Annotated in this window: 183 protein-coding genes, 1 tRNA gene, 2 pseudogenes and 1 riboswitch (2 of these 187 running past the window's edge); of the genes and pseudogenes, 85 read left to right on the forward strand and 101 right to left on the reverse strand. The window is 69.4% G+C overall.

Annotation, left to right across the window (positions count from 1 at the left end; genetic code table 11):
• On the forward strand, positions 1-1,728 hold the 3' portion of the coding sequence (locus tag RHCRD62_RS08620) for a helix-turn-helix transcriptional regulator (protein ID WP_172671030.1). 732 nt of this gene lie to the left of the window's left edge; only the last 1,728 of its 2,460 coding nucleotides appear in the window; its start codon lies off the left edge, out of view; its stop codon occupies positions 1,726-1,728.
• On the opposite strand, the gene RHCRD62_RS26600 is transcribed toward RHCRD62_RS08620, so the two are convergent.
• The 3 genes from RHCRD62_RS26600 to RHCRD62_RS08635 all read right to left on the reverse strand — a co-directional run bounded on the left by RHCRD62_RS26600 (position 1,725) and on the right by RHCRD62_RS08635 (position 5,309).
• Positions 1,725-2,855, reverse strand: coding sequence for a BPL-N domain-containing protein (locus RHCRD62_RS26600; protein ID WP_301280718.1), 1,131 nt, complete (start codon positions 2,853-2,855; stop codon positions 1,725-1,727). The genes RHCRD62_RS08620 and RHCRD62_RS26600 overlap by 4 nt on opposite strands.
• Positions 2,856-2,927: 72 nt before the next feature.
• Positions 2,928-3,965 (reverse strand): nucleoside hydrolase, encoded by a 1,038-nt coding sequence (locus RHCRD62_RS08630; RefSeq protein ID WP_050064548.1) that lies wholly within the window; start codon positions 3,963-3,965, stop codon positions 2,928-2,930.
• A gap of 57 nt (positions 3,966-4,022) precedes the next feature.
• Positions 4,023-5,309 (reverse strand): CoA transferase, encoded by a 1,287-nt coding sequence (locus RHCRD62_RS08635; protein ID WP_050064549.1) that lies wholly within the window; start codon positions 5,307-5,309, stop codon positions 4,023-4,025.
• Positions 5,310-5,391: 82 nt separating this feature from the next.
• Between RHCRD62_RS08635 and RHCRD62_RS08640 the strand changes: the two genes are divergently transcribed.
• Complete coding sequence (locus tag RHCRD62_RS08640) at positions 5,392-6,093, forward strand: lysoplasmalogenase family protein (RefSeq protein WP_050064264.1); 702 nt, start codon at positions 5,392-5,394, stop codon at positions 6,091-6,093.
• Here the strand turns inward: RHCRD62_RS08640 and RHCRD62_RS08645 are convergent.
• The 4 genes from RHCRD62_RS08645 to RHCRD62_RS08660 all read right to left on the reverse strand — a co-directional run bounded on the left by RHCRD62_RS08645 (position 6,074) and on the right by RHCRD62_RS08660 (position 10,733).
• Positions 6,074-7,312, reverse strand: coding sequence for a saccharopine dehydrogenase family protein (locus RHCRD62_RS08645; RefSeq protein WP_050064265.1), 1,239 nt, complete (start codon positions 7,310-7,312; stop codon positions 6,074-6,076). The two genes, RHCRD62_RS08640 and RHCRD62_RS08645, sit on opposite strands and share 20 nt — an antisense overlap.
• Before the next feature lie 11 nt (positions 7,313-7,323).
• Complete coding sequence (locus RHCRD62_RS08650) at positions 7,324-8,844, reverse strand: glutamate-cysteine ligase family protein (protein WP_050064266.1); 1,521 nt, start codon at positions 8,842-8,844, stop codon at positions 7,324-7,326.
• Positions 8,845-8,975: 131 nt separating this feature from the next.
• Complete coding sequence (locus tag RHCRD62_RS08655) at positions 8,976-10,430, reverse strand: SDR family oxidoreductase (RefSeq protein ID WP_050064550.1); 1,455 nt, start codon at positions 10,428-10,430, stop codon at positions 8,976-8,978.
• Between the two features lie 217 nt (positions 10,431-10,647).
• Positions 10,648-10,733, reverse strand: a tRNA-Leu gene (locus tag RHCRD62_RS08660).
• Between the two features lie 215 nt (positions 10,734-10,948).
• On the opposite strand from RHCRD62_RS08660, the gene RHCRD62_RS08665 reads away from it, so the two are divergent.
• Together RHCRD62_RS08665 and RHCRD62_RS08670 are read left to right on the forward strand one after the other, a co-directional pair.
• Positions 10,949-12,277 carry a M20/M25/M40 family metallo-hydrolase gene (locus RHCRD62_RS08665; RefSeq protein WP_050064551.1) on the forward strand — a complete coding sequence of 443 codons (1,329 nt, stop codon included), beginning with the start codon at positions 10,949-10,951 and terminating at the stop codon, positions 12,275-12,277.
• A gap of 11 nt (positions 12,278-12,288) precedes the next feature.
• Positions 12,289-12,822: a YbhB/YbcL family Raf kinase inhibitor-like protein gene (locus RHCRD62_RS08670; RefSeq protein WP_050064267.1), complete on the forward strand. Its 534-nt coding sequence runs from the start codon at positions 12,289-12,291 to the stop codon at positions 12,820-12,822.
• Between the two features lie 76 nt (positions 12,823-12,898).
• Here RHCRD62_RS08670 and RHCRD62_RS08675 read toward each other — a convergent pair whose 3' ends face one another.
• On the reverse strand, positions 12,899-13,969 hold the full coding sequence (locus RHCRD62_RS08675) for a quinone-dependent dihydroorotate dehydrogenase (RefSeq protein WP_050064268.1): 1,071 nt from the start codon (positions 13,967-13,969) through the stop codon (positions 12,899-12,901).
• Positions 13,970-14,024: 55 nt separating this feature from the next.
• Positions 14,025-15,035, reverse strand: a complete 1,011-nt coding sequence (locus RHCRD62_RS08680) for a YncE family protein (RefSeq protein ID WP_050064269.1) — start codon at positions 15,033-15,035, stop codon at positions 14,025-14,027.
• Between the two features lie 172 nt (positions 15,036-15,207).
• Between RHCRD62_RS08680 and RHCRD62_RS08685 the strand changes: the two genes are divergently transcribed.
• Positions 15,208-15,897, forward strand: a complete 690-nt coding sequence (locus RHCRD62_RS08685) for a hypothetical protein (RefSeq protein ID WP_050064270.1) — start codon at positions 15,208-15,210, stop codon at positions 15,895-15,897.
• On the opposite strand, the gene RHCRD62_RS08690 is transcribed toward RHCRD62_RS08685, so the two are convergent.
• From RHCRD62_RS08690 to RHCRD62_RS08720, 7 genes are all read right to left on the reverse strand, one after another.
• Entirely contained in the window at positions 15,854-19,102 is a 3,249-nt protein-coding gene (locus RHCRD62_RS08690; RefSeq protein ID WP_050064271.1) for an ATP-binding protein, read from the reverse strand. The two genes, RHCRD62_RS08685 and RHCRD62_RS08690, sit on opposite strands and share 44 nt — an antisense overlap.
• 54 nt (positions 19,103-19,156) lie before the next feature.
• Positions 19,157-19,978, reverse strand: a complete 822-nt coding sequence (locus RHCRD62_RS08695; RefSeq protein ID WP_253277268.1) for a heme ABC transporter ATP-binding protein — start codon at positions 19,976-19,978, stop codon at positions 19,157-19,159.
• 23 nt (positions 19,979-20,001) lie between these two features.
• On the reverse strand, positions 20,002-21,015 hold the full coding sequence (locus tag RHCRD62_RS08700) for a FecCD family ABC transporter permease (RefSeq protein ID WP_157050871.1): 1,014 nt from the start codon (positions 21,013-21,015) through the stop codon (positions 20,002-20,004).
• Between the two features lie 59 nt (positions 21,016-21,074).
• On the reverse strand, positions 21,075-22,085 hold the full coding sequence (locus RHCRD62_RS08705; RefSeq protein WP_050064552.1) for a heme/hemin ABC transporter substrate-binding protein: 1,011 nt from the start codon (positions 22,083-22,085) through the stop codon (positions 21,075-21,077).
• 14 nt (positions 22,086-22,099) lie between these two features.
• The gene (locus tag RHCRD62_RS08710) at positions 22,100-22,777 is read right to left on the reverse strand and encodes a biliverdin-producing heme oxygenase (RefSeq protein WP_050064274.1); all 678 of its coding nucleotides are present in this window, start codon (positions 22,775-22,777) and stop codon (positions 22,100-22,102) included.
• A gap of 93 nt (positions 22,778-22,870) precedes the next feature.
• A complete protein-coding gene (locus RHCRD62_RS08715) occupies positions 22,871-23,296 on the reverse strand; it encodes a TIGR03668 family PPOX class F420-dependent oxidoreductase (protein WP_050064275.1) in 426 nt (141 codons plus the stop codon).
• Positions 23,297-23,306: 10 nt separating this feature from the next.
• On the reverse strand, positions 23,307-24,233 hold the full coding sequence (locus tag RHCRD62_RS08720; protein WP_050064276.1) for an aldo/keto reductase: 927 nt from the start codon (positions 24,231-24,233) through the stop codon (positions 23,307-23,309).
• A gap of 181 nt (positions 24,234-24,414) precedes the next feature.
• Here RHCRD62_RS08720 and RHCRD62_RS08725 point away from each other — a divergent pair, with 181 nt between their 5' ends.
• From RHCRD62_RS08725 to mshC, 5 genes are all read left to right on the forward strand, one after another.
• Positions 24,415-25,257: an undecaprenyl-diphosphate phosphatase gene (locus tag RHCRD62_RS08725; RefSeq protein ID WP_172671045.1), complete on the forward strand. Its 843-nt coding sequence runs from the start codon at positions 24,415-24,417 to the stop codon at positions 25,255-25,257.
• Between the two features lie 27 nt (positions 25,258-25,284).
• On the forward strand, positions 25,285-26,001 hold the full coding sequence (locus RHCRD62_RS08730) for a histidine phosphatase family protein (protein ID WP_050064278.1): 717 nt from the start codon (positions 25,285-25,287) through the stop codon (positions 25,999-26,001).
• Between the two features lie 40 nt (positions 26,002-26,041).
• Complete coding sequence (locus tag RHCRD62_RS08735) at positions 26,042-26,653, forward strand: DUF3090 domain-containing protein (protein WP_050064279.1); 612 nt, start codon at positions 26,042-26,044, stop codon at positions 26,651-26,653.
• A 4-nt stretch (positions 26,654-26,657) separates the two neighbouring features.
• Complete coding sequence (locus RHCRD62_RS08740; protein ID WP_084734180.1) at positions 26,658-27,491, forward strand: SCO1664 family protein; 834 nt, start codon at positions 26,658-26,660, stop codon at positions 27,489-27,491.
• A gap of 79 nt (positions 27,492-27,570) precedes the next feature.
• Positions 27,571-28,812, forward strand: coding sequence for a cysteine--1-D-myo-inosityl 2-amino-2-deoxy-alpha-D-glucopyranoside ligase (gene mshC / locus RHCRD62_RS08745; RefSeq protein ID WP_050064280.1), 1,242 nt, complete (start codon positions 27,571-27,573; stop codon positions 28,810-28,812).
• 49 nt (positions 28,813-28,861) lie between these two features.
• Here the strand turns inward: mshC and RHCRD62_RS08750 are convergent, their stop codons facing one another.
• The 13 genes from RHCRD62_RS08750 to RHCRD62_RS08810 all read right to left on the reverse strand — a co-directional run bounded on the left by RHCRD62_RS08750 (position 28,862) and on the right by RHCRD62_RS08810 (position 51,012).
• Positions 28,862-29,290: a hypothetical protein gene (locus tag RHCRD62_RS08750; RefSeq protein ID WP_050064281.1), complete on the reverse strand. Its 429-nt coding sequence runs from the start codon at positions 29,288-29,290 to the stop codon at positions 28,862-28,864.
• 112 nt (positions 29,291-29,402) lie between these two features.
• Positions 29,403-30,770 carry a flavin-containing monooxygenase gene (locus RHCRD62_RS08755; RefSeq protein WP_050064282.1) on the reverse strand — a complete coding sequence of 456 codons (1,368 nt, stop codon included), beginning with the start codon at positions 30,768-30,770 and terminating at the stop codon, positions 29,403-29,405.
• Positions 30,771-30,816: 46 nt separating this feature from the next.
• Positions 30,817-32,217: an FAD-binding oxidoreductase gene (locus RHCRD62_RS08760; RefSeq protein ID WP_050064283.1), complete on the reverse strand. Its 1,401-nt coding sequence runs from the start codon at positions 32,215-32,217 to the stop codon at positions 30,817-30,819.
• Between the two features lie 79 nt (positions 32,218-32,296).
• Positions 32,297-32,965, reverse strand: a complete 669-nt coding sequence (locus tag RHCRD62_RS08765; protein WP_050064284.1) for a type 1 glutamine amidotransferase domain-containing protein — start codon at positions 32,963-32,965, stop codon at positions 32,297-32,299.
• Positions 32,966-33,057: 92 nt separating this feature from the next.
• Complete coding sequence (locus tag RHCRD62_RS08770; RefSeq protein ID WP_050064285.1) at positions 33,058-35,979, reverse strand: ATP-binding protein; 2,922 nt, start codon at positions 35,977-35,979, stop codon at positions 33,058-33,060.
• 84 nt (positions 35,980-36,063) lie between these two features.
• Positions 36,064-40,218, reverse strand: coding sequence for a TIGR02680 family protein (locus tag RHCRD62_RS08775; protein WP_050064286.1), 4,155 nt, complete (start codon positions 40,216-40,218; stop codon positions 36,064-36,066).
• 13 nt (positions 40,219-40,231) lie between these two features.
• On the reverse strand, positions 40,232-41,602 hold the full coding sequence (locus tag RHCRD62_RS08780) for a TIGR02678 family protein (protein WP_050064287.1): 1,371 nt from the start codon (positions 41,600-41,602) through the stop codon (positions 40,232-40,234).
• Entirely contained in the window at positions 41,599-43,038 is a 1,440-nt protein-coding gene (locus RHCRD62_RS08785) for a TIGR02677 family protein (protein ID WP_050064554.1), read from the reverse strand. Before RHCRD62_RS08785 ends, RHCRD62_RS08780 begins: the two co-directional genes overlap by 4 nt.
• A 196-nt stretch (positions 43,039-43,234) precedes the next feature.
• On the reverse strand, positions 43,235-43,978 hold the full coding sequence (locus RHCRD62_RS08790; RefSeq protein ID WP_050064288.1) for an MspA family porin: 744 nt from the start codon (positions 43,976-43,978) through the stop codon (positions 43,235-43,237).
• Between the two features lie 141 nt (positions 43,979-44,119).
• Entirely contained in the window at positions 44,120-44,854 is a 735-nt protein-coding gene (narI, locus tag RHCRD62_RS08795; RefSeq protein ID WP_050064289.1) for a respiratory nitrate reductase subunit gamma, read from the reverse strand.
• The gene (gene narJ / locus RHCRD62_RS08800; protein ID WP_050064290.1) at positions 44,851-45,621 is read right to left on the reverse strand and encodes a nitrate reductase molybdenum cofactor assembly chaperone; all 771 of its coding nucleotides are present in this window, start codon (positions 45,619-45,621) and stop codon (positions 44,851-44,853) included. Before narJ ends, narI begins: the two co-directional genes overlap by 4 nt.
• The gene (gene narH, locus RHCRD62_RS08805) at positions 45,621-47,267 is read right to left on the reverse strand and encodes a nitrate reductase subunit beta (RefSeq protein ID WP_253277251.1); all 1,647 of its coding nucleotides are present in this window, start codon (positions 47,265-47,267) and stop codon (positions 45,621-45,623) included. The genes narJ and narH overlap by 1 nt, the downstream gene beginning before the upstream one ends.
• 1 nt (position 47,268) lies before the next feature.
• Positions 47,269-51,012: a nitrate reductase subunit alpha gene (locus RHCRD62_RS08810; RefSeq protein ID WP_050064291.1), complete on the reverse strand. Its 3,744-nt coding sequence runs from the start codon at positions 51,010-51,012 to the stop codon at positions 47,269-47,271.
• Between the two features lie 89 nt (positions 51,013-51,101).
• Between RHCRD62_RS08810 and RHCRD62_RS08815 the strand changes: the two genes are divergently transcribed.
• Positions 51,102-52,259, forward strand: coding sequence for an RNA-guided endonuclease InsQ/TnpB family protein (locus RHCRD62_RS08815; protein WP_050064556.1), 1,158 nt, complete (start codon positions 51,102-51,104; stop codon positions 52,257-52,259).
• Positions 52,260-52,343: 84 nt separating this feature from the next.
• Here the strand turns inward: RHCRD62_RS08815 and RHCRD62_RS08820 are convergent, their stop codons facing one another.
• Together RHCRD62_RS08820 and nirB are read right to left on the reverse strand one after the other, a co-directional pair.
• Positions 52,344-52,667 (reverse strand): Rieske (2Fe-2S) protein, encoded by a 324-nt coding sequence (locus tag RHCRD62_RS08820; protein WP_050064292.1) that lies wholly within the window; start codon positions 52,665-52,667, stop codon positions 52,344-52,346.
• Positions 52,664-55,162 (reverse strand): nitrite reductase large subunit NirB, encoded by a 2,499-nt coding sequence (nirB, locus tag RHCRD62_RS08825; protein ID WP_050064293.1) that lies wholly within the window; start codon positions 55,160-55,162, stop codon positions 52,664-52,666. Before nirB ends, RHCRD62_RS08820 begins: the two co-directional genes overlap by 4 nt.
• A gap of 171 nt (positions 55,163-55,333) precedes the next feature.
• On the opposite strand from nirB, the gene RHCRD62_RS08830 reads away from it, so the two are divergent.
• The 3 genes from RHCRD62_RS08830 (at position 55,334) to RHCRD62_RS08840 (ending at position 58,032) form a co-directional block, all read left to right on the forward strand.
• Positions 55,334-56,581 carry an MFS transporter gene (locus RHCRD62_RS08830; protein WP_050064294.1) on the forward strand — a complete coding sequence of 416 codons (1,248 nt, stop codon included), beginning with the start codon at positions 55,334-55,336 and terminating at the stop codon, positions 56,579-56,581.
• Between the two features lie 54 nt (positions 56,582-56,635).
• The gene (locus RHCRD62_RS08835) at positions 56,636-57,286 is read left to right on the forward strand and encodes an ArsR/SmtB family transcription factor (protein WP_050064295.1); all 651 of its coding nucleotides are present in this window, start codon (positions 56,636-56,638) and stop codon (positions 57,284-57,286) included.
• A gap of 125 nt (positions 57,287-57,411) precedes the next feature.
• Entirely contained in the window at positions 57,412-58,032 is a 621-nt protein-coding gene (locus RHCRD62_RS08840; protein WP_157050844.1) for a hypothetical protein, read from the forward strand.
• Here the strand turns inward: RHCRD62_RS08840 and RHCRD62_RS08845 are convergent.
• Positions 58,010-58,756: a hypothetical protein gene (locus RHCRD62_RS08845; protein ID WP_050064296.1), complete on the reverse strand. Its 747-nt coding sequence runs from the start codon at positions 58,754-58,756 to the stop codon at positions 58,010-58,012. The genes RHCRD62_RS08840 and RHCRD62_RS08845 overlap by 23 nt on opposite strands.
• A 155-nt stretch (positions 58,757-58,911) precedes the next feature.
• Here RHCRD62_RS08845 and RHCRD62_RS08850 point away from each other — a divergent pair, with 155 nt between their 5' ends.
• Positions 58,912-59,283 carry a hypothetical protein gene (locus RHCRD62_RS08850; protein WP_050064558.1) on the forward strand — a complete coding sequence of 124 codons (372 nt, stop codon included), beginning with the start codon at positions 58,912-58,914 and terminating at the stop codon, positions 59,281-59,283.
• Here the strand turns inward: RHCRD62_RS08850 and RHCRD62_RS08855 are convergent.
• Entirely contained in the window at positions 59,280-60,431 is a 1,152-nt protein-coding gene (locus RHCRD62_RS08855) for an MFS transporter (RefSeq protein WP_050064297.1), read from the reverse strand. The genes RHCRD62_RS08850 and RHCRD62_RS08855 overlap by 4 nt on opposite strands.
• Positions 60,432-60,436: 5 nt before the next feature.
• Positions 60,437-61,345, reverse strand: a complete 909-nt coding sequence (locus tag RHCRD62_RS08860) for a PAC2 family protein (RefSeq protein ID WP_050064298.1) — start codon at positions 61,343-61,345, stop codon at positions 60,437-60,439.
• A gap of 75 nt (positions 61,346-61,420) precedes the next feature.
• Here RHCRD62_RS08860 and metH point away from each other — a divergent pair, with 75 nt between their 5' ends.
• From metH to hisG, 6 genes are read left to right on the forward strand one after another with little or no spacing between them, the layout of a single operon-like run.
• A complete protein-coding gene (gene metH / locus RHCRD62_RS08865) occupies positions 61,421-64,990 on the forward strand; it encodes a methionine synthase (protein ID WP_050064299.1) in 3,570 nt (1,189 codons plus the stop codon).
• Positions 64,991-65,016: 26 nt separating this feature from the next.
• Positions 65,017-65,694: an HAD family hydrolase gene (locus RHCRD62_RS08870; protein WP_157050872.1), complete on the forward strand. Its 678-nt coding sequence runs from the start codon at positions 65,017-65,019 to the stop codon at positions 65,692-65,694.
• A complete protein-coding gene (locus RHCRD62_RS08875) occupies positions 65,694-66,542 on the forward strand; it encodes an oxygen-dependent tRNA uridine(34) hydroxylase TrhO (RefSeq protein ID WP_050064301.1) in 849 nt (282 codons plus the stop codon). The genes RHCRD62_RS08870 and RHCRD62_RS08875 overlap by 1 nt, the downstream gene beginning before the upstream one ends.
• A gap of 6 nt (positions 66,543-66,548) precedes the next feature.
• Positions 66,549-67,484 (forward strand): pseudouridine synthase, encoded by a 936-nt coding sequence (locus tag RHCRD62_RS08880; protein ID WP_050064302.1) that lies wholly within the window; start codon positions 66,549-66,551, stop codon positions 67,482-67,484.
• A gap of 28 nt (positions 67,485-67,512) precedes the next feature.
• The gene (locus RHCRD62_RS08885; protein ID WP_050064303.1) at positions 67,513-67,776 is read left to right on the forward strand and encodes a phosphoribosyl-ATP diphosphatase; all 264 of its coding nucleotides are present in this window, start codon (positions 67,513-67,515) and stop codon (positions 67,774-67,776) included.
• Positions 67,777-67,831: 55 nt separating this feature from the next.
• Positions 67,832-68,683: an ATP phosphoribosyltransferase gene (gene hisG / locus RHCRD62_RS08890; RefSeq protein WP_050064304.1), complete on the forward strand. Its 852-nt coding sequence runs from the start codon at positions 67,832-67,834 to the stop codon at positions 68,681-68,683.
• Positions 68,684-68,736: 53 nt separating this feature from the next.
• On the opposite strand, the gene RHCRD62_RS08895 is transcribed toward hisG, so the two are convergent.
• Positions 68,737-69,537 (reverse strand): thioesterase family protein, encoded by an 801-nt coding sequence (locus RHCRD62_RS08895; RefSeq protein ID WP_050064559.1) that lies wholly within the window; start codon positions 69,535-69,537, stop codon positions 68,737-68,739.
• Between the two features lie 7 nt (positions 69,538-69,544).
• The gene (locus RHCRD62_RS08900; protein WP_050064305.1) at positions 69,545-70,435 is read right to left on the reverse strand and encodes a RecB family exonuclease; all 891 of its coding nucleotides are present in this window, start codon (positions 70,433-70,435) and stop codon (positions 69,545-69,547) included.
• 84 nt (positions 70,436-70,519) lie between these two features.
• Between RHCRD62_RS08900 and RHCRD62_RS08905 the strand changes: the two genes are divergently transcribed.
• Positions 70,520-71,371, forward strand: coding sequence for a tRNA (adenine-N1)-methyltransferase (locus RHCRD62_RS08905; protein WP_050064560.1), 852 nt, complete (start codon positions 70,520-70,522; stop codon positions 71,369-71,371).
• Positions 71,372-71,537: 166 nt separating this feature from the next.
• Here the strand turns inward: RHCRD62_RS08905 and RHCRD62_RS08910 are convergent, their stop codons facing one another.
• Positions 71,538-72,044 carry a WKL family lipoprotein gene (locus RHCRD62_RS08910; protein ID WP_050064306.1) on the reverse strand — a complete coding sequence of 169 codons (507 nt, stop codon included), beginning with the start codon at positions 72,042-72,044 and terminating at the stop codon, positions 71,538-71,540.
• Positions 72,045-72,213: 169 nt separating this feature from the next.
• Between RHCRD62_RS08910 and arc the strand changes: the two genes are divergently transcribed.
• Positions 72,214-73,989 carry a proteasome ATPase gene (arc, locus tag RHCRD62_RS08915; RefSeq protein ID WP_050064307.1) on the forward strand — a complete coding sequence of 592 codons (1,776 nt, stop codon included), beginning with the start codon at positions 72,214-72,216 and terminating at the stop codon, positions 73,987-73,989.
• A 56-nt stretch (positions 73,990-74,045) separates the two neighbouring features.
• On the opposite strand, the gene RHCRD62_RS08920 is transcribed toward arc, so the two are convergent.
• On the reverse strand, positions 74,046-74,729 hold the full coding sequence (locus RHCRD62_RS08920) for a TetR/AcrR family transcriptional regulator (RefSeq protein WP_050064308.1): 684 nt from the start codon (positions 74,727-74,729) through the stop codon (positions 74,046-74,048).
• 58 nt (positions 74,730-74,787) lie between these two features.
• Here RHCRD62_RS08920 and RHCRD62_RS08925 point away from each other — a divergent pair, with 58 nt between their 5' ends.
• Positions 74,788-76,221, forward strand: coding sequence for a carotenoid oxygenase family protein (locus RHCRD62_RS08925; RefSeq protein WP_050064309.1), 1,434 nt, complete (start codon positions 74,788-74,790; stop codon positions 76,219-76,221).
• Between the two features lie 20 nt (positions 76,222-76,241).
• Here RHCRD62_RS08925 and RHCRD62_RS08930 read toward each other — a convergent pair whose 3' ends face one another.
• Entirely contained in the window at positions 76,242-76,775 is a 534-nt protein-coding gene (locus tag RHCRD62_RS08930; RefSeq protein WP_157050873.1) for an NUDIX hydrolase, read from the reverse strand.
• A gap of 44 nt (positions 76,776-76,819) precedes the next feature.
• Between RHCRD62_RS08930 and RHCRD62_RS08935 the strand changes: the two genes are divergently transcribed.
• The 5 genes from RHCRD62_RS08935 (at position 76,820) to prcA (ending at position 80,852) form a co-directional block, all read left to right on the forward strand.
• Positions 76,820-77,200 (forward strand): nitroreductase family deazaflavin-dependent oxidoreductase, encoded by a 381-nt coding sequence (locus RHCRD62_RS08935; RefSeq protein WP_050064311.1) that lies wholly within the window; start codon positions 76,820-76,822, stop codon positions 77,198-77,200.
• Between the two features lie 169 nt (positions 77,201-77,369).
• Positions 77,370-78,869, forward strand: coding sequence for a depupylase/deamidase Dop (dop, locus tag RHCRD62_RS08940; RefSeq protein WP_050064312.1), 1,500 nt, complete (start codon positions 77,370-77,372; stop codon positions 78,867-78,869).
• Positions 78,870-79,000: 131 nt separating this feature from the next.
• The gene (locus RHCRD62_RS08945; RefSeq protein WP_050064313.1) at positions 79,001-79,195 is read left to right on the forward strand and encodes a ubiquitin-like protein Pup; all 195 of its coding nucleotides are present in this window, start codon (positions 79,001-79,003) and stop codon (positions 79,193-79,195) included.
• A gap of 41 nt (positions 79,196-79,236) precedes the next feature.
• On the forward strand, positions 79,237-80,094 hold the full coding sequence (gene prcB, locus RHCRD62_RS08950; protein WP_050064561.1) for a proteasome subunit beta: 858 nt from the start codon (positions 79,237-79,239) through the stop codon (positions 80,092-80,094).
• Positions 80,091-80,852, forward strand: a complete 762-nt coding sequence (gene prcA / locus RHCRD62_RS08955; protein WP_050064314.1) for a proteasome subunit alpha — start codon at positions 80,091-80,093, stop codon at positions 80,850-80,852. Before prcB ends, prcA begins: the two co-directional genes overlap by 4 nt.
• A gap of 7 nt (positions 80,853-80,859) precedes the next feature.
• On the opposite strand, the gene RHCRD62_RS08960 is transcribed toward prcA, so the two are convergent.
• On the reverse strand, positions 80,860-82,278 hold the full coding sequence (locus RHCRD62_RS08960) for a bifunctional phosphatase PAP2/diacylglycerol kinase family protein (protein WP_050064315.1): 1,419 nt from the start codon (positions 82,276-82,278) through the stop codon (positions 80,860-80,862).
• A gap of 118 nt (positions 82,279-82,396) precedes the next feature.
• Between RHCRD62_RS08960 and pafA the strand changes: the two genes are divergently transcribed.
• From pafA to RHCRD62_RS08995, 7 genes are all read left to right on the forward strand, one after another.
• Positions 82,397-83,755, forward strand: a complete 1,359-nt coding sequence (gene pafA / locus RHCRD62_RS08965; protein WP_212744312.1) for a Pup--protein ligase — start codon at positions 82,397-82,399, stop codon at positions 83,753-83,755.
• 26 nt (positions 83,756-83,781) lie between these two features.
• On the forward strand, positions 83,782-84,768 hold the full coding sequence (locus RHCRD62_RS08970; RefSeq protein ID WP_050064317.1) for a helix-turn-helix transcriptional regulator: 987 nt from the start codon (positions 83,782-83,784) through the stop codon (positions 84,766-84,768).
• The gene (locus tag RHCRD62_RS08975; protein ID WP_050064318.1) at positions 84,765-85,733 is read left to right on the forward strand and encodes a helix-turn-helix transcriptional regulator; all 969 of its coding nucleotides are present in this window, start codon (positions 84,765-84,767) and stop codon (positions 85,731-85,733) included. The genes RHCRD62_RS08970 and RHCRD62_RS08975 overlap by 4 nt, the downstream gene beginning before the upstream one ends.
• 72 nt (positions 85,734-85,805) lie before the next feature.
• Complete coding sequence (gene tatA, locus RHCRD62_RS08980) at positions 85,806-86,057, forward strand: Sec-independent protein translocase subunit TatA (RefSeq protein WP_050064319.1); 252 nt, start codon at positions 85,806-85,808, stop codon at positions 86,055-86,057.
• Between the two features lie 71 nt (positions 86,058-86,128).
• Positions 86,129-87,076, forward strand: a complete 948-nt coding sequence (gene tatC, locus RHCRD62_RS08985) for a twin-arginine translocase subunit TatC (RefSeq protein WP_050064320.1) — start codon at positions 86,129-86,131, stop codon at positions 87,074-87,076.
• A gap of 65 nt (positions 87,077-87,141) precedes the next feature.
• Entirely contained in the window at positions 87,142-89,832 is a 2,691-nt protein-coding gene (locus RHCRD62_RS08990; RefSeq protein WP_050064321.1) for a DEAD/DEAH box helicase, read from the forward strand.
• Between the two features lie 139 nt (positions 89,833-89,971).
• Entirely contained in the window at positions 89,972-90,751 is a 780-nt protein-coding gene (locus tag RHCRD62_RS08995; protein WP_084734149.1) for a DUF4333 domain-containing protein, read from the forward strand.
• A gap of 3 nt (positions 90,752-90,754) precedes the next feature.
• Here the strand turns inward: RHCRD62_RS08995 and RHCRD62_RS09000 are convergent, their stop codons facing one another.
• A complete protein-coding gene (locus RHCRD62_RS09000) occupies positions 90,755-91,702 on the reverse strand; it encodes a 5'-3' exonuclease (RefSeq protein WP_050064563.1) in 948 nt (315 codons plus the stop codon).
• Between the two features lie 38 nt (positions 91,703-91,740).
• On the opposite strand from RHCRD62_RS09000, the gene RHCRD62_RS09005 reads away from it, so the two are divergent.
• On the forward strand, positions 91,741-92,883 hold the full coding sequence (locus RHCRD62_RS09005) for a M24 family metallopeptidase (RefSeq protein WP_050064322.1): 1,143 nt from the start codon (positions 91,741-91,743) through the stop codon (positions 92,881-92,883).
• A gap of 81 nt (positions 92,884-92,964) precedes the next feature.
• Entirely contained in the window at positions 92,965-93,921 is a 957-nt protein-coding gene (locus RHCRD62_RS09010) for a R2-like ligand-binding oxidase (protein WP_050064323.1), read from the forward strand.
• Positions 93,922-93,925: 4 nt separating this feature from the next.
• Here the strand turns inward: RHCRD62_RS09010 and RHCRD62_RS09015 are convergent, their stop codons facing one another.
• Positions 93,926-94,378 (reverse strand): hypothetical protein, encoded by a 453-nt coding sequence (locus RHCRD62_RS09015; RefSeq protein WP_050064324.1) that lies wholly within the window; start codon positions 94,376-94,378, stop codon positions 93,926-93,928.
• 85 nt (positions 94,379-94,463) lie between these two features.
• A complete protein-coding gene (locus RHCRD62_RS09020; protein WP_050064325.1) occupies positions 94,464-94,877 on the reverse strand; it encodes a pyridoxamine 5'-phosphate oxidase family protein in 414 nt (137 codons plus the stop codon).
• A 30-nt stretch (positions 94,878-94,907) separates the two neighbouring features.
• Here RHCRD62_RS09020 and RHCRD62_RS09025 point away from each other — a divergent pair, with 30 nt between their 5' ends.
• Genes RHCRD62_RS09025 through RHCRD62_RS09045 form a run of 5 tightly spaced genes read left to right on the forward strand, consistent with a single transcriptional unit; the run spans position 94,908 to position 98,609 of the window.
• Positions 94,908-95,645: a decaprenylphospho-beta-D-erythro-pentofuranosid-2-ulose 2-reductase gene (locus tag RHCRD62_RS09025; protein WP_050064326.1), complete on the forward strand. Its 738-nt coding sequence runs from the start codon at positions 94,908-94,910 to the stop codon at positions 95,643-95,645.
• Positions 95,646-95,668: 23 nt separating this feature from the next.
• Positions 95,669-96,880, forward strand: coding sequence for a bifunctional cobalt-precorrin-7 (C(5))-methyltransferase/cobalt-precorrin-6B (C(15))-methyltransferase (locus RHCRD62_RS09030; RefSeq protein WP_050064564.1), 1,212 nt, complete (start codon positions 95,669-95,671; stop codon positions 96,878-96,880).
• Positions 96,877-97,626: a precorrin-4 C(11)-methyltransferase gene (cobM, locus tag RHCRD62_RS09035; protein WP_050064327.1), complete on the forward strand. Its 750-nt coding sequence runs from the start codon at positions 96,877-96,879 to the stop codon at positions 97,624-97,626. The genes RHCRD62_RS09030 and cobM overlap by 4 nt, the downstream gene beginning before the upstream one ends.
• Complete coding sequence (locus RHCRD62_RS09040; RefSeq protein ID WP_050064328.1) at positions 97,626-98,360, forward strand: cobalt-precorrin-6A reductase; 735 nt, start codon at positions 97,626-97,628, stop codon at positions 98,358-98,360. Before cobM ends, RHCRD62_RS09040 begins: the two co-directional genes overlap by 1 nt.
• 36 nt (positions 98,361-98,396) lie before the next feature.
• Positions 98,397-98,609, forward strand: coding sequence for a DUF4287 domain-containing protein (locus RHCRD62_RS09045; RefSeq protein ID WP_050064565.1), 213 nt, complete (start codon positions 98,397-98,399; stop codon positions 98,607-98,609).
• Between the two features lie 13 nt (positions 98,610-98,622).
• Here RHCRD62_RS09045 and RHCRD62_RS09050 read toward each other — a convergent pair whose 3' ends face one another.
• Together RHCRD62_RS09050 and RHCRD62_RS09055 are read right to left on the reverse strand one after the other, a co-directional pair.
• Complete coding sequence (locus RHCRD62_RS09050; protein WP_050064566.1) at positions 98,623-99,876, reverse strand: RNA polymerase sigma factor; 1,254 nt, start codon at positions 99,874-99,876, stop codon at positions 98,623-98,625.
• Between the two features lie 58 nt (positions 99,877-99,934).
• Positions 99,935-100,291, reverse strand: coding sequence for a YciI family protein (locus tag RHCRD62_RS09055; RefSeq protein WP_050064329.1), 357 nt, complete (start codon positions 100,289-100,291; stop codon positions 99,935-99,937).
• Positions 100,292-100,498: 207 nt separating this feature from the next.
• Between RHCRD62_RS09055 and RHCRD62_RS25415 the strand changes: the two genes are divergently transcribed.
• A complete protein-coding gene (locus tag RHCRD62_RS25415; protein ID WP_084734150.1) occupies positions 100,499-100,798 on the forward strand; it encodes a hypothetical protein in 300 nt (99 codons plus the stop codon).
• A gap of 129 nt (positions 100,799-100,927) precedes the next feature.
• On the opposite strand, the gene RHCRD62_RS09065 is transcribed toward RHCRD62_RS25415, so the two are convergent.
• From RHCRD62_RS09065 to cobG, 4 genes are all read right to left on the reverse strand, one after another.
• Positions 100,928-101,587 (reverse strand): hypothetical protein, encoded by a 660-nt coding sequence (locus RHCRD62_RS09065; RefSeq protein ID WP_157050846.1) that lies wholly within the window; start codon positions 101,585-101,587, stop codon positions 100,928-100,930.
• 168 nt (positions 101,588-101,755) lie between these two features.
• Entirely contained in the window at positions 101,756-103,246 is a 1,491-nt protein-coding gene (gene cobJ / locus RHCRD62_RS09070) for a precorrin-3B C(17)-methyltransferase (protein WP_050064332.1), read from the reverse strand.
• Positions 103,243-103,869, reverse strand: a complete 627-nt coding sequence (locus RHCRD62_RS09075) for a precorrin-8X methylmutase (protein WP_050064333.1) — start codon at positions 103,867-103,869, stop codon at positions 103,243-103,245. The genes cobJ and RHCRD62_RS09075 overlap by 4 nt, the downstream gene beginning before the upstream one ends.
• Positions 103,870-103,887: 18 nt before the next feature.
• Entirely contained in the window at positions 103,888-105,042 is a 1,155-nt protein-coding gene (cobG, locus tag RHCRD62_RS09080) for a precorrin-3B synthase (RefSeq protein WP_050064334.1), read from the reverse strand.
• Between the two features lie 29 nt (positions 105,043-105,071).
• Positions 105,072-105,190, forward strand: a riboswitch (cobalamin riboswitch).
• A 34-nt stretch (positions 105,191-105,224) separates the two neighbouring features.
• Between cobG and cobN the strand changes: the two genes are divergently transcribed.
• On the forward strand, positions 105,225-108,869 hold the full coding sequence (gene cobN / locus RHCRD62_RS09085; protein ID WP_050064335.1) for a cobaltochelatase subunit CobN: 3,645 nt from the start codon (positions 105,225-105,227) through the stop codon (positions 108,867-108,869).
• A 66-nt stretch (positions 108,870-108,935) separates the two neighbouring features.
• On the opposite strand, the gene RHCRD62_RS09090 is transcribed toward cobN, so the two are convergent.
• Complete coding sequence (locus tag RHCRD62_RS09090; RefSeq protein WP_050064336.1) at positions 108,936-110,300, reverse strand: MFS transporter; 1,365 nt, start codon at positions 110,298-110,300, stop codon at positions 108,936-108,938.
• A 224-nt stretch (positions 110,301-110,524) separates the two neighbouring features.
• Here RHCRD62_RS09090 and RHCRD62_RS09095 point away from each other — a divergent pair, with 224 nt between their 5' ends.
• Positions 110,525-110,905 (forward strand): PPOX class F420-dependent oxidoreductase, encoded by a 381-nt coding sequence (locus RHCRD62_RS09095; RefSeq protein WP_050064337.1) that lies wholly within the window; start codon positions 110,525-110,527, stop codon positions 110,903-110,905.
• Positions 110,906-110,978: 73 nt separating this feature from the next.
• Here RHCRD62_RS09095 and RHCRD62_RS09100 read toward each other — a convergent pair whose 3' ends face one another.
• The 3 genes from RHCRD62_RS09100 to RHCRD62_RS09110 form a co-directional block, all read right to left on the reverse strand.
• The gene (locus RHCRD62_RS09100; RefSeq protein WP_157050847.1) at positions 110,979-111,806 is read right to left on the reverse strand and encodes a hypothetical protein; all 828 of its coding nucleotides are present in this window, start codon (positions 111,804-111,806) and stop codon (positions 110,979-110,981) included.
• A 189-nt stretch (positions 111,807-111,995) separates the two neighbouring features.
• Positions 111,996-112,376: an RNA-binding S4 domain-containing protein gene (locus RHCRD62_RS09105; protein WP_050064339.1), complete on the reverse strand. Its 381-nt coding sequence runs from the start codon at positions 112,374-112,376 to the stop codon at positions 111,996-111,998.
• A gap of 9 nt (positions 112,377-112,385) precedes the next feature.
• Positions 112,386-113,816 (reverse strand): lipase maturation factor family protein, encoded by a 1,431-nt coding sequence (locus RHCRD62_RS09110; RefSeq protein ID WP_050064340.1) that lies wholly within the window; start codon positions 113,814-113,816, stop codon positions 112,386-112,388.
• Between the two features lie 149 nt (positions 113,817-113,965).
• Here RHCRD62_RS09110 and RHCRD62_RS09115 point away from each other — a divergent pair, with 149 nt between their 5' ends.
• The 4 genes from RHCRD62_RS09115 (at position 113,966) to RHCRD62_RS09130 (ending at position 118,239) form a co-directional block, all read left to right on the forward strand.
• The gene (locus RHCRD62_RS09115) at positions 113,966-114,922 is read left to right on the forward strand and encodes a LysR family transcriptional regulator (protein ID WP_050064341.1); all 957 of its coding nucleotides are present in this window, start codon (positions 113,966-113,968) and stop codon (positions 114,920-114,922) included.
• 809 nt (positions 114,923-115,731) lie between these two features.
• Entirely contained in the window at positions 115,732-116,454 is a 723-nt protein-coding gene (locus RHCRD62_RS09120) for a hypothetical protein (RefSeq protein ID WP_050064342.1), read from the forward strand.
• A 110-nt stretch (positions 116,455-116,564) separates the two neighbouring features.
• Positions 116,565-117,473 carry an Ig-like domain-containing protein gene (locus RHCRD62_RS09125; RefSeq protein ID WP_084734152.1) on the forward strand — a complete coding sequence of 303 codons (909 nt, stop codon included), beginning with the start codon at positions 116,565-116,567 and terminating at the stop codon, positions 117,471-117,473.
• 166 nt (positions 117,474-117,639) lie between these two features.
• A complete protein-coding gene (locus RHCRD62_RS09130) occupies positions 117,640-118,239 on the forward strand; it encodes a hypothetical protein (RefSeq protein ID WP_050064344.1) in 600 nt (199 codons plus the stop codon).
• Positions 118,240-118,400: 161 nt separating this feature from the next.
• On the opposite strand, the gene RHCRD62_RS09135 is transcribed toward RHCRD62_RS09130, so the two are convergent.
• Together RHCRD62_RS09135 and RHCRD62_RS09140 are read right to left on the reverse strand one after the other, a co-directional pair.
• On the reverse strand, positions 118,401-119,252 hold the full coding sequence (locus RHCRD62_RS09135) for an alpha/beta fold hydrolase (RefSeq protein ID WP_050064345.1): 852 nt from the start codon (positions 119,250-119,252) through the stop codon (positions 118,401-118,403).
• An 80-nt stretch (positions 119,253-119,332) separates the two neighbouring features.
• Complete coding sequence (locus tag RHCRD62_RS09140) at positions 119,333-120,085, reverse strand: alpha/beta hydrolase family protein (protein WP_050064346.1); 753 nt, start codon at positions 120,083-120,085, stop codon at positions 119,333-119,335.
• Between the two features lie 105 nt (positions 120,086-120,190).
• Between RHCRD62_RS09140 and RHCRD62_RS26370 the strand changes: the two genes are divergently transcribed.
• Together RHCRD62_RS26370 and RHCRD62_RS26605 are read left to right on the forward strand one after the other, a co-directional pair.
• Entirely contained in the window at positions 120,191-120,661 is a 471-nt protein-coding gene (locus RHCRD62_RS26370; RefSeq protein WP_253277252.1) for a hypothetical protein, read from the forward strand.
• Positions 120,662-120,700: 39 nt separating this feature from the next.
• Complete coding sequence (locus RHCRD62_RS26605; protein WP_301280719.1) at positions 120,701-120,829, forward strand: hypothetical protein; 129 nt, start codon at positions 120,701-120,703, stop codon at positions 120,827-120,829.
• Between the two features lie 7 nt (positions 120,830-120,836).
• Here the strand turns inward: RHCRD62_RS26605 and RHCRD62_RS09150 are convergent, their stop codons facing one another.
• The 8 genes from RHCRD62_RS09150 to RHCRD62_RS09185 all read right to left on the reverse strand — a co-directional run bounded on the left by RHCRD62_RS09150 (position 120,837) and on the right by RHCRD62_RS09185 (position 128,600).
• Positions 120,837-121,226 (reverse strand): YchJ family protein, encoded by a 390-nt coding sequence (locus tag RHCRD62_RS09150; protein ID WP_050064347.1) that lies wholly within the window; start codon positions 121,224-121,226, stop codon positions 120,837-120,839.
• On the reverse strand, positions 121,223-122,605 hold the full coding sequence (locus RHCRD62_RS09155) for a metallopeptidase TldD-related protein (RefSeq protein ID WP_050064348.1): 1,383 nt from the start codon (positions 122,603-122,605) through the stop codon (positions 121,223-121,225). Before RHCRD62_RS09155 ends, RHCRD62_RS09150 begins: the two co-directional genes overlap by 4 nt.
• A 2-nt stretch (positions 122,606-122,607) precedes the next feature.
• Positions 122,608-124,116 carry a TldD/PmbA family protein gene (locus tag RHCRD62_RS09160; RefSeq protein WP_050064349.1) on the reverse strand — a complete coding sequence of 503 codons (1,509 nt, stop codon included), beginning with the start codon at positions 124,114-124,116 and terminating at the stop codon, positions 122,608-122,610.
• A 20-nt stretch (positions 124,117-124,136) separates the two neighbouring features.
• Positions 124,137-124,904 carry a TSUP family transporter gene (locus RHCRD62_RS09165; protein ID WP_050064350.1) on the reverse strand — a complete coding sequence of 256 codons (768 nt, stop codon included), beginning with the start codon at positions 124,902-124,904 and terminating at the stop codon, positions 124,137-124,139.
• Positions 124,905-124,962: 58 nt separating this feature from the next.
• Positions 124,963-126,294 (reverse strand): sensor histidine kinase, encoded by a 1,332-nt coding sequence (locus tag RHCRD62_RS09170; RefSeq protein WP_050064351.1) that lies wholly within the window; start codon positions 126,292-126,294, stop codon positions 124,963-124,965.
• Positions 126,291-126,986, reverse strand: coding sequence for a response regulator transcription factor (locus tag RHCRD62_RS09175; protein WP_084734153.1), 696 nt, complete (start codon positions 126,984-126,986; stop codon positions 126,291-126,293). The genes RHCRD62_RS09170 and RHCRD62_RS09175 overlap by 4 nt, the downstream gene beginning before the upstream one ends.
• 36 nt (positions 126,987-127,022) lie before the next feature.
• The gene (locus RHCRD62_RS25765; RefSeq protein WP_050064353.1) at positions 127,023-127,322 is read right to left on the reverse strand and encodes a hypothetical protein; all 300 of its coding nucleotides are present in this window, start codon (positions 127,320-127,322) and stop codon (positions 127,023-127,025) included.
• 138 nt (positions 127,323-127,460) lie between these two features.
• A complete protein-coding gene (locus RHCRD62_RS09185) occupies positions 127,461-128,600 on the reverse strand; it encodes a site-specific integrase (RefSeq protein ID WP_050064354.1) in 1,140 nt (379 codons plus the stop codon).
• Positions 128,601-129,021: 421 nt separating this feature from the next.
• Between RHCRD62_RS09185 and RHCRD62_RS09190 the strand changes: the two genes are divergently transcribed.
• The 7 genes from RHCRD62_RS09190 to RHCRD62_RS09220 all read left to right on the forward strand — a co-directional run bounded on the left by RHCRD62_RS09190 (position 129,022) and on the right by RHCRD62_RS09220 (position 136,678).
• A complete protein-coding gene (locus RHCRD62_RS09190; RefSeq protein ID WP_050064355.1) occupies positions 129,022-130,068 on the forward strand; it encodes a hypothetical protein in 1,047 nt (348 codons plus the stop codon).
• Between the two features lie 173 nt (positions 130,069-130,241).
• A complete protein-coding gene (msrA, locus tag RHCRD62_RS09195) occupies positions 130,242-130,751 on the forward strand; it encodes a peptide-methionine (S)-S-oxide reductase MsrA (RefSeq protein ID WP_050064356.1) in 510 nt (169 codons plus the stop codon).
• An 87-nt stretch (positions 130,752-130,838) separates the two neighbouring features.
• Positions 130,839-132,053, forward strand: coding sequence for a GNAT family N-acetyltransferase (locus tag RHCRD62_RS09200; protein WP_050064357.1), 1,215 nt, complete (start codon positions 130,839-130,841; stop codon positions 132,051-132,053).
• 65 nt (positions 132,054-132,118) lie between these two features.
• Entirely contained in the window at positions 132,119-132,694 is a 576-nt protein-coding gene (locus tag RHCRD62_RS09205; RefSeq protein ID WP_050064358.1) for an FxsA family protein, read from the forward strand.
• A gap of 6 nt (positions 132,695-132,700) precedes the next feature.
• Complete coding sequence (locus tag RHCRD62_RS09210) at positions 132,701-134,278, forward strand: amidohydrolase (protein WP_172671032.1); 1,578 nt, start codon at positions 132,701-132,703, stop codon at positions 134,276-134,278.
• Positions 134,268-135,905, forward strand: coding sequence for an apolipoprotein N-acyltransferase (gene lnt / locus RHCRD62_RS09215; RefSeq protein ID WP_050064360.1), 1,638 nt, complete (start codon positions 134,268-134,270; stop codon positions 135,903-135,905). The genes RHCRD62_RS09210 and lnt overlap by 11 nt, the downstream gene beginning before the upstream one ends.
• Positions 135,902-136,678: a polyprenol monophosphomannose synthase gene (locus tag RHCRD62_RS09220; protein WP_050064361.1), complete on the forward strand. Its 777-nt coding sequence runs from the start codon at positions 135,902-135,904 to the stop codon at positions 136,676-136,678. The genes lnt and RHCRD62_RS09220 overlap by 4 nt, the downstream gene beginning before the upstream one ends.
• Positions 136,679-136,765: 87 nt before the next feature.
• On the opposite strand, the gene RHCRD62_RS09225 is transcribed toward RHCRD62_RS09220, so the two are convergent.
• On the reverse strand, positions 136,766-137,104 hold the full coding sequence (locus RHCRD62_RS09225; protein ID WP_050064362.1) for an RNA polymerase-binding protein RbpA: 339 nt from the start codon (positions 137,102-137,104) through the stop codon (positions 136,766-136,768).
• Between the two features lie 162 nt (positions 137,105-137,266).
• On the opposite strand from RHCRD62_RS09225, the gene RHCRD62_RS09230 reads away from it, so the two are divergent.
• The 3 genes and pseudogenes from RHCRD62_RS09230 to RHCRD62_RS25420 all read left to right on the forward strand — a co-directional run bounded on the left by RHCRD62_RS09230 (position 137,267) and on the right by RHCRD62_RS25420 (position 165,141).
• Positions 137,267-137,599, forward strand: a complete 333-nt coding sequence (locus tag RHCRD62_RS09230) for a hypothetical protein (RefSeq protein WP_050064568.1) — start codon at positions 137,267-137,269, stop codon at positions 137,597-137,599.
• Between the two features lie 316 nt (positions 137,600-137,915).
• Positions 137,916-164,852 (forward strand): annotated as a pseudogene (locus RHCRD62_RS09235) (non-ribosomal peptide synthase/polyketide synthase); the annotation flags it as partial.
• Between the two features lie 115 nt (positions 164,853-164,967).
• A complete protein-coding gene (locus RHCRD62_RS25420; protein ID WP_084734155.1) occupies positions 164,968-165,141 on the forward strand; it encodes a CsbD family protein in 174 nt (57 codons plus the stop codon).
• 69 nt (positions 165,142-165,210) lie between these two features.
• On the opposite strand, the gene RHCRD62_RS09240 is transcribed toward RHCRD62_RS25420, so the two are convergent.
• On the reverse strand, positions 165,211-165,672 hold the full coding sequence (locus RHCRD62_RS09240; RefSeq protein WP_172671033.1) for an STAS domain-containing protein: 462 nt from the start codon (positions 165,670-165,672) through the stop codon (positions 165,211-165,213).
• 205 nt (positions 165,673-165,877) lie between these two features.
• Here RHCRD62_RS09240 and RHCRD62_RS09245 point away from each other — a divergent pair, with 205 nt between their 5' ends.
• On the forward strand, positions 165,878-166,327 hold the full coding sequence (locus RHCRD62_RS09245) for an STAS domain-containing protein (RefSeq protein WP_050064364.1): 450 nt from the start codon (positions 165,878-165,880) through the stop codon (positions 166,325-166,327).
• On the opposite strand, the gene RHCRD62_RS09250 is transcribed toward RHCRD62_RS09245, so the two are convergent.
• The 5 genes from RHCRD62_RS09250 to RHCRD62_RS09270 form a co-directional block, all read right to left on the reverse strand.
• Positions 166,297-167,283: a diiron oxygenase gene (locus RHCRD62_RS09250; protein ID WP_050064570.1), complete on the reverse strand. Its 987-nt coding sequence runs from the start codon at positions 167,281-167,283 to the stop codon at positions 166,297-166,299. The genes RHCRD62_RS09245 and RHCRD62_RS09250 overlap by 31 nt on opposite strands.
• A 14-nt stretch (positions 167,284-167,297) precedes the next feature.
• The gene (locus RHCRD62_RS09255; protein WP_050064365.1) at positions 167,298-168,158 is read right to left on the reverse strand and encodes a prephenate dehydrogenase dimerization domain-containing protein; all 861 of its coding nucleotides are present in this window, start codon (positions 168,156-168,158) and stop codon (positions 167,298-167,300) included.
• Positions 168,155-170,233: an aminodeoxychorismate synthase component I gene (gene pabB / locus RHCRD62_RS09260; protein WP_050064366.1), complete on the reverse strand. Its 2,079-nt coding sequence runs from the start codon at positions 170,231-170,233 to the stop codon at positions 168,155-168,157. Before pabB ends, RHCRD62_RS09255 begins: the two co-directional genes overlap by 4 nt.
• 5 nt (positions 170,234-170,238) lie before the next feature.
• Entirely contained in the window at positions 170,239-170,568 is a 330-nt protein-coding gene (locus tag RHCRD62_RS09265) for a chorismate mutase family protein (protein ID WP_050064367.1), read from the reverse strand.
• 200 nt (positions 170,569-170,768) lie between these two features.
• Positions 170,769-171,524: an MBL fold metallo-hydrolase gene (locus RHCRD62_RS09270; RefSeq protein ID WP_050064368.1), complete on the reverse strand. Its 756-nt coding sequence runs from the start codon at positions 171,522-171,524 to the stop codon at positions 170,769-170,771.
• Positions 171,525-171,599: 75 nt separating this feature from the next.
• Between RHCRD62_RS09270 and RHCRD62_RS09275 the strand changes: the two genes are divergently transcribed.
• Positions 171,600-173,606: a phage holin family protein gene (locus tag RHCRD62_RS09275; RefSeq protein WP_050064369.1), complete on the forward strand. Its 2,007-nt coding sequence runs from the start codon at positions 171,600-171,602 to the stop codon at positions 173,604-173,606.
• A gap of 39 nt (positions 173,607-173,645) precedes the next feature.
• Here the strand turns inward: RHCRD62_RS09275 and RHCRD62_RS09280 are convergent, their stop codons facing one another.
• Positions 173,646-173,846 (reverse strand): hypothetical protein, encoded by a 201-nt coding sequence (locus RHCRD62_RS09280; protein ID WP_050064370.1) that lies wholly within the window; start codon positions 173,844-173,846, stop codon positions 173,646-173,648.
• Positions 173,847-174,059: 213 nt separating this feature from the next.
• Between RHCRD62_RS09280 and RHCRD62_RS09285 the strand changes: the two genes are divergently transcribed.
• The 4 genes from RHCRD62_RS09285 to RHCRD62_RS09300 all read left to right on the forward strand — a co-directional run bounded on the left by RHCRD62_RS09285 (position 174,060) and on the right by RHCRD62_RS09300 (position 177,799).
• The gene (locus tag RHCRD62_RS09285) at positions 174,060-174,644 is read left to right on the forward strand and encodes a DinB family protein (protein ID WP_050064371.1); all 585 of its coding nucleotides are present in this window, start codon (positions 174,060-174,062) and stop codon (positions 174,642-174,644) included.
• An 81-nt stretch (positions 174,645-174,725) separates the two neighbouring features.
• Positions 174,726-175,967, forward strand: coding sequence for a hypothetical protein (locus RHCRD62_RS09290; RefSeq protein ID WP_050064372.1), 1,242 nt, complete (start codon positions 174,726-174,728; stop codon positions 175,965-175,967).
• Between the two features lie 36 nt (positions 175,968-176,003).
• Positions 176,004-176,999, forward strand: a complete 996-nt coding sequence (locus RHCRD62_RS09295; RefSeq protein WP_050064373.1) for an ATP-binding cassette domain-containing protein — start codon at positions 176,004-176,006, stop codon at positions 176,997-176,999.
• The gene (locus RHCRD62_RS09300; protein WP_050064374.1) at positions 176,996-177,799 is read left to right on the forward strand and encodes an ABC transporter permease; all 804 of its coding nucleotides are present in this window, start codon (positions 176,996-176,998) and stop codon (positions 177,797-177,799) included. Before RHCRD62_RS09295 ends, RHCRD62_RS09300 begins: the two co-directional genes overlap by 4 nt.
• A gap of 120 nt (positions 177,800-177,919) precedes the next feature.
• Here RHCRD62_RS09300 and RHCRD62_RS09305 read toward each other — a convergent pair whose 3' ends face one another.
• The 8 genes from RHCRD62_RS09305 to RHCRD62_RS09340 form a co-directional block, all read right to left on the reverse strand.
• Entirely contained in the window at positions 177,920-178,378 is a 459-nt protein-coding gene (locus RHCRD62_RS09305; protein ID WP_157050849.1) for a hypothetical protein, read from the reverse strand.
• 141 nt (positions 178,379-178,519) lie between these two features.
• A complete protein-coding gene (locus RHCRD62_RS09310; RefSeq protein WP_157050850.1) occupies positions 178,520-179,551 on the reverse strand; it encodes a hypothetical protein in 1,032 nt (343 codons plus the stop codon).
• A gap of 233 nt (positions 179,552-179,784) precedes the next feature.
• The gene (locus RHCRD62_RS09315; protein ID WP_050064377.1) at positions 179,785-180,528 is read right to left on the reverse strand and encodes an anti-sigma factor; all 744 of its coding nucleotides are present in this window, start codon (positions 180,526-180,528) and stop codon (positions 179,785-179,787) included.
• Entirely contained in the window at positions 180,525-181,094 is a 570-nt protein-coding gene (locus RHCRD62_RS09320) for a sigma-70 family RNA polymerase sigma factor (RefSeq protein WP_050064378.1), read from the reverse strand. Before RHCRD62_RS09320 ends, RHCRD62_RS09315 begins: the two co-directional genes overlap by 4 nt.
• Positions 181,095-181,183: 89 nt before the next feature.
• Entirely contained in the window at positions 181,184-181,978 is a 795-nt protein-coding gene (locus tag RHCRD62_RS09325) for a DUF1295 domain-containing protein (RefSeq protein ID WP_050064379.1), read from the reverse strand.
• The gene (locus RHCRD62_RS09330) at positions 181,975-183,243 is read right to left on the reverse strand and encodes a class I SAM-dependent methyltransferase (protein ID WP_050064380.1); all 1,269 of its coding nucleotides are present in this window, start codon (positions 183,241-183,243) and stop codon (positions 181,975-181,977) included. The genes RHCRD62_RS09325 and RHCRD62_RS09330 overlap by 4 nt, the downstream gene beginning before the upstream one ends.
• Complete coding sequence (locus RHCRD62_RS09335; protein ID WP_050064381.1) at positions 183,240-183,983, reverse strand: DUF1365 domain-containing protein; 744 nt, start codon at positions 183,981-183,983, stop codon at positions 183,240-183,242. Before RHCRD62_RS09335 ends, RHCRD62_RS09330 begins: the two co-directional genes overlap by 4 nt.
• A complete protein-coding gene (locus tag RHCRD62_RS09340; protein WP_050064571.1) occupies positions 183,980-185,278 on the reverse strand; it encodes an NAD(P)/FAD-dependent oxidoreductase in 1,299 nt (432 codons plus the stop codon). Before RHCRD62_RS09340 ends, RHCRD62_RS09335 begins: the two co-directional genes overlap by 4 nt.
• Before the next feature lie 152 nt (positions 185,279-185,430).
• On the opposite strand from RHCRD62_RS09340, the gene RHCRD62_RS09345 reads away from it, so the two are divergent.
• On the forward strand, positions 185,431-186,024 hold the full coding sequence (locus RHCRD62_RS09345) for a lipocalin family protein (protein ID WP_050064382.1): 594 nt from the start codon (positions 185,431-185,433) through the stop codon (positions 186,022-186,024).
• Positions 186,025-186,070: 46 nt separating this feature from the next.
• Here RHCRD62_RS09345 and RHCRD62_RS09350 read toward each other — a convergent pair whose 3' ends face one another.
• The 8 genes from RHCRD62_RS09350 to RHCRD62_RS09385 form a co-directional block, all read right to left on the reverse strand.
• Entirely contained in the window at positions 186,071-187,534 is a 1,464-nt protein-coding gene (locus tag RHCRD62_RS09350) for an SDR family oxidoreductase (protein WP_050064383.1), read from the reverse strand.
• On the reverse strand, positions 187,531-188,895 hold the full coding sequence (locus tag RHCRD62_RS09355; protein WP_050064384.1) for a TIGR01777 family oxidoreductase: 1,365 nt from the start codon (positions 188,893-188,895) through the stop codon (positions 187,531-187,533). The genes RHCRD62_RS09350 and RHCRD62_RS09355 overlap by 4 nt, the downstream gene beginning before the upstream one ends.
• Before the next feature lie 55 nt (positions 188,896-188,950).
• On the reverse strand, positions 188,951-190,618 hold the full coding sequence (locus RHCRD62_RS09360; protein ID WP_050064385.1) for an SLC13 family permease: 1,668 nt from the start codon (positions 190,616-190,618) through the stop codon (positions 188,951-188,953).
• A gap of 54 nt (positions 190,619-190,672) precedes the next feature.
• Complete coding sequence (locus tag RHCRD62_RS09365; protein ID WP_050064386.1) at positions 190,673-192,028, reverse strand: cryptochrome/photolyase family protein; 1,356 nt, start codon at positions 192,026-192,028, stop codon at positions 190,673-190,675.
• Positions 192,025-193,074: an iron-containing redox enzyme family protein gene (locus RHCRD62_RS09370; RefSeq protein WP_050064387.1), complete on the reverse strand. Its 1,050-nt coding sequence runs from the start codon at positions 193,072-193,074 to the stop codon at positions 192,025-192,027. Before RHCRD62_RS09370 ends, RHCRD62_RS09365 begins: the two co-directional genes overlap by 4 nt.
• A 34-nt stretch (positions 193,075-193,108) precedes the next feature.
• Positions 193,109-193,378, reverse strand: a complete 270-nt coding sequence (locus RHCRD62_RS09375; protein WP_050064572.1) for a DUF7218 family protein — start codon at positions 193,376-193,378, stop codon at positions 193,109-193,111.
• 78 nt (positions 193,379-193,456) lie between these two features.
• A complete protein-coding gene (locus RHCRD62_RS09380) occupies positions 193,457-195,571 on the reverse strand; it encodes a catalase (protein WP_050064388.1) in 2,115 nt (704 codons plus the stop codon).
• Positions 195,572-195,667: 96 nt separating this feature from the next.
• The gene (locus tag RHCRD62_RS09385) at positions 195,668-196,555 is read right to left on the reverse strand and encodes a non-homologous end joining protein Ku (RefSeq protein ID WP_050064389.1); all 888 of its coding nucleotides are present in this window, start codon (positions 196,553-196,555) and stop codon (positions 195,668-195,670) included.
• A gap of 203 nt (positions 196,556-196,758) precedes the next feature.
• Between RHCRD62_RS09385 and RHCRD62_RS09390 the strand changes: the two genes are divergently transcribed.
• The 5 genes from RHCRD62_RS09390 to RHCRD62_RS09410 all read left to right on the forward strand — a co-directional run bounded on the left by RHCRD62_RS09390 (position 196,759) and on the right by RHCRD62_RS09410 (position 200,804).
• Positions 196,759-196,992, forward strand: coding sequence for a hypothetical protein (locus RHCRD62_RS09390; RefSeq protein WP_157050851.1), 234 nt, complete (start codon positions 196,759-196,761; stop codon positions 196,990-196,992).
• Positions 196,993-197,113: 121 nt separating this feature from the next.
• The gene (locus RHCRD62_RS09395; protein ID WP_050064391.1) at positions 197,114-197,413 is read left to right on the forward strand and encodes a hypothetical protein; all 300 of its coding nucleotides are present in this window, start codon (positions 197,114-197,116) and stop codon (positions 197,411-197,413) included.
• Between the two features lie 43 nt (positions 197,414-197,456).
• Positions 197,457-197,903, forward strand: coding sequence for a helix-turn-helix transcriptional regulator (locus tag RHCRD62_RS09400; protein ID WP_216596620.1), 447 nt, complete (start codon positions 197,457-197,459; stop codon positions 197,901-197,903).
• Between the two features lie 10 nt (positions 197,904-197,913).
• A complete protein-coding gene (locus tag RHCRD62_RS09405; RefSeq protein ID WP_050064574.1) occupies positions 197,914-198,324 on the forward strand; it encodes a VOC family protein in 411 nt (136 codons plus the stop codon).
• An 89-nt stretch (positions 198,325-198,413) separates the two neighbouring features.
• Complete coding sequence (locus tag RHCRD62_RS09410) at positions 198,414-200,804, forward strand: ATP-binding cassette domain-containing protein (protein WP_050064392.1); 2,391 nt, start codon at positions 198,414-198,416, stop codon at positions 200,802-200,804.
• Here RHCRD62_RS09410 and RHCRD62_RS25425 read toward each other — a convergent pair.
• Together RHCRD62_RS25425 and RHCRD62_RS09415 are read right to left on the reverse strand one after the other, a co-directional pair.
• Positions 200,767-201,027: a CDGSH iron-sulfur domain-containing protein gene (locus RHCRD62_RS25425; protein ID WP_367379637.1), complete on the reverse strand. Its 261-nt coding sequence runs from the start codon at positions 201,025-201,027 to the stop codon at positions 200,767-200,769. The two genes, RHCRD62_RS09410 and RHCRD62_RS25425, sit on opposite strands and share 38 nt — an antisense overlap.
• Positions 201,011-201,700, reverse strand: coding sequence for a methyltransferase (locus tag RHCRD62_RS09415; protein ID WP_084734185.1), 690 nt, complete (start codon positions 201,698-201,700; stop codon positions 201,011-201,013). The genes RHCRD62_RS25425 and RHCRD62_RS09415 overlap by 17 nt, the downstream gene beginning before the upstream one ends.
• Before the next feature lie 118 nt (positions 201,701-201,818).
• Here RHCRD62_RS09415 and RHCRD62_RS09420 point away from each other — a divergent pair, with 118 nt between their 5' ends.
• Entirely contained in the window at positions 201,819-202,037 is a 219-nt protein-coding gene (locus RHCRD62_RS09420) for a DUF6480 family protein (RefSeq protein ID WP_050064393.1), read from the forward strand.
• A gap of 33 nt (positions 202,038-202,070) precedes the next feature.
• Here RHCRD62_RS09420 and RHCRD62_RS09425 read toward each other — a convergent pair whose 3' ends face one another.
• A complete protein-coding gene (locus tag RHCRD62_RS09425; protein ID WP_050064394.1) occupies positions 202,071-203,195 on the reverse strand; it encodes a carboxylate-amine ligase in 1,125 nt (374 codons plus the stop codon).
• A gap of 221 nt (positions 203,196-203,416) precedes the next feature.
• Between RHCRD62_RS09425 and RHCRD62_RS09430 the strand changes: the two genes are divergently transcribed.
• From RHCRD62_RS09430 to RHCRD62_RS09450, 5 genes are all read left to right on the forward strand, one after another.
• A complete protein-coding gene (locus RHCRD62_RS09430) occupies positions 203,417-204,100 on the forward strand; it encodes a PAS and ANTAR domain-containing protein (RefSeq protein WP_050064395.1) in 684 nt (227 codons plus the stop codon).
• 177 nt (positions 204,101-204,277) lie between these two features.
• Positions 204,278-204,691, forward strand: coding sequence for an ATP-binding protein (locus RHCRD62_RS09435; protein WP_050064396.1), 414 nt, complete (start codon positions 204,278-204,280; stop codon positions 204,689-204,691).
• On the forward strand, positions 204,691-205,461 hold the full coding sequence (locus RHCRD62_RS09440; RefSeq protein WP_050064397.1) for a SigB/SigF/SigG family RNA polymerase sigma factor: 771 nt from the start codon (positions 204,691-204,693) through the stop codon (positions 205,459-205,461). The genes RHCRD62_RS09435 and RHCRD62_RS09440 overlap by 1 nt, the downstream gene beginning before the upstream one ends.
• Positions 205,462-205,485: 24 nt before the next feature.
• Entirely contained in the window at positions 205,486-206,367 is an 882-nt protein-coding gene (locus RHCRD62_RS09445) for a universal stress protein (protein WP_050064398.1), read from the forward strand.
• 51 nt (positions 206,368-206,418) lie between these two features.
• Positions 206,419-207,072 (forward strand): PaaI family thioesterase, encoded by a 654-nt coding sequence (locus RHCRD62_RS09450; protein WP_050064399.1) that lies wholly within the window; start codon positions 206,419-206,421, stop codon positions 207,070-207,072.
• A gap of 1,351 nt (positions 207,073-208,423) precedes the next feature.
• Here RHCRD62_RS09450 and RHCRD62_RS25770 read toward each other — a convergent pair.
• Positions 208,424-209,029, reverse strand: a complete 606-nt coding sequence (locus tag RHCRD62_RS25770; RefSeq protein ID WP_157050852.1) for an Rv1733c family protein — start codon at positions 209,027-209,029, stop codon at positions 208,424-208,426.
• 379 nt (positions 209,030-209,408) lie between these two features.
• A complete protein-coding gene (locus RHCRD62_RS09455) occupies positions 209,409-210,293 on the reverse strand; it encodes a universal stress protein (RefSeq protein ID WP_050064400.1) in 885 nt (294 codons plus the stop codon).
• Positions 210,294-210,855: 562 nt separating this feature from the next.
• Between RHCRD62_RS09455 and RHCRD62_RS09465 the strand changes: the two are divergent.
• A pseudogene (locus tag RHCRD62_RS09465) lies at positions 210,856-211,452 on the forward strand (dienelactone hydrolase family protein); the annotation flags it as partial.
• Between the two features lie 226 nt (positions 211,453-211,678).
• On the opposite strand, the gene RHCRD62_RS09470 reads toward RHCRD62_RS09465, so the two are convergent.
• Positions 211,679-213,721, reverse strand: coding sequence for an erythromycin esterase family protein (locus tag RHCRD62_RS09470; RefSeq protein ID WP_050064403.1), 2,043 nt, complete (start codon positions 213,719-213,721; stop codon positions 211,679-211,681).
• 953 nt (positions 213,722-214,674) lie between these two features.
• Between RHCRD62_RS09470 and RHCRD62_RS09475 the strand changes: the two genes are divergently transcribed.
• Positions 214,675-215,862, forward strand: a complete 1,188-nt coding sequence (locus RHCRD62_RS09475; protein WP_253277253.1) for an Ig-like domain-containing protein — start codon at positions 214,675-214,677, stop codon at positions 215,860-215,862.
• 63 nt (positions 215,863-215,925) lie between these two features.
• Here the strand turns inward: RHCRD62_RS09475 and RHCRD62_RS09480 are convergent, their stop codons facing one another.
• Both RHCRD62_RS09480 and RHCRD62_RS09485 read right to left on the reverse strand, forming a co-directional pair.
• Complete coding sequence (locus RHCRD62_RS09480) at positions 215,926-217,080, reverse strand: serine hydrolase domain-containing protein (RefSeq protein WP_253277272.1); 1,155 nt, start codon at positions 217,078-217,080, stop codon at positions 215,926-215,928.
• A 62-nt stretch (positions 217,081-217,142) separates the two neighbouring features.
• Positions 217,143-218,549, reverse strand: a complete 1,407-nt coding sequence (locus RHCRD62_RS09485; RefSeq protein WP_050064406.1) for a WS/DGAT/MGAT family O-acyltransferase — start codon at positions 218,547-218,549, stop codon at positions 217,143-217,145.
• Between the two features lie 1,368 nt (positions 218,550-219,917).
• Here RHCRD62_RS09485 and RHCRD62_RS09490 point away from each other — a divergent pair.
• A complete protein-coding gene (locus tag RHCRD62_RS09490) occupies positions 219,918-220,907 on the forward strand; it encodes an Acg family FMN-binding oxidoreductase (protein ID WP_172671035.1) in 990 nt (329 codons plus the stop codon).
• Here the strand turns inward: RHCRD62_RS09490 and RHCRD62_RS09495 are convergent.
• The 6 genes from RHCRD62_RS09495 to acsA form a co-directional block, all read right to left on the reverse strand.
• Positions 220,882-223,197, reverse strand: coding sequence for a heavy metal translocating P-type ATPase (locus RHCRD62_RS09495; protein WP_050064576.1), 2,316 nt, complete (start codon positions 223,195-223,197; stop codon positions 220,882-220,884). The genes RHCRD62_RS09490 and RHCRD62_RS09495 overlap by 26 nt on opposite strands.
• A 64-nt stretch (positions 223,198-223,261) precedes the next feature.
• Entirely contained in the window at positions 223,262-223,510 is a 249-nt protein-coding gene (locus tag RHCRD62_RS09500; protein WP_050064408.1) for an acyl carrier protein, read from the reverse strand.
• 10 nt (positions 223,511-223,520) lie between these two features.
• Positions 223,521-224,687 (reverse strand): dihydrolipoamide acetyltransferase family protein, encoded by a 1,167-nt coding sequence (locus RHCRD62_RS09505; RefSeq protein WP_050064577.1) that lies wholly within the window; start codon positions 224,685-224,687, stop codon positions 223,521-223,523.
• A gap of 11 nt (positions 224,688-224,698) precedes the next feature.
• Positions 224,699-225,673, reverse strand: a complete 975-nt coding sequence (locus tag RHCRD62_RS09510; protein ID WP_050064409.1) for an alpha-ketoacid dehydrogenase subunit beta — start codon at positions 225,671-225,673, stop codon at positions 224,699-224,701.
• Positions 225,670-226,671, reverse strand: coding sequence for a pyruvate dehydrogenase (acetyl-transferring) E1 component subunit alpha (pdhA, locus tag RHCRD62_RS09515; RefSeq protein WP_050064410.1), 1,002 nt, complete (start codon positions 226,669-226,671; stop codon positions 225,670-225,672). The genes RHCRD62_RS09510 and pdhA overlap by 4 nt, the downstream gene beginning before the upstream one ends.
• On the reverse strand, positions 226,668-228,449 hold the full coding sequence (gene acsA / locus RHCRD62_RS09520; RefSeq protein WP_050064411.1) for an acetate--CoA ligase: 1,782 nt from the start codon (positions 228,447-228,449) through the stop codon (positions 226,668-226,670). The genes pdhA and acsA overlap by 4 nt, the downstream gene beginning before the upstream one ends.
• Positions 228,450-228,632: 183 nt before the next feature.
• On the opposite strand from acsA, the gene RHCRD62_RS09525 reads away from it, so the two are divergent.
• Positions 228,633-230,132, forward strand: a complete 1,500-nt coding sequence (locus tag RHCRD62_RS09525; RefSeq protein WP_050064412.1) for a bifunctional aminoglycoside phosphotransferase/ATP-binding protein — start codon at positions 228,633-228,635, stop codon at positions 230,130-230,132.
• Positions 230,129-230,686: the 5' portion of a 1-phosphofructokinase family hexose kinase gene (locus RHCRD62_RS09530; protein ID WP_050064413.1), read on the forward strand. Its footprint extends 387 nt past the window's final position; only the first 558 of its 945 coding nucleotides appear in the window; it begins with the start codon at positions 230,129-230,131; the stop codon falls past the right edge of the window. The genes RHCRD62_RS09525 and RHCRD62_RS09530 overlap by 4 nt, the downstream gene beginning before the upstream one ends.

Raw genomic sequence — 230,686 nt, forward strand, 5'->3', positions numbered from 1 at the left:
GACGACGCGGAGAAGGCGATCGCGGCGCTCGAATGCGCCGGGCTGCTGTACCGAATGCCGCCGTCACCCGAGCGGTACCACGTTTTTCCCGACGCGATTCGCAGATCGCTGCGCCGTGGAGCGATGCGTGAGGGAATGCAGCCGCCGCCCGAGGTGTCGGCCGCCCTCGCGCGGTGGTACGAGACGGTCGGCGATCCCGTCGAAGCGTTGCGTCACGCCACCGAGGGGCAGGACTGGGATCTGGTCGTGGAGGTGCTGGCGGCGCACTGGGTCGAGATCACCGCCACCAGATTCGGCGTGCTGTTCCGTGCACTCTGTGGTTTGCCCGAGCATGTACTCCGATCACGGCCCGCGATGCTGTATGCGCGTGAACTGGCGGTGCGGATCTCCTCCGACCTCCGTCCCCTGCCGCGATCACTGCCCGAGGTGATTTCGCCCGGCGCGGACATCGACGGGCAGGACTCGTTCGACGTCGCGCTCGCACCCGGCGTGCTTCGTTCGACACTGATGCGCTGGATCGGTGACTACGACGAGGCCGTTCGAAACCACGCCGAACTCGTCGACCTCGCAACCCGAATCGAATCCGAGGGCGCAGATCAGGGCGCGCGGCCCGACCTGGCTCCGGTGTGGACGCATCTCGGTTTGACCAGTGAGTACCGCGGCGACCACCAGAGGGCCGCGGATCTGTTCGAGCGCGCCGTGATCGGTTGTCCTCGTGGTCCGGGCGACTTCGCGGCGCGACAGGCTGCCGGGCAACTGGCCCTCCAGCAGGCGGTACTCGGTGAGGGTCGCCGCGCACAGCGCTGGATCGAACAGGAGTCCACCTTCGGCAGCGTCGCCGGATGGCTCGGGACCACGATCGAACTGCCTGCGATCACCGCACGGGTGATCGTCGCGCTCGACCGACTGGACGTCGCTGCCGCCGAACAGGTTCTGACGACGCTGCCGGAGTTGACCGGCAACATCGAGAACTGGGCGTTCGTGGTGTACGCGAGGGCCCAGTACGAGCTGATGCGCGGTCGACCCGAGGCAGGCCTCGACCGCGTACGACGGCATCGGGCGGAGTTCGGGAAGTGGCTCGGCCCAGCCGCATTCGCCCGCCCGCTGCTCGACGCGGCGGAGATGGACCTGAACACGGCGCTGGGCGCGGGCTCCGATGTGCTGGAACGGGCCGAACTCGTCAGCGGGCCGCTGCACCCGTTGGTCCGGTTGTCGACGGCTCGTGCGGCGTTGCTGACCGGGAACACCTCGACCGCAGCGAAACACGCAACCGAACTGACTCGCCGACGGGGGATCTACACGAGGGTGCGGCTCGAGGCGTTCCTGATCGAGTCGATGGTGTCGCTCCACGCGGGTGAACGAGACGCTGCCCGCGTCGCATGGAACCGTGCGGTGGCGCTGTCGGAGGACACCGGACTGGCGCGGCCGTTCACGACGGTGCCGGCCGAGATGCGCAGCACACTGTCCGAGTTCGGCACGCCACCTGTCGATTTCGGAGCGCAGGAATGGGCACCGTACCCACTGCCGGCGCCCGCAGTGCACCTCACCGATCGGGAGCTCGCGGTGCTGCACGGACTGAGTCGCGGCCACCCCGTCGTCGACATTGCGAAATCCCTGTTCGTCTCACCCAACACGATCAAAACGCAGCTCCGGGGCCTGTACCGCAAGCTGGGGGTCCACTCTCGGGGCGATGCGGTCCGCGAGGCGCGGCGGCGAGGGTTGGTCTAGGAGGCAGGCGCGGCTGCTCCGGCTCCCATGCGAATGACGAAGTGCCGCACGAACGGGACCTCGGCGACCAGGCCGAACGGCCACGGCAGCACCGGCGGCTCGGGTGCGGTTGCCGCAGGCGTGGCGGGAGCGTCCGGCGGTGCAGGAACGGCTGGTGCAGCCGGAACGGCCGGTGCAGCCGGAACGGCTGGAGGAGCAGGCGCGTTCGACTGCGCGATGGTCGGGGTCTGGATCGCGGCGCCCGGCACGGGCATCGCGGAGGCGGACGCGATCGCCGGTGGGAGTGGGAGCACGGGAAGCCCGGGGACGACGGGTGCCGGTGCCGGAACAGGGGACGCCGTCGGCGTCGGGACCCGCCCGGACGTGTTGCCCTGCACGGTCGTTTCGATCAGGTCGTACGCGAGGTGCGGGTTGACCGCACCGTCCGGTGACAGGCCATCGTCGACGAACCAGCTCCGGTCCGCCTCGATGTGGGGTCCGGTCACCCCGACTCGCCCCTTGCCGTGATCGACGGCGAGCGCGGCGATCTCGCCTCCCTCATAGGTGGCGAGGATCGTTGTGGAGTCGTCGGGCTCGATGTCGAACCCCGGCGGATCCTGGAAGTAGGTGGTGTACTCCTGGCCGCGCCACACCACCGTCGACCGAGCGGGATCCTCGTTCCACACCGTCGCGCCGCGCTTGGCGCTGTACTGGTAGGTGTCGCCCGGCAGCAGGTCGTAGCCCGGGGTCGCCCCTGCGAGGTAGCCGCCGACGCAGAAGCCCAAATAGTTTCCGCCGCCCGCGATCCAGTCCTCGAGCAGGTCGGCATACGGCCGCATCGCCTTCCACGCCGTGCTCAGGCTCGGTCCGCCCGGTTGCGCGAACACGGTGGCTCGCGCCAGGGTGGCCGCGGTGATCGGGGTGTCGTTCGGGCCGACGTACTCGACACGGAACTTCGACGGCGAGTTCCGGAGAACGGTGGCAACCGATTCGGCGGTACCGGGTACCGAAGCCGGACCGCGGTACACGAGCGCGAGTGGCTGCGCAGGCGCGGTCGGAACGGCGGCGTGCGCGGTCACCGCGGCCAGCGGGCCGAGCAGTGCGATCACGGCTGTCAGGACGATCAGAACCCGCCGGTGAGTGTGCACCGCACCTCGATTCGTTGCCGATTCACCACCGCCGCCACCATGCGACGATGCCCTGACAGTACAGCCGCGTGGTCAGCCCGGTGTGATGTGCCGCACCGCGGGTCCGATCCGCTCGACGAGGTGATCGAAGAATGCGTCGGGGTCTGCGGCGACGGCGATCTCGGCGTTCGGGTCGCGTCCCCACATCCCGTGCCAGTCCGCGACGGTGCATCCGCGGGTCAGGGTGCCGTCGAGTTCGACGTCGACGGTGGCCGGCCGGGTCCGAGCCCACGTCGGGTCCAGCGCCAGTGCCGCGGCGAACGGATCGTGCATGTGTGCGAGGAAGCCCTGACCGTGGTCGTCGTGGAAATGCAGGTAGAACCGGATCGCGTCGAACAGTGTGCGCAGCACTGGATTGCTCGTGCGTGACCGGGTTCCCGGTGGGTCCTGCGCGGTGATCAGCTCGGCGGGCTCGCTGCCCGCCGCGACGGCGAGCCTGCGCAGGTGCTCGGGACGCATCTCGATCGTCTCGGTGACGTCGAGCGGGCACACGAGGGGGCGGCGGTCGGCGGGTGCGTCGGAGAACGCGTCGAACACCGCCTTCGCGGCCTCCGGGTCGACGGAGATGTTCCATTCCGACTTCGGGGTGGTGTTCCCCGGATGGTTGAACGCGCCGCCCATGATCACCAGTCGCCGGAGCAGTCTCGGCAGTTCGGGCTCGATGCGCAGTGCGAGTGCGAGATTCGTCAGCGGTCCTGTGACCAGTCCGGTCACCTCACCGGGACGAGACCGGGCCTCGTCGACCCAGGCCTGGGCGGCGCTGCGCTCCGCGAGTGGACGTGACGACACCGGAAGGACGGCATGTCCGAGTCCTTGCGGGCCGTGCGTGTCCTCGGTGGTGCGAAGGTCGCCGACGAGGGGGACGGCCGAGCCGAGCGTGACCTCGATGTCGGGCCTCCCGCACAGGTCCAGCCATGCGAGGTTGTTCGCGGCGACTTGTGCGGTCGGGACGTTGCCGCCGGTACTCGCAACGGTGAGGATCTCGGCATCCGGACTCGCGACGAGGTACAGCAGCGCGAGTGCGTCGTCGATTCCGGTGTCGACGTCGACAATCAGCGGCGCGGTGGGCATGGCCGCCATTCTCCCAGACCGTGCGCCGGGCAGGCGGCGGCGCGGTACCGCACCCACTCAGACCCAGTGCGGCGCATCGGCGCCCCAGTCGTGCGCAGGGAACGGGTACTCGGAGTACCCCGGCAAGGCGGGCCGAGCCGTCGTGATCGCCCCGTGGGTGATGGCGGCCGACGGGCCGACGGCGAGGGGTTCGGCGGGTGAGGCGACGCGGCCCGGCAGATCGAGGAGCGTGCGTGCCGTCCGGGCCAGGGACGCAGACACATCGCGTCCCAGCCCGTCCGCGTCGCGGCGCGTGACGGCATCGACGATTCCTGCGGCAAGGAGGTATCCGCTCGCATGGTCGAGCACCTGCGCCGGAAGGACGCCCGGATGCTCGCCGCCCTCGACCAGGGCGATCCCCGACGCCGCCTGCACGATGCTGTCGAAGCCCCGGCGCGACGCCCACGGACCCCGGTCGCTCCACGCGCTGACCGATGCCCGCACGAGTCCCGGTGCGTCCCCGGTCAAGTGAAAGCGGTCGAGGCTTCCCGGCCGATAGCCGGTAACGAGCACGTCGGTCGTCGCGACGAGGCCGCGCATCGTGTCCAGATCGGCGGCGGTGGTCAGATCGAGCAGCGTCGATCGCTTGCCCTGACCGGTGTCGCGGTGCTGCCAGTCGATCTCGTGCAGGTGCGGTGGATCGACTCGGAGGACCTGCGCGCCGAGCAGTGCCAACGCGCGCGCGGCGACCGGACCGGCCAGCACCCGTGTCAGATCCAGCACCCGCAGCCCCGCGAGCGGGCGAACCGGATCCGCCACCGACAGGATCGCGCCCGAGTACGTGCCGGTCGCCGCCATCGCCACCAGCGGACCCGCGGACGCGGCGAGCGATTGCGGGTGCGCCGCCCACTCCTCCTCGGTCCGGACCCGAGTCGCCACCGCGTCGGCGTCCGCGCACCGGTTCTCGACGTCGCTCGCCGCCAGTTCCCCGATCCGGACCGACAGCATCCCGGGATCGGCGTCGGCCGGGAGATCCAACGCTGCGAGCAGTCTCGTGCGGTGGTGCGGATAGTTCGCGTGGGTGCGCACCCAGCCGTCCGCCGCCGCGAAGAACCCGGACATCGGCGCGAATCCCTGCACGGGCTCGCCACCGATCCGCATCAGCCGGTCCGCGGTGAAGGATGCTGCGATTCGCTCGGCATCGAGCACCCACGTGTGCGGGTCGCGTCCGCGTGAGACGAGCAACCGGTTCACGGCCGACGCGAGAGCGCCGACGGAACCCGCCGCCAACGCCGCCGCGGGCAGCCTCGCGGCCAGGAATCCCGACGGCACCGGGTACCGCACCGAGCCGGGGTCCGCGGACATTCCGCAGCCCCGCTCGTACTCGTCGTGCACCGCTTGCAGAGATGCCACGATCGAACGGTACCGCGCGGCATACGATCGGCCGATGATGCTCGACGTGCCGTCCCGCCGCGCCGCCACCGTTGTCGCGGTCGTGTTCGTTGCCGTTTCCGTGGTTCACCTCGTCGCGCAGCTCGTGGGCGCGGACGGGGTGGCGGACGTCAGCCAGTGGTTCCTGATGCCGCTGCTCGGCGCGACGCTCGTCGCGGTCACCACGTCACCCCGGTCGCGGCTGGTGCGGATCGCGCTGGTGGCGTTGGCGTTCTCGTGGCTCGGTGACACAGCACCCGACGCCTTCGACGGTGACGCCGCGTTCCTGGTGATGATCGGGTTCTTCCTGCTGGCGCAGCTGGCGTACATCGCCGCGTTCCTGCCGTATCGGCAGCGGTCTGCGCTGCGGCGTCCCGGCGTCGCCGGATACGGGCTGGCCGTTGCCCTCCTCGTGGCGGCCTGCGCGCCCGGCGCCGGGGCGCTGCTCGTCCCTGCGCTGGTCTACGGCCTGTGCCTCGGCGCGATGGCGGTGCTGTCCACCGGGCTCGGCGCTGTCGCCGGGGTCGGTGGGGCGCTGTTCCTGCTGTCCGACGCGATGATCGCGCTCGGCGCGTTCGCCGACTGGTTCACCCCGCCCGCCGAGGGCTTCTGGGTGATGCTCACCTACATCGCCGGACAGTCGCTGCTCGTGTACGGCGTCGCGGCAGCCGACCGGGCCGCCGCGACACCGCAGGCCGTCAGTTCCGTCGCACGCTGATCTCGAAGCCCGCCCCGCGGAGCCGGTCGACGAGAGCGTCGCCGATCGCCGACGCCGGGGTCAGCACACCCGCCGCATCGGGCAGCTTGTCCCGGTCGAGCGCCAGCGCCAGCGCCGACTCTCCGAGCATCACCGCCGTCGCCTTGTATCCCGGATCGCCCTGGGCGCGCATCCGCGAGGCGTAGCGGGCACCGGTGGTCGTGGTGGCGTAGACGTCGGTCGTGAAATGCCCCGTGTTGCGGGTCTTCTCGCTCGGACCTTCGCCCGGGTCGGGGAGGAGCCGGTCGAGCAGCTTCCTCGTGGGGCCGAACGCGAGGCCGGCGACCAACCCGCCGAGGCCTGCGGCGACACCGGCCGCCACGACGGGGGACAGCCACGACTGCCCGACACTCGTCACCTCCCGGTACCGAAAGGTGCGGCCGTACGCCCAGCCGCGCAGTGCGTTGCTGCGCCGGACCACACGCGTGTTCACCGACGCCATCGGGTGAGGTGCCGTCACGCCCTTCAGGTTCGGGGCGATGTCCGACCCCTTGACGAGGGCGCTGTCGGACTGGCGGCCGAGGTCCGGTTCCGCAGCGACGTCGGGGCTCAGCGAGTACGGCTGCAGCACCATCGACCGCGTCCGCTTGTCGGACTTCGCGGCATCGACGACGCCGCGCATCGAGTCGATGGTGCCGCCGCTGACGCCGCCGCGGAACGACGACAGGACCAGGGTGGTGTCGGCGAGCGTGCCCTCGCCGTCGGCCGCGACCTGCTCGTGCAGGACGTGGACACCGATGTCCGAGGGGACGGAGTCGAAACCGCAGGAGTGCACGATCCGGGCACCGCTCGCGGCGGCGACGTCGTGATAGCCGTCGATGGACGCGCGCGCGAACTGCACCTCGCCCGTCAGGTCCGTGTAGTCGGTACCCGCTTCCGCGCAGGCACGAACCAGATCGATCCCGTACCGGGCGTAGGGGCCGACGGTGGTCACCACGACGTGGGTGGCGTTCGCCAGAGCGGTGAGCGAGTCGGGATCGTCCGCGGAGGCGATCAGGATCGGCCATTCCGACGCGCCGGGCAGCGCCTCACGGATCCGTTCCAGCTTGTCGCGGGACCGGCCTGCCAGCCCGATACGGGTGCCGTCCGGTGCGTTGCGTGCGAGGTAGTCGGCGGTGAGGCGGCCGACGAAGCCGGTGGCGCCGTAGACGACGACGTCGAGGTCGCGGGTGCGTGTCATGGGCGGCAACGTTACTCGTTGGTCAGGTGGTGTCCAGGGCTGTCCCACGTGTGCACCGGGGCGTCCGAGTGCATCCGCTCGAGGTAGTCCGCGACCATGCCTGTTAGTGCGCGGTCCCGGTCCTCGCCCGCGGCCTCCCGCGCCGCGACGGCATCCCGCTGCCAGCGCGCGCCGTTGCGCCCGGTTCGGCAGCGGTCCTCGACGACCCCCAGATAGGTGTCGCGAACGCGCGGGTCGACACCGAGCGAGTCGAGGCCGGCATGCGCGAGGGGAAGCAGCGTGTGGAGCACCAGGTCCGATGGCGACGTCCATCCGCGATCCGGCCAGTACAGCCGCGCGCCGAAGCCATGCCGAGCGCCCTCCTGCAGATTCGCGGCCGCCGCCTCGAACGGCATCCGCGACCATGCCGGCCGCTCCGCCCGGGCGAGCGCCCGCACTGCCCCGTAGTAGAACGCCGCATCGGCGACAGTGTCGCGGACGGTCGGACCGGCGGGCAGGACCCGATTCTCGAGGCGGAGGTGGTGGTCGGTGTCGGTGGTGTCGTAGATCGGGCGGTTCCAGCGGTAGATGGTGCCGTTGTGCATCCGCAACTCGGCCAGTTCCGGGACTCCGCCTGCCGAGATCACGGCGTGAGGGTCCTCGTCGGTGCACTCCGGGAGCAGCGCAGGGAAGTACCGCGAGTTCTCCTCGAACAGGTCGAAGATCGACGAGATCCAGCGTTCCCCGAACCACACCCGAGGGCGCACCCCTTGATTGCGCAGTTCGAGGGGGCGGGTGTCCGTCGCCTGCTCGAACAGGGGGATACGCGTCTCGTGCCACAGCGCCCGCCCCGCGAAGAACGGCGAGTTGGCCGCCATCGCCACCTGTACGCCGGCCAACATCTGCGCGGAGTTCCAGTGCGCCGCGAACTCGCGGGGTGAGACCTGCAGGTGGAGCTGTGTGGACGTGCACGCGGCTTCGGCCAGGATCGTGTCGGTCACCACCGCGAGGCGTTCGCCGTCCGGCTGCTGCGCCAACGCGACACCGGCGATGTCGAGTTCGATGTCCTCGCCGCGGGCAGCGAAGATCTGCTGGTCGAGGGCGGTGTATCGGGGATCGGACGACATCCAGCGTTGCTGCAGGTGCTGCTTACGCAGGGTCGGGAGGATGCCGATCAGGGCCAGGCGCCCGCCCACCGCCTCGGCCCGGTCGTTCGCCTGGTTCAGCGTGGTGCGGAGCTCGCCCTCCAGGGTGGCGAGGTTGTCGCCGTCGAGCCTGCGGGGTGCGACGTTGACCTCGATGTTGAACTGGCCCAGTTCCGTCTGGTAGGCCGGGTCCGCGATGGCGTCGAGGACCGACGTGTTCACCATTGCCGGGTTGCATTCTCCGTCAACCAGATTGAGCTCGACCTCGAGGCCGACGGTCGGTTCGCCTCCCGCGTCCTCCTCGCCGGCCAGGAGGTCCGCGAGTGCGTCGAGGCAGGCGTGGACCTTCTCGCGGAACACCTGTCGGTCCTTGCGGGTGAACACCAGACTGGTGACCTCACGGCCCATGCGGACTCCCTCGATCGTTCGCGAACGCGTGCCAGGAGTATTGACCGGATCCTCGGGTTTCAACCGTATCGCAGGTAGGGGAGCTGCGGGGCGTCGCGGCCCCGCAGCTCACCGTGGCTCGGACGGGTGGCTCACCAGGCGGAGGGCACGAAGTCCTTGAGGAAGCAGCCGTACAGGTCCACGCCTGCCTCGCCCTGGACGATCGGGTCGTACACGCGGGCGGCGCCGTCGACGAGGTCGAGCGGGGCGTGGAAGCCCTCCTCCGCGAGGCGCAGCTTCGTGTAGTGGGGGCGCTCGTCGGTGATCCAGCCGGTGTCGACGGCGGTCATCAGGATGCCGTCCTGCTCGAGCATCTCGGAAGCGCTGGTCCGCGTGAGCATGTTCAGCGCGGCCTTCGCCATGTTGGTGTGCGGGTGGCCGGGCCCCTTGTACCTGCGGGAGAACTGGCCCTCCATCGCGGACACATTGACGACGTACTTGCGGCGCGCCGGCGACGCGGCCATCGCGGGACGCAGCCGGTCGACGAGAATGAACGGCGCGACCGAGTTGCACAGCTGCACCTCGAGCAATTCGATCGGATCGACCTCGCCGACGTTCTGCACCCAGCTGTTCGTGTGCGCGAGGTCGGGCACGAGACCGCCGGCGTCGATCGCGATGCCCTGCGAAATGCGTTCCGGGGTGGCCGATCCCGCGACCATCGCGAGTTCGCTGACCTGGTGGACGATCGACTGCGTCGCGGCGGGAAGCGAACTGGCGAGGGCGGCCGGATGCGCGTCGCTGGTCTTGCCGAACGTCACGACCTCGGGCAGCGCGCCCGCGGGCAGCGGACCCGACTCCGCCTCGGCGAGTGCGGAGTAGGCGCCCGGCGACCGACGCACGGTCTGGGCGGCGTTGTTGATGAGAATGTCGAGCGGCCCCTGCGCCGCAACGTCGTCGGCGAGCGCCACCACCTGAGCGGGGTCGCGCAGGTCGATGCCGACGACGCGGAGACGGTGGCTCCAGTCGGCGCTGTCCTCCATCGCCGTGAACCGGCGGATCGCGTCGTTGGGGAAGCGGGTCGTGATGGTGAGGTGGGCGCCGTCGCGCAGCAGGCGCAGCGCGATGTACATGCCGATCTTGGCCCGTCCGCCGGTCAGCAGTGCCCGCCGGCCGCTGAGGTCGGTGCTCGCGTCCCGCTTGGCGTGGCTGCGTGCCGCGCACTCGGGGCACAGCTGGTGGTAGAAGGCGTCGACGACCGTGTAGCGCTGCTTGCAGATGTAGCAGGGGCGGGGCCGGATCAGGGTGCCCGCGGAGTCGCCTGCCGTCGGGGAGGAGATGAGCACGCCCGCGGTCTCGTCATCGATGCGGTTCGGGGAGCCGGTCGCGGTGGCGGCCACGACGGCGCGGTCGGCGGCCGACTTCGCGTCGCGAGTCTCGATGCGCTTGCGGCGCTTGAGGCGCTTGAACATCTTGCCGCTCGCGCGCTGTAGCGCGACCGAGTCGGGATGTTCGGAGTCGAGTTCTCCGGCTGCGGCGAGGACCTTCAGACAGGTCTCCAGATCCTTGGGGTCGATTCTCTCCGTGTCGGTGGGATCGATACCTGTCATCGGTTGTGCCATCGGTGGGGTGCTCGGTTCCTGGATCTCGTGGGTGATTTCGGCCGCAGTTCAGCCGTCGACCGCGACGGGCGGCCGCGATCGATTCTACCGACACGCGCGGCCACCAGCAGATTCCCCTGGTCGCGCCGCGAATTCGCAAGGCGCACAACAGAAGAAGGCCCCGGACTCGCGTCCGGGGCCTTCTTCTGTCTGTCTCAACTCAGAGTGCGCGAGGGGGGACTTGAACCCCCACGTCCATTAGTAGGACACTAGCACCTCAAGCTAGCGCGTCTGCCATTCCGCCACTCGCGCTTGCACACTCTTTGTTCTGCTCGCTGCTCTTCGCTGCGTGCTGGGAAAGATTAACCCACCCCGACCCAAAGGCCAAAATCGCCTCGTTGTCGCAGGTCAGAGGGGGTGAATTCGCGTCGACTCGGCGCTGAGGGTGGTGTGACGGGTGGTAGGAAAGGGTGGTGCCGCACATCGAGAACGCAGAGAACCCCGAAAACGCCGTCCGGTCCGGAGAAATTCGCAGTCGAGCCGAAGCGGAGGTCGTCGACCTCGTCAGCGCGCTCATCCAGTTCGACACCTCCAACACCGGTGACCTCGCCACCACGAAGGGTGAGCGCGAGTGCGCGGAGTGGGTCGCGAGGAAGCTGGAGGAGGTCGGCTACGAGACGGAGTACGTCGAATCGGGTCAGCCCGGCCGCGGGAACGTCTTCGCGCGTTTGCGCGGCGCGGACCCGTCGCGCGGAGCCCTGCTGATCCACGGCCATCTCGATGTCGTGCCCGCCGAACCCGCCGACTGGAGCGTGCACCCCTTCTCGGGCGCCGTCGAGGACGGATACGTGTGGGGCCGCGGCGCGATCGACATGAAGGACATGGTCGGGATGACGCTCGCGCTGGCCCGACAGTTCAAGGCCGAGGGGACCGTCCCTCCGCGTGACCTGGTGTTCGCGTTTCTCGCCGACGAGGAGGCGGGAGGCACCTGGGGATCGCAGTGGCTGGTGAAGAATCGCCCCGACCTGTTCGAGGGGATCACGGAAGCGGTGGGGGAGGTCGGCGGGTTCTCGCTGACAGTCCCTCGGCCGGACGGCACCGACGCACGCCTCTACCTGGTTGAGACCGCCGAGAAGGGCCTCGGCTGGATGCGCCTGACGGCCCGGGCTCGCGCAGGTCACGGCTCGTTCCTGCACGAGGACAACGCTGTCACCATCCTGGCGGAGGCGGTGGCGCGGCTCGGGCGTCACACGTTCCCGCTGGTCGTCCCCGACTCGGTGGCCGAGTTCCTCGGTGCGGTGTCCGACGAGACCGGCCTCGACTACGACCCCAGCGCACCCGACATCGACACCACGCTGCAGAAGCTCGGCACGATTTCGCGGATCATCGGCGCGACACTGCGGGACACCGCGAACCCGACGATGCTCGATGCCGGCTACAAGGCCAATGTCATCCCGCAGACCGCGACTGCCGTTGTGGACTGCCGGGTGCTGCCCGGGCGGCAGGCCGAGTTCGAGAAGGAAGTCGACCGGTTGATCGGGCCGGACGTGACGCGGGAGTGGATCACCAAACTCGATTCGTACGAGACCACCTTCGACGGACACCTGGTCGACGCGATGAACGCCGCGATCCTCGCGCACGATCCCGACGGACGCACCGTGCCGTACATGCTCTCCGGCGGCACCGATGCAAAAGCGTTCGCCACGTTGGGGATTCGGTGCTTCGGTTTCGCGCCGCTGCAGCTTCCCGCGGACCTCGACTTCACGGCACTGTTCCACGGAGTCGACGAACGAGTCCCCGTGGACGCACTAGAGTTCGGCACGCGGGTGCTCGAGCACTTTCTGTTGAACAGCTGAGAGGACACTTCATGGTTCACGATCCCTACGCCGACCTGCCGGACCTGCCGACCTTCTCCCTGACGTCGGAGCAGATCTCCGAGGGGGACACGGTGCCCACCGAGCAGCTCAGTGGCATCTTCGGGGTGCCGGGCGGCCAGGACGTCTCGCCGCAGCTGTCCTGGTCCGGGTTCCCTCCGGAGACGAAGAGCTTCGCGGTCACCATGTTCGATCCGGACGCCCCGACGGTGTCGGGCTTCTGGCACTGGGCCGTCGCGAACATTCCGGCGTCGGTCACGTCACTGGAGGAGAACGCGGGCGACGAGGGCGGGGCAGCGCTGCCCGAGGGTGCGATCACCCTGCGCCACGACGGCGGCGGCCACCGCTTCCTGGGCGCGGCTCCGCCGAAGGGTCACGGCGACCACCGCTACATCTACGCCGTGCACGCCCTCGACGTGGAGACGATCGACGGCCTCACCGCCGACTCGACGCCGGCCTTCCTCGGCTTCAACCTGTTCGGGCACGCCATCGCCCGCGCACTGCTGACAGTCACCTTCGGTCACTGACCTCGCAGGGTGAGGGGAACCGGGCGCCGGGCGGCCCGGCAAGGGTTCCCCTCACCCCGAGGTGATCAGGGAGGTATCAGCGGCGGGTGCCTGCACCGACCGCGTCGGCAAGTGAGGCGTAGCCGCCCTCGCGGACCTTGCGGGCCAGCCCCTTGTGAATCCGCTTCATCCAGAACGGGCCACCGTAGATGAACCCGGTGTACGCCTGGATCAGGGATGCCCCCGCGAGGATGCGCTCCCACGCCTGGTCGACGGTCTCGATGCCGCCCGCCGACACGAGGACGATCCGGTCACCGACCCTGGCGTGCAGTCGGCGCAGCACCTCGAGCGAGCGCTCGGCGACGGGGGCGCCGGAGATGCCGCCCGCCCCCAGTGCCGCCACTTCATCCGCGGGGGTGTTCAGCCCGTCACGCGAGATGGTGGTGTTGGTGGCGACGATTCCGGCCAACCCCAGTTCGACGGCGAGGTCGGCGACCGCGTCGACGTCCTCGTCGGACAGGTCGGGGGCGATCTTCACAAGCACCGGCACGTCCACGCACTCGAGTACCGCCGCGAGGATCGGGCGCAGTGACTCGACGGCCTGCAGGTCGCGCAGACCGGGGGTGTTCGGGGAACTGACGTTGACGACGAGAAAGTCGGCGAGCGGGCCGAGTAGGCGGGCACTGGTCGCGTAGTCGTCCGCGGCGTCCTCCGCGGCCACGACCTTCGTCTTGCCGATGTTCGCGCCGATCGGCAGCGTCGTGATGCGCTTGCGCAACTCGTTCGCCGCCGGACCGGCGCCGTGGTTGTTGAAGCCCATCCGGTTGAGCAGGGCCCGGTCCGCGGGCAGCCGGAACAGGCGCGGCGCGGGATTGCCGGGCTGCGCCTGCGCGGTGACCGTCCCGACCTCGGCGTACCCGAATCCGAGAGCGCCCCACACGTTCACACCGGTGGCGTTCTTGTCGAAGCCGGCAGCGAGGCCGAGTGGTGCGGGGAAGTCGATGCCGAACGCCCGGGTCCGCAGAACCGGGTCGGGGACGGTGAGGATCCGCGACACCACGGTCCGCAGCGGTGCGAGGGTGGTGACGAGACGCATCGCGAAGAACGCGAGATGGTGCACGCGTTCCGGCGGCAGCAGGAACATCAGACGCAGCAGCAGCTTGTACACGTTGGTGTCTCCAGGGCTATGCAGATGGGGGCTGACGTGGATGGGGTCTGGTCGCTCAGTGTGCCGCGACGTCGATGCGCTGGACCCCGTCGCCGGTGCCCGACGCCACGAACACCGTGCCGGTCTCCGAGTCGACTGCGACCGAGTTGGGTTGGCGGACAGTGGGGTAGCGGTGCTTCTCGACGGGGCTGCCGGTCGAGAGGTCGAAGCCGATCACCTCGTTGGTGGCGGTCACGGTCACCCAGACCATGCCGGTGGTTGCATCGACCGCGAGCGCGTACGGCGAGTTCGGGACCGGGTACTTCTGATGCATCATCAGCGGATCGGCGGTGAAGGAGAGCAGTGCGCCGCCGTCGGTGTCGGCGACGAGGATGCGACCGAAGTTGTCGGTGATCAGGTTCGTCGCACCGGTGCCTGCACGCAACGCCATGCCGGGCCTCTCGCCCTCGAGGTTGATCTCGGTGACCGAGGTCTGCTGACGGTCGAGGGCGCTGACCTCCTCCCCGACGACGCCGAGCGCGTCGACGGAGACGAGTCCGTCGACGGTGTGCGCGACCGCGCCGGAGGCGTCGATCTCGAGGACGTCGCCGTCAGCGGTGCCGACGGCGATGCGGCCGTCACCGAGGAGCGCGGTCGACTGCACGTCCGCGTCTACGGGAATCGTCGTGGCGGTGCCGTCCGCGATGTTCACCGTCGCGACTCCCCGGCCGGCGGGGACCGCGAGGACGCCGTCGCGCGGTGCCGACAGCGACGCGGTTCCACCCGGCAACGCCACCTCACGCGGCGCCGCAGCGGGATCGGTTGCAGACACCGTCAGCAGGGTGCGGGCATCATCTGTGAGCATCGCCACGGTCCCCGTCGACGGGTCGAACGTCGCCGCCGCGATCCGCTGCACGAGCGGGGTCACCGTACCGGCGGGAGTGTTGGACTGGACGGGTGACTCGGCCGCGGTCGCCGCCTCGATCGTCTGGATCTTGTCCTCCCCACCATCGCTGGCACAGCCGCTGACCAGCAGCAACGCCGCTCCTGCGAGTACGGTCGCGGTGCGTGCGCTCGGGCCCGGCATGTACGTCTCCTCACGGTGGTGGATCTGTTCGCGGTCGATGGCGAACGAGAGTCGGCCTCCAGCATTCCCGATCGCCTCCCCGTTCCCCGAATCACCACCCCGTGATCGCCCTCGGACAGCCCCTCCGGCCGACGCCAAGTCGTCGCCAAGTGCGGGGGTTCAGCCTCGTGACATGACCATCACACCCGCACTCCTGTATCGGCTCAGCGCCTGGGCGATCATCGTCGCGTTCGTCCTCAACCTCACCGGAGGGCTCCTGCATCCCGTCGTCGACGGGAACTCCCACTCCGCCGACTCGCTCACCGCGTGGACCAGTCCGTGGGCACAGCTGATCCTGCTCGTCGGTACCGTCGTCCAACTCGTCGGGCTCCCCGGCGTCTACGCCTGGATCGCGCAGCGCGCCGGCTTCGCGGGGCTGATCGCGTTCGTGACGCTCTACGCGTCGCTGATGCTCACGGCGCTCAGTCACCTCACCGTCGAGGCCTTCGTCTCGTACGAGCTCGCATCGGATCCGGCGTTGGCGCACCTGCTGCCCGGAGACGGCTCGCTCTTCCCGTCCACGATCTTCGTGACGATCCAGACCGTCTTCGGGCTCGCGTACATGCTGAGCCTGATCGCCCTCGGCGTCGTGCTGATGCGTACCCGCGCGGTGCCGCGCTGGATCGGCGCGATCATGGCCATCGGCGGCGTGATCTGCGTCATTCCGTGGCCGGAGGCGCCCGGCGTCACCGGCCTGGTCATCGAACTGCCCCGTGGACTCGCATTCGCGGCGATCGGCGCCGCGATCCTGCGTGTGGGAGGCACGCGCGACCGGTCCACTACGCCCGAGGTCGGACTCGAAGCTCGTGCGCTGTCCGTGTGACGAGGTCCGAGGCGGCGGCCCGAAACCGGGCCGCCGCCTCGACGTCTCCGAGTGCAGCGGCGAGCGCACCGAGCGCGGCGTCGACCGGTCCGGCGTAGAACGATCCGGAGTCCAGGCCGGCGATCCGGCCACGGAACGGCAGCAGGGCGTCGTACAAGAGTCGCGCCGTGTCCAGTTCGCCCAGGCGTGCCGCGGCGTGCGCCTGGAACGTTGTCATCGCGAGCCAGTAGTAGTCGCGGCCGTACGGTGCGCTCGACGCCCACAGGATCCGTGCCCGGTCGGCGTCACCGGCGTCCAGGAGCGCGACGATCAGCGGGAACCGCACCGACTGCGGCCGCAGCGACTCGAGTTCCTCCAGTACCGGGACGAGCGGCGCGAGGTCGCCCGCCCGCACGGCGGCGCCGATCCACCCGATCAACCCGATCCACTGCGCCGACGCCACACCCTGCGCGGCCATCGCCGCGGACACGGCGTCGAACGCCGCGACGCCCTCCTCGACGCGGTCCGCCATCAGAAGCGCCATGGCATCGAACACGGACAGGACGCCGAGCATCTGACCCAACTGGTGCCCGGCAGCGTGCTTCATCGCCAGCCGGGCGTTCTCCTGGGCAGCGGGAAGGTCGGTCACCGCGGTGGCCGCGAGGAAGCGTTGGAAGTAGGCGAGGGAGGTGAAGCCCTCGTCGCCGGTCTCGTCGGCCGCGGCCAGCAGCGCCGCCGCGTTCGCGGTGCGTTCCGACACCAGATCCGGACCGAACGCGACGTATCCGAACGCGTTCAGCGCCCGCATGAGGACCCGAACGTCCCCGGATTCGGCCGCCGCGTCCCGCGCCGCGACCGCGGCCTCGAGGCAGCGCCGGTCGTCGTGGCCCTCCAGTTCGAACGTCAGCGTCGTCAACAGCAGTGCCCGGTCGCCCGCGGTCAGGTCGTCGCGACCGAGGCAGGCGTCGATCGCGTCGAGCATCTCGGTATCCGGTGCCGCGTCGACCTGGATCGTCCACACCACGGGCGCCGTCCACGACGTCACGGCACGCAGCAGGGCGTCCCGATCGCCGAGGTTCCGCGCGAGTTGGATCGCACGCCGCCGCAGTGCCCGCGCACCGACGACGTCACCGGTACGCGCCTGCACACCGACCCGCGCGGTCACGACGTCGGCCGTCACGCGCGGATCGGCGGCAGTCGCCATGGTGGACAGTGCCTCCGCGGACTCCCACAACGCCATCGCGTCACGGTGTGCGGCATTGGCTTCGGCGTCGCGGGCACCCGCCCGCACGAAGTCGAGCAGGTCGGCGGCACTGTCGGGGGTGGCCGCCGCAGCCGCATGGTGTGCCAGGACGGCGGTGTCGCCGGGCCTGCGGATCGCCAACTCGGACAGCGCCGACGCGTGCAGTCGTCTGCGTCTCATCGGTGACAGCTCGTCGTAGAGCGTGGCGCGGACGAGGTCGTGGCTGAACCGCACCCGGTCCGGGGTCGGTTCGGTGACGATGCCCGCGAGAAGGGCGGGTTCGAGAGCGTCCAGCAGGGTGTCGTCGTCGGTCTGCCCCAGTCCGGCGAGGGTTTCCAGATCCGATTCGCGTCCGAGCACCGACGCTCGTCGCAGCTCGAGGACGGTGCGCTCGGGGAGTCGGGAGATCCGTCGGCGCAGCACGTCCCGGACCCCGTCCGGGACGCGAGTCCGGAACGCGTCGACGCCTTCGGAGGCGAGGAGGCGGGTGTACTCGCGCAGGAACAGCGGATTGCCATCGGTTCGATCCAGCAGTTCCGACAGCAGAGCGTCGTCGAGGTCGGGGAGTCCGGCTTCACGGGCGATGGCGGCGGCGCCGTCACGTCCGAGGCCGTGCAGGGTCAGTCGGGTGCCGGGGACGGCTGCCGTTGCCGCCCACGTCGCCTCCAGATCCGAGCCGACCTCCGTGGGACGGAAGGTGCACAGCAGCACCGTGACGGATCGTGCTCCAGTGGTCGCGACGTGCCTCAGGACCTGCAGCGACGGCTCGTCGGCGCGGTGCACGTCGTCGAGGACGACGACCGTGCGGACCCCTGGCCGGGTGAGCAGGTCGGCGACCCGCTGCCCGATCCGGAAGGGTGAATCCGAAGCAGCGGTGTCGTCGCCGAGATCGCGCAGCGCCTCGATCCACGGCCATCCCGCGGGAGCGCCGTCGACCTCAGGGCAGTAGCCCCGCGCCACCTGCCAGCCCGCCGCAGCGGCCTCGTCGGTGAATATTCGGGCGAGGGTGCTCTTCCCCTCGCCGGCGTCGCCGCCCACCCACACCATCTGCAGACCCGACTCGGCGGCACGACGGGCGGCGGCCCGGACACCACCCAGGAGGTCGTCGATGCCGGTCGCGCGGGAGTCGTCCCACCGGAGATCCGGCGCCGGTCCCGGCGCACGGTCGTCCAGCGGGCTCGGCGTGAGAGCCGCGTCCTGGCGCAGGATGTCGCGTTCGAGTTCCTGCAGTTCGGCGGAGGGGTCGACGCCGAGCTCGTCACCGAGATAGTTCCGGGTCCGGCGCAGCACTTGCAGCGCGTCCGCCTGCCGTCCGGTCCGGTACAGCGCCAACGCGTGCAGTCGGACACCGCCCTCGCGACCGGGGTGCTCGGCCGTGTGCCTGCTGAGGGTATCGAGGACGAGGTCGGGCGTGCCGAGTTCGAGGTGGGCCTGGGCCAACGCCTCGAGCGCGGTGCAGCGCAGGTCTGCCAGTCGGGTGTTCTCCGCACGTGCCCACTGCGCGTCCACGAACTCGTGATAGGGCTCGCCGGTCGCGAGTGACAGTGCAGCGGAGAGGATTTCGGCGCGTTCGGTGGCGTCGACGCGACGCAGGCCGTCGGTGACCAGGTTCTCGAACTGCCAGACGTCCACCGACTCCGCCGGCAGATGGAGCGCGTAACCCGGTGCGGCGCTGACGATCACCGACGCGGGCGTTCGAGGTGCCCGTGTCGGTTCCAGGACCCGGCGCAGGTTCGACACGTGGACCTGGAGTGCGGCCAGCGCCTTCGGCGGCGGCTGGCCCGCCCACAGGTCGTCGATCAGCAGGTCCGTCGAGACCACCCGCCCCGCCGCGGCCGCGAGGCGCGCGACGACGGACCGGGCGCCGGGACCCCCGAGCGCAGCCGGGGCGCCCGCCACGGTCGCGGAGAGGGGGCCGTGCACCCGCAGGTGCACGGCGTTGAGCGGTGTCGGTGCCGCGGGCACCGCCTGCGTCTCGGTCATCGCAGCGGCAGCGTAACGCCGTGCCGGGCCGTTCGCTCGCTGTTCGGGTTCGCGTCAGCGCGGGTCGCGTCGGGGCAACACCAATTGGGCGCCGGTGCGCGGATGGTCGAGGACCTCGACGGGGTGGCCGTAGACCCGCCCGAGCAGCTCCTCTTCGAGCACCTCGCGAGGGGTTCCCAGCGCGGCGAGCCCGCCGTCCGCGAGCACGGCGACATGATTCGCGTAGGCGGCGGCCAATGCCAGATCGTGCAGGACCACCACGACCGCGGCGCCCTCCCGCGCGCGTTGCGCGGCCAGCCGCATCACCGCCTCCTGATGCCCGAGGTCGAGTGCCGCGGTCGGTTCGTCGAGCAGCAGGGTCGGGGTGCGCTGCGCCAGCACCCGGGCCAGCGCGACCCGCGCCTTCTCGCCGCCGGAGAGGGCCGCGAAGGGGCGCGCCGCGAACCGTTCGACGTCGCATTTCGCCATCGCCTCGGCGACCGCGTCGTCGTCCTCGTCCCGTAGCACGGTCCGAGCCCAGGGGGTGCGGCCCATCCGGACCACCTCGGATGCGGTGAACGAGAATCCGACGGTGTGCTGCTGGGGCAGCACGGCACGGAGCCGAGCCATGTCCGCACCGGTCCACTTGCCGAGCGGGCGGCCGGCGAGCTCGACGTGGCCTGCCGCGACGGCGGTGTCCCCGGACAGAGCTGCCAGCAGGGTGGACTTGCCTGCGCCGTTGGGGCCGACGAGGGCGAGGACCTCGCCGGCCCGGACGTCGAGGGACACCGAGTCGAGGACGCGCCGGGAGCCGCGGTCGACGGCGACGTCGACCGCTCGCATCGTGACGTCGCCGTCGCCGGGACGGGTGGGTACGGGAAGATCGCGTGCGAACATCTCGCGCAGCCGGGTCGACACGGTCATGCCCAGCCTCCCTGCTGCTTGCGCGTGCGGCGCAGCATCCAGAAGAAGAACGGCCCGCCGATCAGCGAGGTCAGCATGCCGAGCGGGAGGTCGGCGTTCGGCACCAGGGTGCGGGCGCCGAGGTCGGCGGCGAGCAGCACGATGGCACCGCACAGCACGCTGGCGGGGATCAGTATCCGATGTCCCGGTCCGACGATCATTCGCATCAGGTGCGGCACGACGAGCCCGACGAACAGGATGATGCCGGTGAACGCCACCGACGCCGACACGAGCAGCGCGACGATCAGGACCGCGATCTGCCGCAGTCGCTCGACGTTGACGCCGAGGTGCGCGGCGGCGGACTCGCCGAGGGCGAGCAGGTCGAGGCGGTGCGCGATCAGCATCGTGGCGGCGATGCCGACCACCGCCATCGGGGTGACGACGGCGACGGCCTGCCAGGTGGCGCCGTTGAGGCTGCCGAGCTGCCAGAAGACGATCTGATCGCGGGCGGCGGGATCGGCGACGAACGTGAAGAACGCGATCAGCCCACCCGCGAACGCGTTGATCGCGACGCCGGTGAGGACGAGGGTGACCACTTCGGTTCGGCCCTCGGATCGCGCCAACAGGTACACGAGGATCGTCGTCGCGAGTCCGGTCGCGAACGCGGCGGCGGCGACGGCAGTGCCCGCGACGAACGCGCCGCCGGTGAGGATCACCGCGCACGCGCCGACCGCCGCGCCCGCGGAGACCCCGATGACGCCGGGTTCGGCGAGCGGGTTGGCGAACACGCCCTGCAGCAGTGCACCCGCGCAGGCGAGGCCCGCGCCGACGACGATCGCGAGGATCACCCTGGGGAACCTCACCTCCCAGAGCGTGACTTCGCCGACGGGGTGCGCCGGCATCGGCCCGATGTCGAGACCGATGCGATGCGCGATCGATCCGAGTACCTCGGCGGGGGAGGTCGGCACCTGGCCGACACACGCCGAGACGAGTGCGAGGACGAGCAACCCGAGGGCGAGGGCGGTGAGCACGACGGCCGGACGCGGCCGCCGTGACTCGCCGCTCTCGACCGGGGCGGCGGCGCGGGTGGTCACTCGGCGCCGTAGAGGGCGACGGCGAGCGCCTGCAGCACCTCACCGGTCCGCGGGCCGAAGCTGAGCAGCACACCGTCCTGCATGTCGACGACGCGCTGATTCCGGCCGGCGGGGGTCTGGGCGATCCCGGGAATCTTCGCGAGACCGTCGAGGCCGCCGATGGAGTCGAGGCCCTTGGTCATCATGAGGAACGCATCGGGTGACGCCGCGATCATCGCCTCGCTCGTGATCGGAGTGAACTGCTGCGTCAGACCTGAGGCGGTGCCCGCATCGACGGCACCGAGCGCCTCGATCAGCGAGTCCGCACCCGAACCCGGTCCGGCCATCATCGTGATCGAGGTTCCCCGCATGTACAGGAAGGCGACCTTCGGTGGGGTCCCGCCCTGTGGGGCCATCGCGGTGGAGGCCTCGATCTCGTCGGTGGTGCGTGCGGCGAGCGCCTTGCCCTGCTCCGGGACGCCGAGCGCGGTGGCGACCGCCTCGATCTGGCCCGGCACTCCCTCGAGCGTCCGGGTCGGGTCGAAGAACACGACGGGGATGCCGGCCGACCGCAGCTGGTCCTGAACCGTGCGCGGGCCGATGCTCGTGTCGGTGAGGACCACCGTCGGATTGAGCGCGAGGATCGCCTCGGCCGACATCGAGTGCCCCGACGGGGTCACGTTCGTGACCCCGTCGACAGCCGGGAACGTCGCGGCACCGTCACGTCCGACCAGACGATCGCCGAGCCCGAGCGCGTACACCGTCTCGGTGAGCGTGCCGTACTGGTCGGCGGCGACGATGCGGCTGGTGTCGGTGACGGTGACCTGCGCGCCGTCGAAACCGGTGACCGTGACCGGCAGCGCCGGTGTCGGGTCGTCCGCGATCGGCGTCGGGTCGAGATTGTCCAGGGTGGCGGTGCTTCGGCCCGACTGGTCTGCCGACCCCGCGTCCTGGGAACTGCATCCCGCGGACACCACGGCGACCGCGAGAACGGCCACCGCGGCGCGGAACACCGTCCGGGTACGCATGGACATCGAACAGATCACTTGACCAGGTAGGTGTCGATGTCGGCTTCGAGGTCCGCGAACAGGTTGCTGTTGAGTTCGTAGGCGAGGTTGACCTCGTCGATCAGCCGCTGCTGCTCGTCGTCGGTGAGCGGTGCCGCGTCGAGCTTCGCGCGGTAGGCGTCCTTGTAGAGCTTGGGCTTCTCGATGGCGTCGAAGATGTAGAAGCGAAGTCCGTCGGTGTCGTAGCCGTAGGCGCGCTCGAGCATCCGGCGGATGATCTGGCCGCCCGACAGGTCGCCGAGGTAGCGGATGTAGTGGTGCGCGACGAAGCCGGCAGGCCAGTCGTACGCGACCTCGGTGAGGCGGTCGATGTACCGCTGCGTTCCGGGCGTCGCCGTCACCTGGTCTCGCCACTGCGCGCCGAGCAGGAACTCGAGGTCGGCTTCGAGAGCCTCGGTGCGGAGAAGTTCGTCACCGAGGAACGGTGCGACGAGGGGATTGTCGGCGTGGGTGCGGCCTGCCTCCTCGAGGGTCCGGTACACGAGGTAGGTCTGCGCGATCAGAGCCGCATGGGCGGCGGGGGACAGCTTGCCCGCCAGCAGTTCGCCGACGAACCGGGATTGCTCGGTGTTGCGGTGTGCGGCGTCGGTCTGCACCTTGATCCGCTCGGCGAAACCGGGTGTGGCCGCTGCCGCCGGGTCGAGCACTGTCATCGTTACCCCTGTCAGGAATGGTTTGTCGTTGGACACGGACCATGATGGAAACACGTTGTCGGTAACCGTGTCTCAAACAGGTTAGCCTGCCCTTCAGTGGTCGTGCGTGCGGGCGACCCACGTCACCCATTTCTCCGGCCGCACCACGATGACGGGGCCACCCGGCAGTACCGCCCTGTACTGCGAATACTTCCTCGTGAGCGCGCGAACGGCGGCGGCTCCGACCGCCGAGGTGGCGTCCACCACTTCCGCCGGACCGTCGACCCGGACCCACCACAGCCGGGTCCAGTCCTCGGCGTACTCGTCGACGAGGATGCTGGCCCGGCCGTGGGCGCGCACGTTGTCGAGTCGGCGCAGCCGTCGCGTCGACTTCGGTTTGTCGTCCACGGCGCTGACGATCAGGTCGCCGGACACCGCGAACACCACCGGCACCAGGTGCGGTAGTCCGTCCGCGGTCACCGTGCCCAGGGTCGCGACCCGCGCGGCCGCGAACCGTTCCCGCGCGACGTTCTCGTCCACACAGTCGAGGTTAGGCACTCACGTCGTCGAGCGCCGCCGCGATCGCGGCGGGAAGTTCGAGCTCCTCCGCCGCGAGCACGCCGGTCACCTGTGCGTAGTCACGGGCACCGACGATCGCGCTCGCGACGCCGGGCTGATCCCGAACCCAGGCCAGGGCCACTGCGAGCGGTGACGCGCCGAGACCGTCGGCGGCGGTGATGACGGCGTCCACCACCAGCCCCGCGTCGGCAGTCAGGTACTGCGACACCGACTCCGCCGTCGCGTCGGCAGCCCCGCGGGAATCCGCGGGAACGCCGCCCCTGTACTTGCCGGTCAGCACACCGCCGGCCAACGGCACCGCCGCGAACATGCCGATCGCATGGTGCTGCGCAGCGGGAATCAGTTCCTCCTCGACACCGCGCGCGAGGAGCGAGTACTCGGCCTGCGTCGCGGTCAGTGGTGCCGACCCCAGTGCCCGGGACGTCGCCGCCGTCGCCAACTGCCACCCGAGGTGCCCGCGGGCACCGACGTATCGCACCCGGCCCGACTCCACGGCATACGCGAGGGTCGCGGCGATCTCGTCGACGGGAGTCTGCGGATCCCATGTCGCGACCTGCCACAGGTCCAGGTGGTCGGTGCCGAGTTCGCGCAGGGTGTCGTCGAGTTGGGCGAGCAGCGCGCGCCGCGAGCAGTCCACCCCGCCCGGGTGGACGCCACCGCTGCTCGAGATCACCAGGTCGGCGCGGGGCACGACGTCGTCGAGCAGTTCCGCGAGAATCCGCTGCGCCGTACCGCCGCCGTAGAACGGCGACGAATCGACCAGTGTGCCACCGGCTTCCACGAACCCCAGCAGCTGTGCGGCCGCCTCGTCCCCGTCGGTGTCCCGGCCCCACGACAGGGTGCCGAGGCCGAGGCGGGACACTCGCAGTCCACTACGTCCGACCGTGCGCTGCTTCATAGTTCGATCACCACAATTGCGACAGGGTAGTGCGGGACGGCGATATGTGTGCTCCTGACTCGCCGGGTACGGTGCACTGCGTGATGCGTCACCCCGCCACGCTAGTGGCCACTGTCTCCGCCACGTCGATGGCCCACCTGCCGGCCCGCTGCTCGTCCGAGACCGAAAGGCGTACGCGGTGATCGGGGAGTCGATGACCTGGCTGCAGGCGATCGTCCTCGGCATCGTCCAGGGCCTGACCGAGTTCCTCCCGATCTCCTCGTCCGGGCATCTGCGGATCGTGTCGGAGTTGTTCTGGGAGACGGATGCCGGTGCGTCGTTCACGGCGGTGACACAGCTCGGCACCGAGGCTGCGGTCCTGGTGTACTTCGCCCGCGACATCTGGCGCATCGCGGTGGCCTGGTTCCGCGGACTGCTCGACCGGGATCGGCGTGACCACGACTACAAGATGGGCTGGTACGTCATCATCGGCACCATCCCCGTCGGTGTCCTCGGGTTCCTGTTCAAGGACCAGGTCCGCACCGCCGCGCGCAACCTGTGGCTGGTCGCTGCAATGCTCATCGTGTTCGCACTCGTCATCGCCGCTGCCGAGCACTTCGGTCGCAAGCAGCGACCCATCGAGGAGCTGACACTCAAGGACGGCATCCTGATGGGTTCGGCGCAGGCCCTCGCACTGATCCCCGGAGTGTCGCGTTCGGGAGGCACCATCAGCGCGGGCCTCTTTCTCGGACTCACTCGTGAGGCCGCGGCGCGCTATTCGTTCCTGCTCGCGATCCCTGCGGTCACCGCGGCCGGGTTGTTCTCGCTTCCCGACGCGTTCGCGCCCGCGGGTGAGGGACTCAACGCCAGCGGTGCGCAGTTGCTCGTCGCGACCGCGATCTCGTTCGTCATCGGCTACGTCACGATCGCCTGGCTGCTGCGGTTCGTCGTCAACCATTCGATGTACTGGTTCGTCGGCTACCGGATCATCCTCGGTGTCGTGCTGATGGTGCTTCTGGGGACCGGTGTCGTCGCTGCGACCTGACCGCCCCGTCGTGGCTAGGCTGGCCCCATGACGGTGATCCTGGTCCGGCACGGCCGCTCGACGGCCAATACGTCGGGCACGCTCGCGGGCCGCAGTGCCGGCATCGACCTGGACGATCTCGGACGTGAGCAGGCGGAGGGCCTCGTCGGCAGGCTCGCCGACCTCGACGTCGCGGCGATCGTTCGCTCGCCGCTGCTGCGGTGCGAACGGACGGTGGCGCCGCTCGCCGAGAAGTTCGGGCTGGTGCCGCTGGTCGACGACGCGCTGGTCGAGGTGGACTACGGGCAGTGGACGGGTCGTCCCATCAAGGACCTGCTGGGCGAACCGCTGTGGAAGGTCGTGCAGCAGCATCCGTCCGCCGCCGTGTTTCCGGAAGGGGAGGGCATCGCGCAGGTGCAGGCCCGTGCCGTCGCCGCGGTTCGTGCCCACGACGCGCGGCTCGCCGCCGAGCACGAACGAGACGTCCTGTGGATCGCGTGCAGCCACGGTGACGTCATCAAGTCGGTGCTCGCCGACGCGCTCGGATCACACCTGGACGCGTTCCAGCGGATCGTGGCCGAGCCGGCATCGGTGAGTGTCGTTCGCTACACCCCGACCCGCCCGTTCGTCCTGAAGATGAACGACACGGGTTCGGACCTGAGTGGGTTGCGCGGGCACGGCGGGAAGCCGGCGGGAGTCGCCGCATCCGAGGCCGTTCCCGGTGGCGAGGTCGGAACCGGGGGAAGGGCGGATAATGGGAGCTGACAGGACGGGAAACAGCGGTTCGATCAGGCGGAGGTGCTGAATGTCTCGGGCAATTCACGTGTTTCGCACCCCCGACCGCTTCGTTGCGGGCACCGTCGGCGAGCCCGGCGATCGCGCCTTCTACCTGCAGGCCGTCCATGCCACCAGGGTGGTGAGTGTGCTGCTGGAGAAGCAGCAGGTACAGGTGCTCGCCGACCGGGTGGGTCTTCTGCTCGACGAGGTGCACCGCCGCTTCGGCACCGAGGTTCCGCCGCACGAGGCGCAGCCGAGGGACATCAGTCCACTGGTGATGCCTATCGACGCGGAGTTTAGGGTCGGCACGATGGGGCTCGGCTGGGACTCCGACGCGGGCGCCGTCGTCGTCGAGTTGCTGGCGGTCTCGGAGTCCGAGGTCGACGAGTCGATGGTCCTCGACGACGTCGAGGACGGGCCCGACGCGGTCCGGGTGTTCCTCACCCCCGAACAGGCCAGGGAATTCGCCGCCAGATCCGAGAGGGTCGTGTCCGCGGGCCGGTCACCGTGCCCACTGTGCGGGGAGCCGCTCACCCCGGGCGGTCACATGTGTGTCCGGACCAACGGGTACCGGCGCGGGTCGACGTTCGCGAAACCGGTCGACGATCCCGGTGGCGATCCCGCCGACGACGAGAGCTGACCAGGTGACCTTCGCAGCATCCGAGCCGGGCGACCACGATCCCGTTCCCTCCGACGTCCTCGCGACGGGCGAACTGACCGTTCTCGGTCGCATCGTCTCGGCCAGCAACGCGACTCTGGTGTGTGAGGCGACGTTGGACGACGTCACCGTGCGATGCGTCTACAAGCCGATCCGCGGGGAACAGCCGCTGTGGGATTTCCCCGACGGCACCCTCGCGGGCCGCGAGGTTGCGTCGTACCTGGTGTCGGAGGCGTTGGGGTGGAGCGTGATTCCGCGGACGATCCTCCGCGACGGGCCGTACGGACCCGGAATGGTGCAGCGCTGGGTACCGACCCCCGAGTCGGTCGGTGACCGCGGCGAACGGCTCGACCTCGTCGACATCTGTCCGCCCGACCGTGTGCCCGACGGCTGGTTCCGCATCCTGCAGGCCTATGACGGGGAGGGGGAGGAGGTCACCCTGATCCACGCCGACGATCCCCGGCTGCAGCGCGTCGCCGTCCTCGACGTGCTCCTGAACAACGCGGACCGCAAGGGCGGGCACGCACTGGAGGGAACGGACGGGTCGGTGTACGGCGTCGACCACGGCATCTGCCTGCATGCGGAGAACAAGCTGCGGACCGTGCTGTGGGGGTGGGCGGGACAGCGCATCGGCGGTGACCTGCTCGTGGACATCGAGTCGTTCGAGGTGGCCCTGCGCGGCGACCTGGCGGACCGGCTCGCCGAGTACGTCACGTCGGGGGAGGTCGAAGCATTGCGAATGCGCACTCGAGACCTCCTGACGAACCCCGTGATGCCGCAGCCGACGACGAACCGCCCCATCCCCTGGCCCGCGTTCTGAGCGGCCGGTCGGGGCAGTCGGCGTCCTGACCCGATCCCGTCCATGCGGCCGTTTCACAGTCTCCGATAGGCTCGCCGTCATGCAGTCCTGGTCCGACATCGCCGTCCCGCCCGTACCCGGTCAGGGGCCGCCGTTGCGGTTGTTCGACACCGCGGATCGCCGCGTTCGGCCCGTCACACCCGGGCCGACGGCGACCATGTACGTGTGTGGGATCACGCCGTACGACGCGACGCATCTCGGTCATGCCGCGACGTACCTTGCGTTCGACCTCGTGAATCGGATCTGGCGCGACTCCGGGCACGACGTCCACTACGTCCAGAACGTCACCGACGTCGACGATCCGCTGTTCGAGCGGGCCGAACGCGACGGCGAGGACTGGGTTGTTCTCGGGATGCGGGAGACCGCGCTGTTCCGGGAGGACATGGAGGCGCTACGCGTCCTGCCGCCGCGCGACTACATCGGCGCAGTCGAATCGGTGAACGAGGTTGTCGAGATGGTCGGCAAGATGCTCGCCGCGGGCGCTGCGTACGTCGTCGACGACGCCGAGTACCCGGACGTCTACTTCCGGGTCGACGCGACCGAGCAGTTCGGATACGAGTCCGGTTACGACCGCGAGACGATGGAACGCCTGTTCGCGGAGCGTGGCGGCGACCCGGCCCGCCCCGGGAAGCAGGACCCGCTGGACGCGCTGGTGTGGCGCGCGAACCGGCCCGGCGAGCCGTCCTGGCCGTCACCGTTCGGACCGGGCAGGCCCGGCTGGCACGTCGAGTGCTCGGCGATCGCACTGAACCGCATCGGCTCCGGGTTCGACGTGCAGGGCGGCGGCAGCGATCTGATCTTCCCACACCACGAGTTCTCCGCCGCACATGCCGAATCCGTCGTCTGCGAGCGGCGTTTCGCACGTCACTACGTTCACACCGGCATGATCGGGCTGGACGGCGAGAAGATGTCGAAGAGCCGCGGCAACCTCGTCTTCGTGTCCAAGTTGCGCGGTGAGGGCGTCGATCCGATGGCGATCCGCCTCGGCCTCCTGTCCGGGCACTACCGCGTCGACCGGCCGTGGACGGACGAGGTGCTGGCAACTGCTCAGGAGCGGGTGGCGCTGTGGCGCCGCGCCGCCGCGCTGCCGACGGCGCAGGCCGTCGAGGACACCATCGCGCGCCTGCGTCAGCATCTGGCCGACGACCTGGACACCCCGAAGGCACTCGACGCACTCGACGGCTGGGCCCGCCGTGCCGTCGACCACGGAGGTCACGACGCCGCGGCGCCGGGACTGTTCTCCGACGCTGTCGACGCGCTGCTGGGTGTCTCCTTGCGCTGACACGGTCGGGCATTCTCGCCGCCACTCGCCGCCGTCGGAACCGGAGTCCTCAGTGTCCGTCGCGGTGCCTGGGAGTCTGACCACCGGCGTCCGGTACCTCCCGTGGGTGTGTGTCGTCCGCGCTTTTCGCGTTGTGGTCCGGATCGAGTGCGTCGGCGCGATTCCACTGTTCGTTGACCTCTGCGCGTGCGGTCGTAGCCTCGGCGCCTGCCGCGCCCGCTTCCTGCTGCAGGCGTTGCGCTTCCGCCCTCTTCGCGTCCGCCTCGGCGGCGGCGATACGGGCTTCGGCGGCGGACTCGTTCGCGAGTGCCTCCTGCCGACCCGCCTCGAACGACTTCTGTCTCGCGTCGGTACGAATCTCCTCGGCTTGCCTGCGGTGCTGGGTGGTCCGTCTGCGCATCAGAGCCAGCACAACCGCAGCCACGACCAGCACTGCGACGACCGCAATCACGATCCACACGACGGTATCGGTGTTCATCTCGACTCCTTGTCATGGGATCTGCGGCCCCCGACACGGTTCTGGGACCGCAGATCCCTGCCTTCGGAGTTCCCCCGGCAGGGTTGCGCGAAACCTCGCGAATGCGCCGGTGTTATCGCGCCCTTCGGCCGCCTCGCCTGCGTTCGCGTGCGAGGTCCCAGAGGTAGTGGTCGAAGTCGACCTCCATCGTGTGCCTCGGCGACGCGTAGAACCGGCGCTTGGTGCGTTCGTGGTCGGCGGTCATCTGCGACCGGATCTCGTCGGCACCCGGAGGGAGGTAGCGGCCGGTGAGGGTGTCGGCAATCCACGCGCTCTGCGCCTCGGCGAGCGGCATGACCGCGCCGAGCGGCTGGAGAAGGCCGACGAAGTAGAGGCCGGGCAGGTCCGGGTGCACCGCGCGCTTCCAGAGCGGAAGGTCGTTGTCGGGGGCGGCGACCAGATCGGGGTCGAGGAACGGGAACGTGACGTCGTAGCCGGTGGCCCACACGATCAGGTCTGCCTTTGAGCGGCTTCCGTCGGTGAAAACGACTGTGTCGTCGTCGAATCGGTCGATGCCCGGGCGCGGCGTGATCGCGCCCGCCTGCAGTCGTGCGCGGATCTGTTCGGACTGGACGGGATGTGCCTGACCGGGCCTGTGCGTCGGCCGCGGAAGTCCGTAGCGGGTGAGGTCTCCGGAGGAGAGGGCGGCGCTCCGCAGCCCGGCCGAGACCATCCACCCGGGCGCCCAGCCCGGCATCGAGAACCGGTCGGCCGCGCCTCCGTACAGGAACTTGCGTAGCACCCAGTGGCTGCGGCGCACCGACATCGTGGCGCTGCGTGCGACTTTCGATGCCTCGACGGCGATGTCGAGCCCGGAGTTCCCCATACCGACGACCACGACGTCGCGGCCTGCGAGTTGCTCGGCGTTGCGGTAGTCGTGGGCGTGGATCTGCTCACCGGCGAACGTGCCGGGGTAAGCGGGGTCGGGCCAGCGCGGATCCCAATGGTGCCCGTTCGCGACGATCACGGCGTCATAGGTGTGGGTGTGCTCACCGTCGGGTCCGGACGTGCGCACCGCCCACCTGCCGTCCTCGGTGCGGGCGACGTGCTCGACGGTGGTGCCGAACGTGATGGTGTGGCGGAACGCGAAATGATCGACGTACGCCTCGAAGTAGGCGCGGACCTGGTCGTGGCGAGCGTACGGCGGGTACTCGTCCGGCATCGGGAAGTCGGAGTACGCCATCCTCCCGCAGGAGGTGTTGATCTCCAGCGACTCGTAGCAGGCGGACTGCCCATTCGGGTTGTCGTAGACCCAGTTTCCGCCGATCACGCTGCCCTGTTCGAAGCAGTCGAACGGGATGCCGGCGAGGTACAGGGCCTTCGCCGCGGCGATACCGGACGACCCTGCCCCGATCACGCAGGTGCGGGGCAGGGTCGGATCCACCGGGACGGGGACGGTGACGGCAGGAGCCCGGTGGTCGGACTTCACGAGATACGACATGCCAGTCAGGATCGCACCCGACTCCGGCTCGGACGCCGGGTTCGCGCTACTCCGTTCGGGCGGGCTCGATGTTCTGGTTGATGTGGAACATGTTGTCGGGGTCGTAATCCCGCTTGACGCGGGCCAGGCGGTCGTAGTTGTCGCGGTAGGACGCCCGGACCCGGTCCTGCCCCTCGTCCATCAGGAAGTTCACGTAGGCGCCGCCCGCCGACGTCGGATGCAGGTCGGTCCAGTAGTTCTTCGACCACTCGGTGATGGCGCCCGCGTTCGCGGGGTCGGGATCGACACCGACGATGACGCCTGCCCAGCCGCCGTTCCGGTACGCGAACGCGGTGTCGTCCTCCCCGACACGGGAGGCGGCGCCGTCGATCGGGTACATGTGCATCGTGGAGTGCCCGGTCGGCAACTGCGCGCCGAACCGCTCGTGCACGGCGATCGCGTCGTCGGAGATCTCCTCGAAGAAGTCGGCACGCCAGTACCACTGCAGCCCGGCCGGATACAGCCCGTCGAACGCTTGCTGCAGCGCGGTGAACGGCAGGTCGTGGATGCCGACGAGCATCGGATCACCGAACGTCCGGATCGGGTCGAGAACCTCGTCGGCGCGATCGTGCGGGCCGGTGTAGCACCAGACGATGCCGCAGGCCTTGCGTCCCCACAACTCCTCCGGGAACGGCGGCGCGGGCGGGACGGTCAGCAGTCCGATCCAGCCGCTGAGCTCCTCGGGCAGAGCCGGTACCAGTTCGCGGTACCAGCGCATCACGGCGGCGGTGTCCGCGATGTCGTACAGCACCGGACCGCCCATGACGATGCCGTTCTCGCCGATGTCGTGGCAGCGGAACGTGAACGAGGTGACGACACCGAAGTTGCCACCGCCGCCGCGCAGCGCCCAGAACAGTTCGGGATGCCGGTCGGCGTCGGCGCGCACGAACGTGCCGTCGGCGAGGACGACGTCCGCGCCGAGGAGATTGTCGACCGTCAGGCCGAATCGCCGGGACAGGTAGCCGATACCGCCGCCGAGGGTCAGGCCGCCGACACCGGTGGACGCGAGGAACCCCGACGGGGTCGCCATCCCGAACGCCACGGTGGCGTGGTCGACGTCGCCCCACACGCAGCCGCCGTCGACGCGGACGGTGTGCTCTTCGGGGTCGACGGTGACGCTGCGCATCTCGGACAGGTCGGCGACGAGAGCGCCGTCCCAGACGCCGAGTCCCGCGGCGTTGTGGCCGCCGCCGCGGACGGCGAGTTCGACGCCGTTCTCGCGGGCGAAGTTGACGGCGGCGATGACGTCGGCGGCGTCACGGCAGTACGCGATGGCGGCCGGTCGGCGGTTGATCATCGCGTTGTACACGGCGCGGGACGTGTCGTAGTCGGGGTGGTCCGGGGTGACGACGTGGCCGCGCATCGCGGCCGCCAGGTCGGAGTAGTCCAGGGCATGTGTTGTGGTCATGGTTTCGACGCTAGGAGCGGGGCGTTCGGGAACCGTTCGCATGTGCGTTCGGTGTGCGTTCGCCCAGGTCGGAGTCGGGTCAGAGCCTGCTCAGGAGTTCGGCGGCCAGCGGCGCGGACGACGCCGGGTTCTGACCGGTGACGAGCGTCCGGTCCACCTCGATGTGCGGCATCCACGACTCGCCGACCTCCACCTGGATCCCGGCGTCGGTGAGGCGGTCCTGCAGCAGCCACTTCGCCTTGTCCGCGAGTCCGCCCGCGTGTTCCTCGGCGTTGGTGAACGCAGTGACGCGGTAACCGGCGAACGCGTTGGTGCCGTCGGGTGTCGTCGCGGCGAGAAGTGCCGCCGGTCCGTGGCACACGACGCCGACGGGTTTGCCGCTGCCGAGTGCCTCGGTCAGGATGCGGCCCGAATCGGAGTCGACGGCCAGGTCCTCCATCGGGCCGTGCCCTCCCGGTACGAACACCGCGTCGAAGTCGGCGAACCGCACGTCTGCGAGCGCAACGGGCGCGGCGAACTCGGGAGCCGAGGCCACGGCGTCCGCGAGGTCGGGGTCGGCGGCGAGGCTCGCCGGGTCAACCGGTGGTACCACACCTCCCGGAGTGGCCACGACGACCTCGTGGCCGGCAGCGGTGAACGCTCGGAGCGGAACGACCGCTTCCTCCGCCCAGAATCCGGTGGGGTGTTTCGTGCCGTCGGCGAGTGTCCACGCGTCGGCACCGGTCATCACGAACAGAATCTTCGCCATCGGTCGGCCTCTCGTCGTCATGTGACGGGTTCTCGTGACAGCTGCTGCGCGCACGATCGACGGTAGTCCGTTCCGCGGGGGCACGCCCGACGTCAGGAGAGGGCGTCGCGGCCGCGTTCGATCTGCGGCAACCACCAGCGGTCGGTGTGCGTGTGGGCGGCAGTGAGCGCAGCGTCGAGGATCGCCCGTGCGGTGGCGGTGCGTCCGGCGCGGGCATGGATGTCGGCGAGCAGGTACAGCCAGTACGGCATCCGGGCGAACGCGCCGGTGGCACGGAGTTTGTCGACGCCTTTCGTGGCGAGCTCGGCGTCGCAGCGGACCCACCCGTCCAGCACCATCCCCCACTCCCGGTAGTAGGCGAAACCGTACCGGTCGCAGAGTTCACCCAGATTGTCGACCGCGCCGCGCAGCGCGTCCGTGTCACCGAGTATCTGCTGCGTGATCGCCCCGTAGGCGAGGGCGACGGCCAGGGTGTACGGCTGATCGTCCGTCCGAGCCAGCGCCACGGCCGAGTCGGCGGCGATGCGGGCCTCGTCGAACCGGCCACACAACCACAGCGCATGTGCCGACCACGCCCGACCATGCACGTCGTACCGGGCGCCGACCCACAGGGTGCGGCCGCCGCCGGTGAGTGCGTCCGCTGCCTCGAAGTGCGTGAGCGCCTCCTCGGGCCGGGCGAGACTCACGGCGGACCCGCCGTAGGCGAAGTGGGCGGCGCCGAGCGAATCGGGGTCGCCGACACCGTCCGCGACCTCGAGTGCACGTGCCGCAACCCGTTCGGAATCGAGGTTGCGGCCCTGGACGAACCTCGACGACCACAGGCCGACGAGCCCGGCTGCCCACTGCTCTCGCTGCCCCAACCGCTCCGCGAGGTCGACGGCCCGCTCGAGTGTCGCCTGCAGGGCGGGCGAGGCGTAGCCCTGCGACGCCGTCAGTGGCGCGGCCGATGCCCGGAGGACGGCGAGTTCGCTTCGACGCGTGCCGATGCTGTCGGGCAGGGAACGCACCGCAGTGACTGCGGCCCGGTGAAGTCGCACGGCCTCGTCGTAACCGTAAGTTGCAGTGGCCAGTTCGGCGGCGCGGAGGTAGTGGGGGAGCGCGCGGTCGGGGCGTCCACCCCGGTCGTACTGGCGAGCGAGCTGAGCACTGTAGGGGTCGAGATCGTCGCCGTGCACCGACTCGAGGCCGTGCGCGAGCCGTCGATGCAGCAGCCACCGTTGCGGCGGGTCGATCCGCGCGTACGCGGCGTCGCGCAGCAGGTCGTGCGCGAAGTCGTAGCCGCGTCCGGTCTCCCGCAGGATGCGCTGCCGCCACAGGACGTCCACCGCGCGTACCGTCGCGACCGGGTCCAGGTCGCCGGCTTCCACCAGCAAATCGAGGCTGACATCCCGGCCCGCCGCCGCGACCAGGGCGACGATCGCAGCCGCGTCCGGTCCGAGCGTGGCGAGCCGTGCCCCCAGCAGATCCCGAAGGCGGTCGGCGCGCTGGTCGCCGCTTCCGGGAACGACGCCGGAGTGCAGCGCCGCAACGAGATGGAACGGGAATCCTCCCGTCCCGGCGAGCAGCAGAGCGTGTTCCGTCTCGGACAACGCTCGCCCTGCCAGGTCGTCGGCGAGCGCAGCTGCCGACGCAGCGTCCAGCGGGCCGAGAGGCACCGTGATGACCGGGATCGTCGAGGCCATTCGCCCGAGTAGTCGCGTCGATTCCGTGCCGTCGCTGCGCATCGTCGTAGCGACCAGGACGGGCGACCGTGGGAACGCGCCGAGCAGATGATGGAGCACGTCGAGGGTGTCTCCGTCACACCACTGCACGTCGTCGAGGACGAGCAGCGTCGGCGCGCCGGGAGCGAGAAGCGCCCGAGCCAGGCCCTCCACGAAGCGGGCCCGCCGCCACGCCCCGGCCGCGCCCTCCACATCGGGTTCCGTTCGGCCGGGCGACAGCAGCCGATCCACCGTTGCCCGCCACTCCGGCGCCAGTTGACGTGCTGCGTCGGCGAGGGCGGGATCGCGCAACCAGTCCGCGATGGGTGCGAGCGGCAGCCGCCCGGTTCCGGCGAGGCACCGAGCCCTCGTGACGATCGCCCCGCGACGCCGGACGCTCCGTCCGAACTCGGCGACCAGGCGCGTCTTCCCGACGCCGGCATCGCCCGACACGACGACGAGCTCGGCCCGACCGGTCATCGCGCGGCTCCACGCGTCGGATAGCGCGGTGATCGACCGCTCGCGCCCGACGAGAGGCGGCGCCGGAACCCGGGACTGCGTCTCGAGGCGCTGATCATCTGTGGCCGTGTCCCCGTCACGCAGGAGCTGTTCGAAGACGTCGCGGGTGACCTGGTCGGGTTCGACTCCGAGCTCGCGTTCGAGCACTGCGGCGCAGTGGTGGAAGGTACGCACGGCACCCGAGCGGTCACCGAGTTCGAATTGGAGTTCCATCAGCGTCCGGTATCCGGTTTCCTCCGATGGCCGCAACAGAATCCGACGCCGAATCACCTCGGCCGCGGCCGGGAGATCCCCTAGCCGCCTGCGCACGGCGGCAAGCCGGTCGCACAGGTCTACGCATCGCTGCTCCAGTTCCCCGCGCACGGCCGTGGCCCAGTCGTCGTCGCAGCCGGGCAGAAAGGCGCCGCGGTAGGCGTTCAGGGCCGACGTCGCGTGTGCCTCGAATACGGCGTCGTCGCCGGCGTCGAGAGCGTGCGTGCGTTCGGTGTCGAATACTCGTACGTCGACGGTGCACTCGCCGTCCCGCCAGCACAGATCCGCCGTGGTGACCACCAGATCCGGTGTGTCCGACACGGAGCGCCGAAGGCTGTGCAGTTCCCGACGCAGATTCGTCAGCGCCTGACCGTCCGGCGAATCCGGCCAGAACAGGGCGGCGAGCCGGGCCCGCGCCTGCGGTATCCCGGGATGAGTGACGAGGAACGCGAGCAGCGCCAGCGCACGGGGAGACAGGGAGACGGCGTCGCCGGTCTCCGAGTCGATGATCGCCTGCTCGCCCAGGAAGGTGACGTGCAGCATGCGGCCTCCTGGAAATTCAGGGTAGACCGCGCACCAGCGCGCGACAGCGCGTTGCACGGAGACGACACCCCGCGGCCGGCCGCATCACACCTCCGCGAACTCCAGCCCACCGGGCTCGAGGGTCTTACGGCGCCCGGGCGACCCGAGCGCCTTCGCGAGGTCGGACCCGTCGTGTTCCTGCATCAGCATGCCGCCGTCCCACACCATCAGCGTGGCGCTGACCGAATGCTCGGGCGTCGAATGCGACAGGTCGTAGTGCGCACAACCAGGGACGCCGCCGTACGTGACCCACAGGTCGTACCCGGTCATGAACAGGTCGAGGTCGAACTGCACGCTCATGCCGAGGAGTTCGCTTCGCCCGTTGTCGTCGACACCCGCGAACGCCTCGTCCAGGCCGAGCAGACGCGGCGCGTGCGGGTCGGCGGACGAGAGCATCACGTGCGCGGCCGCGAACAGCGGCAGGTGCAGCGACACCGACTGCTCGCCACCCGACAGTGCACCGTGCCGGGCAACCGTCAGCTTGTCCTCGCTGCCGTCGCCGCCGATCAGGGTGAAGGAGAACACCCGCCACCGCCGGTAGTCGAGCGCCTCCGTGAGGATCTCGGGGTACGCGCGTTCGGGATGTGCGGCGCGCAGTGTTCGGATCCGGGTCGCGAAATGTGCTCGGATCGTGGCCAGTTCGTCGGGGCCGAGCGCGGACGCGTCCCGGTCGAGCAGCTTCGACACCGCCCGCGACCCGTCGTCGAGGTTGTCGGCGAGCACCCAGTGCACGCCGATGGTGTTGCCCGACGACATGCGTCTGCCTCGCATCTCGGCAGCCATCTGGGTGATCAGGTCGCGGGCGTCGACGGTCCGCTCGTGAATCTGCTGCGCCAACCCGGTCAGCAGGGCGTCCTCGAGGATCCGCCGCTCCGAATCGGTGAGGAGCTGCTGCTGGTCGTCGCGGGCACGGCCGATCAATGCCGCGAAGTCGGCGATCGAGGACTGGCCCTGATCGTGCTGCACGGAGGCGGTGGTCACGCCGTCCGCCGCGTCCCAACGCAACCGGTAGTCCTGGCCCGCAGCGGCGAGCCGGGCGTCGAATTCCTGCAGCGCACTCGTCAGCGCGGAGCGTGTGGACTTGCCCGCCGCCTCCGACACCTTCACCGCGGTCGTGGCGGCGTCGATCGCCGCGTGCAGTGCGGCAACCTCGTCCGGCACCACCGGGGCGGGTTCGCCGGGTTCGTTCTCGATCCGGTACACGAGCTGTTCGGTCGTGAGCCAGGCGGCATCCGACGCCGGCCAGGTGTGGGCGTCGGTGACGCCGAGCAGGTCGAGGAGATCGCGCTGCGCATACGGCGCGAGACGGCCCGCATCGGAACGGGTCTCGGTGAGTGCGGCCCGCAGTGACTCGACCGCGGCGCCGTACGCACCCGCCGCCTTGCCGATCGCCTCGACCGCTCCGTCGCCTGCCTTGCGCGCTGCGCGCTGCTCGGTGGTGGCCGCGTCGATGCGGGCGCGGGCCCGGTCGATGTCGGCTTCGATGTCGTCGGCGCCGGCTCCGATCGCCTCCCGGAGGGTCGCGAGACGCTGGACTTGCTGCTCCAGGTTCTCCTGCGCCGCCGCGGACTCCTCCGCGAACTCCTCCGCGACGTCCCTCGCCTCCGCGTGGCGGTCGTCGGCCTCGCGGCTGCGTTCGATGTCCTTCTCGCGGTCGCGCCGGCATCGGACGACGTGATCGCCGCATGCCTCGAAGTGCCGGATCGCGGCGGACAGGGCGTCGATGCCGCGCACCGGATCGGCGATGCGATGCCGGACGGACGCCTCCCGCAGTGTGCGTTCCTGTGCGGATAGCTCGGCGATCGCCTGGTCCAGTTCACGCTGTGCGGTCGACGCCGCCTCGTCCCTGGTACGCAGGGCGCCCGCGGCTTCCGCGACCCCACGCAGGGCCGTGAGGACACCGGTAGGGCGGGGCAGGGACTTGCCCGCCGCGGTGAGCTCGACGAGCAGGTCGGCTGCGGCCGCCTGCTCTGCCCGAGCCGCCGCCCGTTCCGACTCGGCCACCTCGATCGCGGCATCGAGTTCGGCCAGACGCAGCTCGCGGCGACGCTGCCGGGCCGTCGCGCCGATGAACTCGGCGTCCGACTTGGTGTGGACGCCGACCTGGACGCCCTGGCGGAAGCGGCCGTCCATGCCGATGGCGATGGTCGCCGTCGTCGCGTCGTCTGCCAATGCGATGGACGCCAGCAGATCCGCGACACGGTTCTCCGATACGCCCGCATCCGGCTCCACAATCAGCACGTCGGCCAGGGTGCGTCCCCGCGGCCGCTCATCCGAGGGCAGCGCCATCAGGAACAACTCCGACTCGGCCTGGGGGACGTCGCCGTCCGGGATCCATGCATCGAGAAGGTTCGCCGCTTCCAGCGCCGCTTCGATGCGGGCTGCGGTTGCCGCGTCGACGTCGTCGGCGAACCGCACCAACCGCCACAGCGGCGCCCCGGCAAGACCAGACCGAGAACCCATGCGGGCGGGATGCGCGGGCGGTGCGTCGTCGTGTTCGGCCGCGACCCGCACCCGGTCCGCGGTGAACTCGGCTGCAGCGGCCGCAGACCGTTCGGCCGCGACCTCGGCGTCGCGACGTCGGCCGCGCAGCGTGTCCAGCGGTTCGGTGGTGTGGTCGGCGAGGATCTCCGGGAACCCGGGTGCGTCGTCGGTGCCGACGGTGGACACGGCGTCGTGCATCGCGACGAACATCGCGCTCGACACCCCGACCCGCGCGTACAGCGACGAGTGAGTCGACCACCACCGGCGGAGCGATCCCTGGCATTCGGTGCGGGCCAGCGCGGCGGCGGCCTGGGCCTCCTTCACCGCGGCGGCGGCTGTGTCCAGTTGCTCGCGTCCCCGGTCCGCGGCACGGTCGGCGCGAACGCGTTCGGCGGAGGCACGCTCGACCACGGTCAGCGCTTCCCGCACGGCGCGAACGTCGCCGGATCGCTCCTCGGCGTGCCCGCGGACCGCGGACGTGATCTGGTCGCCGCGAGCAGTGTCGGGCAGTGCCGCCCACGTGATGCCTGCGTCGCCCGCCGCCTCCTGCAGGTCGGCCTCGGCGCGGGCCAACGCCTCGGTGGCGCGCGTCACCCGTGCCAGCGACTGGGCGGCCTCCTCGGCGCGCTGGGCCAACGTCGCCTGTGCCTTCACCGACTTGTCCGCCTGCTGGTCGGTGGAGCGGCGCAGATCGGCCACGACGGCACCGAGGTCGTCGAGCTGCTGCTTGCCCTCGTAGGCGCTCGAACGCTGCAGGGTCTCGAGCTCGGCGCGGGCCAGGTCGAGTGCGCGTTCGGCGGCGGTCAGTCGTTCCTCCGCTGCCGCGCGTTCCTCCTGGCGGTTCGACTGAGCGGCAACGGCATCGGCGACGGCGGCGGTGGCGGCCTCGACGGACTCGAACCGCCGCGCCACCTGCTCGACGTCCGTCCGGGCCTGCTGCCGGAGGTATTTCGTGTAGACCGAGACGAAGTCCTGGGTGGCCTGGTCCGCGGTGGTCAGCCCCTCCAGCGCCCGACCGACCTCTTCCATGTCGCTGAACGAGCGCGCCGCTTCCAGCACCAGCTGGTCGTCGACGGGCCGCAGACCGTCGGTGAGTGCTTGCGACAGTCCCTTCGGGTCAAGGTTTTTCGCGAGCTGCGGTCGCCGCAGCGTCAGAATCAGTGTGATCAGCTGGTCGTAGCGCTGCGCACCGAGCCCGAACAGGCGGGCATCGATCGCGGCACGGTGATCGACCGGCCGGTCCGTGATGGCGTCGCCGCCGATCTGCTCGGCGAGTTGCTTCTTCGTCAACGGTTGGTCGCCCGCGCCGATCAGGGAGAAGTCGACCCCGACGCGGCCGTCCGCGACGAAGTGCCAGCGCGTCACCTTGTCGTTCTGCCGGCTCGCACGCATGCCGATCCCGACGGTCACTGCCTCCGGATCATCCGGGTTTCCGCGCGCGAACTCCATCCACACGTAGGAGTGGGCGCTCTCGTCGCCGCGGTAGAGCAGATTCGACTTCATCGTCCGCTCCTCACCGGCGAACGGATTCAGCCGGCGCGGCTCGATGCGTCCGTCGAGGACGAACGGGAACAGCACCTCGAGTGCCTTGGTCTTACCGGAGCCGTTGGGGCCACGCAGGACCAGGCGGCCGTCGGCGAAGGAGAACTCCTGGTCCCGGTAGTCCCACAGGTTGACGATCCCGGCGCGGGTCGGTCGAAAACGCGCACTTGCCATGCGAAGTCAGCCTCTATTCCTCAGGGTCCGACGAATCGGAGTTCACGAGCTCGGTCGACAGGTCCAGTTGGGGCTCTCGTTCGCGGACGGTGACGACGACACCGCGATAGCGCGCCAACGCCGGTAGCACCAGGACGCCGCCCTCGACCTTGCGGACGAGGCGTTGCGCGTCGAGCAGGTCGACCGAGCGCCTGCGCAGTCCAGCGGGATCCGCCTGCCACTGCGCGGCGAACGTGCGGCCGAACCGCAGTCCGAGCTCGGTGACGACAGCGTCGATCCAGCTGTCCTCGACGAGCGGATAGGTCGCCTGCGTCTCCTGCGGTGCGTCGACGCGTGCCTCGGGCCGGGACTCCGGGGAATCGTCCGCGAGTTCGAGCAGGAGGCCGGCCGCCGGGATCGCGCTGTCGAGCTGCGCGACCAGGTCGTCGGTTCTGTTGTTCGGCAGGGGGATTCGCATCGGGTCCGGAGCGTCGGGATCCTGGACGCGGTCCGCGATCTCCCCGGCAAGCAGCAGCGCGACCTGCGCGATCGTCCCGGTCGACGGGAAGCGGATGTCCGAGAGGCGGCCCGACTGGTCGATCAGCGCGATGCCCTCGGCGCGGCGCTCGACGACGAGGCCGGTGAGCATCGCCACGTCGGCGGCAGTCCGGGGCAACGCGAGCTGAAGCCGCTCGTCCTCGTCGAGGTCGTCCGCGTACACGACGGGATGCTGCACCAGCGCGCGCCGAACCCGGCGCGCGGTCTCCCGTGTGGTGGCGGTCTCGTCGACCACGGTGAGCAGTCCGCGTACCGACGTCAGGTGTTGCAGCGCCCGCGGTGGACGGAACAGGGCGATCACCACCGACCGGTCGATGTCGTAGAGCGCTTCGCCCGCATCGGGATTCGACGCCCAGCCGGTCGCGTCGCCGTCCGCGAGCCGGATGGCACCTCGGGCGGTGAGCCACCCGATCGCGTCGACGAGCGCGCTGCGGTCCGTGAACCGCTCGGTCGAGAGGTCGACCGTCGGGACCTGCGTGGCCTCCGCCGCGACGTGATCGGCCAACTCCGACAGGGTGATCTGGTTCCCGGCGCGACCGAGCGCGGCCAGTGCCAGCGCGAGGTACGCGTAGCGCCGCCGGTCGAAGGCGCGATCCCCGGACGTGGCCGGGGCTGTGGGATCGAGGCGGTCCGCGGCCGTGAACAGTCGGGCCGTCGTCTCCGTCACCTCCAGGCGGTACCCGAAGAGTTCGAGGAGGTCGTCCCGCAGTTCGGTCGTCCACCGGCGCAGCAGCGGCAGGGCCAGCGGATCCGGGTATGTCGTGGTCACCAGGTGGTTCGCCAGGATCACCCGTGCTGCCCGCTGATAGGACTCGAGCATCAGCGGTGAGATCTCGCGGGCCCTCACTGGACGCTCACCCGCAGCCGGTCCAGGTGCAGTCGGCCCCTGGCCGTCTCGACGGTTGTCGATTCCTCGTGCGGCGACAGGGTCAGGCGCACCCCGTTCTCGGAGCCCGTGCTGTCACGTACGACGCCACTGACCGGTACCCGTGCGGTCAACGCGGCGGTCAACAAGCCGAGCAGCACATCGGTCTCCTCCTCGCCGAGGACGCGGTCGTAGGCACCGCCCGCGGCCAGGGAGCGGGCCGCCTCCGCGCGCGCACGCTGCGCCGCGAGCTGCGCGTCCCGCAGCCGGCGGATGCTCGCCTCGTTGCGCTGCACGCGGCCCGGTGCCCCGGCCGCGGCGGGCTTACCCGTCTCGGCGAGGGTACGGGAGATCTCCACCGGCGGCGCGTCCCACCACGACCGCGAATCCGGGATGAGGTCGGCGTCCGGATGGACCGTCGACAGATGCCGCGGCCGACCCAGATCGAACACGGCCTGGAACAGTGCGTGAGCGGCATCCTCGGTGGGTGCGCCCGCGAACCAGCCGGCCAGGTGCCGCAGCTGACTCTCCCGGCTGACGCCGCCGCGTCGCGTCTCGGTGACACGGCGCAGCAGGGCCAGCACCGCCGAGATGGCGGCCATCGTGCCCTCCCGGAGCCGCTCCGACTCGCTCGGACCGTCGGAGGAGGCGACGAACCACTGGGTGAGCCCGGACCACCGCTGCGTCCAGTCGGCCTCCCGCTCCGTCACGGTCAGGAACAGGCGTTCGTCGGCAATCGCGGCCCGCCCGAGGAGGTCGCGCACGCCACTCTCTTCGACGTCGGAGATCGCCGACGCGAGCTTCGGCGCGTACCGCGCGAGGTCGGAGCTGAACTCCCGCATGTGGGTCAGCAGCGCGTCCTTGCGCACCAGGAACGCTTCCGGGGTGATCTCCGTGGTGCGGACGAGGTCACCGAGCGTGAGGTAGAACTGCGACGCCCGCGTCGCCATGTCGGACAGCGTGGAGTCGAGGCGGCGCAGCGTGCGATAGATCAGCTCGCCGTCGCCGCGGCGGTTCGCCTCCGCCAACTGCTGCAGATCCGACAGTAGATCGGGCAGGGCGAGACGGGAGAGGGCGGCCTCGTCGAGGCGAAGCGCGAGCACGTCCCGGACCGCGCGGAACGCCTGGTAACCCAGCCGGCTGAACTGGTAGACGAAGTGCCGGTTGCGGTACTCCGCCAGCGTCGCGGCTCGGGACCCGTCGTAGCTGCGTTCGAGTACGCCCCACTGATGGAGTTGGTCGAGAAGCGGAGTGATCTCCGCGGCCGTCATTGCCCGCGTCCCCATCCGGGTCAGCGTGTCGGCCACGTCACCGGCGTGCAACAGCACCACGTAGTTGGCCCTGGCATGGTCGAACGCACGCAGCACCGTCACATAGTCGGTGCGCTTGTCCGCCGTCGCGAACGCGAACATCCGCAGCCGGTCTGCTGTCACGAACGGGTCGTCGGTCTGATGGAGACCGCCTTCGCGCTCGTCGTTGGGTGCCGGGCCGGATTCACTCACCGTGACAGGGTAGGGGAGTCGGGACCCTGGACCCAGTTGACCGGGCCGTGACACACGTCGGGCGGGACCCGGTGCCGGATCCCGCCCGATGCGGGTGGTGAGGGAACTGCGATCAGATCGGGACCGGGGCCCCGTACGTCATCACGATGTCCCCGGACGCGAGTTCGACCTTCGCGTACGGGCGCAGGGTGACGGGACCGATGGCGCCCGACACGCTGCCGTGGACGTTGCCGATCCGAATCTTCGCGAAGGGACCGCCGAACTCCTTGTCCTCGATGACGGGGACATCGGTGATGCCGCCGGGCTCGAGGTCGAAGATCAGGTTCTGCTGCGGGATGATGTCACCCGCGAGCATCCCGCGATTCTCGAATCCGAGGATGAAGTCCGGATCGTCGCCGCCCGGCAGGAATCCGATGAGGTCGATGCCGTTCTTGCTCTCCAACTCGTACCCCAGGCCGGGTGTGTTGAGTTGGATGGTGGCGCCCGTCAGGGCGATGGGATAGCCCACCTGGTAGCCGAACGAGATCTTGCTGCCGGACATGGAATCGGCGCCGGGACCACTGATCCGTGCCTCTGCATAGCCGCTGTGGAAGAACTCACGGCTGAGCGGCGAACTGTCCAGCGGCGGGACCCCGACGATCGAGGTGTCGCCCTGGCTGATCTCGACGAGGTTGTCGGACCCGTCGGTAATGCTGCTGTAGTTGTTGACGACGGCACCGGCGGTGCCGGTTCCGAGTCCGACGACGAGGGCAGCGACACCGGCGACGGCCAGTGCCCGGGAGCGATGTCGGCCCGCACGCGGGCCCGACGCGGTGGTACTTCGACGAATCCGACGTTCCGAACGACTGACGTCCATGGACACCTCATCCGTTGGGTTGTCACCCGGATGCGGGCACGCACCCGGTCACCTCCGTGGGCAAATTTTCCCGAACCACCTCGAACGCTATCGGATGCCGTCAGCGACCGCGCTGTTTTCTACCCCGTAGACACGTCATGTTCACGCTCGCGTCCGGTTTGCCGTTTCCCAGGCGCGGTCGTACCGGTTTCCGCCCGGCCGCTTCACGTCCTTGCTGCGATAGACGACGTACGGCCTGCCGAGGTACCCGAGCGGGGCGCTGAACACGTGAACCAGGCGCGTGTACGGCCAGATCGCCAGCAGCGCGAGCACCGTGAGGCCGTGCAGCTGGAAGCTCAGCGGAACGCCCACCATCAGCTCCGGCTGCGGGCTCAGGGAGAACAGGCTGCGGAACCACGGCGAGACCGTCGAGCGGTAGTCGTAGTGACCGAGGATCACGTTCTCGCCGAGGGTGTTGAACATGCCGGTGGCGATCACCACGATGAACAGTCCGTACATGATCTTGTCGTTGACGGTGGTCACCTTGCGCACACTCACCACGGTGGTCCGGCGGTACACCAGGATCGCCAGTCCGGCCACGGTCGCGATGCCCGCCGGAACACCCATACCGACGGCAATGACGTGGTAGGCGCCCTCGGAGATGCCCAGCGCACTGGTCCAACTCGCCGGGATCAGCACGCCGCCGACGTGCCCGGCGAGAACCGCGAGGATCCCGAAGTGGAACAGCGGACTGCCCAGGCGCAGGAGCCGCGACTCGTACATCTGCGACGACCGCGTCGTCCAGCCGAACTGGTCCTTGCGGTACCGCCACACATGGCCGACGACGAACGAGGTCAGCGCGATGTACGGCAGTGTCAGCCAGAGCAGATTGCTCACCGGGTGGCTCCGATCTGGGCGGTACCGGCGACGCGGGAGGGGTCGCCGAGGCCGGGGTAGTCGTCGACGGCGGTGCCGTCTCCGTATGAACCGATGTGGGGGTGCAGCGCCGGATCGAGTGCGTAGGTGTCGAGGCCGACGGCGTCCTCGGGCGGACCCTCCGCAGCGAGCTTGACCACCTGCGCGCGATCGTCGGTGTCGAGTTCCGGCAGGGTCGAACAGACGGCGTCGATCACGCTCGCGTAGGCAGACCCGCTGTCGTGCAGTGACAGTCGGAGCACTTCGATCACGGCGCGGTGCGTGATCAGCAGGCGTCGTCCCCGGGTCGGGTCGGTGGTCGCCGCGAACTCCAGCACCACGGGCAGGAAGTCGGGGAGCTCGTGGTCGCCCAGCTCCAGGCCGGCGTTGCGGTACGCGGTCTTGAAGCGCAGCAACGCCATTCCGCGGTTCCTGGTGTCGCCGTACGCGTAGTACGACAGGTGCAGGCTCGACCGCCGTCGCAGGTCGAACGTCTCGACGTAGCGCGCGGCGAGTGCGATCGGATCCTGATCCCGCATGTGCTCGATACACGCGAGCAGGTTCGGGCCGGCCGGTTCCGGGATCGGTGCCGCAGCGGCGCGTAGATCGTCCAGCAGGTCGAGCGTGGACTGGTGCGGGTAGTCGAGGATCAGGGCCGCGACGCGCCACACCAGGCGCTGCTGGGTGTCCGTCAGTATCTCGGCCGCGGGCGCGGCGCGCTTGCTCCGGCGCAGGTTCAGCACACCCATCAGGACTCCTCCCGTGAGCCGGCCGGGACCAGCCCGTCGGTGCTGCGGCCGTCCCAGTTGAGGAGGTTGATCCGGCGTTCCTTGTTCTCCGGTGCCGCGCCGTTGGTGTCCTCCCCGACGAGGTGGAACTTGTCGGCCATCACCTCGAACGCCGTCATTCCCGCGCCGCCCGCGGTCGGCCCGCCCATGCCGGGTCCGCTGTCGTCCTCCAGGCTGCAGCCGGTGGCGAGCGCATCGAGGCGATGCGCGTCCGAGCTGGCGCCGGTGGGGATGACGTAGCGGTCCTCGTACTTCGCGAGGGCGAGCAGGCGGTACATCGCGGTCAGTTCGTCCGGTGTGAGGCGGACGGCGTCCGCCACCTCCGGCTTGATCGACTCACCGAGATTGACCTGACGCATGTGTGCGCGCATTGCCGCCAGACGTTGCAGTGACGCGCGGACCGGTCCGATCTCGCCCGCGGTGAACAACTCCGCGAGGTACTCGATCGGGATGCGCAGCGAGTCGATCGCACCGAACAGGTTGTCCGCGGACTCGCCGTCGTGACCGGTGTCGGACAGCGCCTCCACCATCGGCGACAGCGGCGGGATATACCAGACCATCGGCATCGTCCGGTACTCCGGATGCAGCGGCAACGCCACCTGGTAGTCGACGATCAGCTTGTACACGGGTGAGTTCTGTGCCGCCTCGATGAACTCCGAGGAGATGCCCGCCCGCTCGGCCTCCGCGACGACACGAGGATCGTGCGGGTTGAGGAACACACCCAGCTGCGACGGATACAGGTCCTTGTCGTCGGTGACCGACGCCGCGTCCAGCACCGCGTCGGCGTCGTAGAGCATCACACCGATGTAGCGGAGCCGACCGACGCACGTCTCCGAGCAGATCGTCGGGATGCCGACCTCGATCCGCGGGTAGCAGAACGTGCATTTCTCGGCCTTGCCGGTCTTGTGGTTGAAGTAGATCTTCTTGTACGGGCAGCCGGTGACGCACTGCCGCCAGCCGCGGCACTTGTCCTGGTCGACGAGCACGATGCCGTCCTCGGACCTCTTGTAGATCGCGCCCGACGGGCACGACGCCGCACACGCCGGATTGAGGCAGTGCTCGCAGATCCGCGGCAGGTAGAACATGAACGTCTGCTCGAACTCGAGCTTGACCTTGTCCGACACCTTCGCCAGCACGGGGTCCTTGCCGACCTGCTCCGGTCCCGACCCCAGGTCGTCGTCCCAGTTCGCACCCCACGTGACCTTGGTGTCCTCGCCCGTCAGTAGCGACTTCGGCCGCGCGACCGGGGTGGTGTCCATCGGCGCCGACGCGAGCAGGTTGTCGTAGTCGTACGTCCACGGCTCGTAGTAGTCGTTGATCGTGGGCAGGTCCGGGTTCGCGAAGATGTTCAGCAGCCGCTTCACACGCGAGCCGGACTTGAGGGTGAGCTTGCCGCGCTTGTTCAGCGTCCAACCGCCCTTCCACTTCTCCTGGTCCTGGTACTGCCGCGGATAGCCTTGTCCGGGACGGGTTTCCACGTTGTTGAACCACGCGTACTCGACGCCGCCACGGTTGGTCCACGCCTGCTTGCAGGTGACGCTGCACGTGTGGCAGCCGATGCACTTGTCCAGGTTCATGACCATGGCCATCTGTGCCATGACTCTCATGTCAGTACGTCACTTCCTGGTCGCGGCGACGAATCGTGGTGACCTCGTCGCGCTGGTTTCCGGTGGGGCCGTGGTAGTTCAGGGCGAAGGACTGCTGCGCGTAACCGCCGATCAGGTGCGACGGCTTGATCATCACGCGGGTCAGCGCGTTGTGGATGCCGCCGCGTTTGCCGGTGCGCTCGGTTCGCGGTACGTCCACCGCGCGGTCCTGGGCGTGGTACATGAACACCGTGCCCTCGGGCATCCGGTGGCTCACGATCGCGCGCGCCACGACGATGCCGTTGCGGTTCGTCGCCTCGATCCAGTCGTTGTCCGCGACACCGATCTTCACGGCGTCCACGTCGGACATCCAGATCGTCTGACCGCCGCGCGAGAGGGTCAGCATGTGCAGGTTGTCCTGGTACGCCGAGTGGATCGACCACTTGCTGTGCGGGGTCAGATAGCGGACCGTGACACTGCCGCCGACGCCGTTGCCGTGGGTCTCACCGACCGCGGGCTCCGCGAACAACGCCGTCATGTCGAGCGGTGGCCGGAATATCGGCAACTGTTCACCGAGTTCGGACATCCAGTCGTGGTCGAGGTAGAAGTGCTGGCGACCGGTCAGCGTGTGCCAGGGCTTGAGACGCTCGGTGTTGATGGTGAACGGCGAGTAGCGACGGCCACCGGTCTCGCTGCCCGACCACTCGGGCGAGGTGATGACGGGAACGGGCCGAGCCTGCGTGTCGGAGAACCGGATCCGGGTGCCCTCGTTCTCGGCGGCCAGGTCGACCAGCTGTGTTCCGGTGCGTTCCTGCAGGTGCTCGAATCCCTGCGTGGCCAGGCGGCCGTTCGTGGTGCCCGACAATGCGAGGATCGCCTCCGCGGCGTGCTTGTCCTTGGCCAGTGACGGGCGTCCCGCGGCGGGTCCGGTGGCCACGGCACCGTTGACGGAGCGCAGATAGCCGACTTCTTCGGTCGGAAACGTCGTGACGCCCTTCGTCGTCAGACCGAGCTCCTCCACGAGCGGGCCGAGTGCCCCCATCTTCTCGGCGATGGTCGTGTAGTCGCGTTCGACGACCACCAGCTTCGGCATCGTCTTGCCCGGGATCGGCTCGCACTCACCGCGTTTCCAGTCGAGGACCCTGCCGCCCGGCTGCGCGGTGGCATCGACGGTGTCGTGCAACAGCGGGACCGCGACGATGTCCTTGCGGGTGCCGAGGTGCTTCTCGGCGAGCCAACTGAAACCGCGGGCGATGCGGTGGAACGCGTCGAAGTCGGTCTTCGACTCCCACGGCGGGGAGATCGCGGGCGAGAACGCGTGCACGAACGGATGCATGTCCGTGCTCGACAGGTCGTGCTTCTCGTACCAGGTCGCCGCAGGCAGCACCACGTCCGAGAACAGGGTGGTACTGGTCATGCGGAAGTCCAGCGTGGTCAGCAGGTCCAACTTTCCTGCGGGTGCCTTGTCCCGCCAGATCAGTTCCTCCGGCCGGATCCCGGTCGAGTCCGACGCCCGCAGGTTCGATCCCGCCCCCAGCAGGTGCTCGAGGAAGTACTCGTTGCCCTTCGCCGACGAACCGAGCAGGTTCGACCGCCACACGATCAGGGTTCGGGGGAAGTTCTCCGGCGCGTCGGGGTCCTCGACCGCGAACTGCAGGTGGCCCGACTTCAGGCCGTCGACGACGTGGTCGGCCGGATTCTTCCCGAGTCGCTCCGCCTCGTCCGCGAGATCGAGTGGGTTGCGGTTGAACGTCGGGTAACTCGGCATCCACCCCAGCCGGGACGCGAGCGCGATGTTGTCTGCGGCGGTGCGTCCCGCGAACGCTCCGGACGCCAGCGGCGACGCCATCGCCTCCGAGGTGAACGGGTCGTACCGCCACTGGTCGGTCGCGAGGTACCAGAACACGGTGCCCTGCATCTGCCGGGCCGGCCTGGCCCAGTCGGAGCCGAACGCGAGGGTCGACCACCCCGTGACGGGCCGGCACTTCTCCTGCCCGACGTAGTGCGCCCAGCCGCCGCCGTTGACACCCTGGCAGCCGGTGAGCAGCGTCAACGTCAGGAACGACCGATAGATCTGGTCGGAGTGGAACCAGTGGTTGGTGCCCGCGCCCATCAGGATCATGGACCGGCCGCCGGAACGATCGGCATTGTCGGCGAACTCGCGCGCCACCCGCGCCGCGGAGGCGGCGGGGACACCCGTGATGCCCTCCTGCCACGCCGGGGTGTACGGCTCGTCGGCGTCGTCGTAGCCCGTCGGCCAGGTGCCGGGCAGTCCGTCTCGCACGACGCCGTACTGGGCGAGCATGAGGTCGAAGACCGTCGTGACGAGGCGTCCCGCAACGGTTCTCACGGGCACCCCACGATGCAGGACACCGGGCGTGGCGGTGTCGTAGCGGGGCAGGTCGACCACGACATGCAGCGGAGCGGAACTGGCGGCCTGCCGGTCCGTGACGGCGTCGACGTCCGCGCCGTGCAGGCTCAGGGCCGGTTCGACGCCCTCCAGGTCGAGATTCCACTTGCCCTTGCCGGACTCGGTGAAGCGGTCGCCGAGCGACCCGTTCGGGACGACCGGTTCGCCGGTCGCGGAGTCGAGCAGGACCGTCTTGTGAACGGCGCCCTCACCGGTGTCGCCGAGGTCGGCGGCCGTGAGGAACTTGCCCGGCAGGTACGTCGGGCCGTGGCCGTTGGTCGTCGCGTCGACAGGCCGCGGCTCGAGTGTCACCAGGTACGGCAGGTCGGTGAACTTCGAGACGTAGTCGACGAAACGCGGAACTTGCTTCTTCACGAAGAACTCGGTGAGGATCACGTGACCCATCGCCATGGCGAGCGCGCCGTCGGTGCCGGGGCGCGCGGGCAACCACTGGTCGGCGAACTTGGTGTTGTCCGCATAGTCGGGGGAGACCACGACGACCTTCTGGCCGCGGTAGCGGGCCTCGGTCATGTAGTGCGCGTCCGGGGTACGCGTCACCGGGACGTTGGAACCCCACATGATCAGGTAACCGGCGTCGAACCAGTCCGCGGACTCGGGGACGTCGGTCTGGTCGCCGAACACCTGCGGCGACGCCTCGGGCAGGTCGGCGTACCAGTCGTAGAACGAGAGCATCGCGCCGCCGATGAGCGAGATGAACCGGGCGCCGATCGCGTGGCTGACCATCGACATCGCCGGGATCGGCGAGAACCCGGCGACACGGTCCGGGCCGTACCGCTTGATGGTGTGCACGTGTGCGGCCGCGACGATCTCGGCGGCCTCCCACCACTCGGCGCGGACGAAGCCGCCCTTGCCGCGGGCCGCCTTGTACGTCTTCGACTTCTCCGGATCGTCGGCGATGTCCGCCCACGCGAGCACGGGATCCTTGAGCCGGGCCTTGGCCTCGCGGTACATCTCGAGCAGCACCCCGCGGACGTACGGGTAGCGCACCCGCGACGGCGAATACGTGTACCAGGAGAAGGAGGCGCCACGCGGGCAGCCACGCGGTTCGTACTCCGGCTTGTCCGGACCGATCGACGGGTAATCCGTCTGCTGCGCTTCCCAGGTGATCACGCCGTCCTTGACGTAGATCTTCCACGAGCACGAACCCGTGCAGTTCACCCCGTGGGTGGACCGCACGACCTTGTCGTACGACATCCGATCGCGGTAGAAGTCGTCGGACGTGCGGCCGCCGATCTGGTACAGGGTGCGCATGTCGGCGGACGGCTCGCCGCGCTGGAAGTGCTTGCCGAAGCGGAGCAGCGCGTCTGCGTCCAGCTTGCCGGTGGTCGGGGTCATCGGGTGTTTGGCGCGGATACTCCCTCGTTCGCGAGGGAGAGGAAGCGCCATCCTCCTGTCTGTCGGTGGTCTCGGTTACGTTGCCGTGCATGGGGGAAGATGTCGTTCGGTACACGTTCCGGTTGCGGCCCGGCGCGTGCGCGGAGCGGGCGTTGGTCGCGGAGTGGGATCGGTGCCGATTCCTGTGGAACGAGGCTGTCCACCAACAGAAGTCGGGCGCTCGGCCGACGTTCGGAAGCCTGTCTCGACTGTTGACCGACGCGCGATCGCGCAACACGTGGTTGCGGGAGGGTTCGCAGGTCGCGAAGCAACAAACCCTGCGGACATACGCTCAGTCGCTGGCGCAGTCGTTCACGGTGAAGGGCCAGGGCCGTCCGAAGTTCAAGGCCCGAAAGGCCACGTTGCCCACGCTGGAGTTCACGCGTCGTGGATTCCGGATCCACGACGGCCGGTTGGCGCTGCCCAAGGGGATCAGTATCCCGGTGGTGTGGTCGCGGGAGTTGCCGTCGGAGCCGTCGAGTGTCCGGGTCATCCGTGATTCGTTGGGGCATTGGTACGCCTCGTTCGTCGTCCGCCGTGAGGCGGTACCGGTTCCGGAGGCTGCGGGTGGGATCGGTGTCGACTGGGGTGTGACGACCACGGCCACCACCACCGACGCAGCCTTCGATATGCCGTATCTGGGGCACCGGAAGCGGTGTGCGGCGGAGTTGGCGAAGGCGCAGCGGACGATGGCGCGCCGCCACAGTGGCAAACAGAGTCCGCAGTCGAACGGGTACGAGCGTGCGAAGAGGCAGGCCGCGAGGTTGCAGAAGAAGGCGGCCCGTCAGACCGCACACGATTCGCCGGTGTGGGCGAAACGCGTCGTCGACAGTCACGAGTTGATCGCGGTGGAGGATTTCACGCCGAGATTCCTGGCAAAGTCGACGATGGCGCGTAAGGCCGCCGATGCTGCGATCGGCGGCGCGAAGCGGGAGCTTGTCGAGCGTGGTGTGCGGGCCGGCCGGAGGGTGGTGTTGGTGCGGCCCGCGTACACGAGCATGACGTGTTCGAGGTGTTTCGCGAGAGCCAAGCAGCGCCTCGGGCTCGGTGAACGAGTCTTCCGATGCTGGTCCTGTGGTCATACGGAGGGTCGGGATCGGAACGCTGCCGGGGTGGTCCTGGCTGTGGCAGAGCGCGGCCGCACACGTGTTGACGATGTCAGTCAATCTGTTCACCTCCCTCGAGGGGTTGGTCGGGTTGCGGTCTGAGCGTGGAATCTCCTGCCTTCGGGTAAGGGAAGCGTTAAGAATGCCTCTCGAAGACGTTGTGCGACAGAGTGAGTCGGGATTCGGTCAGAACTGGACGATCACCGTCCCGTCGCTGACGTGCGCCGGGTACACCCGCACCGCAGCGACCGTCTCGGTGGTGCACACGCCGGTGTCGAACCGGAACGCGTACTGGTGCAGTGGGCAGGTCACCACGGACCCGTCGATCTGACCGTCGGCGAGCGGACCCGCCTTGTGCGGGCACACCGCGTCCATCGCCCGGACAGTCCCGTCCGCGAGCAGGAACACAGCGATCTGGGTGCCGTCGATCACGTAGGTGCGGCCCTCACCGGGTGTCAGGTCGGAGACCGACCCCACCGTCACCTGACGGTGGTCCGTCGTCGCCGTCATCGGACCGGCACCTGGGGGAGGGGAAGCAGCGGCAGCGACGGCGCGAACTGCGCCGGTGACTTCGGCGCCGTGCGTTCCTTCCACGGGTCGCGGTAGCCGGCGACCGCGGTCGCCATCCGCTCGTCCAGTCCGGCCACGATGCCCTCCTCGTCTCGAACCAACAGCGCCTGCAACCGCTCCAGGCCGACCCTCGGCACCCAGTCGTAGGTGCGTTCGAGCCACTTCGCTTCTTCGCGGTAGTGCTGGATGAACCGTCCGGCCAGGTCGATCACCTCCTCACCCGACTCGACGGTGGCGAGCAGGTCGCCCTTCCGGATGTGCGCGCCGGCGGCGCCCCCGACGTAGATCTCCCAACGCCCGTCGCCGACCGCGACCACACCGAAGTCCTTGCACAGTGCCTCCGAACAGTTCCGGGGGCACCCCGCGACGGCGAGCTTGAGCTTCGCGGGGGTTTCGAGGCCCTGGAACCGCTCCTCGAGGGCGATGCCGAGGTTCGTGGAGTCACCGAGTCCGAAGCGGCAGAAGTCGCTTCCCACACACGTTTTCACCGTGCGCATGCTCTTGCCGTAGGCGTAGCCCGACGGCATGTCCAGGTCACCCCACATCTTCGGCAGGTCTTCCTTCTTGATGCCGAGCAGGTCGATGCGCTGCCCGCCGGTGACCTTCACGAGCGGGACCGCGTACTTGTCGGCGACATCGGCGATGCGGCGCAGCTGATCCGGTGTGGTGACGCCGCCCTTCATCTGCGGGACCACCGAGAACGTGCCGTCGCGCTGGATGTTCGCGTGGACGCGGTCGTTGATGAAGAGGGCTCCGCGCTCGTCGACCCAGTCCGGGCCCCACACGGTGCGCAGCAGCGAGGCCAGCGGCATCTTCGCGGGTGCCTGCTCGAGGCCGTCCGTGGCGAGCTCGGCGAACACCTGTGACACCGCCCGCAGATCGCGCTCCCGGATGGCGGCGACGAGCTCGGACTTCGTCATCGGGATGCACGGCACGTACCAGTCGGCCGCCGGATCCGCGGCCAACGAGCCGCCCGCGGCGTGGGCGACGATGTCGGTGACGAGTCCCTTGCAGGAGCCGCACCCCTTGCCTGCGCGGGTCTTCGCGCACACCTCCGTCAGCGTCGCGGCGCCGCCGTGCACGCACGCGACCAGGTCGCGCTTCGTGACGCCGTTGCAGTTGCAGACCTGCGTGTCGTCGGGCAGGTCCGCTACCGACGCGGTATCCGCGGCACCGGCCAGGTCGAACAGCAACGACATGCGGTCCTCGGGGAGTTCGACCTTGCCGTCGAACACCTGCGTCAGCAGGGATGCCTTGCCGATCTCGCCCATCAGCGTCGCACCGACCAGCTTGCCGTCCCGCACGACGATGTTCTTGTAGACCCCGGTTCGGGAATCGTAGAACTGGATGAACTCGTCGGTCTCCAATTCCGGGCTCTTGACGCCCATCGCCGCCACGTCGAGCCCCGCGACCTTGAGCTTCGTCGTCGACGACGAACCCTGGTACGCGGCAGCGGGATTCGATCCCGTCAGGTGCTCGGCGAGGACCACCGACTGCTCCCACACCGGCGCGACCAGCCCGTACAACTCGCCGCGGTGCTGGGCACATTCGCCGACCGCGTAGACCGAACCCTCGTCCTCGCACCGCATCTGGTCGTCGACGACGATGCCCCGCTCGACGACCAGGCCGCCCGCGCGCGCCAGTTCGGCGTTGGGGCGGATGCCCGCGGTGACGACGACCATGTCGGCGGGCAGGCTGCTGCCGTCGTTGAACGCGACACCGGTGACGTTCCCGCTGTCGTCGCGCAGCACCGCCGTGGTGCGCATCGCGGTGTGGACGCCGACCCCGAGCGCCTCGATCTTCGCGCGCAGCACCTGGCCGCCGCGCTCGTCGAGCTGCTGGTTCATCAGGTGTCCGGGGGAGTGCACGACGTTGACCGTCAGACCCTGCGTGCGGAGCCCGTACGCGGCCTCGAGGCCCAGCAGTCCGCCGCCGATCACGACCGCGGAGACGCCGTCCCGGGACTGCGCCATCTGCAGCATGCCGTTGGTGTCGGCGATGGTGCGGAAACCGAAGACGCCACGGCCGAGCCTGCCGTCCGCCTCGCGCAGGCCGTCCATGTTGGGGAAGAAGGTGTTCGAGCCGGTCGCGACGACGAGGACGTCGTAGTCGACGACCCGGTCGCTCTCGCAGGTGATGGTCTTCGCGAACCGGTCGAGGGTGACGGCGCGGTCGCCCGCGTAGAGCGTCACGCCGTTCTCGCGGTACCAGCTCATCGGGTTGAGGATGATGTCGTCGTCGTCCGCGGTCGCCTCACCGGACAGGACGTGGGAGAGCATGATGCGGTTGTAGTTGCCGTACGGCTCGTCGCCGATCATCGTGACGTCGAACATGTCCCGACCGCCGCGCGCGAGAATCTCTTCGACGGTGCGGGCGCCTGCCATGCCGTTGCCGACGACCAGCAGTCGCCTCTTCGCCTCACCTGTGCTCGCCATGCGTCGAGGGTGCGGGCATCGGGTGACGCAATCGCTGCCGGGACGTTACGCGGCAATCAGGAAGTGCTCACCGAGTCGCGGGTCCGGTTGTAAGGCTTTCCGTCGACTTCCGCTACTATTCCATGAAGTTATGGAATAGCGAGGCAGTCGGAGGGGACGGGGAGGTCGGCCATGGTCGCGAGCGGTGAATCAGAGGTCGGCACTCCCGTAATCGACGACACAGAACGCCGCCGGGTGCAGCGGCGCACGCTGACGGTCGTCGTCGCCAGCCAGATCCTCGGTGGCGCCGGCCTGGCGGCCGGGATCACGGTCGGAGCGCTCCTCGCCAAGGACATGCTCGGCACCGACGGACTCGCGGGCGTGCCGACGGCGCTGTTCACACTCGGGTCGGCACTGGCGGCGTTTCTCGTCGGCCGGATCACCGCGGGTCGCGGCAGGCGGACGGGCCTGGCCCTCGGATTCGGGGCGGGCGGTGTCGGCGCCATCGGTGTGGTCGTCGCGGCCGCAACAGACAGTGTGCCCCTGCTACTCGTGTCCCTGTTCGTCTACGGCGCAGGCACCGCGACGAATCTGCAGGCGCGGTATGCGGGAACGGATCTCGCGCCCGCCGCGGGGCGCGGGACGGCCGTCAGCGTCGCGATGGTGGCGACCACCCTCGGGGCGGTCGCGGGGCCGAACCTCGTCGAGCCGCTCGGAGAGTGGGCGGTCCAGCTCGGGTTGCCCGCGCTGTCGGGGCCGTTCCTGCTGGCCGCGGCGGCGTACCTCGCGGCGGGGACGGTCCTCTTCGCCCTGCTGCGGCCTGACCCGTACCTCCTTGCCCGACGCCTGGAGTCCGCCGAGTACACGGCCGTTGCGACGGACGCGGCGCCGCCGCCCGGTGTGGGTGCCTACGTCGGCGCCGCCGTCATGGTTCTGACCCAGATCGCCATGGTGGCGATCATGACGATGACCCCGGTCCACATGCGTGCGCACGGCCACGGGCTGGGGGAGATCGGGTTGGTGATCGGTGTCCACGTCGGCGCCATGTATCTGCCGTCCCTGGTGACCGGTGTCCTCGTCGACAAGGTCGGCCGGCTGCCGATGGCCGCCGCGGCGGGTGTCACTCTCCTGCTCGCCGGGGTCACCGCCGCGGTTGCCCCCGCAGATTCGCTCACCCTCCTGATCGTGGCACTCGCGTTGCTGGGGCTCGGCTGGAACTTCGGTCTGATCTCGGGAACTGCATTGGTCGTCGACGCCACGGTCCCGCTGAACCGGCCCCGGACGCAGGGCTCCATCGACGTCCTGATTGCCCTCGCCGGAGCGGGTGGCGGCGCGCTGTCCGGTGTCGTGATGTCGGCAACCGACTACGCGACCCTGGCTCTCGGCGGTGGTGTCCTGGCGCTACTGCTGGTGCCGGTCCTGTTCCGGGCTCGCCGCTGACGGGTAGCGCGGCCTCGATTCTCACGAGCTGATCGAACACGGGAGGTGGGTGGCATGTCGGGTACGCGAGCGGAGCTCTACGACCAGATCGCACGGGTCGGCAAGGCGGTCGGTCACGGTGGCAGGCTGCGCATCCTGGACGTGCTCGCGCAGAGCGAGCGCACGGTCGATGCCATCGCCACCGCGACCGAGATGAACGTGACGACTGCATCGGCGAACCTGCAGGCTCTCAAGGCGAGCGGCCTCGTCGTCGCTCGGCGGGACGGCACCCGCCAGATCTACAGCCTGGCGGGGCCGGACGTCGCGCGGTTGCTGGTCCTCGTCCAGGACGTCGCCCGGGCACATCTCGCCGAGGTCGCCGCGTCTGCCGCGGCGGTGCTGGGATCGCCAGACGACGCCATCACGCGCGAGGAGCTGATTCGGCGCCGCGATGCCGGCGAGATCACCCTCCTGGACGTGCGGCCCAGTGAGGAGTTCGCCGCGGGCCACATTCCGGGCTCGATCAACGTCCCGCTCGCCGATCTGGCACGTCGCCTCGGCGAACTGCCCGCCGGCCGTGATGTCGTCGCGTACTGCCGTGGTGCCTACTGCGTGATGGCACCCGATGCGGTCCGCATCGCCCGCGAGGCGGGGATGTGCATCACCCGCCTCGACGGCGGCATGCTCGAGTGGCGGCTGGCGGGGCTGCCCGTCGCGGGCTCGTAGCCTGCGCGGCATTCCGTGGGGAGGCCGTCGTGCTGCCCGCTCGTAACGGGCAGCACGAAAAAACCGACTTCCGGGTATGTCACCCTCGTATGCGTTCCGACAGTCCGGGCCGGTCGGCGGATCCGATGCCTGATGAGGTGAGGATCCCCACGCAGCGACTCCGGGGCGGTCTGCGGCCGGTGGTCCTCGGGGTGGCGGCACTTGTCGTCGCCGGATCCGCTGCCGTCACCATGCCGGGCACGGCGTGTGCCTGTTCGTGCGCGGTCTCCGCGACGCCGGAAGAGGCCGTCTCCGACGCGTCGGGGGTGTTCGTGGGGCGCGCCACCGACAAGGTCTCCACCGGCTTCACCGACATCTACGAGTTCGAGGTCTCGGAGGTGTTCAAGGGTGACGTCGGCGCAACGACGACGGTCGGCACCTTGGCCAACGGCAACGGCTGCGGAACCCGCTACGAAGTGGGGCAGGAGTACCTCCTGTTCGTCTCGAGGCCGTACGACGTCGATGCTGCATGGGAGGGCTACGTCTGCGGGCCGAGCGGTGGGGGAGATGTCGACGTCCGAGCGGTGACCGAGCAGGTGTACGGGCCTCCGCGGGAGCCGTCGGCGTCGGCGGCAGGCATCAGCGCATGGACGCGGTTGACTGCCGGACCGGGCGTGCCACTCGTCGTCGGTGGGGTGGTCGCGCTCCTCGCGGTCTGGTGGGGCGGTACCGCGATCCGGCGGTTCACCCGCGACGATCGCTCGTGACCACCGTGCGATGCTTCGTCGGGTCGAAGGTCTCGAACTCGGCGTTGCCGACGGCGAACAGGCCACGTTGGGGTAGCCAGAAGTCGCCGAGGCGATCCTGACGCGGCAGCGGGCCAGGGTCGCCCAGGTCGGAGCCGTGCAGGCGAGCACTGCTCGCGGTGACCGCCCACAGCCGTTGCGGTGCAAGTCCGAACCGCTGGCCGTTGGGGACCGAGCCGCACAGTCCGATACGGCCAGTGCGCATCAGCGGTCGTGCCGTGTGTTCCATCGCCTTGAGGAACGCCTGACTGCGCCACGCGGAGACGGGAAGTCGGCGCCCGATCGCCGACATCGTCGCCGTCGCGGGGGTCGACGCGAGTTCGAGTCGCCAGTCGAGGACATCGGGGATCGTGACCCTGAGTTCGTACGGCCCGACCCAGTCGAGGTCGATGTTCGCGTGAACGGTGTGGGTGGTGGGGGAGTCGGCGAAGTAGCGCGGACAGCTCTGCTCCGGCTCGTTGCCGGAGTAGAACGACCACGCACCGCCGGGGTCGCGATGCCACACGGTCCGATATCCCGGACCGATCGTGGTTGCGACGTAGTGACGGAGTGCGAGGTAGTGGCCGTTGCGGAAGGGCAAGCCCATCACGCCGTAGCCGACGAAGCGTTCGTCGGACCCGGGCCACGGCGCGGCGTCGCGAACGGTGGCGAGGGCGGCCTCTCGGGGAGTCTGGTGGCTGGTCATGACTGAAATCCTCGGCCGATCGCAGTCCAGGGGCATGGGGCATCTGCCCCAACTTCGTCGATCGACCGAGCGCCGCGGTCGTGATTCACGGCCAGGAGTCACAGATGCGTGCGATGCTGGATGTGTTCCGGGGTCGAGGTCACTGGGGAGGAAAAGTGCAGGCACGTCGCGCGGTAGCGGGGTTTGCGGCGACCGGACTTGTTCTCGCGGTCTTGGGGTGCAGCAGTGCCGGTGGCGCTGTCGCGGGGTCCGGCATCACCCCGGCCGCCGAGCGCTCACCCCTTCCCGTACGGGTGCTCGTACAACGACCCGGGCTGATCGACATGGACATCTCGGCTGTCGACGTGCCCGTGTGGCAGGGACCGGACCCATCCGAGTTTCTCGCTCCGAGCCCACCGTCGGGGGAAAGTGGTGTGATCACCGGCGACCGGGCCGGGGTCGTCCACCTCGCGTCACTCGACAATCCGAGAGCGCTCTGGAATGTGGGCGGCACCGTGCAGTGGCTGGTCGTCGAGGTTCCTGCTTAGGGTTCGGCCGCTGTCACTCGGGACGGGCGGGGCTTCGGCATGAGCAGCGGCGCCGCGACCGCGAGCATGGCGGTCGGTAGCACGAATGCCGCAACCGGATTGACGGAGTACAGCGGAGTCAGGGCGAGGGGCGCGAGCGCGGCACCCCCGAACCGCATCGCCTGCACCACCGACACCGCACCGCCGCGGTTGGCGCCCTCGGACCCGAGGATCGCGGAGTTGACGCCGACGAGCACGAACTGCCCCGCCACCCCGGACAGCGCCCACGTCACCGCGACCGCACCGACCGTCCCGAGTGCACCGGTCGCGGCGACGAGCACCGCGCCGCCGACCGCGCCCGTGATGACGGCGGCCCGCGCACCCCACCGGTCGATCGCGACCCCGACGGGGCGGGCGGCGAGGATCCCGGCGAGACCGAAACCGGTGAGCAGCAGTCCGCGGTGCGCCGAGTCGAGGCCGAGAGCATCCTCGGCGCGGAAGGCCACCAGGAAGCCGAGGCCGCCGAGCGCGCCCCACCCGAGCAGCGCCACGAGCCCGATCCGCAGGACCGAGGGGTCGAGGGCGTCCCGCAGTCGCGCGGGTGCGCCTGCCTGCGTGACCGCCGTCGTCCGGGGCAGCCCGACCGCGCCGAGGCACAGTGCCACCGCGGCGATCACCGCGAACGCGAGACGCCAGTTCACCTCCGCGGCGACGCCGCCGACGAGCGGCGCGCTGGTCTGCCCGGCGGCCTGCAGTGCACCGAACACGCCGAGCGCGCGCCCGAGCCGCGCCTTCGGGGTCACGGCGGCGAGCGCCGCCAGCAGCAGCGGCGTCGTGAACGCGTTCGCGCAGCCCTGCAGGACGCGGCTGACCTGGAACAGGGCGAACGTCGGCGCCAGCACGGACAGCGCCGCCGCGGCGGCATACACGCCGTAGGCGACGCGCACCGTCCGCAGGCCACCCCAGCGCGAACCGTATGTCCCCGACACCAGCATCAGCGCCGCGAACGGCAGCAGATACGCGGTGAGCGACGCCGCCGCCTGCTCAGGGCTCACCCCGAACGAGTCGCCGAGCTCCGGGAGCATCGACGAAACGACGCCACCGCCGAAGGGGCCGAGGAATCCACCCGCGTACAGCGCGCCGCGCTGGAACCGGTCACGCGTGGGCACAGGAACTACAGCCCGCCGAAGCTCCCCGGTCCGCGCCTGCGCAGGTACTTCTCGAACTCGGCGGCGATCGCGTCACCGTCGATCTTGGAGATCGCCTCGGAGATGTCGACCTCGGCGTCGCCGCGTTCCTCGAGCGTGCGCACGTACTCGGAGATCTCGTCGTCCTCCTCCGTCATCTCCGTGACGGACTCCTCCCAGTCCTCGGCCTGCGCCGGGAGCTCGCCGAGTGGCACCTCGACGTCGAGGACGTCCTCGACGCGGCGAAGCAGGGCGACTGTCGCCTTCGGATTCGGGGGCTGCGACACGTAGTGGGGGACGGCCGCCCAGAACGAGATCGCGGGCACGCCCGCCTTGACGCATTCGTCCTGCAGCACGCCGGTGATGCCGGTCGGGCCCTCGTATCGGGTCTGTTCGAGGTTGAACTTCTGGGCGGACTCGGCGCTGTACGCGGTTCCGGTGACCGGGACGGGCCGCGTGTGCGGGGTGTCGGCGAGCAGCGCACCCAGGATCACCACGGTGGTGACGCCCAGTTCCTCGATGATCTCGAGAAGGTCGTCGCAGAAGCTGCGCCAGCGCATGTTCGGTTCGATGCCGCGGAGCAGCAGCACGTCGCGGTCGCTGCCGGGCGGGGAGCACACCGAGATCCGGGTGGCGGGCCACTGGATCTCGCGGGTGACGCCGTCGACCTGCCGGACCTGCGGTCGGTTCACCTGGTAGTCGTAGTAGTCCTCGGAGTCCAGCTCCGCGAGTGGTCTGGCATCCCAGATCAGTTCGAGGTGTTCGACCGCGCCGCTGGCCGCGTCGCCGGCGTCGTTCCAGCCTTCGAACGCGGCCACGAGAATCGGGTCGCGGAGGACGAGATCGTCGTCGGTCGCGGCAGTGTCGAAGGCGTCGGTTCCTTCGGGACCGGGCACGCCGAATTGTTCGCTTGGACTCACCTGCCTAGCCTACGGCCAGGCGTGTCCGAGGCGCCCACTACTCTGGACGGCATGTCTGCCCCATTCCATTCCGCCCTGTTGGATGCGCTCTCGGAGCGCGTTGTCATCGGCGACGGTGCGATGGGAACGATGCTGCAGGCCGCGAATCTCACGCTCGACGACTTTCTCGGCCTCGAAGGTTGCAACGAAATCCTGAACGAGACGCGCCCCGACGTGCTGCGCGACATCCACGCCGCCTACTTCGAGGCCGGCGCCGACGCCGTCGAGACCAACACCTTCGGATGCAACCTTCCGAACCTCGCCGACTACGACATCTCCGACCGGATCCGTGACCTGTCCGAGCGTGGCACCCGCGTCGCGCGTGACATCGCCGACGAGATGGGGCCGGGCCGCGACGGCATGGCCCGTTTCGTGCTCGGATCGATGGGCCCGGGCACCAAGCTCCCGACACTCGGTCACGCGCCGTTCGGTGTCCTGCGCGACGCGTACACGGAGTCAGCGCTCGGCATGATCGACGGCGGCGCCGACGCGATCCTCGTCGAGACCTGTCAGGACCTGCTTCAGGTGAAGGCCGCGATCATCGGCAGCCAGAACGCCATGGACAAGGCCGGACGACGCATCCCGATCATCACGCACGTCACGGTCGAGACCACCGGAACGATGCTCCTCGGCAGCGAGATCGGTGCCGCGCTGACGGCACTCGAGCCGCTCGGCATCGACATGATCGGTCTCAACTGCGCCACCGGGCCGGACGAGATGAGCGAGCATCTGCGGCACCTGTCGAAGCACTCGCGGTTGCCGGTGTCGGTGATGCCGAATGCCGGTCTGCCGCAACTCGGCCCGAACGGCGCCGAGTACCCGCTGAGCGCGGACGAACTGGCCGCCGCACTGTCCGGTTTCGTCCGCGAGTTCGGACTCGGACTGGTCGGCGGCTGCTGCGGCACCACGCCGGAGCACATCCGCAAGGTCGCCGATGCGGTGCGCCTCGTCGAGAAGGCGAAGCGCGTTCCGCAGCCGGAGGACGGCACCTCGTCGCTGTACGCGCACGTGCCGTTCGATCAGGACGCGTCGATCCTGATGATCGGTGAGCGTACGAACTCCAACGGTTCCAAGGCATTCCGCGAGGCGATGCTCGCCGAGGACTACCAGAAGTGCATCGACATCGCGAAGGACCAGACCCGCGACGGCGCGCACATGCTCGACCTCAACGTCGACTACGTCGGCCGGGACGGCGCCGCGGACATGGCCGCGCTGGCGAGCCGGTTCGCGACGGCGTCGACGTTGCCGATCATGCTCGACTCCACCGAGCCCGAGGTTCTGCGTGCGGGGCTCGAGCACCTCGGTGGCCGGTGCGCGGTGAACTCCGTCAACTACGAGGACGGTGACGGCCCGACCTCCCGCTACCAGCGGATCATGCGGCTGGTCAAGGAGCACGGCGCGGCCGTCGTCGCACTGACCATCGACGAGGAGGGCCAGGCCCGCACAGCCGAGCACAAGGTCCGCATCGCCGAGCGGCTCATCGAGGACATCACCACGACGTGGGGCCTGCGGAAGTCCGACATCATCATCGACGCGCTGACCTTCCCGATCTCGACCGGTCAGGAGGAGGTGCGGCGCGACGGCATCGAGACCATCGAGGCGATCCGCGAACTCAAGCGCAGGCACCCCGAGGTGCATTTCACCCTGGGCATCTCGAACATCTCGTTCGGCCTCAACGCGGCCGCCCGTCAGGTGCTGAACTCGGTGTTCCTGCACGAGTGCACCGAGGCCGGCCTCGACACCGCGATCGTGCACGCGTCGAAGATCCTGCCGATGGCGCGGATCCCCGACGAGCAGCGGCAGACAGCGCTCGACCTGGTCTACGACCGCCGCGAGGGCGACTACGACCCGCTGCAGAAGCTGATGGAGCTGTTCGAAGGCGTCTCGGCGGCCTCGGCTCGCGCGTCGCGTGCCGAGGAGCTGGCGGCGCTGCCGCTGTTCGAGCGCCTCGAACGACGCATCGTCGACGGTGAACGCGACGGCCTCGGCGCCGATCTCGATGCCGCGATGCTGGAACGTCCGCCGCTGGAGATCATCAACGAGACCCTGCTGTCCGGCATGAAAACCGTCGGCGAACTGTTCGGGTCCGGGCAGATGCAGCTGCCGTTCGTGCTCCAGTCCGCCGAGGTGATGAAGGCCGCCGTCGCGTACCTCGAACCGCACATGGAAGCCACCGACGAGGCAGGGAAGGGTCGTATCGTCCTCGCCACCGTCAAGGGCGACGTCCACGACATCGGCAAGAACCTCGTCGACATCATCCTGTCGAACAACGGCTACGAGGTCGTCAACATCGGCATCAAGCAGCCGATCGCCACGATCCTCGACGTCGCGATGGACAAGCGCGCCGACGTCATCGGCATGTCGGGTCTGCTCGTGAAGTCGACCGTCGTGATGAAGGAGAACCTGGAGGAGCTCAACGCCAAGGGCGTTGCCGAGCAGTTCCCGGTGCTCCTCGGTGGTGCGGCGCTGACCCGGTCCTACGTCGAGAACGATCTCGCCGAGGTCTACGAGGGTGAGGTGTCGTACGCGCGTGACGCGTTCGAGGGCCTGCACCTGATGGACACCATCATGGCGACCAAGCGTGGCGAAGGGGCCGCGCCGGACAGCCCGGAGGCGTTGGCGGCCAAGGAGAAGGCAGCCGAGCGCAAGGCCAGGCACGAGCGTTCCAAGCGGATCGCCGAGAAGCGGAAGGCAGAGGCGGCGCCGGTCGAGGTTCCGGAGCGCTCCGACGTCGCCGTCGATCTCGACGTCCCTGCTCCGCCGTTCTGGGGCACCCGGATCGTCAAGGGCATCGCCCTCGCCGAGTACTCCGGCCTGCTCGACGAGCGGGCACTGTTCCTCGGCCAGTGGGGGCTGCGCGGTCAGCGGGCGGGTGACGGACCCACGTACGAGGAGCTGGTCGAGACGGAAGGGCGTCCGCGCCTGCGGTACTGGCTGGACCGACTGAGCACCGAGGGTGTGCTGCAGCACGCCGCCGTCGTGTACGGGTACTTCCCGGTCGTGTCCGAGGGCGACGACGTCGTGATCCTCGAGTCGCCCGAGCCCGACGCGGCCGAGCGGTTCCGGTTCACCTTCCCGCGTCAGGAGCGGGACCGCTTCCTGTGCATCGCCGACTTCGTGCGCTCACGCGACGACGCCCGCAGCCGCGGTCAGGTCGACGTCCTGCCGATGAACCTGGTGACGATGGGTCAACCCATCGCCGACTTCGCGAACGAACTGTTCGCCGCGAACTCGTACCGCGACTACCTCGAGGTGCACGGCATCGGTGTGCAGCTCACCGAAGCGCTCGCCGAGTACTGGCATCGCCGGGTTCGCGAGGAACTGGTGCTGCCCGGCGGCCACAACCTCGCGGAGCAGGACCCGGCGAATGTCGAGGACTTCTTCAAGCTCGAATACCGCGGTGCCCGTTACTCGTTCGGCTACGGCGCGTGCCCCGACCTCGAGGACCGGCGCAAGCTCGTCGCGATGCTCGAACCGGAACGCATCGGTGTCACGCTCTCGGAAGAGGTGCAGTTGCATCCCGAGCAGTCCACCGACGCATTCGTCCTGCACCACCCGGAAGCCAAGTACTTCAACGTCTGAGAATTGCAATGCCTGATCGCGACATCATGAACACGTCCGGGCTGCGTGCCGTCCTGTGGGACATGGACGGCACGCTGCTCGAGTCGGAAGAGCTCTGGGACATCGGGGTTCGGGAGCTTTCCGAGCATCTCGGGGGACCGATGACGGAGGAGACCCGAACGGCGACCATCGGTGCCTCTACACCGGGCGCTCTGGCGATCGTCTTCGACTCTCTCGGACTCGAACGCACGCCGGACGCACTCCTGCAGGCCCGGACGTGGCTGTACGCGCGGATGGCGGAGATGTTCGCGGACGGTCTTCCGTGGCGGCCGGGCGCGCGGGATGCGCTCGCGCTGGTGCGGTCGCTGGGGCTGCGGTCGGCGCTCGTGACCAACACCGAACGCGAACTCGGCGACGTCGCGCTCGACACCCTCGGCCGGGAACATTTCGACCTGTCGGTGTGCGGGGACGAGGTGCCCGCGGGCAAGCCGGATCCGGCACCGTACCTGCGGGCAGCCGAGCTGCTCGGGGTGGATCCGCGACACTGCCTCGCGGTGGAGGACTCGCCGACCGGTGCGGCGGCCGCCGAGGCAGCGGGTTGTCCGGTGCTGGTCGTGCCGTCCCTCATCGAGGTTCCAGCCGGTCCGCTCCGCACCTTCCGTGACACCCTGGTCGGCCTGTCCGCCGACGACCTGCATTCGCTGCACGCACTGGTGGCGGTCTAGTGGCGGTCCCGAAGATCGTCCTGTTCTATCGGTTCACCCCGCTCGCCGACCCCGAAGCCATCCGGCTGTGGCAGCACGCCCTCGCCTCGTCGAACGGGCTCACCGGCCGAATCCTGGTGTCGGAGCACGGGATCAACGCGACCGTCGGCGGGGACATCGCGGCCGTCAAGCGATACGTCCGCGGGACACGTGAGTACGCGCCGTTCAAGGATGCCGACATCAAGTGGTCCGACGGGCGCGGCGACGACTTCCCGCGGCTGTCTGTGAAGGTTCGGTCGGAGATCGTGACGTTCGGTGCGCCCGACGAGCTGCAGGTCGACGCCGACGGCGTCGTCGGTGGCGGCACGCACCTGTCGCCTCAGGAGGTACACGACCTCGTCGAGCAACGCGGCGACGACGTCGTCTTCTTCGACGGCCGCAACGCCTTCGAGGCCGAGATCGGACGGTTCCGCGGCGCCGTGGTTCCGGACGTCGCGACGACCCGCGACTTCGTCGCCGAACTCGACAGCGGCCGGTACGACCACCTCAAGTCGAAGCCCGTCGTCACCTACTGCACGGGCGGGGTACGGTGCGAGGTGCTGTCCGCGCTGATGCGGGCCCGCGGCTTCGACGAGGTCTACCAGATCGACGGCGGAATCGTCCGCTACGGCGAGACGTTCGGCGACCGCGGCCTGTGGGAAGGCTCGCTGTACGTCTTCGACGGACGGATGAACGTCGAGTTCTCGGACCGCGCCACGGTCATCGGTGTCTGCACCCTGTGCGGAACACCGACCTCCCGGTACCGCAACCACCCGGACGTCAACGGCCGGGAGCAGACCCTGGTCTGTGACACCTGTGTTCCGGACTGACGTGCGATGACCCGCCGGCGAGTGGCAACCCGGCCACCGCTGCCGCTGCGTGACGGCCTCGGTCCGGATCGGGTGCTGGTGCCTCCGGGGCACCCGCCGGGAACGGTTCGCGCTTTCCTCGTCGCCACCTGGCCCGACGACGACTGGGACGCACGCTTCGCTGCGCGCGAGGTCGTCGACCGGGACGGTTCGCACCTCGACCCCGCCCACCCGTGTCGTGCGGGTCTGGCGATCCACTTCTACCGCGACCCCGCCCCCGAGATTCCGGTCCCGTTCGACCTCGACATCCTCCACCACGCGGACGGACTGCTCGTCGTGGACAAACCACACTTCCTCGCGACGATCCCGCGCGGCAGGCACATCAGGGAGTCCGTGGTCGTCCGGTTGCGCCGCGCCCTCGACCTTCCCGACGCCGTGCCCGCGCACCGACTGGACCGGATGACGGCCGGTGTGCTCGTCTGCACGACCGACCCGGCGCTGCGCAGGCCGTACCAACAGCTGTTCGAGCAGCGCCAGGTCACCAAGGAGTACGAGGCGTTGGCCCCGAACCTGCGCGATGCCCCGTTCCCGCGGACCGTACGCAGTCGCATCGACAAGATCCACGGTGAGCCGACCGCTCGCGAGGTACCGGGGGAGCCGAACGCGCACACCGAGGTCGAGGTCGTCGAGGTGCTGGGCGACCATGCGCGCTACCGCCTGCTGCCGACGACAGGGCGGACCCACCAGTTGCGGCTGCACATGTGGTCCCTCGGTGCGCCGATCCTCGGCGACGACTTCTACCCGGTGTTGCGGAACCGGGCGCAGAGCGACTTCACGGACCCGCTGCGACTGCTCGCTCGCCGGGTGCGGTTCACGGACCCGATCAGCGGCGAGACTCGAGAGTTCACGAGCAGACGCACCCTGTCGACCGACTCGGGCGCCCCGGACTCGGTGGCGGAGTGAGCAGGGCGCTGTGAAACAATGGTCACCCGTGAAGACCTTCGATTCGCTGTTCGCCGAGCTGTCCGACCGCGCCGCCGCCCGCCCCGAGGGTTCCGGCACCGTGGCCGCACTGGACGCAGGCGTCCATGCCCAGGGCAAGAAGGTGATCGAGGAGGCCGGCGAGGTGTGGATCGCCGCCGAGTACCAGAGCGACGAGGAACTCTCCGAGGAGATTTCCCAGCTCCTGTACTGGGTGCAGGTCTTGATGATCGGTCGCGGACTCAAGCTCGAGGACGTCTACCGACATCTGTGAGTCGTCCGACTCCGACTCCCGTGTAGACCATCTCGCCTTCGAAGGAAGGACCACCATGCTGCGCGTTGCAGTTCCCAACAAGGGCTCCCTGTCCGAGTCCGCTGCCGAAATCCTGTCGGAGGCCGGCTACCGGCGCCGCACCGATTCCCGTGATCTCACCGTCCTCGATCCGTCGAACCAGGTGGAGTTCTTCTTCCTGCGACCCAAGGACATCGCGATCTACGTCGCGTCGGGTGAACTGGATCTCGGCATCACCGGGCGTGACCTCGCGCTCGACTCCGGTGCCCAGGTCGCCGAGCGGCTTTCCCTCGGCTTCGGACGGTCGAGCTTCCGGTACGCCGCACCGGCGGGCAGGACCTGGGCGCCCGAGGACCTCGGCGGGCTCCGGATCGCGACGTCCTACCCGAACCTGGTCCGCGCCGACCTCGCCCGCCGTGGCCTCGAAGCCACGGTCATCCGCCTCGACGGTGCCGTCGAGATCTCCATCCAGCTCGGCGTTGCCGACGCCATCGCGGACGTCGTCGGCTCCGGACGCACGCTCCGTCAGCACAACCTCGTCGCGTTCGGCGAGTCCCTGTGCGACTCCGAGGGCGTCCTGATCGAGCGAGAGGGCTCCGACCAGAATGACAAGGCCCGCAACCAGCTCATCGCCCGCGTTCAGGGCGTGGTTCGCGCCCAGCAGTACGTGATGCTCGACTACGACTGCCCGCGCGATCGGCTGCAGGAGGCGCTGCAGATCACTCCCGGACTCGAATCGCCTACCATCGCCCCGCTCGCGGACGACGCCTGGGTGGCGATCCGCTCGATGGTGCCGCGCAAGGTCAGCAACGACGTGATGGACGAGCTCGCCGAGATCGGCGCCAAGGCGATCCTCGCGACTGACATCCGCACCTGCCGGGCGTTCTGACCTCCGATCCACACACGAGTGGCCCCCACCGATCGGTGGGGGCCACTCGTGTGTCAGCGGGCGCGGACCTGCACCGTCTGCGTCACCCGCGCCACGGGGCCCGAGTCGTCGTGCAGGACACCGGAAGACATCGCCACACCGTCCGGGCCGTAAGACGTCTCCGCGGACACACCGACCCACGCGCCGTCCGGGACCCGGAAGATGTGCACCGTCACGTCGGTGTTGAGGAACGTCCACGACGCCGGGTCCAGTTTGGTCCCGACTCCGTTCGCGGTGTCCGCGATGAGGAACAGCCGGTCCAGCGGGTCGAGCGGTTCGCCCTCCACCAGTTCGGGATTCGGCTTTCCCCACGCGTGGGAGAGGCCCGGTGCGCCGATCGGGGTGAGCCAGCACCAGTCGACGGTGTCGATGAATCCGGAACGCCAGAAGCTGTCCTCGGGGAGGGGGAGTGCGCCGGATCGTGGCGGGATCGCGGCGTCGGCGGGGTTCGCGATCGAGGTGGTGTCAGCGGTTTCCATGCGCCAGCCGGACCCGCGCGCCACGACGCGCCACGACCCGTCCGGCGCCTGTGCCGACAGTTCGGCCACGACCAGTTCGATTCGGCGACCGGGCCGTTCGACCCAGGACCGAACCCGGATCTCGGTGAGGGGGATCGGGCCGAGGATCTCGATCACCACCCGGGTGACACGGGTGTCCGCACGATGCTCACAGCGGCGAACGGCCCGGGCGAGGAGCGCCGACGGCGGAGACCCGTGCTGCATGTCGGTCGACCAGGTGCTCACCGTGTGATCGGTCGGCTCGAACCTCTCCGTACCATCCGGAAGTGGCTCCAGTGGAACGAAATAGGCTGACATCGCCGCATCACTCACCGGCAGAATCCTCACTCTCCTGCCCGTCGTCGCCGGGCCACGGCCAGCCCGGATAGGGCGGCGGTGTGCCACCGAACTCGGGACACATCGCCTTATGATCGCAGAACCGGCACATCGGACCCGGACTAGGTTCGAACTCGCCCGTTCGGCCTGCCTCGAGGACCGCCTGCCACATCGCACTCAGGGTTCCGCCGAACCGGTGCAGTTCGTCGCGATCGGGTGCGTACGTGATGATTTCGCCATCGGACAGGTACATCAGCCGGAGCTGCGCGGGCACGACACCACGCGTGTGCAGCAGCATCAGCGCATAGAACTTCATCTGGAACAGCGCAGCCCGCTCGAATCCTTCGCGCGGCGCGCGACCGGTCTTGTAGTCGACAACGCGGATCTCACCAGTCGGTGCGACATCGATGCGGTCCACGAAACCCCGCAGCGGCACTCCGTCCGATAGCTCGGTCTCGACCCGGACCTCGCACGCCTCGGCGTCGAACGTTGTGGGGTCCTCGAGGAGGAAGTAGTCGGCGACGATGCGGCGAGCGGCGTCCAGGAACGCGTCACGGTCGGCGTCCGGCACGGCATCCGCGACGTCGGGTGTCTCCTCGATCAGCCGGATCCATGCGGGCTCGACCAGCGCTGTCGCGGTGGCCGGAACCCGCTCGGGTGCGGGCAGGCCGAAGAGGTCCTCGAGTGCCGCGTGGACGAGCGTCCCCCTGACCTGCGATGTCGTCTTGGCCTCGGGGAGACGGTCGACGGCGCGGAAGCGATACAGCAGCGGACACTGCCGGAAATCCGCCGCCCGCGACGGTGACAACGCCGGGCGCGACCTCGTCCGGGCCACGCCCTCGTCGGATTGGGCGGGGGGCGTCGTCGCGGGGCTGCTCACACCTGGCAGGCTATGCCGAGGGTCCGACACGCCGTCGGGACCGGCGCACCGGTCGCCGGGCACAACAACTACAGGAGTCACGAGATGTCAGCGTTGCACGGCCGCCCGACTGGACCGTTCCGGGTCGGCGATCGCGTCCAGCTCACCGACGCGAAGGCACGCAAGTACACCGTCGTGCTCGAAGAGGGGCGAGAGTTCCACACCCACCGCGGTGGCATCCTGCACGACGACCTCATCGGCACGCCCGAAGGCAGCGTCGTGACGTCGACGAACGGTACTCCGTACCTTGCCCTGCGCCCGCTCCTCGTCGACTACGTGCTGTCGATGCCGCGCGGCGCCCAGGTCATCTACCCGAAGGATGCGGCGCAGATCGTCCACGAGGGCGACGTCTTCCCTGGGGCCCGGGTGCTGGAGGCGGGGGCCGGATCGGGCGCGCTCACCTGCTCGCTGCTTCGCGCGGTCGGCCCCGAGGGCAAGGTCACCTCGTGGGAGGTGCGTGAAGACCACGCCGAACACGCGGTGCGGAACGTGGAGACGTTCTTCGGCGGACGCCCCGAGAACTGGGATCTGACCATCGGCGACCTCGCGGATTACGACGCCGACGTCCACGGCGAGGTCGATCGCGTCGTGCTCGACATGCTCGCGCCCTGGGACGTCCTGCCCGCGGTGTCGAAGGCGCTGGTCCCCGGCGGGGTGCTGATCGTCTACGTCGCGACGGTGACGCAGCTCTCCAAGGTCGTCGAGGCGATGCGCGAGCAGGAGTGCTGGACCGAACCGCGGTCCTGGGAGTCGATCGTCCGCGGCTGGCACGTCGTCGGGTTGGCGGTGCGCCCGGAGCACCGGATGCAGGGACACACCGCGTTCCTCGTCAGTGCCCGACGCCTGGCCGAGGGCACCGTGACACCCAAGCCGCAGCGCCGTCCCAGCAAGGGCTGAGACGGCGGCGCGGTGGGGACTGCCCGAGGCTTCGCCCGAGAGTGGGGACTGCCCGAGGCTTCGCCCGAGAGTGGGGACTGCCCGAGGCTTCGCCCGAGAGTGGGGACTGCCCGAGGCTTCGCCCGAGAGTGGGGACTGCCCGAGGCTTCGCCCGGGCGTTCGGGGTCTACTGCACGCAGGTCAGGCGACCCATGCCGAGGAGCGTGCAGACCGACTCCGTGGAGATCACCCAGGCGCCGTTCTCCTCCTCGAAGACGACCGTCGTCGGAGCGCCGCCGTGCGGCCCGGCGATGGTCGTCGACGTCTTCACCGTGTCCTCGTCGACCGGTGTGACCTCGGTGACCTGGGCCGTCAGCTGGTAGCCCTGCAGCACACCGTTGAACTGTTCGAGGACCGCGGCCTGCTTCTCGCCGTCGTCCACGAGTGCGACCTTCTCGGCGGCGGGTACGGCGGGATCGAAGAACGTCGTCAGTGTCGCGTTCAGGGTCTCGGCCGCGGGGGCGTTTGCTGCCAACGCGGCACCCGCTGCGGTCGTATCTGCGCTGGTGGTGGTCGCGGCAGCAGCAGTGGTCGTCGCGGTGGCCGTGTCGTCGGAGTCGTCCGAACTGCACCCGACGAGGCCGACGGCGAGGACGACGGCTCCGGCGGCGATGAGTGGCGTGCGAGTGATCACGGGGTGGGCCTTTCCTCGAAAACCGGCGTGGATGTAGGTGAGGCTAACATGGGAAGAAATCGGTCCGGCTTCCGAGAAAAGTCCTGCAGTATGCGATGTCTCAAGTGTCGCAACGCAGTTTCACCGGCTCGGCGGTAGCGTTGACGGAACGAACTGGGAGGAGTCGCACATGAGCGCAACAGAGAATCCGGACTCGGTGGCTGCCAGGGCTGAGCTCGACGCCCTCAAGCTCGAGGCCGCGGCCCTTCGCCGGCAACTTGCCCAGTCACCGGAACAGGTGCGTGAACTCGAATCGCGCGTGGACTCGTTGTCGATCCGCAACTCCAAGTTGATGGACACGCTCAAGGAAGCACGTCAGCAGCTCATCGCACTGCGCGAGGAGGTCGACCGCCTCGGCCAGCCCCCGAGCGGATACGGCGTCCTGGTGTGCGCTCACGCGGATCAGACGGTCGACGTGTTCACCTCCGGTCGCAAGATGAGGTTGACCTGCTCGCCGAACATCGACGCAGACGAGCTCAAGCCGGGCCAGACCGTCCGGCTGAACGAGGCCCTGACGGTGGTCGAAGCGGGATCGTTCGAGCGGATCGGTGAGATCTGCGCGCTGCGCGAAGTCCTCGACGACGGCGAGCGCGCCCTCGTCGTCGGGCACGCCGACGAGGAGCGCGTCGTGTGGCTCGCGCATCCGCTGGCGGTCGCCGCCTCGGACACCACGGTCCACGCTGAGGACGAGGACATCGACTCCCCGAACCGCAAGCTCCGCCCCGGCGACTCGCTGCTCGTCGACACCAAGGCGGGCTACGCCTTCGAGCGTATCCCCAAGGCCGAGGTCGAGGACCTGGTTCTCGAAGAGGTCCCCGATGTCGACTACGGCGACATCGGCGGTCTCGGCAGGCAGATCGAGCAGATCCGCGACGCCGTCGAACTGCCGTTCCTGCACAAGGACCTGTTCCACGAGTACGCGCTGCGTCCGCCGAAGGGTGTCCTGCTGTACGGCCCTCCGGGCTGCGGCAAGACGCTGATCGCCAAGGCCGTCGCCAACTCGCTCGCGAAGAAGATTGCGGAGGCCCGCGGTCAGGACGCGAAGGAGGCGAAGTCCTACTTCCTGAACATCAAGGGCCCCGAGCTGCTGAACAAGTTCGTCGGTGAGACGGAACGGCACATCCGGATGATCTTCCAGCGTGCGCGCGAGAAGGCGTCCGAGGGCACGCCCGTGATCGTGTTCTTCGACGAGATGGACTCGATCTTCCGGACCCGTGGATCCGGCGTCTCGTCCGACGTGGAGACGACGGTCGTGCCGCAGCTGCTCAGTGAGATCGACGGCGTCGAGGGGCTCGAGAACGTGATCGTCATCGGCGCCTCGAACCGTGAGGACATGATCGATCCCGCGATCCTTCGTCCGGGCCGGCTGGACGTGAAGATCAAGATCGAACGGCCGGACGCGGAATCCGCTCAGGACATCTTCTCGAAGTACCTGACGGAAACGCTCCCGGTGCACGCCGACGACCTCGCCGAGTTCAACAGCGATCGCGCCTTGTGTGTCAAGGCGATGATCGAACGCGTCGTGGATCGGATGTACGCCGAGAGCGACGAGAATCGCTTTCTCGAGGTCACGTACGCGAACGGAGACAAGGAGGTTCTGTACTTCAAGGACTTCAACTCCGGTGCGATGATCCAGAACATCGTGGACCGTGCCAAGAAGTACGCGATCAAGGCGGTCCTCGAGACCGGCGCACCGGGTCTCCGGGTTCAGCACCTGTTCGACTCGATCGTCGACGAGTTCTCCGAGAACGAGGACCTGCCCAACACCACGAATCCCGATGACTGGGCACGTATCTCGGGCAAGAAGGGTGAGCGGATCGTGTACATCCGCACGTTGGTCACCGGCAAGAACGCCAGCGCCAGCCGTGCGATCGACACCGAATCCAACACGGGCCAGTACCTGTAGTACGCGCAGATGACGGTGGGGTGCAGCGGGTTCGCTGCACCCCACCGTCATCTGCGTCAGGGCTCGGTCGTTGCCGTGCTGGCTCGGGTGAGGGCGGCGGCGGCCGATGCCCGATCCACGCCGTTGCCGACGGCGAGCGCAATGAGCAGCGAGTGCGCGACCGAGTCGTCGGCCGTGTCGAGGTGGCCGGCAATCCGGAGCATTGCGTTGCCGTGCAACGCACTCCACAGTTCGGCAGCGAGGGCGAGTCGCCGGCCGTCGGGCGCAGCAGGGGAGTCGGTGGAATCGGGGTCCGTGCGCGTCAACGCGCTCAGGAACAGAGTGAACGCAGCGCGTCCCTGTGCCGACGTCGTCGGTGATCCGGTGGCGACGACGTCGCTACGGCGTCCCGGACTCCAGTCGGCTGCCGAGTGCTGGAACATCATCGTGTAGAGCCGTGGGTGTCGGCGCGCGAAAGTCAGATAGGTGAGCGCGATCCCGAAGAGGTCGGACAGGGCGTCGCCCGTCCGCGGTGCGGCGGCCAACGTACGGCTCAGCATGCCGAAGCCGTGCTCGACAACGGCCCCCGCGACGCCGCCGATGCTGCCGAAGTGTGTGTAGACGGCCATCGTCGACGTCTGCGCCGCCGTCGCGAGCCTGCGAACGGTGAGTCCGGTCGGTCCCTCGTCCACGACGATCTCCAGCGCCGCCGCGAGTACGGCGTCCCGTGTGTTCGGCGTTACATCTGTCGGTTCGTCCATAACATTGATATTCTCCCACAATAACAATGTAATACCTGGTTCTGGAGGGGGATTCGACGTGGTGAGTTTCCTGACCGGACGTTTCGAGCCGGTGCGCCGCGAAGTGACGCAACTCGGCCTCGAGGTGCGCGGGACGATCCCCGACTGGCTCGACGGCCGCTATGTCCGGAACGGTCCCAACCCGGTCCGCGGGCTCCTGGCCGAGAACTACAACTGGTTCACGGGGGACGGGATGGTGCACGGCGTCCGACTGAGTGGCGGCGACGCCCTCTGGTACCGCAATCGCTGGGTGGACTCCGAGGTCACCTCACGTTCGCTGGGTCGGGGGCACCCGGACGAACGCCATCGGTCGCCGCTGCACGGACCGTCGGCCAACACGAACGTCATCGGCTTCGGCGGTCGGCTACTCGCGCTCGTCGAAGGCGGCGCGGCGTCTGCCGAACTGTCGCCGGAACTGGACACCGTCGATGTGTGTGACTTCGAGGGTGCGGTCCGCGGTGGGTACTCCGGGCACCCCCTGGTCGATCCGTGTACCGGCGAACTGCACGCGGTGGCGTACCACTTCGGCCGGGGAAGCGCCGTGCAGTACACGGTGATCGGACCCGACGGCCGGCTCCGGCGGAAGATGTCCGTCCCGGTCGGCGGGAGCCCGATGATGCACGCCTTCTCCCTGACGAAGGACTACGTCGTCCTCTACGACCTTCCCGTCACCTTCGATACCGATGCCGCGGTGATCGACCTACCGCGACCGCTGCGTCCGATCGCGCGTCTCGCGTTGGACGCGACGGTCGGCAGGGTCGCGATGCCGCGGACAATCCTGAACCGCATCCCTCCGGTCCCCGCCGGGCGGTTCCCCTACCGGTGGAACCCCGACCATCCCGCGCGAGTGGGACTGCTGCCGAGATCGGCCACGGACGCGTCCGCGATCACCTGGATCGAACTCGATCGCCCGTGTTACGTGTTCCATCCGATGAACGCACACAACGACGATCGGTCCGTCACCGTCGACCTCGTGGTGCACGAGCGGGTGTTCGACGAGGACCCATCCGGTCCGACGGAAGGCAAGCCGCGGCTCGAACGCTGGTGTGTGGACTTGCGTGCGCGGACTGTTCGCCGCACCAGGTTGTCGGACGAGCACCTCGAGTTTCCGCGTATGGACGACCGATTCGCCACCAGCGCGAGTGGTCAGGGTTGGGCCGTAGGGGGGAGCGACGACGTTCTGGGGGAGCACAAGCTGGTGCGCACGGCGGGCGCGGACGGAGTCGTGGTCGAGAGAGACTTCGGAACTGCCTCTTCTGTGGGGGAATTCACCTTCGCGCCGTCGTCGGCGACCGCGCCCGAGGGGGACGGGGTGGTCCTCGGATTCGTCACGGACCTGGCAGCGAGCTCGACGGATCTGCGCATCCTGGACGCCCAGACGCTCGAGGACGTGGCCGCGGTCCGGCTTCCGCAGCGGGTGCCTGCAGGCTTTCACGGCAACTGGATCGACTGAAGCGCGTACGCCGTCTCGTTTCACAGGACGGTGTCTGCGAGCAGAGCTCGGGTGTCTGGCACGAACTGCCACGACGGATCTGCCAGATGGTCGCGCAGTTCCTCGACTGTCCACCACCACCCGGCGACGACTTCGCCCGGCTGGTGGACGATCGGGCCGTCCCAGCGGCCCTCGAAGGCGAACAGGTGACAGCGAAGTGGGGTTCCGTTCCACTCGCCGTCCCAGGGCACGTACGCCAGTGGCTCGAGTGCGACATCGAAGACACCCAGTTCCTCGCCGAGTTCGCGAGCTGCGGTCACTTCGGGGGTTTCGCCGGGATCGACGACACCACCCGCGAGGCAGTCGTGCATTCCCGCGAACACCGCTTTCCCCGGATCGCGGCGATGCACGTAGATTCGGTCGCCGTCGATGGACCGGAGAAGTACGCCTGCGCTGGCATGCCACAGGCCCTCTGCGTACACGCGTGAGCGTGGCGCCGTCCCGGTGATGCGCCCGTCGGCGTCGTACACAGTGACGATCTCGTCGCCCCGGTCAGGTGGCGGACTGCCGGGCATTTCAACCATCGGTCCATCCTGGCACGCAGCGTTAGGCTCGAACCGTGCCCCTTCCTCGTCGGCTCGCAAGGTTCAACCGGGTGGTGACGAATCGCGTTGCGCTGTTCGTTCACGGATGGCTTCCCGGCTGCGCGATCGTCCTGCACCGGGGCCGCCGCAGTGGACGGCTGTACCGCACTCCCGTCAACATCTTCCGACACGGTGACGGCTACCGAATCGCCCTGACCTACGGGCAGGGGAGCGATTGGGTGCGCAACGTCGAGGCCGCCGGCTTCGTGGATGTGGTGACGCGAGGGCGGCTGCGGACGCTGGTGAATCCGGCTGTGGGGGAGGACGAGAACTCGAAGTGGGCGTCACCCCCAGTCCGTTTCGTGTTGAAGAGCATCGGGGCACCGGCCTACCTGGACCTGGAAACCCAGCGGTGACCTGCTGTTTTGTCGCCCTGCAATAATGTCATAACGCAACTTATCGGCAATAAGGGGCGAAGCAGCACAGCAGGTTCGCCAAACGACCCCGCCCTGACGGGCGGGGTCGGCCTGGCCCTCCACCTGCTGATACGCGTGCAAGTGGCAGCGAGGTTCTAGGCTCGACGCCATGCAGCGCATCATCGGTATCGAGGTCGAGTACGGGATTTCGTCCCCGTCGGAACCGACGGCGAACCCCATCCTGACCTCCACACAGGCGGTGCTGGCCTATGCCGCCGCCGCGGGCGTCCCCAGAGCCAAGCGGACGCGATGGGACTACGAGGTCGAGTCGCCCCTGCGGGACGCCCGGGGATTCGACCTCGGCAGGTTCAACGGTCCGGCCCCGGTGATCGACGCCGACGAGGTCGGCGCCGCGAACATGATCCTCACCAACGGGGCCCGGCTGTACGTCGATCACGCCCACCCGGAGTACTCCGCGCCCGAGGTGACGGACCCTCTCGATGCCGTGATCTGGGACAAGGCGGGGGAGCGCGTGATGGAAGCCGCCGCCCGGCATGCGTCCAGCGTCCCCGGTGCGCCGCGCCTGCAGCTGTACAAGAACAACGTCGACGGCAAGGGTGCTTCCTATGGCACCCACGAGAACTACCTGTGCTCTCGGGACACTCCCTTCACCGCGATCATCGCCGGCTTGACGCCGTTCTTCGCGTCCCGCCAGGTGATCTGCGGTTCCGGTCGCGTCGGCATCGGTCAGTCCGGTGACGAACCCGGCTTCCAGTTGTCGCAGCGAGCCGACTACATCGAGGTGGAGGTCGGCCTCGAAACGACACTCAAGCGCGGCATCATCAACACGCGGGACGAGCCGCACGCCGATGCCGAGAAGTACCGCCGGCTGCACGTCATCATCGGCGATGCGAATCTCGCGGAGTGGTCGACATACCTGAAGGTCGGGACGACGGCACTGGTGCTCGACCTGATCGAGGCCGGCGTCGACCTGACCGATCTGCAGTTGGCGAGGCCAGTCACGGCCGTCCATCAGATCAGCCACGATCCCACGCTGCGCCAGACAGTCGCGCTCGCCGACGGCCGGGAGATGACCGGTCTTGCGCTGCAACGGATCTACCACGAGCGCGCCGCCCGATTCGTCGAGCGCGAGGGATCGGACGACGTGCGTGCCGCCGACGTCCTCTCGAAGTGGGCGCTGGTGCTCGACCTGCTCGAACGTGATCCGCTCGAGTGCGCGCACCTGCTGGACTGGCCGGCGAAGCTTCGGATTCTCGAAGGGTTCCGGAAGCGCGAGGGACTGGCCTGGTCGGCTCCCAAGCTGCACCTGCTGGACCTGCAGTACTCGGATGTCCGCCTCGACAAGGGGCTGTACAACCGACTTGTCGCCCGTGGCTCGATCGAGCGCCTCGTCACCGAGCAGCAGGTGCTGGAAGCGATCCACAACCCGCCTACCGACACCAGGGCGTACTTCCGTGGCGAGTGCCTGCGACGGTTCGGCGCCGATATCGCGGCGGCGAGCTGGGACTCGGTGATCTTCGACCTGGGACGGGATTCGCTGGTCCGGATTCCGACGCTCGAGCCGTTGCGCGGGAGCAAGGCCCACGTGGGTGCGCTCCTCGATTCGGCAGAGTCGGCGGCAGACCTGGTCGACCAGTTGACCACCTGATTCGACGACGTGAAGCGATCGCCTGCGACACGAACGGGAAACCGCCGGGTGTCGCTGCCGATCGGTAGTGTGAAGGTCCGAGCACGCGCGCTGTGCAGCGGTGCAACGAGATGACGAGGAGGTCGGCGGCTATGGCTCAGGAGCAGACGACACGCAGTGGCGGTGGCGACGACGACGATGCCGTCCCCGGCGACGGTGGCGCGGGTCAGGAGCGTCGCGAGAAGCTCGCGGAAGAGACGGACGACCTTCTCGACGAGATCGACGACGTGCTCGAGGAGAACGCTGAGGACTTCGTGCGCGCGTACGTGCAAAAGGGCGGCCAGTGACGGCCGATTTCCCGGCGGCGCGTTCGGTGGTGGGGGGCGGGATGCTGCGTTTCGATTCTCGGATGGGTTTCGATTCCCAGCTTTCCTCGTTCGCCGAGCATCTGCGTCTGCATGCGCCGGAACTGTTGCCGGAGAACCGATTCGACCTCGGAACTTCCGCAGAGAGGGGTGAGCCGATGACCGCTCGCTCGGATGTCGCCCCGCATGGCACCACGATCGTTGCCCTGACGTTCGCCGGAGGAGTCGTCCTCGCGGGTGATCGCCGGGCGACGATGGGCAACCTCATCGCCAGCCGAGATGTCGAGAAGGTGTACGTCACCGACGACTACTCGGCGGCCGGTATCGCGGGCACCGCAGGTGTTGCCATCGAATTGGTTCGGCTGTTCGCAGTCGAACTCGAGCACTACGAGAAGATCGAGGGCGTCCCGCTCACCTTCGACGGCAAGGCCAATCGCCTTTCGTCGATGGTGCGGGGCAATCTCGGTGCTGCGATGCAGGGTCTGGCGGTGGTGCCGTTGCTCGTCGGTTACGACCTCGACGCCTCCGACACTGCGCGTGCAGGCCGGATCGTCTCGTACGACGTGGTCGGTGGTCGCTACGAGGAACGGGCCGGCTACCACGCAGTGGGATCGGGTTCGCTCTTCGCGAAGTCGTCGCTGAAGAAGATCTTCGACCCGGCCGCGGACGAGTCCGGCGCGCTGCGGGCGGCAATCGAGGCGCTGTACGACGCCGCGGACGACGACTCCGCGACCGGTGGCCCGGATCTGACCCGTGGGATCTACCCGACCGCGGTCGTGATCACCGACGCGGGCGCCGCTGTCGTCGACGCTTCGCGTCTCGCCGAAATCGCGCGGGCCGTGATCGCCGATCGCACCAAGGAAGCAGGTGACACGCCGTGACGATGCCGTACTACGCCTCCGCCGAGCAGATCATGCGGGATCGCTCGGAGCTGGCGCGCAAGGGCATTGCGCGCGGACGGAGCGTCATCGTGCTCACCTACGCCGACGGTGTGCTGTTCGTCGCGGAGAATCCGTCGTCGTCACTGCACAAGGTGAGCGAACTCTACGACCGTCTCGGTTTCGCGGCGGTCGGCAAGTACAACGAGTTCGAGAACCTCAGGCGTGCAGGCATCATGCACGCGGACATGCGGGGCTACTCCTACGACCGACGCGACGTCACGGGCCGTTCCCTCGCGAACGCCTACGCGCAGACGCTCGGCACGATCTTCACCGAGCAGCCGAAGCCGTACGAGGTGGAACTGTGTGTTGCCGAGGTCGGGCGCTCGGACCAGCCTCATCACGCGCAGCTGTACCGGATCACCTACGACGGGTCCATCGTTGACGAGCAGCAGTTCGTCGTGATGGGCGGCGCGACCGAGCCCATCGCAACGGCACTGCGTACGTCGTACGAACCGGGACTCTCGCTGGATGCGGCGGTCGCGGTTGCGGTGAACGCGTTGCAGGACGGCACCGCGACCGGTGGCAACGGTGAGCTGGAGCGCCGGGTGCTCGGCGTCGGGAGCCTCGAGGTCGCGGTGCTCGACCAGTCTCGACCGCGGCGGGCGTTCCGCCGTGTCACGGGCGCGGCTCTCGAAGCGCTGCTCCCCGGTGCCGCCGCCGCGCCGGAGCAACCGGGGGATTCCGCGACGGCGGAGTGAGCGCCGCTCACACCTGGCGGTAGAGCACCACCTTTCGCGGTTCACTGCGGAACTCGAACTGGCGGCCGTCGGCGATCACTTCGCCGTCGGTCGCCAGTGCGACGTTCGGGCCGTCGATTCTCACGGACACTGTGGGGACGCGCCGCTGAACGTAGGTACGCGACGTTCCGAGGGTTCCCGTCAGCGCGGCTCCGACGAGCCGGAGCCGGGACCAGCGGTGATCGGCGAGCAGGTAGCGGACGTCGAGAATGCCGCGGTGGATCTCGGGCCGCGACATCGGCACCTGGTCCGCGGGCGAGTACCGGCCGTTCCCCACGAACAGCATCCACACCGAGTGCGGACGTCCGTCGATGTCGGCGGCGAGCGGTTCCGCCGATGCCAGGACCCGCACCATGGCGAGCGCCGCCGCCGGCCACTTGCCGATGCGTGGTTCCCACTTCTCGCGGAGCCGAACCACGTCCGGATAACCACCCAGGCTCGCGGTGTTGACGAACGTCAACGCGGTCTCGCCGTCGACCTGTACCGCGCCGACATCGACGAGCTCGGCCTGCCCGTCGGCGAGCGCCTGCGCGGTCGACTGGACGTCGCCTGCCCCCGCGTCGCGGGCGAAGTGGTTGAGGGTGCCACCGGGAAACACGGCGAGCGGGAGGTCGTGTCTGATGGCGGCATCGGCAACGGTCGCGACGGTTCCGTCACCGCCGCACACGCCGAGCGCCTTCGGTGAGTACTCCGACACGACTTCGTCGATCTGCTCGGTGAAGTCGCGATCGGCATCGAATTCGACGATCCGTGCTCGCGGCAGGTGCTTCGCGACGTCGGCCCTGATGTCGCCGTCGTCGCTGCCGGAGCCCGGGTTGGCGAACACGGCCATGCCCTCGCCGTCGGGTAGCGCCTGGGACGGATGGTCGGGCCCGAGCGTCGCGGGTTCCTCGGTGCGGACTGCCCACCATCGGCGGGTGGCGAGGGCGATCGCGGCACCGACTCCCGCCCCGACCAGGACGTCGGAGGGCCAGTGCACGCCGGTGTGCACCCGTGAGTAGCCGACTGCCGCCGCGACGGGTGCGATCGCCAGTCCTGCCGCCGGGTACTCGATCGCGACAGCGGTAGCGAAGGCCGCGGCGGATGCGGAGTGTCCGGAGGGGAAGGACGATGAGCGGGGCGCAGGCAGGCCCCTGCGGTGCGCGAACTCGAGAGTGCCCGCGGGAGGTCGGCGCCGCGGGAACAGGGGCTTGAGGACGGCGTTGGACAGCGCGCTGGCCCCTGCCACTGCGAACAGCCCGCGGACGGCCGCGCGGCGGGCTCGCCCACCGACGAGCGCCATGCCGGCGGCAGTACCCATCCACAGCACGCTGTGGTTCGCCGCCCCGCTCAGCAGTCGGAGGCCGCCGTCGAGCGGTGACGGCGGCAGATCGGTGCTCAGGCGCATTACCTTCAGGTCGGTATTCGCCGCGAAACGTCTCACTTCGGCCACGTTCCCACAGTAGGCGGCGCTGCCGGGTACGCGAACCAGGTGACTGAGGCGTTCCGCGCTGTACTGTCGAAGTGTGGAGCGACGAATCATGGGAATTGAGACCGAGTTCGGTGTCACCTGCACCTTCCACGGTCACCGGAGACTGAGCCCGGACGAGGTTGCGCGGTACCTGTTCCGGCGTGTCGTGTCGTGGGGACGAAGCTCCAACGTGTTCCTGAGGAACGGTGCACGCCTGTATCTGGACGTCGGATCCCATCCGGAGTACGCGACGGCGGAGTGCGACGGACTCGTGCAGCTCGTGACGCACGACCGCGCCGGTGAGCGCGTCCTCGAGGATCTTCTCGTCGACGCGGAGCAGCGGCTCGCCGAAGAGGGCATCGGCGGCGACATCTACCTTTTCAAGAACAACACCGATTCGGCGGGCAACTCGTACGGCTGCCATGAGAACTTCCTCGTGGTTCGTGCAGGTGAGTTCTCCCGCATCTCGGACGTGTTGTTGCCTTTCCTAGTGACGCGTCAGCTGATCTGCGGAGCGGGCAAGGTGCTACAGACCCCGAAGTCCGCGACGTTCTGCCTGTCCCAGCGCGCCGAGCACATCTGGGAGGGCGTGTCGTCCGCGACGACTCGTTCCCGGCCGATCATCAACACTCGCGACGAACCGCATGCGGATGCGGAGAAGTACCGCCGGCTGCACGTCATCGTCGGTGACTCCAACATGTCCGAGACCACCACGATGCTCAAGGTCGGGACGGCGTCGCTGGTGCTGGAGATGATCGAGGCGGGCGTCTCGTTCCGGGACTTCGCCCTGGACAATCCGATTCGCGCGATCCGCGAGGTCAGCCACGACCTGACCGGACGTCGGCCGGTTCGCCTCGCAGGCGGGCGGCAGGCCAGTGCGCTCGACATCCAGCGCGAGTACCACGCGCGGGCCGTCGAGCACCTGCACAATCGTGAGCCCGATCCGCAGGTGGCCGCGGTGGTGGAACTGTGGGGCCGCGTGCTCGACGCCGTGGAGTCGCAGGACTTCGCGAAGGTCGACACCGAGGTCGACTGGGTGATCAAGCGCAAGTTGTTCCAGCGGTACCAGGACAAGCACAACCTGGAGCTGGCGGACCCGAAGATCGCGCAACTCGATCTGGCGTACCACGACATCAAGCGCGGGCGCGGGGTGTTCGATCTGCTGCAGCGCAAGGGACTCGCGAAGCGGGTCACCGAAGACGAGCAGATCGACGCCGCGGTGAACGTGCCGCCGCAGACGACGCGGGCGAAGCTGCGCGGCGACTTCATCGCGGCGGCCCAGGACGCCGGGCGCGACTTCACCGTCGACTGGGTGCACCTCAAGCTCAACGATCAGGCCCAGCGAACGGTGCTGTGCAAGGACCCGTTCCGGTCGGTCGACGAACGAGTGGAGAGGCTCATCGCGTCGATGTGAGGGGCGTGCCGTTAGGCTGCTGATCCGTGGCGACCAGCAAAGTCGAACGGTTGATGAATCTTGTCATCTGCCTGCTCGCGACCCGGCAATTCGTGACTGCGGACAAGATCCGCGAGAGTGTCGCGGGGTACCAGGACTCGGCAAGTTCCGAGGCGTTCAGTCGGATGTTCGAGCGGGACAAGAGTGAACTGCGCGACCTCGGGGTTCCGCTCGAGACGGGGCCCGCTGCAGGTTTCACCTCCGCCGAGGGGTACCGGATCAATCTGGAGGCGTACGCGCTCCCGGAGATCGATCTGACGAGCGAGGAGTCCGCCGCGGTGGCGATTGCGCTGCGGCTGCTGGAATCGCCGGAGATGACGTCGGCGGCGCAGGGAGCGGTACTCAAGCTCAGGGCCGCGGGTGTCGTCGTCGACCAGGAGTCGGCGTCCGCACTCGTCACCGCGTTGCCTGCCAGGAGCCGGGGGTCCGAACCCGCACTCGACAGCGTGTTGTCGGCGATCGAGGCCGGGCGTGCCATCCGGTTCGAGCATCGACCTGCGCCCAACGCGCCGTTCGCTACCCGCACCGTCGAACCGTGGGGTGTGGTCACTCACGACGGCCGGTGGTACGTGGTCGGGCACGATGTCGATCGCGGCGCGCCGCGCACGTTCCGGCTGTCTCGGATCGCGGAGCCGGTGGTCGCGGTCGGTCCCGCCGGAGTGGTGCACAAGCCGGCCGGGACGGATCTGCGCGACATCGTCGGGCGGGCGGTTGGGACAGCCGGTGTGTCGGGGACGGCGACGGTGTGGGTTCGGGACGGGCGCGCGCAGGGTGTGCGGCGCCTCGGCAAGCCGGTGCGGTCGGCGACGATCGGCGGCGAAGGGGGAGTGGTGTTCGAGGTACCGGTTCGGTCGAGGGATTGGCTGGCTCGGCTCATCGCGGGATACGGAGCCGATGCGGTGGTGATCGAGCCCGCTGCACTTCGGGACGACGTCATCGCGCGCCTGACCGTCGCCGCGGGAGAGACCCGATGAGCCAGCGGTTGTCCCTGCGTCTCACGCGGTTGCTGAACATGGTGCCGTACTTCGTTGCGAACCCGGGGATCACGAAGAGCGAGGCCGCGGCCGAGCTCGGCGTCACCGTCGCGCAGTTGACGACCGACCTCGAACAGCTCTGGGTGTGCGGGCTCCCGGGTTACGGGCCCGGCGACCTCATCGACCTGTCCTTCGAAGAAGAGACCATCGAGGTCACCTTCTCCGCGGGCATCGACCGTCCGCTGCGGCTGACGTCGACGGAGGCGACGGCGCTGCTTGTGGCATTGCGTGCCCTCGGCGAGCTGCCGGGGACGGCGGACCCGACGTCGGTGCAGGGCGCGATCGCGAAGATCGAGTCGGCCGCCGGTGTCGCGGCAGGCGGGGTGGTGACGCGTTCCGCTGTCGAGTCGGACCCGGAGAACCCGGTCGTCGCGACGGTGCGTGCGGCGGTCCGGCACGGGCGGGCGCTGGACATCACCTATTTCTCGGCATCCCGGGACGCGGTGACGCGTCGCGTCGTCGATCCGATCCGGGTGGTGCTGGTCGACAACCACAGCTACCTGCAGGCGTGGTGCAGGCAGGCCGACGGCGTCCGACTGTTCCGGTACGACCGGATCGACGAGGCCACCGAGCTGGACGAGGCTGCCAGCGTCCCCGCATCCGCCTACGACGATTCGTCGTCTCTCGACCTGTTCCAGGACGACGACACGCTCCCGCAGGCGCGGTTGCTGATCGCTCCCGACCACGCCTGGGTGCTCGATTACTACCCGATGACGGACCTCGTCGTGCGGGACGACGGCAGTGTCGAGGCATCGATGAGGTTCGCTTCCCCCTCCTGGATGGCCCGTCTCATGGCAGGATTCGGCGCGGGAATCCGAGTCCTCGGCCCGCCTGAATTGTCCGAGTCGGTACGTGTGCGAGCCCGTGCGGCACTTGCGGCGTACCAGCAGGCGATCGAGGGTTGATTCACAGCATTCCCCAGCGCCGCTCCTGACTGGGTCCGGTAGCATCGAGACAACCGATTTCTGGAGGTAAAAATGGGTGCCATGAGCTGGCAGCATTGGCTGATCGTGGCCGTCGTCGTCATCGTTCTCTTCGGCTCGAAGAAGCTGCCCGACGCCGCCCGCGGACTGGGCCGTTCGCTGCGGATCTTCAAGAGCGAAGTCAAGGAGATGCAGAACGACGGAACGCCCGCGCCGGAGCAGGCCCCCGCCGCGCAGCTTCCCGCAACCCCGCAGGTGCAGCAGCCGGCGGTCACCGAGACCGTCACCGAGACCAAGGCCTCGTAACCAGACCCACCGGGTGGTCGGGGGCGCGCGGCGCCCCCGACCACGGCTGAGCAGAACCAGGGCCCGAATCAGTGCGAATCCCCTTCGACCCGCGGCGCAGCAGGCGCCGGGTCAACCCCGACGGCACGATGTCGTTGATCGACCACCTGTACGAGTTGCGTACACGGTTGCTGTGGTCACTTCTTGCGATCGCGGTGACCACTGCCTTCGGGTTCTTCTGGTACTCGCACCAACTCTTCGGCATCGAGAGCCTGGGCGACATCCTCCGCGGGCCGTACTGTTCGCTACCGCCGGAGTCACGGGCCGAGCTGACCTCCGACGGTGCGTGCCGGCTTCTCGCGACCGGGCCGTTCGAACAGTTCATGCTCCGGTTCAAGGTCGCGTTCACCGCGGGCGTCGTGATGGCCTGCCCGATCTGGCTGTACCACATCTGGGCGTTCATCACCCCGGGCCTGCACAGCAAGGAACGGCGATACGCGATCGGGTTCGTCACCTCGGCGGCCACCCTCTTCGTTGCAGGCGCGCTCCTCGCCTACCTGGTGGTGTCGAAGGCACTGCACTTCCTGCTCACGATCGGTGGCGACGTACAGGTCACGGCCCTGAGTGGTAATGAGTACTTCAGCTTCCTGATCAACCTCCTGATCATCTTCGGCGTCAGCTTCGAGATCCCGTTGCTGATCGTCGCGCTCAACTTCGTCGGTGTGCTCAGCTACGAGAAGCTCAAGGCATGGCGCCGCGGACTGATCATGGCGCTGTTCGTCTTCGCGGCGGTGTTCACGCCCGGTCAGGATCCGTTCTCGATGCTCGCGCTGGCCGTGGCACTGACCGTCCTGCTGGAGGTCGCGATCCAGGTGGCCCGACTCAACGACAGGCGCAAGGCACGCAAGGACGCGGCGGCGGAATGGGCCGAGCTCGACGACGACGAGGCATCGCCGCTCGACACCTCGGTGTCCCCGGTGGGCGCCACGTCGGACATCGGATCCCCGACCCGCGTCAACGACTACTCGGACACCCTGTAGCAGTCCGCGGCGCACCCGGCGCGGGCCTGTCGGCCGCGGTGCGTCCCGATCGATAGCCTGACGGGGTGGAACTCGACCTCTTCACCGCGCAGTTGAGCTTTCCCCTGGACGGGTTCCAGGTGGAGGCGTGCCGAGCACTCGAATCCGGGCACGGCGTCCTGGTGTGCGCTCCGACCGGTGCGGGCAAGACGGTGATCGGCGAGTTCGCCGTTCACCTCGCGCTCGTGTCCGGCCGCAAGTGCTTCTACACGACGCCGATCAAGGCGCTCAGCAACCAGAAGTACGCGGATCTCGTCGAGAGGTACGGCAAGAACTCCGTCGGCCTGCTCACCGGTGACGTCAGCATCAACTCCGACGCGCCGGTCGTGGTGATGACCACCGAGGTGCTCCGCAACATGCTCTACGCGAATTCGCCGACCCTGCGCGGACTCTCGCATGTCGTCATGGACGAGGTGCACTACCTCGCGGACCGGTTCCGCGGCGCGGTGTGGGAAGAGGTGATCCTGCACCTGCCGGACGATGTTCGGCTGGTGAGCCTGTCGGCGACGGTGAGCAACGCGGAGGAGTTCGGGGCCTGGATGGAGACCGTCCGCGGCGACACCGAGATCGTCGTCGACGAGGTACGGCCCATTCCGCTGTGGCAGCACATGATGGTGGGCCGTCGGCTCTTCGACCTGTTCGACACGACCGCGCAGGACGCGGATCCGGAGGCTCGGCTGGTCATCGACCGGGACCTGGTTCGGTATCTCAAGCAGCGGCTGGCACTCGACCGGCACGAGTCGTGGCAGCCCCGCGGACGGGGTCGCGGATCGGCGCCGAGCTCCGGTAGCCGACCCTTGCCGCGGCCCGAGGTGATCGCCCGGCTCGACGACGAGGGACTGCTGCCCGCGATCACGTTCATCTTCAGTCGCGCGGGATGCGATGCCGCGGTCGCCCAGTGTCTGCGGTCGAAGCTGCGCCTGACGACCGAGGAGCAGGCCGGCGAGATCGCCGCGATCATCGACAAGCACACCGGCGCGCTCCCGAAGCACGACCTGTCGGTGCTCGGGTACTGGGAGTGGAGGGAAGGCCTCGAACGGGGCATCGCGGGGCACCACGCGGGGATGCTGCCCGCGTTCCGGCACACCGTCGAGGAACTGTTCGTCAAGGGTCTGGTCCGCGCGGTGTTCGCGACGGAAACCCTCGCACTCGGCATCAACATGCCCGCCCGGACCGTTGTCCTCGAGCGACTCGTGAAGTTCAACGGCGAAACGCACGCGGAGTTGACTCCGGGTGAGTACACGCAGCTCACCGGGCGGGCCGGCCGCCGCGGTATCGATGTCGAGGGGCACGCCGTCGTCCTGTGGCAGCCCGGCGTCGAGGCCACGGAGGTGGCCGGCCTCGCGTCGACTCGCACGTTCCCGCTACGCAGCTCGTTCCGACCGTCGTACAACATGTCGATCAATCTGATCGACCGGATGGGCGCCTCCGATGCGCGCGCGCTGCTGGAGCGGTCGTTCGCGCAGTTCCAGGCGGACCGGTCCGTGGTCGGGATGGTCCGTTCGATCGAGAAGGACGAGAAGGCACTCGCCGAACTGCGGGAACAGCTCGGCGGCGCCGATAGCGAGTTCTTCGAGTACGCGCAGTTGCGTGAGCGGGTACGGAATCGGGAGCGGCAACTCGAACGTCAGGGGCGGACCGACCGGCGAGGCGAGGCGGTCGAGGCGTTGACGGCTCTCCGTCGCGGCGACGTCATCGGGATCCCGACGGGTCGCCGTACCGGACTCGCCGTCGTCCTCGAACCGGACCACGACAGAATTGATCCGCGTCCGCTGGTGTTGACCGAGGACAAGTGGGCGGGACGCATCTCCGCAGCCGACTTCCCGACGCCCGCAAAGGCGTTGGGCACCATGCGGTTGCCTCGCCACGTGCAGCACCGCACCGCCCGCACCCGACGCGATCTCGCGTCGGCTCTGCGCAGCACGGGAATCGTTGCGCCGACCCGGTACTCGAAACGCAAGTCCCCAGCCGCGAGCGACCGGGAGTTGGCAACGTTGCGGCGGGCACTGCGGGATCATCCCGGTCACACGGCACCGGATCGGGAGCGCCTGAGCCGAATCGGCGAGCGCTACAACCGACTTGCCCGTGAGATCGACAGCAAGCGGCAGAAGGTCGCGGCGACGACGAACTCGCTGGCCCGGACGTTCGATCGAATCCTGCGACTGCTCGCCGAGCGCGGCTACACCGACGCCGACGGCGGCGTCACCGAGAACGGTCACCGCCTCATGCGGCTGTACTCGGAGAGCGATCTGCTGGTGGCGGAATGCCTGCGACACGGAACGTGGAAGGGGCTGGCTCCTGCAGAGCTCGCCGGGGTCGTGTCGGCGTTGGTGTTCGAGTCCAGGCAGGACGCGGCGACAGCGGATCGGGGTCCGACGGCGCCTCTTCAACGAGCACTCGGGGAGACGGTGCGACTGTGGTCGGCACTGCGCACCGACGAGGTCGGGCACAAGCTGCCGCTGACGAGGGAGCCCGACTTCGGCTTCGTCACGGCGATACACATGTGGGCGCGCGGTGAACCCCTCGTGGACACCCTTCTCGCCGCGGGGGATCGCGGCCAGGCGCTGTCGGCGGGCGATTTCGTGCGGTGGTGCAGGCAGGTGATCGACCTGCTGGACCAGGTTCACCAGACCGCGCCGGATCCGGAGGTGCGGTCGGCGGCGGCGAAGGCGGTTGGTGCGATCCGCCGCGGGGTCGTGGCCGTGGACGCAGCCTGAATCGCAGTGGCTGTCGGTCGGCGGCGCCCGAACGGCGAAGATGTGGTTGTATTCCGAATTGTTCTGCCGCGATCCCAGGGGGGCGGCGTGACGGGTGACGTACGCGTGAGCGGCGGGAAGCGGGAAGTGGAGGCAGGACATGAGTGACGACACGACGGGTCCGGAGGGCGCGGGAAACCCGGAGGCGAATCCCTCGGCGCAGCACCCTCAGCAGCAGGCGTGGGGTCTGCAGGCCTGGACCGATCAGCCGGGGCAGCCCCAGCAGTACGGGGCTCCGCAGCAGTACGGTGCCCCGCAGTACGGTCAGTATCCGCAGGCTCCTCAGCAGGGCCAGTACCCGGCGCCGGGCCAGTATCCGCAGGCACCGCAGTACCAGGGCTACCCGCAGGAGCAGCCTCAGCAGCAACCCGCATACGGTCAGCAGCCGCCTGCCTATGGGCAGCAGTATCCCGCGTACGGTCAGCAGTTCCCTGGCCAGCCGCAACCGGGTCAGCAGCAGCCTCAACCCGGACAGCCTCAACCGGGTCCGTTCCCGCAGGCATTCGGGCAGTACCCGAACGGTGCATACCCGAATCAGTTCCCGGCGGCCGCTCCGAAGTCGAAGACTCCGCTGTGGATCGGGCTCGGTGCGGCAGCGGCCCTCGTGGTTGTGGTCGTGGTGCTGGTGCTCGCCGTCAGCGGGGTGTTCTCCGGAAGCAAGACGCTCGACAGCGACGCCGCGGAACAGGGCGTGACGGACGTCCTGACGGGGTACCAGTTCACCGGCATCGAGGACGTCGACTGCCCGTCGGGTCAGAAGGTTGTCGAAGGTGCGAGTTTCACCTGCTCACTGACGGTGGAGGGCACTCCGCAGGAGGTCAAGGTGACCTTCACCGACGACGAGGGAACCTACGAGGTGAGTCGACCGACCTCCAAGTGACGCCTACCGCGCCGCTGCCATCGCCGCGGTGAGTCGACCGAGCGAGGTTCCGATGTTCAGGTCGTCGGCGAGTGCGGCCAGGCGATCCTGGTCGTGAGGTGTCGCGGGAAGGCCGTCGGGTCCGGAGAGCTCGACCGGGGCGTCGACGGCCACCCGCACCACGGGGAGCGCGGCGTCGAGGTAGTCGGCGGATGCGGCGAGTTTCGCGCGAACACCCTTGGCCAGACCCGATTCCGGGTCGTCGACGGCGGCGCGGAGTGCGTCCACCGACCCGTACTGCAGAAGCAGTGTCGACGCGGTCTTCTCTCCGACGCCCTTGACGCCCGGTAGGCCGTCCGACGGGTCACCGCGCAGCAGGGCGAGTTCGGCGTATCCGGGTCCCGGGCGATCGGCGGGGACACCGTACTTCTCGGCGACCTCGACCGGTCCGAACAGTTCGGCCTTGGACAGTCCACGTCCGACGTAGAGCACCCGGACCGGCACGGGTTCGTCGGCGACGACCTGCAGCAGGTCGCGGTCGCCGCTGACGACGACGACGGTGTCGTCGCGTTCGTGGGCGGCGAGGGTGCCGAGGACGTCGTCGGCCTCGAATCCGACTGCCCCGGCCGTGGCTATGCCCGCCGCGGCGAGCACGTCCATGATCATGTCGACCTGCGGGGTGAGGGTGTCGGGGACCTCCTCGACGTCCGGTCCCGCGGCGAACTCCTCGGCGACGCGGTGCGCCTTGTAGGACGGCACGAGGTCGACCCGGAACTGGGGGCGCCAGTCCAGATCGAGGCACACGACGAGCCTGCCGGGCTGGTGGCGGGTGATCAGTGACGCGACCATGTCGGTGAATCCGCGGACGGCGTTGACAGGTCGGCCGTCCTTCGCCGTGAAGGATTCGGGGAGTGCGTAATACGCGCGGAACCACAGGCTCGCGCCGTCGAGGAGCAGGAGGGGTCCGGTCATGCCGCCCATCCTGCCAAAGACCACTAGCCTTGACTGTCATGAGTGCACAGAGCGCGTCCCCCGCACGCTTCCCGACTGCCGTCTATGCCGACCGCCTGCGCCGCGCCGCGGAGCTGACGGCCGCGTCCGGGCTGGACGCGCTGCTCATCACTCCGGGCCCGGACCTGAAGTACCTGGTGGGGTCGGGCGCTGAGTCGTTCGAGCGGCTGACCTGTCTGGTGATTCCGGCGGACGGATCGTCGCCCGCGGTGGTCGTTCCGACGCTCGAGCTCGCCGGTCTCGGAGAGTCGGCGGTCGCGGATCTGGGATTGCCGGTTCACGACTGGGTGGACGGGGTCGATCCGTACGGTGTGGTCGGGTCGCTCCTGCCGAGGCCAGGGCGCACGGCGGTCGCGGAGGCGATGCCCGCGCTGCACGTGATCCCGTTGACGACGGCGCTGGGTGCGCCGCCCGTCCTCGCAACAGGGGTGTTGCGGGAACTCCGCATGGTGAAGGACGACGCGGAGATCGACGCGCTGCGGCGCGCGGGGGCGGCGATCGACCGGGTGCACGCGCGGATGGCGGAGTGGCTGCGCGCCGGGCGGACCGAGGCGCAGGTCGCCGACGACATCGCGGCGGCGATCGTGGAGGAGGGCCACACGGGTGCCGAGTTCGTGATCGTCGGGTCGGGCCCGCACGGAGCAGACCCGCACCACGAGGTGTCGGATCGGGTCATCGAGGCCGGTGACGTGGTGGTGATCGACATCGGCGGTCCCGTTGCGCCGGGATACAACTCGGACAGCACCCGGACGTACAGCATCGGCGAGCCGTCGGCGGAGGTCGCGGCGAAGGTCGCGATCCTCGAACGCGCGCAGCAGGCCGCGGTGGACGCGGTGCGGCCGGGCGTGACGGCGGAATCGGTGGACGTGGCGGCGCGCAGCGTCCTCGCCGCCGAGGGGTTGGCCGAGGTGTTCGTGCATCGCACGGGTCACGGGATCGGCCTGTCGGTGCACGAGGAGCCGTACATCGTGGCGGGCAACCGCATCGAACTCGCGGAGGGGATGGCGTTCAGCATCGAGCCGGGCATCTACTTCCGTGGGGTCTGGGGTGCCCGGATCGAGGACATCGTGGTGGTGACCGCTGACGGCTGCGAGGCGATGAACCTTCGTCCGCACGGGTTGACGGTGTTGCCTGCGAATTGAGGGTCGCGGATACGCGGTGACGGCCGCGACGGGGCATAGGGTGTGAGGTGGACCACACCCATACCCGTGAGGACGTGCCCCATGACCACGACATCACCGCACCGCGAGGGATTCGGATCGATCCGGTCCGGCGGACTGAACTGGGATTCGTTTCCGCTGCGCCTGTTCGTCAAGGGCAACGCGCACTTCTGGGACCCGATGTCGGTGGACTTCGGAAAGGACGCCGAGGACTGGGCGGGGCTGACGAGCGAGCAGCAGCGCAGCGCCACCTACCTGTGCACCCAGTTCATCGCAGGTGAGGAGGCCGTCACCGAGGACATCCAGCCGTTCATGCGGGCGATGTCCTCGGAGGGCCGGCTCGGTGACGAGATGTACCTGACGCAGTTCTGCTTCGAAGAGGCGAAGCACACGCAGATCTTCCGGCTGTGGATGGACGCGGTGGGGTTGACCGGCGACCTGCACCCGTACGTTGCCGAGAATCCCTACTACCGGCAGCTGTTCTACGAGGAACTGCCCGGTTCGCTGCGCATCCTGGAGACGGATCCGAGCCCGGCGAACCAGGTGCGGGCGTCGGTCACCTACAACCACGTCATCGAGGGCAGCCTCGCTCTGACCGGGTACTACGCCTGGCAGAAGGTGTGTACGGAATGGAACATCCTGCCCGGCATGCAGGAGTTGATCCGGCTGATCGGCAACGACGAACGTCGCCACATGGCGTGGGGAACCTTCACCTGCCGCAGACACGTCGCCGCCGACGACCGGAACTGGGAGGTCGTGCAGCAGCGGATGACGGAACTCATGCCATTGGCTCTCGGCATGATCAACTGGGTCAACGAGCAGTTCGAGGTACAGCCGTTCGGCCTGGACAACGACGAGTTCGTCGCGTACGCCGCCGACCGGGCGCAACGTCGGCTCGGCGCGATCGAGTCCGCACGCGGTCGCCCGGTCGAGGAGATCGATCTCGACTACAGCCCCGAGGTTCTCGAGGACCGCTTCGGGCAGGAGGATGCCGCGGCGTTCGCGGACGCCCGGAAGTGACGCGTCAGGCGATGAAGTTGCCGAATGTCGGGTTCGACTGGCACAGCGGCATGCTGCCGAGGTTGATCGATCCGAACACCGTGGCCATGACGTTGCCGCGTCCGGTGTACACCGTCTTCGAGTAGTAGGGGTAGGCGCCTTCGAGGTTCGCGATCCCGTTCTGCCCGGTGTCGAAGTTGATCCACGCGACGGTGACCTGGCCTGCCGCCGGAATGGGCGGTGCGGCGGGGAACGTCTGGAAGCGGATCTCGCCTGGGTTGATGCCCGGTTCGGGCCCGGACTGTCCGGTGGCTCCTGTCAGCGACATCAGGCTGCCCTGGTTGGGGCAACCGATGGTCAGGGCGGGCGGTCCGAACGGGTGGGGTGGAAGGGCGTTCGCGGGAGCCGCGGCGAGCAGGCCCGCCACGGTCGCTCCGGCCAGGATGAAAGCTCGTGTCGCCGTGCGTCGAATGCTCATTGCTCGTCCTCGGGTCGAGATCCCGCAATCTGCGCAACTGATCCGTTCAACACTATGCCCGCAGCGGTGCCGGAGTCGAGGGCCGTCAGCGGCCCAGCAGTCCCGCCACGCCCAGGACCCGACCGACGCTGATCTCGATGACCACCCGGGTCGGGTTCTCCCGCGGCTGCCGGTAGCGGCCGGCGTACCGGGTGACCGCCTCTGCGACGTCGCCGGGATCGGAACTGACCCGCGCCTTCCCCTCCAGCGTCAACCACCGCGGGCCGTCCACCTGCGTCACGGCGGCGTACCCGCCGCGTTCCGCGTTGAGGGCCTTCTGGGATCCGCCGTTGGTGATGACGCGGACCAACGACCGTTCGGGATCCCAGGTGAACCCGACCGCGACAACATGGGGTGTGCCGTCGCGCCGGAGCGTCGTCAGCGATGCGAGGTGTCGGTCGGTGAGGAAGTCCTGTGCGTCGGGAGTCAGATCCGTCGGGTCGGTGGGGGTGCGAGCCATGCGCTGAGGCTAGTCGCGCACACTGGAGGGATGGGTATGGGATCGGTGGTTGTCCTCGGTGGGCGCAGCGAGATAGGTCTCGAGGTCGCGACGCGGCTCGCGTCGGGTCGGCCGGTGGTCCTGGCCGCGCGGCGCAGCGATCAGCTCACCGACGAGCGCGCCGCCGTGGAAGCGGCGGGCGCGACCGCGGTGCACACCGTCGAATTCGACGCGGACCGCCTCGACGACCACTCCCGTGCGCTGTCGGAGATCGCGGAGCTCGGCCCGATTGACACGGTGGTCCTGGCGTTCGGTGTTCTCGGCGATCAGGCTCGCGCCGAAACCGACGCGCAGCACGCTGTGGCCGTCGTGCACACCGACTTCGTCGCGCAGGTGTCGGTGCTGACGCATCTCGCCCAGTTGCTGCGGGCACAGGGTTCGGGCCGGATCGTGGTGTTCTCGTCCGTTGCCGGTGCCCGGGTTCGCCGCGCCAACTACGTGTACGGCTCGGCGAAGGCCGGCCTGGACGGGTTCGCCAGCGGGCTTTCCGACGCGCTGCACGGAAGCGGGGTGTCGCTGTTGCTGGTGCGTCCCGGGTTCGTGATCGGCCGGATGACGGAAGGGATGAGTCCGGCGCCGATGTCGAGGACGGCCGGTCAGGTCGCGGACGCCGTCGCGGCGGCGCTCGGCAAGGGACGGACTCGGGTGTGGGTGCCGGGTCTCCTGCGGCCCGCGATCGTCGTGATGCGAGTGCTGCCGCAGGCGATCTGGCGCCGGATGCCACGGTGATGGGACATCACAACACTGCGCTGATGGGGCACCCGGTCACCGTCGTCGGTATCGGTGCCGACGGGTGGGACGGGTTGTCACGGTCCGCGTGCCGCGCCCTCGAGGACGCCGAGGTGCTGTTCGGCTCGGCCCGTCAGCTCGACCTCGTTCCCGGTGACACCGAGCGGGTGCCGTGGCCGTCGCCGCTGGTGCCCGCGCTGCCCGGCCTGTTCGAGCGGTACGACGGCCGGCGGATCGGTGTGCTCGCCAGCGGGGATCCGATGTTCCACGGCATCGGAGTGACCCTGGTGAACCTGCTCGGCGCCGACCGGGTGCGGGTCATCGCGCATCCGTCGTCGGTGTCGTTGGCGTGCGCGCGACTGGGATGGGCGCTGCACGAGGCGCCCGTGGTCTCGCTGGTGACGGCCCCGGTAGCCGTCCTGCTGCCGCACCTCGCGGACGGCCGCCGACTGCTCGTCCTCGCCCGCGATCAGCACACTCCCATCGCCGTCGTGGAACTGTTGCGTGACAACGGTTTCCGCGACACCGAGATCACTCTCCTCGAGCAGCTCGGCGGCCCGCTCGAAACGGTCGTGTCCGGGACCGCCGACACCTGGACCCGCGCCCCGGGGGACCCGCTGAACGTCCTCGCCCTCGACTGCCGCCGCGACGCGGGTTCCGTCCGCCGCACCCGCACCCCCGGACTGCCCGACGACTCGTTCGAGTCGGACGGTCAGCTGACCAAGCAGGAGGTGCGGGCGTTGACCGTCGCCGCGCTCGCTCCCGAACCCGGTGAGCTGCTGTGGGACGTCGGAGGCGGCTCGGGCAGCATCGCCATCGAGTGGATGCGCACCGACCCGACCTGCCGGGCCATCGGGTTCGAGCGCGACGAGATGCGGCGATCGCGGATCACCGCCAACGCGTCCCGGCTCGGGGTTCCGGGGCTCGACGTGCGCGGCGCCGCACCCGACGCTCTCGCAGACGCGCCGACGCCGGACGCGATCTTCCTCGGCGGCGGCGTCACCGCGCCCGGCGTGTTCGATTCCTGCTGGGACGCACTGCCGGTCGGCGGACGGATGGTCGTCAACGCGGTCACCGCCGAGTCCGAGGCGCTGCTGCTCCGCTGGCACGCCGCGCACGGCGGCGCGTTGCGCAAGTTCCAGATCTACCGGGGTTCCGCGCTCGGCGGGTTCACCGCCTGGCGGCCCCAGCTGCCGGTCGCCCAGTGGGTCGTGACGAAGGAGAACATGCAGTGACGGTGCGATTCATCGGTGCCGGACCGGGCGCCGCAGACCTGATCACGCTGCGCGGCGCGCGGATCATCGGGGAGAGCCCGGTGTGCCTGTACGCGGGGAGCCTGGTGCCGACCGAACTGCTCGAGATGTGCCCCGACGGGGCGGAGGTCGTCGACACCGCCCGTCTGAGCCTCGACGAGATCACCGACCGTCTCGTCGCCGCGCACCGCGCCGGAAAGGACGTGGCGCGTCTGCACTCCGGCGACCCGTCGATCTACAGCGCGGTCGCCGAACAGGTGCGCAGGCTCGAGGCGGCGGACGTCGACTACGAGATCGTGCCGGGGGTGCCCGCGTTCGCGGCGGCGGCCGCGACGCTGGGCCGGGAGCTGACGGTGCCGGGGGTCGCGCAGTCGATCGTCCTGACCCGCGTGTCGACGCTGTCGACGGCGATGCCCGACGGCGAGGACATCGCGACGTTCGGCGCGAGTGGGGCGACGCTGGTGATCCACCTCGCCGCGCACCGCATCGATCAGGTCGTGGACGAGCTGCGCGGCCCGTACGGCGGCGATTGCCCGGTCGCGGTGGTCGCGTTCGCCAGCCGTCCCGACGAGATCGTGCTGCGTGGGACCGTGGATTCGATTGCGGCACAGGTCCACGACGCCGGCGTCACGAAGACCGCGGTCATCGTGGTCGGTCGGGTGCTCGGTGCGGCCGGCTTCCCGGACAGCTACCTGTACTCGGCCACCCGCAGTCGCGTCACCCACTGATGCGGCGGGTCCTGATTCTCGGCGGCACGTCCGAGGGTCGCGCGCTGGCCGCCGCTCTGGCAGAGGAGCCGGACGTCGCGGTGGTGTCGTCGCTGGCCGGCCGGGTGCGCAACCCCCGGCTCCCGGTCGGCGAGGTGCGCGTCGGCGGTTTCGGCGGTGTCGACGGGCTGGCGGACTGGTTGCGTGACAACGACATCGATGCCGTGGTCGACGCGACGCACCCGTTCGCGTCGCGGATCACCGGGAACGCCGACGCTGCTTCGCGCCGTGTCGACGTCCCGCTGCTGGTGCTACGTCGCCCCGAATGGGTGGCGGGACCGGGGGACCGGTGGACGACGGTCGCGTCGCTCCAGGACGCCGCGGCTGTCCTGCCCGCGGACGCGCGGGTGCTGCTGACCATCGGCAGGCAGGGCGTCGACGCCTTCGTCGACTCGCCGGGCTGGTTCCTGATCCGGGCGATCGATCCGCCGACCGTTGCGGTACCACCGCACGGTGAGGTACTACTCGCCCGCGGACCGTTCGCCGTCGACGACGAAGTAGCGCTGATGCGGGAGAACCGCATCGACGTCGTCGTGACCAAGAACAGTGGGGGAGCGCTGACGTCGGCGAAGCTCGACGCGGCCCGACGACTCGGCCTACCGGTGGTGATGGTGGCCCGCACCGCGATTCCCGAGGGCGCGGCATCGACCGCGGACGTCGACGAGGCGACCGACTGGGCAGCCGGCCGCGCCTGAGAGCCCGTGTCGGAGGTCGCCGCTAGCCTCGGCGTCATGACAGAACCGGTGAAGGGCCCCGCGTCGTATTTCCCGTCGATCGAGAAGAAGTACGGCAAACCGATCAGCGAATGGCAGGCGCTGATCCGTGCGTCCGATCTGACCAAGCACATGGAGTTGGTCGCCTGGCTCAAGTCTGAGCACGGGCTCGGTCACGGGCACGCGAATGCGCTTGTCGCGCACACGTTGCAGGAGGACGCGGCGGGCTGAACCAGCCCGAGCGTCACGACGGGTTCGCGGCGGCGGCGCGGCGCAAGAGCAGGTCGCGTTCCCGCGCGTTCTGCGTCAGCTCCGCGGCGCGGGTGAACTCGGCGCGGGCGTCGTCGTGGCGACCGAGCTCGACGAGAAGGTCGCCGCGCACGCTGGGCAACAGGTGATAGTGGCGCAGCGCGGGGTCGTCGGCGAGCGCGTCGACGATGACCAACGCGGCCTCCGGGCCGTCGGATCTCGCCACCGCGACCGCTCGGTTCAGCGCGACGACGGGGGACGGTGTCAGCACGTACAGCCGCGCGTACAGGGCCGCGATCGCGGACCAGTCGGTGTCCTCGTAGTCGGTGGCGCGGGCATGGCAGGCGGCGATCGCCGCCTGGAGGCAGTAGGGGCCCGCCCAGCCCGGTCCGCGGCGCCGCCCGACGCCCCCGGCCGTGTCGAGGGACTCCATTCCGAGGCGGATCAGCAGCCGGTTCCAGCGGGAACGGTCCTGGTCCGCGAGCAGCACCGCCGCGCCGTCGGGGTCGGTGCGGGTGGACATGCGGGACGCCTGCAGGCTCAGCAGCGACAACAGTCCGTGCACCTCGGGCTCGTCCGGCATCAACGCCGCCAGCACTCGCGCGAGCCGCAGCGCGTCCTCGCAGAGCGCGGGCCGCAGCAGGTCGTCGCCTGCGGTCGCCGAGTAGCCCTCGTTGAACACCAGATAGACGACCTCGAGGACCGACGCCAGCCGGGCGGCGCGTGCGGCACCCACCGGTACCTCGAACGGCACCTGCGCCGCGGCGAGGGTCTTCTTGGCACGCACGATGCGCTGCGCCACGGTGGACTGCGACGCGAGGACCGCCCGGGCGATCTCGTCGGTGGTGAGACCGCCGAGCAGGCGCAGCGTCAACGCGATCCGGGCCTGCGTGGACAGGACGGGATGGCAGGCCACGAAGATCAGCCGCAGCAGGTCGTCGTCGATGTCGTCGGGGTCCGGTGTCGGCGGTGCCACGTCGTCGAGTCCGTGACCCACCTCGGCGAGCTTGCGCTGGTAGTTCTGCTCGCGCCGCACCACGTCGACGGCGCGGCGGCGGGCGATGGTGATCAGCCAGGCGTCGGGGTTGTCCGGGATGCCGGTGACCGGCCACTGCTCGAGTGCCGAGACGAGGGCGTCCTGCGCGATCTCCTCCGCGAGCCCGACGTCGCGGACAATGCGGGCCGCGGCCGCGACGACCCGAGGTGACGAGATTCGGAAGACCGTCTCGATCGTGTCGTCCACCGGCAGCGCCCCCACGACTTCCGATGACAGCAAAGTCGTGGGGGCGCAGTCAAGAGCGGTGATGTCAGCCCTCCGCGATCTCACGCACTTCGAGGGTGACGGTCCAGTAGTCCTCGTGGACCTGCAGGAACCGGCGCGACCATTCCAACGCTTCGGCCTTGTCCCGGCACTGCATGATCGCGTAGCCGCCGACGACCTCCTTGCTTTCGGTGAACGGCCCGTCGGTGTAGCTGAGTTCGCCGCCCGACCAGGTGATGCGGGTGCCCTCCGAGCTCGGCGTCAGGCCCTGGGTCTCGAGCATGACACCGGCCTTGGTGACCTCCTCGATGAGGGCGCCCATGCGTTCCATCAGTTCGGGGCTCGGCCCGTCGGCTGGGGCGGTGCGCTCGTCGACCTTGATGAGGGACAGGTAGCGGGGCATGACGACTCCTCGGGTTCGGGTTCTGCGGACGGGGTCTTTCCCCGTGCTACCTGTGAGTCGAACGGGACCCACGCGGAATCGACACGGCCGCGAGGAAATCTTCGAGAGCATGCCCCGCCGCCGTGGTGCGTCGCCGGTTGTGGGGTCTCGTGTGGGCGCCTACCGTCGAGATCGAACGGCCTGACCCCGAAACGGGAGGAGTGCCCCGTGACCACCCCCGAGCATCATCCGCACACCGACCACGAGCACGTGCACGGACCGGGCTGCGGCCACGTGTCGGTGCCGCACGGCGACCACGTCGACTATGCCCACGACGGCCACCTCCACCGCGTGCACGGCGACCACGTCGACGAGTGCGAGTCGTCCGAACACATCGTGCACGACACCCACGAGCACCACCACGGCGACGGCTGCGGGCATGTCGCGGTTCCGCACGGCGACCACGTCGACTACGTGCATGACGGGCATCGGCACGCCGAGCACGGCGACCACTACGACGAGCACTGACGCGGAGCGTCACGATCGGCACCCGCGGGGTACGTCACGATCGGCACCCGCGCGAGGTGCCGGGCTGCGGATCAGCCCGAGTGGCGTGGTTCGCAACACCACTCGGGCGTGAATGAGCGCTCCGTGTGATCAGTTCGATGCCGCCCCCAGGCTGCCGAATCCGAGGCCGGGTTCGATGTCGGAGCTGCCGGCGGGACTGGGAATCGTCAGATTCGGACTGAATGTCCCCCGGGCCAGCCACTCCTTCGTCTCGGAGATGCCCGTGGCCGCGAAGGTGACACCGATGTCGCCGGAGTTTCTCCGCAAGACGTTGTAGTCGACATCCAGGCGAATCCACCCGCGCCGGTTCCCCAGATCCGGGAAGGACCATCCTTCGTCGGGAGCGGTGAAGGTGACGGCACCACGGAGGGTGTCGACCGTGCCCGTGAGCTCGACGGACGGTCCGTTGCCGGAGTCGATCGCCTGTTCGAAGCGCAGTTCGGCCTTCTTGAAGACGAGGCCCTGGGGTGCATAGTGGGTGATCTTGGTCAGTGCCCGCTCCGGATCGCCGTTGACGGAGAAGTAGGTCGTGATCCTGGTGGGCGCGCCCAGCTTGTCGATGGTTCCGTTCCACTCCTGACGGACGTCGATGTTTTCGACGGTGTCGACGGCGGAGAACCCGTCGGAGGCGCACTCGAGCCCCGAGTCTGCCGCAGTGCATGCACTTGCGGTCCCGGCGCCGACCGTTGCACCGCCGATCACCGTCGCGGCCGCAAGCAGCACCGCACCCATCCCATTCCGAACCGACATGTCTGATCTCCTCCCCATTTGGAAGCGGGTGCGACGAAGGATGTCGCACCCGCACGAACCAGCCAAGGGTAGGGCACAAAACAGACTCTCGGGTATGGAATTCGTGATTCATTTTCTGCAGGTCACAGCGTTACACGCTACGATCCGACTCCGCAGGCCGGCCTGCGGTCAGCCCGGATAGCGCCTCGGGGTGAACACCTTCCGCTCGCCGCCGGACTCCACGACGGTGGTCTGTGACGATCCGACGATGAGCAGGGTCCGCATGTCGACCTCGGACGGCTCGAGCTCGCCGAGCGGAACGATCCGGACGCTCTCCTCCGGTCCGGCGACGTCGCGGCCGACGATCACCGGGGTCTCGGGGGAGCGGTGCTCGAGCAGCAGGTCCTTCATCGCACCGACCTGCCACGTGCGTGACTTCGACGCCGGGTTGTAGACGGCGATCGCCATGTCGGCGGCCGCGACCGCGGAGATGCGGCGCGCGACGACGTCCCACGGCTTGAGCCGGTCGGACAGCGAGATCATCGCGTAGTCGTGCCCCAGTGGTGCGCCGACCCGGCTGGCGACGGCGTGCGCGGCGGTCATGCCGGGCAGCACCCGCACCGGCACGTCACGCCACTGCTCGTCGGCGGCCATCTCGATCACCGCCGCCGCCATCGCGAACACGCCGGGATCACCGGAGGAGACCACCGCGACGCGGGCGCCGCGTTTGGCGAGGTCCAATGCCATTGCGGCACGCTCGGATTCGACCTTGTTGTCGCTGGCGTGCACGTTCTGGCCGGGGCGCACCGGCACCCGGTCGACGTAGGTGGTGTAGCCGACGATGTCGGTGGCGCGCGCCAACTCGTCCCGCACCTCCGGTGTCGTCCACGCATCGTCGCCCGGGCCCAGTCCGACGACGGTGACACAGCCGTCCTCGGCGGCCTGCGTCGCGGCCGGGTTGTTGGACGGGCTCGGCACGATCGCGATCGAGAAGTACGGGACCTGCGACTCGTCGACGTCCGCGGCGCGCAGCACCCGCTGCCGGTCGCTGCTGGCACGTTCGACGTAGGACGCCTCGGCGAGCCGCCCCGAGTCCTCGAGGGCCTTGCGCACGGCCGGGAAGGTGCGGCCGAGCTTGAGGATCGCGGCGGAGTCCGTCGCGCGCAGTCGCCGCGTCAGCTCCTCGGCGGGCAGGGTGCCCGGGAGGATCGTGAGGACCTCGTCGCGTTCGACGAGGGGTACACCGAGCGCGGCGGATGCGGCACTGATCGAGGTGACCCCGGGGATGACCTCGGCGTCGAATCGGTCGCACAGCCGTTTGTGCATGTGCATGTAGGAGCTGTAGAACAGCGGGTCGCCCGCGGCGAGCAGGGCGACGGTGCGACCGGCGGCGAGGTGCGCGGCGAGGGTTTCGGATGCCTCCGCGTAGAAGTCGTCGATGGCGCCCTGGTAACCGCCGGGATGGTCCACCGTCTCGGTGGTGACCGGGTAGACGAGGTGTTCCTCGATCTGGCCGTCGCGCATGTAGGGCGCGGCGACGGCGCGGGAGATGCTGCGTCCGTGCCGGGCGCTGTGGAACGCGACGACGTCGGCGTCACCGATGATCCGGGCCGCCTTGACGGTGACCAGTTCGGGGTCGCCGGGGCCGAGACCGATTCCCCAGAGTTTCCCGGCCATCATTCGACCTCCGTCGCGATCGCGTTGAGGGCTGCGGCCGTGATCGCGCTGCCCCCGCGCCGTCCCCGCACCACGATGTGGTCGATGGCGCCGGCGCGGACGATGAGGTCCTCCTTGGATTCGGCGGCACCGATGAACCCGACCGGGCACCCGATGATCGCCGCAGGCTTCGGAGCGCCCTGGTCGATCATGTCCAGCAGGTGGAACAGCGCGGTCGGGGCGTTGCCGATCGCGACGACCGCACCCTCGAGCTTCGGACCCCACAGTTCCAGTGCGGCGGCCGACCGGGTGTTACCGAGACGTTCGGCGATCACCGGTACCCGCGGGTCGCCGAGCATACACACCACATCGTTGTTGGCGGGCAGTCGCTTTCGCGTCACACCCGAGGCGACCATCGTCGCGTCGCAGAAGATCGGCGCTCCGCTGCGCAGCGCACCTCGGGCGGCCGAGACCACTCCCGGCGTGAACGCGACGTCGGACGTGAGGTCGACCTGGCCGCATGCGTGAATCATCCGCACGACCACCTGCGCGACGTCCGCGGGGAACCGAGACAGGTCCGATTCGGCGCGGATCGTGGCGAAGGACTGGCGGTAGATCTCTGCGCCGTCGCGGATGTAGTCGGTCATGGCGCACACGATATTGGGTCAGCGTGCGGGCGGGTCCACCCGGTAGCCGTCGTCAGTGGCGACGACGTCCGTGACGGCGCCGCGCGGTCGTCCGCAGCGGCGTTCGCATCCGGCCCAGTGCTGGCGCCCCTCCGCGGGCAGCGTTTCGGTCTCGACGGCGCGCACCGCGTCGGCTCGCACGTCGGTGAGGGACTTCGCGCATCCGGGTTGGCCGGCGCAGGCGCTGACCTGCAGCCACGGTGAGTCCGCATCGAAGATCAGTCCCATCGGCGCCAGCACCCGCACGACCTGTTCGGCCATGTCCTCGGTCAGGTCGTGCAGTAGCACCGAGCGCCACGGCGTCACCGTGATCGGGCGGTCGACGGCGACGAGGAAGTCGGCGAGCCGAGCAGGGAGCACCCCGAACCGCAGTCCCGCAGCCAGCGTGACGCCGCCGTCCGGTTGGTCGATCCAGCCGATCGGTCCCGTCGTCGCGGGCGCGGCCAGCTCGATCACCTCGGCTGTCGCGGACAGCCCGAGACGCTGCACCACCGCGGCGGGACCGTCCTCGATCTCGTGGAGACGCCACCGCGAACCGCGGATCTCGCGCAGCACCCGCGCCGCGCCCAGGAGCGCCGTGACACCGTCGTCGGGGCGCAGGCGGACACCGTGGTCGGCGCCCGCGAGGACCAGCGCGATCTCGGTCGGCGTCACCGCGTGCAGTCCGATGTCACCGCGCAGCGCGGTGACATCGCCGCGGCCGTCGTCGAGGGTGAACAGGACCCGTCCCGGCAGATCCGCGAGGTCGGGGTCGGCGCACAGTCCGGCGTCGACGTCGGCGACCCAGCCGCGGACGTCGACGAACCCGCCGACCCGACCCGACAGGGGCGTGGCGAGGATGTTGCGGACCCGCTCGTGCGTCGCGGACGGCAGCAGCCGGACCGCCGCGAGGCGGGCGGCGAACGCCGCCGGGTCCGTCACCGCGCGGAGTTGGACGTTGCCGCGCGACGTCAGTTCGATCTCACCGCCCGCCAGGTCGCGGGACGCGTCGGCCAACGCCTGTAACTGTGCCGGGCTGATCGCGCCGCCGGGCAGCCTGGCACGGGACAACGCGCCGTCGGCGGCCTGGTGCACTTGCAGTGCACCGGGGCACGCGTCGGGGCGGGAACGGTCGGGGGAGGTGAGCTCGGACATCGCCTCCAGGGTACGGCGGGCCCACCGGTAGCATCACCAACCATTGCGGCAGCTCGAGAGGAAGCCGGTGTGATTCCGGTGCGGTCGCGCCACTGTGACCCGGGATTGTCACCGGGAAGCCAGACCCTCCGAGGCTGCCGTCCCGACCAAGTGGGGCGCGAAACCCCGAGGAGGCCCGTCACGTGATCCTGCTGCTGTCGACGTCCGACACCGATCTGCTCAGTGCCCGCGCCAGCGGCGCCGACTACCGCTGGGCGAACCCGTCGAGGCTCCTCGTCGACGACCTGCCCGGCCTCCTCGATGGAGCGGATCTGGTCGTGGTCCGCATCCTCGGCGGCAGGCGGGCGTGGGAGGACGGGCTGGACGTCGTCCTCGCGGCGGGCACACCGACGGTGGTCCTCGGCGGCGAGCTCGCGCCGGACGCCGACCTCATGGAGCTGTCCACGGTGCCCGGCAACGTCGCGGCGCAGGCGCACACCTACCTCGCCGAGGGCGGCGCCGCGAACCTGGCGCAGCTGCACGGCTTCCTCTCGGACACCGTCCTTCTCACCGGCGTCGGCTTCGAGGCGCCCGTGCACACCCCCACCTGGGGTTACCTCGACGACACCCGCTGGTTCCGTGATGTCACATCGGTTCACTCGGCGACCCCCGATGTGACATCAGGGAACCCCACAGTGGCGGTGCTGTACTACCGGGCGCAGCACCTGGCGGGGAACACCACGTACGTCGAGGCGCTGTGCCGGGCGATCGCGGACCGCGGCGCGCGGCCGCTGCCGATCTTCTGCGCGTCGCTGCGGACTCCCGAACCGGAGCTGCTCGACGTGCTCGGCACCGTCGACGCGATGGTGGTGACGGTCCTCGCCGCGGGTGGCACGAAACCGGCGGGCGCCTCGGCCGGGGAGGACGACGAGTCGTGGGACGTCACCGCGCTCGCTGCGCTCGACGTGCCGATCCTGCAGGGCCTCTGCCTGACGAGCAGTCGTGAGTCCTGGGAGGCGAACGACGACGGGCTGACGCCGCTGGACGTGGCGACGCAGGTCGCGGTGCCGGAGTTCGACGGACGCATCATCACGGTCCCGTTCTCGTTCAAGGAAGTCGACGCCGACGGCCTCACCACGTACGTCCCCGACGCCGAGCGGGCGGCGCGCGTCGCGGGCATCGCGGTGCGGCACGCGCGGTTGCGGCACGTCGCCAACTCGGACAAGCGGATCGCGCTGATGATGTCGGCGTATCCGACGAAGCACGCGCGGATCGGCAACGCGGTCGGCCTCGACACCCCGGCCAGCGCGATCGCACTTCTGTCGGCGATGCGCGACGCCGGATACGACCTCGGTCCCCGGGACGGGGAGGACGCGCTGCCCGGCCTCGCGGACGGCGACGGCGACGCCCTGATCCACGCCCTGATCGCGGCGGGAGGGCAGGACCCGGACTGGCTGACGGCGGAACAGTTGGAGGGCAACCCGATTCGCATCTCCGCCGCCCGCTACCACGAGTGGTTCGCGACGTTGCCCGCCGACTTCCGGGACGCCGTCGAGGAGCACTGGGGGGCTGCGCCCGGCGAACTGTACGTCGACCGCAGCGTCGACCCGGCGGGGGAGGTCGTCATCGCGGCCCTGCGGGTCGGCAACGTGGTGCTGATGGTGCAGCCGCCCCGCGGATTCGGCGAGAACCCGGTCGCGATCTACCACGATCCGGACCTGCCGCCGAGCCACCACTACCTGGCCGCGTACCGCTGGATCTCGGCGGCGGCGGACGCCGGGGGATTCGGTGCCGATGCGATCGTGCACCTCGGCAAGCACGGCAACCTGGAGTGGCTGCCCGGTAAGACGCTCGGCATGTCGGCGTCGTGCGGCACCGATGCCGCGCTCGGCGAGCTGCCGCTGATCTACCCGTTCCTGGTCAACGACCCCGGGGAGGGGACGCAGGCGAAGCGCCGCGCCCACGCGACCCTCGTCGACCATCTGATCCCGCCGATGGCGCGCGCCGAGTCGTACGGCGACATCTCCCGGCTCGAGCAGTTGCTCGACGAGCACTCGAACATCTCCGCGCTCGACCCGGCGAAGCTGCCTGCGATCCGGCAGCAGATCTGGACGTTGATGCGGGCCGCGAAGATGGACCACGACCTCGGGCTGGCGGAACGGCCCGAGGAGGACGTCTTCGACGACATGCTGCTGCACGTCGACGGCTGGCTGTGTGAAATCAAGGACGTACAGATCCGCGACGGCCTGCACGTGCTCGGGCAGGCGCCGGACGGTGACGCCGAGGTCGAACTCGTGCTGGCGGTGCTCCGGGCGAAGCAGATGTGGGGCGGTGAACGCACCGTCCCCGGGCTGCGGGAAGCGTTGGGCCTGAGCGAGAGCGGCGACGAGGCCCGGGGCCGCGTCGACGAGATCGAGCAGACCGCGCACGGCCTGGTCGCCGCGTTGCAGAAGGCCGACTGGGACCGCGCCGCCGCTCGCGAGATCGGCGCCGCGCACGGCGACCAGGTCGTCGCGGTGCTCGAGTTCGCCGCCACCGAGGTCGTCCCGCGACTGCGCGGCACGTCCCGCGAGATCGATCAGGTGCTGCGCGCACTCGACGGCCGGTTCATCGAGGCGGGACCGAGCGGGTCGCCGCTGCGCGGCCTGGTCAACGTGTTGCCGACCGGGCGGAACTTCTACTCGGTCGACCCGAAAGCGGTGCCGTCGCGGCTCGCGTGGGAGACGGGTCAGGCGATGGCGGAGTCGCTGCTCGCCCGCTACCTCTCCGACCACGGCACCTACCCGACGTCGGTCGGTCTGTCCGTGTGGGGGACGTCGGCGATGCGCACGTCCGGCGACGACATCGCGGAAGTGTTTGCGCTGCTCGGTGTCCGGCCGGTGTGGGACGAGGCGTCGCGCCGCGTCACCACACTGGAGGTCGTCGACCTCGAGGAGTTGGGCCGTCCCCGCATCGACGTGACGGTCCGCATCTCCGGGTTCTTCCGGGACGCGTTCCCGCACGTCCTCGCCCTGCTCGACGACGCGGTGCGGATGGTCGCAGGCCTCGACGAGCCGGCCGAACGGAACTTCGTCCGCGCGCACGCGCAGGCGGACCTCGCGGAGCACGGCGACGAGCGCCGCGCCACCACCCGCATCTTCGGCTCGAAGCCGGGCACGTACGGAGCGGGCCTGCTGCAGCTGATCGACTCGAAGTCGTGGCGCGGCGACGCCGATCTCGCGCAGGTGTACACGACGTGGGGCGGCTACGCCTACGGCCGCGGCCTCGACGGCGCGCCCGCCGCGGACGACATGCGGACCGCGTACAAGCGAATCGCGGTGGCCGCCAAGAACACCGACACCCGCGAGCACGACATCGCGGACTCCGATGACTACTTCCAGTACCACGGCGGCATGGTGGCAACGGTGCGCGCGCTGACCGGCAAGGACCCCGAGGCGTACATCGGCGACAGCACCCGCCCGGACGCGGTGCGCACCCGCACCCTGTCCGAGGAGACCGCGCGGGTGTTCCGGGCCCGGGTGGTGAACCCGCGGTGGCTCGAGGCGATGCGCCGCCACGGCTACAAGGGTGCGTTCGAGATGGCCGCGACCGTCGACTACCTGTTCGGGTACGACGCCACCACGAATGTCGTCGCGGACTGGATGTACGAGAAGCTCGCCGAGACGTACGTCCTCGACGAGCAGAACCGGGCGTTCATGGAGAAGTCGAATCCGTGGGCACTGCACGGCATCGCGGAGCGGTTGCTCGAAGCCGTGGAGCGGGACATGTGGGAGGAGCCGACGCAGGAGATCCTGGACGGGCTCCGGAAGGTGTACCTCGAGACGGAGGGCGACCTCGAGGACCGCTAGGGTAGGTCTCCGAACCCAGACCACGGCGATGGGGCCGAACCGGATTCCGGTTCGGCCCCATCCTGTTCAGGCCGCGTTCGCCTTTCCCCGGCGGATCAGCAGGGTGAAGCCGATCGCCGCGAGCGATGCCACGCTCAGCATCACGACGATCGCGGTCAGTCCGCTCGTCGTGTTGGCGCCGCTCGACAGTGCGGTGCTCGCGAGGATCATCGTTGCGATGGAGACACCGATGCCACTGCCTCCGGTACGGATGACGGCGTTGGTGCCTGCGGCCTCGCTGGTGGAATGCTCGGGTACGGCCTCGACGAGCAGGTTCGGCAGGGCGGTGTAGGCGAACGCCGTCGCCACCGACACGGTGATGACCATGATCATCATGCCGATGACGGAGTCGTGGAACACGAACAGCATCGCGTTGCCGATCAGGAACAACGTGCTGCCGATGAGCATCGAGGTGCGGGCACCGACCGCCGCGGCGATCCGCCCACTGAGCGGAGTGCACACGAACCCGAACATCGATCCGGCGAAGGAGAGCCAGCCGGCGTTGGTCGGGGTCAGGCCGAGACCGAACGGCGCGGTGGTCGGGGACTGCAGGACAATCGGGATGATCATCGTCGTCACACCGATGGGGCCGATCGAGATCGCGAACGTCGCGAGCATCGTCAGCGCGAACTTGCGGTTCGAGAACTGCCGGATGTTGACGATCGGCGAGGTCGTCCGCAGCTCCCAGAACACCCACAGCACCAGCGCGACGACGCCGCCGAGCACCAGGCCGAGGGTGGCGGGGTTCGTCCAGCCCCAGGCGGTGGACTTGTTCACGCCGAGAAGAACAGCGGCGATGGCAGGCACGAACGCGACCGCGCCGACGTAGTCCACGGTCTCCTTCGTACCGGTCGGCCGCCGCCAGGGCAGCACGAACACCACGAGGGCGATGGCGCCGATCGCGTACACCGCCGCGACGAGAAAGATCATGTGCCAGCTGGCGTGGTCCAGCAGGACGCCGGCGACCAGCAGCGAGGCCGATCCGGCGGCCACCGCGGACCCTGAGATGATCGCCACCGCCACCGGGACCCGGGATGCGGGTAGGTGCTCGCGGGCCAGTCCGATGCACAGCGGGAGGATCGCACCGGCGACACCCTGGATGGCGCGCCCGGCGATGATCCAGCCGATACTGTCGCCGACCGCGCTCACGATCGACCCGACGGCGGCCGCGCACAGCAGCACGATCAGCACACGTTCGCGGCCGTACATGTCGCCGAGCCGCCCACACACCGCCGCCGACGCGGCAGCCACCAGCAGGAACGCGGTCACGGCCCAGCCGACGGTCGCGGCGTCACTGTGGAACTCCGCAATGAACGTCGGAATGGCGGCGTACACCATCGACGTCTCGAATGCGCTGATGACCTCCACCGCCACGAGGACCGCAATGATCACCCAGGCGGAGCGCTGCCGGTCGTACCAACCGCTGCGGCGACCTCCTGCGGGAATCTCATCGACTCGAATCTGGTCTGTTGTTGTCACTGGACACCCGTCTGCCGTCAACCGGAATTCCGGCAAGCCGAAACCTCATTGCTTGCACGACGGTCAAGGTAGGGTTTTACGGAATGTCACACGGGTTGCTTCCCGGTGACCGAGACCACAGCCCCTAGGCTGCTGTCATGGGTGCCTCATTCGGCGATGTCGCCGCAGCGAAATACGTTCTGCTCACCACGTTCCGCAAGGACGGGACGCCGGTGTCGACCCCCCTGTGGGCCGCCCTCGACGGCGACCGGTTGCTGATGTGGACGGTGACCGACTCGTGGAAGGTCAAGCGGATCCGGCGGAATCCGCGGGTGACGGTCGCGGCATGCGACGTTCGCGGCAACCCGAAGGGCCCCGCGGTCGAGGCGACCGCGGAGATCCTCGACGTCGCGGGCACGGACCTCGCTCGCGACGCGATCGCCAAACGCTACGGACTTCTCGGGTGGATCATCATGAAGGGGAGCCTGCTGCGGCGGGGCCGGTCCGGCACGATCGGCCTGGCGGTGACCGCCCAGTAGCAGACCGCATGGCCCGAGCGGAGTTCCGGATCGAACCGGATATCCGCCCGGGCCACGCGACTCGGTTCGGAGGTCAGGACTGGCTGCTGCCGAACATGTCGGAGCTGCCGGCGCTACCGGAGCCGGAGCTCCCGGCGCTGCCGGAATCGGAACTACCGGCGCTACCGGAGCCGGAACTGCCGGCGTCGCCGGGGTCCGAGCTGCCGCTGACCACGCTGTTGGAATCGAAGTACACCGTGAGCTTCGCGCGATAGCTCGGCGCGGACAAGCTGAAGGTGCCGCCCGCCGGAACGAGGGACGAGCCGCCGCCGCCACCACCTGTTCCGCCGCCACCGCCGTACAGTCCGCCGCCGCCACCGCCGCCGATCCCACCGCTGCCACCGGAACCCAGCGTGCCTGCGGTGCCGCCGACACCTGCGGCTCCGCCCGCATTGATCGTGCCTGCCTGGCCGCCGGCAGGAGCGGACACACCGGCGTCACCGCCGGGACCCAGTCCGGAACCACCGCCGCCACCAGCGACGATCAGCCGGCCGGCGAGCGCGGCAACACCATCGTCGAGGGAGACGGTGCTCAGCGAGGAGTAGCCGCCACCGCGGTTCGTGCCTGCACCGCCACCACTTCCGATCACGACGTATACCTTCGAGCCGGGCGTGACCGCGACGTCTCCCTCGACCAGGGCGCCTCGACCTCCCTGAGGGCCGGCGCCACTGCCGCCCTCGGCGACGACGTGCATCGTGGTGACATCCAGTGGAACGTCGAGGAAGAACTCCACGATCCCGGCCGAACTGTCGTATGTGCAGAACGCCTTGCCGTTCGCTGTCCCACACCCGGTTGACGCGTTCGGCTGTGCCGATACGCCGCCGGCGCCGAGCAGCGCCGCGGAGGCGGTTGCAACAGTCATCACAGCGACCGTTCGCGCCGCGCTGCGTCCTCGCCTCAGTCCTCGTCGACTGCCGACCAGACCGATCATCAACCACACCTCGCTCATCACGTCCATGCCGGAGCGAATGCCACCGGCGGCGGGAAGCATGACATGGACGCCAGTCCAGATGGAGCGAATTGGGGAGGATGATATCCCTAGTTCGGATAGCTAGTCTTCGTTGAATCCACGCAGCCGATTCAGCTCGCGCCGTTCACGTTTCGTCGGTCGACCCGTCCCGCGGTCCCGCTGCGGCACCGCCAGCAACACCTCACGAGCGGGCGGAGGGGGTGACTTGTCGATCAGACACAGGGCGGCCTCCGCGGCGCCGACCCGCTTGCGGATCAGCCGGGCGACCACGACGATCCGCTCCCGGCCGCCCACCCGCATCCGGATCTCGTCGTCGACCCGGACCAGCTGTGCCGGCTTGGCGGACACCCCGTTGACGCGAACATGGCCCGACCGGCAGGCGGCGGCCGCGGCGGATCGGGTCTTGAACAGGCGCACCGACCAGACCCAACTGTCGAGGCGCACACCCGAGGATTCCGACACGATCTCAGGCTACCGGCGCCCGAACCGGGCCCGGTTCACCGGATGCATGCACACACTGATCGGCTCCCGATCCCACCATCGGCCGGTCTCGCGGCGAGTGCGTCGGTCCGTGAACCGGTACTCGTACAGCTGTGCTCGTATCCACAGCGGCGGGGTGTCGGGGAACGGATTGTGGCGCAGCAGTTTCAGAGTGTCCCGGTCGTTCTCGAGGAGCCTGCGGACGAGGCCGCCGAACCAGCGGTCGCCGTAGCCGGGGGAGATCGCCGCGAACCACATCAGCCAGTCCAGCCGCAGGTGATAGGGCGCGAACTGACGCGGCCGCCGCGACGGATCGCCGGGTTTGCCGCGGAACTCGTACTCCCGCCACTCGGTGTGGGGCCCCGGTGCGTCGTCGTCGGTGCCCTCGACGACGATCTCGGTGCGGACCCGGGTCACGGTGCCGAACGCGCCGTACGTGTTGACGAGGTGCCAATGGTTGAACGAGGCGTTCATCAACTGGTGGTGGCCAGCCATGTTCCGCACAGGCCAGTAGCTCAGCACGACGACGCCCACGGTCACCGCCAGCGTCGCGGCCGTGAACCACAATGGCGCAGAGGACGGTTCCGGAACATCGACCGGGACGATCCGACCCAGCATCGAGTCGGGAAGCACCGAGCAGGCGAGCACGATCGCGAGCCAGTTCAGCCACGAGAAGTTGCCGCTGGCCACCAGCCACAGTTGCGTCACGATCATTGCGGCGGCAACCCACCCCGCGACCGGCTGCGGCGCGAACAGCAGGAACGGCAGCACCAGCTGCGTCACGTGATTGCCCGCTGCCTCGACACGGTGCAGCGGCCGCGGCAGGTGGTGGAAGTACCAGCTCAGCGGTCCCGGCATCGGCTGTGTCTCGTGGTGGTAGTACAGGCAGGTCAGGCGACGCCAGCACGGATCGCCGCGGATCTTGATCAACCCCGCCCCGAACTCGAGCCGGAACAGCAGCCACCGCAGGAGCAGCATCACCGTCACCGGCGCCGCGGTCTCGGTGTTGCCGACGAAGATCGCCAGGAACCCGGCTTCGAGAAGCAGGGACTCCCACCCGAATCCGTACCAGAGTTGCCCGACGTTCACGATCGACAGGTACGCCGCCCACAGCAGCAGCCACACCAGCATGCAGACCGGCAGCGGAAGCCGCGCCGTCACTCCGGCGACGGTCACCGCAGCCAGCGCGGCACCCGACCAGGCGACGGCGGCGTAGAACCGGTCCGAATAGTGCCAGTGGAAGATGCTCGGCGACCTCCCGAACGTCGACGTCGCCAGGAAGTCCGGGATCGGGAGCATCCCCGAAGCACCCAGCAACGCCCGGAACTGACGCGCCGCCGCGACGAACGCCACGAGATAGAGGGCCGCGAGCCCCTCCGTGAAGAGCCACCGGCCGAGAGAGCCAACGCCGAACCAGTCCATCGACACACACCCACCGAATCGGACGCTACTCCGTCGGCGACATCACGTCCGCGTGCAGTTCGACCGGTCACAGGTCGGTTGGAAAAGCGCTGATACCAATGGCCCCGCGGATCCAGCCTCTGGGCCTACGGTCGACCTACACTCGCGCCATGGAGATCCACACGCGGCAGCTCCGCTACTTCGTCGCCGTGGCGGAGGAGCTGAGTTTCACCCGCGCCGCGCAACGGCTGCACATCGCCCAGCAGGCGCTCAGCGCACAGATCAAGCAGTTGGAGCAGTCCCTCGGCGTAGTCCTGCTCACCCGCACCACCCGTAGCGTCACCCTCACCGCCGCCGGCGCCGCGTTCTTCGAGGACGCGGCCGCGACCCTCGCAGCCATGGATGCCGCGGCCGAGCGAGCCCGCTCGATGCAGCGCAGCGAGAACGAACTACTGGTGCTCGGCTTCACCGAGGGCGCCGCACTGATCCTGACCGAGCCGATCATGTCGGCCTTCCGCGACCGCCACCCGGGGGTCACGATCGAGATGCGCCAGTCCAACTACGACACTCCGTCGGCGGGGCTCGACGACCGGTCGGTGGACGTGGCCTTCGTGCGGCGCCCACTCACCACCGACGGCATCGAGTTCGAGGCCCTGTTCCGCGAGCCGCGCGTGGCGATGATGCGGGCCGATCACCGCCTTGCCACTCGCTCCGCTGTCACCGCGGCCGACCTGATCGACGAGCCGATTTTCGGCGCCGCGACCACCGATGTGACATGGAACGCGTACTGGGAGCTCGACGACCATCGCGGAGGCAGACCCGGACGGGTGGTCTCCCGCTCCACCTCACTACTCGAGGAGTTCCAGAAGGTCGCGGCCGGAGTGGGCATCGCCGTCACGGTGGCGTGCGCGCGCTGGGTCCCCTACCCGGGGGTGACGCTGATCCCGATCGCCGACGACGAGCCGTCCGAGGTCGCGGTGGCTTGGGCGAGCGACAGTGACTCGGCGCTGGTTCGCTCCTTCGTCGACGCCGCCATCCGCGTGCGCGACGGGCGCCCGGACCTGGTCAAGCGACTGGAGGAACCGGACCTCACCGAACGAACGATGCCCACCCTGGTCCCGTACTGACAACGAAACCTTGTCAATCCATCCGGAAATCGGTGTTTCTCTTCCCTGTCTGTCCGGCCCTAGAGTTTCTCTCGTCGGCTCGTCCGGATGGGCGAACGACACCGACGACGGCGCCGGTCCCACTCGACCGACGCCTGGCGACCGCGCGCTCCTACCGCGGCACCGACCAGGTGAGGGGAAGCTGAATTACCACACGATGAATCTGCGACCCCGATATTGGCCAACAAGAAGTTCTGTCAACGGCTGCGCAATCAGCGGTACCCAACATTCTGCCACATCGAGGAAATGCCGGGTCCGACCATTCCGAACCGAGCGCGAACCGAAAAGGCCGTGGCCCATCCGCAATTATCCCGGCGCGATGAGAACCCGCCGCTGCCGGACGCCGTGACACTCCCTGATCGAACCGACCCATCCTCTACTGCAATCCTGGACCGTCTCGCAGCCTGCGACAATCACGCCCAACTGCCGAGACGGCAATTTCACACGTTCCACACCCCGCCGGTGCCCCGGTGTGAACCCGGGTCTCCGTCGATTTCCCGTGCCCAATAGACCGGGATTCCGGGATTAAATGTTGATGAATTGTCAACAAATTCAGCCATTGCAGTACGCGACGCCACGACGAGCTTCTCGCGTGAGAGCGATCTGCTATTCGAATCCGGGGAATGATGCCATTTTTGTGTGATAGGAATTAGCCCGCTGGAACACGTCATGCAGTCCCTCAGCTGACGTCCCGGCGCCGGCGCTCTTCCCCTGGCGCGCCGGAGCCGGTCACAGCCTCGGCCCACACAGAAGAGAAGTAGGTAAAACCAATGCAGCGGACTTCCGCTCGCCGCCTCGCCGCCATCGCGGCGGCGACCACACTGCCGGCCGCGCTCCTCGGGGTCGGGATCGGCACCGGTGCCGGCGTCGCCAACGCCGCCGGCACCTGCAACCAGTCCAGCCACACCACCAAGAACGACGCCAGCACGGTGTGGGTGACCCACACCTACGACAAGAGTGTCACCGTCACGGAGGCCGCCGCAGGCACCAACGTGACCTACAGGATCGAGGTCGGGACCACGGGTATCGGGAACCCGTACGTCAACACCATCCGCGACTATGCACCAGCCGGCTTCGGCAAGCCGGTCTCGGCGAAGGTCACCTCCTACCACTTCATCCAGGGCCAGGTGACCGAGGACGTCTCCCCGGTACCGACCGACGACGGCGGTTGGCGAGTCAGCAGCACGGGCTGGTTCGTCAACTCGGGCAACTCCGTGACCGCCGAGTTCACCTACAAGATCCCGAACGGGGCCGCGACCGGCGCGCAGATCACCAGCGGCGGCATCGACGTCAGTGGCACCGTCGGTGTCGGGATCCGGCGGGAGAACCTCAACGCCTGTTTCACCGTCCGCGAGAAGAACGCGGGCGAGGGCGTCACCGGCAGCATGGACGGCGCCGGACTGGGCTCCAACGAGGGCCAGCTCAGCTCCACCGGCTCGGTCAGCGACATTCTGGGCGACACCATCACCCGAGTCATCCAGAACGGCAGCTAGACCCGACCGGCTCCGGTGCTTCGCCCGCGCGGCGCCGGAGCAACCACCCCCGCGACCGGACGGCGTCGGCGCCGGTGCGGTCGCATCCTCACCACCGAAAGGGAACATCGATGGCAACTCGAGCAATCATGCGCGGCGCGGCCGCGGGCGCGGCGACCACCTTCGCGCTCGGCGCGCTGGCCTTCCTCGGCGCAGGCACCGCTGCTGCCGCCCCGGGATCGATCGTCTGGGACGACGGCAGCTCCCACTTCACCCGCACCATCAGCAACACCACCCCCGACGCGGGCGAAACCATCACCGTCACCACGAAGTTCGAACGGACCAGCTGGGTGGACGAGTACATCTACAACGTCAAGGATCGGCACCCGTCCTGCCTGACTTACGTTCCCGGCTCGGCGAAGATGATCGGCGAGAACGAGTACCCGGTCCTCGACCCCGAGGTCAATGTCGACGAGGGCAACGGCTCCGGCTACGTCCGCGCGTCCTGGGGCATCACCGACTGGGTCGTCCAGAACCGCCCCGGCTTCCACCGGTCTCCCACCTTCAGCGTCCGCTACAAGGTCGGAAGCGACTGCGTCCGCGGCACCGCACTGACGACCGGCATGGACTACGGCGGATCCCTCGGTAGCGGCAACTACGGCACCAAGGGCCCCTCGGTCACGGTCGGCGCCAACACGGTGTCGACCACCACCGTCACCCCGGTCGCCGGCGCCACCGTCGGCAAGGCCACCACCCTGACCGCGAAGGTGAACCCGGCAGGAGCCGGTGGCACCGTCAAATTCAAGGACGGCGACTCGACCATCGGCACCGCCCCGGTCGGCGCCGACGGCACCGCCACCCTCCAGTGGACCCCCGCCACCGCCGGTGAGCGCACCGTCACCGCCGACTACTCCGGTGTCGGCACCGTCAGCGCCTCCTCCGGCTACGCCACCGTCACCGTCGCGCCCGGCAGCGGGGACGGCACCGGCGGTACCGGCAGCCTCGACTCCCTTCTGGGCGGCTTCGGCTCCAGTAAGTAGCAGCAAGGCGCGGACTCGTTCGGCGGCCTTTCCGGTCGCGGTACGGGTCCACGGCGCCGCATCCGCGGCACTCGCCCCGGGCTCCGGCGCTGCCCCTCGCGCCGGAGCCCGGACTCTCACCGCCTGCGGCGACGCTCATGGCCGCACTCACCACAAGGAAAACACCATGGCCCCTCGATCCACCCGGCGCGGCGCCGCCGTCGGCACGGCGACCACCGTCGCGCTCGGAGTGCTGTCCCTCCTCGGCGCCGGCACGGCCGGTGCCGCGCCCGCGAAGGTCACCTGGGACGACTACTACTCCCACTTCACCCGCACCGTCAGCAACTCCACCCCCAACGCGGGCGAGATCATCACGGTCACCACGAAGTTCGAGCGCACCAACTCGACCGAGGAACACCTCTACAACATCAAGGACCTGCACCCGTCCTGCCTGACCTACGTTCCCGGCTCCGCCAGGATGAACGACACCCCCCTCGACCCGGAGGTCACCTCCGGCTACGTCGGCGTCGACTTCCCTCCCAACACCTGGATCGTCAAGAACCAGCCCGCCTCGGCTCCCGTCTTCAGCGTCGCCTACAAGGTCGGCGCCGACTGCTCTCGCGGCAACAACCTGACCACCGGTATGAGGTACAACGGCTCGCTCGGCTCCGGCGACTACAGCACCAAGGGCCCCTCGGTCTCCATCAGCTATCTCAACCCCGGAGGTGGCGACGGCTCGAGCGGCAGCGTCGGATCCCTGCTCGGCGGCTTCGGTTCCAGCCAGTGAGGTAGCAACCGTCGCGGGTCTGTTCCCGGCCGCGCCGGTCGGGAACAGACCCGTCCCACCCACCGTGCTGCCCGCCGCCGCGGTCCAGGTGAAAAGCGTTCCGCAACAAGATCGATCCCGCATCCGGTGATCGTTCGGGTCGCCTGCGTGACGACGTCGGCTCAGCGGAGCAGGAACTCGACGGTGACCCGCTCGAATGCCTCCTTGGCTTCGATCATCACCCAGTGCCCGCAGTTCGGGAAGATGTGCAACTCGGCGTTCGGAATCAGGCGCATCGGGATCATCGGCATGTCCGGCGGACACTGGCGATCGTCGCGGCCCCACGTCAACAGGGTGGGGCACTGCACGCTGCCCATCATCGACCAGTAGGGCGGTAGGCCGGAACTGGCCATCGCCTGCTGCTGCGCCTCGAAAGCCCTGGAGCCGTACATCGCCGCCAGTGTCCGGTGCGACGCCGGATCGTTGGCGGTCTCCCACCGTTCCTCGATGCGTTCGTCGGTGACCACGGACCGGTCGTAGACCATGCACTCGAGCCAGCGGACCAGCTTCTCGCGGCTCGGTCCGTCCGCGAAGTCCTGCAGCAGCCGGGTGCCCTCGCTCGGGTTCTGGCTGAAGATGTTCGGCCCGACCCCACCGATGGTGACGAGCTTGCTCACTCGCTCGGGGTGCTTCATGGCCACGTTGACGCCGACGACCCCGCCCATCGAATTGCCGATCATCGCGGCCGAGCCGATGCCGAGGGCGTCCATGAATCGGATCACCGACGACCCCGCGGTCAGCACGGGATGCCCGTCGACCGGATCGCTCACACCGAACCCCGGGAATTCGAGAACGTAGCAGTGGAAGTGCTCGGCGAACACCTCCAGGTTTCCCCGGTAGTTCCGCCACCCGCTCACCCCGATTCCCGAGCCGTGCAGCAGCAGCAACGGCGGACCCTCACCCGCCTCGTGATAGCGCAGTACCCCCTTGTCGGTGACGATTTCCCGCTTGGTCCCCTCGTAGGTCACGTCCATCCCGCCACACTAGAACACGTTCCAGTCGGCGCGGCGAGGATCGGCGTCCGGCACGGCGCCGGACGCCGATCCTCGTCAGGTCAGTTCGCGGCCCGGCGGCCGAGGTGGTGGGCGAAGAACTGCGCCGATCCGTCGCGCTCGCACTCGGGCACCTGGTCGTACCTGCCCGAATGGGCATGCAACGTCTTGTCCGTCGAGGCGAAGGCGTCGAACAACGCGACACCGGAGGTGCGATCGAATTGCTCGTCGTCCCATGGAATCCGGTACTGGACCGGGACGGTGACCTTCCGCGCGGCCTCGATCAATGCGTCGTCGACGAAGACCCAACCGAAGCTCACGGCGGCGATCCGAGGTTCGACCGCCGCCAGCGTCATCCCCGTCACGACACCCAGTGACACGCCGCCGTAGCCGACCGGCGCGTCGGCACCGATCTCGGGCAGCGCCAGGAGTGCGTCCAGAGTCGCCCGCCACTCCGGTACGGCCCGCTCCGCCACCGCCACGTTGTAGTCGACGACGACGGGAGCGATCGGCTCGCCCGCCGCCCGGGCCCGGTGGATCGCGTCGATCCACCGCTGGTCCTCGGCGTTTCGCGGTCTGCCACCGTGACCGGGCGCATCGACGGCGGCAACGGTGAATCCGTGTTCGGTCACGCTGTGGAGTGCGCTGGCGACGAGACCCGGCGCCTTCTTGTGCATGCCACCGGAGTGCCCCAGGAGCAGCAGGGGAGCGCCGGCCGAACCGGATTCCGGCGACCAGAGAACACCCGGGACGTCGCCGCGGGTGAATGTGCGCTCGATGACACCGTTCGACGATGTCTCAGAAGTGAAGTGCATGGTGTTGCCTTTCGGGATTGCCGAGTTTCGGGCGCTCCCGGCACCACCTACATCGGTTGCCGATCCGTGAACACGAGTGAGAGCACCCACCTGGTTACTGCGTACATGGGTCTCACCTCCTCGCGCGATGTCACGGTCACGCGCACGCTATCAACGCGTGGTGACGCCGGTCCATCGAATTTCTCTCCGCGCCACGACGACACCGACGCCGTAGGGTCGACACATGATCGCGGTCGCGCGTCGTCGACGTCCCAGCCACCGCCGCCGCGGTTCGTCCACGAGGCGCTGATCGACCCGGACCGCGATCCGTCGCGCCCGTGGCTGCACCTGCTGGCGAACCAACAGCGGCCGATCGTCCTCGAATTCGAGGCCCCACATCTGGTGGTGTGGAGTTCCCTGTGGCCGTGGCGTCCGGACGCGCAGATCCGATTCGACCTGACCGGTGTCGGGGGAACCACCCTCGAATGGACGCTCTACGTCGACGAACCGGCACCCGATAGGGAGACCATCGTCCGCATGCGCAAGCGGATCAACAGGTTGATCAATGCGAACCTGCGCTTCACGTTCGGGCAGTGACGCGGGGCAGGCAACAGCGTGGATCAGACAAAAGGGGTGATGAACGACGTGGACGCCGAGAACCAGCTGCGAGACACACTCCGCGCGATTCCCGTTCTGACGGGTGTCGCGCCGGAGTTCGACCACACGGACGTACCGGACGACCCACGTGCCGTGCTGCGGCCGTGACGGCTCGTCAGCCGAGCGCGTCGACGTACAGCCAGCGCCCATGCTCGCGTACGAACCGGCTGTGCTCGTGCAGTGAGTCGCGGTCTCGGCCGTACCGGTAGTGGGCGACGAACTCGACGGTGCCCGCGGACTCGAGGAGGCTGCCGCCGGACCGCGACAGGATGTCGAGTCGCATCCACCGCTGGTCGGGGTCGAGGTCCAGGGTCTTCGGGCGGGTGCTCGGATGCCAGGTGCGCAGCAGGTAGTCGGCGTCGCCGACCGCGAACGCCGCATACCGCGACCGCATCAGTGCTTCCGCGGTCGGGGCCTCGGCTGCACCAGAATGGAAGCGGCCGCAGCAGTGGCCGTAGGTTTCGCCGGACAGGCACGGACACCGCACGTCCTCGGGAGCGGTCATTGCGCCGCGCTCACCGACGACATGTGGAAGTCCGGGATCCGCAGCGGCGGCATCGCTGTACGCGTGAACCAGTCCTTCCACTCCCGCGGCAACGTCGGCTCGGTGGCGCCCGCCTCGGTGACCCGGCGCAGCAGGTCCAGCGGTGACTCGTTGAAGCGGAAGTTGTTGACGGCGGCGGTGACCCGGCCGTCCTCGACGAGGTACACGCCGTCGCGGGTCAGGCCCGTCAGCAGCAGCGTCGCCGGATCGACCTCGCGGATGTACCAGAGGGTCGTCAACAGGAGTCCGCGTTCGGTGCGCGCGACCATCTCGTCGAGGCTGGTGTCGCCACCCCCGGTGAGCAGCAGGTTCTCGCCGGGAACCGCGACGGGGACGTCGAATTCGCGTGCCGCGTGCCGCGGGTAGGCGAGCGCGTTGATCGTGCCGTCGCGGATCCAGTCGACCCGATCGGCGGCGAGGCCGTTGTCGAAGACCGACAGCGACTCGCTCGACGCGGCGGTCGCCACGAACGGCGCGTACTCGAGGCCGGGGGAACGCGGATCGGAGAACAGGGTCAGCGGCAGGTCGGTGAGCCTCTCGCCGACGCGGGTGCCCCCGGCACGCGACAGGGCGGTGTGCCCTTCTTGCGCGCCGCGACCCTCCATCGTCCACATCAGGTAGATCATCAGGTCGGCGACCGCGGACGGTGGCAACAGCGTCTCGTAGCGTCCGGCGGGCAGCGCGACGGTGCGGCTCGCCCAGTCGAGGCGGGTACTCAACTGGGACAGCAGGTTCGGGACGTCGATGTCGGCGAAGTCGAGGGTGCCCGCACCGACCCAGGCGCTCGCGTCGCCGCGCTTGCCGTTGATCTCCACCGAGCCGGTCGGCTGAGTGAACCGGCGCCGCAGACCCGTGGTCGTGCCGAGCCAGGTGCTGTGCATCTGGTGGTGCGCGAACCCGTACAGCCGGTCGGTGCCGGCGAATCCGTCGGCCAACCCGCCGGTGATGCCGCCGAACACCTCGACGCCGGTCTCGGCGGGCCCGTCGGACCAGCCGGCGTCCGGGCCCGAGCCGGGTTCGATCAGCGGCATCGCGTCGTCGGCGGGCCGGGCGGTGCGGGCGGCGTCCTCGGCGGCGCGCACGACACCGGCGATCGCATCGGGGTCGACACTCGACGACGTCACCGACCCGACCCGGGCCTGGTCGCCGTCGCGGACGACCGCGACCACCGTCCAGCTGCGGGAGCGCGAATCCCCGTTCGTCGTCATCGAATTGCCCGCCCACCGCAGCGATGTCTCCGCTGCATCGGTGACGATGACCATCGCCTCGTCGACCGTCACCAGCGCCAACGCCTGTTCGACGACGTCCTGTGCGGAGATCGCCGCGGAGCCCCCGCTCATCGTCACTGTCCCCCCTCGTTTCGGGTGTTGAGAACATTGACGCCCCGGAACAGCGCCGACGGGCAGCCGTGGCTGACCGCGGCGACCTGACCGGGTTGCGCCTTCCCGCAGTTGAACGCGCCGCCGAGCCGCCACGTCGACGGGCCGCCGACCGCCTCCATCGACCCCCAGAAGTCGGTGGTCGTCGCCTGGTAGGCGACGTCGCGGACCTGGCCGTCGAGCTTGCCGTCGCGAATCCGGTAGAACCGCTGCCCGGTGAACTGGAAGTTGTAGCGCTGCATGTCGATCGACCAGCTCTTGTCACCGACGACGTAGATGCCGTCCTCGACCCGCGCGATCAGCTCCGCTGTGCTCGTGTCCCGGTCGGGGTCGGGTTGCAGGGACACGTTCGCCATGCGCTGGATCGGGACGTGATGCGGGGAGTCCGCGTAGGAGCAGCCGTTGGAGCGGTCCAGTCCGAGCCTGGGCGCGAACACCCGATCCAGCTGGTAGCCGACGAGGACACCGTCACGAACCAGGTCCCAGCGCTGCCCGGACACGCCGTCGTCGTCGAACCCGACGCTCGCCAGGCCGTGCACCTCGGTGCGGTCGGCGGTGACGTGCATGATCGGGGTCCCGTACTGCAGGGTGCCGAGCTGGTCGGGGGTCGCGAACGAGGTTCCCGCATAGGCGGCCTCGTAGCCGATCGCGCGGTCGTACTCGGTGGCGTGGCCGATGGATTCGTGGATCGTGAGCCACAGGTTCGTCGGATCGATCACCAGGTCGGTCGGGCCGGCGACCACGGACGGCGCCTTCGCCTTCTCGGCCAGCCACTCGGGAATGCGTGCCAGTTCGGCGTCCCAGTCGTCACCGCTCAGGTACTCCCAACCGCGACCAGCCGGCGGGACCAGTGTCCGCATCGTCTCGAAGCTGCCCGCGGCGGCGTCGACGGCGGTGGCCTCCAGTTCGGGGTGCAGTCGCACCCGCTGCTGCGTGATCCGCGACCCGGCGAGGTCGGCGTAGAACGTCTGCTCCTTGACCTGCAGCACGCTCGCGGTGACGTGATCGACGCCGTCCGCGGCGGACAGTCGGCCCGAGTACTCGGCGAGCAGCCCCACCTTGTCGGCCGTCGGGACGGTGAACGGGTCCACCTCGTACGCCGACACCCACACCGCGTCCTTGTGAACGGGTTCGGCGGCGAGCTCGACCGGGTCCCGGTTCAGTGAGCGCAGGGCGCGTGCGACCTCCACCGCCCGGGCCGCGGTCCGCGCCGCGGACTCCGCGGTCAGCTCGGCGTGCGACGCGAAACCCCAGGTGCCGTCCACGATCACGCGGACCGCCAACCCCAGCTCGTCGCCGTCGACGACCGACTGGACCTTGCCGTCCCGCAACCGGATCGACTGGGTGCGCAGCCGGTGCACCCGCAGGTCCGCATGGCTCGCGCCCGCGGCACGGGCGGCGGACAGCGCCGCGTCGGCGAGCTGCCTCAGGGGCAGTGCCAGGAAGTCCGGATCGACGTCGTGTGTTCCCACCCGGTCAACCTAACGAACTCTCATCCGAACTGCTGCCAGCCCAGTCGGATCACCATCACCACGACCACGACGAGCAGCACGATCCGGATGAACCCGGCCCCTTTCGCGAGCGCCATCCTGGCCCCGACGACCGAACCGACGACGTTGCACACGGCCATCGCCAGCCCCAGTGACCACCACACGTTTCCGGTGGCCGCGAAGAACACCAGCGCGCCGACGTTGGAGCCGAGGTTGATCACCTTCGCCATCGCGGCGCTGCGGACGAACTCGGTGCCCAGCATCACCGCGAACGTGATGATGAGGAAGGTGCCGGTGCCGGGGCCGAAGAGACCGTCGTAGAAGCCGAGTGCACCGCCCGCGACGAGGACGGTGGTGACCACCTTCAGCCGCGACGGCCGGTGGGTGGCGAGCGTCGTGCCGATGGTGGGCCGCATCGTCACGAACACGGCGACCGCGATCAGCAGCACCATGATGATCGGGATGAACAGGTCCTTGTCGATCAACGACACCACGGCCGCACCCGCCGCCGAGCACACCGCGGCGAGGACCGCCGCGGGAACCATCAGCCGCCATTCGAGGCGCACCTTGCGGGAGAACGTCACGACCGCGGCCGCGGTGCCGTTGACGGCCGTCAACTTGTTGGTGGCCAACGCTTCCTGCGGCGTCATCTGCGGCATCGTCAGCAGGATCACGGGGAGCAGGATCAATCCGCCGCCGCCGACGACGGCGTCCACCCAACCCGCCGCGAGCGCGGCGGTCATCAGGACACCCCAGTCGGCCCAACTCATCGGCCAACCCAATCACAGACCGGTGGTGGCGCCGCGACGGACGCGCTCGGTCGAGCCGTCAGGACGGAGCCCGGGGCAGCCTCAGCACCAGCCGAACACCACCGAGCGGACTGTCCTCGAACCAGGCGACGCCCCCGTGCAGCTGAGCCTGCTGACGGATCAACGCCAACCCCAGGCCCGATCCGCCCGGCGCGGCGACGGCGCCGCGACGGAATCGTTCGAACAGCACCTCACGCTCACCCGCCGGCACCCCCGTGCCGTCGTCGGTCACCGCGACGTACACCGCGTCGCGACCGTCCCGGGCACCGATCTCGACCACGTGCGCCCCGCCGTGCCGGACCGCGTTCGTCACGGCGTTGTCGACCGCCAGCCGCAGCCCGGCGGGTAGGCCGACCACCGTCAGCGTCGGCGGAACGTCCAGGCGGATGTCGACCCCGGGGTGGGTTCGGGTCGCGTCCTGCGCGGCTCGGTCCAACAACTCGGCCAGATCGACCGGCACGAAGTCGGCGTCCGACGTCAGGTCCCCGGCCGCGAGCCGTTCCAGCGCGCCGAGGGTGGCCTCGGCCCGCCGCTGCGTGCGCAACGTGTCGGCCAGGACCTCCCGGCGCGTGGACTCGGGCAGGTCCATCGTCGCCGCGACCTCGAGGTTGGTGCGCATGGCGGTCATCGGGGTCCGCAACTCGTGGGCGGAGGCGGCCGCGAAGTCCCGGGCCGTCTCCAGCGCCGACCTCGTGCGGGCGCGCTCGTCGGCGTTGGCCTCGAGCAGCTGCCGGAGCGCTCCGGCCAACTCCTCGGCCTCCCGCGCTCCCGACCCCTGCGGCGGCGGAGCCCCCGGATCGACGCCGAGCCGGCGGGTCTGTTCCGCGAGCCTGCGCAGCGGCGCGATCGCGACCCCCGCGAACAGCCACCCCAGCGCGGCCGCCACGAGGATCGCCCCGAGACCGATGACCACCGTCCATCGGTGCAGCCCGGTGATCGTCGAGCGGGCCGGGGCGGTCGGCGCGCCGACCGACAGCGTCGCGCCGAGCGCGTTGATCACCTCGACCGTCCGCACCCGATAGTGCGTCCCGTCCACCGTCGCGTCACTCCAGCCCTCCGGCGACTGCGGCAGTGTCGCGGCGGTCGTCGACACCACCAGTCCGCCCGCGCGGAGGGTGCCCGCGTAGTCAGGTGGCAGTGGCAGCGGTCCCTGCAGGACCCGCAGGCTGGTCAGGTTCGCCGCCGTCACCTGGGTGACCGAATCGAGTTTGGCGTCGAGCTGCGCGGTGACCTGGCGTTCGATGCCGATCCAGGCGACTCCACCGAGCACCAGCACGACCAGTGCGGTCCCGAGCGCCGCCGCTGCGGTCACCCGTAGGCGCAGCGATACCGGTCCCCGGTGCGCGGTCATCGGTCTCGAAGGACGAACCCGACCCCGCGCACGGTGTGCAGTACCCGGGGCGCGCCGCCGGACTCCAGTTTGCGCCGCAGGTAGCTGACGAAGACGTCCACGACGTTCGTCTCGGTTTCGAAGTCGTATCCCCAGACCTTCTCGAGCAGGGTCTCGCGGCCGAGCACGACCCCACGGTTCTCGGCCAACACCGCGAGCAGGTCGAACTCCCGCTTGGTCAGATGCACCGCCGTGCCGTCGACGTCGACGCGGCGGCCGAGCAGGTCGACGACGACCGGTCCGACGTTCACCGTCCCACCGGCGTGTCCGCCGACCGGATCCGGCCGACGCCGCAGGAGAGCGCGAATCCGCGCGACCAGTTCACTGAACTCGTACGGCTTCACCATGTAGTCGTCCGCGCCTGCCTCGAGGCCCGCGATCCGGTCGTCGACCGCGCTTCGTGCGCTGAGCACACACACCGGGACGTCGTTGTTCGTCGCCCGTAACGCGGTGACCACACCCACCCCGTCGAGCACGGGCAGATTGAGGTCGAGCACGATCAGGTCCGGGTCGTGCTCGGCGACGGCACGCAGCGCAGCGGCCCCGTCCGCTGCGGTGAAGGCCGCGAACTGCGAGAGTTCCAGGCCACGCTGCAGCGCCATCAGGACGTCCGCGTCGTCCTCGACGATCAGCACCTTGTGGACAGCAACCACCCCCTCATCTTGCAGGGCCGCGCCGCTACCCGCCGGTTATGCGGCCTCGGCCGCCGGCGGCGGGTTCAGCAGGGACTCCACCGCGTCCGCCCACTCCCGGAAGCCGTCCGTCCACACCTGCGCCGGCTCGGTGGCGAACACGAGGACGTCGATCGCGTCGTCGGGCGTCGCACCCGGCAGCACGGACGCCATCCATCCGCGACCGGGCTCGGTGACGAGCACCTCGCGACAGTTCCGCCCGTCCGCGACGATCGCGGCCAGCCCGCGGCTGCGAAGTTCGGCGGTCGTCGCGGTGATGCAGCGCCGCTCCCGGCTCGCCTTCCGAATGCTCGACATGACGCCTCCCGGTCTCTCGAAACACCGCGCTCTCCAGGGAGATTCGCTTCCCGAAAAGCCTGTGTGACCAGGCTAGGGATGGAAGGTGGGGGTTCTATTGGGGGCGAGTGAGAACTCTGTGAGAGTCGGCGCGGCGCATCAGAGCCCAAGGGCGGTGACCGCGTTGCCGTGCAGTCCCGCGTGTTGCCGGGAGTACAGCGCGATCATCCGCTGATCGGTGTGCCCGCTCTGCGTCATGATCTGCTCCGCGCTCGCGGCGTTACGGACCGCCTGGGTGACGAACCCGGCGCGCAGACTGTGCCCGCCGAGCATCGCCACGAACTCGTCCGCGTACCCGGCCTGGCGGGCGCGGCGCTGGACCATCGATGCAATCGCCTGCCCCGACAGCGCCGCCTCGCCCAGGCTGCCGGTGCGGTGCACGCTGCGGAACAGGGGTCGCGGCGCACCGACGGTGGTCGCGGTCAGTCCGCGGCAGCGGTGCTCGGTGTGAGGGTCGTCCTCGTCGAGCAGTGCGGCGACCGCCTGGCGTCCGCCCGCGTCCCACGCGTCGACGACCTCCCGCCACCTGCGGTACGCGCACACCGGGCAGGTCACCGGCGACGACCCGTAGGGGAGAGTGACGGTGCGGCCGGCGGCGGCCTGGTCGGTCTTCGAGCGCCGGATCGTCACGTACAGGCCGTCGGCGCGGTGCGGCCGGACGTCGGAGACGAGCAGCCCGGACAGTTCGGAGCGGCGCATCGCGCCGGTCAGCCCCGTCAACAGCAGGGCGGAGTCGCGACGCTCCGCGGCCCGCTCCGGCCAGCGGTCCGCGCCGGCCCGCATCGTCTCGACGATGATGCGGACGTCGTCGGTGAGCAGCGGTTCGCGCCGCGCGGGCGGGGTCGTGCGGGTGCGGGCGATGCCGCGCAGGATCTCCCGGACCGCGGACGCCTGGCCGGGTTTCGGATGCCCGGCGAGGGAGTGGATCGTGTTGATCGACGCCACCCACCGCGTCATCGTCGACGGCGCGTACGCGGGCCTGCCGTCGGGCCGCACCTCGGCCGACTTCTCCGTCAGGAACCAGCCGACGAGTTCCGGTGTCGCGGGGAGCGGCGGCTCACCGACCCGGTCGCACCAGCGTCCGAAGATCGTCCAGTCACTGATCTGCGCGGCCCGGGTGTTCTCGGAGACCGCCGCCCGCCGCAGTCGGTGCATCGCGTCGGCGACGTCGTCGGGGATCACGGTCACCCGTTCCGGCAGTGGACCCGACCGGATCGCCGGCTCGCTCGACTCGCTCATCGCACCCCACTTCGCTGCGCCGCCCAGGCGCCCCCTGGACGATACGGGCGAGCGCCGACAGCGGCCGCGGATCTGCAGGTCAGAGCGGTGTGGCGGCATTCCTTTCCGTCCTTTTCACGGATCCGGCTGCGTCGAACACCTGCCGGGCGTGGGTGAGTTCGGACAGGCGCAGTCGGGTCGGAGGGGACGGGCCGTCGCGGCGGGCGCCGCCGGGGAATGCGCTTCGTCGTTGCCGACCCCTCACGAGCGAGCACAGTTTTTCGGTCCACCCCGGGCGGCCTCCGCCCGGCGATCGTCGCCCTCGTTTCGACCGAATCGAATCCCCCTCGCCTAACTCGCCATAAGTGGGAATTATGACGATCAAGATCGACCATTTCATTACGTTGTGAGTAACGTTTCACACGTTGTAATGTAATGAATCGTGCAGCAGGAGCCGGAGAACGAGGGACCGAAGCCGGGACGCCCCCGCAAGTACGCCAGCGACGCCGACCGCGTCCGCGCCTTCCGTGCGCGGCAGAAGCAGCGGGAACGCGACGGCGACATCGCGACGGTCGAGACCGCGACGCCGACCGAGGCGGTCGGCGTCCTCGAGAAGACGCTGACCGACCTGCGCACCCTGAGCGCAGGCACGCTCGAGCAGTTCACCGTCGTCGCCCGGCAGATCACCGCCGCAGTCGACCGCCTCGCCGACCCCGAGGTCGTCGACGCCGCCCTCCACCGCGCCAACGTCGAACTCGCGCAGACCAAGGCCGCCCACGCCACCGAACTCGCCGATCTGCGCGCGAAACTCGACATCGCGGTCGACGACCGCGCGAACGCCGACGCGGCCGTCGTCGCGGTCGACGCGGAATACGCCGCCGCCGCCGAGGCGCACGACGCCGAGATCGAGACACTCACGACGGCCCACGAGGCGCGCCTGCAGGAACTCGCGGACGAGAAGGCCTCCGCGCTGGCGGACCGCGACGCGGCGCTCGCCGCCGCGGATGAGCGAGCCGACCTGCTGCGCGACCAGCTACGCGAGAGTCAGCAACACCTGGCGGCCGCCGAGCGTCGCGCCGACGCCGCCGAACAAACGGCAGCGACCGAGAAGCAGCGCGTCACCGAGTCGTCGGAGGCCGCGGCGCGGCATCTCGCGCAGGTCAGCGCCGTGTTCGAGCAGCGCATCGACGATCTGCGGACGGCGGCAGACACTGCCGCCGGCGCCGCGACGGCCACGGTCACACGTCTCGAGGGCGCCGTCGACCAGGAACGCGCCGCCGCCGCCGCGGCGAACCAGAGGATCGACGCCCTCCGAGACGAGTTGGAGCGCTGTCGCATCGAGGCCGGGCAGGCGGGAGCAGCGGAAGCCGCACAGCGGGAGCAGGTGGCCGCCCTCAGGGAGGAGATCGCGCAACTGCGAGCGGAGAGAACGGCGCCGGCACCACCGGCCGAGAACGAGGGGCGGCGCGAGAAGCAGGGACCGGGGTGACCGACGGCGCCCACCGCGCGGCGGATGTCGGCTGCCATGCCTTACACATGTGCCCTGCCTCGAGGTCGAGATGTGTCCGTTGCGGGATGCGAGGATCGAACGCATCACGGGAATTTCTCGTCGACCCGCCGCGCTGTGCGGTGATACCGGTGACACTTCATGGAGGAGGACGAATGGCCGACACGCGCACGGCGATCCTGGCGGGCGGATGTTTCTGGGGCATGGAGGACCTGATTCGCAGGCAGCCCGGCGTCCTGTCGACCCGAGTCGGCTACACCGGGGGAAGCAACGACAACCCCACGTACCGCAACCATCCCGGGCACGCCGAGGCCGTGGAGATCGTCTACGACCCCGAGCGCACCGACTATCGGGCGCTGCTGGAGTTCTTCTTCCAGATCCACGACCCGTCCACCGAGAACCGTCAGGGCAACGACGTCGGAACCTCGTACCGGTCGGCGATCTACTACCTCGACGACGAGCAGAAGCGGGTCGCCCAGGCCACCATCGCCGACGTCGACGATTCGCGGCTGTGGCCAGGCAAGGTCGTTACCGAAGTGACGCCCGCGAGCACCTTCTGGGAAGCGGAACCGGAGCACCAGGACTACCTGGTGCGTTACCCGGACGGCTACACCTGCCACTTCCCCCGCCCGGGCTGGAAGCTGCCGAACTCCAACGGCGCATAGCACCACACGGGTGAGGGGAACCCTCACCCGGTCCGACCCGGCGAGGGTCCTCAGGTGGGGGCACGACAAGAGAAGGGGCCAGCGACGATGAACGCCGCACCCGACGTCCGGATCCTGCGCGGCGAGGCGGAGTTGTTGCGCGCCAACGACATCTTCCGGACCGCGATGGTGGGGCTGCCGCATCTCGGGGACCTCGCGGCGGGGGAGATAGCGGACCTTCTCGAGCCGGGCCGCACGCTCGGCGCGTTCGTGGACGGGGTCATGGTCGGCACCGCGGACAGCACCGGCGGGGAGCTGACGCTGCCCGGCGGTGCCCGCGTCCCGCACGCCGCCGTCACCCACATCGGTGTGCTTCCCACCCACACCCGGCGCGGGGTGCTGCGGGCGCTGGTCACCTCACAGCTCCGCACCGCACGGGACAACGGCGACGTGGCCGCGACGCTGCGCGCCTCCGAGGCCACCATCTACGAACGCTTCGGATACGGCGTCGCGGGCAGTTCCGCGACGTGGGAACTGGTGACGCGGCGCGCTCGGCTGCGGACCACGTCCGATCGCCCGGTCCGGTTCGTCGACGCCGACCCCGCCGTGTGCGAACGGATCTACACGTCGACGCGCAGCGACCGTCCCGGCACCATCGACCGGGCGCCGCAGTGGTGGGCGTTCGGACGTCGCCGTGACGCCCGGTCCACCGCACACCCCGGCTACCTCGCGGTGTGCGGGGCTCCGGGCGCCGAAACGGGGTACGTGAGGTACCGGCCCGCCACCCCCGAGCGCTGGTTCTCCGCCGACCAGAGGACCGTGATCGTCGAGGACCTCGTCGCCGCCGACGCCGACACCACGACCGCGCTGCTGCAGTTCCTGCTCACCCTCGACCTCGTGGACCGGCTCGTGTTCACCGCACTTCCCGTCGACACCGCGCTGCCGTGGCTGCTCACCGACCATCGTGCCGCCCGGATGGTGTCGGCGAGCGACGAGACGTGGCTGCGGGTGCTCGACGTGCCGCGCGCCCTCGCGGCCCGCGAATACCGCGGCACCGGATCGGTGACGATCGAGGTCGAGGACGCGGTGATCCCCGAGAACAGCGGCCGCTACCTGATCTCCGGCGGCGAAGCGACCGCAGCGCACGACACCCCGCAGATCACGCTCGACGCGTCCGCACTCGCATCGGTCCTGCTCGGCGGGGTGCGCTGGCATCAGCTCGCCGACAGCGGCCGTGTGCGCGTGCTCGACACCGCCGCCCTGGATGCGGCCGAGGACCTGTTCTGGTGGCCGCGGGCGGCGTTCGCGGGCTTCACCTTCTGACGGGTCGGGAGAAAATCGGGCATCCCGGTCGTTGACAGGGGAGAGCACCGATCGAAAGGACCCACATGATCCCCGCACTGTTCGTGCTGTACCTCGTGGTGGAGGTCGCGACGGTGGTGTGGCTCGGCAGCACCATCGGCGTCGGCTGGACCATCCTGCTGTTCCTGGCGACTTGGGCGATCGGCTTGTGGCTGGTGCGGTCGCAGTTCCGCAAGGTGCTGACGCAGTTCCGGGACGCCGGCCAGAACGCGGCCTCCGTCGGAGGCGCCGTCGCCGACGGCGCCCTGGTCGCGGGCGGCACTGTCCTGCTGATCGTTCCGGGCCTGGTCACCAGCGTCCTCGGTCTGCTGATGCTGGCGCCGCCGACCCGACGGGTCCTACGCCCCCTCGCAGTGCTGCTCGGCGGACGCCGCCTCGCCGTCGTCACCGCGTCCGGCACCGCCGGTGCGGGCGTCTACGCCCGCACCCGCCGCACGACGGTGGTCGACGGTGTCGTGGTCGAGGACACCGTCGTCGACACCGGCACCGACACGTTCGGTTCGCAGTCGACGCACCTCGTCGACCCCTTCGCGATCGAGGGTGAGATCGTCGCCCCCGACCATCCCGGTGCGCAGCACCCGGACCGCGGGCAGGCACACTGAATCCCTGTGAGTACCCAACTGTTGGTCGGCGGCAGGATCTACAGCCCGGCGGCACCGGACGCGACATCGATGGCGATCACGGACGGCACCGTCGTCTGGGTCGGTGAGGACCGGCCCGGTCGCGCACTGCATCCCGACGCGGAGGTCATCGACCTCGACGGCGCGTTCGTCGGACCCGGCTTTGTCGACACCCACGTCCACACCACCGCGGTCGGGCTCACCCTGACCGGCCTCGACGTCGCGGGCGCCCGTTCCCTCCGTGAGTGCCTCGATCTGGTGCGCGCCTATGCCGCCACCCACGACGACGCGGTCGTGTGGGGTCAGGGCTGGGACGAGACGGGCTGGCCCGACGCGGACCGCGGACCGACCACCGCCGAACTCGACGAGGCGGCTCCCGGCCGCGCGGTGTACCTGGCCCGGATCGACGCCCACTCCGCGGCCTGCTCGACGCCGCTGCGTGCGGCGGCCGCCGTCCCGGGTGACGAGCCCGTCACCGCGGGCGACCATCACCGGATCCGCGCCGTCGCCCGCGAACTGCTGACCGCGGAGCAGCGGGCCCGGGCCCGCGCCGCCGCACTCGACCGCGCCGCCGCACTCGGCATCGTCGCGGTCCACGAATGCTCCGGCCCGGACATCGCGGGCCGCACCGACCTCGCCGAACTGCTCGCCACCGACCACGGCGTGCAGGTCCGCGCCTTCTGGGGTGAGGCCGTCACCGACGCCGACGAGGCCACCGCCCTCCTCGCCGCCACCGGCGCCCACGCCCTCGGCGGCGACCTGTTCGTCGACGGCGCGATCGGCTCCCGCACCGCATGGCTGTCGCAGCCGTACGCCGACCGCCCGCACACCGGCACCAGCTACCTCGACGTCGACGCCGTCGCCGCACATCTGCGGGCCTGCACCATCGCAGGCATCCAGGCCGGCTTCCACGTCATCGGTGACGCCGCCGTCGCCGCCGCGGTCGCCGGATTCGAGCGGGTCGTCACCGAACTCGGTGGTCCCGCGGTCGCGTCGTGCGGGCACCGCCTCGAACACGTCGAGATGATCGACGCCGCGCAGTCCGCGAAGCTCGCCGCGTGGGGGGTCGTCGCCAGCGTGCAACCCGGGTTCGACGCCCTGTGGGGCGGCGCCGACGGCATGTACGCCCGCGCGCTCGGCGCCGACCGGGCGTTGGCGATGAACCCGTTCTCCGAGATGGCCTCGGCCGGGGTGTCCCTCGCGATCGGCTCAGACGCGCCGGTCACGCCGCTGAACCCGTGGGATTCGCTGCGCGCGGCCGTCCACCACCGCACCGACGGCAGCGGCATCTCGCCGCGCGCCGCCTATGCGGCCGCCACCCGCGGCGCGTGGCGCGCCGGCGGGGTCCGCGACGGGCTGGCCGGCACCCTCGTCCCCGGCGCGCCCGCGTCGTACGCGGTGTGGGAGGCCGGTGACCTGGTCGTCACCGCCGCGAAGGACACGGTGCAGCGGTGGTCCACCGACCCGCGGTCGCGGGTGCCCGCGATGCCGCGTCTCGACGACGACACACCGAACCCCGTGTGCCTGCGCACGGTGCACCGCGGCGTCACCATCCATGAGCGCTGACCACGCTGGTCGCGCCCGGCGGGCGGTGCCGGTCCTGCGGAACTCCCTGCTCGCGGTCGCGTCCGGGGTGCTGTTGTTCGCGAGTTTCCCGCCGCGACCGCTGTGGTTCCTCGCGCCCGTGGGGATCGCGCTGCTGGTCCTGGTGCTCACCGACCGCGGACGCGGCACGCGTCGCCTCCGCGCCGGTTTCGGGTACGGCTACCTGGCGGGACTCGGGTTCCTGCTGCCCCTGCTGCCGTGGGTCGGTGAATACGTCGGCCCGGTCCCGTGGCTCGCGCTCTCCGGGGTCGAGGCACTGTTCGTCGGCCTGTTCGGACTCGCGGCGGTCGCGGTGGCCCGGCTTCCCCTCGCGCCGCTGTGGATCGCCTGCGTGTGGTCCCTGACGGAATGGCTGCGCTCGATCGTCCCGTTCGGCGGATTCCCGTGGGGCAGGCTCGCTTTCGGTCAGAGCGAAGGGCCACTCCTGCCGCTCGCGAGCATCGGCGGCGCCCCCCTCGTCAGCTTCGCCGTCGCGCTGACGGGCACCGGCCTCGCCGCCCTCGTCGCGGTGGCGGTCAGTGCGCCCCGGAAGCCGCGGCGGTGGATCGCGCCCGCGGCGACGGCCGCGGTGATGCCGATCGTCGCCGTCGCACTCGCCCCCACCATCCCCGGCATGGACTCCGCCGAATCCGGCTCGATCACCGTCGCCGCCATCCAGGGCGGCGTCCCGCGACTCGGCCTCGACTTCAACGCGCAGCGGCGCGCCGTCCTCGACAACCACGTCCGGCAGACCCTCGAGCTCGCCACCGACGTCGACGCGGGCATCACCCCGCAACCCGACCTCGTGATCTGGCCCGAGAACGCGTCCGACATCGACCCGTTCCGCAACGCCGACGCCGCCGCGTCGATCACCGCCGCCGCCCGCGCCGTCGACGCCCCGATCCTCGTCGGAACGGTCCTCGTGCGGAAGGACGGCACCACCACCAACACCGTCGTCGTCTGGGACCCCGGCAGCGGTCCCGGCGAGGAACACGACAAGAAGATCATCCAGCCGTTCGGCGAGTACCTGCCGTACCGCGAGTTCTTCCGCCACTTCTCCGAGTACGCCGACCGCGCCGGGAACTTCACCCCCGGCGACGGCGACGGCGTCGTGCACGCGGCCGGGATACCCGTCGGCGTCGCCACCTGCTACGAGGTCGCGTTCGACCGCGCCCTCACCGACGCGGTCCGCGCTGGCGCGCAGCTGATCGCGGTGCCGACCAACAACGCCACGTTCGGCGACACCGAGATGACGTATCAGCAGCTCGCGATGTCCCGGTTGCGGGCCGTCGAGCACGGCCGCGCCGTCGTGGTTTCCGCCACATCCGGTGTCAGCGCGATCGTCGCACCTGACGGAACTGTGACGGATTCGTCGGCACTTTTCGAGCCCACGACACTGGTGTCGCAGGTTCCGCTTCGATCCTCCACTACGCTGGCTACTCGGCTCGGTTCGATTCCGGAGTTCGCTCTGGCCGCCGCAGCCACCCTGGCCCTGATCGCCGCAGTACTGCGCACCGCAGGACGGCGACGCCGGCCGGCCGCACCCTCAACTGACGGTGCGGATGTTCACGGAAAGGACCAGCCTCGGCTGGGGGAGAGGATCGAATGAGCGCGGGTAAGCCGACCGGGGACAAGCCGAGCTCGAGCACGTTGGTGATCATTCCGACGTACAACGAGAGCGAGAACATCGCACTGATCATCGGCCGCCTGCACGCGGCCGTGCCCGGTGCCCATGTTCTCGTCGCCGACGACGGCAGCCCCGACGGCACCGGCGACATCGCCGACAAGCTCGCCGCCGACGACACCGACGGACGCATCCACGTGATGCACCGCACCGAGAAGAACGGCCTCGGCGCCGCGTACATCGCCGGATTCCAGTGGGCGCTGCAGCGTGACTACCAGGTCGTCGTCGAAATGGACGCCGACGGCAGCCACGCACCCGAGCAGCTGCACCGCCTCCTCGACAAGATCGACGAGGGCGCCGACGTCGTCGCCGGATCCCGCTACGTGCCCGGCGGCAGCGTCGTGAACTGGCCGCGGCGCCGCGAGATCCTCTCCCGTGGCGGCAACATCTACTCCCAGCTCGCGCTCGGCGTGAAGATCAAGGACATCACCGGCGGGTACCGCGCCTACCGGCGCGTCGTCCTCGAGACCCTCGACCTCGGGGCCATCGAATCCGCCGGCTACTGCTTCCAGATCGACATGGGCTGGCGCGCGCTGCAGGCCGGCTTCACCATGGTCGAGGTGCCGATCACGTTCACCGAACGCGAATTCGGCGAGTCGAAGATGTCCGGCAACATCATCACCGAGGCCTTCACCAAGGTCCTCGGGTGGGGCATGGCCAATCGCTGGCGCAAGGTGAAGGCCCTCGTCGGGAAGTGACGACACGAGAAAGCCCCGGAGGATCTCCTCCGGGGCTTCTTCGTATGTATCGGGCTACGCTCCGCGTCGCCGACCCAATGGCGCTGGTTACGCTCCGCGTCGCTTGGTCTTGAGCAGGTCCAGGCGCTCCTTCAGCAGCTCCTCGAGCTCTTCGACGGAGCGTCGTTCGAGCAGCATGTCCCAGTGCGTGCGGGGCGGCTTGACCTTCTTGACCTCGGGTGCCGCGCCCTCGAGGAGGGTGCCCTCGAGTCCGTTCTTGCACAGCCAGGTACCGGGGATCTCGGCCTCGTCAGCGAACGGGACGTCGAATTCCTCGCCGTTGTCGCAGCGGTAGCGGGCGATCCTCCGGGGCGCGAGGTCGTGGTCACGGTCCGTTTCGTAGCTCACCGCTCCGAGGCGGCTCCCTCGAAGTACGCGATCTGCCATGGTGGTGGTGTCCTCTCCTCAGCCGTTCTCACTGATCTCAACGTCACGGATCTGCGGATCGTTCCCGCACGCAGCGCAAAGTCACATGGATTCTACCGGGTGCGCCGATGCGGCCCCGGACCCGTCGGTCGACGGGCCGGTCGCCCACGTATCGTGGGTTCGGTGACCGGCCCGACGCGCAGACAGCAATCGTGCGTGTGGTGTGGCCGGGAGGTTGCAGACGCCGGGGTGGGTCGGCGCAGGCGCTACTGCAAGCAGTCGTGCCGTCAGCGGGCGTACGAGCAGCGGTCGGCGGTCAAGGGGACGACGATCGCGGCGGACTCGACGATTCTCACGGCGGCGGAGGCCGAGGCGGCGATGGACCGCATGTTCGAGGTCCGCTGCGCCGCGGAGGACGTCGCCACCGCGGCCGGTGAGGGCGCGGACCCGGCGGAGCTCGCGGAACTGTGCGCCACTCTGGTCCGGTTGGCGCGGGACGCCGAACGTCTGCGCTGACGGAGCGAATCGCCCGCATCCATCGGGTGGGCGCCCCGGAACACGGGTAACACCGGGCCGTCGGGTCTCGACAAAGGCACAGACGCACAAAACGCCGAGCGGTACGCAACCCTGGCTACTAGTCTGGGAACACAGCCCACGACACGCCGCGATCGAACCGCAACCATCCCTTTGCGTGAGGATTACGATGAAGGATTCCTCCTCTCCAGATCCCAACCGGGACGCATCGTCGACACGGGATCCGCAGCGAGGCCGGCCAGACCCGACAGCGAGCAACAACGACACCGAACCCCGGTCCGCGCACCCGGATTCCGGGTCGTTTCCGTTGTCCGCGGTCCAGCGGACGATGTGGTTCTCGCAGCAGCTCAATCCGACGGTGCCGACGTTCATCGCGCAGTACGTTGAACTGCACGGCGACATCGACCTTCCGCTGCTGCGGGAGTCCGCGCTCGCGGCGGCACACGAGTTCCAGTCGCCTTTCCTGACTTTGGTCGAGATCGACGGTGAGCCGCGTCAGATCGTCGACCCCTCGATCGACTCGAGCATCGGCTTCTTCGACTTCCGCGGCGAACGCGACCCGATGGCGGCCGCGCACGCCTGGATCGACACCGACTACGTGACACCGATCCGGATCACCCGCGACCGCTTGGTGGAGATGACGATCCTCCAGGTCGGCGACCGAGACTACCTGTGGTACACCCGAATTCACCATGTCGCGCTCGACGGGTACAGCGGCATGACGATGGTGAACCGGATCGCTGCCCTGTACACGGCCGCGGCGAAGGGCGTTGAGCCGGAACCGAGTCGGGCGCTGGATCTTCGGCGGCTCTACGACCTGGACGTCGCGTACCGCGAATCGAGCAGGTTCGCCTCGGATCGGGAATACTGGGCCGAACACATTCGCGGCATCGAGTCCGGATCGACCCTCGCCGAAGGCGAGGGTCCCGTCTCTGCCCGCAGCAGGCTCGAGAGCGCAGTCCTCTCGCAGCCGACCCTGGACCGTCTCGGTGCCACCGACGACCTGTTCGGCGGCACGCCTGCGGCGGTGCTGATCGCCGCGTTCGCGTGCTATCTCGCTCGCATGACCGGTCGGCGCGACGTCCTGGTCAACCTGCCCGTCTCGGCGCGTACCACCGCGCCCCTGCAGCGGTCCGGCGGCATGCTCGTCAACGTCGCGCCCCTGCACATCGAGGTCGACGCCGACGACACCGTGAGGTCGCTGGTGCAGCGGGTGCAACTGGAACTGATGGGTGCGCTGCGGCATCAACGGTGCAGCATCGAGGACATTCGGCGCGACGCCGGACTGACGGGCGCGCGGCAGGGCCTGACCGGACCGATGGTCAACGTGATGCTGTTCCGGCAGGAGATCACGTTGGGGTCCGTCGTCGGCGAGTACCACATCGTCACGTCGGGACCCGTCCAGGACCTGCTGGTCAACATCTACCAAAGTGGCTCTCCGGCAAAGACACTCGTCGACTTCCGGGGTAACCCGAACCGGTACGGGGCGGACGACCTGCGCGAGCACCACCGCCGGTGCGTCGCCCTGGTCGAGGAGTTCGTCGCCGCCGCACCGGACGCCCGCGTCGACTCCGTCCATCCCGAGTCCGCGGCCATCGGCGACGATCGGCTGCGCACCGCCGCCGACGTCGACTACTGGCGCACGGAGCTGGCGGGGCTGCCCGTGGCACCCACCCTGCCCGGAGCCAGGCCCGACCAGCGGCAACCCGGCTACACCACAACGGAATTCGTCCTCGGTCCGGGTGTCGCGGACGGGTTGCGGGCGCTGGCCACCCGGATCGGTGTCGAAACGGCGACGGTGCTGCACACCGCGCTCGCCGTCCTCGTCGGCAGGCTCACCGGAGCCGACGACTTCGCCACCGCCACCGATGTCGCCCCGCCCTCCTACAGTGCCGACAAGCCACCCGACGGTCCGACCGCTTCTGGACCGGATCCGATGCGGAGGGGTACCGCACCGGATCCGCTGCCCATCCGCTCCCGGCTCGATCCCGCCACCTCCTTCTCCGAGCAGGTCCGCCGCACCGCCGACAGCGTGCGCCGCGCCGCCGAGCACGCCGCGACCCCCCGCTCGCGCCTCGCCGAGACGCTCGACCTGCCCGATGTTCCGCTCGCCGTCACGGCCCCGGACGTCGATCCCCGCCGCGCCGACCTGGTGCTCCAGTACCGGCCCGGCCCCGTTCCGGCCCTCGTCGCACACGAGGCCAACGACGTGTTCGCACCGGAAGCCGTCGCCACCGTCGTCGCCCGCCTCGAACGCATCCTCGCCGCGGTGTCCGCGGACCCCGACCTGGCCACCGGTGACATCCCGGTGCTCTCCGCCGCGGAGGCGGACGCGCTGGGCCCGGTGTGGGGTCCGCCGCCCACCGACCCGCGGACGTTGGCGCAGCTCATGTCGGACGCGGTCGAGGCCGGACCGGACCGGACCGCCGTCGTCGACGGAGCCCGCTCCCTCACCTACCGGGAACTCGCCGACCGCTCCGCCGCACTGGCCGCGGTCCTCGCCGGTCGCGGCGCGGGACCCGGTTCGGTGGTGGCGCTCTCGATCGCAAGATCCATCGAATCGGTGACCGCGTGGTGGGCGGTCGTGCGGTGCGGTGCCGCCTTCGTGCCGGTCGATCCGAACTATCCGGCGGACCGCATCGAGCACATGCTCGCCGATTCCGGCGCCGCCCTCGGCCTGACCGTCCGCGCACACCGCGACCAGCTGCCCGACCTGGTCGAATGGTTCGACGTCGACGAGGCCGATCTCATGGCACCCCCCGCGGCGGAGTTGCCGCAGGCGGGTGTCGACGACGCCGCCTACCTGATCTACACCTCCGGGTCCACGGGTCTGCCGAAGGGCGTCGTCGTCTCGCACCGCGGGTTGGCGAACCTGATGGAGGAGGCTCGGCAGCGGTTCGCGGTGACCTCGGACAGTCGGACGCTGCACTTCTCGTCGCCGAGTTTCGACGCGTCGATCCTCGAACTGCTGCTGGCGGTCGGGTCGGGCGCGACGATGGTCGTCGCGCCGCCGACGGTGTACGGCGGCGAGGAACTCAAGGAGGTGCTGCGGACCGTCACGCACGGGTTCGTCACGCCCGCAGCGTTGGCGTCCGTCGACCCGACCGGCCTGGACGATCTGCGGTGCGTGATCACGGGCGGCGACGTGTGCCCACCGGAGTTGGTCCGGCAGTGGACCACCGACGAGCGGCGCCTGTACAACGCGTACGGCCCGACCGAGGCTACCGTCGTCGCGGCCATCAGCTCACCGTTGACGCCGGACCGGCCGGTGACGATCGGCAAACCGTCGCGGGGCAGCGGGTCGCTCGTCCTCGACGACCGGCTCCATCCCGTCCCGGTGGGGGTGGTGGGGGAGCTGTACGTCACGGGTCCGAGTGTGGCCCGCGGGTACCGGAATCGTCCGGGGACGACGGCGGAACGGTTCGTGGCGGACCCGTTCACCGGGGGTCGGATGTACCGGACCGGGGACCTCGTGCGCTGGAACGGCCAGGGGGAGCTGGAGTACCTGGGGCGCAGCGACTTCCAGATCAAGATCCGCGGCTTCCGGGTGGAACTGGGCGAGATCGACTCGGTGCTCCGCACCGATCCCGCGGTCGCGTTCGCCGCCACCGCGGGACACATGCGGCAGTCGGGCGACCTGGCGCTCGTCGGGTACGTGCTGCCCGCCGAGGGGGCCGTGGTCGACGAGGCCGCGCTGCTGGCCCACGCGGCCGCGTCGCTGCCTGCGCACATGGTGCCCGCGACGGTCGTCGTCCTCGACACCCTGCCGCTGACCCCGGCGGGAAAGCTCGATCGGCGGGCGTTGCCGCAGCCGCGGTTCGACACCACCGCGACCGCCTACCGCGAGCCGGGCACCGACACCGAGCGCCGCATCGCGGAGGTCTTCGCCGATGTTCTCGGCGCCGCCCGCGTCGGTCTCGACGACAGCTTCTTCGACCTCGGCGGCGACTCCCTGATCGCGACCCGGGTCATCGCCCGGATCAACGCCGCGCTGGGTACCGCGCTCGGGGTCCTCGACCTGTTCGAGGCGCCGACGGTGGCGACCCTCGCGGCACGCGCCGACGTCGCGGACACCGCGGGGGTGCGGCCGGCGCTGGAGCCGCGACTGCACGACACCCCGGTCCCGGTGTCGCTGGCGCAGCAACGGATGTGGGTGGTCAACCAACTCGACACCACCTCCGCGGTGTACAACATCCCGATCGCGGTGCGGCTCACCGGCGAACTGGACGTGACGGCGTTGACCGCCGCGCTCGGCGACGTCGTCGACCGCCACCAGACGCTGCGCACCGTCTTCCCGAACACCCCGACCGGGCCCGTCCAGCAGGTGCGGTCCGCGACGGAGGCCACACCCGATCTGACGCCCGTCGACGTGCCCGTCGACCGACTGCGCCCCCGGGTGCGGGACCTGGCGACGACGGGGTTCGACGTCACCACGAGCACGGCGCTGCGCGCAACGCTGCTGCGGATCGCGCCCACCACCCATGTGCTGGTCCTCGTCGTCCACCACATCGCGGCCGACGGGCTGTCGATGGGACCGCTGGCGCGGGACGTGCTGACCGCCTATGCGGCGCGGATCGAGGGCCGGGCACCGACGTGGACGCCCCTGCCGGTGCAGTACGCCGACTACGCGTTGTGGCAGCGGGACCTGCTCGGGTCGGCGGACGACCCGGACAGCCTGCTGGCGCGGCAGCTGCGATTCTGGACCGGGGCGCTCGCAGGCGCCCCCGAGGTGCTGTCGCTGCCCATCGACCGGCCGCGTCCGGCGCGGGCGTCGATGCGGGGCGGAACGGTCGACGTCTCACTCGACGCGGACCTGCACGCCCGGCTCCTCGCCCTCGCGCACGACCGCGGCACCAGCCTGTTCATGGTGTTGCACGCGGCGTTGGCTGTGCTGCTGGCCCGCTCGAGCGGCGAGTCCGACATCTCCATCGGGTCGCCGGTGTCGGGGCGCGGCGAGGCGGGGCTCGACGACCTCGTCGGCATGTTCGTCGGCACCCTCGTGCTGCGCGCGCAGGTCGACCCGGCGGAACCGTTCACCGCGCTGTTGGACCGGGTCCGCGCCGACGACCTCGCCGCCCTCGGTCGCACGGACCTGCCGTTCGAGGTGCTCGTCGACGCGATGAACCCGGCCCGCACGACGGCGCACTCGCCGCTGTTCCAGGTGATGCTCGTACTGCAGGCCGCCGTGGACGCACACCTGGAGCTGCCGGGTGTCACAGCGGACGTGGAGGACGTCGACACGGGCACCGCGAAGTTCGACCTGCAGGTGATCGCCACCGAGCACACCACCGCGGACGGTGCTCCGGGGCCGCTGGACACCCAGTTCGCGTATGCGAAGGACCTGTTCGAGCACACGACGATGTCGGCGATGGCGGACCGCTTCGTCCGGGTCCTCGAAGCGGTGACCGCGGCCCCGGATGCCGTGGTCGGCGACCTGCCGGTCGTCGGCGCGGACGAGCACCGCCGCGTCGTGCAGGACTGGAACGACACCTCGGTCCCCGTCGCGCCGGACACGCTGCCCGCCCTGCTGCGGGCACAACGCGGCCGCACCCCGGACGGCGTCGCCCTGGTCTTCGGCGACCGCAGCTGGACCTACGCCGAGTTCGGTGCGCGGGTCGACGATCTCGCGCGGGTCCTCGTCGCACGCGGCGTCGGGCCCGGTGCGCGGGTCGCGGTGGCATTGCGCCGGTCCGACGACCTCCTCGTCGCGATCCACGCGGTGGTCGCCGCCGGCGCGGCATACGTGCCACTCGACCCGGACCACCCGCAGGCGCGGACCCGGTACGTCCTCGACAGCGCGGGCCCCGCCGTCGTCCTGACCACCACGACGTTGGTCGACCGGTTGCCCGAGGATGCGCCGCTGCTGCTGCTCGACGACCTCGATCCGGAGGCCGAGCGGGCCGCCCACCTGCCGGACCCGCACCCGGATTCGGCGGCGTACGTGCTGTACACGTCCGGGTCGACGGGCCGACCGAAGGGGGTGGAGGTCACCCACCGCGCGATCGTGAACCGGCTGCAGTGGATGCAGGACACGTACCCGCTCGACACCTCCGACGCGGTACTGCAGAAGACACCGGTGACCTTCGACGTGTCGGTGTGGGAGTTGTTCTGGCCCCTGATGACCGGAGCACGGCTCGTCGTCGCGGCCCCCGACGGCCACCGCGACCCCGACTACCTGTCCCGGATCATCGCCGCCGAACACATCACGACGATGCACTTCGTGCCGTCGATGCTCGCGACGTTCCTGTCCGCGGCGCGGCCCGAGGAGTGCGCCGGCCTGCTGCGCGTGTTCTGCAGCGGTGAGGCCCTGCCACCGGCGACCGCCGAGACGTTCCGCCGGTTCTGCGGCGCCGCGCTGCACAATCTGTACGGGCCGACGGAGGCCGCGGTCGACGTCACCGCCTGGGAGATCTCCGCCGCCGACACGGGCATCGTGCCGATCGGCTCGCCGGTGTGGAACACCCGGCTCTACGTCCTCGACTCCCGGCTGCACCCGGTCCCGGTCGGGGTGCGCGGCGAGCTGTACCTCGCGGGCGTCCAGATCGCCCGCGGCTACGTCGGGCGTCCCGACCTGACCGCGGACCGGTTCGTCGCCGACCCGTTCGCCCCCGACCCCGGCGCACGCATGTACCGCACCGGCGACGTGGTGCGGTGGCTCGAACGCCCGAGCCGCGCACCCGGCCGGCCGAGCGCCGGCGTCCTGGAATACCTGGGGCGCAGCGACTTCCAGGTCAAGCTGCGGGGCCAGCGCATCGAACTCGGCGAGGTCGAGGCCGCCCTCCTCCGCGCCGACGGGGTCGCGCAGTCCGTCGTCGTGGTGCACCGCGACGACATCACCGGCGAATCGCTCATCGGCTACGTGGTCGCCGAACCGGGCCACGACGTCGACCCGGCCGCGGTCCGGACCGCGGCGGCGACGGAACTGGCCGCGTACATGGTGCCCGCGCAGGTGTTCGTCCTCGACGAGTTCCCCCTCGGGTCGACGGGAAAGCTGGACCGGCGGGCGTTGCCGGAACCGGAGTTCGTGGTGTCGTCGGCGGAGTTCGTCGCGCCCCGCAACCCCGTCGAGGAAATCCTCTGCGCGATCGTCGCCGACCTGGTGGCGGCGCCGCGGGTCGGGGTGCACGACAACTTCTTCGACCTGGGCGGCAACTCGCTGATCGCCGCCCGTCTGGTGGCCCGCGCGAACTCGGCACTGGGCAGCAGGATCGGCGTCCGCGAGGTGTTCGACGCGCCGACCGTCGCAACGCTGGCCCTGCGGGTCGAATCGGCGACAGCGGCCGCCACCGACCGGCCGCCGCTCACTCCGGAACCACGACCGACCCCGGTCCCCGTCGCGCTCGCCCAGCAACGCATGTGGTTCGTCAACCAGTTCGACACCACCTCACCGGCGTACAACATCGTCATGCCGATCCGGCTGGACGGCGACCTCGACACCCCCGCGCTGCAGGCCGCTGTCGGCGACGTCCTGGACCGGCACGAGGCGCTGCGGACCCGTTTCCCACTGGTCGGCGGCGCACCGACGCAGGAGGTCGTCGCGACCGCCGACGTCGCCCTCGACCTGACAGCGGTGTCGGTGCCCGAATCCGACCTGCCGCAGCGGATCACCGCGCTGGCGTCGGAGGGCTTCGACGTCACCGCGGCGCCCCCGCTGCGCGCCGCCCTGCTGCGGACCGCGCCGCAGGCGCACGTGCTGGTGATCGTCCTGCACCACATCTGCGCGGACGGCTTCTCGATGGCGCCGCTGGCGCGGGACGTGATGACCGCGTACGGCGCCCGCACCGCCGGGCTGGTGCCGCAGTGGACGCCGTTGCCGGTGCAGTACGCGGACTTCGCGCTGTGGCAGCAACGGGTCCTCGGCGTCGCGGACGACCCGGACAGCCTGATGGCCCGGCAACTCGACTACTGGACCACCACCCTGGCGGACCTGCCGGATCTGCTGCCGCTGCCCACCGATCGGCCCCGGCCCGCGACGCAGTCGCTGCGCGGGGCGGTGGCGCCGTTCACCATCGATGCCGAACTGCACCGGCGGCTGATCGCGACGGCCCGCGAACGCGGCACGACGGTGTTCATGGCGATGCACGCGGCGCTCGCGATCCTGCTGGCCCGCTCGTCGGGCACCACCGACATCGCGGTCGGCACCCCGATCGCCGGGCGCGGGGAACCCGAACTCGACGACATGGTCGGCATGTTCGTGGGAACCCTGGTGCTGCGCACCGACGTGCGGCCCGACCTGTCGTTCGTCGACCTGCTGTCGGAGGTCCGGGAAAGCGACCTGCAGGCCTTCCATCAGTCCGACCTGCCGTTCGAGCGGCTGGTGGAGGTGATGGCGCCGGAACGCAGCACCGCGCACGCACCGCTGTTCCAGGTGATGTTCGAGTTCCGCAACACCGAACGCGCCCGGCTGGAGTTGCCGGGTCTAACGGTGTCGGCGGTCGACCTCGAGGTGTCCATCGCGAACTACGACCTGCAGCTCACCTGCACCGAACAGTTCGATCCCGACGGCACCCCCGCCGGAATCGAGGCCGGATTCACCTACGCCACCGACCTTTTCGACGCCTCCACCGTCGACGAGTTGTCGCGGCGGCTGCGGCGGATCCTGGCGTCGGTGACCGCGACACCCGACGCCCCGGTCGGGGACGTCACCGTCCTGGACGCCGGCACCGCGGCGACACTGGCCCCGGTACGCGGACCCGAACCCGCGCCCCCGCGCACCCTGCCCGACCTGCTGGCCGCGGCCGTCGCCGAGAACCCCGACGGCACCGCCCTCGTCGACGGCGCCGACGGCACCACCATCGGATACCGGGAACTCGACGCCGCGTCGAACCGGCTGGCGCGCCGCCTGATCGGGCTCGGCGCGGGCCCGGACACCGTCGTCGCGGTCGCGTTGCCGCGATCCCCGCGGTCCGTGGTCGCCGTGTGGGCGGTCGCGAAGACCGGCGCCGCGTTCGTGCCGGTGGACCCGAACTATCCCGCCGACCGCATCCTGCACATGCTCGAGGACTCCGGCGCGGCCCTCGCCGTCACCCTCGACGAGCAACGCGGCATCGTCCCGGACGGGGTCGTCGCGGTCACCCTCGACGACGACGCGTCCACCGACGCAGGCGACGGGCCGATCGGCGACGCGGATCGCACCTCCGCGCTCCGGATCGATCATCCCGCCTACCTCATCTACACGTCCGGCTCGACCGGTGTGCCGAAGGGCGTCATCGTCACCCACCGCGGGTTGGCGAGCTTCGCCGCCGACGAACGCCGCCGGTACGAGGTCACCGCCGACTCGCGGACCCTGCACTTCTCGTCGCCGAGCTTCGACGCGTCGATCCTCGAACTGCTCCTCGCCATCGGCGCGGGCGCAACGATGGTGGTCGCGCCGCCGGACGTGATCGGCGGCGGCGAACTCACCGACCTGCTCCGCCGGGAACGGGTCACGCACGCCTTCATCACCCCCGCCGCCCTCGGTTCCGTCGACGCCGACGCGGTACCGGACCTGCGGCGCGTCGCCACCGGCGGCGACAGCTGCCCGCCGGAACTGGTGCGCCAGTGGGCCACCGGAGACCGATCGATGTTCAACGCGTACGGCCCGACGGAGGCGACCGTCGTCGCCACCGTCACCGGACCGATGGACCCCGACCGGTCCGTCACCATCGGCCGGCCGCCGACCGGCGGCGCGGTCGTCGTCCTCGACGACCGGCTCCATCCCGTCCCGGTGGGGGTGGTGGGGGAGCTGTACGTCACGGGTCCGAGTGTGGCCCGCGGGTACCGGAATCGTCCGGGGACGACGGCGGAACGGTTCGTGGCGGACCCGTTCACCGGGGGTCGGATGTACCGGACCGGGGACCTCGTGCGCTGGAACGGTAGGACGAGCGGAGCGACGGGGGGTGTCACGGCTGGGGACCTGGAGTACCTGGGGCGCAGCGACTTCCAGGTGAAGATCCGCGGCTTCCGCATCGAACTCGGCGAGGTCGAGTCGGCGCTGACCCGCCACGAGTCCGTGGCCCGAGCCGTCGTCGTCGCCCACCCCGACACCGCCGGGCGACCGCGTCTGGTCGGGTACGTGGTGCCCGCGGTGAACCACGTGGACATCGACGACCTGCTCGCGTTCACCGCGACCCAACTCGCCCCGTACATGGTGCCCGCCGCCCTCGTCGTCCTCGACGACCTGCCGCTGACCCCGGTCGGCAAACTGGACCGGCGGGCCCTGCCCGAACCGGACTTCACCGCCCGCACGGCCGCGCGCCGCGCCGCGAACGGCACCGTCGAAACCGCCCTCGTCGCCCTGTACGGCGAGGTACTCGGCCTGAACGAGACCGACTTCGGTGTCGACGACTCGTTCTTCGCGCTCGGCGGCGACAGCATCATGTCCATCCAGCTGGTGGCCCGCGCCAAGGACGCCGGGGTGCAGTTGACCCCGCGTCAGGTGTTCGAACACAAGACGGTCGCCGCGCTCGCCGCCGTCGCCGAAACCGGCGACGCACGCGTGCCCGCGCTGGAGGAACTGCCCGGCGGCGGTGTCGGCGACATGCCGCCCACCCCGATCGTCCGGTGGCTGATCGAACGCAGCGGACACCCCGACGGGGCGCGCGACGGAGTCGACCGGTTCGGCCGGATGTCGCAGCCGACGATGCTGCGCGCCCCCCACGATCTCACCGCCCTCGAGCCGCTCGTCGCGACGGTGCAGGCCGTGATCGACCGCCACGACATGCTGCGGGCGCGACTGCGGATCGACGACCCCGCGACGGGACCGGTGATGGAGGCGCGGCCCGTCGGCGCCGTCGACGCCGCCTCGTGCGTGCGCCGGGTCACGGTCCGGTCGGCGCCCGGAACCCCGGAGTACGCGTCGACGGCACTCGCCGTCCTCGACGCCGCCCAGGACCGCCTCGATCCGGTGAACGGCGTGATGGTGCAGGTCGTCTGGCTCGATTCGGCGGCGGGCGAGGACCGGCTGATGGTCGTGGTCCACCACCTCGTCGTCGACGGCGTCTCGTGGCGGGTGCTCGTCCCGGACCTGGCGATCGCGTGGTCGCAGGTGACGGCGGGCCGGGAGCCGGCACTGGCGCCGGTCGGCACGTCGATGCGGCGGTGGGCGCACGCACTCGTCGACGTCGCGGGCTCGCGACGCGACGAACTGGACCTCTGGCGGGCCGTGCACACCGGTCCAGACCCCGTGATCGGGTCGCGGCCCCTCGACCCCGCCGTCGACGTCGAGTCCACCGCCGAACGGATCACGGTCGAGGTACCCACCGACGTCAGCGACGCCGTCCTGACCGCGGTCCCCGAGCTGTACCACGGCAGCGTCGCCGACGGCCTGCTCGCCGCGCTGGCGTTGGCCCTGACCCGCTGGCGTCACGACCGCGGACAGGACGTCTCCGGCGGCACCCTGCTCGGACTCGAAGGTCACGGCCGCGAAGAGCAGGTCGTGGCCACCCATGCCCGAGGCTCCGCCCGAGAAGGCCGCGCCGACCTGTCCCGCACCGTCGGCTGGTTCACCTCACTGCACCCGCTGCGGCTGCACCTGCCCGGCGTCGACCTGGACGACGCGTTCGCGGGCGGACGGTCGGCGGGCACGGCGATCAAGTCCGTCAAGGAACAGTTGCTCGCGATCCCCGACAGCGGCGTCGGCTACGGCCTGCTGCGGTACCTGGACCCGGATGCGGGTCCCGAGCTGGCCGCCCACCCCGCACCGCAGGTCTCGTTCAACTACCTGGGCCGGTTCGCGACCGACCTGACTGCGGGCGGAGCCGACGCCGCATGGACCCCGGCCGGGGACGTCGACATGCAGCGCGTCCAGGACCGGGACATGCCGCTGGCGTCCGTCCTCGACGTCAACGCCGTCACCACGATGCAGGGCGATCGGCCGGTGCTCCGCGCGACGTGGGCGTACCCGACCGGTGTGCTGACCGGCGCCGAGGTCGCCGAGATCGCCGGCCTGTGGACCTCCGCGCTGACGGCGCTCGCGCGGCACGTGACCGGCCCGGACGCCGGTGGCCTGACCCCGTCCGACGTCGACCTCGTCGACCTGGACCAGCCGGCGATCGACCGCATCGAGGCCCGGCATCCGGGTTTGCAGGAGATCTGGTCGCTCTCACCGCTGCAGTCGGGTCTGCTGTACCACGCGGAGGCCGCCGGATCGGGTGCGGCGCCGGGTGGGCGGGCCGTCGACTCCTACACCGTGCAGTTGACGTTGGTGGTGCGCGGCGCGGATCCGCGGCGGGTACAGCGCGCCGGTCAGGCGCTGCTGGACCGGCACCCCAACCTGCGGGCGGCGTTCGTGCCCGACGACGACGGCCGACCGGTACAGATCGTGCACCGCAGCGTCGAACTGCCCTGGGCCGAGGTCGATCTCGGTGACCTGGCGGACGCCGACCGGGACGCCGCACTCGAACGGCTGATGACCGAGGACCGGGCCCGCGGATTCGACATGGCGACCGCGCCGCTGCTGCGGATCACGATGATCCGCACCGGAGACGACACGCACCACATCGTCCTCACCAACCACCACATCCTCCTCGACGGCTGGTCGATGCCGCTGGTGCTGCGGGACCTGCTGACCCTGTACGCGACCGACGGCGACCCGGCCGCGCTGCCGCGGGTCCATCCCTACCGCGACTACCTGCACTGGCTCGCGGGCCGCGACACCGCGGACTCGCTGACCGCGTGGCGCGACGCCCTCGCCGGGGCCACCGACCCGACCCTGCTCGATCACGGCGGGGCGGCAGGCGAGGCGTCCCGGCAGGTGCGCGTCGACCTCGACGCCGACGTGGCCGCAGGCCTGCGGTCCCTGGCCCGCGATCGCGGCATCACCCTGTCCACGATGGTTCGCCTCGCCTGGGGAATCGTGCTGGGGGAGTTGACCGGACGCGACGACGTCGTCTTCGGTGGCACCGTCGCCGGCAGGCCCCCGCAGATCCCGGGCATCGAGGCGATGGTCGGCCTGTTCATCAACACGCTGCCCGTACGCGTCACGCTCGCTCCGCACGAGACGCTGATCGAGGCCGGCGCCCGGTTGCAGTCCGAGCAGGCCACCCTCCTCGACCACCACCACGTCGGGCTGTCCGACATCGTCGGCGCGGTCGGGCCCGGCGCCGTGTTCGACACCCTCACCGTGTTCGAGTCGTACCCGATCGACCGGGACGCACTGACCGCCGACACCGACATCGCAGGCATGCGGGTGATCGACGTCCACGACACCGCCGACGCCGCGCACTACCCGCTGGCGTTGATCGCGTCCGACGACGAGCACCTGACCCTCGACCTCGAGTACTTCCCGGAGGTGTTCGACCATGCCCTCGTCGAGCGGCTCGGCGGGCAGCTCGCGCAGTTGCTGGGCACCCTCGTCGACGACCCGGATGTGCCGTTGCCGCGACTGCTGCTGCTCGACGAGCGTGAACGCGACCTGCTCGCACCCGCGCAGGGCCCCGCCGCCGACCGACGCCGGACACTGCCGCAGATCCTCACCGACACCGCGTCCGCCCACCCCGACGCGGTCGCGTTGCGGTACCGACCCGACGCGGACGGGCCGTACCACTCGATCTCCTACCGGGACCTCGACGAGACGTCGAACCGGTTGGCGCGGGTGATGATCGCGCGCGGCGCAGGCCCCGGCACGACCGTCGCACTCGCCCTGGCCCGGTCCGCCGACTCGGTGACCGCGATGTGGGCGGTCGCCAAGACCGGTGCCGCGTTCGTGCCCGTCGACCCCACCTATCCGCCGGACCGCATCGCGCACATGCTGACCGATTCCGGGTCCGTGCACGGCATCACCCTCAGCGACACCGAAAGCCGGCTGCCGGGAGAGGTGATCTGGCTGCGCCTCGACGGGCCGGACGCCGCCGACATGCTGGCGTCGGTGTCCGCGGACCCCGTGACGGACACGGACCGGCGCGCCCAGCTGCACCGGGACGACGCCGCCTACGTCGTCTACACGTCCGGATCCACCGGCACCCCCAAGGGAGTCGTCGTCACCCACCGCGGCCTCGACGTCTTCAACCACGAACTGCGACGGCGGCTGGGCGCCGACCACCGCAGCCGCACCCTGCACTTCGCGTCCCCGAGTTTCGACGGCGCCGTCCTCGACTACCTGCTGGCGTTCGGTGCGGGCGCGACGATGGTCATCGCACCGCCCGACGTGTACGGCGGCAGCGACCTCGCCGACCTGATCGCCACCGAACACGTCACCCACTCGTTCGTCACCACCGCCGGACTCGAAACCGTCGACCCGGACGGACTGGACGAGTTCGCCTCCGTGCTCGTCGGTGGTGAGGCCTGCCCACCCGAACTCGTCACCCGATGGACGGCCGACCACCCGGATCGCCGGTTCTTCAACGGGTACGGCCCCACCGAAGCGACGATCATGGCCGACATCAGTGCCCCCCTGCGCGCCGGGGACCCGGTCGGGATCGGTGGTCCGGTGCTCGGGGCGACGCAGGTGGTGCTCGGGTCGCGGCTGCAACCCGTGCCCGCGGGGGTGCCGGGTGAGCTGTACCTGTGCGGGCCCGGCCTGGCCCGCGGCTACCACGGCAGGCCAGGGTTCACCGCGGGCCGGTTCGTCGCCAACCCGTTCGCGCCGGGCGAGCGGATGTACCGCACCGGCGACCTCGTGCGCTGGCGCCTCGACGACACCGACACCCCGACGCTCGACTACCTCGGCCGCAGCGACTTCCAGGTCAAGATCCGCGGGTTCCGCATCGAACTCGGCGAGATCGACTCCGCGGTCGCCGCGCACCCCGACGTCACGTTCGCGGTCACGGTCGCCCACAAGATCGGCGACGACACCCACCTGGCCTCCTACGTCACCACGGGAGGGGGCGGCAGTGCGGACGGCTCGGACCACCCGCGCCCGACGGCAACCGCGATCCGCGCCTTCGTCCGCGACCGGCTGCCCGCACACATGGTCCCGGAGTCGGTGACGTTCCTCGACGAGATCCCGCTGACCCCGGTCGGCAAACTCGACCGACGTGCACTTCCGGAACCGAATTTCGCGGCAGCGCAGTATGTGCCGCCGTCCACTCCGCTGGAGCAGACGGTCGCGGACGTGTTCGCGGACGTTCTCGGCGTCGACCGGGTCGGCGCGGACGACGACTTCTTCGACCTCGGCGGCAACTCGCTGATCGCGACCCGCGTCGCCGCGCGGCTGACCGCGACCCTCGACGCACCGATCGGGGTGCGGACCCTCTTCGACGCGCGGACCGTCCGTGCCGTCGCCGACGCGCTGAGCACCGATGTCGCGGCCGGGAGCGGAGGCGGCGGGGCCCGCCCAGCGTTGACCGCGGGCCCCCGGCCGGAGCACCTGCCGCTCTCACCGGCGCAGCAGCGGATGTGGTTCCTCAACCAGTTCGACACCACCTCACCGGCCTACAACATTCCGCTCGCCGTCCGGCTGACCGGCGACCTCGACGTCGCGACGCTCGCCGCGGCGCTGCGGGACGTACAGGGCAGGCACGAGTCGCTGCGCACCAGGTACCCGCTCGGCGCGGACGGCGAACCGGAACAGGTGATCCTCGCCGCCACCCCGGACGACGGGACCGCGGCGGACCTCGACGTGCGGACCGTCACCGAAGCGGACCTGCCCGCGCGCCTCGCCGAGTTCGTCGGCGCCGGATTCGACGTCACCGCCGAGGTCCCGGTCCGGGTGGCCGTGTTCGTGACCGGACCCCGCGACGCCGTCCTCGCGATCGTCGTGCACCACATCTGCGCGGACGGATACTCGATGGCGCCGCTGGCCCGGGACGTGATGGTCGCCTACCAGGCCCGCGTCGCCGGTCACCCCGCCGCGGCCGCCCGCGACCCGCTGGCCGTGCAGTTCGCGGACTTCGCGCTGTGGCAACGGGATCTGCTCGGCGACCCGGACGATCCGACATCCCGGCACGCCGCCGAACTGGCGTTCTGGACCCGCGAACTCGCGGACCTGCCCGAGGTGCTGGAGTTGCCGACCGACCGGCCTCGCCCGACGCAGCGGAACATGATAGGTGCCCGGGTGCCGGTGCACGTCGGCGCGGACACGCACCGGGCGCTCGCGGACCTGTCCCGCAGTCGCGGCGCGACGATGTTCATGACGATGCACGCGGCGGTGGCGCTGCTGCTGTCGAACCTCACCGGCAGCGACGACCTGGCGATCGGCACTCCCGTCGCCGGTCGCGGCGCCGCCGCACTCGACGACATGGTCGGCATGTTCGTCGGCACCCTGGTGCTGCGCAGCCCCGTCCCGCGGGCGCGGTCGTTCCGGGATCTGATCGGGGACATGCGATCCCGCGACGTCGCGGCGTTCGAGAACACCGACCTGCCGTTCGAGGTCCTCGTCGATGCGCTCGCCCCGGACCGCTCCACCAGCCACACGCCGCTGTTCCAGGTGCTGATCGAGTTCCAGAACAACGAGCTGCCGACGCTGACGCTGCCCGGTCTGACCGTCACCGCGATCGAACCCGACCTGCCGGTCGCGAAGTTCGACCTGCAGTTCACCCTCGCGGAGACGTTCACCGACGACGGGGTTCCCGACGGGATCACCGGGACGCTGACGTACGCGACGGACGTCTTCGACGAGGCAACCGCGGTGGCGATCACCGACCGCTTCGGGCGACTCCTCATGCACGTCGATGCGGATCCGGACCGGCCGGTCGGCGACCTCGAACTGTGCACGGCCGCCGAGCTCGAGGCGATGACCGGGGACTGGAACCTGCCGGGCCGCCGGGCCCCGGACGTCACGCTCGCCGACGCGTTCGCGGACGCGGTACGCCGCCGCCCCGACGCCGCCGCCGTCACCGCCGGGGACCTCACCCTCACCTACGCCGACCTCGCGTCCCGGGTGCACCGTCTCGCGCGGGTCCTGATCGACGCGGGCGCCGCACCGGAAACCCTCGTCGCGGTGGCACTGCCCCGCGGCATCGACCTCGTCGTCGCGCTGCTCGCGGTGATCGAATCGGGCGCCGGATACCTGCCCCTGGACGTCGGGCATCCGGCGGAGCGGCACGCGTTCACCCTCGCCGACGCCGCACCTGTGTGCACCGTGACCACCCTCGCCGAGGCCGAGCGGTTGCCCGCCGGCGACGTGCCGACCCTCGCGGTCGACGATCCCGCCGTCGCGGCGGCGCTGCGCGGCGCCTCCGATCGGCCGGTGACGGACCGTGACCGCCGCGCGCCCCTCACTCCGGAGTCGGTGGCGTACGTCATCTACACGTCCGGCTCCACCGGACGCCCCAAGGGTGTCCTCGTGCCGCATCGCAACGTGCTCACCCTGTTCGAGAACACCCGCGACACCTTCGGGTTCGACGAGACCGACGTGTGGACGATGTTCCACTCGGCGGCATTCGACTTCTCCGTCTGGGAACTGTGGGGTCCGCTGCTGCACGGCGGCCGGCTCGTGGTCGTCGACCACGACACCTCCCGTTCGCCGGAGGCGTTCCTGGATCTGCTCGAACGCGAGCACGTCACCGTCCTCAACCAGACCCCGACCGCGTTCTACCAGCTCGCCGAGGCCGAACGCGCCTCCGCGGGACAGCTCCTCACCTCGCTTCGGTACGTGGTCTTCGGCGGCGAGGCACTGGACTTCGCGCAGCTGCGTCGCTGGTATGCGCGGCGCGGCGGGGCGAGCGCAGCGACGGGTGCGAGCGCAGAGGCGGGGTACTTCACCGGCGCAAGCGTATCGACGGGGAGTTTCACGGCCGTGTTGCCGGAACTGGTGAACATGTACGGCATCACCGAGACGACGGTGCACGTGACCCGACTGCCACTCACCCCGGACCTCGCGGCCACGTCGTCGGCGAGCGTCGTCGGCCGCGCGGTGCCAGGCCTGCGGGTCAGCGTCCTCGACAAGCGGCTGCGACCCGTACCGCCCGGTGTCGTCGGGGAGATGTACGTCTCCGGCGACCAGGTCACCCGCGGCTACCTCGGCCGCCCCGACCTGACCTCGGCCCGGTTCGTCGCCGACCCGTCCGGGCGTCCGGGGCAGCGGATGTACCGGACCGGCGACCTCGCCCGCTGGAATCGGGGCGGGCGCCTCGAATACCTCGGCCGCAGCGACCTGCAGGTCAAGATCCGCGGTTTCCGCATCGAACTCGGCGAGATCGAATCCGCCGCACTACGTTTCCCTGGAGTCGCAGCGGCGGTTGCCGTCGCCCACGACGACGGCGCGGGCCGCGTCCGGCTGGTCGAGTACGTGGTGCCCGAGCCGGGCGCGGTCATCGACCGGAGCCGGTTGCGGGAGTTCCTCGCCGCGGAGCTCGCCGCGCACATGGTGCCCGCTGCGCTCGTCGAACTCGCGGCACTGCCGCGGACCGTCAACGGGAAACTGGACCGGAAGGCGTTGCCGGAACCGGACTTCGGGGAGCGCGCGGGCACGGGCCGCGACCCCGCCACCGCCGCCGAAGCCACCCTCACCGGACTGTTCGCGGAGGTCCTCGGCCTGCACCGCGTCGGAGTGGACGACTCCTTCTTCGCGCTCGGCGGCGACAGCATCATGTCCATCCAGTTGGTGGCCCGCGCGAAGGACGCCGGACTGCACCTGACGCCGAGGCAGGTGTTCGAGCACAAGACGGTCTCCGCGCTCGCCGCCGTCGCCGAATCCGGCGACGCGGCCGCACCGGCACTGGAGGAACTGCCCGGTGGGGGTGTCGGGGAGTTCCCCGCCACCCCGATCGTGCGCTGGCTCCTCGACCGCGCCGACAGCGCAGGCACGGGCGACATCGGCCGATACACACAGACCGCGTTGCTGACGCTGCCGGACACCGACAGCGACCGCCTCGCCCGCGCGCTCGGCGCGGTCGTCGACCGGCACGACATGCTCCGTGCCCGCCTCGACCGCGCCACCCGGACGGTCACCGTCGCCGCACCGGGCACCGTGGACGTGGCGTCGCTGCTGACCCGGGTGCCCGTCGACACCGTCACCGGCGCCGCGTTCGAGCGGATCGCCGACTCCGCACTCGACGACGCCGCAGTCCGCCTCGACCCCGAAGCGGGGGTACTCCTGCAGGCCGTCCACTTCGAGCCGCCGGCCGGTCCCGGACGGCTGCTGCTCGTCCTGCACCATCTCGCCGTCGACGGAGTGTCCTGGCGCATCCTGGTGCCCGACCTCGCGGTCGCGTGGGCGCGGCTCGCCGGGGGAGGGACCGTCGACCTGCCTCCGGTGGGCACGTCGATGCGGCGGTGGGCGCACGCGCTCGCCGACACCGACCGCGCCGCCGAAACCGACTACTGGCGAGGTGTCCTGGCCGGACCGGATCCGCTGCTCGGCGCCCGGGCCCTCGACCCATCCCGGGACGTGGCCGGGACCCTCGACCGGATCCGCGTCGACGTCCCGCCCGATGTCACCGAGGCCCTGCTCACCGCCGTCCCCGAGGCCTTCCACGGCGGCGTCGGCGACGGCCTGCTCACCGCGCTCGCGATGGCACTGACGCGGTGGCGCGCCGACCGCGGGCAGTCCCACAGCGACGCGCTGGTCACCCTCGAGGGGCACGGCCGCGAAACGGCCGTCACGGACACGGCCGGAAGGGGAGGCACCGACCTGTCCCGGACCGTCGGCTGGTTCACCTCGATGCATCCGGTCCGGCTCGACCTCACCGGCATCGATGTCGACGACGCCTTCGACGCCGGGCCGGCCGCGGGCGACGCGCTCAAGGCCGTCAAGGAACAGGTGCTCGCCGCACCCGACCACGGCATCGGGTTCGGGTTGCTGCGGTACCCGGTGACGGGCGACTCGCCACTGGTGGGCACCCGGACACCACAGGTCAGCTTCAACTACCTCGGTCGGCTCGCCGGCGGCACCGACCCCGACGCGGCGTGGATGCCGGTCGCCGACGTCACCCTCGACGACGCACCGCCGCCGCAGCTGCCCGTCACCGCGGTCCTCGACGTCAACGCCGTCACCCTCGGCGGCCCCGACGGTCCGCGCCTGCGCGCCACCTGGGACTTCCCGACGGGGGTGCTGTCCGCGGAGGAGGTCACCCTGCTGGCGGAGCTGTGGGTCGAGGCGCTGGGCGCCGTCGCCCGCCACGCCACCGATCCCGCGTCCGGCGGGCTCACCCCGTCCGACCTCGACCTGGTGAACCTCGACCAGGCCGCCATCGACGACCTCGAACGGCGCTACCCGACGCTCACGGACGTGTGGTCGCTCGGCCCGCTGCAGGCGGGGCTGCTGTTCCAGTCGCGGCTGACCGAGCACACCACCGACCCGTACGTCGTGCAGCTGACCCTCGACCTGCGCGGCACCGTCGACGCCGACCGGATGCGCCGCGCCGGGCAGGCGCTGCTGGACCGGCACCCGAACCTGCGGGCCGCGTTCGTCGTCGACGACGCGGGCCGCGCCGCGCAGGTGGTGCCCGCGCACGCCGTCCTGCCGTGGACGGTGACCGACCTGACCGGCGACCCGAACACCGCGCAGGACCGGTTCACCGCGCTGCTCGACGCCGACCGCACCGCCGGCTTCGACATGGCGGCACCGCCGCTACTGCGGCTGCACCTGGTGACGGCGGCGCCGGGGGAGTACCGGCTCGTGCTGACGAACCATCACATCCTGCTCGACGGCTGGTCGACACCGCTGATCCTGCGGGACCTGCTCACCCTGTACGCGACCGACGGCGACCCGGCCGCGCTGCCGCACGTGCGGCCGTACCGCGACTACCTGAGGTGGCTCGCCGGACACGACCCGGAGGCCTCGACCGGGGTGTGGCGGGACCTGTTCGCCGACGTCGGCGAACCGACCCTGCTCGCGCCGACCGCCCCCGGCGACCCGACCCCGGCCGGATCCCACGAGTACGCGACGACGCTGCCCGCCGACGCAGCCGACCGGGTGCGTGCGCTCGCCCGCGCCCACGGCGTGACCGTGAACACCGTCGTCCAGGCGGCCTGGGGGTTCGTGCTGGGTGCGCTCACCGGGCGAAGCGACGTCGTCTTCGGCGCCACCGTCTCGGGGCGGCCACCGCAGATCCCCGGCATCGAGTCGATGGTCGGGCTGTTCATCACCACGATCCCCGTCCGCGTGACCCTCGACCCCGCCGAGACCCTCGCCGGCCTCCTCGAACGGGTGCAGTCCGAGCAGGCGGCCCTGCTCGACCACCACCTGCTCGGCCTGCCCGGCATCCAACAGGCCGCCGGGCCCGGCGCCGTGTTCGACACCCTGACGGTCTTCGAGTCCTATCCCGTCGACCGGGCCGGCCTGACCGCGGAGACGGACATCGCCGGGATGCGTGTCGCCGACGTCCACGGCCGCGACTCCGCCCACTACCCCCTCGCGCTCGTCGTCTCCGACACCGGGGACCTCAACCTCAAGTTCGAGTACTCCGAGGTGTTCGGACGCGGCGAGGTCGCCGGCATCGCGGACCGGGTGCGGAGGATGCTGCTGCGCTTCGCCGACGCCCCCGACACCCGCATCGCGCAGGCACACGCCCTCGACGCCGCCGAAGCCGTCGACCTGCTTCCCGTCGCCGGCCCGGCCGGGCGGTCGATCCGGACGTTGCCGCAGATCCTCGCCGACGGCGCCGCCCTCGACCCGGACGCGGTCGCGGTGACCTCCGCCGGCCACGACGTCACGTACCGCGACCTCGACGAGCGGTCCAACCGGCTCGCGCGGGTCCTGATCGGCCTCGGCGCCCGCCCGGAATCGTTCGTCGCGGTCGGTGTCGCCCGCTCCGTGGAGTCGGTCCTGTGCATGTGGGCGGTCGCGAAGACCGGGGCCGCCTTCGTCCCCGTCGACCCGACGTATCCGGCCGACCGCATCACCCACATGCTCACCGACTCCGGCGCCACCGTCGGCCTCGCCCTGTCCGGCCACCGCGGCGCCCTGCCCGATTCGGTGCCGTGGCTCCACGTCGACGACCCCGAGTTCGCGGCCCGGTGCGCACGCGAGTCCGCGGCCCCGATCACCGACGCCGACCGGGCCGCCCCGATCGCCCTCACCAACGCCGCGTACCTGGTGTACACGTCGGGGTCGACGGGAACCCCGAAGGGTGTCGTCGTCACCCACACCGGCCTCGACAACTTCGCCCGCGACCAGCTCGACCGGTTCCACGCCGACCCCGGATCCCGGACCCTGCACTTCTCCACCCCCAGCTTCGACGGATCCGTCTTCGAGTACCTGCAGGCGTTCGGTGCGGGCGCGACGATGGTGATCGCCCCGACCAGCGTGTACGGCGGCACCGAACTCGCGCAGCTCATCAAGTCCGAACGCGTCACCCACGCGTTCGTCACCACCGCCGCCCTCGCGACCGTCGACCCCGCGGGCCTCGACGAGTTCACCGACGTCGTCTTCGGTGGGGAGGCGTGCCCACCCGACCTCGTGACGCGGTGGGCCGCGGCCGATCCGACCGCCCCCGGCGCCCGCCGCCTGCACAACGCGTACGGGCCGACGGAGACGACGGTGATGTCGAACATCAGCGCACCGATGTCCCCGGACCGCCCCATCACCCTCGGCGGTCCCGTCCGCGGCGTCCAGGAACTCGTCCTCGGCGACCACCTGCAACCGGTACCCGTCGGTGCGCCCGGCGAGCTGTACATCTGCGGTGTCGGCCTGGCCCGCGGCTACCACGCCCGGCCCGGGTTCACCGCGAGCCGATTCGTCGCCCACCCGTACGCGCCGGGGGAGCGGATGTACCGCACCGGCGACCTGGTCCGCTGGACCCGCAGCGACGACGGGTACACCCTCGAATACCTGGGCCGCACCGACTTCCAGGTCAAGATCCGCGGGTTCCGCATCGAACTCGGCGAGATCGACACCGCCCTGATGGCGCAGCCGGGCGTCGGGTTCGCCGTCACCCTCGCCGTCCCCGGACCGTCCGGGGACACCGCCATCGCCGCGTACGTCCTGCCCGCCACCGGTCACCGCATCGACCCCGCCGACCTCACCGCCGGCCTGTCCCGGCACCTGCCGGGTCACATGGTGCCCGCCGCGATCACCGTCCTCGACGAGATTCCCCTGACGCCCGTCGGCAAACTGGACCGCCGGGCCCTGCCCGCACCCCTGTTCGACCTCGCCGGAGCCGACTACACGGCGCCGTCGACCCCCCGCGAACGGGCCGTCGCCGAGGTGTTCGCGGAGGTCCTCGGACGCGACCGGGTCGGCATCGACGACGACTTCTTCGACATCGGCGGCAACTCGCTCGTCGCGACCCGCGTCACCGCACGCCTCGGCGCCGTTCTCGGCGTCACCGTCGGTGTCCGCGCCCTGTTCGAGGCACCGACGGTGCGCGCCCTCGCCCGCGCCCTCGACGACGCCGACCACGTCACCGCCGACGGCTCCGCGCCGCGGCCCGCGCTCGTCGCGGGCCCGCGACCCGACCACATCCCGATCTCGCTGGCGCAGCAGCGGATGTGGTTCCTCAACCAGTTCGACACCACGTCCCCGGCCTACAACATCCCGCTCGCCGTGCGGCTCACCGGCGACCTCGACGTCCCCGCGCTGCGGGCCGCCGTCACCGACGTCGTGGACCGGCACGAATCGCTGCGGACACTGTTCCCCGTCGTCGACGGGGCCCCGACGCAGCGGATCGTCGACACCGCCGACGCGCTCACCGAGTTCGTCGAGGACACCGTGGCCGCCGAGGACGTGACGGATCGCATCGCGGCGTTCGCCGCCACCGGATTCGACGTCAGCGTTGCCGTCCCCGTCCGCGCCGCCCTGTACACCCTCACCGGCACCGGACACACCGACGCCGAGCACGTCCTGGTGGTGGTCGTGCACCACATCAGCGCCGACGGCTTCTCCCTCGCCACCCTGGCCCGCGACGTGATGACCGCCTACCTCGCCCGCACCGACCGCTCCGCGGGGGCGGGTGCGGCACCGCAGTGGGAGCCGCTGCCCGCGCAGTACGCCGACTACACCCTGTGGCAGCACCGCGTCCTCGGCTCCGACGCCGACGAGCACTCCCTGATCAGCAGGCAGTGGCGGTACTGGCGGGACGCCCTCGCCGGCCTGCCCGACGTACTGACCCTGCCCACCGACCGGCCGCGTCCGCTGCAGCAGACGATGCGCGGGGACCGCGTCGAATTCGCCGTGCCCGCCGACGTGCACCGCGCCGTCGCCGACCTGGCCCACTCCACCGGCTCGACGGTGTTCATGGCCGTCCACGCCGCATACGCGCTGATGCTCGCCCGGATCGCCGACACCGACGACGTCGCCGTCGGCACCCCCATCGCCGGACGTGGCGATCCGGCACTCGACGAGATGATCGGCATGTTCGTCGGCACCCTGGTGCTGCGTACCCGCATCGACCCCGGGGTCGCGTTCACCGACCTGCTCGGCGAGGTCCGCGACCACGACCTCGACGCGTTCGCGCACGCCGACCTGCCGTTCGAACTGCTCGTCGAGAAGCTGAACCCGCCGCGCTCGACGGCGTACTCGCCGCTGTTCCAGGTGTCCCTCGAGTTCCAGAACACGCAGACCCCGCACCTCGAACTGCCCGGCCTGACCGCGTCCGCCGTCGACATCTCCACTCGCGTGGCGAAGGAGGATCTCGAACTGATCCTCGCGGAACGGTTCGACGACGACGGCGCCCCCGCCGGGATGACCGCCGCGTTCGACTACGCCACCGACCTGTTCGACCCCGGCACCGTCCGCGATCTCGCCGACCGGTTCGTGCGGATCCTGCGGGCCGTCACCGCCGACCCGGCGTGCCCCGTCGGGGACATCGGAATCCTCGGGCCCGTCGAACTCGCCGAGTACGCACCCGCCCAGGGCCCCACCGCCCGGACCCCGCGGGTGTGGCCGGACCTGCTCGCCGCCGCCGCGGCGGTCCAGCCCGACGCCGTCGCCGTCACCTTCGAGGACACCGTCGTCACCTACCGCGACCTCGACGCCCGGTCGACGCGGCTGGCCCGTGCCCTCGCCGCCCGCGGCGTCGGCCCGGAGACGTTCGTCGCGCTCGGCCTGACCCGGTCCGTGGAGGAGGTCGTCTCGATCTGGGCGGTCGCCAAGGCCGGTGCCGCCTTTGTGCCCGTCGACCCGACGTATCCGAGCGAACGCATCGACTACATGCTGAGGGACTCCGCGGCCGTCATCGGTCTGACCGTCGCCGCGCACCGCGACCTGCTGCCCGACACCGTGCCGTGGCTCGAGTTCGACGACGCCCTCGCCGCCGAACTACGGTCGTACCCGGACGAACCCGTCACCGACGCCGACCGGACGCTGCCGCTGCACCTCGCGCACCCCGCGTACCTGATCTACACGTCCGGATCGACCGGTCTGCCGAAGGGCGTCATCATCACGCACCGGGGCATCGCGAACCTCACCGCCGAGGAACACGACCGGTTCACCGTGACACCACGGTCGCGGGTCTCGCACCTGGCGTCCCCGAGCTTCGACGCGTCCGTGTTCGAGCTGATGATGGCCTTCAGTGCGGGCGCGCGGGTGGTGATCGTGCCCCCGACGATCTTCGGCGGCACCGAACTCGCCGACCTGCTGCGCCGCGAACACGTCACCCACGCCTTCATCACCCCGACCGCGCTGTCGTCGATGGACGACGACGGACTCGGCGAACTCGAGGTCCTCGCCGTCGCCGGTGAGGCCTGCCCGCCGGAGCTCGTCGCGAAGTGGGCACGGAACAGGAGGATGTTCAACGGTTACGGACCCACCGAGACCACCATCCAGGCCAGCGTCAGCGACCCGATGAGCGCCGGGGAGACAGTCGACATCGGCCGCCCGGCAATCGGTTTCGAAGAGATGATCCTCGACACCCGACTGCATCCGGTCCCGGTCGGCGTGCCCGGCGAACTGTACGTCTCCGGACCCGGCCTGGCCCGCGGCTACCACCACCGGCCCGGGCTGACCGCGGGACGTTTCGTCGCGAACCCGTTCGGGGCGCCCGGAGCCACGATGTACCGGACGGGCGACGTGGTGCGCTGGCGGGTCCCGGCGGGCGGCCGGCCCCGCGTGGAGTACCTGGGGCGCAGCGACTTCCAGGTGAAGGTCCGCGGGTTCCGCATCGAACTCGGGGAGATCGACGCCGTCCTCGCCGGACACCCCGCCCTCGGGTTCGCCGCCACCATCGGCTACACCGCACCCGCGGGCGGGACGCTGCTCGCGGCCTATGTCGTCGGGGCGCCGGGGATGCGCCCCGACCCGGGGGAGATCCGCGCCTACGCCGCCGCCCGGCTGCCCGCGCACATGGTGCCCGCCGCTGTCACCGTCCTCGACCATGTCCCGATGACGCCGGTCGGCAAACTCGACCGCCGGGCCCTGCCCGCACCCGAGTTCGGTTCCCGCGCAGACCTGTACGAGGCGCCGAGCACCCCGACGGAACGGTCCGTCGTCGCCGTGTTCGAGCAGATCCTCGGCGTCGACCGGGTCGGAGTCGCCGACAGCTTCTTCGACCTCGGCGGCAACTCCATCGTCGCGACCCGACTGGTCACGGAGATCGCATCCCGGCTCGGCCGACGACTGCCGCTGCAGGCGGTGTTCCTCGACCCCACCCCGCGCGGGATGGCACGTGCCCTCGACGAACCGGACGCGGGCGCCGACGGGGAGACGGGCGGCACCGCCACCGTCGACCAGGCACTCAGTGTGCTGATCCCGCTGCGCACCCAGGGCGCCAAGGCACCCCTGTTCTGTGTGCATCCCGGCATCGGACTGTCCTGGGGCTACGCCGGTCTGGTGCGGTACCTGTCGAGCGATCGCCCCGCCTACGGCCTGCAGCTGCCCGTCATCAGCGGTGGACCGAGCTTCACCTCCGTCGCCGACCTCGCCCACCGGTACGTGCAGGAGATCGTCGCGGTCCGGCCGCACGGGCCGTACCACCTGCTGGGCTGGTCCCTCGGCGGTGTCATCGCGCACGCCATCGCCGTCGAACTCCGTTCCCGTGGCGAGGTCGTCGAAACCCTCGCTGTGATGGACAGTTACGTCGGGATCGACGAGGACACCCCGGACAGCCTCACCGTCGGGGAACTGCTGCACGGTCTCGGTCTCGATCTGCCCGACACCGGCGACCACGACCTCACCTACGAGACCGCGGCCGAGCTCCTCGACCGGTCGTTCGGGCAGGAGACCGGGCTGACGGCGGCGCACCTGCAACGCATCAACGCGGGGTTCACCGACTCCGCCCGGATCATGCGCAGTTTCACCCCCGACCTCTTCGACGGGGACCTGCTGTTCTTCCGCGCGCAGCGCTCCGACACCGACCGCTCGCCGCAGGAGTGGCGCGGCGCCGTCACCGGCGGCATCCGCGAGATCGCCGTCGACTGTGAGCACAACCAGATGATCGAACCGGACGTCCTCGCCGTCGTCGGACCGGTCCTCGACCGGTACCTCATCGCGCACTGACGGAGACACCAGCCGCCGAACCCGAGTGAACACCCGCTGCGTTCTCACGGACCCGTGTTTCGCGGTGCCGCGGCGCGGGAACCCCCCGACTGCACCGCACACAGAGGAGGCTCACATGAGTGCGATCGACAAGGCCAAGAACAAGGCCGAAGAACTGGCAGGCAAGACCAAGAAGAAGGTCGGAGAGGCCACCGGCAACGACAAGACCGAGGCCGAAGGCCGCCGGGACGAGGCGAAGGGAAACATCAAGCAGGCGGGCGAGAAGGTCAAGGACGCCTTCAAGGATTGAGCTTTCCACGACGGGAGGGTGGCCGGCGACGATGCGCCGCCGGCCACCTCACCCACGACCGTCGAGCGGTCACACAGCGACGACGGTCGCGCGCCTTCCCACCCCGCAGATCGCGAGGTGGCGCCGCGTCTGACGCCCGCAGAGCACCACCAACCGTCCACCCCGGGCGGTGAGGACGGCCGCGGCCGCGTCGATCACCGACATCGCGGTACAGCCCACGAACGGCACGTCCCGCAGGTCCAGCACCGCCGTATGTCGATGGATCAACCCGTCACCCAGCCGGGCACGCAACGCGGGCGCGGACACCGCGTCGAGGTCGCCGGCCACGTGCACGACGATGTAGCCCTCCTCGGGTTCGCCGACCTCGATGGTCGGCGTCCCATTCCCGCTGCCGACCGCCGTGAACACTTCTCGCGTGAACACTGCTGTCGTCGATTCGGCTGCCGCGAACTGGGCATCCTCCACGGACAGGGTGAAAAGCCTGGGCGCGGCAGTGGGGCAGGCGCCGCTCACACCGGGTATTCGATTCATGGCACGCTCCGTCGTCCAATCGCGGAACCGTGGGATCGACGCGTGCATTGGTCGAGCGCCACGGACCTGGGGGTCGCCTCGGCTGTGCTCTCAACCACTCCCCAGCCTAGACCCGATCCGGCTCGGTGGCGTCGACCGCCACGTTTTCGACCGCGACCCAGGGGGTATGTCCGCGGGGTAGACGCAAGTTCATCGGGAGGCTCACGTGCGGATTCACAGTCACTGCCTGGACCGTCCCCTGGTCGAGTCCGCCCGTGGGCACCTGCCCCGGCGCGGACCCACGGTCCTGGCCGTCACCGGCGACATCGACCGGCTCGACGCCGCTGACTTCGCCACCGACCTCTCCCTGGCGGTCGCCGACGCCGTGCGCACCCTCGTGGTCGACCTCACCCGCATCGGATCGGTCGAATCAGCTGCGGGGCAGGTACTCGTGGACGCGCTCCTCGACGCGCAGGGCCGCGCTGACTGTGGCGGGGTGGCGCTGCTGCTGGTGCCCGACGAGGCAACGTGGCGGCACGCCATGAACCTTCCCGGGGGCCCGACGACCCATTTCCGCTGTTACGCCACCGTGCGCGACGCCGTCGAGGCCCGCGCCGCGGAACTGTCCGCGCACGCCGACCTCGACTACGGCGTCGGGCGTCGTCCTGGCGACTGAGTGCCCACCCCGCCGGATCCGGGGTGCTCGAACCGGTCGAGGAGCCGGTCGACCGCACTGCAGTTCTCGACGAGCCGTCGCCGCTCGGGATCGTCGGCGACCTCCCGCAGCATCTCGTCGGCGCCGGGGACCGCCTCGGCGTGCAGGATCGCCCGCCACACCCGAAAATCCGTCGCGGTGAACGCGTCGACGCCGGCCCGCAGCTCCGCAGCGAGGGTGCGTCTGTCCCGTTCGTCGAGTGCGTCGTGGACGAGGGTCACCATCTCGACCGCAACCGACGCGTGCGCGGTCTCGTCACGGCGGTGCAGCGCCACCGTCGCCTGGTGCACCGGCTGGATGGAGCGGTCGTCGGCGATGAGGGCGAGGTAGTCACCAATCGACGTCTCCGCCACCGTCGCCCGGGCCAGCGTCGCCAGTGCCGCCTCCCGGGGCGAGGCGGCGCGCGCCACCGCGGCACGGTATGCCCGCACCGTCCCCGATTCCGGGAGCGCCGCATCCGGCAACGCCCAGCCGCGGGCGCGGCGCGTGAGCGCGGACCCGTTCAGGTGCATCAGCGTGTGGTACTCCTCGTCGACCATCGCCTGCACGACGGCGGCGCGGGCCGCGTCGGAGAAGCCGGTGCCGAACGCGTCCCGGAACAGCAACCCGAACGCGGGCGTGACGAGGTCCTGTTCCATGTCGACGACGTTCTTGTTGTAGGCGATCCACCCCCACGCCCCGAGCCGGGCCCGGGCGTCGTCGTCGAGGTTCTCGTACACCGGGTGACCCGCGAACGGCAGCAACGCATCCGGGTAGTCGGTGCGGCCGGGGTCGTACAGGTCGTCCATCGTGGGCACGTCGAGGTCCGGTTCGGTGCGGCGCACGGTGGCCCGGCGCGGCCAACTGCGGACCAGGCCGCGGATCACCGCCGACTCCACCGCGTTGTCGGCGTCGTACCCGGGCAGCCGGCCCGTCACCGCACCGTGCTCACTCATCGCACCGTGTCCTCGAACAGCCGGGCGCACAGCGCCGCGTAGTCGTCGGCGCGGTCACCGAGCGGGACCCGGGCGCGGGCGAGCAGGGCGGCGAAGTCGTCGATGTCGCCGACCGCGGCGTCCGACACCCGGGACACGGCCCGCACCAATGCATCCCGCGCCGCCGACGCATACGGGTTCGCGAGCTGCACGTCCCGGTACACCTCGGGGGTGCCGCCGGTGACCCGGGCCAGCAGCGCCGACATCGTCGCGAACGGCGGTGTCGCGAGGGCCGCGGCCTCGTCGGGGTCGACACCGAGATCGGTCAGCGCCCACCCGAACGCCAGCACCGCCGCGTGGGTGAGCGCCTGCAGCGCCGCGCACACCCGGTCGTGCCGGTCCGCGGTCGTCACCTGCACCCGCGCACCCCACCTCGCCAGGTCGGCGAGCACCACGTCCGCGGCGGGTCCGCCGTGGTGCACGACGACCGCGACGGCCCGGCCCCGCATGTCCAGGGACGGCGCGAACATCGGGTTCACCCCGATGACCGGTTCCGCGTCGCCCGCCACGGCGGCCGCGAACCGCGACTTCACCGACAGTGTCTCGACCAGCACCGCCTCCGGTTTCATCGTGGCCCGCACCGCCCCGACCGCGGTGAGGGCCACGTCCTCCGGTACCGCGAGCACGACGACGTCGGCGCGGCGCAGCAGTTCCATCACCACGGTGTCGGGGCAGGTGACGTCGTCACCGGACGCGGCGTCGACGACCTCGACGGTGGCGCCGTCCCCGCGCCACTGGTCCACCAGCATCGTCCCCACCGCGCCCGCGCCGCCGACGACGACCACCGTGCGGGTGTCCGGAGCGGCGGTGTCGGTCACGGCGCGCTCTCGTCGGCGACGGCCAGTGCGCGCCGGGTCGCCAACGCCTTGACCATCGTCTCCTCGAATTCGTCCGCCGGGTCGGACAGTGCGACGATCGCGCCCCCCACCCCGAACGTGACCTCGTCGGCGGTTGCGACCATCGTCCGGATCACAATCGACAGGTCGGCGGTCCCCGTCAACGAGAGATAGCCGATGGCACCGGAGTACACGCCCCGCGGCCCGGACTCGAGCTTGTCGATGATCTCCATCGTCCGCACCTTCGGCGCGCCCGTCATCGACCCTCCAGGGAACGCCGCGCGCAGACAGTCGACGGCGGTAAGGCCTTCACGCAGGGTGCCGCGGACCGTCGACACCAATTGGTGCACCGGCGCGTAGGTTTCGACGGCGAACAGCGCCGGGACGTGCACCGATCCGGGCACACACACCCGGGACAGGTCGTTGCGCACCAGGTCCACGATCATCAGGTTCTCCGCACGGTCCTTCTCGCTGGCCAGCAGATCGCACCGCAGGGACCTGTCCTGGTCGGCGTCCGCCGACCGCGGCCGTGTGCCCTTGATCGGTTTCGACTCCACCGTCCGGTCCGTACTGATCTTGAGGAAGCGTTCCGGGGACGCGCTGAGCACCGACAAGCCGGTGAACTGCAGCAACGCGCTGTACGGCATCGGGCTGATCTCCCGCAGCCGCGTGTAACCGGACAGGGGGTCGAGGCGGCAGTGGACGGTCGCGGCGTTCGTCAGGCACACCTCGTACGACTCTCCGGACCGGATCTCCGCGAGGCACTGATCGATCAGCCCCAGGTAGGTGTCGCGGTCGTGCCGGAACATCACCGGAACGTCGTGCGGCCGCGGAATCAACGGGGGAGCGGCGCCGGGCGACGCGGCACGGTCGTCGCCGAGCGCCCGGATGGTCGCCGCCGTCTCCCGCAGCCACCGCGCCTGCTCGGGGTCCGCGGCGTCGACGGGATCGAGTGCGAGCAGGTGGGCGCATCCGGCGTCGTGGTCGATCACCACGGCGCGGTCCGCGAACACCAGTGCGGCGTCGGCCTGCTCCGACGCGTGGGCCAACTGTCCGACGGTGTCGGCCTTGAGTTCGTACCCGAGATAGCCGACGTAGCCGAGGCAGAACCCGAACGGCAGATCCGAGTGCGGCGCGACCGACCGCTCCCGCAGACGCGCATCCAGGTAGTCGAACAGGGTGCTGCGGAACTCCTGCACCGAGCCATCCGAACGTTCCACGCGCACAGCCGTTTCCGGGACGCGATAGGTGACGTACTCGGCGCGCGGCCCGGAGCAGTCACCCATCACCGAGAACCGGCCGTCGGGCTGGTTCGCCCCCGAACCGTCCAGCCAGAAACTGTTCGGCCCGTCCGCGAACAACCTCTCGTACACCGTCTTCGGGTCCGCGGCCCGCTCCACCCGCACCGACCGGACCTGGTAGCGGCGCGGCTCCTCCGGCGCCGCCGGTCGCGGTGGGGGCGCCAGCGGTCGCCGCGCCCGCACCGGCGTGACCGCAGCGAAATTGGACAGCAGTTCGCGCCCGTACTCGGTGCAGATCGACTCCGGATGGAACTGCACACCCCACAACGGCAGATCCCGATGCCGCACCGCCATCAGCACCCCGTCGTCGGACCACGCCTGCGCCAGCAACGCGTCCGGGATCTCCTCGATCGCCAGCGAGTGATACCGCACCGCGTCGAACGGTGACGGCAGGCCCGCGAACAACCCCTGTCCGTCGTGATGCACCGCGCTGATCCGCCCGTGCCGGGGTTCCGGCGCCGCGACCACCTCACTGCCGAACAGGTGGCACAGCCCCTGATGTCCCAGACACACCCCGAGGACGGGCAGACCGCTGTCCGTCAACGCCTGCCCACTGATCCCGAAGTCGCGATGGCGGTCCGGCCGCCCCGGGCCGGGGGAGACGACGACGTTGTCGAACTCCGACAGGGCCACGGCCGACCACGGCGCGTCGTTCGCCACCACCACCGGCGCGGTGCCGTTGACCTCCGTCAACAGCGCGTACAGGTTGTACGTGAACGAGTCGTAGTTGTCGATCAACAGTGTCCGCACGCCCATACTCCTCACCCCTGCCCGGACGAGTCCTCCACGATCAGGTCCTCCAGCCGGCAGGTTTCCGCGATCAGCAGGTCGTACAGGTCGTGCAGGAACTTCGGCGAGAGGTCGTGGTCGAGCGCGTATCCGTGGGCGTGCTCGTGCACTGCGCCGACGCGGAGCGGCTGCATCACCGGGATCGCGTGCTTGCGTTTGACCACCGCAATCCTGGTGCAGACCTCGATTCGGGCGCGCACGTCCTCGAGGAGACGATCGTCGATTCCGTCCAATTCGTCCCGCAGGTTCGCGAGTTCACGCGCACTCGACTCGAGTTCGGCGCTCTTCGTCGATTCTTTCACCGTTCGACCACCTTGCACTGTCCGAAAAGGCGCGCAGGCGCGGTTGTTCGCCGTTCCGCGCGCTCCCACCGTTCAACCGTGCGCGGTCCACCGGGCGAACCGCGGTCTCGACCTTCCCATGCTCCCACCTTGTGCGTCGCGGCGGCGGGGTTCTCCGTTACTCGCTGGTCACGATTGGCGAACATGTCGGGTCGGAGCCGTCAGCGGACGCGGAGCTGCTCACCGGGCGCCAGCTCGATCGCGGTACCTCCCGCCGCGCGGACCCGTCCGACGAAGTCACCGCCCGGCGCCGCGAACAGCTGCGGCCGCACTGCGTCGAGCCCGATCGGCCACAGCGTCCCGAAGTGCACCGGAATCGACAGACCCGCCGCGGTCGACCTCGCGGCCAGTGCCGCCGACGCCGGGTCCATGTGACCGGGACCGAGCGTCGGCCCCCACCCCCCGACCGGGAGAAGCGCCGCATCGCACCGCGGAACCCACTCGGCCATCGCGGGATCGAACGCGGTATCCCCGGCGAAATACGTGGTCGCCTCACCCTCGACGACGTACCCGAGCGCGGGAACGGTCCGCGGACCGCGCCGCCATCGCCTGCCGTCGTGATCCGCGGGCACCGCCCGAATCGACACCGAGCCGACCGCCGTCGCCTCACCGGGCGCGAGTTCGACGATCCGGTCACCGAACCGCCTGAGCCCGGCGAACACATCCGCCGCGCCGCGAGGCACCACGATCGGCACGTCCGCGCCCAGTAGCGCCAGCGACGGCAGATGCGTGTGATCGGCGTGCAGATGCGAGAGCACCACCACGTCTGGGCGGACCGGACGGGCGAGGGGATCCTCCCCGCGGCGCCGCCGCAGATGCCCCACGCGGCCCGTCAACACGGGATCGGTCAGTACCGTCGTCGGGCCGTCCGCGATCGCGACCGTCGCGTGGCCGAGCCACCGGATGTTCACTGCCATCACACACCCCGTCGCTGCGCTTGCCCCTGCGCGTGCCTGACGACCGTAACACCGCCGCCGACCTACGATCCGACCGTGCGCACCGTCGGAACCGTCGCCAGAGTCACCACGGAGTTCCTCGTCCTGTGGCTGGTGTCCGCCGCTGCACTGATCCTCACGGACTGGCTGCTGCCCGGCGTCCGCCTCGCCGCGGTACCGGGCGGCGGCCTCCTCGCTACGGTCCCCGCGGCGCTGACCCTGGCCCTCGTGTTCGGCGTCCTGTCGGTGGTCCTGTGGCCGCTGCTGATCCGGGCCATGCTGTGGGTGGGGCCGGCGCTGCTGTTCGTCGGGGCGTTCGCCGGGAACTGGCTGATCATGGTGATCGCGGTGTGGGTGGCGCCGCTCGCAACCGTCGACCGGTCCCGCGACCTCCTCGCCCTGGCGTTGGTGCTCTCCCTGGTCGGTTCCGGCGTCGAGGGCGCCATCGCCGCCCGCCGCAACGACACCTACCGGATGATGCTGGTGCGGCGTAACCGATCCCGTCTCCGCCGGAGTGGAACACCCGGGAGCGACACCGACCGTCCCGGACTGCTGTGCATCCAGATCGACGGCCTCGGCCACGCTGTGCTCCAGCGTGCCATCCGAGACGGCGTCGTCCCGAACCTCGCCGCGCTGGTCCACGATCGATCGCACGTCCTCACCCCGTGGCACACCGACTGGAGCAGCCAGACCGGAGCCAGCCAACTCGGAATCCTGCACGGCGACAACCACAACGTGCCCGCGTTCCGCTGGTACGACAAGACCCGCGGCGCCGTCGCCGTGTTCAGCAATCCCGCCGACAACGCTGCCCGCGAAGTCGAACGCGGGCACCTCCCCGGCCTGCTCTCCGGTGGCGACGGCGCCAGTCGCGGCAACCTGTTCACCGGCGGCGCCGCCGACAACGTCCTCGTCGTCAGCCGCATGCGCGGCGCCCGAATGGGCGGCGGCGCCGCCGGATACGCCCACTACTTCGCCGACCCGGCGGGCGCCGTCCGCACCACCGTCCGGTTCGTCGCCGAGGTGCTGAGGGAGATCCGGCAGGCCTTCCAGCAGCGTCGCCGTGACGTCACCCCGCGGGTGCGGCGCGGGGGCCTTTACCCGCTGGTGCGGGCTTTCACCACCGTCGTCGAGACCGACGTCGTCGTCTCCGCCGTCGTCGGTGACCTGGTCGCGGGCAGATCCGCGATCTACGTCGATCTCGTCGGCTACGACGAGGTGTCCCACCACTCCGGGGTCGAACGCCCCGAAACCCGCTCCGTCCTGCGCAAACTCGACGCGGAGATCGGGATGATCATCGCGGTCGCCGCGCAGACGGTCCGCGCGTACCGGATCGTGGTGCTCTCCGATCACGGCCAGAGTCAGGGCGCCACGTTCTCCGACCGGTACGGCGAAAGCCTCGAGCAGCTGGTGCTGCAGGCGTGCGGGAAACTTCCCACCGCTCCGTCCCGGTCACGCGCCGCCGCGACGACAGGCACGAAGGGCCGCGGCGCCGAGGGCCTCGGCTACGTCGAAGCCAGCCTTGGTGCCGGTGCCACGGATACCTCCGCGGGCGGTCCGCCCGGAACGCCGGTGGTGCTCGCGTCGGGGAACCTCGGACTGATCAGCTTCCCGGAGCGCCCCGAACGGGCCACCCGCACCTGGATCGACGCCCGATACCCGGGCCTGCTGCCCGCGCTCACCGCGCACCCCGGAATCGGGTTCGTACTCGTCGGCCGCGAGGACGGCGGCTCGGTCGTCCTCGGTGAAGCGGGCGCCGTCGACGTCGACACCGGGCAGGTCACCGGCCGTGATCCGCTCGCCGAGTTCGGCCCCGGCGCACTCGACCGGGTGCGGCGCACCGACGGCTTCGACAACGTCGCCGACATCATGGTCGGCGGACGGTTCTGGCCGGACACCGGGGAGGTCGCGGCGTTCGAGGAGCAGGTCGGGTCGCACGGCGGTCTCGGCGGGCCGCAGACCACCCCGTTCCTGCTGTACCCGGCCGACCTGCCCGCACCACCGGATCCGCTGCAGGGCGCCGAGGCTGTGCACACGGTGCTCGTCGGGTGGCGCGATCGGCCCTGATGCGAGGTCGGAGAACGGTGACGGCACCCACCCAGCCGGTCACTGGCTCGGTTGCGGCAGTTGACAGTCGGTGATCTTCGGATTGACGCCGAAGTAGTTCAGCGGTCCCGCCAGGACGGTAACCGCGATGGTGCCCGCGTCCGCACAGTTTCCGGGCTCGGAACCGAAGTATCCGCGCTGAGCAGCGGCGATCGCACCGATGACCAACCAGACGAGTACCAGAACCATGATGATCCTCATCGCACACCTTCCTTCGCTCCCGACGGGGTTCCCGAGACGGGCGCTTTCAAACGCGGGCCCCGGTCCACGCCTCCGGCTCGCCCCGGACCCGCGGGGACGACCCAACCGGTGTCGAGATGCGGCAGAGAGTGGCGAACCGTCTGTCCGCGGATGGACCGGGACGCGCAGCGGAGATACGGGTGATTCGGGGAGCGGCGCCGATACGCTGCGGTCGTGACCACCGAAGCCGAGTACAAGTCCGACCTGATTCAGCGATTGCAGGTGCTGCGGGAGTCGGTCCTGTGGAAGCTGGACGGCCTGTCGGAGTACGACCTTCGACGTCCACTGACGCCCACCGGCACGAACCTGCTCGGTCTCGTCAAGCACCTGGCCGGATGCGAATTCGGCTACTTCGGCCACGTCTTCGGGCGCCCGGCCCCGGTGGAGTTGCCCTGGGCGAACCCCGGCGCCGCGGCGAACGCGGACATGTGGGCGGCGCCGGAGCAGTCGACCGAGTTCATCGTCGACGGTCTCTACCGTCGATCGTGGAAGCATGCCGAGCGCACGTTCGAGACGCTGGAACTCGACTCGCCAGGATTGGTGCCCGGGTGGCCCCAGGAGCACGTCACCCTCCATCAGATCCTGCTGCACATGAACATCGAAACGGCACGCCATGCCGGGCACGCCGACATCGTTCGGGAGATGATCGACGGCGCCGCCGGGATGACCCGAGACAACGACAACCTCGCGATCAGCGACGTCGACAGCACGTCCAGACATTTCGAGCGAGTTCGAGCCGCTGCCGATACGTTCCGGTGAGGACGGTATCCCGCTGATCTTCACTGCCACTCGGCAACCGTGTCCGTTGTGCGGCCGGACCGGTGCCCGTACGGTGTGGGGATGCGCCTGTCCGCGGTGCTCGCGGCCCTCGCCGTCGTCGGCGGGGCGGTCGCCGCTGCGCCACCGTCCACCGCGGCACCGGAACTCGGGTGCGCGTGGCAGTTCATGTCGAACGCCACCACCTTGAACGTCGCGTTCCCCGACGCCAACGCCACCTACTGGGTGCTGCCGTACACCTTGCTCGCCGGTGACCGCATCACCCTCGCCGGGGAGTACCCGTACGCCCGGTACATGTCGCTCAACACCTACGGCACCGACTTCGACACCGTGGACACGTTGCGCGACAACGAGATCACCCCGGACCCCGGTAGCGGCAACCCGTTCGCCGACCCCACCGCCACCTCGCTGCCGCCGGATCGGCGGCGCTGGCACGCCACCGTCACCACCGGCCCCGCGGACCACAGTCGCAACGAGATCGCCGCGCTGCCGACGGGCGCGGGCGCGCAACGCCTTCCGGCCGGGTTCCTCATCATCCGCGTCTACGTTCCGGACGACGCGGCGTCCCCGGCGGGTGGGGTGCCGTTGCCGCAGGTGAGCCTGACCCGCGCCGGACGCACCGTCGAGGTCACCACCTGCAGCGCCCCCTTCGACCCGGCGGCGGTCACCGGCGGCCCGATCGGCGGCGCCGCCGCGTCCGCGCTCGATTCGGTCATCGCGTCCGCGGCGGCAGGCGCATTCCCCGGCAACACCCCGGAGGCCACGTTCGTCAACCCGGCGAGCACGTCGGGCCTGTTTCCCAACGGCGACAACAAGTACGTCGGCGCCGCGCTGACCCATCAGCCGGGCCGCATCGTCGTCGTCCGGGGCCGCGCACCGACGTTCCCCGACACCAGGGCCGGGACACCGGTCACCGAACCCGGTACGCAGGTGCGGTACTGGTCGATGTGCCAGAACGACCTCGTGTCTCCGTATCCGGTGGTCGCCTGCGCCGCGGACTTCCAGACGGCCGTGGACGATTCGGGCTACTACACGTACGTGATCGCCGCCCCCGAGGACGTCCCTGCCTCGGCCGCCGCCGATCCGGCGGTGACCGTGCTGCCGTGGGGGTCGACGGACGTTGCGAAGAAGGTGCTGTTCCTGCGGCACATGCTGCCGAGCCCGCAGTTCTATCCGCATTCCGTGCAGGCGTCCCAGGACAGCGGCGTGGCCCCGGCCACGTCGATGGGTGAGTACTACCCGCGCGCCGTCTACTGCGACACCGACACCTACGAAACCGGTGGCTACAGCTCCTGTTTCGACTGACGAACAAGTTCGACCGATCAGCGAGGGAGGACACACATGGCCGACGCCATCGTCGTGGAGGGCCTGGTCAAGAGGTACGGCACCGTCACCGCCCTGGACGGCATCGACCTGACCGTCCCCGCGGGAACGGTGACGGCGCTCCTCGGCCCCAACGGGGCAGGCAAGACCACGGCGGTGCGGGTGCTGACCACACTGCTGGTCCCGGACAGCGGCATCGCCCGCGTCGACGGTCTCGACGTCGTCGCCGACGCCGCGAAATTGCGTTCCCGGATCGGGGCGTCGGGCCAGTACGCGGCCGTCGACGAGTACCTGACCGGGTTCGAGAACCTCGAGATGGTCGGCCGGCTGTATCACCTGGGCACGAAGCGAAGTCAGCAGCGGGCCCGGGAACTGCTCGACCAGTTCGACCTCACCGACGCCGCGGACCGGCCCGTGAAGGGCTACTCCGGTGGCATGCGGCGCCGCCTCGACCTCGCGGGCGCGCTCGTCGCGACACCGCCGGTGCTGTTCCTCGACGAGCCGACCACCGGGCTCGATCCCCGCGCCCGGATCGGTCTGTGGAACGTCATCGACGAGCTAGTCGCCCAGGGCACCACGCTGTTGCTGACGACGCAGTACATGGACGAGGCGGAACGGCTCGCCGACCGGATCGCCGTCATCGACCACGGCGCGGTCATCGCGCGGGGCACCGCAGACGAACTGAAGAATCTGGTCGGCGGGGAACGCATCGAACTCGGGTTGGCTGACGCAGCCCGCCTGCCAGATTTGCGGATCGAGCTGGACCCGGTGGCCGTCGGCGAGATTCAGGTGGAATCCGCCACCGGCAAGGTCGTGGTTCCGGTCGACGGGGGCGCGGACTCGCTGGCGGCGGCGTTGGCCCGACTGTCGGCGGCCGGGATCGCCGTCACTGACATCGCCCTGCGCAAACCGACCCTCGACGACGTGTTCCTGTCCCTGACCGGGCACGAGGCGCAGGACGAAGAGGACCGCGACAGCATGGACCGCGACGGCAGCGAAGGGGCGGCGCAATGAACGCGATGCAGATGGTGGCGTCCGACGGACTGACCATCGCCAAGCGAAACGTCATCAAGATCAAGCGGGTTCCCGACCTCATCGTCTTCACGGTGCTGTCGCCGATCATGTTCGTGTTGCTGTTCGCGTTCGTGTTCGGTAGCGCCATCGAGGTTCCCGGCATGTCGTACCGCGAGTTCCTCATCGCGGGCGTCTTCACCCAGACCGTCATCTTCGGCGCCACCTGGACGGGACTCGGCATGGTCGAGGACCTGCAGAAGGGCATCATCGACCGGTTCCGGTCGCTGCCGATGGCGCCGTCCGCGGTGCTCATCGGCCGCACCTCCACCGATGTCATCATCAACGTCATCAGCCTCGTCGTGATGTCGCTGACCGGCCTGGTCATCGGGTGGCGCATCCACTCGTCGGTCCTCGAGGCGGCCGCCGCCTACGCGTTGATGCTGCTGTTCGCGTACGCGCTGTCCTGGGTGATGGCGGTGGTCGGCATGTGGGTCCGCACCCCCGAGGTGTTCAACAACGCCAGCTTCATGGTGATCTTCCCGCTCTCGTTCATCGCGAACACCTTCGTCGATCCGTCGTCGATGCCACCGGTCCTGCAGGTCATCGCGGAGTGGAACCCGGTGTCCGCGTTGACGCAGGCGGTGCGGAACCTGTTCGGAAACACCGCCCCGCAGATGCCGCCGCCGCAGGCGTGGCCCCTGCAGAACCCGATCGTGGCAACGCTGCTGTGGATCGCGCTGATGCTGATCGTGTTCGTGCCGTTCGCGATCCACCGCTACAAGAAGGCTGTGAGTCGCTGAGTTCGGTCGGCACCGAGTGCCCGTGACACCGAATCCAGGGAGTGTCGACTGAAGCAAGATGCTGTGGCCGTTCCCCGTCTTCGTCACGTATCTCGGGACGAAGACGGGCGGTGCGCCTGATCAGCCTGCGCGTTCCCCTCCTGCGAGATGCTTCTCCCACGCGATCTCGAGGTCGTGGTCGGACGGGGAGTGAACAGCACGTCCCGAATTGAGGATCGGGAACCTGAATTCCGGCATCCCGTGCTTCATCGCTTCGTACACGAGCCGATCGTCGGTGTGCACGAGTACATCCCATTCGACCTGGATGTACGGCGCCAAGGCGTTGCTGTCACTCCAATGCGTCGCCCACTCGACCCCGTCCGCAAGGATCCATCCACTCGCGATGATGCCGTTGCGCTTCCCCGTCCGGTGGAGAAATACGCGGTCACCGATGTGCGGGTCGCCGTGCCCCTGACCGAAACTCCATCGCGTCGGGGCCTTGCGCCCCTGCGCGGTCAGCTGACGATCCCTGGCGCGGTCCTTCGCGGGATACCCGTTTTCGCTACCGTCCCAGAGCAGTACGAATGTCTTACGATCCATGAATCCGACCATCCTCCATGTCTGCACCCGCCTGTCGTGGTGGGTCAGTGAACCACAGCGCGCCGACACCACCCGTTGTCTCTGGGGTTCCATGCGTCCGTCGCGGACGGACGGGCGCGTGGGCCGCAGGGTGATGCCGATCTACCGGTCGATCCGGGGCAGAGGCGTTTCTGTCACGCCATCGGTGTGAAGTTCGATCAGCGATGACCGATGCTCGTGTAGGAGATGAGGCCGTACTTCGTGGATGGTCGCCACCGGTTGAGCGGTGCGCCAGTCCCACAAGCTCGTCGCGATGCCGTCGTGGACGGCGAGCAGATCACCGCAACGGAAGAGCCGCCCAACTGGCCAGTCGAACCCCTCCGGGCGGCCGGGGGCAGGGACACGAAGAACTGTCACGCCAGGTGAGGCTGTGTTCTCCTGGCGCGGTGCGTCCACATCGAGGATGAAGATTGCACCTTCGTCGTGGGCGCCGACAGGATCCAACGGATGCTCGGCGAACCGCTCGTCGTCGACCGCGAGCGGGCTTCGTCTGCACCACAGCGCTACATGCGACGCGTCGAGCCACACGCACGGCAACGTCCACTCGTCCCCGAACCCCATGACGGCGGCGAGGTCATTCTCCAGGTAGGCCTCTTCCGGCTGGTACACCGCGCCGTCCAGCCAGGCGGCCAGGTCGATCAGGTACTGGACGGCTGCCGGTTGCCAAACCCACCCATCACAGAGGAGCCACCGCCCCTGGGGACTGGCGTGGATCGCGCCGTAGAAGTAATCGAGGTAATGCGACGATTCGTCAGCCTCGGCAGGATCTTCCGACTGGCGAGCGGTCAGACACCGGCCCGACGGCAATGCTGTCGCATCGATCCGGTTCCAGTCGGTGCGATGGACCAGGACAGTGCCATGCGCGGGGTGCTGAACGAAGGCGACCGATGCCGGCACCGTTTCGGCGCAGTAGTCGCCTGCGTCGAGTCGCATCACCGTGTCACCTGTCGACAGATCCACGACTACGCCCGCCGTTCCGAAATCCTCGACCACAGCGGCGAACCGTTCATCGGTGTCGATGTGGAGTCGCCACCGCCCTCCCGTGAGCAGGGGTTGTCCGATGCCGGCCAGCCGGGTCGCCTCGCCGGTGTCCAGGTTCAGTCCGGAGAGGACCCCGTCGGCGTCGAGGACCAACAGATCACCGTATTCGGCGTCGATCTCGACCGCGTCGACCAGAGGGGAGCCCGGCCGGCGGAACCGGCGACCGCCAGCCGGGGCACTGTTCGCGCTCTCGAAATCCATCGCCCGAGCATCCCATGGTGAGATTCCGGGGAGCCTCGAGTCAGGCCGTGTTGCCGCCCGACCACGCCGGCCTCCGCCTCGCCGCGGACCCTCCACCGGGTCACCGGCGGCGTCGGCAACACGGCCTAGGTGAGTGGCAGTTGCGCGAAAGGTTCGCTCGTCGGCTGCGTGGATCCGCCGGGCGGTTCGACGGTGAACGCGAGCGCCGTGGCATCGCCGATCCCGTCGAGCACCGCCGTCGTCGACGGGGCGACGGTCGCCGCGTCCATGGTGCCCGCGGGCACCATGTCGGGTCCTTGCACCAGCCACATCTGGTACACCGTGCCCGGTGCGGGCGGGGTGACGTTGTTCATCACCAGCACGCCGGCGTCCGCATCCTTCGAGTACACGACCGTCGCGGTGCCGCCGCCCTCGATGGCCCCCGACGAGGTGCGGACGTCGTCGGCGGCGAGCACTTGCTCCGCGGTCGGCGCCATCTCGTCGCCGATCATGCGGGTGGCGGCAACGCCGCCCCCGACCGCCACGACGACGGCGGCGGCCGCGGCGAGCAGTGCGGTGCGCATCCGGCGGGGGCGCCTGGTCGCCAGGTCGACGGGTTCGGCCGCCGGACGGTCGGCTGCCACCGCCGCGAGAATGGTCGCCCGCAGGCGCACGGGCGGCTCCGTCGCGGTCGCCTCGGACACCTCGGCCATGGTTTCGCGCGCCTCGCGTACGCGGCGGGTGAACTCGGCGGCCTCCGCCGGCGGCGCAGCGGCGAGCGCGGTGTCGATCCGGGCTCGTTCGTGGTCCGAGATCGCGTCGAGCGCGTACACCTCGGCCAGGTCCAGACTGTCGTCGCCGGTCCCACCGAGAAGGGTGTGCTCGGTCATCGCTGCTCACCCCCGAGGCACTGGCGCAGGCGGAGCAGGCCGTCCCGGATTCTGGATTTGACGGTCGGCAGGGTAGCCGAAAGTTGTTCGGACACTTCGCGATACGTGAGCCCCCGATAGTAGGCGAGTTCGACGGACTGACGTTGCAGGTCGGTGAGGGTGCCGAGGCACCGCACCACCAGCTGCCGGTCCTCCCGCCTGGTCACCTCCTCGGTGACGCTGTCGAACGGCGCGTCGACGGCTGCCGCGTGATAGCGCGACTCCCGATCCGACCCGGACTGCTCCGACCGCACCCGGTCCACCGCCCGCCGGTGCGCGAGGGTGATCACCCACGACAATGCCGATCCCTGTGCGGTGTCGAACGATTCCGCCGTCCGCCACACCTGCAGGAACACTTCCTGCGTGGTCTCCTCGCTGTACCCGGGGTCGCGCAGCACCCGCAGCACCATTCCGTACACCCGCGCGCGGGTCAGGTCGTAGAACCGGGCGAACGCGTCCTCGTCCTGCGCGGAGACGCGCCGAAGCAGTGTCGCGAGTGTGTCGGTGTCACCGCTCACGCCGGTCATGCGCCCTGTCCGCTCATCGGACGGAAGCCTATCCGGGAGGGTGTGCGGGCTCAAGACAGACCCACCGAGACCCTGCGACAGCACGACGGTCACCCTCTCGGTGGTCGGGGCACGAAGAACGCGGTGCGGGCCTGGTAGGCGCGATAACCGGGGCGCTCGACCATAGACTTCTCCAAGAGTCGGGCGCCCGTCGCGTACACCAGGAAGTACGTCATCAGGATCGGCGACAGAACGGTCAGCACGCCCGGCCACACCGACGCGCAGATCAGCCACACACCCCACCAGAGGCAGGCGTCGCCGAAGTAGTTGGGGTGCCGCGTCCACGCCCACAGTCCGCGGTCCATGATGCGGCCCCGATTGGCGGGGTCCCGGGTGAAGCGCAGCATCTGCCGGTCGCCGACGGCCTCGAACGTCAACCCGACCGCCCACAACACCACGCCTGCCGCGACGGCGACCGTCCCGACCCCACTCGTGACGCCGAGCACCGCGGAGACCTGCAGTGGCAGCGACACGAACCACTGCGCGGCGCCCTGGATCGTGAACACCCGCAACACGACCGTCGCAGTCGACGCGCCACCCGCCCGCTCCAGGAGGTCCCGATACCGGGGGTCCTCACCCTTGCCGGCCGACTTGCGGTGCATGTGGATGCTCAGCCGCGCACCCCACACCGCGACGAGCACGAACAGCAGCCACCGGCGTCCGGCGTCGCCGTCGCCGAGGACCGCCGCGACGAAGGCGACGAGGACGAATCCGATTCCCCATGCGACGTCGACGACGTTGACGCGGCCGATGCGGCGCCCGACCGCGAACGCGGCCGCCTGGACCACCACCAGGACCGCCAGGCTCGCCGCCGACACGACCAGGAGGTTCGCCGCGGCGCTCACGACGCACCGCCCTTCGTCAGGGTGATCTGCTGGACGTCGAGGTACCCGGACCGGAAACCGGCTTCCGAGTAGGCGAGGTAGAACTCCCACATCCGCCGGAACGTGGCGTCGAACCCCAACCCGGCCACGGCATCCGCGTTCGCTGTGAACCGCTCCCGCCACAGCCGGAGGGTGTCCGCGTAGTCGGAGCCGAACCCGAGCCGTCCCTCCGTGCGGAGGGCGGTGTGCGCCGCCGCCTGCTCCAGCGCCTCGGTGGACGGCAGCAGACCGCCGGGGAAGATGTACTTGTGGATCCAGGTGTAGGTGCCGCGGGTGGCCCGCATCCGCGCGTCGGGCATCGTGATCGCCTGCAGCGCCACCCGCCCGCCGGGGACGAGCACCCGGTCGATCGTCTCGAAGTACGTCGGCCAGTACTCGAATCCGACGGCCTCGATCATCTCCACCGACACGACCGCGTCGTACTCGCCGCGCACGCCGCGGTAGTCGAGCAGGTCGATCCGCACCCGGTCCGCGAACCCGGCGGCGGCGACGCGGCGACGCGCCAGTTCCTGCTGCTCGCTCGACAGCGTCACCGACCGGACGTGTGCGCCTCGTTGCGCCGCACGGACGGCGAGTTCGCCCCAGCCGGTGCCGATCTCGAGCAGCCGCGTCCCCGCGCCGACCCCGGCCTCGTCGAGCAGTCGGTCGATCTTGCGGTGCTGCGCGGCCTCCAACGCGTCCCATCGCGCGGGGACCTCACCGAACAGCGCACTCGAATAGGTCATCGTGTCGTCGAGGAACAGCGCGAACAGCTCGTTGGACAGGTCGTAGTGCCGGGAGATGTTCGAGCGGGTGTTCGCCGCCGAATTGCGTTCCGCGGCGGGCTGACCGGGCAGGACCAGCGGTCGCAGCACCTGCAGGGCACGCGGGACGAGGGTGGCGGCCGACGCCGCGAACGGGGTCAGCACCGCCGCCGGATCGGGTGCGTCCCAGTCGCCCGCCATGTACGCCTCACCGAATCCGATCAGACCGTCCGCCGCGACGCGCCGCGCAAACGCTGCAGGGCGGTGCACCCTCATCAATGGTGCGCGCGGATCACCCGAACCGAGGTTCGTTCCGTCCGGGAGGGCGACCCGCACGTCGAGGCGGGACGCAGCGCGGCGGAACAGGCGGGCAGCGATCGGCGCACCGAACCGCGCCGTCACGCCGGACGGGACCCGTGCGATGTCCGGCCACCGGACCGGATCGGGTGCGGTGTCGATGCTGTGGACGTGGGTGACGGTCATCGGCTGGCCTCCAGGTGTGGGGACGGTGCGGTGGGGGTGTGCGTCGGGCGGGGGACTACGGGCAGTCCGCGCAGCCACAGCGCGATGCCTTGGACACGGATGCGGGCGGCCACCAGCTGCGGCGCCAACGGGGACCGGACCACCGCCCCGAGCACCCGGCCCGGAGTCGCGGGAATCCGCCGTCCCTGCATGGACGCGACGAACGGCGCGTGGGAGTCGCGGTGCAGGGTCACCGACACCGCGAGCCGCTCACCCGGTTCCGGAACCCGCAACGTGTAGCTGCCCTCGACCGCGTTGAACGGCGAGACGTAGAACTCCTTCGCCACCTCCGCCCGCCCGCCGGTATCGGGGAACAGCACGTAGGGATGCCTGCCGCCGTACGTGTTGTGCACCTCCGCGACCACGCAGCGGAGCGCGCCGTCGCGGTCGTGGCACCAGAACAGGCTCAGCGGATTGAAGACGTAGCCGAGCATCCGGGGCGCGAGCAGTGCGGTGACCCGCCAGCCGCGCGGGTCCAATCCGGCTCCGACGAGCACGCCCTCGAGACCGGCGCGCAGCGAGGTCGCGTCGCCGAAGTGGTCCCGCGCGTCGAACCGGGTGAAGGGCCGCAACCACACCGGCAGACGCGGCAGGTCGTCGAGATCGACGAACCAGCTGTACCCGCGGTACGTGAACGCGTGCCGCAGCGGCGTCCTCCGGACGTGCCGGATCCGGGTGCGGTACAGCGCGGCCGACGTCACGACGACACCCCGATCGGTGCGCCCGCCGCCGCTCCGATCCGCTGCGCCGCCCGCAGCCCCGATACGGCGCCGTCCTCGTGGAAGCCCCACCCGTGGTAGGCGCCGGCGAACGCGACGGTGTCGGTGTCCAGTTCGGGCAGGCGCCGCTGCGCGGCCACCGATTCCGGTGTGTAGAGGGGATGCTCGTACGTCATCTCCGCGATCACCGTGGCCGGGTCGACGCGTCCGCCGCCGCCGAGGGTGACCAGGAACCGGCGGTCCGGCACGTCGAGCCGCATCAGTCGGCTCATGTCGTAGGTGACTACGACCCCCGACTTCGTGTCACGTGGGATCAGGTAGTTCCACGACGCGCGGGCCGCGTCGGCACGGGGAAGCAACGACGAGTCGGTGTGCAGCCGGGCCACATTCGTCGAGTAGCCGATGGCACCCAGCACCTCCGACTCCGCGGCGGTCGGGTCGGCGAGCAGCCGCAACGCCTGGTGCGGATGAACGGCGACGACGGCCGCGTCGAAACGGCGCTGCTCACCGCCCGCGGTGACCCGGACCCCGCCGGGGAGGCGTTCGAGCCGCTGCACAGGGGTCTGGGTACGCACCTCGTGGAGGGCGGCGGCGATCTTCTCGACGTAGCGGGCAGATCCACCGGTCACGGTCCGCCAGGGCGGCGACCCGAACACCGTGAGCATGCCGTGGTGGTCGAGGAACGTCAGGAGATAGCGCGCCGGATAGCGCAGCGCGACAGCCGGATCACACGACCACACCGCCGCGACCAGCGGTGTCATGAAATGGTCGACGAAGTAGCGGGAGAACCGCATCCGGTCCACGAAACTTCCGAGGGTCTCGTCGCCGCCGGCGTTCGAGTCGAGCAACGCCCGTGCCGCCCGGTGGAACCGCACCACCTCGCCGAGCATCAGCAGGTGCCGCCCGCGGGTCAGCGATCGCGCTGTGGGGAACAACCCGGAAATCGCTCTCGCCCCGGCATATTCGACACCGGTGATCTCCGAGCGCACCGACATCGACATGTCCGTCGGCTGGGTCGCCACCTCGAGTTCGTCGAACAGCGCGCACAGGGTCGGGTACGTGCGGTCGTTGTGGACGATGAACCCGGTGTCCACCCGTACCTGCCGTCCGTCACCGAGATCGACGTCATGGGTGTGGGCGTGGCCGCCCAGGCGGTCGTCGGCCTCGAACAGGGTCACCTGGTCGTGTTTCGCCAACACGTACGCCGCGGTCAGGCCCGCGACCCCGCTACCGATCACCGCGACGGACCGGGTCGGCGGCGTTGAAGGAATCGTCATGACCGGAGTTCGGAGCCACACCGCCGGCGGATGGGTTTCGTGATCTGTGGTCGGTGGCACCCGTCCGGTACAGGTTCGGCTCCGAATACCGATGGACACCCACTCGTCGGTGGCCGAGGTGCCCCGATCGACCGACCGTAGGAGCGAACGACGTGAACTGGACCAGACGAATCGCCGCGACGATTGCCTGCTGCGCCGCCGCACTGCCGCTCGCAGGTACCGTCGCGGCACAGGCCGCGCCGTGGGCCCCGCTCACCCCGGTGGAGCGCGTCGACCTGCCGCGCTATCTCGGCACCTGGCATCAACTCGCCGCCAACCCAGCCCCCTTCAACCTCGACTGCGTCCGCGACACCACCGCCAATTACAGCCTCGTCGACGACAACGATGTTCGGGTGGAGAACTCGTGTACCACCGTCACCGGTGACCGCCGCGGCATCGTCGGCAACGCCCGCGTCAACGGCCCCGCCGAACTGCACGTCTCGTTCCCGTCCGTGCCGGGACAGAGCTCACCGGACGGTCCGAGCAACTATCTCGTCGCGCACATCGCCGACGACTACTCGTGGGCGCTCGTCGGCGACCCCAATCGCCTGTCCGGATTCGTGTTGTCCCGGACACCCGTCGTGGACGCGGCGGGCTGGCAGGAGATCCGACGAGTCGTCGAGGCACAGGGCTACAACTCGTGTCTGATGTTGACGTCCCCGACCACCGAGGGCCTGCAGGACATCCGCCCCCTCTGCATGGTCTAGGCCACGGACCCGACGCCGCCGGCTGCCCTCCCGCCGGCGGCGCCGGCTACTGACGGCCGGCGGCACCGGCGATGTTCTCGAGCATGCCCGCGAAGATCACCCGATGGAACGGGACCAGCGAGTACCAGTACAGCCGCCCCGCAACACCTTTGGGCAGGAAGACCGCGCGCTGCCGGATCCGTGTTCCGCCCGCGGGCAGGGCCGTGAGCTGCCATTCGAGCCACGCGCCGCCCGGTGCCCGCATCTCGGCCCGCAGCCTCAGCAGATCAGGCCGGTCGATGCGTTCGACCCGCCAGAAATCCAGCGCGTCACCGGTGTGCAGGGTGCGGGGATCGCGGCGACCCCGCACCAGACCGACACCGCCGACGGCCCGGTCAAGCCACCCCCGTACCGCCCACGCCAGCGGGAACGAGTACCAGCCGTTCTCACCGCCGATCGCCTCGACGACCGCCCATACCGACGCCGGGTCGACGGTGCAGTCGAGATGGCGTTCGTCGACGAACGCTGTTGCGCCCGCCCAGTCCGGATCGGAGGGCAACGGGTCCGCGGGCGCCGACGACGCGTTCGCCCACGTCGTTTCCACCTCGCCGCGCTCGATGCGTTGCAGCGCCAGCCGCACGGCCTCCCGGTATCCGGTCAGCCCGCCCGGTGGGCGAGCGATCAGCCCGTCGACGTCGTGGTCGCGCATCACAGCGTCCGTGCCGACCGACTCGATCAGGGCCCTGCCCAGGCTCGGCGGGATCGGTGTCACAAGCCCGATCCACAGCCCGGCCAGCCGCGGCGTCAGCACCGGCAACACGAGTATGCGTCGCCGTCGCAGCCCCGCCACCTCCGCGTACACCTGCATCATCTCTCCGTAGCGCAGGATGTCGGGGCCGCCGATGTCGACGACCCGGCTGCGCGGCAACGACGCGGTCGCAGCGCCGACTAGATAGTGCAGCACATCCCGCACCGCGATCGGCTGGATGCGGTTGTTCACCCAACGCGGAGTCGTCATCACCGGCAGCCGATTGCTCAGATGGCGGATCATCTCGAACGACGCCGACCCGGATCCGATCACCACACCGGCCTGCAATACGAGGGTCGGCACCGCGGAGTCGACGAGGATGCGGCCCACCGCGGCCCGGGACCGCAGATGCGGCGACAACTCACCGGTCTCCGGATGCAGCCCGCCGAGGTACACGATCCGCCCGACCCCGGCGTCCCGGGCCGCGGCGGCGACGTTGCGTGCGCAGCGCTGCTCGACGTCCTCGAATCCGCCCCGCCCGCCCATCGAATGCGCCAGGTAGTAGAGAACGTCGACGTCGCGGCATGCTCGCCGCACCGATTCGGCGTCGTCGAGGTCGCCGCGCACCACCTCGACATCACGTGCCCACGGCACGTCCCGCAACTTGTCCGGTGTGCGGGCGAGCACCCGCACCCGGTAGCCCGACTCGACCAGCTTCGGGACGAGCCGACCACCGACATACCCGGTGCCGCCGGTGACGAGGATGCGGCTCGACCCGGTCACGGCGAGACCGTGATGTGCCCGAGCTGATGGCGCAGCGACTCCTCGAGGCCGGCGCGACGGAAGCGATGCCCGGCCCGCACCAACACCTCCGGGGTGACGCGCTGGCTCGCGGTCGCCAACTCCCGGGCACCCTGCTCGCCGAGCAGCAGCCGCGGACCGAACTCGGGGACCGGCAGCAGCGCGGGCCTGCGCAGGACGAACGCAAGCGTCTTCGCGTACTCGCCCGCCGGGACGGGGGTCGGCGCCACCGCGTTCACCGGACCCGACAACGCCGGATCGGTCAGCGCCCGGTGGTAGACGTCGACGAGGTCGTCGATGTCGATCCATGACAACCACTGGGTGCCCGAGCCGAGCCGACCGCCGAGCCCCGCCGCGAACAGGGGCCGCATCAGCCGCAGGGTGCCGCCCCGTGGCGACTGCACGATCCCGGTCCGGACCCACACCACCCGGAGCCCCGCGTCGGATGCAGGCGCGGTCGCGGCCTCCCAATCGGCGACGACGTCCGCGAGGAACCCGTCGCCGCGTTCGGAATCCTCGGTGAGTGTGTCGTCGCCGCGGTCGTACCCGTAGACACCGATCGCGGACGCGCACACGAACGCACGCGGGCCGCCTGCCGTCGCCGCCGCGACCTCGGCGAGGCGCCGGGTCGGCCCGATCCGGCTGCCGCGCACCGCAGCCCGATGCCTGTCGGTGAACCGGCCCGCGATCGACGCTCCGGCCAGGTGCACCACCGCGTCGACGCCGTCGAGGAGGTCCGCGGCGGGACCGTCAGGATTCCACTGCCGCTCGTCGGCATTGCGAGGCCGGTGCCGCACCAGCCGCACCACACGGTGTCCACCGGTGGTCAGGAAAGCCGTCAACGCGGTACCCACCAGGCCGGACGCCCCGGTGATCGCGAACGTCGACAGGGCCGTGCCCCGCTCCCGCGCCTCGCGGTGCGCGGCCAGGTCGTCGGCGCACTGCCGATGCCGAAACAGGAACATCTGCCGGAGCAGCGCCTCCGGAACCGGGGTCTCCACCCGGTCCGTGATCCGCGTGAAGTCGTCGTCGACCTCGGTGAAGGTGTGCTCGTGTCGCCACGACAACGCGGCGCCCACCGGCAACGACGCCAGGCCGTGGCGGGCGACGCGGTCTACGAACCGGTGCGGCGGATCGTAGGCACCGGGATCGTGCTCGGCGACCCACCGCAACCCGCCCGGCAAGGACACCTCGGCGCGACCGTCCGCCAGGGACTTCGACTCCGACACCATCGCCACCGGCTGCCACGGCGGCAACAACCGCTGCAACGCCCCCGGCCGGGCGTGCCAGTCGAACACCTCCCGGATCGACTCGGGCACGGTGGACGAGTACTCGATTCCCATCTCCAACTCCTTCCCGGGACGCTTCCTCGACTCTACGGAGACCGGCCTCCTGCCATCACCCCACGAACGTGAGCAACGACCACCCGACACCGATCGCCGTCGCCGCCACGGCGAGGGTGAGGGGGACACCGAACCGCAGAAATGTCCGTGACGAGTATCCGCCGGGCCGCATCACCATCAGGTTCGACTGGTGGCTGTACGGGTTGAGGAACGTGAACGAGATGCAGGTGCCGATCAACGTGAGCAGCAGCACCGGGTTCAGTCCCACGACCGCCGCGACCTCCAGGGCGATCGGGGTCAGGATCGCCGCCGCCGCGGCATTGGTGACCGCGTTCGTCAGCAGCATCGTCCCGACCACGAACACCGACACCACCAGGAGGGTGTTGCCGCTCGCCAGCGCGAGGACCGCGTCGGACACGTAGCCGCCGAGACCGCTCTGGACGACGATCGTGCCCAGCCCCACCGAGCCCGCGATGATCGCCAGGATGTTCCAGTTCAGCGCCCGAACCGCGGACCGGGGTGTCAGGACGCCGGTGATCACCATCAGCACCGCGCCCGCCACCGCACACAACTCCACCGCGGCCAGCCCGAACGACGCCGACACGATCGTCCCTACGAGGATGGCGACGGCGAGCCACGTCTTCGCGGTCTGCGGCGCCGTGCCCTCCAACTCCCGCCACAGCGCCACCAGCGGATTCTCGGCGAGCGCGTCGGCCGATTCCGCAGTCACCAAGCACAGTTCGCCGGGCTCCGCGGGAGCTTCGCGCAGCAGACCCGTCGTCTGCGCCGCGATCACCACGACGTCCTCGTCCTCCTCGAGGTCCCGCACCGATTTCTGCTCGCTCGTGGCGATCGCCACCAGGAACAGGCGCTGCGGAGCCAGACCGAAAACCGGGTTCGCCCACAGCATCCGCACACCACCCTCCGTCGAGCGAAACACCAGCGTGTCGCCCTCCTGCAGCGGCACGTCCGCGTCGACGTGATCGCCCCACCGCCTGATCTCCACCAACTCGAACTCGGCCGTCGACGCCACCTCCATCTCGACCGCGGTCCGGCCGATCGCGAGAGCACGCGCAGAGATCGGAATCTCCGCCTGCCAGGACAGCTCCCGCTCGTGGGAATCGGGTCGCCCGCCCAGCATCCGGGGCGCCGTCACCATCAGCACCGCCCACCCGACGACCGCCACCGGAACCGCGATCGGCACGAACGAGAACATCGTCAGATGCACCCCGTCGGGCTCCGCGAGGCCCGCGATCAGCAGATTGGAGCTCGTCCCGATCAGCGTCGCCGACCCCGCCAGGGTCGTCGCATGCGCGACCGGCAGCAGGAGTCCCCGCGCCGGAATGCCCGTGCGCTGCTGCAACTCCTTCGCCGCCGGAATCAACATCGCCACGATCGGAGTGGTGTTGATCAGCGCCGACACCAACCCGACCGACGGGATCAACCTGCGCAACACCTGCCCGGACGTCCGCACCCCGGACAACAGCAGGTGCGTCAGGCGAGACACCGCACCCGTGTGCAGCACGCCCTTCGCGATCACCAGCATCGCGGCGATCGTGATGACACCACCGTTGCTCAGGCCCGCGAACAGCTCCGCCGGTGTCGCGATCCCCACAATGCCCGCCACCACCAGGGCAGTCGTCAACGCCAACACCGCGGGCACCGCACCGGTCGTCATCACGACCAGGGTCACCACCACGATCAGAGCCGCGATCAACGCCATACGAGAGATCGTGTCAACTCGGGCCGTGATCCGCTCGACGCGACGGTCCGCGTGTCAACCGATCCTTTTGTAGCGATCGAGTGCGACCCGCCGTTCGTGCGCGTGGTCGACGATCGGCGCCGGATACCCGGGCGGTGGACCATCCGGAAGGCTGTGCACCCGCTTGCCCGCGACACCGCGCAGTTCGGGGACCCACCGACGCACGTACTCGCCTGTCGGATCGAACTTCTCGCCCTGCGCGGTCGGATTGAACACCCGGAAGTACGGGGCCGCGTCGGTGCCGCAGCCCGCCGTCCACTGCCAGCCGTGCTGATTCGACGCGAGATCGCCGTCGACGAGGCATTGCATGAAATGCCGCGCCCCACGCCACCACGGCACATGCAGGTCCTTCGTGAGGAACGACGCGACGATCATCCGGACCCGGTTGTGCATCCACCCTTCCGCGAGCAGTTGCCGCATCCCCGCGTCGACGATCGGGAACCCGGTGCGGCCCTGCGCCCACGCCTCGAACGCGCGGTCGGCGTCCGCGCCGGTGTCGTGTTCGATGGCGTCGAAGCGGTGGTTGTAGTTGCCGCGCGCCGTGTCCGGTCGGTGGTGCAGCACGTCCGCGTAGAAATCCCGCCACGCCAACTCGCTCCGCAGTGTCGCGGCGGCGTCGTCGGAGCGGCCCGCGAGGTCGCGGAGCACCGTGCGCGGATGGATGCAACCGAACTTCAGGTACGGGGACAGCCGACTCGTCACGTCGAGGTCCGGTCGGTCGCGGTCGTCGGCATACCGGGCGAGGTCGTCGTCGCGGAACTCCTGCCAGCGTCGCAGCGCCGCCGATTCACCGGCCGGGGGGAGGGGCGGGCCGGTCGGATCGTCGGCGGACGGGATCGGCACCCGCAACGGTGACCGGGCCGGGTCGATCCACTCGACGGTGCCCGCACCGGTGTCCGCGGGTGCGCGCCACCCGTGATCGAGCCAGGCCCGACGAAACGGCGTGAACACCCGATACGGCGTCCCGTCCGATTTGACGACCCGCCCCGGGGACACCGCATACGGCGATCCCGCCCGGATCAGCGGCACCGCGCCGAGCGCCCCCGCGACCGCCTCGTCGCGGCGCGCCCCGTATGGGCCGTGATCGGCGCTGACATGCACGGAAGCGCCGCCGAACTCGGCAACCGCCGCGGGCACCGCCTCGACCGGATCGCCGTGGACGACCAGCAGCCGGCCACCCAGATCCTCGTCGAGAGCGCGCAGGCATTCGAACAGGAACCGTTGCCGCGGCCCACCCGACGGACCCAGCAACGCGTCGTCGAGCACGAACAACGCCACCGCGCTGTCCGCGTCGTCGGCCGCCGACAGGAGCGTGGGCAGATCGAACAGGCGCAGGTCGCGGCGGAACCAGACGATCGCGGATCTACTCATCCGTCCATTGTCGACGCTCGGGCCGCCACCGGGCCCGCCCACGGCTCACGCACGGCGAGCAGCGAACTCACATCCGCCGACCAGCTGTGCAGCAGATGCGCGGCGAGCCTGCCCTCGAGGAACTCGGTGGCCTGGACACCGAACACGACGTCGGCGGCCAGTTCGGGTTCGGCGGCCAGCAGACCATCGACGACATCGCGGCGCAACACCTGCTCGTGCACGGCATCGGCCTCGACGTGCTCGGTGTAGAACAGCACACACTCCGCCGGCGCGGCCATCCGCTCGAGCCCCGCGACCAGCGCCTTGGCGCTCGGCGGGGTCGTCGCCTCGGCGGTCGCGAAGTGGCCGACCAGCGCGCCCCGCAGGCTGCGGTGCAGGCCGAACGTCGACACCAGGTTCACCGTCGCGAGGGTCTCCGGCGGAACGTCGTCCAGATACCCGAGATAGCCGGCGTCCAGATCGGCGGCGCGCAGCAGGTCGGAGAACAACCGAGAATGCATCCGCTCGCCGTCACCGCCCCCGAACTCGTCGAACTCCACCGCGACGAACGCCGCCTTCGGCGCACCCTGCAACCGGGGTATCGCCCACGCCAGCGGGTCCGCCTCCTTCAGGTGATAGATCGACCGGTGCGCGAAGTACTCCCGCATCTGGTCCCAGGTGCCCTGATCGCGCAGGTACGCCGCGACCGAACCGTCACCGGCCTCCGCGACCGACACCGAATCCAGTTCGGCGTCCGCGTCGGCCCCGCCTGCCACCTCGGACCGCAGACGCCGAAGAAATCGACGTTCCATCTGGCCCCGCAAGCGGATCAGGTCCGGATCCCACTCCCAGTCCGGGTCGACACCGACGAACCCGCGGTAGTGGATCTCGTAACAGACCTGCAGCGCCAACTGGAGGTCGCCGCCCAGCGGGTCCGCATGCTCGAGCCCCGGGTTCGGTCGCATCGATCCCGCCGGGCCGTCCCCGAGCGTGGCGATCACCCAGCACGACACGGGGCCGCGGGGCATCGGCAGGGTCCGGGCCCGCACATCGATATCCACCGTCATCGCAGGGACCTCCGCTCAGCGACATCCGCAGGCATCAGTGATTCCGAAGCGCACTGATCAGCTTCGACTTGTTCATCGACGAGTATCCCGTCAAGCCGATCTCCTTCGCTCGCGTCCGCAGTTCGGGCACGGTGCGGTCCTCGTACGATTCGCCGTGCCCGCCCTTGCGCCCGACACTGCTGCGGCCCCGCGCCGCGGCCGCATTGGAAATCCGTGCGGCCTTCTCCTTCGAGTCACCCTGCTTGCGCAGTTCCTCGTACAACTCCTGGTCCTTCAGGTGCGGATCCGAACTGTTCTTCGGCATCAGTGCCTCCCCTCGCTCGTCGAGCAGGTCTCCCCGGGTGTACCCGGCGAAGGGGGTCGGCAAACGTGGATCCCGCCCTCAGGCCGGCACCCACGCGGTGTCGCGGTCCCACGCGCGATGCGCCGCCACGGCCTCCGCGAAGCCGGTGAACAGGGCCGTCGGCAGATCGTCGCCCGCCGCGGCGGAGGTGACCACCCCACGCTCGGCGACCACGGCGGTGCCCTCCGCGAGCCGCTCCCGGAATCCCAGTGCCCGAAGCAGGTCGACGCCCGCACCGAAGGCCGCGACGGGCTTGAGGTGCCGGTACGCCTCGGTGAGGAAGTGCACCGCGTAACCGTCCTCGGTGAGCGCTGCGACGCTCGACGGCCCGCACGGGAGGACCACGGCGTCGTAGAGCACCGACCCCATCGTGCTGATCGCCCGATCCGCCCGCAACGAGCCACCCGACCCGCCACTGACCATGCCCTCGGTCGGTGCCAGCAGCTCGATCACCGCACCCTGATCCTCGAGGGTTGCCTGCAGTCGCTGCACACCGACGACGTCGACCCCGTCCGCGACGAGAACCGCGACCTTGCGGGTGGCGATCCCGGCGGCTTCACCCCCGAGTTGCGACAGGGCAGGGGAACGGACGCCGGCGTCGAGGAGCACGTCGTGGTCCGGCGCAGGCAGACCCACCTGCGAGGCCACCCGCTCCGCCAGGGCGTGATCGACGAGGTTCAGTTGCGCGAGAACCCCGGCCCGGACGTCGGCCGTCCGCACCTTCCCGAGTTCGAAGCCGAACGCGGCGACGATGTGGTTCTGCTCGACGTCGGACATGCTCGACCAGAACATCCGGGCTTGGCTGTAGTGGTCCTGGAAGCTCTCGGGCCGGATCCTCGTCCGCGGGCCGTCGACCCGCCCGGAATGCGGCCGGAAGCCCCCGTCTCCGGCGAGCGCCGGGCACCCGCCTCCGAGCGTGTTCTCCGTGTAGGCGGTGCGGCCCTTCGGAATTCGCTGCTGCCCGTATCCGTCCTGCTGATTCGTCACCACGTCGGCGATCGGCCGATTCACCGGGATCTGCGCGAAGTTCGGGCCACCCAGACGAATCAGTTGGGTGTCGAGGTAGCTGAAGTTGCGGGCCTGAAGCAACGGATCGTCGGTGAAGTCGATGCCCGGCACGAGGTTCGCGGTGTGGAACGCGATCTGCTCCGTCTCGGCGAAGAAATTGTCCGGATTGCGGTTGAGCACCAGCTTCCCGACCGGTGTCACGGGCACCGTCTCCTCCGGGACCAGCTTCGTCGCGTCCAGAAGGTCGAACGGGAACGAGCCCTCATCGGATTCCGGGATCAACTGCACACCCAACTCCCACTCGGGGAACTGCCCGGATTCGATCGCATCCCACAGGTCGCGGCGGTTGAAGTCCGGGTCCTTGCCCGCGATCTGCTGGCACTCCTCCCACAGCAGCGAATGCACCCCGAGCGTCGGTGTCCAGTGGAACTTGACGAAGGTGCCGCGGCCCTCCGCGTCGACCAACCGGAACGTGTGGACGCCGAAGCCCTGCATCATCCGATAGCTGCGGGGGAGCGCACGATCCGACATCAGCCACAGCACCGTGTGCAACGTCTCCGGCTGCAGCGACACGAAGTCCCAGAACGTGTCGTGCGCCGACTGCGCCTGCGGGATCTCGTTGTCGGGCTCCGGTTTCACCGCATGGATCAGGTCGGGGAACTTGATGCCGTCCTGGATGAAGAACACCGGGAAGTTGTTGCCGACGAGGTCGTAGTTCCCCTGGCGGGTGTAGAACTTCGTCGCGAAACCGCGCACGTCGCGAACCGTGTCCGCCGATCCACGGGATCCGGCGACCGTCGAGAATCGAACGAACACCGGCGTCTCTACGGTGGGGTCCGTCAGGAATTCCGCCGACGTGTAGCGGGCAAGCGTGTCGTCGTAGGGGCGAAACACCCCGTAGGCGCCCGCACCGCGCGCGTGCACCACCCGTTCCGGGATGCGTTCATGGTCGAAATGAGTGATCTTCTCCCTGAAATGGAAATCCTCCAGGAGGGTGGGTCCACGCTGGCCGGCTGTCACCGAATCGTCGGTGTGCGTGACACCGACGCCCTGCTGCGTCGTCAGGTGACCGGACGACCTGTCCACTCTCGCCTGGTCGAGGCGTAGGTCCTTCTCGTTCCTGCCCGAGTCGTTCCTGTCGACCATCCCTGGCACCTCCCGAATTCGAGTCACATGGCAGTCGCGGCATACCCGGAGCGATTCGGCGCCAAACCCGTCGACGCTGTCCGGGCGATGCCGCGGCTACGACCCCTTCCGCTTCGACGCACGCGCAGGCTTCTTCGCGGCAGCCTTCTTGGCGGGTGCCTTCTTCGACGGCGCCTTCCTCGGCCGGGACTTCTCGGGTGTCGACCCGCGGGACGCCTCGACGCTGCTCGCCAGAGCCTCGAGAAGGCTCGAGACCTCGTCGTCGGACGTGCCCGCCGCCGACGGGGGCGTCGTGGTGTCGCCGCCTTCGATCTTGTTGCGAACGAGTTCCTTCAGCGCCTGCTGGTACTCGTCGCGGTAGGCGTCCGGGTCGAAGACCGGTTCGGCCATGGCATCGATTAGTTGCGCTGCCATCTTCATCTCCTTCGCACCGACCTGGGGTGGGTCGGTACCGAGAAAGTCGAAGTCCGGGGTGCGCACCTGCTCGGGCCACAGCATCGTCTCGACGACGATGTCGTCCTTGTACACACGCAGCAACGCAAGTGACTCCCGCTGGCGGATGGCCACCTTCGTGACCGCTACCCGCCCCGACTTGCCCATCGCGTCCCGCAGCATCACGAACGGTTTCACCGCCGACTTCTCCGGTTCGAGGAAGTAGGTGCGATCGAAGTGGATCGGATCGACGGATTCGATGGGCACGAACGCGAGGACCTCGATGGTGTGGGCGCTCGGAAGTGGCAGGCCGGCGAGATCCTCGTCGGTCAGGACCACCATCTGGCCGTCCGCCGTTTCGTAGCCCTTCCCGATCTCGTCGTACGGCACCTCCGTGTCCTCCGCCGCACAGAATCGACGATGCTGCACGCGAGACCCGTCCGGGATGTGTACCTGGTGAAACGACAGCTTCTGGTCCTGGGTGGCCGCGTACAACCGGATCGGGATCGCGACGAGCCCGAACGTGACGGTCCCCTTCCACATCGACCGCATCAGTCACCTCCTCGCCACGACAGCCGGCCTCGGTATTCCCGTTCCGGCGCGCACCGAAACGGGACGCATGGCACCGGCGTCCGGAAGCCCGTCCCCTGGCCCGGTCGCAGTTCTCGTGGTAGAACCGGAACTGGTTGAGAAAGCAGCCCCACGTCTCCGAGCGCCGGTTGTCCGGTAGCCGAATCGACAGAAGGTCGCCAACCATGACCCATGCTCTACCGGTGAATCACGCCGTCTCTGCGAACCACGGTGCTCCTGCACCACTCGGCGCGCATCGCCGACCCGATCGAGGGCGCCGGAACACCGCGCTCATCGCGTTGATCTCTGCATGCCCGGTCGGCGTCACCGCCGCCCTACTCACGGGTTCACCCGGCCTGACGGGCCTCGTCGCTGCGGGAACCGCCTGCTGTGTCGCGCTGGCCGGCGTGATGATCTGAGGACTCCTCCCACGCCACGTCCTGTGGACGGCTACAGAGCCGCGTGGTAGACCGAGTACGAAGTCTCGAACACGCGCGCTCAGCAGAAACATCCTCGACGACTGTTGCGGAGGCGATCGACATGCGTGGAAAGAACCGCAAGAAAGACCTTCCCATCGACCAGGCCCACACCACCCGGGAACACCCCGGTGAAGCCATCGACGACTCACGTAACTGGCCGGGATACGGTCTGGTCTTCCTCGGCATCGCGACGATGGGCATGACCCTCGTCGCCGCCGGCTACGGATTCGCCGGCTGGGCGATCCTCGGCGCCATCCTGTGTGTGCTGTTCTTCGTCGCGGGAGCGGGCATCGTGCTCGCAGAACATGCCCATGTGAAGCACCTGGAAGGACAGCATCTGACAGGTCAGCTCGGCCACTGAGCAGTCCGGTGCCATGCCATTTCAGAGAGCGTGACACGATCGAATGGTGACCGCGCGAACGGGCAACGAGCAGCGCCTGCGCGACCTGGCGTTACTGCGGCGGGTCCGCGACCGCATCGACCGGGACTACGCCCACCCCCTCGACGTGGAGGCTCTCGCCCGTCAGGTGAGCATGTCCGCAGGTCACTTGAGCAGGCAGTTCCGGCTCGCGTACGGCGAGGCCCCGTACAGCTATCTGATGACCCGACGCATCGAGCGGGCGATGGCCCTGCTCCGGCGCGGCGACCTCAGCGTCACCGACGTGTGCTTCCAGGTCGGCTGTTCGTCGCTCGGAACGTTCAGTACGCGATTCACCGAACTCGTCGGGGTTCCACCGAGCGTCTACCGGCGCGAAGCGGCAATGGCGACCGAGGGCATGCCGTCGTGCGTTGCCAAGCAGGTCACCAGACCGATCAGGAATCGAGAAGCGGCGGTGACGAACGGCCCCTAGCGTGAGTTCCATGAAACTCACCATCCACTCCAGCTTCCTTCCGCAGAACGACCCGGACGCGGCTCTCGCGTTCTACCGCGACACGCTCGGCTTCGAAGTGCGCAACGACGTCGGCTACAACGGGCTGCGCTGGCTCACCGTCGGGCCGGCCGGCCAACCCGAGACGTCGATCGTCCTGTACCCGCCCGAGGCCAGCCCCGGCGTCACCGACGACGAGCGTCGGCTCATCAGCGAGATGATGGCGAAGGGCACGTACGGCAGCCTCCTGCTGGCGACCCCCGACCTCGACGGAACGTTCGAGAAGCTGGCCGCCGGTGACACCGAGGTGATCCAGGAACCGACCGACCAGCCGTACGGCGTGCGCGACTGCGCGGTCCGCGATCCCGCGGGCAACATGATCCGGATCCAGCAGGCGAGCTGACGAACCGGGCGCGCCCAATCGGACATACTCGTTCGCACAGCGTTCTCGAACACGCCAGGGGAGCGGGCCCCGCACAGGATGGAGACACGATGACCACGGCCACCAGGTCGACCACGCAGCCCACCGCATCGCATGCGGCCGACAGCCACGACCTGATCCGCGTGCACGGTGCCCGCGAGAACAACCTGCAGAACGTCGACGTCGACCTCCCGAAACGCCGACTGACCGTGTTCACCGGCGTGTCCGGCTCGGGCAAGAGCTCGCTGGTGTTCGCGACGATCGCCGCCGAATCGCAGCGCATGATCAACGAGACGTACAGCGCGTTCGTTCAGGGCTTCATGCCCACGCTCGCGCGCCCCGACGTCGACGTCCTCGAAGGACTCACGACGGCCATTCTCGTCGACCAGGAACGCATGGGCGCCAACCCCAGATCGACGGTCGGGACCGCCACCGACGCGAACGCGATGCTGCGAATCCTGTTCAGCCGCCTCGGAACTCCGCACATCGGCTCGCAGCAGGCGTTCTCCTTCAACGTCGCCTCGGTCAGTGGCGCCGGCGCGATCACCATGGAGAAGGGTGGCCGGGAGGTGAAGGAGCGGCGCAGCTTCAGCGTCACCGGCGGCATGTGTCTGCGCTGCGAGGGCCGTGGGAACGTCTCCGACTTCGACCTCACCGCGCTGTACGACGACAGCAAGTCCCTCAACGAAGGCGCACTGACCATCCCCGGCTACAGCATGGAGGGCTGGTACGGCCGGATCTACCGCGGCTGCGGATTCTTCGACCCCGACAAGCCCATCTCGAAGTTCACGAAGAAGCAGCTGAACGACCTCCTCTACAAGGAACCGACGAAGGTCAAGGTCGAGGGCGTCAACGTCACGTTCGAAGGCCTCATCCCGAAGATCCAGAAGTCGTTCCTATCCAAGGACCGGGAGGCGATGCAGCCGCACATCCGGGCGTTCGTGGACCGTGCGATCACCTTCCAGACGTGCCCCGACTGCGAGGGCACCCGCCTCAGCGCCGAGGCCCGCTCCTCGAAGATCAACGGTGTCAGCATCGCCGACGTCTGTGCCATGCAGATCAGCGACCTCGCCGAGTGGGTCCGTGGACTCGCCGAGCCGTCGATGGCACCACTGCTGAAGTCCCTCTGTGAAACGCTCGACTCGTTCGTCGACATCGGCCTCGGCTACCTGAGCCTCGAACGTCCGGCGGGCTCCCTGTCCGGCGGCGAGGCGCAGCGCACCAAACTCATCCGGCACCTCGGATCGTCGCTGACCGACGTGACGTACGTGTTCGACGAACCCACCATCGGCCTGCACCCCCACGACATCGCGCGGATGAACGACCTGCTGCTGCAGTTGCGGGACAAGGGCAACACCGTCCTCGTCGTCGAGCACAAGCCGGAAGCCATCGCGATCGCCGACCACGTCGTCGACCTCGGCCCGGGTGCGGGCAGCGACGGCGGCCACATCGTCTTCGAAGGCACCGTCGACGAACTGCGCGCCAGCGACACCGTCACCGGGCGTCACCTCGACGACCGCTCCACCGTGAAGGACTCGTTCCGCGCGTCGACGGGCGCACTGGAGGTCCGCGGCGCCGACACCCACAACCTGCAGGGCGTCGACGTCGACATCCCACTCGGCGTCCTCGTCGTCGTCACCGGCGTCGCCGGCTCCGGCAAGAGTTCACTGATCCACGGATCGGTGTCCAAACGCGACGGCGTGGTCGCCATCGACCAGGGCGCGATCAAGGGTTCCCGGCGCAGCAACCCCGCCACCTACACCGGACTGCTCGAACCGATCCGCAAGGCGTTCGCCAAGGCCAACGGCGTCAAACCCGCCCTGTTCAGTGCCAACTCCGAAGGCGCGTGCCCGAACTGCAACGGCGCGGGCGTCATCTACTCCGACCTGGCGATGATGGCCGGGGTGTCCACGCCGTGCGAGGTGTGCGAGGGCAAACGATTCCAGATGGAGGTCCTCGACTACACCTTCGGCGGCAAGGACATCAGCGAGGTCCTCGGCATGTCCGTCGCCGAAGCCGAAGCGTTCTTCGGTTCCGGAGACGCGAAACTTCCTGCCGCACACAAGATTCTGCAGCGTCTCGCCGACGTCGGGCTCGGCTACGTGAAGATCGGGCAGCCCCTCACCACGCTGTCCGGCGGCGAACGCCAACGACTCAAGCTCGCCACGCACATGGGGGAGAAGGGCGACGTCTACGTCCTCGACGAACCGACCACCGGCCTGCACCTCGCCGACGTCGAAAACCTCCTCGCCCTGCTAGATCGGCTCGTCGACTCCGGCAAGTCCGTCATCGTGATCGAACACCACCAGGCGGTCATGGCACACGCCGACTGGATCATCGACCTCGGGCCGGGCGCCGGACACGACGGCGGCCGCATCGTCTTCGAGGGCACCCCCGCGGACCTCGTCGCCAACGGGCAGACCCTCACCGGCAAGCATCTGGCGGAGTACGTGGGCGCCTGAGCTCCCGGTGGCTGGTGTCGCACAGGGGATGAATCGAACTCAGGCGACACCGGCACACCGCGACAACGAACCGATCACAGACCACTTCCCGCCCGTCGTCGGCAATGAGCCGCACCGGGCCGCGAACCAGGACGGGTCCGCCGGGTACCCGGCGGACCACCTGGGCTTCCTGGCCGTTCCACTCGGGTACCGCGTCGGTGTCCGACTCAGTCCGGGCGGTCACCGCGGATCACCACCAGTTCCTCCCAGTTCTGACCGAGTTCGATGAGACCACTCGCGGTCAGGTTGGCGGACTGCCGGGACATGACCGGCCCGAACGGGACTCGGGTACGCGCGACCGGAGCGGCCTTCAATCCGCTTGCGCGCAACTCCCCGACAGTATGGGCGATGCCCGCGACCTCGGAGTGCACGATCAGCGCGAACCCACCCGGCCGCAGGAGCGAACGCACCTGCCGGCACAGCGGACCGACGACACGGCGGCCACTCGGGCCGCCATCCCAGTTGCGGGACTGCGCGGTCCCGTCGCCGGAGATCGGGACGTACGGGGGATTGGCGACCACCACGTCGTAAGGGCCCCGCCGGCGCGCGACGTCGAGTCCACCGCGCGCGACCCGGATGGGCAACCGCCGCCACCACGAGTTCAACCACGCGGACACGACTGCCCGGGTGGACACGTCGACCGCCACGATCTCGGACGCACCGCAGTCGGCCGCGGCCAGCGCCACCGCCCCGCTTCCGGTGCAGTAGTCGAGGATCTTGGCGCCGTTCGGGACACCGGCCGTACGCAGAGTGTCGGCGAGCAGCCACGTATCGGCTTGCGGGGCGTAGACGCCGGGTAACCGCAGGACACCGGGCCGGGTGGCGCGCTCAGCGCGAACAGTCTCGGAAGGGGACATGGTCACGACATACCCCGACGCGTCGAGACCGAAACGCGGTGTGTGCGCGCCGACCCGTTCGGGTATCCCGAAAGAACGCCATGTCGACCCGTGAGGCGACCCGACGGAAGGAGACGCCGTGTCCACACCTCCCGATCCGGACCCGGACCGCACCCCCGACCTCGACACCGGAGTCCCGCCCGTCGCGACGCCCCCGGAGTCGGCGCACACCTCCGGACTCTCGGAACCCGAGCCGCGCACCAATCTCCGATTCTCACCCCCAAGCGCAGCGACATTGATCTCCGTTGCGGCGATCATCGTCCTCCTCCTGGTGGTGATAGTGGCGATCGTCATGTGATCGATCGCGGCCCCGCGCCGCGCAGCAGCCGGATCAGTCGGTGACCCGCTCCCGCTCGTACAGGGTCCGAGCCGCCGCAAGCTCCACCACGCGAGCGGGATCTCCGAGTTCCACCAGCATGCGCCGCTGCCAGTCCGCACCGGTTCCCGATCGCCACACCCACTCCAGCGACCGGGTCACACGGTCGTGCTCACCAAGCTCGTCGAGCGAGTCCCGCACATGCACCACCAACGCGGCGAGCAGGTCACCGGCGGCGGCGGGCCGCGCCGTCCACGGATCGAGCGCACGCCCCACCAGTCCGTCCCGGGCCGCGAGCCAGTTCGCGGCGCGCAGCACCTCCAGTGCCACGCGCGGCGGCGGTTCGCCCGCCTCGACCGCGCGAATCGACGTCATCACCAGCGCCCGCACCAAAGTCGCGACCAACACCGCCCGATCGACTGTCGGCTGAACGTCCGCGACCCGTACCTCCACCGTCGGCAGGTGGCACGACGGTCGAATGTCCCAGTACACCATCCGCTCGTCCATGAGAACGCCCGCGTCGACGAAGGCCGCGACCGTCCGTCCGTAGTGTTCTGCCGAATCGAACAGCGGCGGCGGACCCGAACCCGGCCAACGGGACCACAGCACCGACCGCCAACTCTCGAAACCACTGTCGACGCCGCGGTTGACGGAGCTGTTCGCACCAAGCGCCAGAATCGTCGGAAGCCACGGCCGAACGTGATTGCACACCTGAACGGCCAACTCCCGGTCCGGAACATCGACATGCACATGACACCCGCACACCGCCTGCTCGGTGGACACGATGCCGAAACGGCTCTCCATCTCCCGGTACCGATCGGAATTGCTGATGGGCATCCGAGGAGGCCCGACCATCGGGGTTCCGGTGGCAACAAGGCGGCACCCCTCCCGCATCGCCGCCGCCGCCGCGACCTTCCTCATCTCCAGGAGCCGATCACGCAAGCTGTCACTGTCGTGGCACACCGGCGAATTGGTCTCCACCTGGCACTGCGACAATTCCAGCTGCAACGCGAGGCCCGCGGCGCGAGCGCAGGAAGCCACCCTCTCGTTGCGCAGACTCGGAACGCCGCTCACCGGGTCCACCAGGAGGAACTCCTCCTCGACACCGACCGACGGGCCGCCGCACTCTGACTCGTTCACTCTGGAGAAGTGCCCGCCTACCCGCCCCGATAAACGCTCAACGGGTGCGACGCCCGGGATACTCGCCGAGCCAACGGAAACAAACACCTCCACACAGGCCACGGCACCCGCCGGACACCCCTCCGCAGCTCGCGAACGCTCCTTTCCTTCCCCTTCCGATGCGGCTAGGTTCGACTCACGGGAACACCGTGGCGCCCGCACCCCTGACGAGGAGGTTCGCCGTGGACGCGTCGGACATCGACCGAGTGCTCGGCGCCGGCTCCTGCCACCGAGTCGGGAGCTTCCGATTCACCCTCCGCGAACAGCAGTGGGAATGGTCCAAGGAAGTCGCCGCCATGCACGGCTACGCACCAGGCACCGTCACACCGACAACCGAACTGCTGCTCGCGCACAAGCATCCCGACGACCGCCCTGAGGTCGCCGCCACCCTCGCCGAAACGGTCGAGAAGGGCGCCCCCTTCTGCAGCCGCCATCGGATCGTCGACACGACAGGCCACACCCGGCACGTCCTCGTCGTAGCCGATCAGGAAGTCGACAAGGACGGTGAACTCGTCGGAACAGCCGGCTTCTACGTCGAACTCGACAGCGACACCGAACTCGACAGCGACACCCCACAGGCCGAAAGCCAAGGCACGCTCGCCGACATCGTTCGGTCACGGGCAGCCATCGAACAGGCCAAGGGCGCGCTGATGCTCGTCTACGGAATCAGCGCGGACCGCGCGTTCGACGTCCTGACGTGGCGATCCCAGGAGAGCAACGTCAAGATCCGATTACTCGCCCAGCAGCTGGTCGCAGAGTTCACCGAGGCCGTCAACGCACCCAGCGGGCTGCGCTCGGTGTTCGATCACCTACTGCTCACCGTTCACGAGCGGATACCCCACGACGTCGAGCAACCGACCGCCTGACCGCACCCTGCGGCGCACCCGGACCGTGCCGCTCACCGCACCGCCGAGTAGCGCCAATGCGCCGAATTCGTCGGCTACGGAGGACGGTTTCGAGAAACGCGGACGCGGGTACGCTGACGTCGAAGCGCGAGTGAACGGACCTGCACATCACCTGAAGCGCACAGGCCGGAGGACAACATGGCACTGTCCGAAGTGGCGACGTCCCGCACTCCCGTCGAACTGCGAGTGCGAGCGGAAGACGGGCAACTCCCCGTGCTCAGGGCCGTGGCCGAGGTGATCGCCGTCCTGACCGATTTCAACCTCGATCACGTCTCCGACATCAAGCTCGCCGTCGACGAGATCTGCACCGTCCTCGTCAAGGACTCCGCAGCGGACGCAGACCTGGTGTGTTGCTTCGAATTCCTGGTCGATGAACTCGCCGTCCGCATCGACATCGACACCCACACGGACACGGTGCCGGACCCGCACAGCTTCGGCTGGCACGTGCTCAAAACCGTGACCGACACCATCGCAACGACTCACACCCCACGCCCGGGAGGCGGGTTCCACACGACCGTGGAGTTCACCAAGTCCTCCAGGAGCGGTACCTAGTGCCAGTCGGCGACGACGACACCAACACGGGCGGGGCGTACGACGACCTCACCGCGCTCTTCCAACGCCTCGCAGACGGTCCCGCCGACGCGGAGCGACTACGCGACGACATCGTCACGCGCGCATTGCCACTGGCCGAGCACATCGCCCGCCGCTTCCGCGGGCGCGGCGAACCCTACGACGACCTCCTCCAGGTGGCACGGGTCGGGCTCCTCAACGCGGTGGACCGGTTCGACGTCACCCGTGGCACCGACTTCGTGTCCTTCGCCGTTCCCACCATCATGGGCGAAGTGCGCCACCACTTTCGCGACGCGGGATGGGCGATGCGGGTGCCGCGGCGACTCAAGGATCTCCACCTCGAGATCGGGAAGGCCGTCGAGGTCCTCGTTCAACGGCTCGGGCGCGCGCCGTCAGCACGGGAGATCGCTGCAGAACTCGACACCGACCCCGGCGTGATCGCCGAAGCGCTGATCGCGGGCAGCGCCTACCAAACCATCTCGATGGACACCCCGGTCCGCGACGACGGCGACGACGTTCCACTGGTCGACACGCTCGGGACCGATGACGCATCACTGGAAACCGTCGAAGGATATGCGACGGTGGAACCAGCGCTGTCGAGACTTCCGGAACGGGAACGCACCCTCGTCCTGCTCCGGTTCTTCGGCGGGCTCACGCAGTCGCAGATCGCCGAACGGATGGGCATCTCCCAGATGCACGTGTCCCGACTCCTCACACGGACACTCGACAGGCTGCGCGACGAGCTGACCTGAGCAGGGGAGTGGAAGGAGCGGTAGATGGCAGAGAGCGTCCCCATCCTGGTGGGAGTGGACGGGTCCCGCTCGTCCAACGAGGCGGTGCGCTGGGCGGCCGCGACGGCCGAACGCAGACACGCTCCACTGCACATCGTCGATGCCGCGTTCGTCGAGGGCAGGTCCGGTGTACCCATCGGGTTGCCACCCGCATACCTCGAGGAGCAGGAACCCGAACGTCGCCGGCTCCTTTCCGATGCCGCCACTATCGCGGAGAACGCCGCGTCAGCAGGCGCACTCACGATCAGCACCGAACTCGTGCCCGGAAATCCGAGTCGTGTACTCGTCGAACTGTCGTCGGCGGCGCAGATGGTGGTCGTCGGCTCGCGAGGCCACGGCGAGATCACCGGAGGTCTCGTCGGGTCCGTGAGTATTGCGGTCGCCGCGCATGCCGACTGCCCGGTCGCCGTGATCCGCGAGCCGTCCGCCGATCGGGCGACATCGGGTGACGCCGTCGTCGTGGGGGTCGACGGGACACCGAACAGTGAGCCCGCCATCGAGGAAGCCTTCATCGAGGCGTCCTTGCGCGGCGTCGAACTGACGGCCGTCCATGCCTGGTCCGACGTCAGCCTGTCGGCGCTGAGGCCGCACGAACCGACGTTCCACTGGCCGACGATCCAGGAACGCGAGCAAGCGGCACTGTCGGAGAGCCTGGGAGGCTTCGCCGACGACTACCCGGACGTGACCGTGCGGAATGTCGTCGTCAAGGATCGCCCCGTCGACTCGCTCGTCGAGTTGGCCGCGGGGGCACAACTGCTGGTGGTCGGCAGTCGCGGACGTGGTGGGTTCGCGCGAATGCTCCTCGGGTCCACGAGTCGCGCGCTCCTGCACAGGACGACCTGCCCGATACTGATCGTGCGCAACTGACAGGGTGGGGGAGCGTCAGGACGGCTGGGGCCTCCCGATACGGTCGACCCCATGACTGACGGTTCAACGAGCCCCGAGACGACCACCGAGGTAGAGGATCCGCACGAGGGTGGCTTCCGCGCTCGTGCGGCGATCACCACCGAGCGCGGCGGGCCACGATACGGAGAGTTCAGCGAGCAGGTGCGGACGCTGATGGATCGCGTTCGGTACGCGTGCCCGACTCCGGAGCTCACCGACGAGCTGATCGACAAGCTCGCCGAGATCAACGCCAAGCTCGCCGAGGTTCGCATCGACGAGTGGCATTCGCCCGCAGGCACCCGCGTCGACCTTCCGGCCCGCGGCAACATCACGCTTCCGCCGTACGAGATCACCGACGTCGGCGACGACGGCGTCTTCGCCACGGTCACTTTCCGCGATTATCACCTCGGAGGCAACAATGCCGCACACGGCGGTCACGTCGCGGTGGCGTTCGACGATCTCGGCGGCTACGCCTCGGCGGTCGCCATCCGCGGTGTCAGCCGAACCGCGTACCTGACCGTGCAGTACCGGTCGATCACGCCACTCAACACACCGCTGAAGGCCCGAACCTGGGCCGACCGGATCGACGGCCGGAAGGTGTACATCAAGGGCACCCTGCACGACGGGGACCGACTGTGCGCCGAAATGGACGCGCTGTTCATCAAACTCAACCCCGGGCAGCACTGAACGACCCGTCGTCGTTGATTCTGCGTCGATCCTACGAGGCGGTTCCACCACCTCAATACGTCACTGTGACGTATTGAGGTGGTGGAAGTTCACGAGAGGGGATCAGCACCAAGTCGCGGCGCAGGTGCAGCGCGTCGGCGACCCCGGGAAAGTTGTCTCGACCCGGCAAGGCGCCAGAGTGTGGCCGTCGACCCGAACCGATCGTCGATCAGATGACGACAGCTTCGACGCCGCGCACCGGGCGCACACGCGGGAAATAGCCCACCAATGCCGCAACGGCCGGTGTGGCGGTCGGTCTTGTGGCTACCGAGCCGAATCGTGATGCGCAGGCGCACGATGCGATTATCACCGCAGTTCAACGCCGCACCCGATAAGGAACATTATGTCACTTTTCCTTTCGGGGGCCGTCCCCTGAAAGGGTCGACCCAAGGATCGAGACCGACCCGAGTGCCGACAGTAAGCCCACGGACTGACCACAGGCGCTCCAGTCAGTCCAGGGCCGGAACACCCCCTGGCTGGACCGCCTCCGCGCCGGCGACATTGTCCGGACCGCAGGCCGCACCGCGCACGGCGTCCAGCGTGCGCCGCAGTCATCCGGCCGTCATGTGTTCCTGATGCGCATCCCGTCCGAGTCGCCGTCAACCCGACTCGACCTCCGACCTGCCGCCGAGCGGCGGCGCTCCTCCCCATCGAGCCCGGCCGCACCCACTTCCGACTTTCGTGGATAATTGCGATTATCCATGAAACATGCAGTGCTGCAATGCTTGTCGCATTCCTTCTGTGCGTGTTGCGTCAAGGCTCCCCTGTTGGGCGAGCCTCCCCAGTTGGACGCAACGACGGACCACGCCATCCGAACCTGAACCGGGCGCGCTTCAATCGGTGGAGCGGTCGCGATCGGCGATCCTGGATGTGATGAAGGTGCCCGGATATCCCCCCCATCCCTGGCCTTGGACCTTCGCCATTCCGGCCGCGGCATTGCAATGAGAAATCGAGGTGGACGTCGTGGCGCATGGGCTCAACACCACTGCTCTGGACACCAGCTGGTTCCCAGGCTTGTTCATCGGAACCTGCGGATCCCCACATTGGCCGGGGACATGGTCCAGTCAGGAACCAAGTCCGACCGAAGGTCTGGGCGGCTTCCGGAGCGATTCGGAACTCGCACTGCTTCACCACCCGGACCGAGGCTGCCAGGAGCAGAGCCACCACGACCACGACCACGACCACGACCAGCGTTCGCGGCGTGTCCGGTCCCGCGCTCGGTTGGGCGAATCCATGGTCTCCCTCACCGAATCGCCCGCAGCTGCAGAAGAAAGACGCGCCGCGGCGATCTCCAGACCTTCGCTGATCGGTGTCAGCTCAACGACCATCCGGTGCTTCGATCTACGCGTTCCCATTCACGTTGCCACTGGCGCAGACGGATTCTGTCGGTCAGCCAATGAAGCCCGAGGATGACAAGCCCGCACGTTGCCGAGCACAATGCCCAGGCACCGACCGTCACCCCGAGAGCAGCGGCTGCATTTTCCGTACTCGAGCGAGGAGCTCCTGTGGGCGCTCCTGCGGGGTCGATCCAGATACTCACCGTCTGACCGGCCTTGTCCCCCACTTCGGCAGGAACCGGCCCAGCATGCGCCACACCGTTCACCGACCACTGGGCGGGCGCCTGCTCAACGAAAGCTTGATTCGACATGGTGGTTCCGATCAACCTTTGAGGGGCGTCATCGGTGAGCACTGCAGTGACTTGATGGACTTGCTCACGCTGGCTGTCCGCGATATCACTCAGGCGGCTGTAGGTACTCGTGCCCACAGCGCCGGCAACTGGGATCGACAGTGCCACAACACCCGCGATCACAAGAATCAGGACACCTTCGAGCCGATCACTGGGGCGCATGAGGGTGTTGGTGTTCCAGGGCCGAAGCCGCCACCAGCGGCCTGGAGCAGAGAAGGCGCTATCCGACATAGTGTTCTCCCCGGTCGAGCATCGCAACTATCTCGCGCCTCCGCTCCGGGCTATAGAGGCGTAAGGTCCCGGATCGTCGTCCACCCGTCACTCAATCGAGAGCCGACAGTTCCCGCGGAACGGTCGCGCGGTTGGAGACCGAGGCCGAAATGCACGTCCGTGCCGTCCAGACGCGGCGCATGTGACCAACCCTGTCCAGCGAGTACCGCGTGCATGAGTCTGTCCTCCACCCGAAGCTCGGCCGTCAGATGGTCAGCTCCGCGCCGGAGAGCGGTGGCTCCCGGTCGCCTGACCAGCGCTTTTCCAGGAGCGCGCCTTTGCTCGTGCTGCAGCCACATGCTCGAGACCGGTGGCGACGAGTAGGCGGGTCGGAGACGCCTCAGTGCGCATGGACGATCAGCAACGGACGGGTGACGATGTGTAGGAGCGCCCGGCTTGTGGAGCCGAGCAGCAGGCTGGCGAAGCCGCCCCGGCCCCGACAACCGACGACCACCAGCTGTGCCTTGTCCGACAGCTCGGCCAGTTTCTGGGCGGGCCGGTCCTTGACGACGACCCGGGTGACTCGAACGCCCGGGAACTCCTCACACGAACCCGCCAGCCTCTCCGAGAGTTGGGCTTCTTCGCGCTCCTGGATCGACAACCAGTCGAGTCCGTGGTTGGCCGTGAGCAGGCTCGAGATGTTCGTGTCCGACCATGCGTGAAGCGCGACAAGTTCGGCCCCACGCAGAGACGCTTCGACGAATGCCTCCCGGAGTGCGGGCTCACTGTTCCGTGTGCCGTCGACGCCGATCAGCACCGGGCCACCCTCGGTGCCTTCCGGGTCCACGAGCTCTCGGACTACCGCCACCGGACAGTCGGCGTGAGCTGCGACCGTCGCACTGACCGATCCGAGTAGGCCACCCGACACTTCACCGAGTCCGCGCGATCCGACCACCAACATCCGCGCGGCGTGCGCTCGTTCGAGCAGAATGCCACCTGGATGGCCCCACAGCAGCTCCGAATCGATCGTCAGCGGGTGGTTTGGCGCCTCCGCACGTGCCACCTCGATTGCCCGCGCCAGTCGGCGCCGCCCGAGGAGCTCGTGGTCATCGAAATACGCCGGCGGCAATCCCTCCGGGACGCCGTAGCTTCCGGCTATGAAGATCGTCGAGATCAGGTGCAGGGGTGCGGCGTGCCGAACTCCCGCCCGGGCTGCCCATCGGACTGCACAGTTCGAGAACTCGGACCCGTCAACTCCCACCACGATCGGACCGTTGGCGTCCATCTCGCACTCCCCCGTTCAGGCAGAACGGCCTAACTCCAGTTGGGTACTGGGTCATCATCGCAACGCAGACGCGGGCCGCACAGGGACGAAGGTCCCCTCGTTCGGTTGCCATCGGTCGCCAGCCGGCAGCACGGTCAGCGGCTCGCCGCGGAGTCCGGACGGGCACCCGCCGATGGTGTACAGCCGAGAGGCGACTTCACACGCCGCGACCTCGGTGACCCGATAGCGTGCAGCCGGAGTGCCCGCCCGACCCATCTGTGAGGCCTCGCCCCAGCTGGAATCGGGAAGGGCACAAAGTGGCTTCGTCGGCCCAATTGAAGGCACTCTGGCCCTGGTATCGCACGTCGGCGCAGGCGAACGATGTTCAGCGGGAAAGGGAGAAGCTAACGCCGTTCAAACCCGTCGGACAATGGCATCGACACTTCCGCCGATATCGGATGACGAGGCAGCACAAATGATTCAACGCACCAACCCTCGTCGGATCCCAACGCCGGTGACACCCTCCGTGGATATGCCGCACGGCCTCGACAAAGACGTCGCGATACAGACCGAGGACGCCTGGCTCCCCGGACACCTGGCAGTACCAGTGGAATCGGACGCAGTCGTGGTGTTCGTACACGGCAGCGGCAGCAGCAGGCACAGCCCGCGCAACCGATATGTCGCGCGCACGCTGAACAAAGCGGGGATCGCAACCCTGTTGATCGACCTTCTCACCCCGAGTGAAGAAGCTGATCGACACTGCGTCTTCGACGTCTCGCTGCTTGCGCGCCGACTCTTCGACGTCACTGAATGGCTGCGGTGCCAACCCGAGACGGCCACCGCGCAGATCGGCTACTTCGGCGCGAGTACCGGTGCCGGCGCTGCACTCTGGGCTGCCGCCAACCCTGCTGCCGGGCCATTTGCCGTCGTCTCGCGCGGAGGGCGTCCAGACCTCGCTGCCGCCAGGCTCAGCCAAGTCACCTGCCCAACGCTGCTCATCGTCGGCGGCCGCGACGAGGCCGTCATCGCGCTCAACCGCCGAGCACTTGACAGACTTCGGTGCAAACGCCAACTCACGATCGTCGAAGGAGCGAGCCATCTCTTCGAAGAACCTGGGACGCTCGAGGAAGTGGCCCTACTGGCCTGTGACTGGTTCACCACCCACATGGCTGCCGCCTGACCTCCGACCAGTGCGCCTGCAGTCACCCGACAATCGGCCGGTGATCGCGGACACTTGTGCGTCCTGTGCATCGCTGGGGTTGATCGAGCGGGCGACCGGCGGAGAACGGCAGCCGCTTTCATGGCCCCACAGGCTGCCCTTGTAGATCAAGTCGACCCGAGCGCTGAACGACAGCGTCATGGCCGACCGGGAAACAGGGGCGCAGGAGAACTTTGGGTCGCTGTGCTCAGAGGGCGGAGGGATACGTCTCGGGTCGTTCACCGTCGATCCAGATGCTCGTACGATCGAGCGGTTCGAGCGCACTGGTCGAGTCGACATGGATGACGGCATCGAACTGCTCGGCCACCCGGGCGTGGAAGTAGTGGCTCTGTCGCTCGGTCGCGGGAAGGTAGACCACGCCTATCGCCCGCTCCAGCCGCGCCGTACGCAGGGTGTCGGCGACGGCGTCGTCGTCCGTGGTACGAACGAGAAAGGATCCTGTGCCGACCTCGTGGAATAGCGCCTCGACACTGCCCGGCAGTGCGGCACGGACCACCTTCCGTTCCGCGACTCCTCCCCACTCGCTCGCCGCGGTCACGGTGCCGTGGTGAGTGGTGAATCCGACGAGACGGCAATCGTCCCGATGACGCTGACGGACCAGGTGTCCGACCGTGATCTCTCCGTGCGCACCGGGTTCGGTCGCATCCGCATCGCCTACGTGGGAATTGTGCGCCCACACCACCACGCGAGACGGCTTCCCGCGCCTGCGGTCCAGGTGCGCGACCAGGGCGTCGAGGGTGTCGCTCATGTGCTGGTCGCGCAAGTTCCAGGAGTGCACCCGGCTCTGGAACATCGCCCGGTAGTACTCCTCCGCGTCACGGACGCTGTGTGCATTCCGTTCGGCGTAGAAGCGCTCGTCCTCCGCGTCGTTCCCGTCGCTGCGGATGTAGTCGACGGCGTGGCGTTGCAGTTCCAGCAGTTGCTCGACGACCTGCTGTTCGCAGGACTCGCCGACGCCGAACGCGGCATCGTAGCCGTATGCCTGCCCGTCATCGCCGAACACCTGGTCGAAGCACGCGTAGCGTTTCCGCGCACGGCGGGCTGCGTCAGGATCGACCCCGTCCAGGTAGCTCACGACCTCATGCATCGACCGGTGCAGGCTGTAGAGATCGAGCCCGTAGAACCCGACCGGGGGTTGGTCACCACCGTTGCACTCGTTGTGTTGGCGTAGCCAGGCCACGAAGTCGAGCATGACCGTGTTGCGCCACATCCACGCAGGGAAGCGCTCGAACCCTCGCATCGACTCCTCCGCCGAGGTGTCCATGCCACGACCGTGAACGTAGCGGTTGATGCGATACGCGTCGGGCCAGTCGGCCTCGGCGGCAACCGCCGCGAACCCCAATTCCTCGATGAGGGTTCGGGTGATCTCCGCGCGTGCGGCGTAGAACTCCTGGGTGCCGTGCGAGCTCTCGCCGATCAGCACGATGCGTGCGTCACCGACGAGATCGAGGAGGTCTTCGCGGGAGGGAACTCCGCCGGGTGCATCGCTGCACGCGCTGCGGACGATGGCCGCTGTGGATGTCGTCACGTGCGTGCCTACGCCGGTGACCCGACCGACCGTAGGGGTGTGCAATAGCGTTTGCACCTCGTCGTCGGCCACTTCGCCGAAGTCCCAGAAGGAGGAACCTACGGCTCGGAATGGGAAGGGCATGGTTGCGCAGATGACGTCGTCCACCATCGCACCGAGTTCCCGACATGTCGATTCGGGTGCCGCCGGAACCGCCACGACGATCTGGGCTGGCTCCTGACGCCGCAGGGCGTCTATGGCGGCGAACATGCTGGCGCCGGTCGCGAGACCGTCGTCCGCGACGATGACGACCTTGCCTGCGACATCGACCGGGGGCCTGCCCCCGCGGTAAGCGGCTTCTCGGCGCTCCAGTTCGCGTGCTTCCCTCTCGACGACCTCACGCAACTGGTCCGGCGTGATGCCGAGATCGCGCAGGGTGTCGTCGTTGACGACGAGTGAGCCACCGCTGGCCAGCGCGCCCATGGCAAACTCTTCGTGCCCGGGCACGCCGAGCTTGCGGACCACGAAGGTGTCGAGCGGGACGTCCAGTGCTGCTGCGATCTCCCACGCGACCGGGACCCCTCCGCGAGCGAGGCCGAGCACAACAACACGGCGGTTGTTTCGATAGGCGTCGAGCAGTTCCGCGAGCGCCCGTCCCGCCTCTCGCCGGTCCCCGAAGATGCGTCCCGGTCGTTGCGCCGGAGTTTTCGTCACGCCACTCATGGGATCGGCCCTTTCTTGTCGGCTGAAGCCCGGTCGATGGGCCCTCAAGAGCCGCTGGTCATGGATCGGCGGGTGTCCGACGGGAACGGCGAACCCCACCTTTCGACGACCCAGCAGCAGTCCCAGGCTCCGCCGATCCCGCACGAGGGTCCAACCAAGACGGAAACGCTGACGGCGGTCACGACACGTCCAACCTCCACCTGACAGCCTGGCTGAGGGATACACCCAGCTTTGCGAAACAAACGGATCAATTCCAGGGTCCGAAGTCACCGAACGGGGAGGACTCAGGCGTTGCACCCGCCGAGCGCGTGGGCCACAGCGATGACGACGACAGCGGCGACCAAACCGACAGTGGGCGGCCCTCATTCAATGGACTGAGAGCACGATTTCCATGTGCTGCGTGTTCCCCAGGATTCACTTCGTCGGCAGGCCCGTCCCAAACGATGATCCTCGCCATCGTGACGTTGTCGAGCAGCACTGCGGCAGTCACATCTGCTGTTCGGCCACCTCTGAGCACATCTTCGGGCCAACGCTGATCGAACCTGTCGCAGGACTCGGAACCAAACACCGCCCGAGCGTCGAGGCCGGATCTTCGGGCCGAAGTCCTCCACAGCGTGTGACCGCGGACTCTACAGATTAAGTTCACTGCCCTGGTTGACTGGCCTATGGTCCAACTTCCCGTGTTGCGGCTGCGCAACCCCCTTTCTCGATGTCGTCGGCCGAACATTCGAAATTTGAGGGTCGCCATGCCGATTCACCGGAACAGTGAGCACGCCCGTCCGCGACTTCGGTCGCCGTCCGCGCGAGAGACACAGGGCGAACACGTCCAGGGATTCTCGACCACTCCGGACACGAACCGAGTTCCACTGCAAAGGAATGCTTTTGACCCCATCATGGTCTCGTGTCGAGGGGTCCCTGAGGGCAGGGGTATGTCTACGCTGCTACGACGGCGGGTGTCATCGATCGCTGCGGCCACGCTGGCGTCAAGCGTGCTACTAGGGTCGCCCTCGGCGATCGGGGCGCCTGTCGAGGTGTCGTTCATCGAAGCCTGCCGAGCGTCGTCCATCATCGATATCGACGACCTCGGAGCGGACACTGTCACCGTCGAAGGGCCGGCCATCGTCGAACCCGGACAGCGGTTCACCTATCGAATCCAGACCGGTCCGCGGTCGTATCCGTCCACGAGTTCGGGCGCGACCACGGTCAACCTCTCCCGCCTGAAGAACGACTTCGAGATCCCGGCCAATGCCGTGTTCATCGGCGCCACGATCGTGCCCGGCACCGGCTTCAATCTCGACAACGTCGCACCGAACGTGCTGCGTGTCGACGACAACGGTGTCGTCGACAACGTCTCTGGTCGCGTTCTACGGCTGTCCGGGAACAACGAGGTGATCGGCAACAGCCCATCGTCGAGCACCGACACCGAGGGTGGCATCCGGGTTCCGAAGAACTCCAAGAATCTCGACGGCTCGACCAACCCCAATGGGGACACCTGGTTTCAGATGCCCGCCGTCGAGGTCACGATGACCGCCGGCGGGTCCGGGGTGATCACACCGAAGCTCAGGACCGCCGGCGCCGCCGGCGAGTTCGACAATGACGCGAACTTCAACACCTCACTGGCCAAGGCATCGATGTTCGGAACCCAGTGGGCCGCGACCCGGTGTTCGGCGAGGGACACGATCAGCGCTCCGCTGAACGCAGGGGCGGGCCCCGTGGGGACCGTCACCATTTCGAACCCGAACGATGTGAAGACGTCAACGGTGCTGTCCGTGCCGGAGTCGGCGCCCACGGGGACACCGATCATCCTGTCCGCCACCGTCTCCCCCGCGCCCGGTGGCGGAAGCGTGCAGTTCCAGGCGGACGGTGTCGATCTGGGCGCCCCGGTGGGGATGGTCGACGGCAGGGCTTCGGTGTCGCACAGCTTCACCGGTGTCGGTGGACACACGGTCGCCGCGGTCTACTCGGGCGCTCTCGGGGCTACCGCGTCGACGTCGGAGATACACACCGTTTCGGTGACGCGAGCGGTCTCGGGCGAGCCGAGCGTGAACCGGACCCCGAAGACCGCGTTCGTGCTCGCCGCCGGCGTCATCGCGGTCGCTGCACTACTCGTGGTCGGGCGGTCCCGGTTACGCAGGAAGTGAGAGTCCGCCACTCACCGCCCGGTCCGTCGTCACCTCGGTCACACCGGCCCGTCGTCACCTCGGTCACAGGCGTCGTGCGATCGACTGGGCCTGTGCACCCAGTCGCATCATCCGCAGGTCGGTCAGCGGGGTGAGCGCGTTGCCCATCCGGTTTGTCACGAAGGCAAGTGCCAGACCGGACTCCGTGTCGGCGAATGCGCCGGAGCCGCCGAGTCCGTAGTGGCCGAAGGCATGTCCGTACTGCGTCCGGCTGGCCACAAGGGCAGAGTGATAGCCGAGCCGCCAGTTCATGCGGATCCCGAGGACGTAGTCGCGGTCGGTGGTCTGCACCTCGCTCATCTGCGCGACGGTTTCCGGTCGCAGGAATCGGATTCCCTCGACGCTGCCGGAGTTGGCGAGGGCCCCATACATCTTGGCGAGCGCTCGAGCATTGAAGACCCCGTTCCATCCCGGCATCGCGACGTCGTGGATCGCCGGGTTGCGCACAAGTTCGTCGAATCCCTGTGGCATTCCGGCGTCGGCGACGCCCCTGAGCCCAGGTATCCGGGAAAGCGCGAACGAGGTCGTCTCCCAAGGCAGCAGCCGGAACGGAGTGATCCGCGGGAACGACTTGGCGATCCGGTGTCGCTCCTCCGGGGGTACGACGAACCAGAACTCGGGGACGCCTAGTGGCTCGGCGATCTCGGTGCGCACCAGCTCGGCGAACGGCGTGCCGGTGGCGCGCGTGGCCAGCTCCGCGACCAGGGTGCCGTAGGTGACCGCGTGATAGCCGGGCATGCGCGGGCTGCGGGCATCCGGCGCGCTGGCGGCGAGCGCGGCGGTGACGGCGGCGTGATCCATCAGCCCCAGCGGACCGCGAACCAGACCCCGCACGCGGTGCAGCCCGGCTCTGTGGCTCATCAGTCCCCGAATCGTGATGCCTTCCTTGCCTGCGGCGGCGAACTCGGGCCAGTACTGTGCGACGGGGGCGTCGTATTCGATAACCCCTCGCTCCGCGAGACGGTGCAGGACGGTGCTCGCGACACCCTTACCCGTCGAAAATGACAATGCAACGGTGTCCATCTGCCATCGGTCGACCGGTGTCGCCCACCCGGCCCACACATCGAGCACCGGCTCACCATGCAGATAGACGGCGAGGGCTCCGCCACCGTCCTGAGTGCGGTGGAACAGGTCGAAGAACTGGGAGGCCAGCGTTCGAAATCCGGTGTCAATGCGCATCACGCCTGTTACGAGCGGCGGCGTGGGCACCGGATCGAGATCGGGTTTTCGAGCCGGGTCGTTCATGATCCTTCCGTTGCTGTCGCGGTTTCGAGGTCGCACAACGCTTCCTCGAGTACTTCAGTCAAACGCTCGATATGCGGAACTGATTCCGGGGATCCGATACAGCCGAACTGGAGTTCGCCCGCGTAGTGACAGATCGTGATGTTCAGGTCGATACCGTCGAAAACGACGGAGACCGGGTACAGCTGCCTCAACAGGGCGCCGTTCCAGTACAACCACTGCCGTGGACCAGGAACGTTCGAAACCACCAGATTGAACGTGGGCCGCAAGTGAGGGGCGAGCGGCAACATCGTGGTCAGGTTCGGGACGAGGTCGGGCACCGCTGTCACCAAGGACGGGTACAGGCCCTGCTCGTGGATCCTCTTCTTGGCGGCGGTCATCGACCGCACGATCAGGTCCAGCCGATCGAGCGGATCAGCCAGGTCCGTTCCGAGGTTGCACAGCGCCAGGCCCACGGCGTTACCACCTGAGTCGGCGTCCATGCGTCTGCGGTGCGCCACGGGCACGAGTGCGATCAGGGGCGCGTCCGGCAACTCGCCCCGCTCCAGGAGGTAGGTCCGCAGCGCACCTGCGCACATCGCGAGGATCACGTCGCCACTGGAAGCGCCGCTGGCATCCTGCACGGACCTGATCCTCGCTTTCGGCCAAGACCGGGCAGAGAAGGTCCGCGCTGGCGTGATCCTCGAGTTCAGCACACTCCTGGGAGCTTGCATCGGCAACACGGTGGCCTCTGACCTCAAGCCCGCGGCGACCTTGCCGGCCTCGCCGAACAGGGCCCTACCGAGGATATCCACCGCAGTGACCATTCCCTCGGCAAGGTCGCGAGCCCGGCGGATGGAGCGACTCAACGACCCCGTCTCGTCTGGGACGACGCTCGTCGGGGCCTCTCCGCCGTCGCACGCGAGGGGAACCGGCATGTCGCGCTCGCGTGGATCGGTGCTCAACGAACGCTCGACGAGACGCATCCCGGACATGCCGTCGAGCAGCGCGTGATGGATCTTCACGTAGAGGGCGAATCGTCCTCCCGGCAGGCCCTCGATCAGGTGGGCGTTCCACAGCGGTCCGGAGCGGTCGATCCGGACCTCGTGCAATCGTGCGACCAGCCGGTGGAGCTCCGTGTCTCCGGCCGGGGGGAGCAACACCGACCACTGCAGGTGCCGGCTCATGTCAAGGCGGTCGATGGTCTCCCACGTGGGTAGGCCGGCCGTGGACAACCGCGCGCTTGGTCGGCGCATGAGTGCCGGGTGCACGCGCGTGCAGGTCGAGGCTCGCCGGTAGGCCAACTCGACGAACGTCTCCTGCTGGTCCTCGGCCGGGTCGAACACCATCAGGGCTGCGACATGCAGTGTGCGTGAACCGATCTCCCCGACGAGCAGCGCCAGGTCGATGGGCGAAATCAACTCCATCAGGCACCTCCGCGACGCGCACGCAGCGATCGCTTCTCAGCTGTACACCATCGGGTGGTGCCCATCCAGACTCCGCGGCGAGCCGCTGACCCTGCTGCCGGCTGGCGACCGATGACAACCGAACGAGGGGACCTTCGTCCCTGTGCGGCCCGCGTCTGCGTTGCGCTGATGACCTTGGAAGTTGTGGTGTCGGACCATTCATCGACCGGACCTCGGTGCTGGTCCCCTGTTCGCGATGTGCGGACACCGTCGTGCTGACCGACCCGAGCATCCGGCCCGCGACTGCGGTTGACTGACACACTCTTCCTCGGTTGCGGCACAGTGCAGCTCCTACGACGCTGCGCCCTTCTCAGGATCGCGCGGGTGGCGGGGAACACCGCCCCTGGGCTCTGCATGACCGCAGCAGCAGGGACCCAACCAACGAACTCTCCAATGGTGAACGACCGGCATTCGGTCACACTGGCCGTGCTCGTCGGGGACTCGTCGGTCCGGGTGTGGACCCGGGAAACATCACATTCAGCCACCAGTCGCTCAGTGGGCTCGGGTCTGGCCACACGACATCCGGATCGGGGTCGGAATCGTTGCCCGACTGTTCCTGGTGACCTAGTTTGCGATGCATCTGTTCTCCTGATGGAACACCCGTACTCAGTGAACATCCCGGCGGGAGGCGTCGAAAGGTCCAAATGTCACCTCCTTCAGCGCCAGTGGTCGCAATCTGATGGGTAGGTGTTCGGCGTTCGCCGACCGTGGGTGGACGGTTGCGAGTACGTGGGCTGAAGGTCACTGCGACGTGGCCGCGAACAGCACGGCATCGAGCTGGAGCACCGGCCTTCGGGCGCCCGCATTACGGCGGGATCGTCGAGCAGCAAGGTGGGATCTCGCAGTCGGAGGGTGAAGCCCGGGTGTGCGACCAGCGGCTCCCCTATGCGGACATCGTCGGTAGAGTGACTGGATCTCTGTGGTGTACCTGGCTGGACCGACTGATGACACCCTGTCCGCGTGAACCGACCTCCTTCCACCCCACGTGACTGTCCGCCCCTCGCCCACATGTCTCTCTTTTCACCCTCGGCAGTGACGAAATCGGACGAGGCACGGCCCTTCTCCCCTATCAGCCTGGCCACGGAAGGCCGACACTGAAATTGCCCTCGTACAGGTTGGGCGAGGGCTGCAGTCCGAGGAGTGATCTCAATGCCCGCAGACCTCATGGCCATGTGTCACCAAATGATGATGTGGCTCCACCAGATGGGCGTGCCGATGCCGCCGATGCACGACATGCCGCCGATGCCGGGCATGTGAGCGCACATCCCGGAGTCGCCGGGTCGCACCGGCGCACGCCACGAACCGAGCGCGGACCGAGTTGGAGGAATCGTGGATGCCACAGTTCCCGATGTGAACGTCGTGCGCATCGCGGTCGATCTCGCAGGACGCGCCCCGTCTGTGCACAACAGTCAGCCGTGGCACTGGACGTATTCGAACGGTCGTCTGGACCTGCACACCGAGCGCGCACGGCTTCTTCCCGAGGCAGATCCGTCGGGCAGGCAGCTGGTGATCAGCTGTGGGGCCGCGCTGCACCACCTGGAAGCGGCATTGACGACGTTGCGTTGGGCAACCGATGTGGAGCGCTTCCCGGACGGGACGAACTCGGACCATCTGGCGACCCTGCGCTTCCACCGGGACGCGCATCCCGCCGCGCACGACTTCGACCTCCTCGCCGCAATCCGCCACCGGCACTCCGATCGCCGACCTTTCGGGCCGATCGGTGCAGGGCACCGTTTGCCGTCCGCGCTCCCCGACGTAGTGGGCGGACGGGCCGTGCGGGTCACCGTTCTGTCGGCAGACGCACGGCCGACACTGGCCGCGGCGACTCGCCTGACCGCCTCGGCACGGCGGTACGACGCCGCTTACCACGCCGAACTGTACTGGTGGACAGGTCATTTCGATCCAACCGGAGGAATACCACCCGAGGCGCTGGCGACCGCGGAGAATCGTTCACATGTAGACATCGGACGCGGATTTCCCGATGGGCTCGACGACGACTCCGTCGAGGAGACTGACAAGTCGACCGTGCTCGTGCTGAGCACCGATGCCGACCACCGGCCAGATTGGCTCCAGGTCGGCGAGACACTGTCACTGGTGCTGCTCGAGGCCACGATCGACGGACTCGCGACCTGCCCCCTGACTCACCTGACCGAACTGAGGCAGAGCCGTGACATGGTCCGTGAGCTCATCCCCGAGGGCGGGTTTCCGCAGGTGCTGATCCGGGTGGGTGTCGCTACGAGCGAACGCGTTCCGCGGCAAACACCTCGGCGGCCGACGGGCTCTGCTCTCTCCGTCACTCCTCGTCCGCTGCGCCCCTGACGTCCGGACTGTCGTTGATGCCCGAGAGCACGAAGTAGTTCTCCTCCTCCTGCACGAAGTGCAGTCGCAGCAACGCGTGTAGCCCGTACAGACAGGCGAGCAAATCCTCGGATCGGGCGGGATCGAGTTCGTCGTCCTCTTCCATCCGGCACCGATGGGTGTGCAGTCGACGCCCCAGCCGCGCGATCTCGGCGTGCATCCGGCTCATGGTGGCGGTCGCCTCGCTGCTGCCGAGCGGCGAGGCCAGGGCGGGATACAACTGCGTCTCCTCGGCCTGTTCGTGCGGCAGGAGCGTGTCGACGAGAAAGTCGTCGGCGCGTCGCAGAAGCAGCGCGGTGCGGTGGGGGTCGTCGCCCGCCGCGACGAGCTGAGCCGTGTCGCGCAACACTCCGAGCCGGTCGCGCATCGCGTCGTGTTCGGCGGAGAATCGATGCAGCATTTCGTCGGTGCTCGCGGGGATGCCCCTGTCCCCCGTCCCGCCACCACCCATGGCCCGGAGTGCGTTGAGTATGACAGCGACGTCGATCACCTCCTGTAGCAGTGCACCCACGGCAGGGGCGAGCAGTCCGGCCGCCGCGAACGCCATGGCCAGCAGGGACAGTCCCATGCCTACGACGGCGCTCTCGACGGCAATGCGGCGGGATCTGCGGGCGATCTCCATCGCGTCTGCGAGGCGGTCGAGACGATCGGTGGTGAGGACGACGTCGGCGGCTTCCGAGCTCGCGGTCGATCCGCGCGCGCCCATCGCGACGCCGACGGTCGCGGCGGCGAGAGCCGGAGCGTCATTGATGCCGTCTCCGACCATGACGGTGACCGCGGACTCGCATTCACGTCGCACTCCCGCAACCTTGTCCGACGGGGTCTGCTGGGCGCACACCAGGTCGAGACCGAGGACGGTTCCGATCTCCTCGGCAGGTTCGCGGCGGTCACCGGTCAACATGACGAGGCGATCGAGTCCGGCCGACCGCAGTCTGCGGAGGGTGCGCGGCGCGTCCCGGCGCAGCGGGTCGACGAACTGGACGGCACCTGCCAGGTCCCCGTCGACGGTCACCCACACGACGACCCCACCGTCGAGGGCGCTGCGTGTGACGACCCCGCGCGCCCACTGTGGGGCGTCGTCGGGGATCTGGCGGGCTCCGACGGTGACCCGGTGCCCGTCGACAGTCGCCGTCACGCCTGTGCCGGCTTCCTCGACGACGCGGCTGGGGTAGGACAGTGGCAGGCTGCGGGTTCTCGCCTCCTGAACGAGGGCGGCGGCGAGGACGTGGGGCGACACCTGGTCGGCGGATGCAGCGAGGCGCAGGATCTCGGCGGTGTCGACGCCTGGTGCGGCGACGACATCGGTTCCGGCGGGCCTGCCGGTGGTGAGGGTGCCGGTCTTGTCCATCACGAGAGTGCGGGCGTGTCCGAGGTTTTCGAGTGCGCCGCCGCTGCGGATCACCACTCCGATCCGGGAGGCGCGGGAGAGTCCAGAGACGATTGCGACGGGCGCGGCGAGCAGCAGTGGGCACGGGGTGGCGACGACGAGGACCGCGACTGCGCGCTCGGCAGTGCCGCTGAGCGCCCATGCGGCGAGGGCGAGTGCGAGGGCGACAGGGACGAACCAGGCGGCAACCTGGTCCGCGAGCCGGACGACCGGCGCGGACTCGGCGGCGGCGTCCCGGGCAAGCCGGACGACACCCGCGTAGGTGCTGTCCTCGGCTGTCGCGGCGGCCTCCATCTCGAAGACGTCAGCGGCGTTGACGACGCCGGATCGCACCGCTGCACCAGGATGATGCAGGACGTGCAGGGATTCTCCGGTGAGCGCGGATTCGTCGAGGGTCGCGTCTCCCCTGGTGACCCAGCCGTCGACCGGGACGGTTTCGCCCGGTCCAACCACTAGTGTGTCTCCGACGGCGATCTCGTCGATCGGCACGACTTCGACGTCATCGCCGACGCGTCGCCGTGAAGTGCGTGGGGCGCGGTCAACGAGGCTGTGCAGATCCTTGGAAGCTCGGCGGGATGCTGCGGCGTCGAGGCTTCGGCCGGTTCCCACCATGACGGCGACGAGCGCGCCTGCGAGGTACTCCCCCACCAGCAGGGTGCCGACAAGGGAGAGAACCGAGATGAGGTCGACTCCGATCTGCTTGTGACGCAGGGATCGCGCGACCCACCACGCCGACGGGACGATCGCGGCGACTGTGCCGATCGCCCAGCAGAGGTCGGCGACACCGGGTTCGTCCGCGATCCAGGCGACACCGCCTGCCACCAACGCGGTGGCGGTCGTGACCAGCAGTGCGGGTTCGACCACCCCGCCCCAGCGGGGGTCTGCGACCGGTTGCCCGGCAGGCCCTGTGGTGACCGAGGTGCCCACGCTAGGACGCCACTCGCGCGGCGACGTAGTCGGTGACGGCACGCAGCGTAACGAGGTGGTGATGGTCCGCCTCGGGAATGTCGACGCCGAATCGCGCGTGCAGTCGGACGAGGAAGTTCCGCCAGTCCATCGAGTCCAGGTCGACCTGGTCACGGAGGGGTTCGTCGGCGTCGAGCTCGTCCGGTTCGACTTCGGGGGCGATCTCCTGCAATGCCGCGACGACGGCGGCACCGACCTGGGTTGTGTCCATGTTCGACTCCTCAGAGTTCGTGCGGATGTTGTAGCCGCTTGCGGATGTCGAGGAGGAACTGTGCGCCGCGGTGCCCGTCGGACACCCGGTGGTCCGCGGCGAGGGTCGCGGTGACGACAGGAACGGCGCGGAGGGTCCCGTCGGAGACCCAGGGTCGCTCGGTAGTGGTGCCGAATCCGACGAGGGCGACCTGTGGTGGGTAGATCACCCCGAACACGGATCGCACACCCTGGTCGCCGAGGTTCGTCACCGTCAGCGTCGGGTCGGACATCTCCGAGCTGCGCATCGAACCGGCGCGTACTCGGGCGACCAGGTCGACCAGGTCGGCCATCAGCTGGTCGAGTGGTTTGTCGGCGGCGTCGTGGATGGCGGGGGCGACGAGCCCGCCCTGCCGCAGTGATACTGCCACACCGACGTGCACCGATTTCTGCGGGCGGAACTCGCCGTCGACCCAGAAGCCGTTCATCTCGGGGTAGCGGGTGGCTGCCAGTGCGACCGCCTTGAGGTGCAGTGCGGCCGTCAGGATTCGATCGGTGACCGGGCGGTCGGCGTTGACGCCGTCGAGCCAGCGCGTCGCGGAGTCCATCGGGATGTCCTCGGCGAGGTAGTAGTGCGGGATCTCGCGTTTGGATCGGCTCATCGCGGCGGCGATCACCCGGCGCATGCCGCGCCCCCTGTCGACCGAGTCGGGGGCCGTCGTCGAGGCGGCGGCGTGGCGTACGTCGTCGAGGGTGACGGATGCCTGCGGACCGGTGCCGGTGAGGGTGGTCGGGTCGACGCCGAGCGCGGCGGCTTCGCGCCGGGCCGCGGGCGAGATGTGTTGTCGCTGCGCCGGTCGGTCGGCGTGCGCAGGCGACGAGGAGGCAGGTGCCGGCGGTGCGGGCGCGCGGCTCGTGTCCGGTGCGGGGGCGCGGCTCGTGTCCGCGGTCGGTGCGGATTCGCCGGGCTCGAGCAGGGTGGCCAGTGGTGTGCCGACGGCCACCGTCGCACCAGGCTCGACGAGGAGCCGGTGGATCGTGCCCGCACTCCAGATCTCGACGTCGACGGCCGCCTTCACAGTGTCGACAGTGGCGACGGCCTGTCCACGTTCGACGGTGTCGCCTGGGTGGACAAGCCAGTCGGTGAGCGTGCCCTCCTCCATGTCGGAGCCCAACGACGGCAATACGAAGTCGTACATCGTGTTCCACCTCACCTGCCGCCGAGCAAGTTTCGTGCCGTGGAGACGATCGTGTCCACCTGGGGTATCGCCGCGTGTTCGAGGTGCCGGGGATACGGGACCGGGACCTCAGCGCTGCACACCCGTTGTGGTGGGGCGTCGAGGTCGTAGAACGCCGACTCCGCGATGCGCGCGATGACTTCGGCGGCGAGGCTTCCGCTGCGCCAGCCCTCGTCGACGACGACGACGCGACGGGTCCTGGACACGGACGCGATGATCGTGTCGGTGTCGAGGGGCCGCAGGACACGCAGGTCGACGACTTCGGCGTCGATTCCCTCGCCCGCGAGCACTTCGGCCGCCGCGATCGTCTTCGGCAGACATCCACCGTAGGTGACGAGGGTGACATCGGTTCCGCTCCGGCGGATGCACGCCGACTCGATGTCCACCGGCTGCAGCCGGTCGAGGTCGGCGGTCGTGTTGTAGAGGCGGACATGCTCGAAGATGACGACCGGGTCGGGATCGGCCAGGGCCGGGGCGAGCATGCCCCTCGCGTCGGCGACCGTCGCGGGGGCGAGGACTCGGATGCCAGGTATGTGTGCGTACCAGTTCTCGAGACTGTGCGAGTGTTGCGCGGCGAGTTGCCTGCCCGCACCGGTCGCCATCCGGACGACGACGGGCACCGAGAACTGACCTCCCGACATGTGCCGGAGACAGGCCGCGGTGTTCACGATCTGGTCGAGCGCGAGGAGGCTGAAGTTGACGGTCATGATCTCGACGATCGGTCGCATGCCGCCGATCGCCGCGCCGATGCCGACACCGACGAACCCCAGTTCGGACAGGGGGGTGTCCCGGATGCGGTCAGGCCCGAATTCGTCCAGTAGTCCTTTCGACACGGCGTAGGTGCCGCCGTATCGGCCGACGTCCTCCCCCATCAGGAAGACGCGGGAGTCCGCGTGCATCGCCTCGCGGATCGAGTCGCGGAGGGCGTCGCGGTAGCTGGTGGTCACGGTGCCTCCAGTGCCGTGTCCACGGTGGTGGTCACGTTGCGCATCAGGTCGCTCGGTTCCTCCCAGGTGCCTGCGTCGGCGAATGCCACCGCCGCACCGACCTCGGTGGCGACGTCGGCGTCGATGCGCTGGAAGTCCGCTTCGGTGAACAGCCCGAGTTCCTTGAGTCGTGCGGAGAAGGTGTGGATGGGTCCGCGTTCCTTCCAGGCGTCCACCTCCGACTTGTCGCGATACAGCTCGGGATCGAACATCGAGTGGGGGCGGAACCGGTAGGTCTGGAACTCGATGAAGAACGGGCGGCCGGTCTCGCGGACATGGGCGGCGCCGGTCCGGGCCGCGTCGAGGGTCGCGGTCACGTCCATGCCGTCGGCGCGGAGGGTGTCGACACCGTAGGAGGCTGCCTTGACGCACAGGTCGGTCTGCGACTCGGAGCGCGCCAGGGCCGTTCCCATCGCGTAGAGGTTGTTCTCGCAGCAGAACAGGACGGGCAGCTGCCACAGTGCTGCGAGGTTCAGCGACTCGTGGAAGGCGCCCTCAGCCATGGCGCCTTCGCCGAAGAAGCAGGCGGTGACGCGGCGGGTGTTCTGCATCGTGTCGGCGAGTGCGAGTCCGACGGCGAGCGGAAGTCCGCCTGCGACGATGGCGTTTCCGCCGTAGAAGCGGGTCGTGGCGTCGAACAGGTGCATCGAACCGCCGCGGCCGCGTGAACATCCTTCGCGTCTGCCGAACATCTCCGCCATGATCTCGTTCATCGGGACGCCGTGGACCAACGCGTGGCCGTGTTCGCGGTACGTGGCGATGACCGCGTCGCCCCTCTCGAGGGCGTGCAGGGCGCCGACCGCGACGGCTTCCTCCCCGATGTAGAGGTGCAGGAACCCACGGATCATCCCGGCGCCGTAGAGTTCCGCCGCCTTCTCCTCGAGACGCCGGATCCGGAGCATGTCGGTAAGGAGGGTGACGGCCAGCGTCCGGTCGAGGGGGAAGCCGGTTGCGGTCATCGCCCCGCCTCCAGCGTCGAAGTGTCCCCTTCGGGCAGTCCGAGTTCCCGCGCCTTGAGGAGTCTGCGCATGATCTTGCCGCTACGGGTGTGCGGCAGCGTGTCGACGAAGTCAATGGATTTCGGAGCGACAGCGGCCCCCAGCCTTGTGCGAGCGTGGGCGAGGAGTTCGCGGCGCAGGGCGTCGTCGGCTGTCCATCCGGCGCTGAGGGAGACGAAGGCCTTGACGATGTCTCCGACGGTCTCGTCGGGGACGCCGATCACGCCTGCCTCGGCGACGGCGGGGTGCTGCATGAGGACGTTCTCCACCTCGAACGGCCCGATGAGGTGGCCGGCGGACTTGATGACGTCGTCGGCTCGGCCGACGAACCAGAAGTAGCCGTCCTCATCGCGTTTCGCGAGGTCACCGGTGAGGTACCAGTCTCCGGCGAAGCACCGCCGGTAGCGTTCGTCGTTGTTCAGGTACCCGCGGAACATCGACGGCCATCCGCGGCGCAGCGCCAGTTCGCCCTCGGTATCGGAGGCATCGACGACAGTGACGTCACGGGCCTCGTCGCCGTCACGCCGTGGGGCGACGATGCAGGCGTCGACGCCGGGCAGTGGGCGGCCCATCGAACCCGGTTTGATGTCGAAGCCCGGCGTGTTGGCGATCATGATTCCGCCGGTCTCGGTCTGCCACCAGTTGTCGTGGACGGGGTGGCCGAGGACGTCGCGGCCCCAGATCACCGCATCGGGGTTGAGGGGTTCACCGACGCTGGCGACGAACCGCAGCCGGGGGAAGGCGTATGTCCGGGCGAGGTCGGGTCCTGCCTTCATCAGCATGCGGATCGCGGTGGGTGCCGTGTACCAGACGGTGACCGCCTGCTCGGCGAGGATGCGGTACCAGCGTTCGGCGTCGAATTCTGCGGGGTCGACGACCGAGGTGATGCCGTGCAGCAGCGGTGTGATCACGCCGTAGGAGGTGCCGGTGACCCAGCCTGGATCGGCTGTGCACCAGAAGGTGTCCGTCGGGTGGAGGTCGAGTGCATAGCGACCGGTGGCGAAATGCGTCGCCACCGCGCCGTGGACGTGGATCGCTCCTTTCGGGGTTCCGGTGGTGCCGCTGGTGAAGTGCAGCAGCGCCGGATCGTCCCGGGAGGTCGGGGTGATGTCGGCAACGTCGTCCACCTGCGACATCGCGGTCGCGAAGTCGACGGTGTCGGAGGACGGGGCGGCGTCAGTGCCACCGATCACGAGGACGTGGCGGAGGGTGGGCAGGTCGGAGCGGATCGACGCGATCCGCCGCCGGTACAGGGAGTCGGTGGTCACGAGCATCTGCCCGGCGCCGAGCCGGATGCGGGTGGCTAACGGTTCCGGGCCGAACGCGGAGAACAACGGCGACACGACACACCCGTTGCGGAGCGCGCCCAGGATCGCGATGTACATCTCGGGGATCCGCCCGAGGATGACGAAGACACGGTCGCCCTTTCCGACGCCGAGGGCCCGCAGCACGTTCGTGAATCGCCTGACCCGGCTGCCGAGTTCGGCGAAGGTCAGGCGTTCGGTGACGAACGAACCGGTCGCGGACTCCCCCGACCCGACGAACCGGAACGCGCAGTGGTCCGCCAGCGGCCCGTGGAGGTGCCGGTCCACCGCGTAATGGGCGATGTTGCATCCGCCGGGCGCCGCACCGAGTTCCCGATCGACGGCCGCCCAGGAGAATCGGGCGCGTTCACCGTCGTAGTCGGTGAAGTTGGGTGTTGTCCCGCCGGCGGCCGGTATGTGCGAAACGATGGTCATCGAGAGTCGACTTCCTCGTGGGAGGGATGTTCGAGCCGAGATGTGGCTTCAGCATCGGCCCGGAGAGTTGGGGCCGGATAGAGGCGAAGGACCATTCTCGGTGACTTATGCCCCTGACCCCGGCGGTGGGCAGTGGGGTTGACTGGTCGCGACGGCCTCGGCGGATCGGATCGGGTGAGATCAATGGCGCGGACCCAGGCGGTACAGCCGAACCCCACGGTGGCGATCAGGGAGACACACACCGCCTACGTCGTCATGGTCGGCGATGTCGTGTTCAAGGCGAAGAAGCCCGTCCGGACGGCGTTCCTGGATTTCGCCACGCCGGAGCGGCGCGCGGCGGCGTGCCTGCGTGAGGTGGAGCTGAACAGCCGGTTGTGTCCGGACGTGTACCTCGGTGTCGCCGAACTGACCGATCCGGCGGGCGGTGCAGCGGAACCGCTGGTGAAGATGCGACGAATGCCGGAGAACCGGCGTCTGACCGCGATGATCACCGCGGGTGAGGACGCGACGGGCGAACTTACCGCGATCGCTCGGGTCGTCGTCCGGTTCCACCGGGAATGCCCGCGGGGGCCCGACATCGATCGGGACGCGTCACGCGATGCTGTGGCCGCGCGTTGGCGGGACAACCTGACCGAGGTCCGCGGGTACGACGAGACGGTGTTGCCTGCCGCGACGATCACCGAGATCGGCCGCTGCGCGGACGAGTACCTGGCAGGCCGTGAGGTGCTGTTCACCGAGCGGATCGCGGAGCGGAGGATCGTGGACGGGCACGGGGATCTGCTCGCGGACGACATCTTCTGTCTGCCCGACGGTCCGCGGATACTGGACTGCCTCGACTTCGACGATCGGCTGCGACATGTCGACGTCGTCGACGACATTTCCTGTCTGGCAATGGATCTGGACAACCTCGGCCGGGCGGATCTGGCGGCGCACCTGCTGACCCGGGTCCGGGTGGAATCCGGTGACGACCCGCCGACGTCCCTGGTACACCACTTCGTCGCCTACCGGGCGTTCGTACGGGCCAAGGTCGCGGCCCTGCGCCACAACCAGGGTGCGGCGGGCGCGCAGTCCGAAGCCCGGCGGCACGCCGACCTGGCACTGCGTCACCTCTGCGCTGGGTCGGTGCGGCTCGGGCTCGTCGGAGGCCTCCCCGGTACGGGCAAATCCACGCTCGCCCGGTCGATGAGCGCCCGCACCGGCGCGGTCGTCCTCGCCAGCGACGGAGTGCGGAAGCAACTGGCGGGTCTCGATCCGCGGACGCCGTGCCCCGCCGAGTACCGGGAGGGTCTGTACACGCAGGACATGACGGATCGCACGTACACCGAGATGCTCGAGCGTGCGACGGCGTTGCTGTCCACGGGCAGGTCGGTGCTGCTCGACGCCTCGTGGATCGACCCGCGGCACCGCGAGTGGGCCGTTGCCGCCACCCACCGAACCCACAGCGACCTGGTCGAGCTCGAATGCACCGCACCGCGATCCGTCGCGATGGAACGGATCGAGCAGCGTCCGCGGGGCCAGTCGGACGCCGACGGCGCCGTGTTCGACGCGATGGCGCGGCACCGTCGGCGACGAACCTCGGCCACGGTCGTCGACACGAGAGCCGGCCCCGGTGTGGCGGTCGACGCCGCCATCACCGCCTGGGGAGCGGCCGGCGTCTGGGACGTGACGGGAGACACCCCATGACGGACATCGTGACACTGACGATGAATCCCGCCCTCGACATCAGCACCACGGCGGATCGCGTCGTCGCGACGGACAAGGTGCGCTGCGGTGTGCCGCGACGGGACCCGGGCGGCGGCGGGATCAACGTCGCCCGCGTCCTGACTGCGCTCGGTGAACCGGCGACAGCGGTGTTCCCGTCCGGGGGGCACAGTGGCCGCGCGCTGGAGGATCTCATCGCCTCCGAGGGGGTCCGGGCCCACACGGTGACGATCAGGCGATCGACCCGGGAGAGCTTCACCGTCAACGAGGATCGCACCGGCCTGCAGTACCGCTTCGTACTGCCCGGGCCGGAACTCGCGGCGGTGGAGGTCGATGCGTGCCTGCACGCGCTCGCGTCGACGGCCCAGGGCGCGAGGTTCATCGTGGCCAGCGGCAGCCTGCCGCCCGGGGTGCCGGTCGACTTCTTCCAGACCGTCGCGGACGTGGTGTCCGGCGTGGGTGCACGCCTGGTGGTGGACACGTCGGGGCCACCACTGCGCGCGCTTCGTCGCGGGGTGTATCTGCTCAAGCCGAGC

Source organism: Rhodococcus sp. RD6.2 (genome assembly GCF_001040705.1).
Lineage (GTDB): Bacteria > Actinomycetota > Actinomycetes > Mycobacteriales > Mycobacteriaceae > Rhodococcus_G.

What these genes read in the sequence shown, in the direction of transcription:
- RHCRD62_RS08630 (WP_050064548.1), bottom strand. Translation starts at nt 3,965, where the DNA reads ATGCCCACCGCGCCGCTGATTGTCGACGTCGACACCGGAATCGACGAC.
- RHCRD62_RS08635 (WP_050064549.1), bottom strand. Translation starts at nt 5,309, where the DNA reads ATGTCCGCGGACCCCGGCTCGGTGCGGTACCCGGTGCCGTCGGGATTC.
- RHCRD62_RS08640 (WP_050064264.1), top strand. Translation starts at nt 5,392, where the DNA reads ATGATGCTCGACGTGCCGTCCCGCCGCGCCGCCACCGTTGTCGCGGTC.
- RHCRD62_RS08645 (WP_050064265.1), bottom strand. Translation starts at nt 7,312, where the DNA reads ATGACACGCACCCGCGACCTCGACGTCGTCGTCTACGGCGCCACCGGC.
- RHCRD62_RS08650 (WP_050064266.1), bottom strand. Translation starts at nt 8,844, where the DNA reads ATGGGCCGTGAGGTCACCAGTCTGGTGTTCACCCGCAAGGACCGACAG.
- RHCRD62_RS08655 (WP_050064550.1), bottom strand. Translation starts at nt 10,430, where the DNA reads ATGACAGGTATCGATCCCACCGACACGGAGAGAATCGACCCCAAGGAT.
- RHCRD62_RS08670 (WP_050064267.1), top strand. Translation starts at nt 12,289, where the DNA reads ATGGTTCACGATCCCTACGCCGACCTGCCGGACCTGCCGACCTTCTCC.
- RHCRD62_RS08680 (WP_050064269.1), bottom strand. Translation starts at nt 15,035, where the DNA reads ATGCCGGGCCCGAGCGCACGCACCGCGACCGTACTCGCAGGAGCGGCG.
- RHCRD62_RS08685 (WP_050064270.1), top strand. Translation starts at nt 15,208, where the DNA reads ATGACCATCACACCCGCACTCCTGTATCGGCTCAGCGCCTGGGCGATC.
- RHCRD62_RS08690 (WP_050064271.1), bottom strand. Translation starts at nt 19,102, where the DNA reads ATGACCGAGACGCAGGCGGTGCCCGCGGCACCGACACCGCTCAACGCC.
- RHCRD62_RS08695 (WP_253277268.1), bottom strand. Translation starts at nt 19,978, where the DNA reads ATGTTCGCACGCGATCTTCCCGTACCCACCCGTCCCGGCGACGGCGAC.
- RHCRD62_RS08705 (WP_050064552.1), bottom strand. Translation starts at nt 22,085, where the DNA reads ATGCGTACCCGGACGGTGTTCCGCGCCGCGGTGGCCGTTCTCGCGGTC.
- RHCRD62_RS08710 (WP_050064274.1), bottom strand. Translation starts at nt 22,777, where the DNA reads ATGACAGTGCTCGACCCGGCGGCAGCGGCCACACCCGGTTTCGCCGAG.
- RHCRD62_RS08720 (WP_050064276.1), bottom strand. Translation starts at nt 24,233, where the DNA reads ATGAAGCAGCGCACGGTCGGACGTAGTGGACTGCGAGTGTCCCGCCTC.
- RHCRD62_RS08730 (WP_050064278.1), top strand. Translation starts at nt 25,285, where the DNA reads ATGACGGTGATCCTGGTCCGGCACGGCCGCTCGACGGCCAATACGTCG.
- RHCRD62_RS08735 (WP_050064279.1), top strand. Translation starts at nt 26,042, where the DNA reads ATGTCTCGGGCAATTCACGTGTTTCGCACCCCCGACCGCTTCGTTGCG.
- mshC (WP_050064280.1), top strand. Translation starts at nt 27,571, where the DNA reads ATGCAGTCCTGGTCCGACATCGCCGTCCCGCCCGTACCCGGTCAGGGG.
- RHCRD62_RS08750 (WP_050064281.1), bottom strand. Translation starts at nt 29,290, where the DNA reads ATGAACACCGATACCGTCGTGTGGATCGTGATTGCGGTCGTCGCAGTG.
- RHCRD62_RS08755 (WP_050064282.1), bottom strand. Translation starts at nt 30,770, where the DNA reads ATGTCGTATCTCGTGAAGTCCGACCACCGGGCTCCTGCCGTCACCGTC.
- RHCRD62_RS08760 (WP_050064283.1), bottom strand. Translation starts at nt 32,217, where the DNA reads ATGACCACAACACATGCCCTGGACTACTCCGACCTGGCGGCCGCGATG.
- RHCRD62_RS08765 (WP_050064284.1), bottom strand. Translation starts at nt 32,965, where the DNA reads ATGGCGAAGATTCTGTTCGTGATGACCGGTGCCGACGCGTGGACACTC.
- RHCRD62_RS08770 (WP_050064285.1), bottom strand. Translation starts at nt 35,979, where the DNA reads ATGCTGCACGTCACCTTCCTGGGCGAGCAGGCGATCATCGACTCGGAG.
- RHCRD62_RS08775 (WP_050064286.1), bottom strand. Translation starts at nt 40,218, where the DNA reads ATGGCAAGTGCGCGTTTTCGACCGACCCGCGCCGGGATCGTCAACCTG.
- RHCRD62_RS08790 (WP_050064288.1), bottom strand. Translation starts at nt 43,978, where the DNA reads ATGGACGTCAGTCGTTCGGAACGTCGGATTCGTCGAAGTACCACCGCG.
- narJ (WP_050064290.1), bottom strand. Translation starts at nt 45,621, where the DNA reads ATGGGTGTGCTGAACCTGCGCCGGAGCAAGCGCGCCGCGCCCGCGGCC.
- narH (WP_253277251.1), bottom strand. Translation starts at nt 47,267, where the DNA reads ATGAGAGTCATGGCACAGATGGCCATGGTCATGAACCTGGACAAGTGC.
- RHCRD62_RS08810 (WP_050064291.1), bottom strand. Translation starts at nt 51,012, where the DNA reads ATGACCCCGACCACCGGCAAGCTGGACGCAGACGCGCTGCTCCGCTTC.
- RHCRD62_RS08815 (WP_050064556.1), top strand. Translation starts at nt 51,102, where the DNA reads ATGGGGGAAGATGTCGTTCGGTACACGTTCCGGTTGCGGCCCGGCGCG.
- RHCRD62_RS08820 (WP_050064292.1), bottom strand. Translation starts at nt 52,667, where the DNA reads ATGACGGCGACGACGGACCACCGTCAGGTGACGGTGGGGTCGGTCTCC.
- nirB (WP_050064293.1), bottom strand. Translation starts at nt 55,162, where the DNA reads ATGGCGAGCACAGGTGAGGCGAAGAGGCGACTGCTGGTCGTCGGCAAC.
- RHCRD62_RS08830 (WP_050064294.1), top strand. Translation starts at nt 55,334, where the DNA reads ATGGTCGCGAGCGGTGAATCAGAGGTCGGCACTCCCGTAATCGACGAC.
- RHCRD62_RS08835 (WP_050064295.1), top strand. Translation starts at nt 56,636, where the DNA reads ATGTCGGGTACGCGAGCGGAGCTCTACGACCAGATCGCACGGGTCGGC.
- RHCRD62_RS08840 (WP_157050844.1), top strand. Translation starts at nt 57,412, where the DNA reads ATGCCTGATGAGGTGAGGATCCCCACGCAGCGACTCCGGGGCGGTCTG.
- RHCRD62_RS08845 (WP_050064296.1), bottom strand. Translation starts at nt 58,756, where the DNA reads ATGACCAGCCACCAGACTCCCCGAGAGGCCGCCCTCGCCACCGTTCGC.
- metH (WP_050064299.1), top strand. Translation starts at nt 61,421, where the DNA reads ATGTCTGCCCCATTCCATTCCGCCCTGTTGGATGCGCTCTCGGAGCGC.
- RHCRD62_RS08870 (WP_157050872.1), top strand. Translation starts at nt 65,017, where the DNA reads ATGAACACGTCCGGGCTGCGTGCCGTCCTGTGGGACATGGACGGCACG.
- RHCRD62_RS08880 (WP_050064302.1), top strand. Translation starts at nt 66,549, where the DNA reads ATGACCCGCCGGCGAGTGGCAACCCGGCCACCGCTGCCGCTGCGTGAC.
- hisG (WP_050064304.1), top strand. Translation starts at nt 67,832, where the DNA reads ATGCTGCGCGTTGCAGTTCCCAACAAGGGCTCCCTGTCCGAGTCCGCT.
- RHCRD62_RS08895 (WP_050064559.1), bottom strand. Translation starts at nt 69,537, where the DNA reads ATGTCAGCCTATTTCGTTCCACTGGAGCCACTTCCGGATGGTACGGAG.
- RHCRD62_RS08905 (WP_050064560.1), top strand. Translation starts at nt 70,520, where the DNA reads ATGTCAGCGTTGCACGGCCGCCCGACTGGACCGTTCCGGGTCGGCGAT.
- arc (WP_050064307.1), top strand. Translation starts at nt 72,214, where the DNA reads ATGAGCGCAACAGAGAATCCGGACTCGGTGGCTGCCAGGGCTGAGCTC.
- RHCRD62_RS08920 (WP_050064308.1), bottom strand. Translation starts at nt 74,729, where the DNA reads ATGGACGAACCGACAGATGTAACGCCGAACACACGGGACGCCGTACTC.
- RHCRD62_RS08930 (WP_157050873.1), bottom strand. Translation starts at nt 76,775, where the DNA reads ATGCCCGGCAGTCCGCCACCTGACCGGGGCGACGAGATCGTCACTGTG.
- dop (WP_050064312.1), top strand. Translation starts at nt 77,370, where the DNA reads ATGCAGCGCATCATCGGTATCGAGGTCGAGTACGGGATTTCGTCCCCG.
- RHCRD62_RS08945 (WP_050064313.1), top strand. Translation starts at nt 79,001, where the DNA reads ATGGCTCAGGAGCAGACGACACGCAGTGGCGGTGGCGACGACGACGAT.
- prcB (WP_050064561.1), top strand. Translation starts at nt 79,237, where the DNA reads ATGCTGCGTTTCGATTCTCGGATGGGTTTCGATTCCCAGCTTTCCTCG.
- RHCRD62_RS08960 (WP_050064315.1), bottom strand. Translation starts at nt 82,278, where the DNA reads ATGCGCCTGAGCACCGATCTGCCGCCGTCACCGCTCGACGGCGGCCTC.
- RHCRD62_RS08975 (WP_050064318.1), top strand. Translation starts at nt 84,765, where the DNA reads ATGAGCCAGCGGTTGTCCCTGCGTCTCACGCGGTTGCTGAACATGGTG.
- tatA (WP_050064319.1), top strand. Translation starts at nt 85,806, where the DNA reads ATGGGTGCCATGAGCTGGCAGCATTGGCTGATCGTGGCCGTCGTCGTC.
- RHCRD62_RS08995 (WP_084734149.1), top strand. Translation starts at nt 89,972, where the DNA reads ATGAGTGACGACACGACGGGTCCGGAGGGCGCGGGAAACCCGGAGGCG.
- RHCRD62_RS09000 (WP_050064563.1), bottom strand. Translation starts at nt 91,702, where the DNA reads ATGACCGGACCCCTCCTGCTCCTCGACGGCGCGAGCCTGTGGTTCCGC.
- RHCRD62_RS09005 (WP_050064322.1), top strand. Translation starts at nt 91,741, where the DNA reads ATGAGTGCACAGAGCGCGTCCCCCGCACGCTTCCCGACTGCCGTCTAT.
- RHCRD62_RS09010 (WP_050064323.1), top strand. Translation starts at nt 92,965, where the DNA reads ATGACCACGACATCACCGCACCGCGAGGGATTCGGATCGATCCGGTCC.
- RHCRD62_RS09015 (WP_050064324.1), bottom strand. Translation starts at nt 94,378, where the DNA reads ATGAGCATTCGACGCACGGCGACACGAGCTTTCATCCTGGCCGGAGCG.
- RHCRD62_RS09020 (WP_050064325.1), bottom strand. Translation starts at nt 94,877, where the DNA reads ATGGCTCGCACCCCCACCGACCCGACGGATCTGACTCCCGACGCACAG.
- RHCRD62_RS09025 (WP_050064326.1), top strand. Translation starts at nt 94,908, where the DNA reads ATGGGTATGGGATCGGTGGTTGTCCTCGGTGGGCGCAGCGAGATAGGT.
- RHCRD62_RS09030 (WP_050064564.1), top strand. Translation starts at nt 95,669, where the DNA reads ATGGGGCACCCGGTCACCGTCGTCGGTATCGGTGCCGACGGGTGGGAC.
- RHCRD62_RS09040 (WP_050064328.1), top strand. Translation starts at nt 97,626, where the DNA reads ATGCGGCGGGTCCTGATTCTCGGCGGCACGTCCGAGGGTCGCGCGCTG.
- RHCRD62_RS09045 (WP_050064565.1), top strand. Translation starts at nt 98,397, where the DNA reads ATGACAGAACCGGTGAAGGGCCCCGCGTCGTATTTCCCGTCGATCGAG.
- RHCRD62_RS09055 (WP_050064329.1), bottom strand. Translation starts at nt 100,291, where the DNA reads ATGCCCCGCTACCTGTCCCTCATCAAGGTCGACGAGCGCACCGCCCCA.
- RHCRD62_RS09065 (WP_157050846.1), bottom strand. Translation starts at nt 101,587, where the DNA reads ATGTCGGTTCGGAATGGGATGGGTGCGGTGCTGCTTGCGGCCGCGACG.
- cobJ (WP_050064332.1), bottom strand. Translation starts at nt 103,246, where the DNA reads ATGATGGCCGGGAAACTCTGGGGAATCGGTCTCGGCCCCGGCGACCCC.
- RHCRD62_RS09075 (WP_050064333.1), bottom strand. Translation starts at nt 103,869, where the DNA reads ATGACCGACTACATCCGCGACGGCGCAGAGATCTACCGCCAGTCCTTC.
- cobG (WP_050064334.1), bottom strand. Translation starts at nt 105,042, where the DNA reads ATGTCCGAGCTCACCTCCCCCGACCGTTCCCGCCCCGACGCGTGCCCC.
- RHCRD62_RS09095 (WP_050064337.1), top strand. Translation starts at nt 110,525, where the DNA reads ATGGGTGCCTCATTCGGCGATGTCGCCGCAGCGAAATACGTTCTGCTC.
- RHCRD62_RS09100 (WP_157050847.1), bottom strand. Translation starts at nt 111,806, where the DNA reads ATGACTGTTGCAACCGCCTCCGCGGCGCTGCTCGGCGCCGGCGGCGTA.
- RHCRD62_RS09110 (WP_050064340.1), bottom strand. Translation starts at nt 113,816, where the DNA reads ATGGACTGGTTCGGCGTTGGCTCTCTCGGCCGGTGGCTCTTCACGGAG.
- RHCRD62_RS09115 (WP_050064341.1), top strand. Translation starts at nt 113,966, where the DNA reads ATGGAGATCCACACGCGGCAGCTCCGCTACTTCGTCGCCGTGGCGGAG.
- RHCRD62_RS09120 (WP_050064342.1), top strand. Translation starts at nt 115,732, where the DNA reads ATGCAGCGGACTTCCGCTCGCCGCCTCGCCGCCATCGCGGCGGCGACC.
- RHCRD62_RS09125 (WP_084734152.1), top strand. Translation starts at nt 116,565, where the DNA reads ATGGCAACTCGAGCAATCATGCGCGGCGCGGCCGCGGGCGCGGCGACC.
- RHCRD62_RS09130 (WP_050064344.1), top strand. Translation starts at nt 117,640, where the DNA reads ATGGCCCCTCGATCCACCCGGCGCGGCGCCGCCGTCGGCACGGCGACC.
- RHCRD62_RS09135 (WP_050064345.1), bottom strand. Translation starts at nt 119,252, where the DNA reads ATGGACGTGACCTACGAGGGGACCAAGCGGGAAATCGTCACCGACAAG.
- RHCRD62_RS09140 (WP_050064346.1), bottom strand. Translation starts at nt 120,085, where the DNA reads ATGCACTTCACTTCTGAGACATCGTCGAACGGTGTCATCGAGCGCACA.
- RHCRD62_RS26370 (WP_253277252.1), top strand. Translation starts at nt 120,191, where the DNA reads ATGGGTCTCACCTCCTCGCGCGATGTCACGGTCACGCGCACGCTATCA.
- RHCRD62_RS26605 (WP_301280719.1), top strand. Translation starts at nt 120,701, where the DNA reads ATGAACGACGTGGACGCCGAGAACCAGCTGCGAGACACACTCCGCGCG.
- RHCRD62_RS09150 (WP_050064347.1), bottom strand. Translation starts at nt 121,226, where the DNA reads ATGACCGCTCCCGAGGACGTGCGGTGTCCGTGCCTGTCCGGCGAAACC.
- RHCRD62_RS09155 (WP_050064348.1), bottom strand. Translation starts at nt 122,605, where the DNA reads ATGAGCGGGGGCTCCGCGGCGATCTCCGCACAGGACGTCGTCGAACAG.
- RHCRD62_RS09165 (WP_050064350.1), bottom strand. Translation starts at nt 124,904, where the DNA reads ATGAGTTGGGCCGACTGGGGTGTCCTGATGACCGCCGCGCTCGCGGCG.
- RHCRD62_RS09170 (WP_050064351.1), bottom strand. Translation starts at nt 126,294, where the DNA reads ATGACCGCGCACCGGGGACCGGTATCGCTGCGCCTACGGGTGACCGCA.
- RHCRD62_RS25765 (WP_050064353.1), bottom strand. Translation starts at nt 127,322, where the DNA reads ATGTCGAGCATTCGGAAGGCGAGCCGGGAGCGGCGCTGCATCACCGCG.
- RHCRD62_RS09185 (WP_050064354.1), bottom strand. Translation starts at nt 128,600, where the DNA reads ATGAGCGAGTCGAGCGAGCCGGCGATCCGGTCGGGTCCACTGCCGGAA.
- msrA (WP_050064356.1), top strand. Translation starts at nt 130,242, where the DNA reads ATGGCCGACACGCGCACGGCGATCCTGGCGGGCGGATGTTTCTGGGGC.
- RHCRD62_RS09200 (WP_050064357.1), top strand. Translation starts at nt 130,839, where the DNA reads ATGAACGCCGCACCCGACGTCCGGATCCTGCGCGGCGAGGCGGAGTTG.
- RHCRD62_RS09205 (WP_050064358.1), top strand. Translation starts at nt 132,119, where the DNA reads ATGATCCCCGCACTGTTCGTGCTGTACCTCGTGGTGGAGGTCGCGACG.
- lnt (WP_050064360.1), top strand. Translation starts at nt 134,268, where the DNA reads ATGAGCGCTGACCACGCTGGTCGCGCCCGGCGGGCGGTGCCGGTCCTG.
- RHCRD62_RS09220 (WP_050064361.1), top strand. Translation starts at nt 135,902, where the DNA reads ATGAGCGCGGGTAAGCCGACCGGGGACAAGCCGAGCTCGAGCACGTTG.
- RHCRD62_RS09225 (WP_050064362.1), bottom strand. Translation starts at nt 137,104, where the DNA reads ATGGCAGATCGCGTACTTCGAGGGAGCCGCCTCGGAGCGGTGAGCTAC.
- RHCRD62_RS25420 (WP_084734155.1), top strand. Translation starts at nt 164,968, where the DNA reads ATGAGTGCGATCGACAAGGCCAAGAACAAGGCCGAAGAACTGGCAGGC.
- RHCRD62_RS09240 (WP_172671033.1), bottom strand. Translation starts at nt 165,672, where the DNA reads ATGAATCGAATACCCGGTGTGAGCGGCGCCTGCCCCACTGCCGCGCCC.
- pabB (WP_050064366.1), bottom strand. Translation starts at nt 170,233, where the DNA reads ATGGGCGTGCGGACACTGTTGATCGACAACTACGACTCGTTCACGTAC.
- RHCRD62_RS09270 (WP_050064368.1), bottom strand. Translation starts at nt 171,524, where the DNA reads ATGGCAGTGAACATCCGGTGGCTCGGCCACGCGACGGTCGCGATCGCG.
- RHCRD62_RS09280 (WP_050064370.1), bottom strand. Translation starts at nt 173,846, where the DNA reads ATGAGGATCATCATGGTTCTGGTACTCGTCTGGTTGGTCATCGGTGCG.
- RHCRD62_RS09290 (WP_050064372.1), top strand. Translation starts at nt 174,726, where the DNA reads ATGCGCCTGTCCGCGGTGCTCGCGGCCCTCGCCGTCGTCGGCGGGGCG.
- RHCRD62_RS09295 (WP_050064373.1), top strand. Translation starts at nt 176,004, where the DNA reads ATGGCCGACGCCATCGTCGTGGAGGGCCTGGTCAAGAGGTACGGCACC.
- RHCRD62_RS09300 (WP_050064374.1), top strand. Translation starts at nt 176,996, where the DNA reads ATGAACGCGATGCAGATGGTGGCGTCCGACGGACTGACCATCGCCAAG.
- RHCRD62_RS09305 (WP_157050849.1), bottom strand. Translation starts at nt 178,378, where the DNA reads ATGGATCGTAAGACATTCGTACTGCTCTGGGACGGTAGCGAAAACGGG.
- RHCRD62_RS09315 (WP_050064377.1), bottom strand. Translation starts at nt 180,528, where the DNA reads ATGACCGAGCACACCCTTCTCGGTGGGACCGGCGACGACAGTCTGGAC.
- RHCRD62_RS09320 (WP_050064378.1), bottom strand. Translation starts at nt 181,094, where the DNA reads ATGACCGGCGTGAGCGGTGACACCGACACACTCGCGACACTGCTTCGG.
- RHCRD62_RS09330 (WP_050064380.1), bottom strand. Translation starts at nt 183,243, where the DNA reads ATGACCGTCACCCACGTCCACAGCATCGACACCGCACCCGATCCGGTC.
- RHCRD62_RS09340 (WP_050064571.1), bottom strand. Translation starts at nt 185,278, where the DNA reads ATGACGATTCCTTCAACGCCGCCGACCCGGTCCGTCGCGGTGATCGGT.
- RHCRD62_RS09355 (WP_050064384.1), bottom strand. Translation starts at nt 188,895, where the DNA reads ATGGGAATCGAGTACTCGTCCACCGTGCCCGAGTCGATCCGGGAGGTG.
- RHCRD62_RS09360 (WP_050064385.1), bottom strand. Translation starts at nt 190,618, where the DNA reads ATGGCGTTGATCGCGGCTCTGATCGTGGTGGTGACCCTGGTCGTGATG.
- RHCRD62_RS09365 (WP_050064386.1), bottom strand. Translation starts at nt 192,028, where the DNA reads ATGAGTAGATCCGCGATCGTCTGGTTCCGCCGCGACCTGCGCCTGTTC.
- RHCRD62_RS09370 (WP_050064387.1), bottom strand. Translation starts at nt 193,074, where the DNA reads ATGACGGTGGATATCGATGTGCGGGCCCGGACCCTGCCGATGCCCCGC.
- RHCRD62_RS09375 (WP_050064572.1), bottom strand. Translation starts at nt 193,378, where the DNA reads ATGCCGAAGAACAGTTCGGATCCGCACCTGAAGGACCAGGAGTTGTAC.
- RHCRD62_RS09380 (WP_050064388.1), bottom strand. Translation starts at nt 195,571, where the DNA reads ATGGTCGACAGGAACGACTCGGGCAGGAACGAGAAGGACCTACGCCTC.
- RHCRD62_RS09385 (WP_050064389.1), bottom strand. Translation starts at nt 196,555, where the DNA reads ATGCGGTCGATGTGGAAGGGGACCGTCACGTTCGGGCTCGTCGCGATC.
- RHCRD62_RS09390 (WP_157050851.1), top strand. Translation starts at nt 196,759, where the DNA reads ATGACCCATGCTCTACCGGTGAATCACGCCGTCTCTGCGAACCACGGT.
- RHCRD62_RS09395 (WP_050064391.1), top strand. Translation starts at nt 197,114, where the DNA reads ATGCGTGGAAAGAACCGCAAGAAAGACCTTCCCATCGACCAGGCCCAC.
- RHCRD62_RS09400 (WP_216596620.1), top strand. Translation starts at nt 197,457, where the DNA reads ATGGTGACCGCGCGAACGGGCAACGAGCAGCGCCTGCGCGACCTGGCG.
- RHCRD62_RS09405 (WP_050064574.1), top strand. Translation starts at nt 197,914, where the DNA reads ATGAAACTCACCATCCACTCCAGCTTCCTTCCGCAGAACGACCCGGAC.
- RHCRD62_RS09410 (WP_050064392.1), top strand. Translation starts at nt 198,414, where the DNA reads ATGACCACGGCCACCAGGTCGACCACGCAGCCCACCGCATCGCATGCG.
- RHCRD62_RS09415 (WP_084734185.1), bottom strand. Translation starts at nt 201,700, where the DNA reads ATGTCCCCTTCCGAGACTGTTCGCGCTGAGCGCGCCACCCGGCCCGGT.
- RHCRD62_RS09435 (WP_050064396.1), top strand. Translation starts at nt 204,278, where the DNA reads ATGGCACTGTCCGAAGTGGCGACGTCCCGCACTCCCGTCGAACTGCGA.
- RHCRD62_RS09445 (WP_050064398.1), top strand. Translation starts at nt 205,486, where the DNA reads ATGGCAGAGAGCGTCCCCATCCTGGTGGGAGTGGACGGGTCCCGCTCG.
- RHCRD62_RS09450 (WP_050064399.1), top strand. Translation starts at nt 206,419, where the DNA reads ATGACTGACGGTTCAACGAGCCCCGAGACGACCACCGAGGTAGAGGAT.
- RHCRD62_RS25770 (WP_157050852.1), bottom strand. Translation starts at nt 209,029, where the DNA reads ATGTCGGATAGCGCCTTCTCTGCTCCAGGCCGCTGGTGGCGGCTTCGG.
- RHCRD62_RS09455 (WP_050064400.1), bottom strand. Translation starts at nt 210,293, where the DNA reads ATGGACGCCAACGGTCCGATCGTGGTGGGAGTTGACGGGTCCGAGTTC.
- RHCRD62_RS09470 (WP_050064403.1), bottom strand. Translation starts at nt 213,721, where the DNA reads ATGAGTGGCGTGACGAAAACTCCGGCGCAACGACCGGGACGCATCTTC.
- RHCRD62_RS09480 (WP_253277272.1), bottom strand. Translation starts at nt 217,080, where the DNA reads ATGCGCATTGACACCGGATTTCGAACGCTGGCCTCCCAGTTCTTCGAC.
- RHCRD62_RS09485 (WP_050064406.1), bottom strand. Translation starts at nt 218,549, where the DNA reads ATGGAGTTGATTTCGCCCATCGACCTGGCGCTGCTCGTCGGGGAGATC.
- RHCRD62_RS09500 (WP_050064408.1), bottom strand. Translation starts at nt 223,510, where the DNA reads ATGGACACAACCCAGGTCGGTGCCGCCGTCGTCGCGGCATTGCAGGAG.
- RHCRD62_RS09505 (WP_050064577.1), bottom strand. Translation starts at nt 224,687, where the DNA reads ATGTACGACTTCGTATTGCCGTCGTTGGGCTCCGACATGGAGGAGGGC.
- pdhA (WP_050064410.1), bottom strand. Translation starts at nt 226,671, where the DNA reads ATGACCGCAACCGGCTTCCCCCTCGACCGGACGCTGGCCGTCACCCTC.
- acsA (WP_050064411.1), bottom strand. Translation starts at nt 228,449, where the DNA reads ATGACCATCGTTTCGCACATACCGGCCGCCGGCGGGACAACACCCAAC.
- RHCRD62_RS09525 (WP_050064412.1), top strand. Translation starts at nt 228,633, where the DNA reads ATGGCGCGGACCCAGGCGGTACAGCCGAACCCCACGGTGGCGATCAGG.